This window comes from Oscillatoria nigro-viridis PCC 7112 (genome assembly GCF_000317475.1).
Taxonomy (GTDB): domain Bacteria; phylum Cyanobacteriota; class Cyanobacteriia; order Cyanobacteriales; family Microcoleaceae; genus Microcoleus; species Microcoleus nigroviridis.
In genome coordinates this window covers 229,103-459,788 of the sequence record NC_019729.1, presented here as the reverse complement: position 1 = coordinate 459,788, position 230,686 = coordinate 229,103, and the positions used below count along the sequence as shown (strand labels likewise).

The 230,686-nt window shown below is 45.5% G+C and carries 182 protein-coding genes, 26 tRNA genes and 8 pseudogenes (2 of these 216 cut by a window edge); 105 read left to right on the top strand and 111 right to left on the bottom strand.

Annotated elements, in window-relative coordinates:
* Positions 1-1,439, top strand: the 3' portion of a protein-coding gene (locus OSC7112_RS02045) for an IS1634 family transposase (RefSeq protein ID WP_150111640.1). 253 nt of this gene lie to the left of the window's left edge; the window shows 1,439 of its 1,692 coding nt (coding positions 254-1,692); the start codon falls outside the window, past its left edge; its stop codon occupies positions 1,437-1,439.
* A 430-nt stretch (positions 1,440-1,869) separates the two neighbouring features.
* On the opposite strand, the gene OSC7112_RS02040 is transcribed toward OSC7112_RS02045, so the two are convergent.
* From OSC7112_RS02040 to OSC7112_RS37695, 4 genes are all read right to left on the bottom strand, one after another.
* Positions 1,870-2,439, bottom strand: coding sequence for a 3'-5' exonuclease (locus OSC7112_RS02040; protein WP_015174337.1), 570 nt, complete (start codon positions 2,437-2,439; stop codon positions 1,870-1,872).
* 28 nt (positions 2,440-2,467) lie between these two features.
* A complete protein-coding gene (locus tag OSC7112_RS02035) occupies positions 2,468-2,848 on the bottom strand; it encodes a type II toxin-antitoxin system VapC family toxin (protein ID WP_015174336.1) in 381 nt (126 codons plus the stop codon).
* Positions 2,845-3,063, bottom strand: coding sequence for a hypothetical protein (locus OSC7112_RS02030; RefSeq protein ID WP_015174335.1), 219 nt, complete (start codon positions 3,061-3,063; stop codon positions 2,845-2,847). The genes OSC7112_RS02035 and OSC7112_RS02030 overlap by 4 nt, the downstream gene beginning before the upstream one ends.
* A 230-nt stretch (positions 3,064-3,293) precedes the next feature.
* Positions 3,294-3,379: transfer RNA gene (locus tag OSC7112_RS37695), tRNA-Ser, on the bottom strand.
* 92 nt (positions 3,380-3,471) lie between these two features.
* Here OSC7112_RS37695 and OSC7112_RS02025 point away from each other — a divergent pair.
* Complete coding sequence (locus OSC7112_RS02025) at positions 3,472-4,170, top strand: homing endonuclease associated repeat-containing protein (RefSeq protein ID WP_015174334.1); 699 nt, start codon at positions 3,472-3,474, stop codon at positions 4,168-4,170.
* On the opposite strand, the gene OSC7112_RS37690 is transcribed toward OSC7112_RS02025, so the two are convergent.
* The 25 genes from OSC7112_RS37690 to OSC7112_RS01905 form a co-directional block, all read right to left on the bottom strand.
* Positions 4,143-4,217, bottom strand: a tRNA-His gene (locus tag OSC7112_RS37690). The two genes, OSC7112_RS02025 and OSC7112_RS37690, sit on opposite strands and share 28 nt — an antisense overlap.
* Positions 4,218-4,223: 6 nt before the next feature.
* A tRNA-Ala gene (locus OSC7112_RS02020) sits at positions 4,224-4,296 on the bottom strand.
* A 47-nt stretch (positions 4,297-4,343) separates the two neighbouring features.
* Positions 4,344-4,420, bottom strand: a tRNA-Ala gene (locus OSC7112_RS02015).
* A 7-nt stretch (positions 4,421-4,427) separates the two neighbouring features.
* Positions 4,428-4,501, bottom strand: a tRNA-Arg gene (locus OSC7112_RS02010).
* Positions 4,502-4,857: 356 nt separating this feature from the next.
* Positions 4,858-4,930, bottom strand: a tRNA-Arg gene (locus tag OSC7112_RS02005).
* A gap of 66 nt (positions 4,931-4,996) precedes the next feature.
* Positions 4,997-5,067, bottom strand: a tRNA-Gly gene (locus tag OSC7112_RS02000).
* A 50-nt stretch (positions 5,068-5,117) separates the two neighbouring features.
* Positions 5,118-5,561, bottom strand: coding sequence for a retroviral-like aspartic protease family protein (locus OSC7112_RS01995; protein WP_015174333.1), 444 nt, complete (start codon positions 5,559-5,561; stop codon positions 5,118-5,120).
* Between the two features lie 60 nt (positions 5,562-5,621).
* Positions 5,622-6,467 carry a TIGR02452 family protein gene (locus OSC7112_RS01990; protein ID WP_015174332.1) on the bottom strand — a complete coding sequence of 282 codons (846 nt, stop codon included), beginning with the start codon at positions 6,465-6,467 and terminating at the stop codon, positions 5,622-5,624.
* 61 nt (positions 6,468-6,528) lie between these two features.
* Positions 6,529-6,600 (bottom strand) — tRNA-Thr (locus tag OSC7112_RS01985).
* Positions 6,601-6,604: 4 nt separating this feature from the next.
* Positions 6,605-6,683: transfer RNA gene (locus OSC7112_RS01980), tRNA-Met, on the bottom strand.
* An 11-nt stretch (positions 6,684-6,694) separates the two neighbouring features.
* A tRNA-Leu gene (locus OSC7112_RS01975) sits at positions 6,695-6,768 on the bottom strand.
* 104 nt (positions 6,769-6,872) lie between these two features.
* Positions 6,873-6,946: transfer RNA gene (locus OSC7112_RS01970), tRNA-Leu, on the bottom strand.
* A 28-nt stretch (positions 6,947-6,974) separates the two neighbouring features.
* A tRNA-Leu gene (locus tag OSC7112_RS01965) sits at positions 6,975-7,050 on the bottom strand.
* Between the two features lie 4 nt (positions 7,051-7,054).
* Positions 7,055-7,127 (bottom strand) — tRNA-Pro (locus OSC7112_RS01960).
* A 4-nt stretch (positions 7,128-7,131) separates the two neighbouring features.
* A tRNA-Leu gene (locus OSC7112_RS01955) sits at positions 7,132-7,212 on the bottom strand.
* Positions 7,213-7,231: 19 nt separating this feature from the next.
* Positions 7,232-7,308: transfer RNA gene (locus OSC7112_RS01950), tRNA-Leu, on the bottom strand.
* 29 nt (positions 7,309-7,337) lie between these two features.
* Positions 7,338-7,411: transfer RNA gene (locus tag OSC7112_RS01945), tRNA-Gln, on the bottom strand.
* A gap of 5 nt (positions 7,412-7,416) precedes the next feature.
* Positions 7,417-7,495 (bottom strand) — tRNA-Gln (locus OSC7112_RS01940).
* A gap of 10 nt (positions 7,496-7,505) precedes the next feature.
* Positions 7,506-7,580, bottom strand: a tRNA-Asn gene (locus OSC7112_RS01935).
* A gap of 6 nt (positions 7,581-7,586) precedes the next feature.
* Positions 7,587-7,659: transfer RNA gene (locus tag OSC7112_RS01930), tRNA-Phe, on the bottom strand.
* A 4-nt stretch (positions 7,660-7,663) separates the two neighbouring features.
* Positions 7,664-7,750, bottom strand: a tRNA-Ser gene (locus OSC7112_RS01925).
* A gap of 220 nt (positions 7,751-7,970) precedes the next feature.
* A tRNA-Tyr gene (locus tag OSC7112_RS01920) sits at positions 7,971-8,052 on the bottom strand.
* An 8-nt stretch (positions 8,053-8,060) separates the two neighbouring features.
* A tRNA-Glu gene (locus tag OSC7112_RS01915) sits at positions 8,061-8,137 on the bottom strand.
* Positions 8,138-8,216: 79 nt separating this feature from the next.
* Positions 8,217-8,290, bottom strand: a tRNA-Cys gene (locus OSC7112_RS01910).
* A 207-nt stretch (positions 8,291-8,497) separates the two neighbouring features.
* Positions 8,498-8,571 (bottom strand) — tRNA-Asp (locus tag OSC7112_RS01905).
* 6 nt (positions 8,572-8,577) lie between these two features.
* Between OSC7112_RS01905 and OSC7112_RS41585 the strand changes: the two genes are divergently transcribed.
* A complete protein-coding gene (locus OSC7112_RS41585) occupies positions 8,578-8,700 on the top strand; it encodes a hypothetical protein (protein WP_263053577.1) in 123 nt (40 codons plus the stop codon).
* Between the two features lie 365 nt (positions 8,701-9,065).
* Complete coding sequence (locus OSC7112_RS01900; RefSeq protein ID WP_223300738.1) at positions 9,066-9,890, top strand: biotin--[acetyl-CoA-carboxylase] ligase; 825 nt, start codon at positions 9,066-9,068, stop codon at positions 9,888-9,890.
* Between the two features lie 105 nt (positions 9,891-9,995).
* On the opposite strand, the gene OSC7112_RS01895 is transcribed toward OSC7112_RS01900, so the two are convergent.
* The gene (locus OSC7112_RS01895; RefSeq protein ID WP_015174330.1) at positions 9,996-13,607 is read right to left on the bottom strand and encodes an OmpA family protein; all 3,612 of its coding nucleotides are present in this window, start codon (positions 13,605-13,607) and stop codon (positions 9,996-9,998) included.
* 120 nt (positions 13,608-13,727) lie between these two features.
* Positions 13,728-14,825, bottom strand: coding sequence for a 4-hydroxythreonine-4-phosphate dehydrogenase PdxA (pdxA, locus tag OSC7112_RS01890; RefSeq protein WP_015174329.1), 1,098 nt, complete (start codon positions 14,823-14,825; stop codon positions 13,728-13,730).
* A 40-nt stretch (positions 14,826-14,865) separates the two neighbouring features.
* Between pdxA and petM the strand changes: the two genes are divergently transcribed.
* The 3 genes from petM to OSC7112_RS01875 all read left to right on the top strand — a co-directional run bounded on the left by petM (position 14,866) and on the right by OSC7112_RS01875 (position 17,094).
* Entirely contained in the window at positions 14,866-15,000 is a 135-nt protein-coding gene (petM, locus tag OSC7112_RS01885) for a cytochrome b6-f complex subunit PetM (RefSeq protein WP_015174328.1), read from the top strand.
* Positions 15,001-15,197: 197 nt separating this feature from the next.
* Positions 15,198-16,175, top strand: a complete 978-nt coding sequence (locus OSC7112_RS01880) for an SDR family oxidoreductase (RefSeq protein ID WP_015174327.1) — start codon at positions 15,198-15,200, stop codon at positions 16,173-16,175.
* Position 16,176: 1 nt separating this feature from the next.
* Positions 16,177-17,094, top strand: coding sequence for an NAD(+) kinase (locus OSC7112_RS01875; RefSeq protein WP_015174326.1), 918 nt, complete (start codon positions 16,177-16,179; stop codon positions 17,092-17,094).
* Positions 17,095-17,173: 79 nt separating this feature from the next.
* Here the strand turns inward: OSC7112_RS01875 and OSC7112_RS37685 are convergent, their stop codons facing one another.
* Positions 17,174-17,347 (bottom strand): hypothetical protein, encoded by a 174-nt coding sequence (locus tag OSC7112_RS37685; protein ID WP_223300737.1) that lies wholly within the window; start codon positions 17,345-17,347, stop codon positions 17,174-17,176.
* Between the two features lie 59 nt (positions 17,348-17,406).
* Between OSC7112_RS37685 and OSC7112_RS01870 the strand changes: the two genes are divergently transcribed.
* A complete protein-coding gene (locus tag OSC7112_RS01870) occupies positions 17,407-17,649 on the top strand; it encodes a hypothetical protein (protein ID WP_015174325.1) in 243 nt (80 codons plus the stop codon).
* Complete coding sequence (locus tag OSC7112_RS01865; RefSeq protein ID WP_015174324.1) at positions 17,618-18,010, top strand: aspartyl protease family protein; 393 nt, start codon at positions 17,618-17,620, stop codon at positions 18,008-18,010. Before OSC7112_RS01870 ends, OSC7112_RS01865 begins: the two co-directional genes overlap by 32 nt.
* 167 nt (positions 18,011-18,177) lie before the next feature.
* On the opposite strand, the gene OSC7112_RS01860 is transcribed toward OSC7112_RS01865, so the two are convergent.
* The 6 genes from OSC7112_RS01860 to OSC7112_RS01840 form a co-directional block, all read right to left on the bottom strand.
* On the bottom strand, positions 18,178-19,302 hold the full coding sequence (locus tag OSC7112_RS01860) for a PD-(D/E)XK nuclease family protein (RefSeq protein WP_015174323.1): 1,125 nt from the start codon (positions 19,300-19,302) through the stop codon (positions 18,178-18,180).
* A gap of 393 nt (positions 19,303-19,695) precedes the next feature.
* Positions 19,696-19,896, bottom strand: coding sequence for a PIN domain-containing protein (locus tag OSC7112_RS40645; RefSeq protein WP_223300921.1), 201 nt, complete (start codon positions 19,894-19,896; stop codon positions 19,696-19,698).
* A gap of 192 nt (positions 19,897-20,088) precedes the next feature.
* Complete coding sequence (locus tag OSC7112_RS01855) at positions 20,089-20,319, bottom strand: DUF2281 domain-containing protein (protein ID WP_015174322.1); 231 nt, start codon at positions 20,317-20,319, stop codon at positions 20,089-20,091.
* A 155-nt stretch (positions 20,320-20,474) separates the two neighbouring features.
* Positions 20,475-20,675, bottom strand: a complete 201-nt coding sequence (locus tag OSC7112_RS01850; RefSeq protein ID WP_015174321.1) for a type II toxin-antitoxin system VapB family antitoxin — start codon at positions 20,673-20,675, stop codon at positions 20,475-20,477.
* Between the two features lie 232 nt (positions 20,676-20,907).
* Positions 20,908-21,621: an alternative oxidase gene (locus OSC7112_RS01845; RefSeq protein ID WP_015174320.1), complete on the bottom strand. Its 714-nt coding sequence runs from the start codon at positions 21,619-21,621 to the stop codon at positions 20,908-20,910.
* A gap of 48 nt (positions 21,622-21,669) precedes the next feature.
* Entirely contained in the window at positions 21,670-23,991 is a 2,322-nt protein-coding gene (locus OSC7112_RS01840) for a nitric-oxide reductase large subunit (protein WP_015174319.1), read from the bottom strand.
* A 167-nt stretch (positions 23,992-24,158) separates the two neighbouring features.
* Between OSC7112_RS01840 and OSC7112_RS01835 the strand changes: the two genes are divergently transcribed.
* Positions 24,159-24,890: a Crp/Fnr family transcriptional regulator gene (locus OSC7112_RS01835; RefSeq protein WP_015174318.1), complete on the top strand. Its 732-nt coding sequence runs from the start codon at positions 24,159-24,161 to the stop codon at positions 24,888-24,890.
* A gap of 210 nt (positions 24,891-25,100) precedes the next feature.
* Here the strand turns inward: OSC7112_RS01835 and OSC7112_RS41580 are convergent, their stop codons facing one another.
* From OSC7112_RS41580 to OSC7112_RS01825, 4 genes and pseudogenes are all read right to left on the bottom strand, one after another.
* Positions 25,101-25,265 carry a DUF5615 family PIN-like protein gene (locus OSC7112_RS41580; RefSeq protein ID WP_263053576.1) on the bottom strand — a complete coding sequence of 55 codons (165 nt, stop codon included), beginning with the start codon at positions 25,263-25,265 and terminating at the stop codon, positions 25,101-25,103.
* 62 nt (positions 25,266-25,327) lie between these two features.
* The gene (locus OSC7112_RS41575) at positions 25,328-25,414 is read right to left on the bottom strand and encodes a DUF5615 family PIN-like protein (RefSeq protein ID WP_263053636.1); all 87 of its coding nucleotides are present in this window, start codon (positions 25,412-25,414) and stop codon (positions 25,328-25,330) included.
* Positions 25,411-25,642: pseudogene (locus tag OSC7112_RS35130) on the bottom strand (DUF433 domain-containing protein). The gene OSC7112_RS41575 and the pseudogene OSC7112_RS35130 overlap by 4 nt, the downstream one beginning before the upstream one ends.
* Before the next feature lie 237 nt (positions 25,643-25,879).
* Positions 25,880-27,430, bottom strand: a complete 1,551-nt coding sequence (locus OSC7112_RS01825) for an ATP-binding protein (protein ID WP_015174317.1) — start codon at positions 27,428-27,430, stop codon at positions 25,880-25,882.
* A gap of 286 nt (positions 27,431-27,716) precedes the next feature.
* On the opposite strand from OSC7112_RS01825, the gene ppsA reads away from it, so the two are divergent.
* Positions 27,717-30,326: a phosphoenolpyruvate synthase gene (ppsA, locus tag OSC7112_RS01820; protein WP_015174316.1), complete on the top strand. Its 2,610-nt coding sequence runs from the start codon at positions 27,717-27,719 to the stop codon at positions 30,324-30,326.
* Positions 30,327-30,522: 196 nt separating this feature from the next.
* Here the strand turns inward: ppsA and OSC7112_RS01815 are convergent.
* The 6 genes and pseudogenes from OSC7112_RS01815 to OSC7112_RS39230 form a co-directional block, all read right to left on the bottom strand.
* A pseudogene (locus tag OSC7112_RS01815) lies at positions 30,523-30,803 on the bottom strand (DUF433 domain-containing protein).
* A gap of 540 nt (positions 30,804-31,343) precedes the next feature.
* The gene (locus OSC7112_RS36790) at positions 31,344-32,201 is read right to left on the bottom strand and encodes a threonine/serine exporter family protein (RefSeq protein ID WP_150111470.1); all 858 of its coding nucleotides are present in this window, start codon (positions 32,199-32,201) and stop codon (positions 31,344-31,346) included.
* On the bottom strand, positions 32,119-32,517 hold the full coding sequence (locus OSC7112_RS01805; RefSeq protein ID WP_083888103.1) for a cold shock domain-containing protein: 399 nt from the start codon (positions 32,515-32,517) through the stop codon (positions 32,119-32,121). Before OSC7112_RS01805 ends, OSC7112_RS36790 begins: the two co-directional genes overlap by 83 nt.
* 45 nt (positions 32,518-32,562) lie before the next feature.
* Positions 32,563-33,144 (bottom strand): Uma2 family endonuclease, encoded by a 582-nt coding sequence (locus OSC7112_RS01800; RefSeq protein WP_015174313.1) that lies wholly within the window; start codon positions 33,142-33,144, stop codon positions 32,563-32,565.
* Between the two features lie 283 nt (positions 33,145-33,427).
* On the bottom strand, positions 33,428-34,339 hold the full coding sequence (gene era, locus OSC7112_RS01795; RefSeq protein WP_223300920.1) for a GTPase Era: 912 nt from the start codon (positions 34,337-34,339) through the stop codon (positions 33,428-33,430).
* Between the two features lie 68 nt (positions 34,340-34,407).
* Positions 34,408-34,581, bottom strand: coding sequence for a hypothetical protein (locus OSC7112_RS39230; protein WP_190274316.1), 174 nt, complete (start codon positions 34,579-34,581; stop codon positions 34,408-34,410).
* A 267-nt stretch (positions 34,582-34,848) separates the two neighbouring features.
* Between OSC7112_RS39230 and OSC7112_RS01790 the strand changes: the two genes are divergently transcribed.
* Positions 34,849-35,280, top strand: a complete 432-nt coding sequence (locus OSC7112_RS01790) for a hypothetical protein (RefSeq protein ID WP_015174311.1) — start codon at positions 34,849-34,851, stop codon at positions 35,278-35,280.
* Between the two features lie 441 nt (positions 35,281-35,721).
* On the opposite strand, the gene OSC7112_RS01785 is transcribed toward OSC7112_RS01790, so the two are convergent.
* A complete protein-coding gene (locus OSC7112_RS01785) occupies positions 35,722-35,994 on the bottom strand; it encodes a hypothetical protein (protein ID WP_015174310.1) in 273 nt (90 codons plus the stop codon).
* Positions 35,995-36,246: 252 nt separating this feature from the next.
* On the opposite strand from OSC7112_RS01785, the gene OSC7112_RS01780 reads away from it, so the two are divergent.
* From OSC7112_RS01780 to OSC7112_RS01770, 3 genes are all read left to right on the top strand, one after another.
* Entirely contained in the window at positions 36,247-36,804 is a 558-nt protein-coding gene (locus OSC7112_RS01780) for an NUDIX hydrolase (RefSeq protein ID WP_015174309.1), read from the top strand.
* A gap of 88 nt (positions 36,805-36,892) precedes the next feature.
* Positions 36,893-37,648: an ATP-binding cassette domain-containing protein gene (locus tag OSC7112_RS01775; RefSeq protein ID WP_015174308.1), complete on the top strand. Its 756-nt coding sequence runs from the start codon at positions 36,893-36,895 to the stop codon at positions 37,646-37,648.
* 158 nt (positions 37,649-37,806) lie between these two features.
* A complete protein-coding gene (locus OSC7112_RS01770; protein ID WP_015174307.1) occupies positions 37,807-38,457 on the top strand; it encodes an ABC transporter permease in 651 nt (216 codons plus the stop codon).
* Here the strand turns inward: OSC7112_RS01770 and OSC7112_RS01765 are convergent.
* The gene (locus tag OSC7112_RS01765) at positions 38,444-39,079 is read right to left on the bottom strand and encodes a DUF1802 family protein (protein ID WP_015174306.1); all 636 of its coding nucleotides are present in this window, start codon (positions 39,077-39,079) and stop codon (positions 38,444-38,446) included. The two genes, OSC7112_RS01770 and OSC7112_RS01765, sit on opposite strands and share 14 nt — an antisense overlap.
* Positions 39,080-39,593: 514 nt before the next feature.
* Between OSC7112_RS01765 and OSC7112_RS01760 the strand changes: the two genes are divergently transcribed.
* Positions 39,594-45,524 (top strand): hybrid sensor histidine kinase/response regulator, encoded by a 5,931-nt coding sequence (locus OSC7112_RS01760; protein WP_015174305.1) that lies wholly within the window; start codon positions 39,594-39,596, stop codon positions 45,522-45,524.
* Positions 45,517-47,061 (top strand): hybrid sensor histidine kinase/response regulator, encoded by a 1,545-nt coding sequence (locus tag OSC7112_RS01755; protein WP_015174304.1) that lies wholly within the window; start codon positions 45,517-45,519, stop codon positions 47,059-47,061. Before OSC7112_RS01760 ends, OSC7112_RS01755 begins: the two co-directional genes overlap by 8 nt.
* 556 nt (positions 47,062-47,617) lie before the next feature.
* Here OSC7112_RS01755 and OSC7112_RS01750 read toward each other — a convergent pair.
* From OSC7112_RS01750 to OSC7112_RS01720, 7 genes are all read right to left on the bottom strand, one after another.
* Entirely contained in the window at positions 47,618-48,898 is a 1,281-nt protein-coding gene (locus tag OSC7112_RS01750) for a glycosyltransferase family 4 protein (RefSeq protein WP_041622857.1), read from the bottom strand.
* Positions 48,899-49,009: 111 nt separating this feature from the next.
* Positions 49,010-49,759, bottom strand: coding sequence for a class I SAM-dependent methyltransferase (locus OSC7112_RS01745; protein ID WP_015174302.1), 750 nt, complete (start codon positions 49,757-49,759; stop codon positions 49,010-49,012).
* A gap of 138 nt (positions 49,760-49,897) precedes the next feature.
* Complete coding sequence (locus OSC7112_RS01740) at positions 49,898-55,243, bottom strand: glycosyltransferase (RefSeq protein ID WP_015174301.1); 5,346 nt, start codon at positions 55,241-55,243, stop codon at positions 49,898-49,900.
* A 42-nt stretch (positions 55,244-55,285) separates the two neighbouring features.
* The gene (locus tag OSC7112_RS01735; protein WP_015174300.1) at positions 55,286-56,806 is read right to left on the bottom strand and encodes a methyltransferase; all 1,521 of its coding nucleotides are present in this window, start codon (positions 56,804-56,806) and stop codon (positions 55,286-55,288) included.
* 15 nt (positions 56,807-56,821) lie between these two features.
* A complete protein-coding gene (locus OSC7112_RS01730) occupies positions 56,822-58,234 on the bottom strand; it encodes an ABC transporter ATP-binding protein (protein WP_015174299.1) in 1,413 nt (470 codons plus the stop codon).
* Positions 58,235-58,409: 175 nt separating this feature from the next.
* Complete coding sequence (locus OSC7112_RS01725; protein ID WP_015174298.1) at positions 58,410-59,261, bottom strand: ABC transporter permease; 852 nt, start codon at positions 59,259-59,261, stop codon at positions 58,410-58,412.
* A gap of 181 nt (positions 59,262-59,442) precedes the next feature.
* Entirely contained in the window at positions 59,443-59,982 is a 540-nt protein-coding gene (locus OSC7112_RS01720) for a sll1618 family protein (RefSeq protein ID WP_015174297.1), read from the bottom strand.
* Positions 59,983-60,053: 71 nt separating this feature from the next.
* Here OSC7112_RS01720 and ruvB point away from each other — a divergent pair, with 71 nt between their 5' ends.
* The 12 genes from ruvB to OSC7112_RS01665 all read left to right on the top strand — a co-directional run bounded on the left by ruvB (position 60,054) and on the right by OSC7112_RS01665 (position 75,468).
* Positions 60,054-61,157 carry a Holliday junction branch migration DNA helicase RuvB gene (gene ruvB, locus OSC7112_RS01715; RefSeq protein ID WP_015174296.1) on the top strand — a complete coding sequence of 368 codons (1,104 nt, stop codon included), beginning with the start codon at positions 60,054-60,056 and terminating at the stop codon, positions 61,155-61,157.
* A gap of 3 nt (positions 61,158-61,160) precedes the next feature.
* A complete protein-coding gene (locus tag OSC7112_RS01710; RefSeq protein ID WP_015174295.1) occupies positions 61,161-61,727 on the top strand; it encodes a Uma2 family endonuclease in 567 nt (188 codons plus the stop codon).
* 288 nt (positions 61,728-62,015) lie between these two features.
* Positions 62,016-63,800 (top strand): DNA repair protein RecN, encoded by a 1,785-nt coding sequence (gene recN, locus OSC7112_RS01705; RefSeq protein WP_015174294.1) that lies wholly within the window; start codon positions 62,016-62,018, stop codon positions 63,798-63,800.
* Between the two features lie 574 nt (positions 63,801-64,374).
* Positions 64,375-67,611, top strand: a complete 3,237-nt coding sequence (locus tag OSC7112_RS01700; RefSeq protein WP_015174293.1) for a GAF domain-containing protein — start codon at positions 64,375-64,377, stop codon at positions 67,609-67,611.
* A gap of 453 nt (positions 67,612-68,064) precedes the next feature.
* Positions 68,065-68,613 (top strand): hypothetical protein, encoded by a 549-nt coding sequence (locus tag OSC7112_RS01695; protein WP_015174292.1) that lies wholly within the window; start codon positions 68,065-68,067, stop codon positions 68,611-68,613.
* Positions 68,614-68,771: 158 nt separating this feature from the next.
* Positions 68,772-70,076, top strand: a complete 1,305-nt coding sequence (locus OSC7112_RS01690) for a serine/threonine protein kinase (protein WP_015174291.1) — start codon at positions 68,772-68,774, stop codon at positions 70,074-70,076.
* A gap of 143 nt (positions 70,077-70,219) precedes the next feature.
* Positions 70,220-71,629, top strand: a complete 1,410-nt coding sequence (locus tag OSC7112_RS01685; protein ID WP_015174290.1) for a serine/threonine protein kinase — start codon at positions 70,220-70,222, stop codon at positions 71,627-71,629.
* Between the two features lie 93 nt (positions 71,630-71,722).
* Positions 71,723-71,932, top strand: coding sequence for a hypothetical protein (locus OSC7112_RS37670; protein WP_150111469.1), 210 nt, complete (start codon positions 71,723-71,725; stop codon positions 71,930-71,932).
* A gap of 66 nt (positions 71,933-71,998) precedes the next feature.
* Positions 71,999-72,511, top strand: coding sequence for an inorganic diphosphatase (locus OSC7112_RS01680; protein ID WP_015174289.1), 513 nt, complete (start codon positions 71,999-72,001; stop codon positions 72,509-72,511).
* Between the two features lie 521 nt (positions 72,512-73,032).
* Positions 73,033-73,941 (top strand): MBL fold metallo-hydrolase, encoded by a 909-nt coding sequence (locus OSC7112_RS01675; RefSeq protein ID WP_015174288.1) that lies wholly within the window; start codon positions 73,033-73,035, stop codon positions 73,939-73,941.
* Positions 73,942-73,961: 20 nt separating this feature from the next.
* The gene (locus OSC7112_RS01670; RefSeq protein WP_015174287.1) at positions 73,962-74,528 is read left to right on the top strand and encodes a dihem cytochrome c; all 567 of its coding nucleotides are present in this window, start codon (positions 73,962-73,964) and stop codon (positions 74,526-74,528) included.
* 382 nt (positions 74,529-74,910) lie between these two features.
* Positions 74,911-75,468 carry an HPP family protein gene (locus tag OSC7112_RS01665; RefSeq protein WP_015174286.1) on the top strand — a complete coding sequence of 186 codons (558 nt, stop codon included), beginning with the start codon at positions 74,911-74,913 and terminating at the stop codon, positions 75,466-75,468.
* Here the strand turns inward: OSC7112_RS01665 and OSC7112_RS01660 are convergent.
* The 10 genes from OSC7112_RS01660 to OSC7112_RS01610 form a co-directional block, all read right to left on the bottom strand.
* A complete protein-coding gene (locus OSC7112_RS01660) occupies positions 75,463-76,743 on the bottom strand; it encodes a phosphodiester glycosidase family protein (RefSeq protein WP_015174285.1) in 1,281 nt (426 codons plus the stop codon). The two genes, OSC7112_RS01665 and OSC7112_RS01660, sit on opposite strands and share 6 nt — an antisense overlap.
* Positions 76,744-76,881: 138 nt before the next feature.
* Positions 76,882-80,007: a phosphoenolpyruvate carboxylase gene (gene ppc / locus OSC7112_RS01655; protein WP_015174284.1), complete on the bottom strand. Its 3,126-nt coding sequence runs from the start codon at positions 80,005-80,007 to the stop codon at positions 76,882-76,884.
* A gap of 422 nt (positions 80,008-80,429) precedes the next feature.
* Complete coding sequence (locus OSC7112_RS01645; protein ID WP_223300736.1) at positions 80,430-80,669, bottom strand: hypothetical protein; 240 nt, start codon at positions 80,667-80,669, stop codon at positions 80,430-80,432.
* 99 nt (positions 80,670-80,768) lie between these two features.
* Positions 80,769-80,927 carry a hypothetical protein gene (locus tag OSC7112_RS39225; protein WP_190274315.1) on the bottom strand — a complete coding sequence of 53 codons (159 nt, stop codon included), beginning with the start codon at positions 80,925-80,927 and terminating at the stop codon, positions 80,769-80,771.
* A 235-nt stretch (positions 80,928-81,162) separates the two neighbouring features.
* Positions 81,163-82,548, bottom strand: a complete 1,386-nt coding sequence (locus OSC7112_RS01635; protein WP_190274314.1) for a leucine-rich repeat domain-containing protein — start codon at positions 82,546-82,548, stop codon at positions 81,163-81,165.
* A gap of 126 nt (positions 82,549-82,674) precedes the next feature.
* The gene (locus tag OSC7112_RS01630; RefSeq protein WP_015174280.1) at positions 82,675-85,926 is read right to left on the bottom strand and encodes a S8 family serine peptidase; all 3,252 of its coding nucleotides are present in this window, start codon (positions 85,924-85,926) and stop codon (positions 82,675-82,677) included.
* A 469-nt stretch (positions 85,927-86,395) separates the two neighbouring features.
* Positions 86,396-87,532: a hypothetical protein gene (locus OSC7112_RS01625; RefSeq protein WP_150111468.1), complete on the bottom strand. Its 1,137-nt coding sequence runs from the start codon at positions 87,530-87,532 to the stop codon at positions 86,396-86,398.
* A gap of 253 nt (positions 87,533-87,785) precedes the next feature.
* Positions 87,786-88,943 (bottom strand): hypothetical protein, encoded by a 1,158-nt coding sequence (locus OSC7112_RS01620; RefSeq protein ID WP_015174278.1) that lies wholly within the window; start codon positions 88,941-88,943, stop codon positions 87,786-87,788.
* A gap of 794 nt (positions 88,944-89,737) precedes the next feature.
* Positions 89,738-91,102, bottom strand: coding sequence for a WG repeat-containing protein (locus OSC7112_RS01615; RefSeq protein WP_015174277.1), 1,365 nt, complete (start codon positions 91,100-91,102; stop codon positions 89,738-89,740).
* A gap of 20 nt (positions 91,103-91,122) precedes the next feature.
* Positions 91,123-96,972, bottom strand: a complete 5,850-nt coding sequence (locus tag OSC7112_RS01610) for a S8 family serine peptidase (protein ID WP_015174276.1) — start codon at positions 96,970-96,972, stop codon at positions 91,123-91,125.
* Between the two features lie 638 nt (positions 96,973-97,610).
* Here OSC7112_RS01610 and OSC7112_RS01605 point away from each other — a divergent pair.
* Entirely contained in the window at positions 97,611-101,132 is a 3,522-nt protein-coding gene (locus OSC7112_RS01605) for a hypothetical protein (RefSeq protein WP_015174274.1), read from the top strand.
* A gap of 106 nt (positions 101,133-101,238) precedes the next feature.
* A complete protein-coding gene (locus OSC7112_RS01600) occupies positions 101,239-104,109 on the top strand; it encodes a zinc-dependent metalloprotease (RefSeq protein WP_015174273.1) in 2,871 nt (956 codons plus the stop codon).
* Between the two features lie 253 nt (positions 104,110-104,362).
* Here OSC7112_RS01600 and OSC7112_RS01590 read toward each other — a convergent pair whose 3' ends face one another.
* Positions 104,363-104,986 carry a Uma2 family endonuclease gene (locus OSC7112_RS01590; RefSeq protein WP_015174272.1) on the bottom strand — a complete coding sequence of 208 codons (624 nt, stop codon included), beginning with the start codon at positions 104,984-104,986 and terminating at the stop codon, positions 104,363-104,365.
* 179 nt (positions 104,987-105,165) lie between these two features.
* Between OSC7112_RS01590 and OSC7112_RS41570 the strand changes: the two genes are divergently transcribed.
* The gene (locus OSC7112_RS41570) at positions 105,166-105,297 is read left to right on the top strand and encodes a hypothetical protein (protein ID WP_263053575.1); all 132 of its coding nucleotides are present in this window, start codon (positions 105,166-105,168) and stop codon (positions 105,295-105,297) included.
* Positions 105,298-105,420: 123 nt separating this feature from the next.
* On the opposite strand, the gene OSC7112_RS01585 is transcribed toward OSC7112_RS41570, so the two are convergent.
* From OSC7112_RS01585 to OSC7112_RS01565, 5 genes are all read right to left on the bottom strand, one after another.
* On the bottom strand, positions 105,421-106,197 hold the full coding sequence (locus OSC7112_RS01585) for a hypothetical protein (RefSeq protein ID WP_015174271.1): 777 nt from the start codon (positions 106,195-106,197) through the stop codon (positions 105,421-105,423).
* 166 nt (positions 106,198-106,363) lie between these two features.
* Positions 106,364-106,579 (bottom strand): DUF433 domain-containing protein, encoded by a 216-nt coding sequence (locus OSC7112_RS01580; RefSeq protein WP_015174270.1) that lies wholly within the window; start codon positions 106,577-106,579, stop codon positions 106,364-106,366.
* Positions 106,580-106,723: 144 nt separating this feature from the next.
* Positions 106,724-106,963: a DUF4926 domain-containing protein gene (locus OSC7112_RS01575; protein WP_015174269.1), complete on the bottom strand. Its 240-nt coding sequence runs from the start codon at positions 106,961-106,963 to the stop codon at positions 106,724-106,726.
* A 10-nt stretch (positions 106,964-106,973) separates the two neighbouring features.
* Positions 106,974-107,309: a DUF6883 domain-containing protein gene (locus tag OSC7112_RS01570; RefSeq protein ID WP_015174268.1), complete on the bottom strand. Its 336-nt coding sequence runs from the start codon at positions 107,307-107,309 to the stop codon at positions 106,974-106,976.
* A gap of 105 nt (positions 107,310-107,414) precedes the next feature.
* Positions 107,415-107,609 (bottom strand): DUF433 domain-containing protein, encoded by a 195-nt coding sequence (locus OSC7112_RS01565; protein ID WP_015174266.1) that lies wholly within the window; start codon positions 107,607-107,609, stop codon positions 107,415-107,417.
* 189 nt (positions 107,610-107,798) lie between these two features.
* On the opposite strand from OSC7112_RS01565, the gene OSC7112_RS40640 reads away from it, so the two are divergent.
* The gene (locus tag OSC7112_RS40640) at positions 107,799-107,993 is read left to right on the top strand and encodes a DUF433 domain-containing protein (RefSeq protein WP_223300734.1); all 195 of its coding nucleotides are present in this window, start codon (positions 107,799-107,801) and stop codon (positions 107,991-107,993) included.
* A 138-nt stretch (positions 107,994-108,131) separates the two neighbouring features.
* Here the strand turns inward: OSC7112_RS40640 and OSC7112_RS41565 are convergent, their stop codons facing one another.
* Complete coding sequence (locus tag OSC7112_RS41565) at positions 108,132-108,254, bottom strand: GNAT family N-acetyltransferase (RefSeq protein ID WP_263053574.1); 123 nt, start codon at positions 108,252-108,254, stop codon at positions 108,132-108,134.
* 105 nt (positions 108,255-108,359) lie between these two features.
* Between OSC7112_RS41565 and OSC7112_RS01555 the strand changes: the two genes are divergently transcribed.
* Positions 108,360-109,130 carry a CPBP family intramembrane glutamic endopeptidase gene (locus tag OSC7112_RS01555; RefSeq protein ID WP_015174265.1) on the top strand — a complete coding sequence of 257 codons (771 nt, stop codon included), beginning with the start codon at positions 108,360-108,362 and terminating at the stop codon, positions 109,128-109,130.
* A gap of 6 nt (positions 109,131-109,136) precedes the next feature.
* Positions 109,137-109,685 carry a DUF1349 domain-containing protein gene (locus OSC7112_RS01550; RefSeq protein WP_041622322.1) on the top strand — a complete coding sequence of 183 codons (549 nt, stop codon included), beginning with the start codon at positions 109,137-109,139 and terminating at the stop codon, positions 109,683-109,685.
* A 156-nt stretch (positions 109,686-109,841) separates the two neighbouring features.
* Here OSC7112_RS01550 and OSC7112_RS35110 read toward each other — a convergent pair whose 3' ends face one another.
* Positions 109,842-110,120, bottom strand: coding sequence for a photosystem I reaction center subunit PsaK (locus OSC7112_RS35110; protein WP_015174263.1), 279 nt, complete (start codon positions 110,118-110,120; stop codon positions 109,842-109,844).
* 1 nt (position 110,121) lies between these two features.
* Between OSC7112_RS35110 and OSC7112_RS39220 the strand changes: the two genes are divergently transcribed.
* Positions 110,122-110,265: a hypothetical protein gene (locus OSC7112_RS39220; RefSeq protein ID WP_190274313.1), complete on the top strand. Its 144-nt coding sequence runs from the start codon at positions 110,122-110,124 to the stop codon at positions 110,263-110,265.
* A gap of 153 nt (positions 110,266-110,418) precedes the next feature.
* Here the strand turns inward: OSC7112_RS39220 and OSC7112_RS01540 are convergent, their stop codons facing one another.
* The 3 genes from OSC7112_RS01540 to OSC7112_RS41560 all read right to left on the bottom strand — a co-directional run bounded on the left by OSC7112_RS01540 (position 110,419) and on the right by OSC7112_RS41560 (position 111,279).
* The gene (locus OSC7112_RS01540; protein WP_015174262.1) at positions 110,419-110,631 is read right to left on the bottom strand and encodes a chlorophyll a/b-binding protein; all 213 of its coding nucleotides are present in this window, start codon (positions 110,629-110,631) and stop codon (positions 110,419-110,421) included.
* 149 nt (positions 110,632-110,780) lie between these two features.
* Positions 110,781-111,038 carry a hypothetical protein gene (locus OSC7112_RS01535; protein WP_041622320.1) on the bottom strand — a complete coding sequence of 86 codons (258 nt, stop codon included), beginning with the start codon at positions 111,036-111,038 and terminating at the stop codon, positions 110,781-110,783.
* A 115-nt stretch (positions 111,039-111,153) separates the two neighbouring features.
* Positions 111,154-111,279, bottom strand: coding sequence for a hypothetical protein (locus OSC7112_RS41560; RefSeq protein ID WP_263053573.1), 126 nt, complete (start codon positions 111,277-111,279; stop codon positions 111,154-111,156).
* A 49-nt stretch (positions 111,280-111,328) separates the two neighbouring features.
* On the opposite strand from OSC7112_RS41560, the gene hflX reads away from it, so the two are divergent.
* The 9 genes from hflX to OSC7112_RS41555 all read left to right on the top strand — a co-directional run bounded on the left by hflX (position 111,329) and on the right by OSC7112_RS41555 (position 120,858).
* The gene (hflX, locus tag OSC7112_RS01530; protein ID WP_041622319.1) at positions 111,329-112,924 is read left to right on the top strand and encodes a GTPase HflX; all 1,596 of its coding nucleotides are present in this window, start codon (positions 111,329-111,331) and stop codon (positions 112,922-112,924) included.
* Between the two features lie 490 nt (positions 112,925-113,414).
* Complete coding sequence (locus tag OSC7112_RS35105; protein WP_015174260.1) at positions 113,415-113,750, top strand: PEP-CTERM sorting domain-containing protein; 336 nt, start codon at positions 113,415-113,417, stop codon at positions 113,748-113,750.
* A gap of 717 nt (positions 113,751-114,467) precedes the next feature.
* Positions 114,468-114,731 carry a glutaredoxin 3 gene (gene grxC / locus OSC7112_RS01515; protein WP_015174258.1) on the top strand — a complete coding sequence of 88 codons (264 nt, stop codon included), beginning with the start codon at positions 114,468-114,470 and terminating at the stop codon, positions 114,729-114,731.
* Positions 114,732-114,798: 67 nt separating this feature from the next.
* Entirely contained in the window at positions 114,799-115,785 is a 987-nt protein-coding gene (gshB, locus tag OSC7112_RS01510) for a glutathione synthase (protein WP_015174257.1), read from the top strand.
* Positions 115,786-115,978: 193 nt separating this feature from the next.
* Positions 115,979-117,118: a Gfo/Idh/MocA family protein gene (locus OSC7112_RS01505; RefSeq protein ID WP_015174256.1), complete on the top strand. Its 1,140-nt coding sequence runs from the start codon at positions 115,979-115,981 to the stop codon at positions 117,116-117,118.
* Positions 117,119-117,226: 108 nt separating this feature from the next.
* On the top strand, positions 117,227-119,062 hold the full coding sequence (locus OSC7112_RS01500; protein WP_015174255.1) for a CHAT domain-containing protein: 1,836 nt from the start codon (positions 117,227-117,229) through the stop codon (positions 119,060-119,062).
* 167 nt (positions 119,063-119,229) lie between these two features.
* Positions 119,230-119,811: a hypothetical protein gene (locus OSC7112_RS01495; protein ID WP_015174254.1), complete on the top strand. Its 582-nt coding sequence runs from the start codon at positions 119,230-119,232 to the stop codon at positions 119,809-119,811.
* Positions 119,812-120,295: 484 nt separating this feature from the next.
* Positions 120,296-120,679 (top strand): hypothetical protein, encoded by a 384-nt coding sequence (locus OSC7112_RS01490; RefSeq protein ID WP_041622317.1) that lies wholly within the window; start codon positions 120,296-120,298, stop codon positions 120,677-120,679.
* 53 nt (positions 120,680-120,732) lie between these two features.
* Positions 120,733-120,858 (top strand): hypothetical protein, encoded by a 126-nt coding sequence (locus OSC7112_RS41555; protein WP_263053572.1) that lies wholly within the window; start codon positions 120,733-120,735, stop codon positions 120,856-120,858.
* Positions 120,859-120,933: 75 nt separating this feature from the next.
* Here the strand turns inward: OSC7112_RS41555 and OSC7112_RS36785 are convergent.
* Positions 120,934-122,478: pseudogene (locus OSC7112_RS36785) on the bottom strand (IS5 family transposase).
* A gap of 335 nt (positions 122,479-122,813) precedes the next feature.
* On the opposite strand from OSC7112_RS36785, the gene OSC7112_RS01465 reads away from it, so the two are divergent.
* From OSC7112_RS01465 to OSC7112_RS01445, 4 genes and pseudogenes are all read left to right on the top strand, one after another.
* Positions 122,814-125,315, top strand: a complete 2,502-nt coding sequence (locus OSC7112_RS01465) for a glycosyltransferase family 2 protein (RefSeq protein WP_015174252.1) — start codon at positions 122,814-122,816, stop codon at positions 125,313-125,315.
* Positions 125,316-125,361: 46 nt separating this feature from the next.
* Positions 125,362-125,634, top strand: coding sequence for an AAA-like domain-containing protein (locus tag OSC7112_RS01460; RefSeq protein ID WP_150111467.1), 273 nt, complete (start codon positions 125,362-125,364; stop codon positions 125,632-125,634).
* 314 nt (positions 125,635-125,948) lie between these two features.
* Positions 125,949-126,915: pseudogene (locus OSC7112_RS35100) on the top strand (IS630 family transposase).
* Between the two features lie 31 nt (positions 126,916-126,946).
* Positions 126,947-127,555 (top strand): annotated as a pseudogene (locus OSC7112_RS01445) (PP2C family protein-serine/threonine phosphatase); the annotation flags it as partial.
* Between the two features lie 57 nt (positions 127,556-127,612).
* Here the strand turns inward: OSC7112_RS01445 and OSC7112_RS01440 are convergent.
* Positions 127,613-129,046 carry an ABC transporter substrate-binding protein gene (locus tag OSC7112_RS01440; RefSeq protein WP_015174251.1) on the bottom strand — a complete coding sequence of 478 codons (1,434 nt, stop codon included), beginning with the start codon at positions 129,044-129,046 and terminating at the stop codon, positions 127,613-127,615.
* Positions 129,047-129,466: 420 nt separating this feature from the next.
* On the opposite strand from OSC7112_RS01440, the gene OSC7112_RS01435 reads away from it, so the two are divergent.
* From OSC7112_RS01435 to OSC7112_RS01425, 3 genes are all read left to right on the top strand, one after another.
* The gene (locus tag OSC7112_RS01435) at positions 129,467-130,645 is read left to right on the top strand and encodes an LON peptidase substrate-binding domain-containing protein (protein ID WP_015174250.1); all 1,179 of its coding nucleotides are present in this window, start codon (positions 129,467-129,469) and stop codon (positions 130,643-130,645) included.
* 442 nt (positions 130,646-131,087) lie between these two features.
* Positions 131,088-132,002: a COX15/CtaA family protein gene (locus OSC7112_RS01430; protein ID WP_015174249.1), complete on the top strand. Its 915-nt coding sequence runs from the start codon at positions 131,088-131,090 to the stop codon at positions 132,000-132,002.
* 307 nt (positions 132,003-132,309) lie between these two features.
* Positions 132,310-133,287, top strand: a complete 978-nt coding sequence (locus OSC7112_RS01425; protein WP_015174248.1) for a heme o synthase — start codon at positions 132,310-132,312, stop codon at positions 133,285-133,287.
* A gap of 165 nt (positions 133,288-133,452) precedes the next feature.
* On the opposite strand, the gene OSC7112_RS01420 is transcribed toward OSC7112_RS01425, so the two are convergent.
* From OSC7112_RS01420 to OSC7112_RS01405, 4 genes are all read right to left on the bottom strand, one after another.
* On the bottom strand, positions 133,453-134,034 hold the full coding sequence (locus OSC7112_RS01420) for a putative antibiotic biosynthesis monooxygenase (protein ID WP_041622311.1): 582 nt from the start codon (positions 134,032-134,034) through the stop codon (positions 133,453-133,455).
* Positions 134,035-134,346: 312 nt separating this feature from the next.
* Positions 134,347-134,988: an isochorismate family cysteine hydrolase YcaC gene (gene ycaC / locus OSC7112_RS01415; protein WP_015174246.1), complete on the bottom strand. Its 642-nt coding sequence runs from the start codon at positions 134,986-134,988 to the stop codon at positions 134,347-134,349.
* A 408-nt stretch (positions 134,989-135,396) separates the two neighbouring features.
* Entirely contained in the window at positions 135,397-135,996 is a 600-nt protein-coding gene (locus OSC7112_RS01410; RefSeq protein ID WP_015174245.1) for a class I SAM-dependent methyltransferase, read from the bottom strand.
* A gap of 182 nt (positions 135,997-136,178) precedes the next feature.
* On the bottom strand, positions 136,179-136,856 hold the full coding sequence (locus OSC7112_RS01405) for a hypothetical protein (RefSeq protein ID WP_015174244.1): 678 nt from the start codon (positions 136,854-136,856) through the stop codon (positions 136,179-136,181).
* A gap of 255 nt (positions 136,857-137,111) precedes the next feature.
* On the opposite strand from OSC7112_RS01405, the gene OSC7112_RS01400 reads away from it, so the two are divergent.
* From OSC7112_RS01400 to OSC7112_RS01385, 5 genes and pseudogenes are all read left to right on the top strand, one after another.
* Positions 137,112-138,275 carry a baeRF3 domain-containing protein gene (locus OSC7112_RS01400; protein ID WP_015174243.1) on the top strand — a complete coding sequence of 388 codons (1,164 nt, stop codon included), beginning with the start codon at positions 137,112-137,114 and terminating at the stop codon, positions 138,273-138,275.
* Between the two features lie 18 nt (positions 138,276-138,293).
* Positions 138,294-138,986 (top strand): SRPBCC family protein, encoded by a 693-nt coding sequence (locus OSC7112_RS01395; protein ID WP_015174242.1) that lies wholly within the window; start codon positions 138,294-138,296, stop codon positions 138,984-138,986.
* A gap of 373 nt (positions 138,987-139,359) precedes the next feature.
* On the top strand, positions 139,360-139,728 hold the full coding sequence (locus OSC7112_RS01390; protein ID WP_015174241.1) for a hypothetical protein: 369 nt from the start codon (positions 139,360-139,362) through the stop codon (positions 139,726-139,728).
* Positions 139,729-139,789: 61 nt separating this feature from the next.
* The gene (locus OSC7112_RS40635) at positions 139,790-140,071 is read left to right on the top strand and encodes a helix-turn-helix domain-containing protein (RefSeq protein ID WP_223300733.1); all 282 of its coding nucleotides are present in this window, start codon (positions 139,790-139,792) and stop codon (positions 140,069-140,071) included.
* A gap of 15 nt (positions 140,072-140,086) precedes the next feature.
* Positions 140,087-140,983 (top strand): annotated as a pseudogene (locus OSC7112_RS01385) (RNA-guided endonuclease InsQ/TnpB family protein); the annotation flags it as partial.
* 138 nt (positions 140,984-141,121) lie between these two features.
* Here the strand turns inward: OSC7112_RS01385 and galK are convergent.
* Positions 141,122-142,201 carry a galactokinase gene (galK, locus tag OSC7112_RS01380; protein WP_015174240.1) on the bottom strand — a complete coding sequence of 360 codons (1,080 nt, stop codon included), beginning with the start codon at positions 142,199-142,201 and terminating at the stop codon, positions 141,122-141,124.
* A 278-nt stretch (positions 142,202-142,479) separates the two neighbouring features.
* Here galK and rsmA point away from each other — a divergent pair, with 278 nt between their 5' ends.
* Complete coding sequence (gene rsmA / locus OSC7112_RS01375) at positions 142,480-143,292, top strand: 16S rRNA (adenine(1518)-N(6)/adenine(1519)-N(6))-dimethyltransferase RsmA (protein ID WP_015174239.1); 813 nt, start codon at positions 142,480-142,482, stop codon at positions 143,290-143,292.
* A 229-nt stretch (positions 143,293-143,521) separates the two neighbouring features.
* Here the strand turns inward: rsmA and OSC7112_RS01370 are convergent, their stop codons facing one another.
* Positions 143,522-145,048 carry a sensor histidine kinase gene (locus tag OSC7112_RS01370; RefSeq protein ID WP_015174238.1) on the bottom strand — a complete coding sequence of 509 codons (1,527 nt, stop codon included), beginning with the start codon at positions 145,046-145,048 and terminating at the stop codon, positions 143,522-143,524.
* A 90-nt stretch (positions 145,049-145,138) separates the two neighbouring features.
* Here OSC7112_RS01370 and ispE point away from each other — a divergent pair, with 90 nt between their 5' ends.
* The 4 genes from ispE to OSC7112_RS01350 all read left to right on the top strand — a co-directional run bounded on the left by ispE (position 145,139) and on the right by OSC7112_RS01350 (position 148,385).
* Positions 145,139-146,116: a 4-(cytidine 5'-diphospho)-2-C-methyl-D-erythritol kinase gene (ispE, locus tag OSC7112_RS01365; RefSeq protein WP_015174237.1), complete on the top strand. Its 978-nt coding sequence runs from the start codon at positions 145,139-145,141 to the stop codon at positions 146,114-146,116.
* Positions 146,117-146,299: 183 nt separating this feature from the next.
* Positions 146,300-146,647 carry a DUF3082 domain-containing protein gene (locus OSC7112_RS01360; protein ID WP_015174236.1) on the top strand — a complete coding sequence of 116 codons (348 nt, stop codon included), beginning with the start codon at positions 146,300-146,302 and terminating at the stop codon, positions 146,645-146,647.
* A gap of 75 nt (positions 146,648-146,722) precedes the next feature.
* Positions 146,723-147,349 (top strand): DUF488 domain-containing protein, encoded by a 627-nt coding sequence (locus OSC7112_RS01355; protein ID WP_015174235.1) that lies wholly within the window; start codon positions 146,723-146,725, stop codon positions 147,347-147,349.
* A gap of 283 nt (positions 147,350-147,632) precedes the next feature.
* On the top strand, positions 147,633-148,385 hold the full coding sequence (locus OSC7112_RS01350) for a hypothetical protein (RefSeq protein ID WP_041622310.1): 753 nt from the start codon (positions 147,633-147,635) through the stop codon (positions 148,383-148,385).
* Positions 148,386-148,496: 111 nt separating this feature from the next.
* Here OSC7112_RS01350 and OSC7112_RS41550 read toward each other — a convergent pair whose 3' ends face one another.
* A complete protein-coding gene (locus tag OSC7112_RS41550; RefSeq protein WP_263053571.1) occupies positions 148,497-148,622 on the bottom strand; it encodes a hypothetical protein in 126 nt (41 codons plus the stop codon).
* 185 nt (positions 148,623-148,807) lie between these two features.
* On the opposite strand from OSC7112_RS41550, the gene metH reads away from it, so the two are divergent.
* Positions 148,808-152,503 carry a methionine synthase gene (metH, locus tag OSC7112_RS01345; protein ID WP_015174234.1) on the top strand — a complete coding sequence of 1,232 codons (3,696 nt, stop codon included), beginning with the start codon at positions 148,808-148,810 and terminating at the stop codon, positions 152,501-152,503.
* Positions 152,504-152,867: 364 nt separating this feature from the next.
* Here the strand turns inward: metH and OSC7112_RS01340 are convergent, their stop codons facing one another.
* Positions 152,868-153,491 (bottom strand): hypothetical protein, encoded by a 624-nt coding sequence (locus tag OSC7112_RS01340; protein ID WP_015174233.1) that lies wholly within the window; start codon positions 153,489-153,491, stop codon positions 152,868-152,870.
* 251 nt (positions 153,492-153,742) lie between these two features.
* Complete coding sequence (locus tag OSC7112_RS01335) at positions 153,743-154,069, bottom strand: YbjQ family protein (RefSeq protein WP_006634531.1); 327 nt, start codon at positions 154,067-154,069, stop codon at positions 153,743-153,745.
* Between the two features lie 150 nt (positions 154,070-154,219).
* On the opposite strand from OSC7112_RS01335, the gene OSC7112_RS01330 reads away from it, so the two are divergent.
* Positions 154,220-155,323 carry a tetratricopeptide repeat protein gene (locus OSC7112_RS01330; protein ID WP_015174232.1) on the top strand — a complete coding sequence of 368 codons (1,104 nt, stop codon included), beginning with the start codon at positions 154,220-154,222 and terminating at the stop codon, positions 155,321-155,323.
* Between the two features lie 175 nt (positions 155,324-155,498).
* Positions 155,499-156,281, top strand: a complete 783-nt coding sequence (locus tag OSC7112_RS01325; protein ID WP_015174231.1) for a class I SAM-dependent methyltransferase — start codon at positions 155,499-155,501, stop codon at positions 156,279-156,281.
* Positions 156,282-156,287: 6 nt separating this feature from the next.
* On the opposite strand, the gene OSC7112_RS41545 is transcribed toward OSC7112_RS01325, so the two are convergent.
* Positions 156,288-156,419: a hypothetical protein gene (locus OSC7112_RS41545; protein ID WP_263053570.1), complete on the bottom strand. Its 132-nt coding sequence runs from the start codon at positions 156,417-156,419 to the stop codon at positions 156,288-156,290.
* Between the two features lie 116 nt (positions 156,420-156,535).
* Here OSC7112_RS41545 and crtO point away from each other — a divergent pair, with 116 nt between their 5' ends.
* Positions 156,536-158,233: a beta-carotene ketolase CrtO gene (gene crtO, locus OSC7112_RS01320; protein ID WP_015174230.1), complete on the top strand. Its 1,698-nt coding sequence runs from the start codon at positions 156,536-156,538 to the stop codon at positions 158,231-158,233.
* A gap of 86 nt (positions 158,234-158,319) precedes the next feature.
* Here crtO and OSC7112_RS41540 read toward each other — a convergent pair whose 3' ends face one another.
* Complete coding sequence (locus tag OSC7112_RS41540) at positions 158,320-158,448, bottom strand: hypothetical protein (RefSeq protein WP_015174229.1); 129 nt, start codon at positions 158,446-158,448, stop codon at positions 158,320-158,322.
* Positions 158,449-158,738: 290 nt separating this feature from the next.
* On the opposite strand from OSC7112_RS41540, the gene OSC7112_RS01315 reads away from it, so the two are divergent.
* The 4 genes from OSC7112_RS01315 (at position 158,739) to OSC7112_RS01300 (ending at position 163,277) form a co-directional block, all read left to right on the top strand.
* Positions 158,739-159,839 carry a saccharopine dehydrogenase family protein gene (locus OSC7112_RS01315; RefSeq protein WP_015174228.1) on the top strand — a complete coding sequence of 367 codons (1,101 nt, stop codon included), beginning with the start codon at positions 158,739-158,741 and terminating at the stop codon, positions 159,837-159,839.
* Positions 159,840-160,226: 387 nt separating this feature from the next.
* Positions 160,227-160,580, top strand: coding sequence for a hypothetical protein (locus OSC7112_RS01310; protein WP_015174227.1), 354 nt, complete (start codon positions 160,227-160,229; stop codon positions 160,578-160,580).
* Between the two features lie 287 nt (positions 160,581-160,867).
* Positions 160,868-161,389 carry a hypothetical protein gene (locus OSC7112_RS01305; RefSeq protein ID WP_015174226.1) on the top strand — a complete coding sequence of 174 codons (522 nt, stop codon included), beginning with the start codon at positions 160,868-160,870 and terminating at the stop codon, positions 161,387-161,389.
* 553 nt (positions 161,390-161,942) lie between these two features.
* Positions 161,943-163,277: a hypothetical protein gene (locus OSC7112_RS01300; protein WP_015174225.1), complete on the top strand. Its 1,335-nt coding sequence runs from the start codon at positions 161,943-161,945 to the stop codon at positions 163,275-163,277.
* 140 nt (positions 163,278-163,417) lie between these two features.
* Here OSC7112_RS01300 and OSC7112_RS01295 read toward each other — a convergent pair whose 3' ends face one another.
* On the bottom strand, positions 163,418-163,738 hold the full coding sequence (locus tag OSC7112_RS01295; protein WP_015174224.1) for a hypothetical protein: 321 nt from the start codon (positions 163,736-163,738) through the stop codon (positions 163,418-163,420).
* Positions 163,739-163,850: 112 nt separating this feature from the next.
* On the opposite strand from OSC7112_RS01295, the gene OSC7112_RS01290 reads away from it, so the two are divergent.
* The 8 genes from OSC7112_RS01290 to OSC7112_RS01255 all read left to right on the top strand — a co-directional run bounded on the left by OSC7112_RS01290 (position 163,851) and on the right by OSC7112_RS01255 (position 173,855).
* Positions 163,851-164,753, top strand: a complete 903-nt coding sequence (locus tag OSC7112_RS01290) for an ion channel (RefSeq protein WP_015174223.1) — start codon at positions 163,851-163,853, stop codon at positions 164,751-164,753.
* 67 nt (positions 164,754-164,820) lie between these two features.
* The gene (locus OSC7112_RS01285) at positions 164,821-165,147 is read left to right on the top strand and encodes a DUF433 domain-containing protein (RefSeq protein WP_041622309.1); all 327 of its coding nucleotides are present in this window, start codon (positions 164,821-164,823) and stop codon (positions 165,145-165,147) included.
* A gap of 195 nt (positions 165,148-165,342) precedes the next feature.
* Positions 165,343-166,518 (top strand): metallophosphoesterase family protein, encoded by a 1,176-nt coding sequence (locus tag OSC7112_RS01280; RefSeq protein WP_015174221.1) that lies wholly within the window; start codon positions 165,343-165,345, stop codon positions 166,516-166,518.
* Between the two features lie 202 nt (positions 166,519-166,720).
* Positions 166,721-169,762 carry an AAA family ATPase gene (locus OSC7112_RS01275; RefSeq protein ID WP_015174220.1) on the top strand — a complete coding sequence of 1,014 codons (3,042 nt, stop codon included), beginning with the start codon at positions 166,721-166,723 and terminating at the stop codon, positions 169,760-169,762.
* A gap of 157 nt (positions 169,763-169,919) precedes the next feature.
* Positions 169,920-170,339 carry a XisH family protein gene (locus OSC7112_RS01270; protein WP_015174219.1) on the top strand — a complete coding sequence of 140 codons (420 nt, stop codon included), beginning with the start codon at positions 169,920-169,922 and terminating at the stop codon, positions 170,337-170,339.
* Positions 170,327-170,659 (top strand): XisI protein, encoded by a 333-nt coding sequence (locus OSC7112_RS01265; protein ID WP_015174218.1) that lies wholly within the window; start codon positions 170,327-170,329, stop codon positions 170,657-170,659. Before OSC7112_RS01270 ends, OSC7112_RS01265 begins: the two co-directional genes overlap by 13 nt.
* A gap of 117 nt (positions 170,660-170,776) precedes the next feature.
* Positions 170,777-171,946, top strand: a complete 1,170-nt coding sequence (locus OSC7112_RS01260; protein ID WP_015174217.1) for a pyridoxal phosphate-dependent aminotransferase — start codon at positions 170,777-170,779, stop codon at positions 171,944-171,946.
* Between the two features lie 16 nt (positions 171,947-171,962).
* The gene (locus OSC7112_RS01255) at positions 171,963-173,855 is read left to right on the top strand and encodes an aminopeptidase P family protein (RefSeq protein ID WP_015174216.1); all 1,893 of its coding nucleotides are present in this window, start codon (positions 171,963-171,965) and stop codon (positions 173,853-173,855) included.
* 176 nt (positions 173,856-174,031) lie between these two features.
* On the opposite strand, the gene OSC7112_RS01250 is transcribed toward OSC7112_RS01255, so the two are convergent.
* Positions 174,032-174,104: transfer RNA gene (locus OSC7112_RS01250), tRNA-Thr, on the bottom strand.
* 480 nt (positions 174,105-174,584) lie between these two features.
* Positions 174,585-176,741, bottom strand: a complete 2,157-nt coding sequence (locus OSC7112_RS01245; RefSeq protein WP_015174215.1) for a WD40 domain-containing protein — start codon at positions 176,739-176,741, stop codon at positions 174,585-174,587.
* A gap of 382 nt (positions 176,742-177,123) precedes the next feature.
* On the opposite strand from OSC7112_RS01245, the gene OSC7112_RS01240 reads away from it, so the two are divergent.
* The 5 genes from OSC7112_RS01240 to OSC7112_RS01220 all read left to right on the top strand — a co-directional run bounded on the left by OSC7112_RS01240 (position 177,124) and on the right by OSC7112_RS01220 (position 186,843).
* Complete coding sequence (locus OSC7112_RS01240; RefSeq protein WP_015174214.1) at positions 177,124-178,269, top strand: sulfate ABC transporter substrate-binding protein; 1,146 nt, start codon at positions 177,124-177,126, stop codon at positions 178,267-178,269.
* 241 nt (positions 178,270-178,510) lie between these two features.
* Positions 178,511-179,371 carry a sulfate ABC transporter permease subunit CysT gene (gene cysT / locus OSC7112_RS01235; protein ID WP_015174213.1) on the top strand — a complete coding sequence of 287 codons (861 nt, stop codon included), beginning with the start codon at positions 178,511-178,513 and terminating at the stop codon, positions 179,369-179,371.
* Positions 179,361-180,239 carry a sulfate ABC transporter permease subunit CysW gene (gene cysW, locus OSC7112_RS01230; RefSeq protein WP_015174212.1) on the top strand — a complete coding sequence of 293 codons (879 nt, stop codon included), beginning with the start codon at positions 179,361-179,363 and terminating at the stop codon, positions 180,237-180,239. Before cysT ends, cysW begins: the two co-directional genes overlap by 11 nt.
* A 153-nt stretch (positions 180,240-180,392) precedes the next feature.
* Positions 180,393-180,752, top strand: coding sequence for an NIL domain-containing protein (locus OSC7112_RS01225; RefSeq protein WP_015174211.1), 360 nt, complete (start codon positions 180,393-180,395; stop codon positions 180,750-180,752).
* A gap of 754 nt (positions 180,753-181,506) precedes the next feature.
* Complete coding sequence (locus tag OSC7112_RS01220) at positions 181,507-186,843, top strand: DUF4347 domain-containing protein (RefSeq protein ID WP_015174210.1); 5,337 nt, start codon at positions 181,507-181,509, stop codon at positions 186,841-186,843.
* 276 nt (positions 186,844-187,119) lie between these two features.
* Here the strand turns inward: OSC7112_RS01220 and OSC7112_RS01215 are convergent, their stop codons facing one another.
* The gene (locus OSC7112_RS01215; RefSeq protein ID WP_015174209.1) at positions 187,120-187,500 is read right to left on the bottom strand and encodes a c-type cytochrome; all 381 of its coding nucleotides are present in this window, start codon (positions 187,498-187,500) and stop codon (positions 187,120-187,122) included.
* A 180-nt stretch (positions 187,501-187,680) separates the two neighbouring features.
* On the opposite strand from OSC7112_RS01215, the gene petG reads away from it, so the two are divergent.
* Entirely contained in the window at positions 187,681-187,800 is a 120-nt protein-coding gene (gene petG, locus OSC7112_RS01210; RefSeq protein WP_015174208.1) for a cytochrome b6-f complex subunit V, read from the top strand.
* Positions 187,801-188,019: 219 nt separating this feature from the next.
* Here petG and OSC7112_RS01205 read toward each other — a convergent pair whose 3' ends face one another.
* The 8 genes from OSC7112_RS01205 to OSC7112_RS01170 all read right to left on the bottom strand — a co-directional run bounded on the left by OSC7112_RS01205 (position 188,020) and on the right by OSC7112_RS01170 (position 196,888).
* A complete protein-coding gene (locus OSC7112_RS01205; protein ID WP_015174207.1) occupies positions 188,020-189,102 on the bottom strand; it encodes a glycosyltransferase family 4 protein in 1,083 nt (360 codons plus the stop codon).
* Between the two features lie 87 nt (positions 189,103-189,189).
* Positions 189,190-190,260 carry a glycosyltransferase family 4 protein gene (locus OSC7112_RS01200; RefSeq protein WP_015174206.1) on the bottom strand — a complete coding sequence of 357 codons (1,071 nt, stop codon included), beginning with the start codon at positions 190,258-190,260 and terminating at the stop codon, positions 189,190-189,192.
* Positions 190,261-190,507: 247 nt separating this feature from the next.
* Entirely contained in the window at positions 190,508-192,628 is a 2,121-nt protein-coding gene (locus OSC7112_RS01195; protein ID WP_015174205.1) for a glycosyltransferase, read from the bottom strand.
* A 201-nt stretch (positions 192,629-192,829) separates the two neighbouring features.
* The gene (locus OSC7112_RS01190; protein WP_015174204.1) at positions 192,830-193,363 is read right to left on the bottom strand and encodes a hypothetical protein; all 534 of its coding nucleotides are present in this window, start codon (positions 193,361-193,363) and stop codon (positions 192,830-192,832) included.
* A gap of 229 nt (positions 193,364-193,592) precedes the next feature.
* A complete protein-coding gene (locus OSC7112_RS01185) occupies positions 193,593-194,666 on the bottom strand; it encodes a glucose-1-phosphate thymidylyltransferase (protein WP_015174203.1) in 1,074 nt (357 codons plus the stop codon).
* Between the two features lie 443 nt (positions 194,667-195,109).
* The gene (locus OSC7112_RS01180) at positions 195,110-195,820 is read right to left on the bottom strand and encodes a M15 family metallopeptidase (RefSeq protein WP_015174202.1); all 711 of its coding nucleotides are present in this window, start codon (positions 195,818-195,820) and stop codon (positions 195,110-195,112) included.
* 56 nt (positions 195,821-195,876) lie between these two features.
* Positions 195,877-196,101 carry a DUF433 domain-containing protein gene (locus OSC7112_RS01175; protein WP_015174201.1) on the bottom strand — a complete coding sequence of 75 codons (225 nt, stop codon included), beginning with the start codon at positions 196,099-196,101 and terminating at the stop codon, positions 195,877-195,879.
* A 124-nt stretch (positions 196,102-196,225) separates the two neighbouring features.
* Positions 196,226-196,888, bottom strand: coding sequence for a class I SAM-dependent methyltransferase (locus OSC7112_RS01170; protein WP_015174200.1), 663 nt, complete (start codon positions 196,886-196,888; stop codon positions 196,226-196,228).
* Positions 196,889-197,321: 433 nt separating this feature from the next.
* Between OSC7112_RS01170 and OSC7112_RS01165 the strand changes: the two genes are divergently transcribed.
* Together OSC7112_RS01165 and OSC7112_RS01160 are read left to right on the top strand one after the other, a co-directional pair.
* On the top strand, positions 197,322-197,792 hold the full coding sequence (locus OSC7112_RS01165) for a MarR family winged helix-turn-helix transcriptional regulator (RefSeq protein WP_015174199.1): 471 nt from the start codon (positions 197,322-197,324) through the stop codon (positions 197,790-197,792).
* 163 nt (positions 197,793-197,955) lie between these two features.
* Entirely contained in the window at positions 197,956-199,638 is a 1,683-nt protein-coding gene (locus OSC7112_RS01160; RefSeq protein WP_015174198.1) for an HlyD family secretion protein, read from the top strand.
* A gap of 230 nt (positions 199,639-199,868) precedes the next feature.
* Here the strand turns inward: OSC7112_RS01160 and OSC7112_RS34260 are convergent, their stop codons facing one another.
* Positions 199,869-201,002 carry a DUF4365 domain-containing protein gene (locus OSC7112_RS34260; RefSeq protein WP_015174197.1) on the bottom strand — a complete coding sequence of 378 codons (1,134 nt, stop codon included), beginning with the start codon at positions 201,000-201,002 and terminating at the stop codon, positions 199,869-199,871.
* A gap of 286 nt (positions 201,003-201,288) precedes the next feature.
* On the opposite strand from OSC7112_RS34260, the gene rpmH reads away from it, so the two are divergent.
* The 12 genes and pseudogenes from rpmH (at position 201,289) to OSC7112_RS01095 (ending at position 214,666) form a co-directional block, all read left to right on the top strand.
* A complete protein-coding gene (gene rpmH, locus OSC7112_RS01150; protein WP_015174196.1) occupies positions 201,289-201,426 on the top strand; it encodes a 50S ribosomal protein L34 in 138 nt (45 codons plus the stop codon).
* A 42-nt stretch (positions 201,427-201,468) separates the two neighbouring features.
* The gene (gene rnpA, locus OSC7112_RS01145; protein ID WP_015174195.1) at positions 201,469-201,873 is read left to right on the top strand and encodes a ribonuclease P protein component; all 405 of its coding nucleotides are present in this window, start codon (positions 201,469-201,471) and stop codon (positions 201,871-201,873) included.
* On the top strand, positions 201,845-202,237 hold the full coding sequence (locus tag OSC7112_RS01140; protein WP_015174194.1) for a PH domain-containing protein: 393 nt from the start codon (positions 201,845-201,847) through the stop codon (positions 202,235-202,237). Before rnpA ends, OSC7112_RS01140 begins: the two co-directional genes overlap by 29 nt.
* Positions 202,238-202,440: 203 nt before the next feature.
* Entirely contained in the window at positions 202,441-203,589 is a 1,149-nt protein-coding gene (gene yidC / locus OSC7112_RS01135; RefSeq protein WP_015174193.1) for a membrane protein insertase YidC, read from the top strand.
* A gap of 11 nt (positions 203,590-203,600) precedes the next feature.
* Positions 203,601-204,074, top strand: coding sequence for a Jag family protein (locus OSC7112_RS01130; RefSeq protein WP_015174192.1), 474 nt, complete (start codon positions 203,601-203,603; stop codon positions 204,072-204,074).
* Positions 204,075-204,171: 97 nt separating this feature from the next.
* Positions 204,172-204,684, top strand: coding sequence for a YceD family protein (locus OSC7112_RS01125; protein WP_015174191.1), 513 nt, complete (start codon positions 204,172-204,174; stop codon positions 204,682-204,684).
* A gap of 163 nt (positions 204,685-204,847) precedes the next feature.
* Positions 204,848-206,356, top strand: coding sequence for a Ycf46 family AAA ATPase (locus tag OSC7112_RS01120; protein ID WP_015174190.1), 1,509 nt, complete (start codon positions 204,848-204,850; stop codon positions 206,354-206,356).
* A gap of 168 nt (positions 206,357-206,524) precedes the next feature.
* On the top strand, positions 206,525-206,986 hold the full coding sequence (locus tag OSC7112_RS01115; RefSeq protein WP_015174189.1) for an SH3 domain-containing protein: 462 nt from the start codon (positions 206,525-206,527) through the stop codon (positions 206,984-206,986).
* A gap of 1,059 nt (positions 206,987-208,045) precedes the next feature.
* Positions 208,046-208,589 (top strand): annotated as a pseudogene (locus tag OSC7112_RS01110) (transposase); the annotation flags it as partial.
* A gap of 326 nt (positions 208,590-208,915) precedes the next feature.
* Positions 208,916-213,247 (top strand): non-ribosomal peptide synthetase, encoded by a 4,332-nt coding sequence (locus OSC7112_RS01105; protein ID WP_015174188.1) that lies wholly within the window; start codon positions 208,916-208,918, stop codon positions 213,245-213,247.
* Between the two features lie 217 nt (positions 213,248-213,464).
* On the top strand, positions 213,465-214,010 hold the full coding sequence (locus OSC7112_RS01100; RefSeq protein ID WP_015211735.1) for a helix-turn-helix domain-containing protein: 546 nt from the start codon (positions 213,465-213,467) through the stop codon (positions 214,008-214,010).
* A 41-nt stretch (positions 214,011-214,051) separates the two neighbouring features.
* Complete coding sequence (locus tag OSC7112_RS01095) at positions 214,052-214,666, top strand: transposase (protein WP_015211734.1); 615 nt, start codon at positions 214,052-214,054, stop codon at positions 214,664-214,666.
* 81 nt (positions 214,667-214,747) lie between these two features.
* Here OSC7112_RS01095 and OSC7112_RS01090 read toward each other — a convergent pair whose 3' ends face one another.
* The gene (locus OSC7112_RS01090; protein WP_015174187.1) at positions 214,748-215,485 is read right to left on the bottom strand and encodes an SGNH/GDSL hydrolase family protein; all 738 of its coding nucleotides are present in this window, start codon (positions 215,483-215,485) and stop codon (positions 214,748-214,750) included.
* 1,363 nt (positions 215,486-216,848) lie between these two features.
* Between OSC7112_RS01090 and OSC7112_RS37665 the strand changes: the two genes are divergently transcribed.
* The 3 genes from OSC7112_RS37665 (at position 216,849) to OSC7112_RS01080 (ending at position 219,002) form a co-directional block, all read left to right on the top strand.
* Entirely contained in the window at positions 216,849-217,025 is a 177-nt protein-coding gene (locus tag OSC7112_RS37665; protein WP_015174186.1) for a hypothetical protein, read from the top strand.
* Between the two features lie 392 nt (positions 217,026-217,417).
* Positions 217,418-218,611, top strand: a complete 1,194-nt coding sequence (locus OSC7112_RS01085) for a peptidoglycan-binding domain-containing protein (RefSeq protein ID WP_041622308.1) — start codon at positions 217,418-217,420, stop codon at positions 218,609-218,611.
* A gap of 52 nt (positions 218,612-218,663) precedes the next feature.
* Positions 218,664-219,002, top strand: coding sequence for a peptidoglycan-binding domain-containing protein (locus OSC7112_RS01080; RefSeq protein ID WP_041622307.1), 339 nt, complete (start codon positions 218,664-218,666; stop codon positions 219,000-219,002).
* A gap of 177 nt (positions 219,003-219,179) precedes the next feature.
* On the opposite strand, the gene OSC7112_RS01075 is transcribed toward OSC7112_RS01080, so the two are convergent.
* The 3 genes and pseudogenes from OSC7112_RS01075 to lipA form a co-directional block, all read right to left on the bottom strand.
* Positions 219,180-219,707 (bottom strand): ferric uptake regulation protein, encoded by a 528-nt coding sequence (locus OSC7112_RS01075; protein ID WP_015174184.1) that lies wholly within the window; start codon positions 219,705-219,707, stop codon positions 219,180-219,182.
* A gap of 268 nt (positions 219,708-219,975) precedes the next feature.
* Positions 219,976-221,241, bottom strand: coding sequence for an RNA polymerase sigma factor SigC (gene sigC, locus OSC7112_RS01070; protein WP_015174183.1), 1,266 nt, complete (start codon positions 221,239-221,241; stop codon positions 219,976-219,978).
* 840 nt (positions 221,242-222,081) lie between these two features.
* Positions 222,082-222,957 (bottom strand): annotated as a pseudogene (gene lipA / locus OSC7112_RS01065) (lipoyl synthase); the annotation flags it as partial.
* 88 nt (positions 222,958-223,045) lie between these two features.
* Between lipA and OSC7112_RS01060 the strand changes: the two are divergent.
* Together OSC7112_RS01060 and OSC7112_RS01055 are read left to right on the top strand one after the other, a co-directional pair.
* Positions 223,046-223,119 (top strand) — tRNA-Pro (locus OSC7112_RS01060).
* Positions 223,120-223,573: 454 nt separating this feature from the next.
* On the top strand, positions 223,574-224,695 hold the full coding sequence (locus tag OSC7112_RS01055) for an EAL domain-containing protein (protein WP_015174181.1): 1,122 nt from the start codon (positions 223,574-223,576) through the stop codon (positions 224,693-224,695).
* Positions 224,696-224,861: 166 nt separating this feature from the next.
* Here OSC7112_RS01055 and OSC7112_RS01050 read toward each other — a convergent pair whose 3' ends face one another.
* The 3 genes from OSC7112_RS01050 to OSC7112_RS01040 all read right to left on the bottom strand — a co-directional run bounded on the left by OSC7112_RS01050 (position 224,862) and on the right by OSC7112_RS01040 (position 228,097).
* A complete protein-coding gene (locus OSC7112_RS01050) occupies positions 224,862-225,737 on the bottom strand; it encodes an SDR family oxidoreductase (protein WP_015174180.1) in 876 nt (291 codons plus the stop codon).
* Positions 225,738-225,908: 171 nt separating this feature from the next.
* Positions 225,909-226,694, bottom strand: a complete 786-nt coding sequence (xth, locus tag OSC7112_RS01045) for an exodeoxyribonuclease III (RefSeq protein WP_015174179.1) — start codon at positions 226,692-226,694, stop codon at positions 225,909-225,911.
* Positions 226,691-228,097: a helix-turn-helix domain-containing protein gene (locus tag OSC7112_RS01040; RefSeq protein WP_015174178.1), complete on the bottom strand. Its 1,407-nt coding sequence runs from the start codon at positions 228,095-228,097 to the stop codon at positions 226,691-226,693. The genes xth and OSC7112_RS01040 overlap by 4 nt, the downstream gene beginning before the upstream one ends.
* A gap of 216 nt (positions 228,098-228,313) precedes the next feature.
* Between OSC7112_RS01040 and OSC7112_RS01035 the strand changes: the two genes are divergently transcribed.
* Both OSC7112_RS01035 and OSC7112_RS01030 read left to right on the top strand, forming a co-directional pair.
* Complete coding sequence (locus tag OSC7112_RS01035; RefSeq protein WP_015174177.1) at positions 228,314-229,564, top strand: hypothetical protein; 1,251 nt, start codon at positions 228,314-228,316, stop codon at positions 229,562-229,564.
* Positions 229,565-229,718: 154 nt separating this feature from the next.
* Positions 229,719-230,686, top strand: the 5' portion of a protein-coding gene (locus OSC7112_RS01030; RefSeq protein WP_015174176.1) for an SNF2-related protein. 2,221 nt of this gene lie beyond the right edge of the window; the window shows 968 of its 3,189 coding nt (coding positions 1-968); it begins with the start codon at positions 229,719-229,721; its stop codon lies off the right edge, out of view.

Below are 230,686 nucleotides of genomic sequence, written 5' to 3'. Positions count from 1 at the left end.
AAGCATCACACCTGAATGAATACCGTTTAGGTAGAGTATTAGACAAGCTATATTTAGCAGGCAGCAGCCAAATATTTACAACTATTGCCGCTTCAGCAGCTCAAAAATTTGAGCTCGATACAGAGACATCCCATTTAGATTCAACTTCCTTTCACCTGCATGGCAAATACGAATCCGAGCTACCATCTGTATCTGTTATCGAGCCAGAAACGGCGCTAGATAGCGAAGATAGCGAAGATAGCGAGTCAACTAAACCCGTGTCATCTGCCGTGCCAATTAAGATTACCTACGGCTACTCCCGCGATCGCAGACCCGACTTAAAACAATTCATTTTAGATTTAATTTGTAGTAGCGATGGAGATGTACCGCTATTTTTACGGGTGGGTTCGGGAAATGAATCAGATCGAGCCATATTCGCATCAATTTGTCAGGAGTTTAAACAACAGTTAAACCTTGACAGTTTAATGGTTGCAGATAGTGCATTATATTCAGCTCCTAACTTAGAAATGTTAACCAATTTAAGATGGTTAACCCGCGTACCGTTGAGTATCAAGCAAGCGCAGCAACTGGTATCTCAGTTAAATGAAGCAGAATTTACCCCCAGTTCTGTGAGTGGATATAGCTGGTCAGAACACAAAAGTAATTATGGTGGAATTGAACAAAGATGGCTAGTAGTAGAGAGCAGTTTGCGACGCGATTCAGACCGACAAAAACTCGAAAAAAAACTCAAAAAAGCCCAGGCTGAAGCTGAGAATAAACTGCAAGAACTCTCAAAAATTGAATTTGCTTGTGCCGCCGACGCTGCCGCCGCAGCTCATCGCTTATCCAAACAACTAAAATTTTACAATATCACCCAAGTTAGTAGCAAAGAAATTACAGTAAAGACTAATACTAACGATCCAAATGCTCGCGAGAAATCCAGCTCGAAACAGAGATTTAAAGTTCAAGCAAAACTGGAACCAGATACAGGTGCGATCGCCAAAGAAACCAAAGCCTGTGGCAGGTTTATTCTCGCCACTAATGTGCTGGAAACTCAGCAATTAGAGCCTGACGATATGATTGTGAAATACAAAGAACAGCAGTCAGCAGAAAGAGGGTTTGGGTTCTTGAAAGATCCGCTGTTTTTTACGGACAGTGTATTTCTCAAGTCGCCGGAAAGAATCGAAGCTTTGGCATTGGTAATGGGTTTGTGTTTGTTAGTCTATACTTTAGGTCAAAGGTTACTGCGTCACAGTTTGCAACGCACTAATTCCCAATTGAAAAATCAGTTGGGCAAACAAACTAATCGACCGACGCTCCGTTGGATTTGCCAGATATTTCAATCAATTCATCTGGTGAGCCTACAAGGGATTCAACAAATTTCTAATTTAACAGCCGAGCGAATGGCTATATTGAACTTGCTGCCGCTCTCCTGTAAGTCTTATTATTTATTAATCTGAGATCGAGCAGTTTGTTTGATGAGCAAAACTGACAGAAATTTCATAAATATTTGATTCAGTAGTGATGTGTAATTATCAGGCTGCTGGAAATATCTGCTGTCGATTAATAGTTAATTATGACGGATGAAGGTGTTGTTAGATATCGAGAATCTAGGATTTGCCCGAAAGCAGTTAATTTTCAACTTGCCCCAACAGGTCGATGCGATTGTGACCCAACAGGTCGCGGGTATTTTTGATTATTATCTCGGACGAGAGACTCGGACGGAGCACCCCAACTGCGTGTGTGCCAGTTGAGGGTGCGGAATGTGGGTTTTACCCTACTCAACAAACCCGATCGTCCTTTTGGGAGCCGCTTTTCCAAAGTTTTTACGGTGCCATTCCACTTAGGCGACCTCCCCATAATTTTGCTCGCTGTATGTACGATCGCCAATCAGGACAACTGTTTTCGCTCCAGAATATAAGGCAACAGTTTGGCGATATTTCTCGCATCATCAATGCCTCGGTGATGAGTTCCTTCTAGCGGTAAACCCGCGAGTGTCAGAGCTTTTGCCATGCCATGACGTTTTCGCAAACCTTGCTTTTGGGAAAACAATTGTTTGAGATTGACATGAGGATAAGCAATGGGAAAAGGTATTTTGTGAAAGTTGCTGTCTTGTTGAAATTGTTGGCGGTCGAAATCGCCCCAAGAACCAAATACACCATTTGAGTAACCAGACAGCCAGTTTTTCAGAAGTGCGATCGCTTCCGGGTAAGTCGGAGCTCGATCGACTTGTGCTTGAGAAATAGATGTTAGCGATTTGCAGAATTCAGTTAGGATAGGATGGCGAATAGGTTTGATGAAGCTTTGAAATTCATCAATGATAGTTAGCGTTTTTGCTTCTACCATAACGGCTCCAATCTCAATAACCTCCATTTCAGTCTGTTTTATAGTTGCTTGTCGATCGCAGCAGGTTGCTTCAAGGTCAACCACTAGATAGCAATGGTAATTGTTTAAATTCATATTTAACCTGTATTTCGATCGTGTGAAATTACAACAACTTCACATCGTACTGTTTGAACCTATCGTCATGTGTAATGATAGTATAATTTTCGGCTTGGGCTTGAGAAATAATTAGGCGATCGAAAGGATCTTGATGGTAAAAAGGGAGATTTTGCAATTTATCGTAATGAAGGAACTTAGTCTCTTGAATTTGAAACTCCTGGTTAATCAGAAATATTTCTAACTCCGATACAGAAATAGACAAAGACAACTTACCGATGCTGATTTTGATAGTAAGTTCCCACAGACTAGCTTGGCTGATATAAATTTCATTGACAGGATTAGCAATCAACGCTCGCACATCTTCATCAAGCCGAGCGTTACCTTCAACAAACCAAATTAGAATGTGAGTGTCAATTAGATATTTCATGGCAACATATATTCTTCAAAACCAGGAGGTGTTTCATCAAAATCATCCGCAACATAAGTAAAAATTCCTTGGCCACAGCCAAATTGACGGGGTTTGAGGACAGCAGTCTTTTCAGATGACTTTTCTCTCAGTTTTTGGATTTCGTTTAAAAGTTGAGTATCTTTCAATAACAAAATCCATTGAATCAATTCTAATTTGAGAACTTGAATGCTCATGGCTTCTATGTTGAATGGCTAGCAAATCTAAACTTATTATAAACCAATCCATCCACCAGGGAGGTACTGCCCCTCCTATCCCCGCGTTATCAGCACGGTGTCTCGCTTTTCGACTTCTGGTGGTTAATTAAAAGGAAGATGAAGGAATCGAACCCTTACGACATCGCTGCCGCACCACAATTTTCAAGATTGCTTGCCGTCCTCTCGGCGGCATCTTCCAAGTTGAATAACGGAAGCTGGAGGAGTCGAACCCCTACAGTTGTTAACTGCACTCCTGTGTTCGAGACAGGTTGCCGTCCTCTCGGCAGCAGCTTCCCAAATTTTGGGTGTATAACGAGTCTTAAAATTTTTTATTATTAATACACACCCCATTTAAGAGTAAGATGGCAATACCTTTAAAAGCTTGTCATGCAAATCACTCAAGATCAACTAATAAAATGGTTCCAAGAATACTATCTGTCTCACGGTGAAGTTCCTGCCTTAAATAAAGTTAGAGATAAAAGTATTCCTTGCCCAGTAACACACAATACAGTTGTCAGAAAATTTGGAAGTTGGAATAATGCTTTGAAAGCAGCAGGCTTACCGTTATTTGTCAAACCAATCCTAGCGAAGGAAGTAGTTTGTTTTACCTGCGATCGGGTTTTTTATAAACAAAGACACCGACTACAAGAGGGCAAACCCGATTTTTGTTCAACTTCCTGTGCAGCCACTTACAAAAATTGCCATAAAAATTATGGAAATCGACGATCTAAGCTTGAAGATTGGATTGAGGAGCAGCTTTTAAACCTTTATCCAGAGATAGAAATTTATTTCAATCGCAAAGATGCCATAAATGCAGAGCTTGATATATACATTCCATTTCTAAATTTAGCTTTTGAGTTAAATGGCATTTTCCATTACGAGCCAATTTATGGGGCAGAAAAACTAGCGTCTATTCAAAATAATGATAGTCGCAAGTTTCAAGCCTGTTTAGAAAAGGGAATTGAATTAGCCTTTATTAACTGCTCTCAACAAAAAAAGTTTCAGAAATCCACCTCTCAAAAATACCTTAATATCATAACCTCCATTATCAATTCAAAGGTGTCCGACGGGCCTCGAACCCGCTAATAACTAGCTTCACAGGCTAGCGTCTCGGCCGCTTCGACTTCAGACACCGCAAGTGGAATCAAGGAGAATCGAACTCCTAACCTCTTGCGTGCAAAGCAAGCGCTCTACCAATTGAGCTATGACCCCGCGTAAAAGATTCACCTGTGGAGTAAATCTAAAATCTAAAATTGGTGTGGTGGATTGCGATCGGATTTGAACCGATATCTTTCTAACAGCCAGTTAGATGCTTTACCAATTAAGCTACGAACCCCAGACAGCAGGAGCGGTAGGACTCGAACCCACAACATTCGAGGTAGAAGCTCGACACTCTATCCAGTTGAGTTACGCTCCCGTGCTTCTTGTTAATGTGCGATTCGCTACGAGATAGCTGGGCTTCACGCACTTTCCGTGCAAGTTATCAGAGCATTGCGTTTTCTCAGTTACTAGAGGGACTCCGCCGATGAGTTATTACACACTCTTTAAAGGATGGCTACCTTTAAGCCAACCTGCCGGGTTCATTGCACTCCCCGTTCTCAAACGCCCGCTGATTTTGACAGCGTTACCTTTCCTCTCGTACTAAAGTATGTAGGCTCCAAAGATTGGGACACGCAAAGGGCGTGAAGCGCAGCTATCCCGTAGGGAATCGATCTTAATATAAAAAATTATCCATTCAATGGAATCAACCTCCTTAAATTAAAGCAAAAACAACGAGAGTGGCAGGACTCGAACCCACAACATCCGCGTCCGAAGCGCGGCGCTCTATCCATTGAGCTACACTCCCATAAACCGATTTTAGATTTTATATTTTAGATTTTGGATTGAATAAAACCTGTACCGATTTTAACCAAGCGGATAACGGGACTCGAACCCGTATCGCGAGTTTGGAAGACTCAGATGCTACCGTTGCACCATATCCGCACTTAAATTAGTTTGACCGATTGCAACTATTAAATCTCAACATACAGCCTCTACAAAATTGTCAAGTAAGTTTGCGTTGGACTGATGGGTAAAGTTATTAACCGCTGATTTTTCAAGTCTAATTCAATTCCCAACGCTTCCAAAGGAATCACGCCTAATAGAGGATTCATAGCTCCCGGCAATTCCAAACACTCAAACGTTCCTTCGCGTCCTAGCAAAAAAAATTTAGCATCCTGAAAAATTCTGGCTTTCCCAATACCATTAGCCGTCTCTACATCCACTTCTTTCAGCAGTTCTAAACCGAGTTGAGCAATGATACTTGAAGGCAAGCACAGTGTTGTTGCCCCTGTATCAACTAGCACATTATTTAAATTGACAGAACGGATTTGGTCGGAAGGCATAAATCCTCGGACTGCGACATTCCGATCTGCACGATTAGTTACGGTCAATGGGGTAATAATTTTTCCCATTGAGGTGTTGTCAGTTGCTAGCATAGTTTAACCTTGAACTACTCTACCTCGATTATGGCAATTTTTTGGAAAGTCGTGTAAGTTTTAGTTGCCCGAGATAAATCTACTATGGAATTCTGCAAATATTTTTGATTGTTCAGAAGAGTCAAGTATAGAAAATAAGATGCTTTTTACTCTTCCCCAAAATTGACCATTGGGCAACAATAAATCTGCAAACATTTGGGCAACCGTTGCTGGATTATTTTTAAATACACCACATCCCCAAGCTCCCAAAACTAGAGCGTCGCAGCCATTATAAATAGCTAGGCTCAACAATTTTGCGCCGCGTTCATACAGAACTTCGCGTATTTTTTCAGCATCCTGGGATTGTTTTCTCCAAAGTTCACCAGCATTAGGAGCTGGACTTGTGATGAAATCAACAACATAAGGTGTTTCTAATAGCGTTCCATCGTCTTTTCGGAAAACAGGACAATCAGGTGAATAGAGCATCCTATCTGAGTACAGGAGCGAATCATGAGAGCGATGAAATTCGTAGTGGTCGCGACATTTCAAGATACTTTTGTAAAGAGCAGAACTGCGTGCTAAACTCTCTTCTTGAGCTTGTGCGCCTTTGAGAAATCCACCACCAGGATTTTTAGCAGAAGCAAAATTAAGGACTCCTATTTTTTGAAACTGTTGTCCTCTTGCCATACGTTCTGCTCCCATCAAAGTCGTCTCATTCCTCACTTCAAATTCAATGTTTGAGAATAGGGGAGTACCAGAAAGAACGCCTTGTGCGATCTTAGAAAGAGCGTCGGGTTCATAGCATTTTGTCTGTTCAACACAGTATGCTATTTTTTGAACAAGTTCAATGCGTTTACCTTCAGGAGAGCAGTAGTAGCCTGCTTCAATAATTTTTAGTGTGTCTTGAGCGATCGCAATCCGTCTCATGATTTTTTCTCTGATTCGTTAGCAAAAAATTAACAAAGATAATATCTCTAGCTTAGTTACAAGCAGATGGCGAGATTTGAACTCGCAAGAAAGCTTTACAAGAGCCTCATGTTGCCAGTTACATCACACCTGCACTTTGGTAACGGGGGCAAGAATTGAACTTGCTGATTTGCAGCTTATGAGACTGCCGAGCCTATCCGTTGCTCCATCCCCGCGATGTCACCAAATACCCCTGACTGGCATCGAACCAGCACTAACTAGATCCTAAATCTAGCGCCTCTACCGATTGGGCTACAGGGGCAAAGTTTCAGTTGGCGATTCCCTAGGGGATAGCTGCGCCGCGCGTACTTTTTTCCTCAACTTTTTTAAACACTGTAACTTCCTCCTATATTTATTAAAAATTCATGCTCTCGACAGGATTTGAACCTGTAAAAAACTAGGCTCTCGACCTAGCGCGTCTGCCGTTCCGCCACGAGAGCAAATAGCAGAAATTGGCTGTTAGCCAAATACCCCTGACAGGACTTGAACCTGCAAAAAACACTCGTTCTGAGCGAGTGATGTTTTCCAATTACATCACAGGGGTAAAGTCGGGATGGTTGGATTTGAACCAACGACTCCATGCTCCCAAAGCATGGCTTCTGGCCGCTGAATTACATCCCGTTAATGCTCCTAGTGAGACTCGAACTCACACTCAAAATAAAACAGATTTTAAGTCTGCCGCGTCTGCCAATTCCGCCACAGGAGCAAGTAGAAAATTGAAAATTTGGTACTCCTGGTGAGATTTGAACTCACACAACACAATTTTTGAAATTGCGGCCTCTGCCAATTGGGCTACAGGAGTGTAATTTATCTGCTTTGGTAATAGCAGAACTGGGAAGGCAGGGATCGAACCTGCATTTTGCCGCTTTCAAAGAGCGGTGCCATACCGATTAGGCGACTTCCCAATAATTGGGTGCCGGGGTAGGCTTTGAACCTACAGAAACTCCTATTTCAGAGATAGGCGACTTTACCAATTTGTCTACCCGGCAATTTAAAAAATGGCTGCCCCAGTAGGAATCGAACCTACAACCATCACGTTAACAGCGTGCAGCTCTACCGTTGAGCTATGAGGCAACGCAATCCCCCAAGTCAGTATCGAACTGACGACCTCTTGTTCTTCACACAAGCACTCTACCAACTGAGCTATCGGGGGAAAACGGAGAAGGTGGGATTTGAACCCACGACGGTTGTTAAACCGCTCTTTCTTAGCAGGAAAGTGCCTTAAGCCGCTCGGCCACTTCTCCGAGAGCGAGAACGGAGGGATTTGAACCCCCAAATTTTCAGTCGCGCAAACTGAATTGTTGTCCAGTTACAACTCATTCTCAAGATTGCAACTGCATATTAAATACACAGGACTTACCCACGGGGGTCAAAAACCCGGTTTCTATCTCAATATCTCTCGTAGAGATGCAAGATTTCTATGAGAAACCGAGTTTTTTGTGTAAGTTCTAATACAGTTACAAATGGGTCGGGCTGGAATTGAACCAGCAACGCTTTAAGCTACTGTTTTACAGACAGCTACCCACGCCAATAGGAGGGCCGACCCAGAAATTTTGGAAGTGCTGACGGGAGTTGAACCCGCAATCACTTGGGTGAAAACCAAGCGGCTTAAACCATTTGCCTACAGCACTATCGATTTTAGATTTTAGATTTTGGATTTTGGATTGCTCTTTGAGATTTGAGATTGCTCCTGCGAATAAATAGGAACAGAGGTTAGGGCGGGATTTGAACCCGCGCAATTCGGTTTTGCAGACCGACGCCTTCAACCACTCGGCCACCTAACCTGGGAGTCCCGACGAGGTTTGCACTCGCAATCTTCACGCCAGAGGGGGAGACGGCTTGACTTTTGCCTGCGGGACTTTGACCTCCGCCGAAAAACGGATACTTGCTTTCCGACAGGAGGTGTGGATTTTAGACCAAAGTTCCAGTCCCAGATTCTTCTCCTGTGGAGTAAATCTAAAATCTAAAATCTAAAATCTAAAATCGACTGACGGGAGTAACGAGACTTGAACTCGCAACCTTTCGCTCGACAGGCGACTGCTCTGACCGGTTGAGCTATACCCCCGCGAAAATGAACAATATTCTTTCCTTGAATGACTCAAGTTGGGACGGGGTGGCGGTTGATTCCGCGTACTACAACCCGATCGGGCTATTGTTGCCGGAGTCTACACCGCCGATGTCCGCAATTATGTGACACGATTAACTTCCTATTGAGTTTTCAAGGTTCATATTGCTTGTGGGGTAAGGCTTTAAAGCTCTTTCCCCTTCGCCTTACATTTATACTACAATGCGTAATACAAGACTGTCAAGGGGGTAATACAACTTTTTTTTAATTGGGTTTTTCAAAGGGGTGCCGATCGCTCCCACCAACACTCTGCTTTACCCAAAATCCTTGTAAGTCAAGAGTTTCGCAGCTAAAAAGGTGTTGTGGCGCAAGGTAAATCTGATGCGGAAACTGTACTACACCCCAAGTTCTCTGAATTTTCGCCGTCGCGCGAGGTGGCACTTCTGGAAAATGCAATAATCAGCTTTTGAATATCAAATACTACAAATCAAACCTTGTCTGAATTGCCCTTAACTCCCGTGCCCGCAACCCCAGAACCCGATCGCCCAAACCTCCATCACTGGCTACACTCCTTGGATACCTGTCCGAGTACCAACAGTTGGGCTCACGCCCGCGCGGCCCAACTCCACCACGGAGATGCAGTATTTACTAGGCGACAAACCAGCGGGCGCGGCCAACACGGGCGCACCTGGCACGCCCCAAGCGGTGTCTTGACTGTTAGTTTTGTTCTGGAAAACCTCAACCCCACTCTGTTGCCCGGGCTCAGTTTAGCAGCGGGTTTAGCGGTGATTTACGCGATCGAAGATTTGGTTCCCGACTGTCGCGATATGCTGCGCCTGAAATGGCCAAACGATGTCTGGATCGATCGCCGGAAATTAGCCGGAATTCTCTGCGAAGCCACTTCGGGCAATGCTTTGGGCAAAACTCGCGCCGTTGTGGGAATTGGGCTCAACCGCTGCGTAGATTTCGCGGCTTCGGGATTGGATGAAAGGGATCTCGGCAATGCGGTAAGCTTGCATTCTATTGCTAGTACAGTACCAGATGAACTGTGTTTGGTCGATCGACTGCGGCACTATTTACTCGAACTAGCCGATATGTTTTCTACCACCGACAAGCCAGCCTCCAAGTCGGGTTTAGCGCTACTTTTGCCGGAATTGCGCCGCCGCGATGCGTTGATTGGCTGCCCGGTGGCGATCGAACTTGCGTCGGAAACCATCTGCGGAGAAGCCGCCGGCATTGACGGATGCGGCCGCTTGTTAGTATGCTTGGCGGGCGATCGAATACAAGCCTTTACCTCCGGCCGAGTTCGATTAATTTAAGAGTCAGTTGTCAGTGGGCAGTTGTCAGTTGTCATCACTCAACGCCGTCAACAGTCAACAGTCAACAGTCAACAATTCCCAATTCCCAATTCCCAATTCCCAATTTTAATTTACCACCTCAAATACTACCAATCTGCTCAGCCACAGCGGTTGATTTGCCTCCACACCTTCGGGACGACCCTTAGTAGAAGCAACTTCTATTCTTTTGCCATTTATCCCTTGTCTAACCAAAATATTTTTCACATTTGTCGCCCTTTCGAGTGCCAACTTTTGATTTTCCGTCGGAGTGCTTTTAAAATCGCTGTAGCCAACTATCCTTAAATTCTTCGTGCGATGTTTATCCATATATTCCTTGACTTTGCTAAGCTTTTGTGCTACATCTTTCGCCTGCAAACTTGCCTCACCTGCACCGAAATACACGCGAACTGGCATTATTATCTTTGGCGGCGGTGGAGTTCCTATTATCACTGTATTTGTTACCGACTTCACCCCCGGAATTTTCTCAAAAGCTTGAGTTATTTTTTGAGCATCTGGCATTTTGCTGACGCTGCCTGCAACGACGACTTTTCCCTCTGCATAGCGAGCTGAGATATTAATGCTTTCTATTTTATTCAAAAGAGCTGCCGTCCGCTTGACATCGGCTTCGACTAAAACTGGATCGGGAGGTACTTCAACGGCTATAATTTTATTTTCAATTTTTGATTGTGGAGCCGCTTGCTGAGCGATTTTTTCCGCTTTCGATCGCAGATTTTGATTCGGCACTCGTCCCGAAATCTCCAATACTTGATCTTTAACATCAGCCGCGAGGCGATAAACCGATAACTCCGGGGCAGATTGTAATGCTAAATTCGTATCTGCTTCTAAGCTTGCTTCAACTCCGCTGCGGTATTGATGAATTCCCCAAGGTACGCCAATTAAACCTAACGCTGCCAAACCGATAATTGCTAAAATGGGAAGTTTAGGAGATTTAACCTTTACCTCTGTATCGATTAATTTTTGCAATTTCGAGTTTACTTCGGGTGGCACAGTTGCTGGATCGCCGTTAAATGACTGAATTTGATCTCCGTATTCTTGAACAATATTGTTGAATATCGCTCGCATTTTATACTTAAACCACTGGCGGGTTTCTCCTTGCATCACTACTGCTAGATAACACGAACCCGCTACTTCCAATACGATGGTAGATGTGCCGTATTCTATTGCATCAATTTCTGCAATATTTCCCGACTGAGATATGCAATCGTTGACAAAAGCCCGAATAGCAGTCAGCATTCCCGCTACCATGTCTGATTCTAGCTGTTCGCGTTCAGAATGCTGCACTGCTGAAATTACTAATCCCGATTTTGCTTGAATTAAAAAAACAGCTTGAACACTCAGTGGTGTTGTTTCTTTCATCAGCAATTCTGCTTCAGAAATTCCCTGCAATTTTGCTTTAATTTTGCGAGTGATTACCTCTGGGCTTAAAGCTGCTTCGAGTTTTTCATTAATCTCCCGCATCATCTCGGCGATGTATTTTAAAATCGTGCTGCCGATGATGGGATAAAGTGCATCCGACATTGCTTCTCGCTTGAGATGAATTTGCTGTTTGATAGCGGCAGCCATTTCCGGCGCGATCGCCATGGCAATTTCATCGGGCGATTCACTGATTCTGTGGCTGATTCCCACAGTCAGAGCCGGCGATATGGCTACTCCCATCGATTGTCTATTTTCTCTGGTTTTGCTATTAATTATTTCATCAATTATCGGAGCTATGGTTTCGACAAATGATTTTCTCGACTCATTAATTGTTTGGAGCATCATTTCTGGAAAAATGATTTTAATTCGGGCGAGTAATTCTTCTCGATTGCCTCCCCATTCCGCATCAGTAATTTTGCGATCGAGTTCCCCTACTTTATCGTTAAGTCTGTAATTATAATTTACTACTTCATCTAACAATGGTAAAATAGACTCGATGACCGACTTTTGCAGTTGGGCGTGATGGCTAACCATCAGCTCGTCAATCAAAGGTTTGAGCAAATCGGTAAACAAGTCTGTCGATTCATAAATCCGGTGTTCGATCGCCACAATCTTTTGTTCGATCTTCCCCAGTCTTTGATCGATCCTTTTATTCTGAACGATCGCATCTACAGCCGGGGCGATCGCAGATTCTATCTCTAGCTTTGCTTCCCCGATGTTTCGAGACAGCATTTCTACAATCACTGGCATTATTCTTGCCATCAACCCTTCTATCTCGGCTAAAACTTGCTGCTGAACTTCGAGAATCTTAGTTTCATTATTTAATATTTGTGCTGCAATACCGCTGTTTTGAATAGCCGTGTTGACACCGGGCGCGATCGCCTCTCTCACCTCTAACTTTGTCTCCTCGATTTTCCGGTTCAGCGACTCAATCATTAACGGCATTAACCTTGCCATTATATCTTCCGGCTGAGATTTTTGCTGTCGCTGAAGATTATTTAGTCTACTTTCTACGTCGCTCAATTTTCCTTGAACTTCTCTTTGGAGAAGTGCTGATTGTATCAAAGGTTCAATCGTAGCTGCTACTTGTAATTTTGATTCATCGATTTTCTGATTCAGCAAATCAGTTATCGCCGGCATTAGCATCGCCATTATCTCTTCTGGCTTCTGAATGGGCGACTGTTGCGTAGCCAGTCGGCGCTCGATGATGCTCAATACTTTTTCTTCTATTTCTACCCAAGCTATTCTTACCTGTACCGAGGGGGTAACAGCTTCTACAATCTCTAATTTTAATTCACTAATTTTGCGGTTCAGCAATTCGCTAACTACTGGTACTAGCTGCTTAATTAAATCTTCCGGTTGCTGCTGGTAACGCTGCTGAATATTCGCAACTCTATCTTCAATTCTTACTACCTGTTCTTCAAGTCCGTTTTGATTGTGAATTACTTGATTGACTCTCGGTGCGATCGCCGAAGCTACTTCTAACTTAGACTCCTCTACCTTACGGTTGAGCAGATCGCCCACCACTGGCATCAGCCGTTTGATTAAGTGTTCTGTATTCGGCAGTGGCTGCTGGTCCAAGTTAGCAATTGTATTTTCCCAATCTGCTAATTTTGCCTCCAACTCGATCCGATTAATTTTACTATTGCTAGCGAGGTCGATCGTCTTTTTTAATTCCGACTTCAACTCCTCTAATTCTTCCCTCACCAACTCAGGAATTAACGGTTTCAGTAAAATTATCAACTCTTCGGGTTGAGACATCAGCTTCTCAAAATTGTCCAACCTTTGTTCCACGCTTAAAACATTACTGTAAAATTCCGGTAAATCCCTTTCAAATAGCAATTGTTGCAACCGCTTAAACTCCTCTACTGCTTGTTCTAATTCTTCTTCCGAGGGCAGATTTTTTTTAGCTACCTTCGCGACTCTAGATAAATCTGGTTCCTCATTATTGTTTTCTCGTCTTTGAGGTGGGATCTCTTCCTCATTCGTTAATACTTCCGGTACAATACTCGGTGATTCGATCAGGAAAGACAATTGTTTGCGCCGATTTTCCTCATCCTCTAATCGCTGAACAGACTTTTCCGAAAGCGGTAATTTCAGCTCGCTTGGTTCTTTTTTGGATTTCTTCAATAACTGAAATTCAGTCAGTATAGTTAGCAATTCCTGGAGTTGCTCTCCAGCTTTAGAACTTGCCATAGTTGCATCAGAGACCTCTTTTTCTGACTGATATATTTTGCCTGAATTATCATTAAATGCTGCCATACTGCCCTACCAAAATTTGATTTTAATCGACCGAAGGAAATTACCAGCTTGCTTGCCGCCTCACCCCAGCGAAAATCAATAGGAATGACACAATTTTTCCAAGCGTCAGGCGTACTAAAGCTATCGCCCTATTTTAACTGCTGTTCTGCGACTAGCCAACTGAGCCGCCAACTGCAATGCTGCCTTCATGCTGGAGGCATCCGCAAGCCCTTGACCTACAATATCAAAAGCTGTGCCGTGATCCGGAGATGTGCGGACAAAAGGCAAGCCAATTGTAGTGTTGACTGCTCGATCGAAAGCCATCAATTTTACTGGAATCAACCCCTGGTCGTGGTACATTGCCAAGTAACCGTCGTGAGCTTCCTTGGCTAAACCGTACCAAACTTTAGCCGGTTTTACCCACAGGGTATCGGGCGGGACTGGCCCGTCTAACTGCACTTGAGGAAAGCGATCGCGCTGCGTTTCCAACCAAGGTATCATCCAGTCTTGCTCTTCATTTCCCAGTTTGCCATTTTCGCCGCTGTGAGGATTTAAGCCAGAAATCGCAATTTTCGGTCTTTCCAGCCCAAAATCTTCCCGCAAACACTCTACCAGCAATTCTAGTTTTTCGCTCAGCAATTCTGGAGTCAAAGCATCGGGGACTTGACGGAGGGAAATATGTGTGGTAGCGAGTAAAGTTACCAGCGTCCAGCCACTGTGGGGAGATGTGGCGGCAAACAGCATTCCGAATCGCTGCGATTTTGCCCTTTCTGCGAGGAGTTCTGTTTGTCCGGGATAATTGTAACCGGCCGCCTGCCAGCAAGTTTTGGAAATCGGGGCTGTCACGATGGCGGAGAATTCGCCGGCGAGGGTACGGCCGATCGCGCTTTCCATGTAAGCAAAGCTAGCAGCCCCGCTAGCCGCACTACCGACACCGGGGACTATTTCGCCCCACTTGCTGTCTGGTTCGATATCAATAATATTTAATGTTTCGGGATTTGCCGCTTGTGCTGCGGGATTGCTCGATCGCAACCGATCGTAAGTTTCCTGCAAAACTCTCCTAGAACCTATAACCGTTATCCTCAAACCAGCAGCGGGCTCTGCCAATGCCTTGAGAATCACTTCCGGGCCAATTCCCGCCGGATCTCCCAGAGTTACAGCTAGTTTTGATTCCCGATCGAGACTCAAGGCAGTTTTCTCCAACAAAATACAGGAATTTCGGCACTGAAATTTTAGCATTCATGTACCTGCTTGCCCCAAATTATATTATCTTTATTTAATGCGATCGCCCAATGGGACTTATCAAATCATGAATCCTGAAATTTTCAATGCAGCCTTTTTGTCCTTTTCCCTAATTTTCGTGGGTATAGGTGGAGGCTTCCTCCTGCTCAAATTGCAAGGCCGCGAAGAATAAGTTTTTTTCAACCAATCCTTCACAAGCCTTCTACCTTCTGCCTTCTAGAGTCTACTTGCTGCCGAAAGCCAGCCTTGGGCCGAATATCTCAAGCCTAAAATGAGAAAATTTCAGGTTTTTGTTAAGTTTTTATAAAAAACTTAACAAAAACCTGATACCATCTTATAGAAAGTTTAAGATTCATAATTAATCCCTAGATGACTTTATTGATTTTAGGTGCCACCGGCACTCTCGGCCGCCAAATAGCCCGCCGCGCCCTAGACGAGGGCTACCAGGTGCGCTGTTTAGTCAGAAGTTACAGAAAAGCTGCATTTTTGAAAGAATGGGGCGCTGAACTCGTACCGGGGAACCTTTGCCAGCCAGACAGTTTGCCTCCGGCCCTAGAAGGCGTCAGTGCTATTATCGATGCAGCAACAGCCAGTGCCGGCGATTCTGTCAGCATCAAAAGAGTAGACTGGGACGGAAAAGTATCGCTGATCCAAGCAGCAGCAGCAGCAGGCATCAAGCGTTACATATTCTTTTCCTTTCTCGACGCGGAGAAATATCCCCAAGTCCCCTTGTTGGAAATTAAGCGCTGTACCGAACTGTTCTTAGCAGAATCCGGTCTAGACTACACAATCTTGAGACCTTGCGGCTTTTTGCAAGGACTGCTGAGCCTGTATGCAATGCCGATTTTGGACAATCAGGCAGTCTGGCTGCCCAACAAGCCATCCGCCCTTGCCTACATGAACACTCAGGACGTTGCTAAATTTGCCGTCCGGGCCCTTTCAGTTCCTGAAACCGAGAAAAAAAGCTTTCCGGTGGTGGGAAATCGCGCTTGGGATGCTGAAGAAATCGTGCGCTTGTGCGAACGGCTGTCAGGGAAGCAAGCCAAAATTACGCGCACCCCAGACGCCTTGTTGAAGGCTACTCGTCAATTTGCTAAGTTTTTTCAGTGGAGTTGGAACGTAGCTGACAGATTGGCTTTTTCAGAAGTTTTGGCAGCCGGAAAACCCTTGAAAGCTCCGATGGATGATGTTTACAGTGTCTTCGGACTCGACCCCAAAGAAACTACTACTTTGGAGTCTTATCTCGAAGAATACTTTAATCTGATTATGAAGAAGCTCAAGGAAATAGAGTACGAGCAGCTTAAAACTAAAAAACGGAGTAAACAAAAAATGCCCTTTACATTTTAAAGTGCCGAAAGCTGGGATTATATACAACGACGTTAAACCTGTGGCTTGTCGTATCGCCGCAGAGTTGCAAGACAAGCTGACTGCCCGCGGCTGGGAGGTTTGCTCGGTTTCTGGTTCTGGAGGAATTCTGGGCTATTCTAGCCCCGATCGCCCCCTGTGCCACAACCCGATCGAACAACTCGTCCCCCCCGGTTTTGACAGCGACATGGAGTTTGCAGTGGTTTTGGGCGGCGACGGTACGGTGCTGTCGGCATTTCGCCAAGTTGCTCCCATCGGAGTGCCGCTGCTGACTGTCAATACCGGTCACATGGGCTTTTTAACAGAAACTTACCTGAACTTGCTGCCGCAAGCTTTGGAAAAGGTAATCGCCGGAGAATACGAAATCGAAGAAAGATCGATGCTGGCCGTGCGGCTGTTTCGAGAAAACGACTGCCTCTGGGAAGCCCTTTGTCTCAATGAAATGGTGCTGCACCGGGAACCGCTGACTTGTATGTGTCATTTTGAAGTGGCGATCGGCCAGCACGCCTCTGTTGACATTGCCGCAGATGGAGTCATCATCGCAACTCCCACAGGATCGACAGCTTATGCCCTTTCTGCCGGTGGGCCTGTGATCATTCCCGGAGTGCCGGTGCTGCAGTTGCTGCCTATTTGCCCGCATTCAATGGCTTCGCGGGCTTTGGTGTTTTCCAACACCGAGCCGGTCAAGATTTTGCCGGCGAGTCCGAACCGCCTGGTAATGGTCGTAGACGGTAACGGCGGATGTTATGTTCTGCCCGAAGATTGGGTGCAAGTCGAGCGAGCTCAGTACCCAGCCCGCTTTATTCGCTTGCAATCTTTTGAGTTTTTCCACATTTTGCGGGAAAAATTGGGCTGGGGTTTGCCTCACATTGCTAAACCGAGTTCGGTTGAGTTGCCTTGATAGTTGTTGTTGACACTCCCCGACTATCAAGGTACGGGGATTGTTGGCTCAACCAGTTGGCTTGGTCGTAGATATCATATCAAGTCATAGCTGTAGGAGATGGCAATTCCCGTTCCCGTTTTTCACCGATTGAAGGGATTTTGATTTTTTTATCTGTTGATAAATCGTAGAATAAAGCAGCAATTAGTGTTGGTAATGCAGGGCGACATTTATCCACCGGAATTCTTAATTGTCGATCGAGCTTCCGAATCATCTCCAAAGTCAGGCAGCGTTTATGATAGATGTATTCTCGTACTTCTGGGAGTTTAAACCATGTCTCTCGCTGAGTTAATTCCTTTGGTGAACAATCTGAGCCAGTCAGACAAATTATCACTCTTCAAACTCCTAGCCGCACAAATCCCAGACGCTGAATTACAAGTCATCTTTTCTGCATCAGAGTATCCGGTTCGGTCGCCCTACGATGCAACGGAAGCTGCAAACATTATGATGCAGATGATTCAGGACGATCGAGAGGCATCTACTCATGCCTGGTTCGATCGAGTTTCCCTTTTCTGACAATGAAGCATTACCCACCATTCCCATCACTCTGATTCATGCAGGCTTTTCTGTCTCGGCGAATGCACTGCTAGATACTGGGTCTGCGGTCAATCTATTACCTTATGACATTGGTCTGCAATTGGGTGCAATTTGGGAGGAACAAACTGTCCGCTTGCCATTGGCTGGAAATCTGGCAACGGTTGAGGCGCGGGGTGTATTTGTAGATGTTCAAATTGGGAATCTGGAACCCGTTCGCCTAGCATTTGCTTGGGCACAAGCCTCTCAGGTTCCATTAATTCTCGGGCAAACCAACTTCTTTCGAGAATTTGATGTTTGTTTTGTGCGATCGCGATGCACGATCGAAATTATTCGCTTCTAATAAGCATCGATGCAGAACTCGGAGTTTTATTTAGCTTAACTCTCGATCGAGATTCCGAACCATCTCCAAAGTCAGGCAGCGTTTGCGAGATAACGATTGAGTTCAACGGCGGTTAGTAACCCTGGCATCCCCACCGATTATCTTTATTCCGCCGTTGCAACGATTTGTTAGGTAGCTGGCAACGTATCATCAGAGCTTTCTCCATTGCCTTGAATTGCTACCCAAGGAAGTTTTGAATACTGATCTTTGATCTTTTCTAACTCATCTAGTGCTTGCAGGAAAAATCTTTTGACAGCCACCACATGGTCTTCTTCAGAAAGAAAATCCTGTAAACTTTTGTCTCGAACTATTCCTGCCCAGTCTTTTGAGCTATCTAAGTTATAACCCCTCCAACCGTACTGTTCGCAAATATCTTTCATCGTTTCAATAATTTCTGCTCGACGCGGTGAATTAGGATCTACTTCAAGTACGAGACGTACTATTGGGTAATCAGTTAAATGTGATGTCTTTAGAATAAAGCCTAGACCACACCACCATCTTCCACTTGGCATTGAGGCAGTCATTAAATACCGCCCATGCCATTGAATCTGGGTAAGAGCTGTAGACTTTTGCTTAATTGCTCCCAGAACTTTCTCAAAGCGCTGACTGACTTCTCCCCACATTGTCTCTTCCATAAGTTTTAGTGATTTTGTGAAATTTGCTAACGCAATCACGTCAATAGAAGAGAACTGATTGTTATGTGCCATGCGATACTCATCCATAAATGTCACAATTTCTTTAACAAGCATTGTATCTGCCTGAGATTTCAAAAATCGATAGAACTGATGCCACCTCAATTGCCTGAACTGAACGGTAGATTGAGAAATATTCTTCAAAATATCTGCTTGATCTTTTGGATCAAAATCACGAGTAATGTACAAAAGAAATTTGTGCTGGAACCCTGAAATTCCATGCAAAATCTCGGCATACCTTGAAAGCTGCTCGTAGCCTTCCTGAGAGCCAATCTTACTTTCGATAAAGATGATGCTACGACTTTTAGCATCTACTAGCTCAATTAAGATATCTGGGCGGCTAGCTAAACGATGATCATCAAGAGGCTCAAACTCCCTCTGTGTTGAAACATAGGCATCCAAATAAATATTTATATCCAATAAGTTTAAATTCTTAAGCCAAGAATAGAGAATTTCCTTGTCTGTACTGAAGAGGTAGGCGACCAACTCAGTGAAGAAATCTTCTAGCGGAATACTGCCTGTATTGAGATTTAAGAGCCGACTGAAAAGCGCCACTAACATTCACCTATGTTTTACTCTCAACAAGTGAGTTTACCGTACGGCCCTAGCCAGAGGCTCAAGCTACCTAACTTATAATGTATCGCATTTGCGGTACAACACTGCATATAGTCGAATAATACCGCCGCTTGAGGATGTATGTCAACCTCTTCTTACTCCCCATCAGAATCTCCTTTCCTCGATCGAGTTCGCCGCACAATTCAACTTAAACACTTAAGCCATCACACAGAAAAAAGCTATTTTTATTATATTTGAGATTAGAGAGCATTTAGAATCGATCGCACACCGTCGGCGATCGCCAAAATCGAGACACTCATTATAACTTCATCACGCTCGAATCACTGTAATTAACCGACGCATCGGGCTAGTCTGAATTTCAGTGTTCAACCGTTTGGGTCATGGGGACAGGGAAGATTCATATATTTTTAAGCCTTGGATAAAGCGAAAATCTTTGAGGTTTAGGGTATAAAGGCTAATGTTATGGGTTAGGGCGGTGGCGGCAATCATGGCATCGGGAATTGTGAGTTTATGGCTTAGGGAATATTGCGCCATGAGTTGAATGAATTGCTCGCTCGATGGGTCGATCGATGGGAATATTTGGAAGTAAGTCGAGGTGTTTTTGAATGCGGTTTAGTTCGTTTTTGTTGAGTGCGCCATAGTACAGTTCTGCTCTGGTGATAATGCTAATGGTTAAGTTCTGGCTGCCGATTTGCCGTAGTTATTGAATGATGGCGGTATTGTTTTTATAGAATTCGATGAGAATATTGGTGTCACACAAAATCATTGGTTTTATTTACCCCATGCGTCTTTGCGAATGTCGTCTAGGGTGATATTTTTTCCTTCCCAGATTCCGGCTAGCTCAAAAAAGGATTGTTCTCGATCGGAGTCATCGTTTTTTTGTTCTATCGTTTTAGTTTGGCTGGCTTGAAATTCTAGAAATTCGATAAACTCAATAACTTTATTGCGTTGTTCTGGGGAAAAATGTTGGATTTTTTGGATTGCCATTTCTAGGGTTAACATGGGTTTCTCCTTGGTTGTTTTTGGTACTATTTTAACGATTTACACCAACATTTTTTGTAGTCTGATAATAAAGGTCAAGGAGATCGGTTTGTGGGGTGGATTGTCCGTTAAAGTAGTCAATCCAGACGCTGGAATCAATAATAATCATGGGCTTACTATTGCTCTGTATCCGTTTTCATGCGATCGAGGTCGCCGTCCCAGGCGAGTTTACCCCTTAGCGCCCGGAGGTTCTCTTGGTTTTTCATTTGGATCAGCAGGTTCAGAGCCAATTCGATGACTTCTTGTTGTGCAGTCAGTCCGGTGACTTGGAGCGCATTGGTGATGAGGGAGCTATCGATTTCGATCGTGCTTTTCATAGGTGCTTTTGGGGTGAGTTTTATCGATCGCCCTTTCATCCGATTATAATCGTTCTGCTAAATCAATGATTTTGGACTTGAGTTGGCTCAATGGCATTTGAAAATCTCCTCCCACAGGGATTTCTGTTGTCGATAGACCACCGAAATAGCATCCATCAGAAAAGCCGCGATCGCCCCTAGACACAGGGCGATACCAACGTTTTCATACCAGAGAACGACGGGTTCAAATCACCTATTTCGAGGGACTGAGTTCCACAGCATCGGTCTTTGCAGTTAACTCAACCTTTAGCGTAGAAGCTGCCTGCATCGCATGGGGACTGAGTAACGAGATTTGTGCAGTCGGCTGCTGACAAGCCACCATTGTTTTCACATGCTCCATTTCGTCATCCCGAATGGCAACAAACACATCATAGAGATTGTCGATTTTCGGACGACGGAATACATTTGCACTGCTTGTTTGAAACTCGTCAAACATATACAAATCGCCATCTCGATAGTATTGGAGAGCGACATCTGGTGCGGGCTGTTGCTTGAGAGCTTCAGCTTCGGCATTGAGGAACTTGTCGTAGCTGGCATAGGCGTGTCCCTCTACAAGTTCCATGAAGTTGTAGGCAGATTTGGACGACACCATGTAGACCAAAATGATAATCCAGTAGTAAATGAGTGCAGTGGCTCGTGCTAGAAGACGATCGCCCCAAAAAGCTGATCCCCCAAGTGATTCCATAATCAACAGATGGTGCAGCTCATTCCACGACTCCGAAAAGTGGATTTTTAACCAATCAGCCTTCCGCCACCAGCCCAAGGTTTCATAGAGGTGAAGTACCGATAGATAAGAGAAATAAGGAACACGAGCCACGGTTTCTAGCACATAAAACCGAGGATAAGGGCGATCGGCATAGACGACATTTATCGCAAAAACGAGAATACCAACTAAGAGACGAATCATTGACTGAATCCTCAATAAATACGAAAGATAATTGGAACAATTGAGCAACTAATGACTGACGACCGGAGTCTCAGCCGCAATGGTTTCGAGGGGTTGGGCTTGAGTAGGCTGTTGGAAAATAGCCACGATCGCTTTAATCACGCAAAAGACGAGGATCAATGCACCAACCGAGAAGACGATATCCCCAGGGATGCGTAGCCAAACTGTCCACTGCATCCATGCCGAACCAATGACTTCAGCACTGCGAGCGTACCAAGTGCCATGATTAACGGATTGCACCAATTGATAAAAACCATTAGGAATCAGGCCTAAAACCATCATCATGCCTAGACCAACATTGATCCACCAGAAGGATAAATTGAAGTTTTTCTCATCCCATGCGCGATCGGGCGTGATTTCACGCAAGGCAAAGAGCATCAGGGCGATCGCCAGGGAGCCATACACACCGAAGAGTGCAGAGTGAGCGTGAATTGGAGTTGTGTTTAGTCCTTGGGAATAATAGAGAACGATCGGTGGATTGATTAAGAAACCAAAGACACCTGCGCCAATTAAGTTCCAAAAAGCAGTGGCAATAAAGAATTTTAGTGGTACTCGATAAAATCCTTGCGCTTCTTGGGATAGCTTCATCGACTTCACCACTTCAAAGCCAATTAAGGTCAAGGGAACGACTTCTAAGGCTGAAGCAACGGAACCCATCGACGTAATGAATACAGGTGTTCCTGCAAAGTAGAGATGGTGTAACGTGCCGATTACGCCACTACCGAGATAGAGAATTGTCGTCATGTAGGTGGCTCTCAGGGCTGATGAGCGCTTTAGAAAGCCCAATTCGCTACATAGATAGGCGATCGCTACCGTCGCAAACACCTCAAAGAAGCCTTCTACCCATAAATGCACAACCCACCAACGCCAATATTCGGCAATGCTCAAATGGGTGTGATTGTTGTACATCAACCCTGACGCATAGAACAGGGGAATTGTAATCGCACTGTAGAGAAAGAAATGATTCAGTCCCGTTTTATCACCTTCCGCCTTGAGCGCAGGCTTGAGGGCGCGGTACATCAGCCAGAGCCAAAACACCATGCCACCAATCAGCAATAATTGCCAGAGGCGACCAAGTTCTACATATTCATAGCCCTGATGTCCAAACCAGAAACTATTGTCACCGCCGATAATGCCTTGGACACTAGCCCAAGATCCGATTAAGGAACCAACAACAACGACAGTCAAAGCCACTAACAAACCGCCATTGCCCCAAGCTTGCAACTTCGGCTCATGTTTACCAAACCTTGGCGCGAAATATAGCCCTGCGGCGAGCCAACAGGTGGCAATCCAAAATACTGCTAGCTGTAAATGCCAAGTCCGCGAGGCGGCATAGGGTAAATATTGCTGAAGTGGCACACCATAGAAGCCGTCGCCTTCTACCGCGTAATGGGCTGTGACCATTCCCATCAACATTTGCACCAAAAACAAAGTCATGGCAACCCCAAAGAAGAGGGTGGTGACTTTTTGGCTAGGTGTGGCAATCCGAATGAGGGGGCGATGGGCGACAGCGATTACTTCTTCGCTATCTTCTTGGGTGATGTAAACAAACAGAAATATACCGATCGCCGCAATCAGCACAATCACCGACACAATTGACCAGATCAAGAATTGAGCCGGAGCCTGATTGCCAATCAAGTCATCGTGGGGAAAGTTGGCGGTATAGGAAAATGGTGCATTCGGACGATCGGCAGATGCTGCCCAAGCCGTCCAACTAAAGAAAGCGGTGACATTGCGGATTTGCGTGTCGTCAGTAAACCAACCGCTAGGAATGGAATGAATCTTGGAGCCTTGGGATAGCAAAGTTTTATAGCTATCAAAAACCTTGGTTAGTCCCTGAGTTTGAGCCGCAGTTAGGGTTAAAGCGCCTGTCTCTGACTCATAACGATTGGTTTTAAATTCTTGCTGTACCTGCGCTTGGAGAGTAGCGCGATCGACTGCCGATAAAGCCTGTAAATCGGCTTCACTAAAATCTGAATTACCGTTATATAAAAGTCCGGCAGTGGCAAGACCCCAACGGTGCAGGACATCGGCTGTCCAGTCGGGAGCTAGGTAACTGCCGTGCCCCCAAATACTCCCAATATGTTGTCCACCGCGACCCAGATAGGCTACTTGCCCAGCTTCAATATTCGCTTGAGTTAGAATGATTTCCTGTTGCGGCGACACCACAGTAGCGGGAATCGGTGGTGCATTTTTGTAAATCGCCGATCCTGCAAAGATCAACACTGAAAAAGTGACGATGCAAATTAGCACCAGCCAAGTTGGAAGGCTAAATTTCCAGGTACGTTTCGGCACCCTCATCTCACCGAGATCGAAAGTTGGATTTGCCATAATCGCATATTCTAGTCAATGAGCACCTTCTAGACTAAACAGATCGCTGTGAAAACGCTTTGACTTAAGTCAAAACTAACCTGTAGAAAACCTTAAGTTTGCCGCTTGCTTGAAATGACGCGAACATATATTTATTTTTATAAAAGGCTTAATATTAGCGACATAGAATGAACGAACTTAATTCTAATTTGGCTGATTGGTTGCAGACGGTTCTGCTTTTCCAGGGACTCTCGCGATCGCAAATGCTCCGCTTGTGCCAGACTATTCAGCCCCAAACCTGGCAGAAAGATGAACTTATCTTCAAACAAGGCAGTCCAGCCACAGGATTTTTTGTCGTGAAAACGGGGCGCGTCAAGGTTTTTAAAGTTTCACCGATCGGCAAAGAGCAAATTCTCAATATTGTTGAGCAGGGAGATAACTTTGCGGAAGTTGCAGCCCTAGATGGTCAGCCATTTCCGGCATCCGCCGCCGCCTTGGATCGAGTGGAACTGATCTTTTTTCCTCGCCAAGTATTTCTAGAGCTACTTCGCCAAGATCCTGATATTGCCATTAATATGCTGGTTAGTTTATCCCAGCATTCACGCCATTTAGTCAGTGTCATTGAAGATTTATCGTTCAAAGACGTGCCACAACGCCTAGCTGCGTATCTCCTCAATCTCTATTATGTGAGTTCTCAAAAATCTAGTGCTCGCTCAAAATCGATCGACCTTGTGATGTTAGATTTAACCAAAACCCAACTCGCAGCAGCACTGGGTACGATTCCCGCGACGCTTTCTAGAGCCTTTTATCGTCTCAGCAGTGAAGGAATTATTGTCGTCAATGGTTCACAGATTGAATTACTCGATCGCGATCGGCTACAAGCGTTGAGTCAGACTGTAGAGTTGGGCGATCGCTTTTAGATCATGACTTTTGGAGTTTAGATCACGGAAAAGTAATTCCACATGGGATTTATGTTTTTCAACAAAACATAAGATATATAACATTATGAAACAGTAAAGATGCCAGTGAATTGGCGTGTGAGGCTTTAAAAGATTGGTGGAATAATCATGGAAAAACTACCTACCCTAACGCTAATTCGATTCGGTGTATTATGATAAAGCAAGCAGCGATCAACTCTCATCTTCATAAAATAACTTAATCGCATTAAAATCCCGACGCAGCAAATTTTCAACTTGCAATGTCGAACAGTTTCCCAGGCGAAGCCAAATAACTTTCGGTGGATTCCCAAATACTAAGCTCAGGTCGTGCATATCCGCGTCTTTCGAGACAATCATCAAATTATTGTATGAATGCATAATCCCAAACTATTGGGTCGATCGTTGCTTTCATGCCCACATCAAAGGACGTGAAGTGAATTTGGGAAAATATCGCTCAAACGATTCGGCAACTTGGGCGACAAATTTTCATCAAAAAGTAATTTCATGCCGATAAGGGATCGGTCATAAACCGACGTTCGCGGTCAGCAGCATAAGCAATGCAGGCTTTTAAATCTTCTCGCGTCAAATCTGGAAAATCGCCCTTGAATTTCAGCTTCGGTCATCTCAGAAGCCAGGTACTCAAGCACTTCATAAACCGTAATTCGCAAGCCGCGTACACAAGGCTTACCACCGCGTTTATTTGCTTCGATCGTGATGTGGTTTCGGTAGTTCATAGTTAGAATTTTTGAGAATCTCCTCGTTTGAGGTTGGGCGAAAAGATTAGATATACTAGCTTGTTATATGGGTGCGCGATCGAATAATTGTATTGCAGTTGCGGTACAATACTGGATATAATCGAGTAATACCGCAGCTCGATAGTGTATGTCACCCCCTTCTTAATTATATTTTAGATTAGAGTCGATCGCACACCCTCGGCGATCGCCAGAACCAAAACATTCATCAGAACTTCTTCACGCACGAATAACTGTAACAGTTCGCCCCATTGGAGTAGTATGAATTTCAGTATTCAATCGCTCTTCTAATTCGATCGCATTCTCGCGTCGATCGAATATCACCAACCACCCTTCATCTTGTCCCAATCGAGCCAAATACCCATCTAACTGTTCCAACCCTTTACTCAACGGATCGACTTTCCGAGTTCGCCAAACCTTCAGTTCAATTCCCAATGTTACCTCACCATAACGCAAACATAAATCCATTCTGTCGCGTCCGATCGCATATTCCCGCTCCAACGTTCCCCCACCATTAATTACCCGATGCAGAAACGCCATCAACACTAAATGCGGTGCAATTTCGGGATAAGAAGCACTTTTGAGTAACGGTTCGCCATGTTGCAACCAAAAGGCGAGAAACGCTTGCAGGAGTGCATCTGGTAGTAGTTCGCCGCGATCGTTCAACCAACTCGGACTGATAATCGGTAAACTATCTTGCGGCCCTTGCGCCAAAACTCGCGGCAACACTTCTCGATAAATCGGATTGGCGATGACTAAACCCCCGGCTGGATCTCGTTTGAGCAAGCCCAAATCTAGGAGATATTGGCGATCGTCATTAGAAGATTCTGGCAATTCTCGTCCGGCTAGCATCGGCTCGATAATGGCTTTAACTCGGTTTTCTCTGAGTCGTTCTGCCAAGCTATCCAAATGCGTATCTTGCCGCTGTATTAAAATTTCTTTAGCTGATAAAATATGTTCAGGTGTAATTTCTATAGATTCATCTGTTACTAATTCTTCTACAATTTCCTTAGCTAAAGCATTCACTAACCAAGGTTGTCCCTGAGTCAGTTCAAAAGCTAAGGCTACGGCTTCAGGTGTAAAAACTTGTCCGGTATCTTGGGTATGTTGCGCGTAGAGTTCCGCGACTTCTGAGGCATTAAAATCTCTGAGAGTAATCGATCGCACTTTAATATTAAACGGACTGGATGTATGGAGCCGATCGCTTCCCCCCGCAGCCACTTTATAATCGCGAACATCCCGCAAACCAATTAAACCCACCGATTGCGGAAACGCTTTCGGGCGATTGGGATAACCATCGCGCAGTTGTCGCAGGATAGAAATCAACGCTTGGTCTTGCAATGCGTCAATTTCGTCGATCAAAATGACCAAAGGACGAGGAGAAGATTGTGCCCACAGGCTGAGTACATCGCCGATTTGCTGTCCCGGTTCCGACGAGGGCCAAGCAGGCGGCTGCAATTCTGGGGGAAGTCGAATCGAAATCGCCCGTCGCCAAGCCCCCAAAATAGCCTCTTCTGCACCAGCAATGTCTTGACTGAAGGGTGCGCCGACTTCTACCGACAGCATCACGGCTGTATATTGTCCGCTTTCGGTGAGTTGTTTGGCTAAGGCCAGCATAGCGGTGGTTTTCCCCACTTGCCGGGGTGCGTGGATGACAAAGTAGCTTTGCTGAGCAATCAGTCGCTCTAAATTCGGGAGGCGACGGGTGGCAGGAAGCTGATAGTGGATGTCATCGCGGCAAGGGCCGGCAGTATTGAACCAACGCGGCATAGGTCAACTGGGGCGAATGGGGCTGCTCTCAGTTTACTGTACTGTTGTTGGAAAGGCGTTCTATTGTTGTTGGGCGAGGGGGCGATATCGACTTCCCGACATATTCTCAACCCCACTCCGGTTTTATTGCTTGATGCAGAATGCGAACAGTTGATTCAACTATTCGCATCCTCTTCCTGATTGGCTAAATTCGAGTTGAACTACAATAAATACTCCGGTAAGTCGTTTTAGCCCGAAGGATGTCATCAAAATTATCAAAGAAGGAATTGCCACAGGAGGTAAATATATGAGTTCCTATGTGCTTGGTTTTCAGGACATTGACCAAACAAAAATCACGATCGTTGGGGGTAAAGGCGCAAACTTGGGGGAACTTTCCAAGATTGAAGGAATCCGCGTACCGGATGGCTTTTGTATTTCTACTGAAGCCTTTAAAAGAATCATTGGGGAAACGTCGTCGATTAACGAATTACTCGATCGCTTATCGCATCTAAAGGTGGAAGACCGGGATAAAATCGGTGAACTTAGCGGTGAGATTCGCAGGGTCATCGAAGGGATAGCCATTCCTCAAGACATTAATGAAGAGATCGCCCGCCTGCTCTCCAGGCTTGATGAAAAAAATGCCTGTGCAGTACGATCCAGCGCAACTGCGGAGGATTTACCGACAGCCTCCTTTGCAGGCCAGCAGGATACGTATTTGAACATTATCGGAAAGGAGGCAATCTATCAGCATATCAGCAAGTGCTGGGCATCGCTATTTACCGAGAGAGCAGTAATTTACCGCCTTCAAAACGGCTTCGATCACCGTAAAGTCCACCTGTCTGTGGTTGTTCAGAAGATGGTTTTCCCGCAGGTGGCAGGAATTTTGTTTACTGCCGATCCCGTCACTTCTAATAGAAAAGTGTTATCCATTGATGCCAGCTTCGGACTAGGTGAGGCGATGGTTTCCGGTCTAGTGAATGCTGATAGCTATAAAGTGCGGAACGGCGAGATTATCGAGAAGAAGATATCCACCAAGAAACTGGCTGTTTATGCCTTAAAAGATGGCGGTACGAAAGAACAGGAAATTGAGCCTGAGAGACAGAACAGGCAAGCGCTTACGGATGAGCAGATTTTGCAGCTCGATCGCATCGGGAGAACGATCGAAGCACATTTCGGCAGTCCCCAGGACATTGAATGGTGTTTAGTTGAGGATACGTTTTACATTGTCCAGAGTCGTCCGATCACTACTTTATTCCCAATCCCTGAAACTAACGATCGGGAAAATCACGTCTTTGTTTCTGTCGGCCACAACCAAATGATGACCGATGCCATGAAACCATTGGGATTGTCTTTTTTCCTGTTAATGACCCCTGCACCCATGCACACTGCTGGTGGAAGGTTGTTTGTTGATGTTACAGCGACGCTGGCTTCACCTGTCGGCAGAGAAACTATATTAAACGTCACACTGGGAAAATCCGATCCGCTCATGAAAGACGCACTTACAACCATCATAGAGCGGGGAGATTTTATAAAATCGTTACCCGACGATCGCAGTCCCGGGAAAAGCAGTAAAGGTCGCTCGCCTGCGGATTTTCAAACTCTAAACGACTACGATCCGGCGATTGTTGCTGATTTGATTCAACAGAGTCAAACCTCGATCGAAGCCTTAAAACAAACCATCCAAACTAAATCAGGATCGGATCTGTTTGATTTTATCCTGGAAGATATCCAGCAATTAAAGAAGATCAACGCTGATTCACAGAGTTTTGGTGTGTTTATGACTGCTATGAATGCTTCCTCCTGGATCAATGAAAAAATGCACGAGTGGTTAGGCGAAAAAAACGCAGCGGATACGCTTTCTCAATCAGCACCTAACAATATTACTTCGGAGATGGGTCTGGCACTATTGGATGTTGCGGATGCGATTCGTCCTTACCCGGAAGTCATTGAGTATTTGCAATCTGTAAAAAATGATAACTTTCTAGATGAATTAGTGAAGCTTGAGGGTGGACAGGAAGCCCAAAACGCGATCGCTACTTTTCTCAACAAATACGGAATGCGATGTGTCGGAGAAATCGATATTACGAGAACTCGTTGGAGCGAAAAACCAACAACGCTTGTTCCCTTGATTCTTAGTAACATCAAAAACTTTGAGCCAGGTGCCAGCGATCGCAAATTTGAGCAAGGACGACAGTCAGCCTTGAAAAAAGAACAAGCGTTATTAGAGCGATTGAAGCAATTACCGGAGGGCGAGCAAAAAGCCAGAGAGACACAACGAATGATCGGCCTGCTCCGAAATTTCATCGGCTATCGTGAATATCCAAAGTACGGTATCGTGAGTCGCTACTTCGTTTACAAGCAGGCATTACTTAAAGAAATCGAACAACTCGTACAAGCGGGCGTTATTCATGAAAAAGAAGATGCCTACTATCTCACGTTTGAAGAACTTCGCGAAGTTGTACGTACAAATCAATTAGATTATCAGATGATCGGCAACCGAAAAGACGAGTACAAACTCTATGAAAAACTAACTCCGCCACGGGTGATCGCGTCTGATGGTGAAATCATTGCAGGGGAATATAAACGAGAAAACCTCCCAGCCGAAGCTATTGTAGGTCTGGCTGTTGCTGCCGGAGTTATAGAAGGACGAGCGCGTGTCATCTTAAACATGGAAGACGCCGATCTGGAAGATGGAGATATATTAGTCACCTCGTTTACTGACCCTAGCTGGACACCATTATTTGTATCCATAAAAGGTCTAGTCACCGAAGTTGGTGGACTGATGACTCATGGAGCAGTTATCGCACGTGAATATGGCTTACCGGCAGTTGTCGGAGTAGAAAATGCGACCAAACTGATCGAAGATGGGCAACGAATTCGCGTACATGGAACAGAAGGGTATGTAGAAATCCTTTGACACTCCCCGCCCGGTTTGTACGGGGATTCTTAAGACATTTCTGTCAAAATATCCCGTTTTGCGTGGGTTCCCAGGCTGACTGCGTTTGCACTCTTGTGTGCGCCGTCATATCTTTTGCATAATCCCAAACTATTAGGTCGATCGTTGCTTTCATTCCCGCATCAAAGGAGGTGAAGCGAATTTGGGAAAATATCGATCAAACGATGCGGCAACTCGGGCGACAAGTTTTCATCAAAAAGTAATTTCCTGCGGATAAGGGATCGGTCATAAACCGACGCTTGCCGTTAGCAGCACAAGCAATGCAGGCTTTTAAATCTTCTCGCGTGACAATCGGGAAAATCGCCCTTGAATTTCTGCTTCGGTCATCTCAGAAGCCCGGTACTCAAGCACTTCATAAACCGTAATTCGCAAGCCGCGTACACAAGGCTTACCACCGCGTTTATTTGCTTCGATCGTGATGTGGTTTCGGTAGTTGATAGTTGGAATTTTTGAGAATTTCCTAGTTTGAGGTTTGGCGAAAAGATTGGATATACTAGCTTGTTGCATGGGTGCGCGATCGCAGCGTCTCTATTTATTTTACCAATTTTCTGTAGGTCAAACTCTCGATCGAGCTTCCGAATCATCTCCAAAGTCAGACAGCGTTTACGAGATAACGATAAACTTGTGTGGCGGCAGACAGGTTAGATCACCCACCGATAACCTCTGTTCCGTCCGCACCCACGCAGTGTTAGGCGGGCTTCAACAACTTAACTAAAAACTCAATAGAGCCTTTTGAACTTCCTCCGGTGAGACTTAAACTAGATTTTGAGTCGTGACATTTTCGTGCTGGTGACTCAACTCAATCATTCCCCCAACAGCGCTTACAAGCCTAAGTTTGAGGTAGGAAGACTGATTTGACCATACCTGCCCTTCACGAACACCATAATTGCCTGTGATTTTATTTTTGTAAAAGGGTTTTCTCATTTCTGTCTAATTCCTATTTACTATTGATCGAGTTATTCGTTATTCTTGATTTGTTTAATAGATATCTTTAAATGGTGTAAATCCTATTGCTCTAGCACTCGTCCCCTGGTTTGCCAAACGGAGTTCCATACAAATAATTGTATAAATTTCTGGAGGAAATCCCCCAGGAAACTCCCATGCTGTACCTCCATCTTCCATTGTCACAATACCTGAGATATGGGGATACCTATAACCAAGCTTATATCTTATAATATGTATCGAGAGTTGCCTACTATGTGTAAAACCTAAAGGACCTAGCTCCTTTAGTAGTCGATATAACTCATAAGCCCTCGTTGTATCTAAGCGATACCTCTTAGCTATTCTTAGAATTTCATCAACCTCCGCTGCATCTAAGTCATACTTCTTAGCTATTCTTAGAATTTCATCAACCTTCGCTGCATCTAAGCCATACTTCTTAGCTATTTTTAGAATTTCATAAACCTTCGTTATATCTAAGTCATACTTCTTAGCTATGCTTAGAATTTCATCAACCTTCGCTGTATCTAAGCCATACTTCTTAGCTATGCTTAGAATTTCATCAACCTTCGCTGTATCTAAGCCATACTTCTTAGCTATTTTTACAATTTCATTTTGGAGTAAAGCTTCTGCTTCCCTGCGTCGCTCCTCCTCTGCCGCTCTAAGCTGACTCTCTAAGTTATCTCGCTCAACACTTAGTTCATGTCTGCGATTAACTCCAACCAACTCTATCGTTACATGGTCAAGCCAACTAGGTTTTGGAGAGCCTATATTTTTCCAGATACTCTCTACTTTTTGTTTTAAACCACATAATTCATTTGTGTAACTTGGAGGGATATTGTTTGCGTAGCCAAAGCTTACTAACTTGTTCGCCTTTTTCGGTAGTTTCAATTTCATACCAGAAATTGACTGTTTCAAAAGCTTCACCACTGTCCAAGTTTTGGGCTAATTCAGGATATTTTTTCTTGATTTTTTTGATATGGAAGAAAACTTTTCCATCAGGATTAAAAAAAGTATGACCGACAAACCCAAATCCTCTCTCAGGATTGTAGCCTTTGATACTGCCGAAATCTATTGTCATAAAGGTAATTCTATATATAGCCGAATAATACCGCAGATCGAGAATGTATGTCAAACCGTTCTTACTCCCATCGGAATCTCCTTTCCTCGATCGTGATGTAGTTAACGATCGCCCATCGGCAGCGATCGACATCTAAAGATGGGGTGTGTTCAAATATATTTAGTCGATTCAGATAGTTTATTCACCTTGTGGTGTAAGGTCAAGTCCGCGATAGACTTGCTCGATCGCAAAACAGAGATTGATGCTTTTTAGTTCGATGGTATCGCTTTCTTTGTAGTTAATAATGATCCATTCACCAGCATCATTTTTGTGATACAGATCCATTTCGATACTGGTGGAACTAACCAATAGGTAATCTTGTAAGACAGGGTTTTTACGATACATTCTAAATTTCCCCCCGCGATCGTATGCCTCAGTGCTAGGAGAAAGAACTTCAACGATTAAACAGGGGTAGGTAATATATTGGGTTGTGGTTTTATCGCGATCGTCGCAGGTGACGCTGGCATCGGGGTAAATATAGTTACTGGTTTCAACAATGTTAATCTTGATGTCCGAATTACCCGTTATGCAACCGCTATTCTCTAAATGATTGTCGAACATGGCAGTAAGTCTGATGGCAATGCGACCGTGATTGACGCTGCCGCCGCTCATGGCATAAACTTGACCGTCGATATACTCGTGTTTTTCTAGCTGCTTTGCTTCCCAGGCGAAGTATTCTGCTGGGGTAAGTTGGGGAAAGTTTTCTTTGGCGGCGATCATTTTTTTAGGTAATGGGTAGTAGGTAATGGGTAATGGAGTTTATTTCTATTTTATTTATGCTACCAATTTTCTGTAGGTCAAGCTCTCGATCGAGCTTCTGAATCATCTTATATCAAATCCGAGTATTCACCCTCTTGATAATCTTGGCGGTGCGTCGCTTTATATATTGTTGTTTGGGGCGAGAATTACCCGTGGCGGCGCACCCTACTTTTATAAATAAAGTCAGCAAGATATTCGGATATCGATCGTGAGCGGGGACCCTCGCACTATTCGACTATCCTGACTACTCTTCGACTCGATAGCCCAATTCCGCCAAACGAGTGCGGGACTGCCGCCACTTCGGCTGCACTTTGACAAATAACTCCAAATATACTTTGCCTTCAATTAACTTTTGAATCTGTTCCCGGGCCGCACTGCCGATCGACTTGAGCATACTGCCGCTTTTACCGATTAAAATACCTTTTTGGGAATCCCGTTCGACGTGAATTGTCGCCAGAATGCGCGTAATTTTTGCTTCTTCTTGAACAATGTCGATCGCGATTGCTACGGAATGCGGCACTTCTTCCCGCGTCAGCAGCAAAATCTGTTCCCGAATCAATTCGCCCATAATAAAGCGTTCCGGCTGGTCAGTCACCAAATCTGGCGGATAATAATAAGGCCCAACCTCCAAATGTTCGATTAACAATTGTTGCAGCGACTCGACACCCTCGCCCGTGAGAGCCGAAAATTTCACTACAGGCCACTCAGGATTGACAATTTGCTCGTAAGTTCGATCGATCAACACGCAATCCGACGGTTGTTCGTCCAACTTATTCATCCCCAAAATCACCGGAACTTTGCAATTGCTGAGAATTTCGACAATATATCGATCGCCCCCTCCCGATTCCACCGAACCATCCACCACAAACAGCACCACATCCACCGACTGAATCGCTGTGCGGGCATTCTGCACCAAAACCTTACCCAATTGGTGATGCGGCTTGTGAATCCCCGGAGTATCGACAAAAATAATTTGTGCTTCCGGTGTCGTCAGGATGCCCCGCAGCCTGTTGCGCGTCGTTTGAGACACCGGCGAAGTAATCGCAATTTTCTGCCCCACCAACTGATTCATCAGCGTTGATTTTCCGACATTCGGGCGTCCGACAATACCCACAAAGCCCGATTTGTAACCCGCCGGAGCCGCGGGAACACCCATAATGTCCGATACGTCGATAAATTTACTATCTTCCACCAAAATCACCTATTTTCAAGCCCCTTCTCTGTCTATTGTCGCCTGAAAATACTCAAACGGCCATCGATGCACTGTAGCATCTTTCTCGCCCTGGTATAGTGCGCCACAGTCAAAGCTCGATCGAGCCGCCAACCAGTGTTAAAACGTGATACGCGATCGGCAAAACTTGATATCTGAGACAAAATTTGATAAAGTTCCAATGACATCGCTCAAAAATGAATCATTCTGGTAAAACCGACTCCCAAATGCTGTAACAACTTCAGATGTGTAAATATCTAACTCAACTGAAACTTTTCTACAGTTTGTCAGGCAAACCAGTTTTAACATTTTTGAAGATGTTTGGTAATAACTTAGGTAAGTTGAACTCAAACTCAAAAGCTCAATATCATCAGGCGCTTTCTCAATAAAAGCTAGTGTCTTTTGAGCATACCTAAATTAGTGCTAATCGTCATAAAGTTGAGGAGATGAATTTGATGAAATCGAAATTATTTTGGAGTTGCTGCACCCTTTTGGTAGCAAGCTTGCCTGTTTCCGCGTTGGCTCAAACAAGCCCTCCCACCAGCCCTCAAGCAGGTATTGACTACAAGGGTGGCTCGAAGAATTACCAGTTGGTACCTGGCAAAATCCCAGACAGAACTTTGCCCAAAGCCTTTGACTTTCCAATTATTACCAATGTTGCTACTGACACTAGCATCACCTCGGATTTCCTAATTACCGATCAGTTTCGCGCCCCAGCGGGTCGTACAGAATATACCGGAGCTCTCACCGCCTGGGCAGCATCAATCAGAGAATGTCTTGCCAAACAACCGCTGTTGATTCGAGCCAGCACTAAGAACCCGATTCAGATTAATGGTAAAGTAGGCACGATTGTCAGAAACGCAAATAACCGTGCAGTTTGCAAATAAGCCAGCAATATCACAGGAGCTAAATTGACCGTAATTGCTGTAAGGGCGGGTTCACCAATATCTCCCATGCAAGCATCGATACAGTAAACCCGTCACCGCAGCGATATTGGGGTCAATCCAGCCCAGTTGATATAACTTCCGCTATCTTAAAGATAAAAACTAGAGAGTGTTTTTGAACAGAAAGAGCAATAGGTTTTCTATTGCTCTTTTTGTTGGCGAAATTTCAATTAATATCTATTAAGACTTCTATGATATCGGCTGAAACGACATCAGATAAGAGGTTTGTAGTGAGGAATGCAAGTCCTTATCAAAGTTTAAGGACTTGCATTCCTCACTGCAAACGACATAATTACGCAGAAACCAGCTTTTTTCCCAAAAATCCCGTGGAACCCGAGGGATATGGATTTTAACACCTGGTTTATGAAAGTTTGTCTGCGTAATTCACGATTTAGTAGCGCAAAATTCATGTGTACTCAGTAAAATTTCGCCATAATCAGGAATCCAAGCTAGCCACTGTTCTTCTGAACATTCACACAACAGCCACGCTTCGTCAAAGCTGAATGCGGTTGGCGGATTGAACAATTTAACCCACATAGAAGGAGCCAATTTTGGTGCAGGTACGGCGCAGCCAAATTTTTCCCAGTCGCCGACACTGGCTAAGCTTCCGGGCGTTGGTTGGGATTGCCAAGTACGAATATCTGTTTGCAGTTGCATAACTACTCCTGTCTAGCTAAGAGTCTGCACCAGGGCGCGGTTGAAACAACGCAGAGCGAAGGCGCAGATAAACTTTGATTATGTAGTGTATGTTACCGAATTATCTAGGCGAATGTGTAGGGTTGTAGCAAAAATTTACAATCGAGAGGAAAAAACTGGCTCAAAGCTGAAAAGGTCGATCTTTTATTGTTGGGTTCGGCAACGATCGACTACCATAGCAAACAACATCTGATTTATTTCAAAAATTCCCACATGAACCAAACTGCCAAATCCCAGTGGAAAACTCTAGATCGCTTTGTAGAAATCAACTCTCATTGGGTAAAACTAATCGCCGAACATCTCGAAACAACCGAAGGAAAAACAGTAGAATATTGGCGAGTAGAAAGAGCAGATTCAGTTGTAATCTTGACAATTCAAGCTGGAAAATTTCTGTTTCCCACACCGATGTATCGCCCCGGCGTGGCAGAAGCAACCCTGGATTTTCCCGGCGGTCGCGTACCAGCCGAAGCCACGCCAGCAGCGGCTGTTCCAGCTATAATTAAGAGGGAACTAGGCGTGACAGAAAGCGCGATCGCCCGCCTCCAACCGATCAACACCGTCGGCTGGGCAATAAACAGTTCCTTCTCCAATCAAAAACTTTACGGTTTTGTTGCACAATTGCACCCGACAGCAACAGTAAGCCCCGAACTGATCGGTGCTGCATATCCTGCCACCCCAGACGGAATTCGCGACTTGCTCAAAAAATTAACTTGCCTCCAATGTCGAGCCTTATTGCTAGAATGGCAAAATCAAGTCGATTTTAGATTTTAGATTTTAGATTTTAGATTTTAGATTGGGAATTGTTTTCCGAGGGTCGTCGATTTTAAGTTGCTAAAAACCCAAATCACCGGAACTAATCATGCCTCTCAATAATGAAGTTGCTGTCGAATGCCTCGACGTTACATATCGCCTCAACCGCAGGCATTTAGTAGACAAACTCAATTTCAAAGTGCTGCAAGGAGAAGTTTTAGTATTGCTGGGACGCAGCGGCAGCGGCAAAACTACTACCATGAAATTGATTAACAATTTACTAACGCCAAGCAGCGGCGAAGTTCTTGTCATGGGAAAACTGACAACTCAGTGGAACCCAATTCAACTGCGCCGAAAAATTGGTTATGTGATTCAAGAAATTGGTTTATTTCCCCATTTTACTGTCGAGCAAAACGTCGGTTTAGTGCCAAAATTAGAAGGTTGGGAGGGCGATCGTATTCAATCTCGCGTCCGCACACTGTTAGAATTAGTCAACCTCGACCCCCAGCACTTCGCCAAACGCTATCCCCATCAGTTATCCGGCGGACAGCGGCAGCGGGTAGGCGTCGCTAGAGCACTGGCGGCTGACCCTCCGATATTGTTAATGGACGAACCGTTTGGTGCTTTAGACCCGATTACTCGTCTGGAATTGCAGCGGGAGTTCGGTCAATTGCAGCAGCAACTCGGCAAAACTGTGATTTTTGTGACTCACGGGATTCAAGAAGCTTTTTTGTTAGCTTCTAGAATTGGTTTGATGCAAGACGGACGGTTGGTTGAATTGGCAACACCTCATGATTTTCTCAAATCTCAGCATCCAGAAGCTGGGGCTTTTCTCGAATGTTTGCAATTACCCGGAACGGGGTAATAATATAATGTGCGATCGCATCATTAGTTTATGAGTATGGGCGGGGCGGGTTTTTGAAGCTGATGGTTGGGAATTAAAGATATTGGTGAAACCACTTCTATGAGATATTCCATTATACCATAATTTACAATTCCGAATTCCTAATTACTAATTCCCACATGATGCAATTTATCAATCGGTATGGTGCGGAGATAGTTCAGCGCGCGATCGAACACTTATATTTAGTAACTGTTGCAATTTTTATCGCTATTATTGTGGGTATTCCCCTGGGAATTTTAACCACGAGAAAACCAAAATTGAAAAAGCCAATTTTGGGATTTGCTAATATTATGCAAACAATTCCCAGTTTAGCTTTGTTTGGCTTGCTAATCCCGGTGCCGGTAGTGGGTGGAATAGGCGATCGCACGGCAATTATCGCCCTCACTCTATATTCTTTACTGCCAATAATCCGCAATACTTATACTGGTATAGTCGGCGTCGATCCGGCGATTGCGGAAGCCGGAAGGGGCATGGGGATGACTGATATGCAACTGTTATGGCAAGTGGAAATTCCCCTGGCACTGGGCGTGATTCTGGCGGGCGTGCGAGTTGCTGCGGTAATTGCGATCGGACTCGCTACAATCGCCGCTGCAATTGGTGCGGGTGGCTTGGGGGTGTTTATTTTTCGGGGCGTTGCTACCGTCAACAATCAGTTACTTTTAGCTGGGGCAATTCCGGCCGCTTTAATGGCATTAGCTGCGGATTTTGGGCTGGGTTTGGTAGAAGCGCGCCTCTCGAAAAGTACATTAAAAACTATTAACGAGGACTAAAATCCTCACTACCTTCCGTCAGCGTGGTCACTCTCTGCGAACCAGAAGCATTCGCAGGATTCGCTATCAGATTGCGGATTTCATTTGAGCGTTCAATGTACTCTCCATCGCTCAAAACAGCTTGGCTTCCCTCCAGCGAAATAGCATCTGCCAAATCGAGCCAAGAACGGCAACCGCCGTATTCAGGAATGTAGGGAATTTCGCGGATTTCTGCAAGGCGATAAGCCCGCAGCAATAAAATATAAATTGGCAGATTTTGTTTCCATTTCAGGCGATCGCTGACAAAATTGTGATTCCAAATATGGTACGGAAATAGCGCAGTAATTGCTGGTTCCCAAGCTACCAAAAAAACATCAGTAATCTCCGCCCAACTGCCAATTGTAATAACTTCAGGATGCCAACCAGATTCTACAGTCTTGACTTGATGTGCAAACTCCGGCTTTAATAAATCCGGCTGTTGATGTTCAAAAGTTGGATACAGCAAAACCACTTTGTCAGTGACATTAAACTGTCCTGCTTGCTCGCGAATTCCCCCCTTCCGCAACAGCACAATCGTTTGACCTTGTTCCAAAGCATTAACTGCTACATTCCATTCTTTCAGCGCCCTAGTAGTTGATTTCATAGGAAATTAGTTGGGTTTTAACAATAGTAACAAAAATCGCTACTTTCAAGCAAGTACAGCCACTTTGTCCTGTTAAAATTGGCGTAGTCCTGACTATGCAGGACTACCTTATTTTGATAAAGACAATCATTGGTTGGACTACATCGTGGGCAAACTGCTTTGATCTTTATTACTCTAACCGATAAAATAATCGTCTCTTCTGTGTCCACTATCCTCTACTATCACACCGGATATATTTAGCAACTTTGCCGTTAATTTTTTTATGATTTCACTTAAATTTTAATAAAGACTAAAAATTATAGCATATTAAGTAACAAACAAGCATATTTAGATTTGTTAAAATTTAAAGGTTATTCAAAAAGCTTAGATTATACTTATTTATAGTGCATTGAAAATTGTCATACTTATTTATAGTGCATTGAAAATCGTCTTTTAATTCTGTTCTGTCATAAATATCAGTAGACCTACTGAAATACCTACTGCTATTCAATTTTTTATTAGTGAAATTACGCACATGAGTATTAATATTTTTGGTTACAACCTAAGCGAAGCTATTTACGAAAGTGTCAGTACGATTATTTATCGCGGCACCAAAGATATCGATCGAACATCAGCAATTATCAAAACCTTCAAAGCGGAGCATCCTACACTCGAAGAAATTTCCAGATTAAGACACGAACATAAAATACTCCGACATTTAGACAGTCAAGGAATAGTCAAACCCATAGCCTTAGAAAACTATCATAACGGCTTAGCGCTGATATTAGAAAATTTTCGCGGTCACTCTTTGAAAGATTTTCTTAACAATCAACCCTTGGCTATAAACGCATTTCTAAAAATCGGAATTCAGTTGGCAAAAACTATTGGAGAAATTCATCACAGTAATGTGATCCATAAAGACATTAAACCCCAAAATATTCTAATTGACTCAGAGACAAAAGAAGTAAAAATTATTGATTTTAGCATTGGTTCTCTTTTAGATCGAGAAAATCAAACCGTCACAAATCCCAACTTATTAGAAGGAACTCTTGCTTATATGTCGCCGGAACAAACCGGCAGAATGAACCGCTCAGTGGACTACCGCACCGACTTTTACTCCCTCGGTATTACATTTTATGAAATGCTGACGGGTAAGCTACCTTTTTCCGCAAAAGACCCCCTAGAATTCGTTCATTGCCATATAGCTAAAGCACCAATACCACCTCAAAAGCTGAATCCCGAAATCCCGGATGCAGTTTCTGAAATTGTAATGAAATTATTATCTAAAACCGCTGAAGATAGATATCAAAGCGCTTTTGGACTAAAAGTTGACTTAGAAACCTGCCAGCAGATGTTTTCTTCAGGAAAGATTTGCCAATTTATTATAGGTCAACTAGATTCCTACAGTCAATTTCTGATTCCTCAAAAACTCTATGGACGGGAAACAGAAGTTGCTAGATTACTAGAAGCCTTCACTCGCGTCAGTGCTGGAACCACAGAAATGATGCTAGTTTCCGGTTATTCAGGTATCGGAAAATCTTCCTTAGTTAACGAAGTTGATAAACCGATAGTGGCAGCAAGAGGGTATTTTATTGGGGGTAAATTTGACCAATTTAAACGAAATATTCCCTATGCTTCTTTAATTCAAGCCTTTCAGGAATTGATGCGCCAAGTTCTGACCGATAATTCGGAAAAAATTGCTATCTGGAAATCTAAAATTCTCGAAGCAGTTGGTACGAATGGCCAGGTTATTATTGATGTTATTCCCGAAGTAGAAAAAATTATTGACCCACAGCCTGCGGTTCCAACCTTGGGGCCAGCCGAATCCCAAAACCGATTTAATCAAGTCTTTCAAAAATTTATACAAGTATTCAGTAAACCCGAACACCCCCTAGTAGTATTTTTGGATGACTTGCAATGGGCAGATTCGGCTTCCCTCAAACTCATCCAACTAATTATGACCGATCCTGATAGTAAATATCTACTATTAATTGGGGCTTATCGGGATAATGAAGTCAGTCCTACTCACCCGTTAATATATACCTTAGAGCAAATTCAAAATACCAAGGCGGTAGTAAATAATATTATCCTCCAAGCTTTGGAACTTTCCCATGTAAACCAGTTAGTCAGCGAAACCCTACGTAGTCAAGTTTCCGAAGTTTGCCCCCTGGCTGAGTTAGTGTTTAATAAAACGCAGGGAAATCCTTTCTTTTTAACTCAACTTCTCAAATCCCTTTATCAAGACAAACTTCTATCCTTTGATTTCGATCTAGTTTGTTGGCAGTGGGATATTCAACAGCTTCAAGGCATTGAGATCAGTGATAATGTCGTCGAATTGATGGTCATCCTAATTCAAAAGCTGTCGTCCCAGACGCAGAATGTCTTAAAATTAGCTGCCTGTATTGGAGACATATTCAGTTTAGAACTTTTGGCAATTGCTAATAAAAAATCTCAGTCAGAGACGGCAAGAGATTTATGGGAAGCGCTACAAGCTGGTTTCGTTATACCACTAAATAATTCCTACAAAATCCCCCTGCTATTTGAGGAGGAAACATCTACAGAAAAGTCAAGTGAACAGTTTAATGTCACCTACAAATTTTTACACGACCGAGTACAACAGGCTTCTTATTCTCTAATTCCAGACGAACAGAAAAAAGAAACTCACCTAAAAATAGGTCAACTCCTACTGCATTCCACAACCTCTGAAGAACAAAAAGAAAATATATTTATACTGGTTAACCAGCTCAATTACGGCAATGATTTACTCACTTTAGAAAGTGAAAAATATGAACTAGCAGAACTCAATTTGATCGCCGGACAAAAAGCCAAAGCAGCAACAGCTTATGAGTCAGCAGTCAAATATTTGAATATGGGTTTAGGACTCCTCGCTGCTGATAGCTGGGAGACTCAATATAAGCTGACGTTAAACCTCTATTTAGAAGCAGCAGAATCAGAATTTATTACCACTAACTTTGAGCGTTCTCAAGAGTTGTCTGCTGCGATCGTCAAACAAGCAAAAACCATTCTAGAAAAAATTAAAGTCTATGAATTAAAAATTCAGTTTGATATGGCTGAAAACCGGACGCAATCCGCCATAGATACTGGTATTAATGTTCTTGAAATGTTCGGCGTTTACCTAGAGCAAGAACCCCCTCAAGGATTGATTATTGAGGATTTAGCCAATCTGCCACCAATGACAGATCTGAATAAACTTGCGGCTATGCGGATATTAAGCAGCATTGTGATCTCGGCATATCTTGGTAATGGAGCTATGCTGCCACTAATTATATATACAATGATCGATTTGTCGATCGAGTATGGTAACTCACCGGAATCTGCTTACGCTTACGTTTTCTATGGCTCTCTTTTATGTGGACCAAAGGGGGATATAGATTCTGGATATAAATTTGGAAAACTATCCATTGTTGTATTGGATAAATTTGAAACTAACTCGCTCAACTGTAAGGTTGGGTTAATATTTAATGCTCTTCTTAGATGCTGGAAAGATCATAGTGTGGAAACCCGAGAACCTTTGATTAAGGCTATGCAAAGTGGCTTAGAAGTAGGTGATTTGGAATGTGCTTGTCACTGTCTGATCAATTATTGCTACATGACTTTTTTAACTGAAAAAGAGCTAGAAAAAGTTGAGCATGAACAGGAAAAATATGTTGCTATTAGCATTAAATATAAGCAAGATTACGATACTTTTGCAATCAAAATTTATCAGCAATTAGTTAAAAATTTGCTTGGCAAAGCCTCAGATAAATATCAGTTGATTGGTGAGAGTTTTAATGAAGAAGAAATGGTGCCGATGTTCCTTGAATCTAATAATGGGACTCTGCTGTTTTTTTACCATGCGGCGCAAGCGATGCTTCGTTATTGTTTTAAAGATTACGAAGGCACAATAGTCAATGCTAATTTAGTATCAAAATATGCCAGTTGCGGTGTGGGATTAATTCAGAATGCACTTGGCAACTTCTACCATTCTCTTGGCCTCCTAGCAATGTATCCCAAAGTTTCAGCGCAAGAACAAGAAGAATATTTAATTCAAGTAGCAGTAAACCAAGAAAAAATGAAAACTTGGGCGTTCCATGCACCGATTAATTTTCAGCATAAGTATGACTTAGTAGAAGCAGAAAAAGCGCGGATTTTGGGACAACCTTTAGAAGCTAGTGATTATTACGATCGCGCTATAGCAGGAGCCAAAGAACAGGGATATATCCAAGAAGAAGCCTTAGCTAACGAACTGGCTGCAGAGTTTTATTTTTTTCGCAGGAAAGATAAGATTGCTCTGATGTATTTAACCGATGCTTACTACGCATATAGTCGCTGGGGAGCTAAAGCTATAGTCAAAGATTTGGAAGCCAGATATCCTCAACTATTTTCCCGGATAGCCAAGCCAGAAACTCAACGTAGCCAGATCGCTACGAGCACTAGCTCGACAAGTGGAGGGAGTGGCGCACTAGATTTAGCGACTGTCATCAAAGCCTCTCAAGCTCTCTCTGGCGAAATTGTGTTGACTAATTTGTTAGCAAAATTGATGAAAATTGCGATCGAGAATGCGGGTGCTCAAAATGGGATTTTCATTTTAGACAAAGCTGGAAATCTACTAATTGAAGCCTATGGCACTGTAGATAGCGATGTAGAAGTGCTGCAAAGAATACCAGTGGAAAACAGTAAGCAACTACCCATATCTTTGATTAACTATGTTGCCAGAACTCAGGAAAATGTTGTATTAAACGATGCGAGTTGTGAGGGAACCTTCACGGCGGATACTTATATCGTCAACCAAAAACCCAAGTCAGTATTATGTACTCCCATCGTCCATCAAGGAAAACTTACTGGCATTCTTTACTTAGAAAATAATCTCACAACTGGTGCTTTTACTCCCGATCGTTTAGAAGTTTTACAACTTTTATCTTCTCAAGCAGCTATTTCGATTGAGAATGCCCGTCTTTATAACGATTTGGAAGCAGCCAATGCTACTTTAGAAGTGAAGGTGGCAGAAAGAACGCAACAGTTACAAGAAAAAAATATCGATTTACAAAAAGCAGAAGAATTAGCGAAAGCCGCCAACTCTGCCAAGAGTGAGTTTCTGGCTAATATGAGCCACGAGCTCCGAACGCCACTTAATGGCATTTTGGGTTACACCCAAATCCTCAAACGACAAAAAAACTTGGCTGACGAGCAAAAAGATGGTCTGAACGTGATTAGTCAGTGCGGCGAACACCTCTTAACCCTAATTAACGATATTTTAGATCTCTCCAAAATCGAAGCCCGAAAAATGGAAATCCACTTGAGTAATTTCCATTTATCACAATTTTTGGAAGGCCTGGCTGAAATTTGCAATATTCGGGCAGAACAAAAGGGAATCTCCCTGATTTACGAGCCCATTACCCAACTACCTATTGCCGTCCAGGGTGATGAAAAAAGGTTGCGGCAAGTTTTAATCAACTTACTCGGCAATGCAATTAAGTTTACCGAAAAAGGTGGGGTGGCATTCAAAGTAGGATATCAGGATGGCAAGATTCGGTTTCAAGTGGAAGATACCGGAGTTGGTATGGCACTAGAGCAATTGCAAGACATATTTTTGCCTTTTCACCAAGTAGGAGAAGCCAACCTGAAGGTTGAAGGAACCGGGTTGGGGCTGGCAATTAGCCGCCAATTAGTCCAGATGATGGGCGGTGAAATAAAGGTGAAGAGTACATTAGGACAAGGGAGCATTTTCTGGTTCGATTTAGATTTGCCAGAGGTATCGGAATGGGCGACTAATTCAGCCAAAGCGAATGCCCACACAATCGTTGGTTTCAAAGGCCGAAAGCGAAAAATTCTCATAGCTGACGACAAGTGGCAGAATCGCTCGATCATGACGGGAATGCTTCAGCCGTTAGGATTTGAAATTCTGGAAGCAACGGAGGGTCAGGACTGTTTAAATAAGGCGGTGGAGTTTAAGCCCGACTGTATTTTAATGGACTTGATGATGCCAGTAATGAGCGGCTTAGAAGCGACGCGCCGGATTCGCAAATCACCAGGTCAGACTAATTTAGTGGTGATTGCTACTTCTGCCAGCGTTTTTGATTTCGATCGACAACAAAGTGCTGAGGTAGGTTGCAATGATTTTATCCCCAAACCCATACGAATCGAGGAGTTTTTAGAAAAATTACGTACTCATTTAGGGTTAGAATGGATTTATGAAGAAAATCTGGAAGAGACGAGGAAAGCAGAAGTAGAAAAAAAATCTCTAAGTTCTGAAATTGTAGCTCCCCCCGATGAGGAAATCGCCGTTCTATTCGATCTAGCGATGATGGGCGATCTCCGAGGAATTGCGGAGCGAGCCGCAAAACTAGAACAACTCAATGAGCAATGGGTTCCCTTTGCTAGCCATCTGCGCCAGTTAGCGAAAGGATTTGAAGAACAACAAATCCTAGAGTTTATTAAACAATATAGGACGACAGCCAATGAGTAGTGAAGTTGCCGAACAAAGCACCATTTTAATCGTAGATGACACCCCGACTAATTTAGGTGTCCTGTTCGATTTTTTGGCTGATTTTGGCTTTAAAGTATTGGTAGCTAGGGATGGCAAAAGTGCTCTCCAGAAGGTCGCATATGCCGCGCCAGATCTGATCCTGTTGGATGTGCTTATGCCAGGAATAGATGGGTTTGAAACTTGTCGCCGTTTGAAAGCGAATGATGTAACGAGAGACATTCCCGTGATTTTTATGACTGCTCTTGCTGATACGGTGGATAAGGTTAAAGGTTTGAGTCTTGGTGCGGTGGATTATATTACTAAGCCTCTTCAGCATGAAGAGGTTTTAGCTCGTGTTAATGTCCACATGAAGCTCCGCAAGCTGTCGAAGAAACTCTTAGAGCAAAATGTGTGCTTGCAAGCAGAAATCGAACAGCGTGTCAAAGCGGAATCTTCGCTCTTGAAGCTGGCATCGGAGTTGGAAAGGCGAGTTGAGGAAAGGACGGCTGAACTTTTCCAATCCAATCAATTGCTAAAACAGGAGATTCAAGAGCGTCTGCAAGCAGAGGCGGGATTGCAACAATCGGAAGCTCAATTGCGAACCCAAACTCAATGTTTAGAAAAGGCTTTTCGAGACTTACAAATCACGCAGACTAAACTTGTGCAGAGCGAAAAAATGTCTTCTCTCGGTCAGCTTGTTGCAGGTGTAGCCCATGAAATCAATAATCCCGTTAATTTTATTTTTGGGAATCTTTCTTACGCCCATGATTATACCCAAAATCTGATCGATCTAGTCAATCTTTATCACCAAGAATTTCCGGATGCTGGGCCAAAAGTTGAACAGAAAATAGACGAAATAGAACTAGGTTTTTTGGTTGAAGACTTACCTAAATTGCTGACTTCAATGAAGGTAGGTGTAGACCGGATTCGCGAAATTGTTCAGTCGCTGCGAATCTTCTCGCGATTGGATGAATCGGAAATGAAACCGGTGGATATTCACCAGGGTATTGATAGCACTCTGTTAATTTTGCATAACCGTGTTAAAGGAAGGGGCGATCGACCTGCAATTGAGGTGGTCAAAGAATTCGGCAATCTACCTCTGGTAGAGTGTTATGCGGGTCAGCTTAACCAGGTGTTTATGAATCTTGTTGCTAATGCTATTGATGCCATAGATGATTATAATACGACGCGATCGTTAAGTGAAATGAAAGCTAATCCTTCTAAGATTTTCATTCGCACTGAGGTTACGGAATCTAATCGAGTGTTAATTCATTTTAAGGATAACGGGCCTGGGATGACAGAAGAAATTAGCCAACACCTATTTGAGCCATTTTTTACTACTAAGCCTATCGGGAAGGGTACTGGTATTGGGCTGTCTATTTCCCATCAGATTGTAGTGGATAAACACGGGGGCAAGCTCAATTGTATTTCAGCTCCTAATCAGGGGGCAATGTTTATTATTGATCTTCCAATTCACCAGAAAAATTTTGCTAATAATTTAATTGCGATGTCTGAAACAGCTTTGGGTATTTCTTAGTTGATTTTAAATGAAGGGGAGTTAAATAAATTTTAATGGTTGCACAACTATATCAAAATCGATCGGGCAGGGGGATATTCCAATACTTTAGGTAATGAAGTAAGAGACGGATAGAAGCCTTCGGTAGCATCTCAATGAAAGCAGCCCAGCTAGAAATTGGAGTTTTGAGGCTCTCTTGCTGCGAGGCAGGAGGCAGAAGGAAGGAAGGAGAAGAAGTGTTTTTACAAATATGAGATGCTTCCTTGCTATTGCGGATAGGGGCGGATTCACATTTAGGGCGCATTTAGGACTGTTCATACTTCCATTATGCAACGCCGGAAAATACACGGGACGGGCGGGACGCCCATCCCACAAAAAAATTCAAATCATTCTGCTATTATGCAAGGCCTAAATTATTGCTCTCGAAGCTAGTTTGCGACTAGCCTAGAAGGGATTAACGGACTGCTTTCCATTATGCAACGCCGGAAAATACACGGGACGGGCGGGACGCCCATCCCACAAAAAAATTCAAATCATCCCGCTATTATCCAGCGCATAGTCCTGACTAACTTTAGTGCTAAATTCTCACTGCAAAAGATGCTGCTAGTTCCCGTTCTGGTTCCATACCAACTGTAGGCGGCATGGAACGATTTGCTACTTGCTCGATCAGTTGTAAATGTTGCGGCAGCATTTTAGCTAAACTGTAGCGTTCTAGGACGGTTTGACGGGCTTTGATGCGAATTTCTGCCATGCGGGTAGGATGGTCTAAAACTTCATCAATGCGATCGGCTACTTGTTTCGGTGAGAAGTAATCGACTAGCAAACCGTTTTCTCCGTCGCGGATCACTTCTCTGACTGGCCCTGTGTCGGAACCGATTACTAAACATCCGGTTGATAGAGATTCAATCATGGACCAAGATAGCACAAAAGGTCGGGTCAAATAAACGTGTACGTCGGATGCTTGAATTACTTTTAAATACAGTCCGTAAGGTAGGGGCCCGACAAAGTGAACTCGCGACAAATCTAGGGGTACTTTTTTGAGCATATAGTCTTTGTAAGACTCGCCGTTGGGTAAAGAACGCCCGTAACAAACTCTTTCTGAACCAACGATTACGACGTGACAGTTGGGGCGGCGTTCTTGTACATAGGCGATCGACTCAATGAATTCGGGAAAACCCCGGTAAGGTTCCATTCCCCGCGATACGTAGGTGACAATTTCATCAACGCCAGACAAGTCTAAGTTAGGCAAAACCAGTTTAGCACCGGGGTCGGGTTTGAAGTAATCGGTATCTACGCCGTCGTGGAGTGTGGATAATTTTTGTTGTAATTCTGGCGGAAATTGCGATCGCTGCCAATAAGTTGGTGATAAACCCCAATCGCAAGAGTATAAATCGATCAAAATCGGCGCATTTTTGATTCTAATTCTGGCCATATCGTCAACTGTTAAAGGTTCCGCTGGGTCGAAATCTGCGTCGGAACCAATAGCATGATAAAACCACTCAAAATAGCACAAAAGCGGCGTATTTGGAAAAGCTTCTTTGACAAACAATGTCGGCCCCCAACCGGAATGTCCGCAGATTATATCGGGTACGAAACCGTCTGCTTTGAGTTGTTCTGCCATTCTAAATACGGCTTGTCCGTAGATGACTGCACTTTCTAAAGGGCGGACGTATTGGTGAGTCTGCGCGTGGGGTTCCCGGCTGGGGGTAAATGCTGCTTTGCGAACGCCGGGAATGTTCCACTCTGGGCGCTCGTTTTTAGTGCCGAAAACAATTTGATTTTTGGTATCTGCGCCTAAAGCCGTGATAATGTGGCGGTATTGGGCGGGGAAGTTGGGATGGAGAAATAATGCTTTCATTGTCAGTTGTCTGTTGACTTGGGCATGGGGCATTGGTGACAGTTGTTAGTTGTTATTGGTTATTTGTTAACTGCTACCAATAACTAATAACTAATAACTAATAACTAATAACTAATGGCTAATAAGTGATGACTGATGACTAATGACTGGTGCTTTACATATCCAGACGCAATCTCGCGGTACTGAAGATGTATTTTTCAGGATGATTTCATAGTTTAAATGATGGAGAAATTTTTCCATAATTGTATCGGTCATAACTGAAAATGCTGTGCCATCTCTGTGCCCTAGCAAGTTTTTGTCCCACTCGCTGGCGAATTTTTGCCACCCTAATTCGGTGAAAATATTGGTGTGGTGAAACACGCAAATTCGATCGCCCCGCAGCAGTTTGGGAATTCGAGTCAGGTAGTTAAATATATCTACCGGCTCTACGTGTACCATTGTATCGTAACAGAAGCAGACATCGGCTGAACCTGGAGCGATGCCGTCTAATGTTAAACCGTCGAGTTTGATGTAAGAAACGCGATCGTCTCCCAAGCGCGATCGCGCCGCTTGCAGCATTTGACTGGAAATGTCGGCACAAATTAGTCGATCGCAATATTTCAGCAGCAGCGAACCGGTTTTTCCGCCGCCGATACCAATTTCTAAAACCGTATGTTCTTTTTTGATGTACGGCGCAATAAATTGCTGTTCTATTAGCGCTTCGTATTCGGCTAGGGAGTTAGCGGCGCCGGCAGCTTTACCTATCCATTCGTCGCCAATATAGGCAAGTTCGGCATTAGTTTTTTGCCACTGTTGGGCGTAACTGTCCCATGCCCTTTCATAATCTACTCTTGGGCGATCGGTCATTTTTTTATCGTTCATTTTTGATTGTTTTATAGTATTGATGGCTCAATTTTCAATATGTTCCGCAAGTCTGGCAAAATTATATCAAATCCTGCCCAAAGTCTAGAAGTTTATTTACTGCGCTTGGCTTGGTCGGGCGCTGACACTGTAAGATGACTAATGACTGCTGAAATATGCTTCCCAGAAAATATCTGCATAAGCTTGAGTCATTTCCTCAAAAGTATTAAGTGAATCCAAGACATATTTAGCGTTTTCAGCTAACTGCTGCCGCAAAGATTTATCCTCCAATAAACTAATCAAAGCTGCAACTAATTCCTCCGGGCGATCGGGCGTATAAAACAAACCGTTAATTCCCGGCCGTACTTGTTCTTTTATCCCAAAAACAGGCGTTGTAATAATTGGCAAATCGGAAGCCATCGCTTCCAAAATTACTCTCGGAAAACTTTCGACGCGAGAAGTGCAAACAAAAATATCAGCCGCTTTGTAATATTTTCCCGTCTCCCCAGTTTCCGGGACTACTGTCACCCTTTCCCGCAACTCTGCTGGCAATTCCCCCACCAACTCGGCTAATTTATTGCTGTAAATACTCGGGCGATCGCCCACAATAAAACACCTAATTTTATTGTGCAATTTGTCAGGCAAAAGTGAAAGTGCTTTAACTAAATCCTGCTGTCCTTTGCGTTCGCATACCGTTCCCAGCAGCAAAATAACCACATCTTCCGCTGCAACACCTAAAGTTTTTCTAGCCCATTCAGAGTTATCCGAATTTTCCAGTTTGCTCAAATCTAAGCCGTTGTGAATCACGGTAAAATTGTGGTGGCTGTTGAGAGGTAAATACCTATCTCGCGTTGCATCTGCCACAAAAATAACTTTGTAAGGAAAGCGAAAACACTCTAAAGCTCTCGCCGCAATCTCAGAACCAAACCTGTTAAAATAAGTTTGCCAAGGTTCGCTTTCGTGCACGTTCCACACCACAGGAATTCCCATTTGGTGCGCCGCATCAACTACAAAAAAGTTTTCTAAAGTATTGGCGTAAATTGCATCTACTTTTAAACTGGCAATTGCTGTGCTAAAACTGCGGATGGCTTCATCGTAAGCATCGCGCTGGTAGATGTGTTCGAGAGGATTGTCGCGCACAATTACTTCAATTCCCTGCTGTTCGTAAGCTTGACGCAGGGGCCCGTCTGTTACGCAAAGTACGATCGGCTCGATCGCACCCTCAGCCGCCAATTTCACCGCGATTTCGTACTGATGCAGCGGGGCACCCGTGAAATCCAGCGAATTGCTGCACATCAAAACTCTGATAGGATTTACAAAATTATTTAGTGATATCAAATAACCCAAATTACCGCATTTTATTTCTTCCTTCTTCTTTACATCCGTTACATCCCGTACATGGCTCGTTGCCGAACCTTCTTCCTTCATAAAAAACCGTCGGGGTTGAATATGAAAATACTCATCTTCTAAAGACAAGTGAGGGCTGTAAAAACTGTCATTTTTACCCGCATACTTGCGCCTAAAAGCCGCCACTTCTTGAGGATTGTCGGTAAAACCCCTAGAAGTTCCCTCTTTGTGCAACAACTCCGCATCGGGACAATATACGCACCGATAACCCCGTTCTAACAGTCGGTATCCGTAATCTGCATCATTGTAAGCAACAGCAAAATTCTCCTCATCAAAACCGCCCAATTCTAAGAACAATTGACGCGGAGTAATCGTGCAAGCGGCTGTTACTGCAGAGTAATTTCGCGTTACCATCGCTTGAGAAAGATAGCCTCGATTTTCGCTGTTCATCAGCTTAAAAGCGTGACCCGCCAAACCGTGATGCAGCCCGTGAATTACGCCCGCGTGCTGAATTCTGCCGTCGGGATATAACAGCCTCGCGCCGACTGCACCCACGCCCGCGATTTGAACGTATCCAACCATTTGACTCAGCCAGCGCGGGTTAATTACTTCAGTATCGTTGTTCAAAAACAATACATATTCGCTATCAACTTGTTCCGCAGCGCGGTTGTTAATTGCTGCAAAACTAAACTTGCCACCAGGATTTTTTATCCGCAAAACTTGGCAAGTTAATTGGTTTAAATATTCCAGAGTTTTCGGGTCGTCGCTTTCGTTGTCGATGACGACAACTTGATAATTTTTGTATGTTGTAGTTTCTAGAGAATCCAGACAGGCTTTCAGCAATTTGAGCTGATTTTTAGTAGGAATAATTAGCGTTACTGATGGGCCGTTATCCGGGAAATCCTGAGCAAATATGCCTAAATTTTCTTCGATCGCCCATGCGTGCTGAGCGACATTGCCGTTAATTTTTCGGCGGTTTAGTGCGTCTTGAATGGCTTTTTGACCTGCGGCAAAACTGGCGGGTTTCGCGGCCCCAGATATGGCTGTAGAACCGGGTGCGGTTCGCCAGTGATACAGCACTAGCGGCAGGTGCGCGACGTGGCGAGAAATTTCGGTTGCTCTCAAGGCAAAATCGTAATCTTGCGAGCCTTCAAAACCTATCCGCAAACCGCCTATTTCTTCAAAAATGTGTCTTCTGACAGCGCACAAATGACCGAGATACATATAGGAAAGCAGCAGTTCCGGCGACCATTCGGGTTTGAATTGCGGGGCGAACCGGCGACCTTTGGTGTCGATTTTGTCGTCGTCTGAGTAGAGAAAATCGGTGGCTGGATGCGAGGCAAAATATAGGGCGACTTCGCCTAATGCGTCGGGAGTGAGTTCGTCGTCGTTGTCTAAAAACAGGATGATGTCGCCTGTTGCGAGGGCGGCGGCGCTGTTGGTTGCTGCGCTGATGTTGCCGTTTTCTGTACGAAATGTAATGCGGATGCGATCGTCCTTTTGGGCCCAGTTTTTCAAAGTCTCAGCCACAGTGAAATCGGTGCTGCAATCATCGGCAATGCAGAGTTCCCAGTTTTGATAAACTTGATCGATCGCGCTAGCGATCGCACTTTCTAAAAAATCTATCTGCGGGTTGTAAACTGGCATTACTACCGAAATTTTGGGCAAGGGTTCCCGGCAGGATTTTAACCGAGAAATCAAGTAATCGCGCGCGCGATCGTTCCACTGATTCACCTCCAGCCATGCGTCATATCTATCAATGGGTTGAGGCACCACAAAACCCGCAGGCGGCAGTAAATCTCCCGGCGCACTAAACTGTTTTTGCTGGCGATAAATCTTCCCCAACTGGCGGAGCACTTTCACAATTTCCCAAGGCATCGGCACAATTCTGCCGAGACGCTGTTTTCTTTCCTTCGCCCGCTGCTGAATTGCGGCTGTAAACCTTGATAACTCCTCAAACTTATCTGCACTTCGCTGCCAGATATGGTACCGCCGCACAGTCAATTTTTTCGGCGCTTGAAAATACAAAATTTCCCCGGTTTCTAACTCAGCTTGCAGAGAAACGTGCCATTCGCCAGGAGGCAAATCGACAAGGGCCTCAAAACCGCTTTCCGAACTGTTAACCCAGTCGGGAAACACTTCGCCGACATCTTTTCGCCGCAAACCGTAGGCGCATTCTACAGAAGTATCGCCGCACAACAAGCTTAATTTAGCAATTTTGCGATCGTGGTGGCAGCACCAACCAGCAAACAAAATTTGACCCTGACGCTGTTCCCACACCACCGGTACATCTAAGGATGCTTGAATAGTTGAAACTAACAGCGGATAAGCTGCTAAAATATGCCATTTACCTCGGTCATCTTGGGCTTCCAGTAGCACTTGGTGCCGTCCGGCAGGCGCTTCCAATTGAATTGTGAAACCTGATTTCTTCGCAGCCGGAATATTAGAGTGTGCTAGCGCTATATCACTTCTATCTATGCCGTAAACGCCTGCGAAACTCTGGTCTTTAATTCTGGCGCGGACTGCTGTAGTCTCTCTTTTTTGATTAAAAACCCAGCCCACAATTAGCAGGTTGGAATCGCAAACTTGCCAAGTAGTGGGTCGATCTAACGAAAAAATAAATTTAGGGAACAAGTCGCGGATTTGGCGCTGAACTTCCCCCAACTTTTCTCTCCCTTGCCACCATATTGAAGACTTGATTATAGCAAGCTCTGCCCGAAAATTTTCATTTTCCTGGCGGGAGTGTTCTAATTTTTCCTGAGTATCCTTTAATCTTTCCTGATTTTGACTTTGTGCTGTTTCTAGCTGAACTAACTCAGCTAACTTTTGCTGCAATATAAATTCAGTCTCTTCAAATTGTACCTGAGTTTGCCCTAATTCTGCTTCTAATTCTAATACTTTCGCTAAAGCTGTTTGAAATTGCGATTCTTTGCCTGCAAGCTGTACCTGAGTTTGTCCTAATTCTGTTTCTAATCCGAGGAGTTTCGCTAACGCTTCTTGAAATTGCGATTCTTTGCCTGCAAGCTGTACCTGAGTTTGCCCTAATTCTGCTTCTAATTTTAAGACTTTTGTTAAAGCTTCTTGAAATTGCGATTCTTTGCCTGCAAGCTGTACCTGAGCTTGTCCTAATTCTGTTTCTAATCCGAGGAGTTTTGCTAAAGCTTCTTGAAAATTTGATTCTTTGCCTGCAAGCTGTACTTGAGTTGAGCCTAATTCTGTCTCTAACCCCAACACTTTCGCCTGGGCCTGGTGAAATTGTTCTTGCCACTGTTTGAGTTCGGAAGAGCTAGTTTTTTGCTGTTTTTCCAGCAAGCGGATTTTTAGCCAATCTTCAAACGGCCATACTGGAGATGCGGGGAAATTAATAACTCGATCGATCGCACCTTTCGATTCGCTGCTCAGATTGCCAGCTTGGCTTTCCAAAAGTTCATATAGTTCTAATGCTTCGGGAAAATATTTTTCTATTAAAGTTGGTCTGTGACTGTTAACAATATCGTTGACTAATAAAGATTCTTCAAAATTGTCGGCAGGTATCGCACCTAAGTTAACATTAAATTGTTCGTTGACTCGATCGAGGAAAAGTTCAGGAGTGTTGCCGATGGGATAAACGTTGGCTAGGAGACAGCGATGGGGAAAACGTTCGTAAAGTTCTAAAACTTTTTGATTGTAGTGAATCCACATTTTTACTGCCTTTTCGGGATTTTGCAGCAAGCTGACATCGGTTCCCCGGCGGTAAAGGGAATCGACTACTTCCCAGGGCGATCGATAAACACAGATAAAATTAGCTTCGGGGAGCAAAGTCAGCCAAAAATCCCAAAAAAGGGCTGTTCGGGGGTCTTTCCAACCCCAATGTTTGTGAGGAAGTTGATTTTGGTCGATCGCCCTTTTGGCGATTTCGACGTATTCTGGTGCTACCGCAATCGTTTTTTCAAACGTACAGCCGAGTTCATCAATACCGTGCGATCGCAAAACACTTTTGTGAAACTCCACAAAATCAACATTCTCGAAATGACCTTTCACATTTCCGTCGGCCGGGCCCACTAACTTTTTGCCAATATCAACCCCGACTTTCTGAAACAAAGAAGCTGTTAAAGACGTACCGGAACGGTGCATTCCGGTAACAATAAAAACCGACGGTTTGCTGTCATTTGTACTCACAATTTATCTCCCTCGCCCTAATTCCCACACCAAATTTACTCGCTACTCTCCCGCCAACCCCAAGGATCGCCTGACTTGAAACCACGCGCTTCTCAGTTTCCAGAACTTGCTGCTTTCCATTGCCAAAACCCGACACTTCGCTTGCTCTAGTTCTTGCTTGACATTAATTAGTTGATTTTCTGTTTTTTCCAACTGCATTTGCACAGATACTAACTGATTTTGAGTTTGCTCCAATTGCATTTGAGCTGAAACTAATTTAGTTTGAGCTTCTTGCAAATCAGTTTGAGATTCTTCCAACTTTGTTTGAGTAATCATTAACTTACTTTGGCTTTGCTCCCATTCTATCTTAGCTGACGCTAACTGAGTTTCGAGTAATTTGAGTTTGGTCTGAGTAGACCCCAACAAAGACTGCGATTGTCTTTGGTTAATCAGCGATTTAACAGTGCAAGTTTCCAGAATCCATTCCAAACCATAGTTATTGATTGTTTTGACTGTTAACACATCCTCCAGCCCTACAGTGTTTTTTGGTAAATAACAGCTCCAACCCGACTGCAAAGCCCCATCAGTTTCAAAATATCCAGCTACATCCGGGCGATCGTAAAAAGGCTCGCACCTCTGTACAACCTCGCCGTTTACCAGCACTTGCAGATCCTCTATTCGACCGTCGAGATTCACATCAGCCACCCATCCTTCCAGATACAAATTCTCCTTATTCGTAAAAGCCGCCACATCAATATATCCTTCGGGGTGGTGATTGAATTTTAACTCCGAAAAATCTCTAACTAGCTCATTTGTGACAACATACAAATCCTGAAATCTGCATATGCCTTTTTTTATCCGGTGAACAAAAGCTTTGCCGCCGCTAACTCGATCGACACATTCTCTCACAAACTTTTCAGTTACATAAGTTGTGCCGTATTCCTCCTTATCTAAAGACTGGCTTTCGCTTTGAGGACTAAACAAAATACCGTTGGCCGGCATTTCTATATTAGCTAGGCGCAAACACTCATCGTGAACGCTGAACATCAAAATGCCGTTAGGAGTCAACAAATCGTACAAATTTTGCAACCAACTTGTAAAAGTTCTTTCCGGCATATGACTGAAAAAAGAATTAGCCAGAATGCAGTCAAACTTGCGGTCAATTAAATAATTTTCTGGTTTTCCCGTCGAGACAATACCGTTGACGCCCAAGTATTCAGTTTGAAACTTAACCGCGTTAGCATAAATGTCAGAAACCCAAATTCGTTCCGGCGGCATTTCCTGAATCAAAAACCGGGTAAATCTACCGTAACCGCAGGCAAAATCTAGAAAAGAGGGTACATTTTCAAAACTGCCAAAATGCCATTCTACAACTTGTTTAACCGTATCCAATATGCGACGCCCGATCGAATAGTAGCGCACCAAAGCCCGATCGCGATCGTCTTTGACGTTGTTCAAGCTGAACAAATACATTTCATCGTCTTCGCAGATATTCAGTTTAAAATTTTCGGGAAACTTAGCTCGATCTTGAATAAATGCTTTGATAACCGGATTTTCGACTAAATCTAAATTGATATCGTTCATTGTTTTTACAAAATTTTAGATAACCTCTGTTGACTGCTCTTTCACTAAAGAATCAGCATTAACAACAGTTAAACACGGTTCGATCAGCAAGTCAACGATGCCGTTACCGCAGGACTCAGTACAAGACTGAACTCTAAACATCGCCACATCAACACAGCGATCCAGATAAGTTAAATCTCCATCTACCGTTCCCACAACCCCAGCATTCAGAAAATAAACACCCGGATTCAGCAAACATTTAAAATGAAACTTCACTACAATTGTCGTTCCCGCTTCCACATACCTAACTGACTGAGTAGAAGCCTTCAAAGAAGCACCCGCCAACTCAAAACCGCTAATTGTTTTAACCAACATTCCAAACCTAACTTTGGAAGTTGACCGAGAGAAAATGACAGAGTAAGTATAAATATAATCTTGACGGCCGATCAAGTGATTTACCAGATTTCCCTTCAGCGTCTCGATGTGGGGGTTGATAATTTCCGCGCCGCGAGACGGATACCTTACCGTATTCGACGGTATCATCCCCGGATCGTAAAATTCATCGTAATATTCCTTGGGTTTAGAGAGATATTGATCCGGTTTAACTTCGGTCTTTGTGCTGTCTAAATTAGCATCCTGAAGCTGGTCTTGACTTTCCTGTTTGGTCAGTTGGTTCAGAGCTCGAATATCTGACTTCAACCCCTGAACCAGATCCGGGTCAGCATAAATCAGCTTTTGATACTTAGAAATTACCACCTTCGGAGTGTGAGCGAGCAGCAATTCACCGCTATCCATTAAAATCGCGGACGTACAAAGTTGCACCACAGAAGTAGCAGCGTGAGAAACAAATAAAATCGTTCCGCCACCTTCTTGAATGCTTTGCAAGCGGGCAAAACACTTGCGTTGAAAAGCTTCGTCGCCCACCGAAAGCGCTTCGTCAACCACCAAAATATCTGGCTCGACGCTAGTCGCAACGGCAAAAGCTAGCCTGACAAACATACCGCTAGAATAAGTTTTGACTGGCTGTTCAATGAAATCGCCAATATCAGCAAAAGCAGCGATATCGTCAAACTTTTCTTCAGTTTGTTTTTGATTGAATCCCAGCAACTGAGCGTTAAAAAACACATTTTGCCGCCCGGTAAATTCCGGGTTAAACCCGCTTCCGAGTTCCAACAAAGCGGAGACTCGCCCTTTAACCTCGACGCTTCCTGCGGTAGGAGTCAGCGTCCCCACAATTATTTGCAGGAGAGTGCTTTTCCCCGAACCGTTGCGACCGACGATTCCCAGAGTTTGTCCTTGAGGAATTTCCAGATTGATGTCGTGTAGGGCCCAAAATTCGTCAGCCAGTTTTTTGCTGGGGTAAATAATTTCCTTTAAGCGGTCTCCTGGACGATCGTACCGCTTAAAGCATTTGGAAACATTTTTGAGTGAAATTACATTTTCTGTCATCCGATTTTAGATTTTAGATTTTAGATTTTAGATTGATATTAGGTCCGCTCGAACAAAAAATAGGTTTGTAGTTAGTACGACCGCCCTCTAATTTTTATGAGGACTTGCATTCCTCACTACAAACACCTTTATTGGGATTTTAGATTGAAGAATTGACTGTAGATCTCAAACATATTTACAGCACGTCAGCAAAAGCGGGACGCAAACGCCGGTAAACCGCCAAACCTCCACAAAATATAGCAGCAGAAATTAGCGTGGCGACACCCCATTCGCCCCAATGCTTAACTTCTCCAAGCAGTATGAGGTCTCGATAAACCTCCGAGATGGCGGCCATTGGATTCAGCCAAAATATCCACACTCGCCACTCTTGGGGGATTACTGATGCTGGGTAGACGATCGGCGTCAAATAAAACCAAAAATTTAGAATAACACCTAATGTCTGAGGAATGTCTCGCAAAAATACAGTCAAGCCCGCTGTCAAATATCCCAAACCAGCAGTTATCAGCAACTGAGGCACCCACACCAGCGGCAGCAAGCATAAAGTAGCGTTGAGCTTTTGCGACGACACTGCTACTATGACAATCAAAGCTGCTAAACCCAGAGAACTTTCAAGAAAAGCTGTAAAAATCGGCACTAGGGGCAGCAAACCGAGAGGAAATACCACTTTTTTCACTAAATTCGGCTGCCCCACCACCGATACTCCCGACTTGATCAAACCGCTGGTGAAGGCAGTCCAAGGCAGCAAACCTGCAAACAACCAGACTCCAAATGTAATGTCGCTGTTTTCTGGGAAGCCTGCAAGGCTTAGCTTTACCTTGAGGACGATCGAAAATACGTATGTGTAAATCACCAATTGCGATAGCTGATTCAGCAGCGGCCACAAATTGCCCAGAATCGAGCCTTTGTATTGAGCTTCCAAGTCCCGGCGCACCAATGTTGCCAGCAGATTCAGCTTCGCCCAGCGCCGGGGCGTACTTGCGGGCAGCCTGCCACCCACCCTTCGGGCTTTTTGGGCAACTCCTTTCACCGTTCTCAGCAATTTTTTCGCCCTCGTTCACTACCTTCACACCTAAATCAACTCAAGCTACAATTGTGCAGCTTTTGCTAAACCGCAATTATTCCACAGCCCCGTCGCTTTGATCAAGCATCTGCCACCCTGGCTTGGGCTTCTTCCTTCTTTCTTCTTTCCCCTTCCTTCGGAGGTTATTTTAGCCGATCGCCGATCGCACTGCCGAACCGATCGCTAGTTTTTGCTCGTCGTCGTAGCCCCACCGCCGGAAAAATTCTTCGTACTCGCCGTTGGCATCCTGCAAACTTTCTAGCATTTGCGACGCTATAGTTTGACAGGCCGGCATTTGCAGGATTTGAATTAAATTGCGCGATCGCTCCTGCACTCTAGCAGAACGGGCCGCCATTTCCTCCTTTTGCTGGCGCGAATGATGCACGACCATTGCCGCCGACATCGCCAAATTTTTCACCAGCAGTTCTGCTACGATCTCAGGAGCCGATCGCAGCGCCTCAACTACTCCGGGTGACGGGCGATCTGCCTCCTGTCGGTCGTCCGTTAGATAGGTGACAAAAAACCCCCTAGCACCGTTCTGTGTTTTCACCAGAGAAGCCACAGCTTGCTCGATGTCGGCTTGTAAAAGTCGATCGGCCTCCATGAACGAGAGTAAAGATTGAGTCAGCTCGATCGCCTCCTCAAAAGTTATGCTTTCCGATGCTAATAAAGAAGATGGAATACTCATAACGAACTCAATAATTGTCAAAATTCTGCCAATAATTGTAAACAATTCCCGCTGCCTGCTCGCAGATAAATATGGCTATTATCTCCTCCAAACAACAGCCCTCCGACCAAAATCTACCCGAAGACATAGCCCCAGCCCGGGTTCCCCGCAAAAAAGCCGCCAAACCCCAGCCGGAATCTCTGGTAGAAGCGCAAGAGTTACCCGACGAAATCAACAGCAAACAAGACGACAAAATCCGACCCCAGCGCTTAGCTGAATACATCGGGCAAAAAGACTTAAGAGAAGTTTTGGCGATCGCAATTGCAGCCGCCAAATCTCGCGGCGAACCTATGGATCACCTGTTACTCTACGGGCCGCCCGGGTTGGGCAAAACCACAATGTCGCTAATTCTAGCAGCAGAAATGGAAGTTGAATGCAAAATCACCACCGCCCCAGCGTTAGAAAAACCGCGAGATATTGTCGGATTGCTGATCAACCTCAAAGCAGGCGACGTGCTGTTTATCGACGAAATTCACCGTCTATCTAAAGTTACAGAAGAAATCCTCTATCCGGCGATGGAAGACTGTCGGTTAGATATTACGATCGGTCAAGGCAAAAGCGCCAAGATCCGCAGCATACCCCTGAAACCGTTTACCTTAGTAGGAGCAACCACAAAAGTCGGGTCCCTCACATCTCCATTGCGCGATCGCTTCGGCTTGATTCAAAGATTGCGCTACTACGAAATAGACGAACTCAGTCTAATTGTCCAAAGAAGCGCCCAAGTTCTCGACACTCAAATCACCCCAGAAGGAGCTACAGAAATTGCCCGCCGATCTCGCGGAACCCCCCGGATCGCTAACCGCTTGCTGCGACGAGTTAGAGACTACAGCGAAGTCAAAAATTTAAAGCCAATTGATGCAGAAGTTGCCTCAGTAGCCCTGGAATTATTCAACGTCGATCCGCTAGGTTTGGATTGGACAGATCGGCGGATTTTGACAGCAATGATCGAGAACTTTAACGGCGGCCCAGTGGGCTTAGAAACCCTCGCAGCTTCTACAGGAGAAGATACTCAAACCATTGAGGATGTATACGAACCTTATTTAATGCAAATCGGATTGTTGCAGCGGACAAGTCGCGGAAGAATGGTAACGGTTGCTGCTAGAAAACACTTGGGTTTACTCGATGAAAAGGAGTAAAAAATGGTACAGATACAAAAAACAAAAATACTAACTTTGTCAGAGTTTCTCAAACTGCCAGAAACAGAACCAGCTAGCGAATATATCGACGGTCAAATCATCCAAAAGCCTATGCCACAAGGAAAACATAGCCGGATTCAAGGTGAATTAGTCCCGGCTATCAATGTCGCAGTTAAAAATCAGAAAATTGCCTTAGCTTTTCCTGAATTGCGGTGTACTTTTGGCGGTAGATCAATTGTGCCAGATGTCACAGTATTTACTTGGGAAAGAATACCAGTTGATGAAAATGGGGATGTTGCTAATGTATTTGAAACTTACCCAGATTGGACAATTGAAATTCTGTCTCCAGCCCAGAGTCAAACTAAAGTAACGGGGAATATTTTACACTGTCTGAAAAACGGCACTAAAATGGGTTGGCTGATAGATCAGATGGTGCAATCGGTATTAATTTATCCCCCTGGAAAGCAACCGGAAATTTTAGCAAAACCAGAAGAATTGTTGCCGGTTCCAGATTGGGCAGCAGAATTGCGACTGACGGTAGGAGATTTGTTTGGGTGGTTAAAACTATAGCAGAAGTCAATCGATTTTAGATTTTAGATTTTAGATTTTAGAATCGACCCCACGGATGAATCCGGGGGCGAAGACAAGATGATTCGGAGCTTTTTTCTCCCTCCACGGATGAATCCGGGGACCCGGACATAATTACTTTCGGTCAGTTGACAGTTGACAGTTGTTATTTGTTATTCGGTACTAATAATTTTCCCGGCTGTGCCTCCAATTACCAATTACTAATTCCAATTACAATTACACATTACCAATTACTAATTCCAATTACGCATTACCAATTACCAATTCCCCATGTTAATATCCCTCCGAATAGAAAACTTTGCTCTAATTGACTGCCTGGATCTAGAGTTTGGCCCGAGTTTAAACGTATTTACAGGGGAAACCGGCGCTGGTAAATCGATTATCCTAGATGCGATCGATGCAGTTTTGGGCGGGAAAGTCGATCGCCGATCGATTCGCACCGGAGCAGCGCGGGCAATATTGGAAGCTACCTTTGAATTGGACAAAGCCGCAGCTTTGTGGCTGGGCGAGCAAGAAATCGAACCCATAGACGGAAATTTAGCCGTTTGCAGCCGGGAAATTAACGCATCGAGCGGTGTTCTGCGTACCAGATCCCGCTTGAACGGAATTCTCGTCAACCGCCAGTTAATGGATCAACTGCGCGATCGGCTGGTCGAAATTACCGCCCAAGGCCAAACCGTTCACCTCGGACAAGAAACCCTCCAGCGAGAATGGCTCGATTTATACGGCGGCAAAAAGCTCGCGGAAGCGCGATCGATCGTCGCCTCCGCGTGGCTGGGAGCCAACAGCGCCAAAACCGCCCTCAAACGCAGGCGTCAGTCGGAACAGCAGCGACTGCAAAGACTTGATTTGTTAGAATACCAAGTCCGAGAACTCGGCGAAGCCCACATCGAAGACGCCGACGAACTCGAACAGCTAGAACACGAATCAATCCGGCTAGCCCACGTCGTCGAATTGCAGCAGCAGAGTTACCAAGTCCACCAAGCCCTGTACCAAAACGACGGCGACAGCGCATCAGCCGCCGACTTGTTGAGCAAAGCCGAAGTAATTTTAAGCGACATGGTGGTTTACGATGTGCAGTTGCAACCAATCCTAGAAATGGTGAGCGATGCTTTAGCTCAAGCCACAGAAGCCAGCAGGCAAATTAGCAGCTACGGCGAACAATTAGAGGCAGATCCCGAAAGACTCGAAGAAGTAGAAGATCGGATTCGCGAACTCAAACAAATTTGTCGCAAATACGGGCCGCTCAAAGAAGCGATCGCTTACTACCAAAGCATTCAAAACGAACTAAACGAACTTTTAGAAGGAGGCGAGTCAATGGAAGCCTTAGAACTCGCATATCAGACCGCTTTAGAGCAATTAAAAGACGCTTGCAGCCACCTCACCACCCTGCGACGCGAAGCAGCCCTCAAACTAGAAACGCACCTCGTAGGAGAACTTAAGCCGTTAGCAATGGAAAAAGTGCAATTTCAAGTCGAGATTTCGCCTTGTACCCCAACCGGTACCGGTGCCGACCAAATCGCCTTTTGTTTCAGCCCCAATCCGGGCGAACCTTTGCAACCTCTGGGCGCGATCGCCTCCGGGGGAGAAATGAGCCGCTTTCTGCTCGCCATCAAAGCCTGTTTTTCCCAAATAGAAAGTGCCGGTACGCTGATTTTTGACGAAATTGACGCCGGAGTCTCCGGGAGAGTCGCCGGGGCGATCGCCAAAAAACTCTACCAACTTTCCGACAAACACCAAGTTCTCTGCGTCACCCACCAGCCGCTGATCGCCGCGATGGCTGATTTTCATTTTCGCGTCAACAAACAGACGATCGAAGCAGAACCGAGTATCGAGGAACCCGCAGCCGACTCCGAACCAGTCGAACGCACAGTAGTCAGAGTTGCCGCTCTCAACAGCGAGCAGCGGCGGGAAGAACTCGCCCAACTCGCCAGTGGCCGGTCAGCAACAGAAGCCATCGCCTTCGCCGAATCCCTGCTTGTCGAAGCCGCCGGATTGCGCCAAACTCAGTCAGCCCAACCCCCGATCGGACCCTCAAGCCGATCGGGGGGTTAAAAGGCGGAGTTTTTTTAGAGTCGGAGGTTACACTAAAAATGTCAACCGCAAATTTTACAAAAAAAAAAAGCTGAAAGCCCCGTGAATTTAGCGGGATGAAAGCTAAGAGCACCAAAATAGAGAGAAATTCTAGTTAAAAACCACAATTGTGTAGAGAAGGGCACACATCACTAGCAACTCGTAGTGTCACAATTGCGGCTAGTCCCACAAGATCGCCCCTCTTTCAGCAGTCCTCCCGCCAGTACGCATTCATGTTACTGCGGGCGATCGGCTCAAAGATAGGCAGAACCTACTTAAACCAGGTACGCACAATGTCAAAATCAGTTAATAAACAATTTAAACAAGATTCGCGATCTCTAAAAAGATTGCAGCACTCCCACCGCCTCGTTACTCTCCCAATCTCCTTTCAGCAGCAAGGTCAACTGAATTTCCCTTGCCTTGTGGTCGGAGTTCTGTAAACTGGGAAATACTTTCACACATAATTGAGTTTTGTGCGACAGGTGACTCACCAATGAACTTGCCCGCTCTCCTAGCTTAGAGACTAACCCTTACGCTTAAGATTCTGTAAAGGTCTATGAAATCTGCATCTCCCAATCTGCCAGCTATGGAAAACAACATGACAGTGACAGTAGAGGCTACTGTTGTCAGTGAAAAGGATGATTTTACTGGTGTCAGTGAAAAGAATCATTTTACTGGTCTCAGTGAAAAACATCAGGAACAATATTCTCAGGATTCCTCTAGCAGTAGCGCCCTTGCCAAAAGTCCAGGATTATCCAATGTTCTCGATATCCTAAATAAGGAGAGCTTTACAGAAGTAGTTAAGGAAGTAGAAGACAAACTTAAGGTTGTCAATCAAACCCTGGGAATGCTCGACAATATCCTGGAGAGCCAGGGATTTGACGCCATCCTCAACGAGATGTTGCAGTCGATTACCCGGAAAACCGGGGAATTGCTGAATGCCGATCGCAGCACGATATTTTTATTAGACGAAGAAAAAAATGAACTCTGGGCGATCGTCGCTAAAGACGAAAATGGCAAAAACCTAGAACTCAGATTTCCCGCCCATGTGGGCATTGCGGGAGAAGTAGCCACGGAAAAAAAAGTGGTGAACATTACTTATGATTTTTATAACGACCCCCGCTCGACTAACGCAAAAAAAACTGACAAAGAAACAGGATATCGCACTTATACAATGCTGGCGATGCCCCTGATCAACGAAGAAACAGGAGAGTTAGTAGCAGTCGTTCAACTGATTAATAAACTCAAGCCCAACCACGAACATTACGGTATTTTAGAGGAGCAGATTGACAAGGCAGGATTTACTCAAGAAGACGAACAAGTTTTTCGAGAATTTGCCCCGTCGATTCGCCTAATTCTAGAGTCTTCTAAATCTTTCTACGCAGCAACTCAAAGACAGCGAGCCGCGACAGCGTTGATGAACGCCGTCAACGCTCTTTCTCAGAGCGGTTTAGACTTAGAAGATACCCTAAAAAGGGTGATGGATCAGGCAAAAGAACTGATGAATGCCGATCGCAGCACCCTGTGGCTGATCGATGAAGATAAAGACGAACTCTGGACGAAAATCCCGACAGCCGACAGCGTGAAAGAACTTCGCATACCCAGAACAGCAGGTTTTGCAGGCATCGTCGCCGAATCCGGCGAACCGCTGTTGATTCCCTTTGACGTATACGATGACCCCCGCGCCGAAACTTCCAAAAAAACCGACCAACAAACTGACTACCGTACTTGCAGTATGCTATGTATGCCAGTTTTTAATGCAGACAAGAAATTGATTGGAGTCACCCAATTAGTTAATAAAAAACGGCAAGGAGAATACCCCCCCTACAACCCGGTAGATTGGCCGCACGCCCCCGATCAGTGGAAAGCGAGTTTCAATCGCAACGACCTGGAATTTATGAAGGCGTTTAACATTCAAGCAGGAGTCGCGCTGCAAAACGCCAAACTGTTTGCAGAAGTCAAACAGCAAGAACAAAGACAAAAAGATATGCTGCACGCCTTGACTAACGGCGTGATTTCTACAGATAAAAAAGGCAATATAGTAGCGACCAATCCCAGTGCCAAAAAATTACTCGGTGTCAGCGATGCAGAATTAGCCGAAGGTCAATCTTTGCGAGAGTTAATTAAGTTAGAAAAAGGAGATTTTGCCAAATGGTTTGATGCGTCTTTGTTTCCAGAAGACGATAACGACCGCCAGCAGTATTACCCGGATCAAGTTTTGCTTTCCTGGGAAGGAGAAGCGCAGAGTATCAATCTTTCGATTAATTCAATGACTGACGCTACAGATCCCAGCAAGGTCAACGGCGCGTTAGTTGTCATGGAAGATATTAGCAGCGCCAAGCAAGTCAAAAACTTGATGTACCGTTACATGACGCCAGAAGTAGCCGAAGCTTTGTTAGCTTCAGGGGATACTGGATTGGGCGGCAAGCGCAAAAACGTTTCGGTGCTGTTCTCAGACATTCGCAGCTATACCACACTTACGGAAAAATTGCAAGCCGAAGAAGTGGTAGTGATGCTGAATAAATATTTTGAAGTGATGGTAGATGTCGTATTCGAGTACGGAGGGACTCTCGACAAATACATCGGCGACGCTCTGATGGCAGTTTTTGGCTCTCCAGCGCCCCTAGAGGATCATGCTTGGTGCGCCATGCAAACGGCAGTGAAAATGCGGGAAAAACTCGCTGAGTTTAATCGAGATCGCGTGGCAAATGGCGAATTGCCGATCGGCATCGGTATGGGCGTACATTCCGATGAAGTTGTCAGCGGCAACATCGGTAGTAGCAAACGCATGGAATTGACTTCTATAGGAGACGGCGTTAACCTCGCCTCTCGCTTAGAAGGCGCTAGCAAGCAATACGGCACCGACTTGATTATCAGCGACAATACTTACAGAGATTATGCCGATCGGCTCTACGTGCGAGAACTCGACTTTATTACTGTCAAAGGCAAAAGCGAACCCGTAATCGTTTACGAACTCGTCGGCATCCGCGAGGGATACTCGCCAGTGGGCAAGTCACTAACCGAAACGCAGCAAGAAATTATAGAACATTACACGAAGGGGCGCGAACATTACAAAACTCCTGTCAGGCAAAAACTCTCAGAAAGTGAGGTGAAAAACATCTTAAAGGATGTCGCCGAAATGCCAGAGGCAGAGATTAAAAAACTGTCCTACAATCTAGAGCAACAGTTGGAACAGGAACTAAAGAAGCTGTTATATCAACTGAAAAAGCTGTCAGAGTACGACCCAAAAAACCTGTCCGAAGCAGACAAACTCATCGTCCTGTTGCAGACAGAAATCCAACTGCTGAAATTGGAAGGCATCAAAAACCTCTCGGAAGACGAAGCCAAAATGCTGCTGCAAGCAAAAATCAAGCCCCTATCAGGGGACGATATTAAATACTTGCAAGAAGGCGAAGTCAAAAAGCTGTTGGAAGCAGACATCTTAGAACCATCAAATCCCCAAATCAAGCGGCTGAAACCTGCTGAGATCAGGCAGCTATTGCAGGCGAAAATTAAAAGTCGTGCCTGCGAGACAGTTGCAGAAATGTTAGATGAGGAATTTGAAAACCTGGGACTCGATCGGGTGAAAAAACTGCTGAGCGAGTTTAAGAAAGCTTTAGAACCAAAAGCCAAGCAAGCCTTTAAAGACGCTGAACGCGAATTTAACGCCGTTCTGGAAGTTGACCCGAAAAACAAGGCAGCTAAATTGCACGTCGATCGCTGTATGTTATTTCAACATCGGTTTTCAGACGTACTCAACTGGGATGGCGTGTGGAATCTCACAGAAAAATAGCAGTAGCCCACAGCAAATCCTCGCGGTGGCGTCAGGGATCGGGGCGGGGGCGATCGCGATCGGGGGTGCGCCTCCCATCCCACCACCAATTAACCTTAATATCCTATTGAGGTAATTGTAAATAAGCTCCAACAGGTATTATGGTTATATAACCGGATTTGAACTTGCCAGCGAGATGCCGGGGTTTCACCCTACGTGTTTCGTTCGCACTACATACCGCAACAAACTTAGCACTTATATTATTTGAAGCGCTTAAAAATAGTTATGACTGGCGGCAGCGTTACCCGGTTTCTGAGAAAAATATTGGAGAAAGGCGACGAAACATCCGATCGCAAACCGGGTTTATCACCCCGCCCGCCTAAGTCTTAATAGCGTTAGCGGCTCCTAAAAAAAGCTTCCTTCGCAGATAGTCAATGTTCTAGTCTTAGATATAGAAAATCACTAGCGTCAGTTATGAATAATTGGAATTCGCAATCGGGAGATGTTGAGTGGGTAGACCAGGTTTACCAACTATTGCTGGAGATTGCTCGGAGCTCCCTGTCAGATATCCCCAGAATCCCGGAAAACATCACTGTTAAGGCTATCCCTCTGATCCAGAAGGTACAAAGCATTCAGCAAAGACCTGACGGGCAAGTGTTCAAATCCGGTTCCTTTTCAGTAAACGATCGCGAATGGGTCGATCGAGTCTGCCAACTATTGGTAGAACTAACCAGCGCGTCTTTGTCCGAACAGCCCAAAATGCCGGAAAACCTTGCAGGCAGATCTTTAGCCCTCGCGGATCGAGCACAAAAAATTAAAGAAGATATTGAAGAAAATGCAGCCAAAACCCCAGCAGATGAAGATGACAATTCCTTACAGTCTCCAGACGCGCTGCTTTCCCTCTTGCACCACAGTTTGAAAACTCAGCGCGCCAAAAGCTACAACCCCGATGCCCCCGAATGGCAGCAAGTATTGAGCCTGCTCGACGTAGTGCAGTCAATTTACAAGCAAATCGAAAATTAAATTCAACGTTAACTCAGGCGCGTCTTTATTGTGCGAGAAAGCTGGCTCTTAAAGGCAGTTGCTCTTTGACAGAAATTTTTTTTCCGTAGCCCGAACATTTCCGATTATTGCGCTTTTGTCAACTACACTAGGTTTAATCGGTTCTAGGGCAAGAGAACATGAGCGGACAAAACATCGGCGATTTGTCAAAAGAAATATTAGCCGATCGCTATCAGTGCGATCGGCGACTCGGCAAGCAAGCAGGACGGCAAACCTTACTCGCCCGCGACTTAAAAACCCAACAGCAAGTAGTCGTCAAACTCCTCTCCTTCAGCAGCGACTTTAACTGGGAAGACTTAAAACTGTTCCAGCGAGAAGTCGAAACCTTAAAATCCCTATCCCATCCGGCAATTCCCCGATATCTCGACTCCTTTGAAATCGACACCCCCAACCGCAAAGGCTTCGCCCTCGTTCAGACTTACATCGAAGCCAAATCCCTGCAAGAATACCTCTCAGACGGCCGCACCTTCAGCGAAAGCGAAGTCAAACAATTAGCCGCAGCATTATTAGACATCCTCGCCTACCTGCACCAGCGACAGCCCCCGGTGATTCACCGCGACATTAAACCCAGCAATATTTTACTCAAAAATCGATCGGGCAACAGCGTCGGCGAAGTTTACCTAGTCGATTTCGGTGCAGTTCAAACCCTAGCAACCCAACAGGGAAAAACAGTCACCGTTGTCGGCACGTATGGCTATATGCCGCCCGAACAATTTGGCGGGAGGGCCGTTCCCGCTTCCGACTTGTACGGCTTGGGAGCAACCTTAATCGCCTTAATTACCAAGCAGCATCCTGCCGACTTGCCGCAGAAAGATTTGCAGATCGAATTCGATGAATTCACCCAACTAAGCCCCGCTTTTACCAATTGGCTGAAGTGGATGACGCATCCGAGTTTAGAGCGCCGTCCCGCCTCAGCCCAAATAGCAAAAGAAGTGCTAGAAAAACCACAGGAAATAAATAAATATTCCCAGACATTGAGACTGGGGAAAATTGTGAGCAGCGCCAGGGTGTTCGCAACTGCGATCGGCTACAGCACCTTGACAGGAGCTATAGCTGTAGGAGCTTGTGCAGCTATTTACAGCACCTTTCTTATGGGGATATTGGGGACAATTATCGGAGGAATCCTGGGTATTGTTCTCGGCTTGCTGCTGGGTGTGGAGAACGGAATAATCGTCGGAATTGTGACGATATCGAGTTTTTACCCCCTAACTAATCCCAAATCTCACCGACAGGTTTTAACTGCAATTAGTATTGGAATCTCCACCTTGACAAGCATCGTCTTCTTTCAAATGATGCATTTTAGTCCTGTATTGGATTCCAATTATATTTTCGTGGTGATTGCACCGTCGCTAATTGCAGGACTGTCAATGGGGGCAAGTACCAAGTCTATTGCCCGGTGGTATCAAAAAGAAAGTGGACTGTAATCTACAATTTACACTTTTGGACAAACTCAGACTCCTAGAAACCGGGTTTTTACGAAAATACTCCGTTACCAACGCCAGACTCGCTAAAAAACCCGGTTTCTGAACTCCGACGCTCCCCTCAAGTTAAAATTAAGGTAAAAAACATGACCAGCAAAATATTAGCAGAACGCTACGAAGTGCAGCGACAACTGGGAAAACAAACTGGTCGCCAAACGCTGCTGGCTCGTGATTTGCAAACTCAAAAATTAGTTGTTATCAAACAGCTATTCCTCGGCAGCGATTTTGAATGGCAAGACCTCAAGTTATTTCAACGGGAAGCGGAAACTTTAAAAGCACTCGATCACCCAGCAATTCCTCGTTACCTCGACTATCTAGAAATTGACGAACCAGACAGCAAAGGATTTGCCTTGGTACAGACTTATGTAGAGGGGAAAACTTTGGAAGATCATTTGCGATCTGGGCGTACTTTTAGCGAAAGCGAGGTGAAAGAATTAGCTAAATCGCTGTTAGAAATTTTGATTTATTTGCACGAGCAAAAGCCGCCTGTCATTCACCGCGATCTTAAACCCAGCAATATTTTACTGCACAGCAGATCCGGTCACTCGGTGGGAAAAGTTTATTTAGTTGATTTTGGTTCGGTGCAGAACCAAGCGGCAAAATTGGGCGGTACGATTACAGTAGTCGGAACATACGGATATATGGCACCGGAACAATTTGGCGGGCGCTCGGTTCCGGCTTCTGACCTCTACGGTTTAGGCGCAACTTTAATTTATTTGGTAACGGGTTTGCATCCTACGGAACTGCCACAGCAGGATTTGAGAATTCAATTTGCCGATCGGGTAACGCATCTCAATTATAATTTAATTGATTGGCTGGAGTGGATTACAGAACCAAGTTTAGACCAACGGTTATCTTCGGCTGGGGAAGCATGGCACTCGCTCAAAAATCCCCGCCCGATAGACCAAACTCCTATGGAATTGCAGCCACCAGGCAGCGAGATTAAACTCACAAAAAATTCTGAATTTATAGAAATTGTAATTCCGCCACAAGGAGTAGGTTTCGGTTTAGTTGCCCTGCTTTCGGCTGCAATTGCTGCGAATTCTCCCTCATTCGTCAATGTTTTTAACTTGCCAGAGGACGACGGTACAATCACTAATTTACCACCGATAGATTCCAAACTTATTATGCTAGCAGGAGGTTTCTTAGCTGTGGTAGGAGTAATGTTTCTGTTTGCACTATTTCGGGAATTGCGTCTCAGAATCGATCGCCAGCAAATCTCCTGTAGCAGCAATCTACTGGGGTTGAGATGGAATCATTCCAAGCCAGCCCCCAGACAGGATATTTGTCAGTTGGAAATTGAAGAAATTGAAGACACTAGGCGTTACCCGCCACAAAAATCATGGCGTGCTTATCAGTTGATTATTCAAGCCGGCAACCAAACATATCAACTAGGAGTGAAGCAGAAACTAAGTGAATCAGAAATAGAGTGGTTAGCAACAGAACTTAGCCAGTGGTTGGGATTGAAAATTCAAAGAACTTTGACAGACGGTTGAATGACTAAGCTGTCGTGGATTTAAATTACATATTGTCTGTTCCCCGTTTCCCGTTCCCTGTTCCCTTTTACCAAATCCTCACACCCTATTTAAATGCACAACAGCTTACATGGTAAATATGAAAATATCTCCCTCGCCCAAACCAAGCATTCCCCTCTCAAACTGTGGGATGGGCGTCCCGCCCGTCCGGTGTTCGCAGAAAGTGGGACACCCCACAAGCCTCATCCTCAAATTGTGCCACGCCGATCGCACTCCCCCGCTTTCGGTCAATCTCATGCAGCCGGAAGGCCCGATCGCCCGTAAAATGCTATCAAAGGGATTTGGCAAGTAGCACTCATCCCAATCATCTGTTAACTTGGAGATATTGTTGTGGACTTATCGCTAATTCCGGCACAGCCGAAACCAGGACTGCTCAACGTCCTCATCGAAATTACCGCCGGTAGCAAAAACAAGTACGAATTTGATAAAGACTTGCAAGCCTTTGCTCTCGATCGGGTGCTTTCTTCCTCTGTCCAATATCCGTGCGACTACGGCTTCATACCCAATACCTTAGCCGATGATGGCGACCCCCTCGACGGCCTGGTGATGATGGATGAACCCACATTTCCAGGGTGCATAATCGCAGCCCGTCCGATCGGAATGCTGGAAATGATCGACGGAGGCGACAGGGACGAAAAACTTTTGTGCGTTCCCGACAAAGACCCCCGCTACGCTCACTATAAGTCCCTCAAAGACGTAGCCCCCCACCGCTTGGACGAAATAGCCGAATTTTTTAGAACCTACAAAAATTTGGAGAAAAAAGTCACGGAAATTCTGGGTTGGCAAGATGTCGATCTAGTAATGCCCTTAGTGGAAAAGTGCATCGCAGCCGATCGCAAATAAGCCCCTAGCCCGCACTCCTCGACTGCAACCCGACTAAAAACTCAGGGGGCCGAACTTAAGGCAATCGCTGCACGTCGAGGGATGCAGTCGAGGAACAGGTGGGTAGAATGTTAACTCAGTCTTGAATGCCGACTCACCGGAACGGCATTCCTCAAAACCGCGCCCCCGCCCCAATCTTGAAAAAAATACTACTCCTAGAGTAAGATGAAGCGCAAATTATACCCCTGGCGAATGCGTTCTAGGTTTGAGGAAACTTTACCCTAACACTTAGATCGATCGGCACTATCTTAATCTCAGAACACAGAACACGCCGGGCAGCCTGCAGGGTGCAAAAAATCATCTCTCCAGCGTGACATCTCCTACACCAACCGGTACGGTTTAGGCTTGTAACAGCCCAAGTGTTAGGCACTCGGAGGGTTCTCGGATAAAGCGTTTTATAGTACGGACTGCTAAAAACTAAAAACTAAAAACTAAAAACTAAGATTTCAACTCCCAAGTTCCTGCCGCCAAAACTAAAAAAAATGCCAGATTCCGCACCCTCTCTACCCAATCCACAGCCTTCCGATCGCAAAGCCACTATGGAAAATAGTCCTTTGACCGAGTTTGTCGTTCAGTTTTGGGGCGTGCGGGGCAGCATCGCCACCCCCGGCACCAAAACACTGCGCTACGGAGGCAACACCTCCTGTGTAGAAATGCGCTTGGGCAAAAAACGGCTGATCTTTGACGGTGGTACGGGCCTGCGAGTTCTGGGCCTCAATCTGCTGCGGCAAATGCCGGTGGAAGCCCATATGTTTTTTAGTCATACTCACTGGGATCACATTCAAGGGTTTCCGTTCTTTACTCCTGCCTTTATCCCGGGGAACTGCTTTCACATTTACGGTGCGATCGCCCCCAACGGCACTACAATCAAACACCGTCTTGCCGACCAAATGCTGCACCCCAATTTTCCCGTCCCCATCCAGGTGATGCAATCAGACCTCAAATTCAACGATTTGACGCCTGGGGATATTCTCGAACTCGACGATGTGAAAATAGAAACGGCACTGCTGAACCATCCCAACACCGCGATCGGATATCGAGTCACCTGGGAGGGACACACAGCCGTCTACTGCACCGATACAGAACACTTTCCCGATCGCCTGGACGACAACGTGTTACACCTAGCTCGCAACGCCGACGTGCTGATTTACGACGCCAACTACACCAACGAAGAGTATTACGACTTCAAAACCCCAAAAGTCGGCTGGGGACACTCGACTTGGCAAGCAGGAGTAGAAATAGCGAAAGCTGCTGGAGTCAAAAAAATCGTGATGTTTCACCACGATCCGGGTCACGACGACAATTTTCTCGATCGTACAGAAGCAGAGGTGCAGGCAGCGTTCGCCAATAGCTGCTTAGCCCGCGAAGGCATGAGCATACCAGTGATTTAACCAAAAATAAATTCAGAATTATGAAACAGGAAAAACCCCGCAAACGTCGCAGAGTAGGCTTGCGGGGGCTTTACTCAACGTTGCTAGTGTTGATAATTGTCTGCTGTACCTGCGGCGGATGGGTTGCAGCTCAGACTGCCTACTCTGGCACTCCGGCCCGACTTGCTCAGGTGTCTCCGATCGAGGATACTGGAACTGTCGATCGCATTCCCGAACGCTACCAACTCGGAAAGCAACTGTACCTAGAAAACTGCGCCACCTGTCACATCGCTTTACCGCCGCAAGTATTACCTACAGAAACTTGGCGCAGGTTGCTGCAAGATCCCCAACACTACGGGCAAACCCTCAAACTCCTAGTAGACCCGCCCCGCCTGCTAGTCTGGAACTACCTGCAAACTTTTTCCCGTCCCCAAGCCCAAGACGAAGAACTCGCCTACCGAGTCGCCAGTTCTCGCTATTTCAAAGCTCTGCACCCCAAAGTCAAAATGTCACAACCCGCAAATATCAGCAGTTGCGTTACTTGTCACCCCGGCGCGTCTCAATACAATTTCCGCAAGCTTACCGCCGAGTGGGAAAACTCTCCGTAGCGAAGATTAAGTTCGTAATTATATCCGAGTGCGATCGTCTCGCTCGCACTAACCAGAAAACGGCGATCGCATTCTGAACTAGAGACTTATCTCAAAGTGTGGGTGCGATCTTTCTATTTATGCTTACGGGGCATCGCACCTTACCCTCATCAATAACTCTGGCGGCTAACGGTGAAGTTGTGCGACTGCCGATAACGTCTGTTGCCAAACCTGCCAAACTTGCTAGTCGGTTCCAACCGAGTGGTTAGCTATGGCTCGATCGGCATAGAAGTAAAAAATCTGTGCCTTTAACTACTTTTTGAGCAATTGTTATGATATCTTAACTTTAACGGAGGCTAGTTCAGACAATTTAAGAACCCCTGGTTATCAAGTAACCTGATTTATGATTGACAGTAAAAAAATTCGACTGAAATGGGAAAGTTATTGGTTTAAAACCTTTGGGAGATGGAGCTCGTGTCCGTTGACCTGCCCAGTAGACAGACCTCATCCTCGGCATATTGTTTGGAGTTGGATTGGCAGTTTTTTGGCAATTACTGCAACGTCCTATCTTGCTGTAAAAACTAATTCTCCTTTACTAATGGCTCCGTTTGGCGCTACCAGCGTTCTGATATTTGGTGTCCCCGACAGCCCTTTGGCTCAACCCCGGAATGTCATTGGGGGCAATTGCTTAGCTGCTCTCACGAGTTTAATGATTCTGCATTTTGTCGGTTCTTCTCCCTGGGCGATGGGAATGGCTGTTTCTAGTGCGATCGGAATTATGCAGATTACCAGAACTCTACATCCCCCTTCGGGAGCAGTTGCCTTAGTCGTCATGATGACCCAACCAGACTGGAAATTTTTGCTAACACCGGCTTTTGAGGGATCGATAATCTTGGTCTTGTGCGCCGTCATCTTTAATAATTTAGCTGCAGAAAGGACGTATCCCAATCACTGGTTATAGCCTTGTCTGTAATGATTTCATCCTGCCCTTGGGAGCACCACTCAAAATCTGGATGCTCCCTCGATTCCTTCTTCCTTCTTTCTGCCATCCGTTACATCCCGATCGCGTGCAACGGAAGCCGAACTTCCTGCTGCTAGATCGATCAAAAAACACTGATTTGTCCGGCGTTGGTCGAGATCCCTTTTGAAAGCGTTCCCAGGACTCCTTTAACTGAGCCGGCGCTGGATATTCGCGATCGTAAACCACCAGCACATTCGTCAAATTCCGTCCCGGCGGCAATAAAATCTGCCCCTGATGAGCCAAGCCCACCGAAGCGCCCCCGTCCAAATTCATCGCTTCAAAACAGCCAATCGCCTGCATAACTTTAGCTTCTGCTTCCAAAGACAAACTATCAAAAAAAGTTACCAAAAATAACTTATCTCTCGAAGCCGGAAAGCCGATCGCCGTTCTCGAACCCACGCCCAAAACATGAGAATCTTTAAAACCTTCCGATAAAGGAGACAGCCAAACTTTCCCCCCTTTAACCAATCTCGGCCCGCAAGTCAGAGAAAACCAATATTGACTCCAATCCGGCTTACCTTCAATTCTAGCCGTCACCATTTCCAATTGATTTCCCGCTTTAATTCCCAAAGTCGTGCCGTAATTTTCCCATCGGCTGTATTTCAGAAACTTACCCGCGGCCACCATATTTCCCAGCACAGATTTCTGCTCATCTTTACCAAAAAAAGTCCCGTTAGCAACAACAGCAGCCCGGTAACGCGCCACCATATTTTCAAAAGGTTCGTCGCCCCGCGTTACTTTAGAAGTATTGGCAAAATCTGCATTGTTAGCTAACCCAATTGTGATATAAATTTCTGGATCGGCGAGGTCAATAGTGGTTAGATAAAAACTTGCGCCAGCTACATTTTTGCTGCTGACTTGTAGGGGTTTTGCTTGCTTAGCAGAACGTTTGATAATTTGAGGTTGAGACGGCTGGACTGCAGGATAATTTTCGGGCGATTTTACAATAGGATTACTCGGCAGAGGTTGATTGTTTTTTCCCGATTTGACAATCGGATTGTTAAGGAGAGGTTGAGGAGTTTGATTTGATTGTATACTGGATAAAAAAGCGAGTAACTTTTGCCACAGTTGACCCGCCAGAGTCAAGAAACTATCTCGGTTTTGGGCGATCGCAAAATAGTCAGCCGCAAGCCGCGCCAAAGCTATGCCCGTTAAAAATAAAAAAGTGCGCCGCAGCATCGGGCGACAACCTTCAGACTGTTTGCGTTTAGACATAAAAAAATCTCAGCTAGGATAGCGAACAGTTTCCTATGGCTGTGACTGCAATGGGCGATCGTGCGAATTCTGAAACTACCAGCAGCAAGGTGCTCCATCGCGCACCTTGCTACTAATTCAAAACTCAAAACTATTTGCCTAGCCGGTATTCCGCATCCCCGCAGCAATACCATTAATCGTCAGCAGAGCTCCCCGCAACAATTCACCCTTGCTGTAACGCGAGTGAATCACCCCCGGAATCCCGCTACTACCGTGCTGCCGCAAGCGTTTCAGCAGCGAAACCTGCAACAAACCCAAAGGTACAATCGTCGCATTTCGCAACTGCACCGAACGCTGCAGCGACGGATCTTCGTCCAACAAACGCTGGTGTCCGGTAATAGTTAAAACCAAACCCCGAATCAAGTGAAATTCCGCAGCAATTTGCTCGAATAAAGTCTGAAAACGCTCCTTGTCAGCCGGCAAAGCTAACTCCCGCACATAGTGTTCTGCAATCTGCAAATCCACCTTAGATAAGGTCATTTCCACCTTAGAAATTACCATTCTAAAAAATGGCCATTTCAAGTAGAAATACTGCAAAAGTTTCATGTGCTCTTCCGGTTCCTCCAGCAAAAACTCTTGCAAAGCTGTGCCGACACCGTACCAAGAAGGAAGTAAAAAGCGGCTTTGAGTCCAGCTAAACACCCACGGAATTGCTCGCAAACCGCTGATGTCTTTTTTGCCGCCGCGCCGGGCGGGACGAGAACTAATTTGCAACTGGCTGATTTCTTGAATCGGGGTAACTTGGTGGAAGAAATCAACTAAATCCGGCTGTTCGTAGATTAAATGGCGGTAGTGCGATCGCGATCGCGCCGACAACTCCTCCATAATCTCATTCCAAGGGTCGATGCCATCAAAACCAGTGTGCAGCAAACTAGCTTGAATTACCGCCGTCGCCACAGTTTCCAGATTGTAAAGCGCCAACTCCGGCAAAGAATATTTAGAAGCCAAAACCTCGCCTTGTTCAGTAATCTTAATGCGCCCGCTAATACTCTTTCCAGGCTGAGCCAAAATTGCCTTGTAAGCAGGCCCGCCGCCGCGCCCTACAGAACCGCCTCTGCCGTGAAAAATCCGCAACTCCACACCGTGTTTTTCCGCAACCATTTGCAAAGCCTTTTGAGCTTTGTGGATTTCCCAATTGCTGCTGAGGAAACCAGAATCTTTATTGCTGTCCGAATACCCCAGCATCACCTCTTGCAATTTGATATTTTCGATTGGACATTGGATATTTTCTTCGGTTTTTTCCGCTATTTCCTGCGCGTATCCTCCTGCTAGCAAAGCTCGATAAAGTGGCAGATCGAAGATTTTTTCCATTACTTCCGGCGCTTTTTTCAAATCTTCCACCGTTTCAAACAGGGGAACTACTTGAATGTTGCTAATTCCTGTTGCCGGATCGTAAAGTCCCGCTTCTTTTGCTAACAGCAAAACCGCCAGTAAATCGCTGACATCGTGGCTCATGCTGATGACGTAAGTTTGGCAAATTTCCGGGCCAAACTCCTGCTGCATTTGCCGCAATACCCGGAAGGTATTGATCGTCTCGCAAGTTTTGGGAGAAAAGGGCAATTCTGCTGGAATTAAAGGGCGGCGAGTTTGCAGTTCTGTTGCCAGCCAAATAACTCGATCGCATTCCGACATTTGATTGTAAGACTTGGGCAAAATTTGCAAGTATTCAGCAATTTCCCTCAAAGCGTCCGAGTGTACAGTTGACTCTTGGCGAATATCTAGGTAAGCCAAATTAAACCCGTAAATTTCTACTTGGCAGATCAGATTTTCCAAGTCCCGACAGCTCAAACCTGTTTCCACTAAATTGTGCTCGATGAGCTTGAGTTCGGTCAAAAACTCAGCGCCCGATCGATAAAGGCCGGTCATTCCGGGATGTTCTGACAAAGCTTCGCGCTCCCGCTGCAACTCGTCTCCTTTGTAGAGCCGCCAATTGCGATCGCGCGTATTTTCCAGTCGCTGCTGCACGTAAGCCAGCTTCAACCGATAAGGTTCTTGCCGATAGCGGATTGCCCATTGCTCGTAAACATCCGGGAATTCCGATTTGTCGCGATCGAGAGATTCCAGCAATTCCGGCAGCACGTCGCTCCAGTGCAGCGACAAACTCAAAAGTTCGTTCAGCCGCTTCACCGCGCTGATGTACTTCTGCAGCACTAAGTGGCGCTGATAGCAAGCAGTTTGCCAAGTAACTTTCGGAGTCACAGAAGGGTTGCCGTCCCTGTCCGATCCCACCCAAGAACCGAACTTGCAAAAATTGTAACTAGGCGGTTTCAGATAAGGGTAAGAAGCGTGCAGAGCTTGCTTTAAGCGGTGGTAGAGTTCGGGAATAGCATCAAACAGAACTTCCTCGAAGTAGTGGAGAGTGTATTCCACCTCGTCGAGCACAGTGGGCTTGAACTGGTGCAGTTCGTCAGTGCGCCACCAGAGGCGAATTTCTTCCATCAGTTGCTCTTGGAGAGCCGCCGCTTCCCAGCAAGACACCGGGTACGGGCTTGGAGATTCGGCCCCGATCACCTGAAATTTCTCGTCAACTTGGTCTAGCTGTTGGAGAATCTTCGCCATTCGCCGCTGCTTGGTGCGGATCGTGTGACGGACAATTTCCGTGGGGTGAGCGGTGAATACCAAGCGGATGTCTAACTGATCGATCAAGCGCTGGATTTGCTGGCTTGGCACGTTCAAGCGCAGCAGCATCGGGAAAAGTTGGTGAAAAGTGCCGGCATCTCGGGCGATCGTCTCGCTGCTGTCTGCCTTGTTCAGAGCCATTTGGGCGGGGCCTGGGCCTTCCCTGTGGCGCGGGCGATCGGGGGCATCCATTGCTTGTCCTGGCAGCTTAGAAAACATCCGCCCACCAGCATCGTTGCTGCTAGCGTAAGCTAGCTGTTGGTCTCGCTGTTCGTAGTGCTGTTCGACAATGTTGATCAACTGAAAATACAGTGCAAAAGCCCTAGCCGCGCGGATGGCGGCGTTGAGGTCGAGCTTTTCGATTAGCTGTACGACATTCGACTCGCGAAAGTGAGTGGCTTGTCCCTCGGCGGAATTGACCGATCGCATTTGTTGGAGCAAATCCACCAATTCCTGCCCGCACTCCTGTCGCAGCACCGATTCCCACAAGTCCTCTACTACTTTGAGGCGATTTCGCAGAAACAGGTCAGATTTTGAGTAAGCGGGAGAATGGGAAATAGATGTTGCATCAATAGCCTGTTCTGAAGACTGGAGGACTGAACTCATCGGGCTGTTCCTCAATAGCTGCGGGTGTCTGTGAAAATTGTATGGTTTAGTTTCGCCTAAAACACTTTTGTTTGCAGTCAAATTTGAGACCAACTTATTGCAAGGTAGAAAGTAGAAGGCACTTATGTACAAAGTATAAGGAAAGATTAATTCTTAGACCACAGATGGTACCTGTTGTCAAGCTTTCATATCAGTTGACTTGCGATTTTAGGTTTTAGACGATCGGCGTGAGACGTTCGGCCAGCGGTCAGTTGAGTCGCCATCAGTCGAACAATTTGAGATTTACTCCACAGATGAATCTGGGAAGTTGAACTAGGGTCGAAAATTTTTATCTCTCCCCGACTTCTGTCGGGGGCTGGTATCCGTTTTTGGGCGGGGTCACAAAATTTAACTTCTAGCTGCAGCATCCTTCCTCGGGCTTTCTAATCCTGTGATTGAGGAAAGTTGAGCACGGGAAGGCGCGAACCCCGAAATAATTCTTCGCTTTCAACGCCGATCGACGCAACAAACTCAGCAGCAGCTTTAGCCACCACCAACCCACCCAGCATGGGTAAGGCGACCAAGCTCAATAAAATGTCTGAGGGAACTGACAACTTTGGACTGTTAGGTGTTTGAGTTTTGAGCAAGTCTTGGTTTTCCGACGGCATAAATCTTTCCTGCATATTCTGTTATCCCTAGTTTACAAGCTAGGGCGGGTTTTCTTGCCTCGTTGTATCCTAGATTGGGGCGAGATCCGTGTTCATCTAAGAATTAGTGCCGTGTCATCGCACGCCAGGCAGGGGTGCGTGCTGATATCCCCTGAAGGATGTGACACAAAAATGAGAGGATACGACGATCGCCCCCAGGATCGAGAGCCCGATCGAAGGCGCGTACAAAAGTTCGATCGCCGGCAAAGTCGATCGCACAGTTCGATCGGCCATCTCGACAGTACACAAAAATCAGAAGCCAAGTTCAAGCTCCCGCAGCATCGATCGCCCGGGGGGTGTGAAACTATCGATAATCATTCGATCCCCCAAAACTACTCGCTCCCAAAGTCAATCGCCCCAAAGGAAGTTTTACCCGGTGTGCGATCGATTGTACGCTCGCCCATTCAACAGATTTTTCAAGCCGAGTAAATAGCGAGCGCCAAAAGTCTTGAAAAAGCGAGCGTTCCTATTATTCATAGCGACATCTAAAATCAGGAACCAATGGGCAATTTCTATTAGTCAACGGATTTCCTTCAAGGTAGAGTTCCAAGAGGTTAGTTAAAGGTTTCAACATACTAATATCAGAAATCCGATTGTTGGCCAGGTCTAGCCTCGTTAATTTAATCAGGGATTTTAACGGACTTACGTCAGAGATTTGATTCTCGCTGAGATAAAGTTCAGTCAGTTTAGTTAGAGATTTCAACGGGCTAATGTCAGAAATTTTATTGTCAGCAAGGGATAGCACTTTTAAGGTCTTCATAAATTTCAACGAACTCACGTCTTCAATTTGATTATTAGTGAGATAAAGAGAGGTTAAATTAATACTATCTAACATCCTCAAATCAAAAATTTTATTATTTGTCAGATCGACTTGCTTTAAGTTGGTCAAATATCTCAACGGACTAATGTCATAAATTTGATTATTTATGAGATATAGTGTATTTAAGTTAGCCAACAATTTGAGAGTGCTAATATCAGATACTCTATTTCGATTGAGCCACAGTGTATTTAAATTAGTCAAAAATTGTAAAGGAGTAATGTCAGAAACCTTATTATTATTTAGGAATAATTCAGTTAATTTGCTTAAATGTTTCAAGGGACTAATATCAGATATTTGATTTCTGCTAATTCCTAATTCAGTTAATTGATTTAGATATTTCAAGGGACTAATATCAGATATTTGATTAGTCCCAAGTGAGAGATGTGTTAAGCTTGTTAAATATTTTAAATGATTGATGTTTGAGACTTGATTGTCAACCAGTCCCAATGTATTCAAATTCCGCAGGTTTTCTAAAATTTTAATGTCTTTAAGTGGATTAAGACTTAAATCTAATACAGAAAGATTTGTGAGATTTTTTAGAGGATAAATATTAGATACTTGATTATACCAAATAGATAACTCAGTTAAATTAGTCAGAAATTTTAAAGGAGTAATATCAGAAATCCTGTTCCGATCTAACTGAAGAATAGTTAGATTAGTCAGCGAGCTGAGCGAGCTAATATCAGAAATTTTATTAGCACTCAGGCTTAATTTTGTTAAGTTGGTTAAAGATGAAAGTGGGCTGATGTCAGTTATTCCATCACCATGAATGCTAAATTCAGCACGACTAGAAAGTATGTTATTAGCTTTAACGCAGTCTGTTGTAGCAACATTCCGCAACATAACTTCGATAGTATGCCTAGCAGCCGAACTCAAATTAGTCTGATTGACACACCAATCAGCAAAGGTACGAGTGGCTATTGTTTGTACTTGTGCTTGTGACTGTGTTTGGCTCGGTTTTTTAAAAGGTATAGGTGAATTGCATCCACCCACAACAATAATTAAAGCAGTACAAACGATAAATGTAACTTGCAAATAGTATCTCCCTAGAAGTTTCTGCATCATTTGCACGGGGTAATGAATTTTTATCATTCGTTTGTTTGTTTGGCTTGTGAGAGGTAAGGTACCTCTCACTCAAGATATGATTTCAGCAGGGTAGTATTAGCGCGGGCGCAATAAATGATTGCCGGGACGGCCAGCACCCAAACCTTGAGGGAAATTTCCAGAAGTCCGATTGCTTTTGTAAACCGTAGTGTTTTGTCCGTAGGATAGTGGAACATCTTTTAGGTTATGCTCGTAAAGACCATACATTGCCCACTTGCTAATAACTCTTGTTACTTGACCGCCGGAAACGGCTGCCACAATTCCTGAGTGTTGAATCTTATTGTTGTCGTCCCGATAGATTACCACATCACCTACAGATGGCTTCGAGGTAACGGAATAGCCGTTGTCTTTAATAATGTTTTCTACATCACTATTATTTTTTATCCATTCTGCCCCCCCTAGGAACGTAAAGCCATGGCAATTATATTCGGTAGTGGCGTCGCCAACTGTCTTTAACTCGCCAGATAGGGTAAGTTGCCGATTCTTCTTAAGGGTTTCCACAATGCTCTGGGCATCACCACTACCTGGTGTGCGACCTGAAGGTCCATATCCAGTTGGTATGATCCTGTTAGCATCTGTGACATACTGGCGTGTTTTTACATACCTACTAAGTAGCAACGCATCCAAGGGCTGATTTCTCATACGCAACTCAGTAACGATCGACCAGAGCGTATTGCTATCTACCTTACCATCACGTTTGAGGCGGTGAGCAGATTGCCAGTTAGCTATTTTTCTCACCGTGTCTTCTCCAAAAACTCCAGTCTGACCTGCACCTACTACCCGCTGAATCAACCGAATCGCATCCTTGCTATAACCTTGGGCATTGTTGTAGTCAATAGCAGCCTTAATGTCAACGTCGGAATCTTTGGGATTACCTCCACCAGACCCGGCAGACCAATTATCTGGAAAATTCGGTGCTTCTGGTGGATTAGTATCAGTAAAAGTACGAGGCGGCAATTGCCAAATATCATCACTAGGCTTCGGAGGCTTCTGAAAGTCTATCGGCACCTGTTGTTTCGGAGCCTTATTCAACCGCGGCGCTTCCCCAAATTCCGGCAAATTATTCGTCTGCGTCTGTGTTCCTTTCGGGTCAAATGACCCCCTCGTTACCTCCGATTCACCCGGCGCATACTTGCCATCTTTCCAACTAGACTTCGACCAGCTTTCACTCCAATTATTGGGACCATCATCCCATACTGTCCCGCTGCGAGTCCAACTCCAACTGTTGCCATTACTCGTCGAAACACCCGCTTTCGTCACCGATTCTGAGTCGTAACCGCTCACAGTTTCCGTCCAACTGTAACCTCCCTTAAAATAAGAGTTGCTGTAACTTGAACTCCAGCTAGAATACTTGGACACCGAACTAGCTACCCCCTTGCTATCGTAAGTGCTTTCGCTCGACCATTTTTGGTAAGTCGAACTGCCATTCTCAGTTTTTCGACCATCTTTATAAGTTGTGACGGTCTGTGAATTTCTCGTGGTTGAGGTGTCGCTACTGTTAGATGAAGTGGAATTACTGCCCTCGGTGCTGCTGTTACTTTTAGTAGCTGTTATTGTCGATTCGTCACTGTTGCTTTGAGTAGTATAAGTATCAGCCTTATACTCGCTCTCCCACTGAGCATGATTTTCTGAATAATTTTCTTGCTCGTTTTTAGAACTAACTTTACCCGAACTGTTGCTGCTCGAAGATTTCGACTTGCTGACAGAATAAGTATCTCGATTGTGGCTGCTAGTTGACGGCCCGTTTTTGTAGTTTTGGGTGTCATTGGTCTGAGTTACCGAGTAATTATTACCTCGATTGTTTTGCCAATATGATGGGCCGTTGCTGCTGTTGGTTTGTTCGGATTGATTGACTGTGTAAGTGTCTCGATTGCTGGTATTTTTTGTTTTGCCGTCGTCGTAACTGCTGTTAGAGTTACTGTTTCCTTCCGAATAAACATCGCGGCTGTTGCTGCCGACTGCTTTGCCATCAGTTGTAGTATTGTCCCAGGTGGAATTGATAACTGAGTAGTTGTCGCTGCTGTTGTTATTTTTGGAGAAACCGCTGGTACTATTACTCTCCGAATAAGAACGATTTACTTGGCTTTCTTCCCCGTTGTGAGTGTTGAGGGAACTGTTGTTATTGCTGCTATTGGTCCAGTTAGCTTTGCCTTGGATTTGAGTTGAACTGTTGTTTACCGAACTTCCGGTGCTGCTAGTATTGCGAGTGTTTGAAGTTGATTTTGACCCCCAATCGTCTTGGCGCTTGCCGTTATTCATTGCATAGCCCGTGCCGTATTTGCTGTCGGATTGGGAGAAGCTGTTTCGGTAGCTCTCGGCAGTGGTGTTTGTAGTTTGTGAAGGAGTGGTATAATTGCTAGAACTGCGGGATTTTTGATTGGATGAGCTTTGGTCGTTGCGAGTTCCTTCGTATTTAACTCGGCTGTAGTTTTGCTGCGATTGATTTTTGTTTTCGAGTGAGTTTTGAGAAAAGCTTTTGCTGGTGTAGGTACTGGCAGATGTGTTTGAATCGCTGGTGGATTCGTTAAAAGAGTTGCCCTTGGTGTTGGTTTTGACTCTGCTTTTATCCCAGCTTGATTCTGTGTTTGATAAGTTGCTATTGGTGTAAGAGTTGGTGGTGCTTGTGCCGTTGGAACTACTGGTAGAGGTAGTTGTATATGGCGCTACTTCTGTGGTATAAGAGCTAGTGCCTTCATTACTGTTTCCGGTTGAGGTGCTGGTAGTCTTTGGTGTGCCTGGGGCGGTGGTTGCAGTTGCTCTTTCTGAGGGTTTTGGTGCGGTATTATTGGGGGTGTTGCTGGGATTTGCATCGGCATCAATTAAGGATTTTGTCAAGTGTTTGGCTGCTGCCAATACGGGAATTGCGGGGATTGTTTCTATGGCGGTAGCAATTGCCAATTCGGGGTTTAAGATGCCGTATCCCGTTCTTTCATCCCAGTCGGGTACGTCGATGTCTTTGGCTGTGTTGAGGAGGATGTTTTTGATTTGTTGGTAATTGAGGGATGGGTTGGCGGCCCACATTTGCCAGATGGTGTTTGTGACTTTAGCGGCTGCTATTGATGTGCCTTGTTTGGTTTCGGTTGTTGATGATTCTGCTGTTTGTGTAAGGCTTGTTGGTGCTAGGATATCTAAACCGCCTCCGTAGCTGGAATAGGCGGCGCGATTGTTGTTGTCGGATGCGCCGACTGTGATAATGTTGTCGAATTCGGTGGAGGCTTGTCCGAGGACACAGAGGAGAGTTCCTTCGTTACCGGCTGCTGCTACAATCAGTATGTTATTGTCTTTTGCGTATTGTCGATCGCCCGCCATTTAGAAATAGACGAGATCCCGAAACCTAAAAAGTGCGCTCGCCCCTAATCTAGAAAAGTGCGCTCACCAGTAATCTAGAAAAGTACGATCGCCCGTAATCTTTAAAAGTACGATCGCCCTTACTTTAGAAAAGTGCGATCGCCCGTAATTTAAGAAAGTGCGAGCCCCCGTAATTTAAAAAGTTCGAGCGACCGTAATTTAAGAAAGTTCGAGCGCCCCTGATTTAAGAAAGTACGATCGCCCCTAATTTTAAAAGTACGATCGCCAGTAAGATAAAAGTCCGAGCGACAGTAATTTAAGAAAGTTCGAGCGCCCGTAATTTAAGAAAGTTCGAGCGCCCGTAATTTAAGAAAGTTCTAGCGCCCGTAATTTAAGAAATTGCGATCGACTTTAATTTCAGAAAGTGCGAGCGCTCGTAATTTAAGAAATTGCGATCGACCGTAATTTAAAAAGTGCGAGCGCCTGCTGATTATCGTTGAGGTTCAGGATGCCAACGCATTCCAATCAATGCCATTCCAGTTGGACCACTGGTTGAAATAATTATGGTTCCATCTGAGCTATTGGCAGTTACAAAATTGGTAGCAGTCCTCCAGTGATGAGGAAATATCTCCTTGCGATAGACATTATCGTCCACTGTAAAACTCTTTTCAATCTGAGAACCCTTGTACCAGACAGCGCGATCGGCACCGTAAACCAGCGTGCGATCGCCCTCAACCGCAAGCACACTAAGTATGACTGGGAGAGGAAAAGATGGAATTTTGTATTTCAAAGCAAATCGTTGCCCCGTACCTTTAGTTAAACACACTTCAGCCAAATCATCATCAGTACGCATAGATATAAAGGCATCACCTGATCCAGTCATACCCGCATTTTCTATAGTTAGGTCGGCAGCAATACCTCCAGTGCTGTAGTAACCCAAATCACCGCTACCAATAGAGCCAGTGAGGAGCTTATCGTCTGAGAAAAACAAAAGCTTTCCGCTGGGGCTTTTAGGTAATGAAATATTAACAAAATGCTTGCTTCCGTCCGGTTCCAGACATTGTATGCGACGTATTTTGTCTCTTTCTAATTGACAGATTGCTTGTTTCGAGCCTGCTGAACGGTTAAATCCTTTCCACGGATACGAACCGCGGACATCACCATTTACATTCACAAACCAAGCTTTTTCATCAGTCATTACCCAAACAGCATCTCCATCAACACCTACAATGTTTGTCCCTGGAAGGTTTACTCTATGCTTCAAAGCTCCCGCGCGATCGTAGTGGAATAGTAGCGTTTGGTGGGTGCTAATCCACACTCCACCATCACTTCGAGCGCTAAGATCGAGTGGTGTCTCTGATAGGGATATCAGTCTCGCAGTATCTCCTACCCAAAGGGCAATTGGCATTGTCTCGTCATCACCTTTGTAAACAGTGCTGGCCAATCCTCCGGGGCTGGCATAGGTTTTTATATAAGGTCTCGCTGGGAAAGATTTTGGGCCTGGTCCAGATATAATTCGAGCTGCATTAAGTGGCTTTAGTTCTACTATATCTTCCTTGATTGAATTATTCCACTCAATAAAAGCAATAGTCCAAATTTGAAAATTGTGACAGTTAATAGCTTTCATTGGTTTTTCTGGTTGCCAATATGTCTGGTGTTTTGCGTTCAAAATTAAGCAGAGCCAACAAGCCAAGCCAACCGACAAAATTGAGCGCCAATATCTTACTATTACTTCCATTTCTCTCCTTTTATTATATCTGTAATTGGTTGACCGACTTGGATGCTACCATTTAATGCGAGAACATCAATGATCTGTATCCGCTTATTGTTATTTGGTTGATTCCATAAACTAACGGCTTTTCCGCCACCAAGCGCAATAGCTACATGATCTGGATTTCCTTTATCGGAAGTTCTATAAAAAAGAAGTTGTCCTGGTTGTAAGGGCCTGATTGTTGCCTGTTGTTTGCTGCTGGGTAAAGTGACATAGAATGGAGACTTTCATCATAACCCATCATGGGCATACCCGAAAAGAACCCAGGCCCGTACTTAGCTCTTTTAAAAAACTCACGAATTTGACTGGTAGTAATTTGTCCGCAAAGAAATGCTGCATATAAAATCATTTCCCAGCAATTCATATTTGCATCATAAGACATAGGATCGCTGCTTTTATCGACATCAAAGTGCAGAACAAAATCATTAGGTGCCGGATTCTGCCACCGTTGCATACCTTTAAGTAAAGCTGCCATAATCGCAGTTGCCATCTCTGGTTTTTGACGAAACTTATCTACAATCAATGTCCGCATACCTACGTCGCCAACTACTGACCTCAAATCTTCCAGGCTATTATTCTGGATAATTAAGCCAACGATCTGGTTATAGTTAGCGATCGCCCCACTCTTCAACAATTTTTCTATTTGTTCTTTGAAAGTAGGTTTGCGTGGCGCTGGATTGCCAGCAAAAAAATCTCCTGGAAATTTTTTCTCAATCTCTGGATTGGCGATCGGCAACTCATAAAACTCTTGACTCGGCTGCGGCTTGTACTTCGGCTGCTTATTCAACTCCAAAATATCCTTCGGCGGCTTAGTTAACCGCGGTGCTTCCCCAGCTTGAGGCAAATTATTCGTCTGCGTCCCCGTACCTTTAGGATCGTAAGACCCCCTCGCCGTCTCGGACTCACCAGGCACAGACCTCCCATTCTCCCAATTAGACTTCGACCAACTCTCACTCCAATTATTCCGACCATCATCCCACACAGTCCCGCTTCTGGTCCAACTCCAATTGGTTTGTTTGCTCGTAGTAACACCTCCTTTCGTTACCGATTCGGTATTAGTACCGCTGATGGTTTCACTCCAACTGTAACCGCCTTTAAACTCCGTCCTCCTGTAAGTCGAACTCCAAGTTGAACTCCCCGAAGTATAAGTAGTTACACCCTTATCCGTATTGCTGTCGCTCCACCACCTCTCGTAACTGCTCGTTTGTGTTTCATCTTTGCGCCCATCTTTATAAACTGTAACTGTTTGCCCGTTGCGGGTGCGCACAGTATCGCTGCTACTGGATGAAGCGTTGTTAGTCCCGTCATTGCTGCTGTTGGATCGAGTTGATGTTATTGTCTGTTCATCCCCGGTAGTAGTTGTGGTATAAGCATCTATCTTATACTCGCTATCGCTTTGGACGAAGTTCTCCGAATAAGTTTCACTATTGTTTTTAGAAGTGATTTTACCGGAACTATTGGCACTATAACCATCGGACTTAGTTACCGAATAGCTATCCGTAATCCTGCTGCTGGTTTGCGGCCCGTGTTTGTAGGTTTGCGTGTCATTGCCTTGCCTGACAGAGTAATTATTGTGCCGATTGTTCTGCCGATATAATGTTCGATCGCCCGTTAATCCGATCTCCCGCTAATTCGATCGCCCATTAATCCGATCGCCCGTAGAATAGCTCGCCCGAGATCCCCTCAAGAATACTGGCTCGCCCCTAATCCAAAAAGTACGATCGCCCGCAAGATAAAAGTTTGAGCGATCCTAATTTAAGAAAGTGCGATTGCCCGTAATTTAAGAAAGTACGATCGACCGTAACTTAAGAAAGTTCGAGCGCCCCTAATTTAAAAAGTACGATCGACTTTAATTTAAGAAAGTGTGCTCGCCCGTAGTTTAAGAAAGTACGAGCGCCCGTAAGATACAAGTTCGATTCCCCCTAATTTAAGAAAGTGCGAGCGCCCGTAATTTAAGAAAGTACGATCGACCGTAACTTAAGAAAGTTCGAGCGCCCGTAATTTAAGAAAGTTTGATCGCCCGTAATATCAAAGTGCGATCGACTCAAGCCCTCTTTTTCCTTAGCTATTCTTGTTCGCAGTCTTTTGTTTCACACCTACGATCGCAATTCCTCGATCGAAATCTCTCGCACTATCAAATTTCACATCGATTACTAGTTTTCCCGTGCGAGCGATGTATCCCCATTTTTCATTTAAATTTACCCGTGCCAGTCCTTCATAAAATTCACTAACTAGATCGAATTTTGGTTCAATTAAATATTTTCCTGTCTTGTCAATTATACCTTGCTTGTCATTCACTTGCACCATTGCCGACCCATTCAAAAAATTTTCGGCCCAGTTAAATTGAGGGGCAATTAGCAACTTCCCTGTTTTGTCAATATAACCGTATAGTCCATTTTCACTACTGTTGATAGCTGCTAGCCCTTCAGAAAATTCCCTGGTCGATATAAATTGAGGGGGGATGACCAATTTTCCCGACAAGTCAATATAACCCGATTTACCACCGATTTCTACCGCCGCCATTCCTTCTGAAAAATTATAAGCATCATCGAATAGGAGCCGAGTGATATACTCTCCTGACTGGTTGATATAATCCCATTTAATAGGGCTACCAGCCTCACAATCAAGAGCAGACATAGACACCTTTGCTCGTCCGTTGTAAAATTCCCCTACTGTGGCAAATTTCAAAGGAATAACCAACTTTCCCATTCGATCGATATACCCCCACTTGCCACCAGCAACACCTCCCCTATAGCAAAGCTTACCTCCTACAGCTACTCGCATCAGTCCGTCTTTAAATTCAGCAGCAGTGCTGAATCCTTCGCGAGCGTCGCTATTATGGATGTGGTCGAAACTCGGTGGCGCGATATACTTACCTGTTCGATCGATTAAGCCATATTTTTGTGCGCTCTGCACTACTGCTATACCTTCCCTAAATTCAGTAGCATAATCAAATTTTGGTGGGATTACATAACTGCCCTGCTTGTTAATGTAGCCGTATTTGTAGTTGACTACAACTACTGCAAGTCCTTCGTGGAAACTGTCAGCTCGATCGAATTTAGGTGGTATGACATACTTACCTGTTTTGTCAATGTAACCTACTTTTTCGCTACCCTTGAGTTTTGCCACAGCTAATCCTTCTGAAAAACTTTCAGTAGACCATTCAAATTGAAAGGGGATTACTACTTGACCTGTTCGATCGATATAGCCGATTTTTCCATCGACCATTACTTCGGCTAACCCTTCTTGAAAATTATCAATACCATCAAATTGGGGTTCAACCACATACTTGCCATTTTTGTCAATCAAACCATACTTTTCATTGTCCGATTTACTCGTTTCAGAGCTAGCAAGTTGAGTCATAATTAAAAACACAGCAACTAAAGCCAAATAAAATAAAACGCGCAATCTTTTCACGAGTGACATGGAATTTTTCCTTCTGATTTTTACTGCTGGATGTCTCTAATTGTCCGATAGTCAAAGCCTATTATCTGTGAGGGAAGAAGGGATGCCACCTTGTTGTTTCTCAGGAAACTAATTTGTTGAATGAGTTCTTGGCGCTTGAGATATTCTTTCTGAGCATAGTAGCCTATACTTACAGAAAAACGATTTTTGTTTTGATTTAGTAACCTCAACATTTGAGGAACATATGTGTTGTAGTCATTAACAAACACTGGGTAATTACTGCCATTTTTATAAAACTGTAAGTTGTATCCCCCATTAATTATCCCATCTGCAAGCCACTTTGCAAGCTCTTGATTTTGATGCTCAAACGCCACTGCTGGTAGATTTCCTGAAAAACTAAATGTGGTACTGGGAAGTGCATTCTTGAGATTGGTCAGATTCTTGGTTAATGCCCTTTGAATCCAGCTTTTACCGCCGGGACCTCCGTCAGTCGCGATTGTTGCTCGATGCAAATTAATAACATCTGCTTCTGCTGCCTTGGGAATTCCCAGGCGATCGTCGAAAATAATTTCCTTTACCAAACCACCATGTTTGCTAATGAAGTCCTTCGCTATATTTTGTAGTTCACCCCAAACAGTAGGATGCACGAGGTCAACATAGGAAGCACCGCCATCACCTTTAAGACCCAGCACAGCGTTCGCTCTCTGTGCAGCTTTATACATTGGGCTCGTTGATGCTGCTAGCCCAGTTCCCTCAAACCAACCAATTACATCAATCGTTCTCCGATTATTGGGATGTGCTAGGTTGTATCGATCGAGTTCTTCTTTAAATTCGGCAAATATATCTCCACCTGTAATCGGCATTCCACCCCCGTAACTAAAAGTAGTTCCCCCTACAGACAGCGCATTCATGTAGACTTTTTGGATCGATCGATTTTTGATGATATCTTGAAAGATTTTGCGTCTTTCGGCTGATGATTTCAATGTTCCCGTATAAGACAGCCAATAGGAGCCTATATCTTTAGGAGGCCAGCTTGCAGGTGGAGGAACAGCAGCATACGGATCTTCTGTAGGAAAATTGTCCGCAAACTTTTTGTCGTATGAAGCCGGCTGCTCATAAAACTCTTGACTCGGCTGTGGCTTGTACTTCGGCTGCTTATTCAAATCCACAACATTCTTCGGCGGCTTATTCAACCGCGGCGCTTCCCCAGCTTTGGGCAAATTATCAGTCTGCGTCCCCGTCCCCTTCGGATCGTAAGACCCCCTCGCCGTCTCGGATTCACCGGGTATCGACTTCCCATTTTCCCAATTAGACTTCGACCAACTCTCACTCCAATTATTGCGCCCGTCATCCCACACAGTCCCGCTTCTGGTCCAACTCCAATTGGTTTGCTTGCTAGTAGTAACACCTCCTTTCGTTACTGATTCGGTATCAGTACCGCTGATGGTTTCACTCCAACTGTAACCGCCTTTAAACTCCGTCCTCCTGTAAGTCGAACTCCAAGTTGAACTCCCCGAAGTATAAGTAGTTACTCCCTTATCCGTAGAGTTGTCGCTCCACCATCTCTCGTAACTGCTCGTTTGTGTTTCATCTTTGCGCCCATCTTTATAAACTGTAACTGTTTGTCCGTTGCGGGTACGAACAGTATCGCTGCTACTGGATGAAGCGTTGTTAGTCCCGTCATTGCTGCTGTTGGATCGAGTTGATGTTATTGTCTGTTCATCCCCGGTAGTAGTTGTGGTATAAGCATCTATCTTATACTCGCTATCGTGTTGAACAAAGTTCTCGGAATAACTTTCCTGATTGTTTTTAGAAGTGACTTTCCCCGAACTATTGGCACTATAACCATCGGATTTTGTGACCGAATAGCTATCCGTAATCCTGCTGCTGGTTTGCGGCCCGTGTTTGTAGGTTTGCGTATCATTACCTTGCCTGACAGAGTAATTATTGTTGCGGTTGTTTTGCCGATATGAGGAACCCTGACTGCTGTTGGTTTGCTCGGATTGATTGACAGTATAAGTGTCTTGATAACTGTGATTTTTTGACCTGCCGTCATCGTAACTGCTTTGATTGTTGGTACTGCTTTCTGAATAAACGTCACGGGTATTGCTGTTGATAGCTACACCGTTAATTGTATTGTTATCCCAAGTTGAGTTGGTGACAGAATAGCCATCGTTGCTGTTGCTACTTTTCGAGAAACCGCTGCTGTTGCTGTTAGTAGAATTAGATGTGCTGACTGTGGTTTCTTCACCGCTGTGGGTATTGTTGGAACTGCTACCGTTACTGCCATTCGTCCACTTGGCATTGCCTGCGGTTTGAGTTGCACTCTTGCTGGTTGATATGTTGTTGCCGTTGGTAGTGCGAGTGTTGGTAGTAGATTTTGAACCCCAATCATCTTGACGGTTGCCGTTATATATGCTGAGGTTCGTACCGTATCGGCTGTTAGATTGCGACTTGCTGTTGCGGTAACTTTCTGAGGCATCATATCTGGTGTACGTGGGAGTGGTATAGTCGTAAGAACTGCGGGATTTCTGAGCCGATTCGCTACTGTCGCTGCGAGTTCCTTCGTATTTAACTCGGCTGCGGTTTTCCTGCCATTGATTTTTGTTTTCTGTTGAGTTTTGAGAAAAGCTTTTGCTGGTGTAGGTAACAGCATTGGTAGTTGAATCGCTGGTGGATTCATCAAAAGACTCGCCCTTGTGGTTGGTTTTGGTAGTGCTTTTATCCCAACTTGACTCAGTGTTTGACAGGCTGCTAAGGATTCGAGAGTTGGTGGTAGTTGTGCCGTTGGAACTACTGGTAGAGGTGGTTTTGTATGGCGCTAAGTCTGTGGTATAAGAACTGGTGCCAACGTTGTAGTCTCCGGTCGATCGACTTGTAGTCTTTGGCGTGCCTGGCGCGGTGGTTGCAGTTGCTCTTTCTGACGGTTTGGCTTCGGTAGAATTGGGAGAGTTGCTCGTATTTGCACCAACATCAATTAAGGGTTTTGTCAATAGTTTTGCTGCTGCCAATACTGGAATTGTAGGGATGGTTTCAGCAGAGGTGGCAATTGCTGATTCGGAATTTAAAATGCCGTATCCCGTCCTTTCATCCCAGTCGGGTACGTCGATGTCTTTGGCTGTGTTGAGGAGGATGTTTTTGATTTGTAGGTAGTCCAAGGATGGGTTAGCAGCCCACATTTGAGAAAGGGTATTTGTGACTTTTGCGGCTGCGATCGATGTGCCTTGTTTTGTTTCGGTTGTTGCAGCTTCTGCTGTTTGCGGAATGTCACATGGTGCTAAGATATCCAAGCCTTCTCCATAGCTGGAATATCCGGCGCGATAGTTATTTTCAGATGCGCCGACGGTGATGATGTTGTCAAATTCTGTGGAGGCTTGTCCGAGGGCAGAAACGAGATTCCCTTCATTTCCAGCGGCTGCTACAATCAGGATGTTATTGTCTTTTGCATATTTCAATGCTGCGGTTTCTTCTGCTGTCAATTTGTGCCGTGTGGTTTGCGTGCCGTCGGGGTTAATTTGAGTTAAGTCGAAGCTGAGGTTGACAACGGCATTGGGTTGTTTGGCAGCTTTGGCTGCGTCTACAAATTCAATCAGGGATTGATACCAGTTCCCGCTACCAGTTGCTCGTCCCAACCAAATCGGAGTCGATTTTTTGGTGTCGCTTTGATTGCTGGAGTCGTTAATAATATCTAAAATCGTGTTTCCATGTTGGTTTCCTTCATTTGGTTGGAGTAACGGATTATTGTCGCCATCTATTAAGTCTTTACCGAGGATGATTTGGCTGTAGTCGATGTTGGGATTGTTGGCGACAAAGCCGGTGTCGATTATGCCGATTAATGGTTGGTTTTGTTGGGGGAGGTTGGGGGTTATTTCTGGTTGGGTTTCGGTGTCGGTGATTGTGTATTCGCTGATGGTTGGTTCGGAGTTGCTGTCAGTTGTAGTTGCGATTTCGGAGTCGGGAATGATATGAAGTGAATTGTCTGGCTGATTGTTTGCGTCGGATAATATTTCGGGAGTAATGGCGATGTTTTCCCACTCGAAATCGGGGTTTACAAATTCGCCGATGGTTGTTGGCGGCTGATTTTCGCTGTCGGCGGTAATGTTTTCCGATGGTTGCGAGTCATAGTTTTCGGTGACAGCGATTTCGGGAATAATAGTTTGGCTGTCGGTAACTATATATTCTGAATATTCTGATGCGGATGGTTGATGATTTTGACTGGATTCTGTTTCGGGAATGTTAGGAAATTGTTGGGCTAATATGCTGTTGAGGCTTTCCCACAGCGTGGAAATTTCATCGGGAGAAATTAGCGGTAAATTGTCAGCAGTTTCGCCGGCATTTTCGAGGCTGTCGATAGGAGTTGGGGAGGTATTTTCCATTTCCCCAGTGAGAATGTCTGTGGATTCTGCGGGTATTACTGGTATTTCTAGTTTTTCTGGTTGGATAAAGACGGGTTTTTCAATTGTGTCACCTGTGATGAAGTCGATTTCTGTCTCCACAGGATTTTTTGGGAAATAGATATTTTCCGAAACAGGCGGCTGTTTGTCTTCAATTACAGGGGAATTTTCGGTTTTTGTCTCAACAGGATTTGTCTCGGAGTTGGGAGTTTCCGAAACAGTCGGGTTTTGAGTTTCTGTCGCTGGGGAATTTTCGGTTTTTGTTTCAACAGGATTTGTCTCGGAATGCGAAATTTCCGAAACAGTCGGCTGTTTGTCTTCAATTACAGGGGAATTTTCGGTTTTTGTTTCAACAGGATTTGTCTCGGAGTTGGGAGTTTCGGAAACAGTCGGGTTTTTGGTTTCTGTCGCTGGAGAATTTTCTGGTTTTGTTTCAACAGGATTTGTTGCAGAAGTAGTATCTGCTTTTTTGTCTTCTAATTTAGTCTCTGTTTTTGGCGCAGCGTCACCTATCAATTCTTTGCCTTTTTCTGATGTACGCCAATCGGAGTTTTTGGCAATTAAATCATCCATTGAAATGACTTTAGGGGTTGCGCCTTTGAGGGAAAAGATGATATCATTGTAATCAGCCTCGCTCCCTTCTCCTATCCCCATATCTTCCATGACAAATATACTGCCGCCATTCGCAACAGCGGCAATTTGTCCCCGTTGAAAAGCATCGCTGGAATTAGCTGTTGCCATTGAGAATAATGGTTTTTTGTCGCCGCCAATCGCTGGATTATTGTACGCTTCTTGTATTGTGCCGTTGGGAACTACGATGATGCCAAGTTCGTCTCCCGGCGTCATTGCGAAGGTTTTAATTCCTCGGTATTCTCCGATATTGAAGTTGTTTTCTCCCTCGAAGCTAGAGAATTTTGCGGCTTCTGTAATGTCGGAAATTGCGATGTAACCGAGGGAGGAGTTGCTTAAAGCGCGTCTGGCTGCTTCTCTGATAAATGCTTCGGAATCGGGAACAAATTCCTGCATTCCTGTCAGGCTGATAATTGCTAGTTCTCCTTGATACCGGCCTCCGTCTGATAGGTAATCGAACAGAATTTTACCTGTTTCGTCTGCTTGGAAAATGCCGGAGTCGAAAGAAATGTTATTTTGAGTTGCTGGTTTGGCTGTATCGCCTGTGATTGCGTCGGTTTGAGTGGTGGATGTTTGCGGTTTTTCGGGGATGTTGTTGGTTGTTGGTGTTGAATCTTTGTTGAGGATGAAGGCGTCTATCTCTGCTTGTTGGGGAGGTGTTTCTGGGCTGTTATCGAGGATTTGGTTGTTTGATGATAATAGTTCGATGCTGGAGTTTGTGGAGGATGTTTCGTTAGTTGTTAGGAGATTTTTCGGGGGAGAATAGTAATTATTGGTAGAATTTGCTAGTTGCAATTCTTCTGGAATGTCGGGAATGAGGGAAATATTGGCAGTTAGTTTTGGGGTAGATGCTTCGATTGGTGACATGATTTAAAGTTTGGTTTTTTGATGATGAAAATTGCTCAAATTATTCCTAATTTGAGGAGTTGATTTTTAAAATTTTGCAAGCAAAGCGAGTCCAGACGCTGCTGGAATTTTGTTTTTTTTATTGAGGACGGAAGCTGCGATATCGACAGGTGAAAACTTGCCGATGCGGCTAAAAAATTGATGCGATCGCAATAAGTTGTTTTTTTTATTGCTGTTGTTAACAGATAGATTTGAGAATATCCGTAACTTTTATCGAGCGCAAGTGCTTTTGGCTATCAGGAAGTAAACTTTATGGAAGCTTTAATCCACTTCCGTGTACTGAAGTGTCAGACTACGAATTTTGGTATGAGTGAGAATTTAGGACTGGCGATCGCCCAACAGCTTGACTGTATGCTGTATAAAAAGTAACGTAGTTTAGGGGATTACGCAACACCCGATCGCAACAGTAAAGGCTTTGGAAACTAGGTTGTACAGTCTTGGACGCAGACACACTATATGTAGTGCGGTGCTATTTCTAATAATTACTAACGACCAATGAGTGATGACTTCGCCTAAGTGAAGCCTAATATATGCCAAAATACGGACGAAATGTGCTATCAGTAGAAGACGAAAGCAGCCTTGACGAAATTTAAAGTCCCATGTTGAATGCGAACGGGAGCATCTTGACAGATAATCGATCGACCGCCTCGCAGTGGGCCGGGGAAGCTTTAGGGCTTCCCGAAGTTCAAGTACAAGCGCGTTTGCGGGGAAATCACCTGCACATTTTGTGCGAAGCAGCGCAGTGTCCGTCTCAAGAATTGGTGACGGCGAGATTTACCAGCGCCCTCGAACAAACTGATTTAACGCGACTGCTGCCCGATCGACCTAAAATTTACCAGTTGTTTCTGTGCGGCCGCAAACTCGGTTCCCGACAAAATGACTGGACAGTCAGACTCGATTGCAGCAGTCCCAAGCGACAGCAACAGCCACAGCAACCGGAACCAAAAGTTGCCGAAGTTCCGCCGCCAGCGAGTTCCCCGACGTACGAACCGCCAGCAAGCCCCAAACGAGGCGGATTTTTCGGCAGATTTAAGAATAACAACCAGAAACTCAAACAGACACCAAAACCCGTAGAAACAGCAGCCCCCCCGCCGCAAGTACGGGAAGAACTGGATTTTGACGCCGAAAGTCTGCCCGTCGCCTCCCGGATTCAATACCCAGAAGCTTTTGAAACTTCCCCCGTGACGATCGACACTTCGGCTGCTGCGACGCGGGAAGCTTTTAGTTCCACCGTTCCCCCGCAGCAGAAAGCGAACCGCGGCGCGGTGGCTTTGATTCAATCCCCCGAATCTGACTCAGGCGAGGGCGATCGCGGTGGAACATTGACGGTTTCGCCGGAAACGTTGGCGCGCCGGGGCTATCCAGATGCGATCGCCAGTTATCTCAGCGAAATCCTCGGGCCGATGGGAGTTTCGGTGAAAGTAAGCATTCGCGAAAAAGAACTCAAAAGCAGCCGAGAAACCCTGCCGGTGAATGCGCCGGAAAATATCAAGCCCAAAGAACGCCGACTGCTGGTGCTGTGCGAGTCAGCTTACAGCCCCGACCCCTCATTGCTGGCCGAACCCATCGCCGGCAGGCTGCGGAAACTGCAACTAGAGGATTTCCGGGAAGCATTAATCGCCAGCCAAGTCAGCGGCGAAGCGAAGCCGGACTGGCTGCTGCGGGTGGATTTAACTTCGCCGGACAAAATTCTCAAGGAATGGGCCAGGTGGGGAGACGTACAGTCGATCGCCAAACTGCTAAATCAACACTTGGCTGCATCCAGAGTCGAAGTGCGGGCTACCCTCAAAGAAGCAACCCTCCACCTGTTTTGCAGCAAAACTGCCAAAAAAGGACAAAAGCCTAAAAGGCAAGAATACCCCGACAAGCAGCAAACTACCGACGCGATCGCCCCTTTGTTAGCCTCCTTTGCGCCCCAAGGCATCCGCGCAGCTACTATCTACGGCGTAGAACCAGCCAAGGACTCTCAGGCGGCGCCGGAGTCCCCCGTGTGGATAGACTGGGTGGACTTGCCTGCCGCCCACCATCCCGACTTGGCTCCGAGCACCAGAACGCTGGCGATCGAGGGCGACCAATTGGCTCTGACTTTTTTATTGAACAGGTTGCTCAACCCCAATCTCAGGCGCAAGCTGGAAACAGGAGGGATTCGGGCTGTCGTGCTGCAAAAAGCCAACGTGCTGCACGTCATGACTGAAGCTCTGACTTGCCCTTCTCAGTCGAAGGTAGGCCCGCCGGTGGCGAAATTTTTGCGGCACTTAGAAATTCCGGGAGTGGCAGGGGTGCGAGTCTACGGACGCCGCGCCGGCCAGAAACTGCCCCTGTGGCGCTACGCAATCGACCTCAGAACGGCTGTTGACGAGGAATCAGCGACGGCACCCGCACCGGCTCCCTCCCAAGTGGCTGTGTTGGCAAAGGAACCGGTGCCGGAGTTTGCGCCGGTGGAGGATGGGAGTTTTTCGGGTTTGGGCGACAATCTGGTATTCGATGCTCCGATGCCCAACTCCTGGCGGCCCCGCTTCAAAATCAGACTCCCCGGATACAATCTGGGCGAGCAGTTAGTTCAAGCTGCGGTGCAACCGCTTGTCGCTTCGGGTTTGTTTGTTCCCAACGATGGTTTGTCAACGAATGCTGCTGCGCCCGGTGGCGTGAGAGCCGATCGCGCCGCCGGCATGGCTTTGATTTGGGCGATCGCCGGCTGTCTGCTGACTTTCAATACCGATTGGCTCCTAGGTCGATTTCTGCAATCTGGGGCGGTCAGTCAAGCTCCTAGCACCTCAGAAGTTTGCAGCGGCCCAAATTGTCAAAATTCATCTCCCAAGGCTGCGGACGACGTTACATCCCGACTTCCGAAGGAAACCCCGAACCCCGTTCCCCCTGCTGAGGAGGTGAATTTGCCTCAAACTCCGTTGCAGCCGTCGCCGGAAGCCAACCGGGAAGAGGCTTTTAATGGCTCTGGGTTTACGAAACCGGGAAATATTAGCGTTCCTGTAGCTGATGTTTCTGCTCCTCCGGTGTTCCCCACTTTGAGGAGCAAGCAGCTTGACGATCAGATAGCGCGCTATCAAGAGTACATTCACCTGCACAAAAAACCGCCGGATATTTTAATTGTCGGTAGTTCGAGGGCGCTGCGGGGAATCGACCCGGCGGTTTTGGAAACCGCTTTGGCAGCTTCGGGCTACCCGGGGCTGACGGCTTACAATTTTGGGGTTAATGGAGCTACTCTCCAAGTTGTAGATTCGATCGTCCGCCGGATTTTGCCGCCGCAACAACTGCCGAAATTGCTGGTGTTGGCTGACGGGGCGAGAGCTCTCAACAGCGGGCGGCCGGATTTGACTTTTAGTGCGATCGCTTCTTCGGAAGGTTACAGGCAATTGAGCCGGGGTAGTTTTCTGATCCGCACCAATCAATTAGAATCCGAAACATCGAAAGAAAGCGCCAACAATCCGGTGGCGACTGCCACTGAATTGGTGAACAATTTGGAACAAACTCAAGCTAACGTTCAGCAATTGGTGAGTCAAAAGTTGGTTGAGGGTTCTGCAATTTACAAAAAGCGCGATCGACTCAAAGGGTTTTTGCGATCGATCGTTAATCCCTCAGCCCCTGCTGCAACCGACAGCCCCCAAACCGCAGCCCAGGGTCAACAAACAACGGAAAATGCCCAGCCAACTGCTGCGAGTAAACCCGTCAGCGAGTATCAACCAAATGGCTTTTTGCCGATCGATATACGCTTCAATCCCGAGACTTACTTTCAGAACCACCCGAAAGTATCTGGTTATTACGACTCCGATTATCAAAATTTTAAATTGGCAGGCGAACAAGCTCTAGCACTCAAAAATCTGATCGAATTTACCAAGGTTCGCAACATCAATCTCGTGTTTGTGAATATGCCTCTGACTGAAGATTATTTAGACCCGGTGCGGACAGGTTACGAACAAGAATTCCGGCAATATATGCAAGAATTAGCAGCTCAAAGCGGACTAATTTTCCTAGATAAGAGTTTATTGTGGCCCCAGGCGCGGGAATCTTTTTCCGACCCCAGCCACCTCAACCGTTACGGTGCTGTTGCAGTTTCTAAGCGGTTGGCTCAAGATCCCATGATTCCCTGGCCGGCGAAACAGTAGTTTTGAATTTTGAGTTTTGAGTTATTTTAGAAGTGAAAGGAGCCCAGCGTGGCGAGTGGGGCGCGGCTCTTTCAAAACAATTCTTTCCTGCGGCTAAATACTGAAAATGAAAAGATTGATATTTCCTGAAAATAGCAAAAATCAACGCATAAAAATTCCGATAAAAAATCTGCCTTTGATATTTTTTATATTATCTTTAGCATTTTTCTGTTTCAGTTTGTATAAAGGTTTCTTTTTACCTTTAGCTTTATCATCTGGGCCGCCCAGCAACGAACAAACTAGCGAACAGCCCACTCTGGCACCCTTTGAACAGGTTGTTCAAGACGCGCAAAAGTTAGAGGGATTATTTACCCTTTACCGCAATCAAGCAACCGATAAAGTATATCTGGAAATTAAACCGGAACAACTCAACAAAAAGTTTCTGTGCTTTGTGACATTGGCATCGGGTTTGGGGGAAGCGGGCATTTTGAGCGGAATGCCGATCGGCGATTTCTTGTTTCAACTGCGGCGCGTCCAAAATAATGTGCAGTTTGTGATACCAAATATCAACTTTCGCACAAGTCCCGGCGACCCGCAAGCAGGTTCGGTAGAACGGGGATTTAGCGAGTCGATTCTCTATTCTTTGCCGCTCAAAAGCATTCAGGCCCAAAGACAAACTCTGCTGATCGATTTAGGCGATTTGCTGATGAGCGAAAAACGCGATTTACCAGGGGTAAAAGCGATTTTGCCGATGCTTTTGGGCGCTTCTTACTCGATCGATGAAGACAAGTCTTATTTTAAAGATATTAAAGCGTTTCCGCTGAATGTAGAAATTGCTTCTATTTACGGTTTTTCTAGCGATAATGACAGTGCGGTTAACTATTTAGCTTCGATTCCTGACAGTCGGGCTTTTAACCTCCGCATTCACTACAGTTTCTCGGAAGTCCCGCTAAATAACGGCTACCGGCCCAGACTTGCGGACGAGCGAGTGGGCTATTTTCTTACAGCATATAAGGACTTTTCTGACAAGAGCAGCCGGGAGCCTTTTGTGCGCTATATCAATCGCTGGCATTTGCAAAAGCAAATCCCGACGGCGCCGATGTCGCCTCCGCTAGTGCCGATCGTCTTTTGGATTGAAAATAATGTGCCTGTGGAATACCGAAACGCAATTCGCGAGGGCGTTTTGGAGTGGAACAAAGCTTTTGAAAAGGCAGGTTTTACTGAGGCAATTCAGGTAAAACAAATGCCGGACAATGCTAAATGGGACCCGGCTGACGTTCGCTACAATACTATCCGCTGGTCGAGTTCTTTTGAGCCTCAGTTTGCCGGCGTCGGGCCGTCTCGCACTAACCCGCTGACCGGGGAAATTTTGGATGCTGACATTCTATTGGATGCTAATGTTGTCCGGGAAATCAAACAGGGTTATCGGTCTTTGGTCGAACAAAATAGATCGCTATCTAAGAGTTTTCAAGGGCGAAACGGTTCTAATACCAATCCCTGTCAGTTTGGGATGTATTCTCGCTATTTGAATGTGCTAGAAAATGGGGATTTAGGAAAAAGCAGCGGGGAAAATGATCGAGGTGGAATTGCTGATGATTTGCCGACTTTGGTAGAAAGATACCAAGAGCAAAAGCGCTCGCGTTTATCGCGGTTGATGTCGAGTTCGGATATGTGTTTTGGGTTGGAATCGAGCCGCCAATTCGCGATCGGGGCAATGTCGATGGATCTGTTGGAAAATGCAGCGCCTAGCAGTCCGGCAATTGACAATTACGTTAATGAATATATCCGATATTTGACTGCCCACGAAGTCGGTCACACTCTCGGTTTGAGGCACAATTTTCACGGTAGTACGATGCTGCAACCGGAGGATTTGAACAATACTCAGGTAACTCGCACCCAAGGTATGATTGCGTCGGTGATGGATTATGTGCCGATTAATTTGGCACCTGCCGGAACTGTGCAGGGCGACTATTTTCCAACTATTGTAGGGCCTTACGACGATTGGGCGATCGAGTACGGTTACAAGGTGATTGGCGGCGTAAACCCCAACAGCGACTTACCAGCGCTGCAACAAATTGCCAGCCGCGCAGCGGAACAGCAATTAGCTTACGCGCCGGATGAGGATTCTGTGGATCTCGATCCCGCTGCAAATACCTTCGATCTCAGCGCCAATATGCTGAGGTATTCGCAATGGCAATTGGATAATGCTAGGGCGATGTGGAAGCGTTTAGAAAAGCGAATTCCGGTTGGGGGAGATGGTTATAACGAACTGCGGGTGATGTTTGATTCGGTGTTCGGGTATTATGTCAACCAGGTGATGAATGCTACTTTGTATGTGGGCGGACAGTCGTTTAGCCGGATTCGCCCTGGAGATGCGAAGGGGAAATTGCCGTTTGTGCCGATCGAACTTTCTCAGCAGCGAGAAGCTTTGGCAACATTAGAGAAGTACGTTTTTGCCCCGGATGCGTTTAGTTTTGCGCCGGAATTGCTCAATAAATTGGCGCCTTCGCGCTGGGAACACTGGGGAAGTCCGGCTTTGGTGTTTCCTCTAGATTACCCGATCGGCGATCGAATTACTTTTTTGCAGCGCTTTGTGTTGCGGGTTTTGCTATCTCCGGTGCGCTTGGCGAGACTGCGGGATGCCGAGTTAAAATCAGCGCCGGAAACTGCTTTGAGGTTGCCGGAAGTGTTGGATACTGTGCAAAAGGATATCTGGCAAGAGGTTTTGCAGCCCGAAAAGAAGATGCAAATTTCAACTTTTCGGCGTTCTTTGCAGCGGGAACATTTGGCGATTTTGATCGGAATGGTGCTGCGAAAAACCAGTGTTCCAGAGGATGCGCGGAGTTTGGCTTGGTACGAGTTGCGGCAGTTGCGGGAGGGTTTGAGCAAGAGTATTCGGAATTTGGATCGGAATGCTGATGCTTATACGCGGGCTCATTTGGAGGAAACGCGCGATCGGATTTCTAAAGTTTTGAATTCGCAAATTCAGTCGAATTAATTTGGGGGTTCAGAAACCGGGTTTTTGAGGAAGATATTTCGTTGCCGCCCGCAGATTTGGTCAAAAACCCGGTTTCTGAGAATCTCAGTCAAGTTAAAATAATAGCGATCGCCGATCAATTGACAAAACCTCCGTTATCTCTGACTTTAACCAAGGGGATGGTGGATTGCTATCGCAATCGATCAAATAATTGTATCCCAATTGCTCGTACAGTTCGTCAACTAACGATTGCAAGTCTAATAATTTGCAAAGACTAAACTTCTGTCATCGCAACGATTTGAGCGATGGTTAATACCAACTGAGGAAACGTTGGAGAAACAATAATGACTTCTCTTTGATATCGCTGTGCCTGATATTCACCATCGATTAAGCGGTTGATAGTCACCGTAGACTGTTTTGGAGAACCGATATACTGAACGCCTCCCAACCCTGCACAATCAACGATCCAATACTCCAGGATTCCTAAAGTTTCATACTCATTCAATTTGATGCGGTAATCATCCCGCCAATTCGTACTGACAACTTCGATCGCCAAGGGAGGTGGAATATAGGCAGCAGCAGAGGCAGAACTTTGACGCATTCTGACCCATTCTTCCTTGGCAAACACCACAATGTCGGCTTTACGACTCGATTCACTTTCACCCGGGGCAGCGTTCAATCTGACTTGTTTACTTTGTCGGGGAACGTAGGGAAGGTTCAAGGATTGGCAATGATCTACCAAGAGACGACATAAACCATCGACGACATCCTCATGTTTGGCTGTGGGTTCACTCAGGGGCATGGCAACTCCATTGAGTAGCTCAAATGACCTGCCGGAGTCGTCATCCCAGTTGAGAAATTCCTCGAAGGAAAGGGTTTTTTGGGCGATCGCAACCATTGATATTAACCTTTTGCGTAGGTTGGCTCTCTGTTGTCTGTTTCTAGCTTAACGTGAGGTAGAGAGATAGATCGCTGCTTTTGTAGGGTGCGTTAACGAAGTATATTGTAAACTTTGACACCTCTTCTCGGTTTTACTGCCCGCGTCCTGGTTTGCAATCTACGAAACCTAATGATTCTGTGTCGAGAAAACTGGCGATTGAAATGACGATCGCCGTCGCTGCGATCGGATATTCAATTCGGACTCAACAAAGAGACTCCAAACAGTCGGTGTGCAAGCGGATTATTAGCTTATTCCCAGAATACAGTTGAATCGTTTGTTTTCGTAAGATGCTGAGAAACCTGCTTGTTAAAAGTCTCGATCAAATGATTTCTGAGCGCAGATGGTTTTGAAACGAAGCCAGAGGTTTCCAGCCCGTCCGGTGCAGGCAAGGGTTAGATTTCGGGAGATGTTCGCTTGTTACGTACAGCATAACTCCAACCCTTATTTATGTAACCTTTACTTTCTCTATTTTTTCTTTTCTTAAGTGGCTTTTCTGAAAAGTCAATCAATAGTTTATCCTCTCGCTGCTCAACAGGTGCTTCATAATACTCAGCAGCGAAACGATTTAGCAGATTGTCATTTGTTAAAAACTTCTTTTCTCTATCAATAGCTGTCGATAATATCAAAAGATCATTGACAGTATTACGAATATTACCTTTACAGTTATGTTCAGATACAAACTCTGAAAATAGGCTCAATGCCTGCTCCAAAGATGACTTAGTAAGAGAGTAGCAATAGTAACCACTATCAAGAATATACTTTAAACGTCTTAAAAGATATTTCTGCTTTTGTTTGGATAAATGAGAAATACTAAGTTTATATATGTCAATTTTTCTCTCATTGATTATTTCTGAAATCGCCTCATTCCCAAATTCTCGATAAGCTGAAAAGTGATTACCAAAATCAATGATTATCTGATCTGTCCGACGAGCACCTAATCTTGCACTTTTAGGATTGCTAAAATGCTCAATATTACTAAAACTGTATTCGAGATTGGGATATTTAGCTGGATGAATAATATAGTAATCAGGTTGTTCAGACTCTTTAGATTGCGCTATTAAAAACTCATTAGCTGTAATTGAGGCGATTGCAAACTTTGCGTCATGAAGACCTGTCTCAACGCCTTTGAATCGATATGACAATATCTGTGTATCAATAATCAAATCCAAATCTCGATTTCTCCAAATACTAGAAATGCAACTTATAATTGTATCGCAGTTGCGATACAATACCCAATATAATAGAAAGATACCGCCGATCGCTGATATATGTCACCAAAGGTGGCAGTAATCCACACAGCAATGGCTGATGATAGATGAGCATTCAACCAAATTGTCATGCGGCTAAAACGGGACGATCGAGTTTGCGAACTGCATAGAGAAGCGCAGCTTTGAGATCCTCAAGTCCCAAGTCTGGCAATTCTTCGATAATTTGCTCAAAACTCAAACCAGCAGCTAGCAACTCTAGGATATCGATGACTCGAATCCGCATTCCCCGGATGCAGGGACGATCGCCACATTGTCTTGGGTTCACTGTAATTGTGTCAAACAGATAAGCAACGGATGGTGGCCTGGGTTAAAATTGTTTAAAATCTTTGTCTCTAGCTTACCTCATTTATCGCTCGAAATTCACACCGCGATATAAATCCTCGATCGCCACTTCCAACTCAATACTCTGTAAAGTATTATTCGTAGCTTAGGCGTAGGCAGGAAGCGGCTCATAAACAAGTTCCATGAGTTTCTCTGAGGGAATGGTTTCCATTGCATAGGTATTACCTTGAGCATCCGCAAAATCTACTAGATAAGCACGATCCTCAAAGCTCATGAGAATAGTGCCAACTTGTCCCGGTCGGAGCAAAATTGGCTGAGAGGTTGCTTTATGGATTGCGTGAATTTCTTCGGTCAAGGCAACAACATCATACTCGTGTAACGTCATCACAGTATCCTCACTTATTGACAGGATAGGTATTAGTTAGCCGGGGAAAGTCTTCATCGGTGCGAATCATCCAACATGACAGCACCCAAGAGCTTCCGGTTTCCGTGGTCATGAAAAATTTGATATCATACTGGGTTCCATAGTTGTCTGTTTTGTAAATTTCCGCCTCCTGATTGACCGCAGATTCTAATATAGCGGCTTCTAAAATAGTTTTGTTTTCTAGTGTAATTCCCAATCGATTTCTAAACAGGATGGCTTTATCTTTTCCTTTGGGATGCTGCATATTCAGTGAGTATCGCTCAAGCTTGTCGCCCAGCAGTGCCTTGTCTCCGTTGGGTAGTTTCATCTGTCCAAATGGTTAAATCACTGGGTGGAAAGTTTTCATTTGCCAGAAACCGCATTAACTTGCCTCAGCAAAGAGTAAATGTGTGTAAAATACGTCTTCTTTGAGTCACTCCGCCGCGAAAGCAAACACAGCTTGTATAGATTTAGCATTAAGCGTTGGGTAATTTTCTAGAATTTGTTGCTGCGTCCAACCTTCTGAAAACAGCCCTAGAACGAACTCCACTGATATTCGTGTCCCCTGAATTACAGGCTTGCCAAGCAGAATTTTAGGATTTGAGTAAATGTGTGCTTTCCAGTTCATCACCAGTGCGCCTCTATAGGGTTTTCATCTATTATGAGTATAGTTAAAATTCTAAAATTTATCACCGCAGTAATATCTATTGACAGTGGTAAGCTCATTACACACACTCCCGGACTGCATGGTGGATATCCCCACATCGTCGGTAAAGGCGTTACCGTTCGCCGCATCGTAACCTGATACAAGCGAGGATTGAATGCTGAAGAGATTGGCGATCGCATCCGACATCTCACCCTCGCCGAAGTCTACGCCGCACTCACCTACTATCATGCCTACTATCATGCCAACACCCAAGAACTTGAAACTTATTTGCTCCATCAAGCAGCAGAAGCCAAGCGTCTTGAAGCTTTGCACAGCAACTTTGGTAAATATGAAATGCTAAGATAATAAATAATACATCGCCCCTAGAAAAATATTCTAGATCGGCACTATCCTCAAACTGGGAAACAAAAACTGATTTTTACCGGCTAAATTTAGGGGGTGTAGGAGGAATATCGGCAATGAAGTAAAGTTTGGTAACAAGACTCAACACTTGTGCTTCTTGAGGAAACCGTAAAGTTCGAGTTCTTCAAACTGCCCTCGGTGAAAAACACGCTGTTTTTGGCTACCTTCCTGCGTCATTCCCAGCTTTCGTAGCACCTTAGCCAAGGCTATATTCCGCCTGAGACAAGTTGCCTAAATGCGATCGAGCTTTAATGTTTCAAATATTCAAGACTGATTTAGTGTAATTGATTCGTTTTTTTCTCAAAAATTATGTCTGCTAACACTGCAAAAAATCATTACTTCCGATTGGCATTGTTCTGGGCGTTTCTGGGTAGTTTGGGAAGCTTGGCTGTGTTCCCTTATGCGCTGTCTCTCAATCCGGCAGTAAGTCAATTGCCGGCACCGCTACCTGTTTTGGCGATCGCCTCCGCCCTGCAAACCGGAATTTTTCTAATTCTCTTTTGTTGGATTGGGCTTCGCCTCGGTAACTCGATCGGACTTGATACGCCCATAGCTCGTGCTTTGGTATATCGACAGCCTGTTCCCACTCTTTCTAAATCTGCTATTAAAATGGCACTGATAGTCGGTGGCGTTGGTGGAATCGTCCTGATAGGATTGAGTTTAGCTTTCCAACCTTGGATGCCTCCAATGGCTTCAACAACTGCGTTAAAGATTGACCTCTGGAAACGCATATTAGCTTCCTTCTACGGAGGCATCACCGAAGAACTATTGCTGCGACTGTTCGGTATGACATTGATTGCGTGGCTACTTTGGAAGATTTTTGAGCGAGACAAACCGCAACCCTCTACATGGATTTTTTGGCTGGCAATTGTGGCGGCGGCAATATTGTTCGGTGTGGGTCATTTGCCTGCGGCTGCGAATGTCTGGGGATTAACCCCGATCGTCATTCTCCGCACCATTACACTCAATGCCCTCTTAGGGATTCCCTTTGGTTTTCTTTACTGGCGTTGGGGATTAGAATACGCTATGTTATCTCATTTTTTTGCCGATTTGGTACTGCACGGAATAGGAGGAAGTTAGCAGGAGATGCAAACAATGCAATGGTACAACGAACCTTTACAATGGCATGAGGATAACGATGTTATCCACGTTACCGCAGGCGCAAAGACTGACTTTTGGCGGCAAACTCATTACGGATTCATTCGCGATAACGGCAACTTTTACTACAGTCAAGTGTCAGGCGACTTTACAGCCGAAGTCAAAATTACTGGTTCCTATCGATCGCTCTACGATCAAGCAGGATTGATGATTAGAGAAAGCGAAAATATCTGGCTCAAGTGCGGCATTGAGTTTGTTGAGGGAGTGCAAAACGTGAGTGCGGTTGTGACACGAGACTATTCCGATTGGTCTGTTATGCCGCTTGAAGTGCCGCCTGTTTCCCTGTGGCTGCGGGTAAAGCGCCGAGCTGAAACGGTGGAAGTGCAATACTCGTTGAATGGGTCAGACTATTCAATGATGCGACTGGCATATCTAACTGAGTCACCAATCGTTCAAGTTGGGTTAATGTGTGCGGCTCCCCAAGGTGAAGGCTTTGCAGTCGAATTTGAAGGGTTTAAGCAGAGTAAGCTGCTCTAATGGGGATGGTAAAAAAAACGATTTCTGCGCCACTCCATATATAATCTTAAAATTAGGGGTGAGTGCTTTTCACTGACCCCTACAATTTTTTTGGCTGTGTTTTTAACCTACTAATAATTGTAGCAATAAATCACCACAAAAGCGACGCCCTTTTTCCTAAAAATACTTGTCAATATTGAGGGTCAAAATCAGGAATACTCCCAGCAAATGACCTGCGCTCATGCAAGCCAGAAATGCCGGTACGCTAACATTGTTGAACAAAGACGGGAAGGGCAAAGGCATTTTCGGCCCGACGTGGGGATACCAAATTCGGCGGCTGAGAACTAGCAATGCTAAGATATTGCAAACAAACATTACTATCGGTTTTTGCCAATTTCCTGATGCTGTGTCAGCCAGAGTCGATTCTACTACTGCCAGTAAATTTGAGTTAATCATCGTGGATGCTCCTATTTTTCATACACTCTCAGAAATGCTCGATGAGATTGCTTGCCAAAAATACAGCAGGGGCGATCGCCTTTACGCAATAAATATCTGTTGCTGTCAATATTCACCGCGCCAGCGACTGCGCCCCCACCCATAATCATCGAATCACACCAAGAAGTCTTTTAATGCCATTCAAAAGTAACGAAAGATACAAAGGGACAAAACCATACTCGCTGCCATTTGTAACTTTTAGCCTGTCTGGCAGTGGCGGCATTTACTCAGGCTGCCAGACAGGAAAGACACCTACTCATTAGTTAGCAATGTAGGTAGGCAGAAAGTGAAGTATGTCACGGAGAACGCTATATCCAGCGGCGTCCCAAAGCAAATAAGCTAAGAAACCGATCATCGCTAAGCGACCGTTCCAAAGTTCTGCTTGCGGGTTGAAGCCAAACAAAAAGGCGTTCCGATCTTTGCCGTTGTAAGCATTAGCCGTAGGAGGCAGGTTAGTAGGACGAGTTTCCATGTTTTTACATTCCTTAACAATGTTTCGCTTCTCATGGTAGCGACCTAATTTCTGCTTTGCTATCTGCCTGTAGGCTCAAGATACACACAAGTCTAAAGGAGGATTTTGAAACAAAAAATAAAGTGTTAAGTTTTGTTGAGGGAGATTTTTCAGCGATCGCCTGTATCTGTAGATACTAAATACAACTGCAAGTTGAGATTGCTGCTGTGAAAAGCCCGATCGCGCTGCCGCGACAAACAACGGCGCTTTTGACTCGTCAGTCGATTTGAGATTTGAGATTTACTCCACAGATGAATCTGGAAGCTGGAACTAAACTCTAAAATTTTGGCAGACTCACGACTGTTGTCGGAAAGCAAGTATCCTTTTTCGATCGCGCCCAGACTGAATCCGCGAGATCCTAGACGCAAGAAAATTTAGTAAATTTCAACTCAAAAGCCGAACACATCGCCCTTGAGTTAACTAAAATAGGAGATAAACAGATCGATCGGGAGAAACAGTTATCGAAACCATCTACGGCAATCTTCAAGGTTTAAAGTCCAGCCAGCTCAAGCAACTCGAAAAGCTGTACCACCAGCGACTACCGGGCGATCGCATCACCACTGCAGAATTCGCCCAGCGCGTCGCAGCCATCAGCACGGAAATAGACAAACCCATCTGCACCTACATCAACCGCCGCGGACAAGTAATTCGCGTCGGCGTGGGTACACCCCGGCAAACGCAGATTGCGCCCCTAGAATTGCCCCGCTACGGGGGAGGTCGCCTCAGCGGCATTCGCTGCATCGCCACCCACCTGAAGCCAGAAACCCCAAGCGAAGCAGCCCTCACAGCAATGGCAATTCAGCGCCTGGACGCCCTGGTTTGGCTGACACTGACCGGCGGAGGATTTGTGCGCCGCGGCGGCGGTGCGACTGGTTACATCCAAGAAACTTATCTCGCTCACCTAATACCCCAGGGAGACCGGCCAAATTTTGAGTTCTCTGTTTTGAGCGCTCAGTTAGAACCAGATTCAACTGATGAAAGAGAAGAACCTTCAATTCAAAAGTCACTGATTCAAACTCCACACTTTCCGTGGAAAATATCAGAACCGCTGAATTTGGAAGAACTTGCCGACCAAGACTTTCTGGATTTAGTCGAAGGACTCGAAGCAGAGTTTGAAGCAGAGTTTGTCGCTAAGCAGGTCGATGCAGACCAAGACAAAGTGCTGTTGGTAGGTGTAATGACTCAGCACATGACTCAGTTGGAGTTTGAGGACGGGCTCGCAGAAATCACGCGGCTGGTTGAAAGCGCCGGGGGTCAGGTTCTGCAAACAGTGCGCCAAAAACGGTCGCGCCCCCATCCGCAGACAGTGGTCGGCGAAGGCAAAGTTCAGGAAATTTCCCTCGCCGCTCAGACGATTAGCGCTAACCTGGTTGTATTCGATCGCGACCTGGCCCCCGCACAAATACGGAACTTGGAAACTCAGATAGGTATCCGCGTCGTCGATCGAACAGAGGTAATTCTCGACATCTTTGCCCAAAGAGCTCGATCGAGCGAGGGTAAATTGCAAGTCGAACTCGCTCAGCTAGAGTACGCCCTGCCCCGGCTCACAGGTCGCGGTCAGGCAATGTCCAGGCAGGGCGGCGGCATCGGTACCAGAGGCCCCGGGGAAACCAAACTAGAAACCGAACGGCGGACGATCGCCAAACGCATTTCTCGATTGCAGCAAGAAGTAAATCAACTGCTGGCGCACCGCTTCCGGCTGCGGCAGAACCGCCACCATCACGAGGTACCCTCAGTGGCGATCGTCGGCTACACCAACGCGGGTAAATCCACTCTGCTCAACCTGCTCACAAATTCCGAAGTCTATGCCGCCGACCAGTTATTTGCCACCCTCGACCCCACAACTCGACGGTTGACCATTCCCGGCACTGTCACCAGGGAACCCCTGTCGATCGTCCTCACAGATACAGTGGGCTTTATTCGCGAACTGCCCCCCGCCTTGATCGACGCTTTTCGGGCTACCCTCGAAGAAGTCACTGACGCCGATGCTTTGCTGCATCTCGTCGATCTCTCCCATCCCGCGTGGCAGAGCCAAATTCGATCGGTCATGAATATTTTGACAGATATGCCCGTAACTCCCGGGCCAGCCCTTGTAGTCTTTAACAAAATTGATGCCGTAGATGGAGAGACTCTCGCCCTCGCCCGAGAAGAGTTTCCTCAAGCAGTATTTATTTCGGCAGCCAAAGGTCTTGGGATGGAAACTCTCCGCGACCGACTAGCTCAGCTCATTCAATACGCCCTCTACCCTCGGTAAATACTTAAATATTTCTTTTGGGCAGTTGACATGGGGGAATATACGTACATATACTGAGGACAGATCTAGTCGAACTATGAGATTATAAAAGAGTAGTCAGATTGTGCATTGCAAAGTACAATACAGCATCTCTATTTTGCGATCGGTTAAATAAATAATTTCCGGAGGCAGCGGTCAAGGTAAAAAGACTCTTTATTAATGGCTGTAAGGGCTGTTGGTTCAGAGGTTGCAAAAAGATGTTGCTTCACTCTGTGCAAACTGCGTGTGAAAACTACCTGTGAAAACCACGGTACGGGATGTCAAGGTAAAAGAAAACAATATTATCAAAGTGTTTGGGCACTCAACTCAAGCGCTATACTATCTTTTACAGACGTTCGCGAGAGAATACATCCATTGATTGTAAGAACTCTAAAATCCTTGCCCGTCGTACAGCGCTAATCTCTAGGACTATTTCTATTTTTCGATTTTACCACTGTTTAACTAAATAGTTATGTGCACGCCACTGGCAAAACTAGCAATTGGACTCTCTGCCACAATGGCAACAGCGTTTTACTATCTAGCTGCCGCCCCTCCGGCAGCAGCAGTAGATGTGTGCGGTCCGGGAAATTATTCTACTGCCTGTGCCTCCAGCCAGACATCAACAGCAACGACATCCGACCCGCAATTGACCACCCAGTCGAGTTTGTCCCAAATATACACAAGCACACCTTCGAGAAGCTCAACTTCTATCCCTGAACCGGGTACTGCGATCGCAGTCCTACTGACAGGTGCAGGAATGATCTGTTCGTGCAGAAAGCGAAACAAGCAGGTTGGTTCCCAGCGCTAGGCAGGCTGATGACCAACCTGTTTGCCTTCCAAAGGTCTCCGTTTTTTCAAGCGTGGGTATTTGTTTACTTAAATATATAAAAAATAAAAAATTGCCTAAAAAATAACTGGACACCTAGCTTGTGCGCTGCAAATAGAGCCGGATGTTGAAGGAATAAAGCTATAGCGACTTCAGTCAGGGTAAAAACAAGCAATAAAGCCAATGCACTTCCCGGCAAGGGTTTCAGCAATGAATAACCGGCCGGGCAAAAGATAAGGTTGATATATAGCCTTTCTCGGAAAGATGAGGTACTCTCGGCCTCCGTGGGAATAGGGAATAGGCCTCCGTGGGCATAGGGCATACCTCACTTTTTTGAGAACCGCTGTATATAGCCTTTCGAACTCTCATATCAGGTACTCCGCGGTCTGGAGTGGGCATCGGGCATAGGTCATAGGGTTCCGCGGGCTGGAGCGGGCTGGAGCGGGCATACCTCACCACGCTTGAGAACCGCTGTATTTGGGATATATAATAAAAATTAAAATATAAAAATTAAAATAAGATTGGTTAAGATCAATCCTTCTGACAGTTTTGGATAGTCAACTGTAGAATAAGGGTTTCAAAGCTCCTAGGCAAGTTCGCTACCAAGGAAAAATCGAGGGTTTCAGCCTAGAAACTAAAAACAGTCCGCAGTATGGTTAAGATTACAATTAAAAAATATTGTTATTGTTTGAGCGTCCCATGACCCCTAAAGTAGAAATTTACACTTGGAGAACCTGCCCGTTTTGCGTTCGTGCCAAAGCACTGCTGAAGCGAAAAGGGATTGATTTTATAGAGTACGCGATCGACGGAGATGAAGCAGCACGGGCTCAAATGAGCGATCGAGCCAACGGAAGCCGCACCCTGCCACAAATATTCATTAACGACCAACACATAGGTGGCTGCGACGAAATGCACAAACTCGATGCTCTAGGCCAGCTAGACCCCCTGCTAGCAGCAAAATGAGGCATTCCCTGTCGAATTTTCCGTTAGCCCAAATTTTCCTGCGACCAATTCTTAATTTTAATTGACAATGAAATTTGCATTCATCATCGATCCCCTCGCGCGACTAATTCCAGGACACGATACCAGCGTAGCGCTGATGGAGGCAGCTCAAGAGTTGGGTCACGAAGTCTGGGCGACTCAAGCCAACGAACTAAGCGTCATCGGCGGCAAAACCTGGGCAATGCTCAGTCGGGTAGCCCTCACCCCAGTAAAAGTGGTAGATGGACGCTGGGAGGCTGCTGAGGCTTGGTACCAGGTAGAACATCCTACTTTGCAGCCTCTGGAAGCAATGGACGCAGTATTTATGCGGACAGACCCCCCAGTCAACATTCCTTACCTCTACGCTACTTACCTTCTAGATGGCATCGATCCGGCTAAAACTTTGGTAGTTAACAGTCCCAAAGGATTGCGGGCAGCGAATGAAAAGATGTATGCTTTGCAATTTGAGGGAGCAATTCCCGAGACAATTGTTTCTCAAAACAAGCTGGTAATTCGGCAATTTGTTGAGAAAAAAGGAGCAGCAGTTCTTAAACCCTTGGGCGGCAAAGCTGGCGAGGGGATTTTGTTCTTGGAAGCGGGCGATCGCAATCTTAACTCCCTGGTCGAAATTAGCACTCAACAAGGGCAAATTCCAGTGATGGTTCAGACTTATCTGCCGGAAGCCAAAGAGGGAGACAAGCGGATAGTGCTGTTGAACGGCAAGCCCATCGGTGCTATCAACCGCATTCCCACCGGCAATGAATTTCGAGGCAACATGGCCGTCGGCGGCCGAGTCGCAAAAACAGAAATTACCGATCGCGAACTGCAAATTTGCTCTCAGTTAGAACCAGTGCTGCAACGGGACGGACTGTACTTTGTCGGCATTGATATCATTGGCGGTTATCTCACAGAAGTTAATGTCACCAGCCCTACAGGGATCAGAGAAATTGACTTGTTTGACGGCGTTAGTTTGGGCAAACAAGTAATTGAATGGGTGGAGAAGGAAGAAGGAAGAAGGAATAAGGAAGAAGGATGAGGGAAGAAGGAAAGCACGACACAGATTAGGACACGGATACACAGATTAATAATCGAGCGTCAGGGCGATGTTGAAGTCATTAGTTATTGGTCGCAGCTAACAAATAACAACTAACAACTAACAACTGCCAACGACCAACAGCCAACAGTCAACAGTCAACAGCCAACAGTCAACTATTCCCAATTATTAAACTATGTCAAAAATTGGCGTTGCAGTAGTCGGTACCGGTTTCGGTCAAAAAGTACACCTTCCCGGATTCCAAGCCCATCACCGGACAGAGGTTGTGGCTGTTTACCACCGGAATTTAGACAAAGCAAAGGCGATCGCCTCTACCCACAATATCCCCTACGCTTGCGACTCGATCGCCGATATAGTAGCCATCCCCGAAGTGGCGGGCGTCAGCATTTCCACACCGCCATTTTTGCATTTTGAAATGGCAAAAACCGTCTTGGAAGCAGGCAAACATTTATTATTAGAAAAACCCACAGCCCTGACAGCAAATGAAGCCAGGGAACTTTACCGATTGGCAAACAACGAATCTCAAACCGATTCAAAAAATGGTGGTTCGAGAGCAATTGCCACAATGGACTTTGAGTTTCGCTTCATCCCCGCATGGCAAATGCTAGCAGAATTATTGGCAGCAGAATATGTGGGAGAAAAGCGTTTAATTAAGATTGATTGGCTGGTATCGAGCCGCGCTGATGCGACTCGCCCCTGGAATTGGTACGCGCAAAAAGAGCGAGGCGGCGGAGTTTTGGGCGCGACGGGTTCTCACGTTTTTGATTATATTAGCTGGCTGTTCGGCCCGCCGCAGAGGCTTTCTGGCCACTTGATTACAGGAATTGCGCGGCGGCCAGATCCGAATGACTCGGGAAATTTAAAATTAGTTGATGCAGATGATTCTTGCACGTTGATGTTGGAATTAGCCGGGGGAACGCCTTGTCAAGTTTGTTTGAGTTCTGTTACTTATCAAGGGCGAGGACACTGGGTGGAAATATACGGGAGTAAGGGTACGTTGGTGTTGGGAAGCGACAACCAGCAAGATTACGTCCACGGATTTCGCTTGTGGGGTTCCCAAGGTGGAGAACCTTTAGCTGAAATCAAAATTCCTCAAAGATTGGAGTTTCCTCAAGTTTATCCAGACGGGAGGATTGCAGCGTTTATTCGAGTAGTAGATAGGTGGGTAGAAGCCATAGATGCAGGTAAATCGTTGATACCGTCCCTCAGAGAAGGGGTTTACTCGCAGTTGTTGATGGATTTGACCCAGGAGTCAAATGCTACGGGTACTTGGGTAGATTTACCGAATTTAGATAAATTTTTGGACACGAAGTAAAAGTAAAAACTGCCAAAGCAATCTCTCGCACTCGATCGCACCCTAAACCCGATAAACTACAAATAGAGAAACTCAATCCAACCCTATATCCAGACTCGGTAGTTGTGAATGGCGCGCCCTGAAAGTCCTTGCCTCAGTATAGCGATCGCTCGCCTGAGAACCGCTGGGGCAAACCATTTTGCCACTTGGGTTCTACAAGCTCCCTATCCCAGCGGGTACGTTCACCACGACTGTATGTGGCCCGATACCCTATCCCAATCTTGGAAAGCTTGGCAGGAAATGTTTTCCCCGTCGGGGACAATTCACGAATTGCCCCTAAATCCCGATGGCAGTTTCCTCTCGCAGGAATTCAACCAGAATATACTGGCAGAAACTCAACAACGAAGTCCTCAGTCGCTAGACCTCGCTCCAGCGACCCCCTCTGTGCCGCTCCACCTCGGTGAACGGGAGTGGGGCGACAAAGGGGATCAGCATCCGCCTCGGCCAGTAGCAAGCTACAGCAGCCGCCTGATGCAGCATTTGGGGATTAATCTTTGGCAGTGGCTGTTTGAAGGGCCGATTCAGGGTAGTCTCCAGGAAAGTAAAGGTATCGCGATCGGGCAAAATCTACCCCTGCGAGTGCGCGTAGACTTGCGCGAACCGTATTTAATGGCTTTACCTTGGGAAATTATGCAGCCTCAAGCCGGTCAACCGGCAATTTCTCTGTCGCAGCAACTGCTGTTCAGCCGAACTACCAGCAATGTTGAACCTTTGCCACCCCTGCATCCTGCGGAGTCGCTCAACATTCTGCTAGTTTTGGGACAAGCAGAACCCGGCGGGACTAATTCTCAATTTTCCAACAGTAATAACGGTCATTTGCAGTTGGGAGAGGAAGCAGTCGCCCTAGCTGGGGTTCTGGAAAGTGCTTTTCAAACCGACGACAGCGGCAAATATTCGGATATCAGCGTTCCGAGTCGCGTCGATACTCTGATCGAACCTACTCCGGCGGAACTAATTTCTCGGCTGGAAACGCAAGCTTACAACATTCTGTTCTACGCCGGCCACGGGATACCGGGCCCCGACGGCGGTTTGCTGTTTTTGGGGCCGGAAACGGCGATGAATGGCACTGAACTAGCTCAGGTTTTAGTTCGGTGCCGCGTGACTCTGGCGGTGTTTAATGCCTGCTGGGGAGCTCAGCCGGCGGTGGAGAGGCTGCACTCAACTAACGGCCAGCAACAGGCGATCGCCCGCAGCAGTTTGGCTGAGGTACTGATCCATCACGGGGTGCCTGCGGTGTTGGGGATGCGGGACTCGATCGCCGATCGCGAGGCCCTGAGTTTTATCCAAAGTTTTGCTCAAGCTTTGGCCGGGCGGATGTCGGTCGATCGGGCCGTCGCCGTCGCCAGACAGCAGTTACTGACGCTCTACAAGTTCAATCAACCGGCTTGGACGCTGCCTGTGCTGTATATGCACCCTGAGTTTGACGGTCAGCTAACTGAGCAGGTAGATGACCTAAAAACTGAATTGCCTTTAAATTCTTCTACTTGGCTGGGACGGTTGCCGTCTTGTGCTTATTTGCGGGGGCGCGATCGACCCAATGCCAAATCCACCGACTCGACCAATCAGGTTTGGCCGATTCGCGCAGGTATAGTTCGAGTCGGACGCTGGGAAGAAAACGACGTAGTGATTCGAGAACAGTGGGTTTCTCAAAAACACGCCGAGATTTTCTGCAGAAACAGTATCGGAGATAGCCGGGAAGAACCTAGCTACTTCCTGCGAGATTTTTCTCGCTACGGGACTCTAGTTTTGGGATCTGAGGGATGGCAGAGAGTTCACCACCAAGAATTTCTGCTACGCAGCGGGACTCAGCTAAAATTTGGCAGTTCTCAAGGTCAGATTTTTGAGTTCACTATTGAGGTTCCTAAAACTTCGGGGTACAGTGAGACTGATTGCGGAACTAATTAAGGTGCGGGTGTAGCTAATGAAGGCAAGCGGCGAGTAGCACAGCAAAGTTCTGGGCGTTGAGTCTCCAGTCTGAATTTAAAAGAGTTACTTACCACTGATAGCTCCCAACGCCGCTCTTGGCACAGTCCCCCTTCTGTCTTTTCCTTTTCCCCCCGAGGTATTACATCATGGCTACCCAATCTCCTGACTCTCAATATTTTCGCGACTCACAAACTCAAGCCCAGATGGAACTTCTCGCCACAATAGTTCAGACTGATGTTGCTTACCCCTGGAATCCTGCACAGCTTGAATCAGAATCTTATTTGAGTGCCCTAGAGCAGGAGTTTGCGCTGTCTGATTCCTTCAGCGACAGCGATATTGCCCTGAAGTCGCAAGTTTTATTTTCGCAATTAGAAAAAGTTTGGCTGACGACTGCTCTGCAAAAGTCTTTGCGCGAAAAATTTGCTCGCGTTCCTCAAGATTTTCTGGCCAGCATCGCTCAAAGCGTGCAAAACGCAACTGTTAAGTATCAATCTTTAGCTGACCAAATGGTAGAGTGCGTCTTAGATATTTTGCCTCAGTGGGCTGAGGAAGATTTGCAGGTGTTGGCACGTCCTTTGGCTTATGCCATGCGAGATGTTGATTCGGAAGGGGGGGAATTAGTCATGGCTACTAACAGACCTTGGGCCCAATTGTCGGAAATAGAACAAGCTAGAGTTAGTTTGGCTGTCGCCCGCTATGCAATCTCGCAATTAGAAATTGCTGATTAGTTTTTTCACGGCTCGATTTTGGTGCTGCGAAATCGGTAATTTTGTTTAAAGTAATATAGAATTAATCTACCTTAAGTTAGATGTAAAAATCGTCTAATTGTTAAATCAGCAGGATTGCTAGAGTTTGAGATTGAAATGCTGTACTGTCGCCCGAACCAGGGGAAGGGACAGGAAACTCCGGGAGAATGGCGAGCGTTGTGGCTGTTGGTAGGAATTGCTTTGAAACCGAGGGGTGTTTTTTGAGAGAAATAAGCCAGTTAAAGCGCTCGGAGTTTCGCAACTTTAGATCTCATATCAAATCAGGTAGCATCGGCATTAATATTACCACAAATCAGGACACGGCAGTGCCGTGTCCCTACCCCGATAGATTGTCGGAAAACGACATTCCGATATCTGATATATCATTTTTGCACAGTCAAAATTGACACAATATAAATATTTTGGTAACATAAATTTAGTTATTTTTCTCGAAATTATTCAATCTATGAAACTCAACTCGTCGTTGTTTTATAAAATGGTTGTGGTGGCAAATTTGCTTCTAGCATCAGTCACCGCTTTCGGTATCGTTGCTCAAGCCGAGACAAAAAGTTCTACTAAAAATTATAAAGCTCAATGTAGTTTTTACGGACAAAATCAACCACAGGCACAAATGATCGGCTGCTCAGTCAAGCAGAGTCTCAACCGAATTACAATTACCTGGGATGATGGATTCACAACTAATGTGGTGTCTTCACCAGATGGTGTTTGGCAATCAATGCCATCTCGATCGCTCGCCGGAGTAACATTTTATGCCGGTAGTGGACAAGTATCTAGGGTTGAAATTTACGAAGGTCCCGGTAAAGGCATTCTTGTGGTAAATCCTATTTAAAATTAGGTCAAAAAAACCGGTTTGTTTCAAACATCGCGGATCTATCCGTATAGATGTTGATTCAAAAACCGGGTTTTTGCTCCGGTGTATCTACGACTGTTACTACCAAACTTTCTCCTACAACGATCGTGGCGGTTTTGGGGTTGGTGCATTGGGAAGAGTGCGAGTGGATTAAATAACTTCGTAGGTTGGGTTGAGGAACGAAACCCAACCTACAAAAAATGCAAGTTATTTAATTCTCATTCCATAGGTAACTAGGGCTTGCTGAATAAGTTAAGAAAAATCACGATCGCAATTGATGGGTGATTCAAGTTCGGCGAAACATAATTTTTTGTTTTGTAACTTACCAAGATATAATTTTTGATAATCATTGAACCGTAACCAGGCATTGTTTTCAGAAATCGGCAGAAAAAGATACAAAAAACCCGTCTTAACCAGGTAGAAAGGTTCATTACTACAAAAGTAATAGCAATAGCTGTTTGAGAAGTATTATCAAGTTTTGCCATGACCCGATTCAAGCTGAATCTTCGTTTTCGCAAGTCCCAAATTTTCCTTCAATCGCATTTCTAATTCTTTCATCTTCTAAGGCTTGTTTTTTGTTTCTTTGCTCACATTAGCTGGAGGTCTTCCTAAAGGCGGTCCACTAATTCTAATTCCTCTTTCTTTACACCATGCTCGGTTTTCTCGATTTCGATAAATGCGATCTGCATGGACTGATTCTGGATAGTATCCTGTGAAAGCATAATACGCTTCTATTTGGGCTTTTAAGTCTCCCGATTCGTTAAAGTTATCCCAACTCATCCGGTCTAAAAATACATATCCTTCAAAGCAACTCGCTGATAGTTTAGCTCGCCTCTCTACTGGTTTCCCCGCTTTTCCTCTGATAATGGGACGGATATGGGGTTGGCTTAAACTTACTATTCTATCCTCTATGCTCTGTTTGTTATTTTCAAATAACCAGAGCTGTTGCCTATAAACTTCAGCTACCACTAACAAGGTTTTATATTGCTTTTTATTCAGATTTTCTAGGGTAGCACCTGACTCGATTAGCTGTTCAATATGAGCTATGTTTCTTTTGATATATTGCAGTTGTTTCTTAATTGCTTGTCTTTTTTTGTTCCGGGTGGGACGTTTTTGTTTTGCTACTGCTAAGTAGTCTTTTCTGGCTATTTTTCGGTAGGTTCTGGGTTTGTTCTTGATTTTTACTTTGAGAGACTTATAGAGAATGTCGATGATTTTTTCGGTATGAACTCGGGCTCGATTTAATAGTCCTAAGTCGGTCGGATAGCTAATGTCGGCTGGGGTACAGGTTGCATCTATGATTAATTTCCCTTGATTGGCTAACTCATTTTTTGCGTCCGAATCCTTTTTTTTTCGGTTTTAACTGAGGTGGTTTCACGCATTTTCTTGACCATTTTTTCGTTCACTTTATTAATTAAGTTCGCACTGATTCGTTGCCGAAAGTGAACTAATAGTGATGGGTCAAAGGGTAGTTCATTACTGTAGGTTGATTGACCGATAAAGTATTGTAGATATGGGTTTTCGCGAATTTGTTCTACTCTTGGACGATCGCTAATTCCGAGTTTTTCTTTAATGATCAATGCCCCCAATGCCATCCGAAAGGATTTAGCTGGTGCGCCCATTTCTGTCGGGAAATTTTCAGCATATTCTGATTCAAATTCTGACCAAGGAATTAGTTCGGCCATTTTTACCCAACGGTTGTCTGCTGACAACCTTCCTCCGAAGGGCAGTTCAAACTCGGATGGGGGGCTTGGGGCAAGCTCAGCTTTTCTGTACACAAGCGCAAATGGTGATGCAAGGGTTTTGTGCTATTTTACCTGTTTATCTTGCACCTAACTCGCTTGTACCCTCTCTTAACCCTTTTGGTGTAACCTTTTGACACTGATTCAGCAAGCCCTAACTAAAGCCTTCTTCCTTCTGCTATATTTGGCCTGGCTTGGACTAGCTAACGAGTTTGGCAACAGCAAGCAAGATGAAGTATCATACAATTGTCAAAATGTTAAAAAATGTAAATATAGTATTTGGGGTGTGTCAGAATTTTCAACTGAATTAAAAAGTGGACAGCATGAAACCCTTACTGTTGGATGCACGATCGGGACTTTAAAATTATTTTATGACAACTTCAAGATTTGATATTCAAGACTTGAAACGCCGCTTTTGGCGGATTTCGCGGATGCCGACGGCAACGCTAGTCGTGTTGGGGGCGGTTGCTTTCGCAGGTGCGATCGCCGGAGCCTGGTTTGGCAGTGAAGGCACTGTCAGCGGTATTTTTGCCACAATCAACACTTGGCAGCAAAACCCGCCTGTGTGGCTGCAAGTGCCTGCTACGAGCAAGATGTATTTGTTAGTGCCAACTGTGGCGCTTGTCTCCGTTGCTTTAGCTGCAATTAAAATTTCGCCTCAACCGGAGAAATGGTCGCGCGCCGTAGTAGTTGCAATACTTCTGGCTTTAACCATTCGCTACGTTTTATGGCGATCGCTCGCTACTCTAAATTTAACCGATCCCCTCAACGGGATATTTAGTTTGGGGCTGTTTTTCCTAGAAATGCTACTGGTTTTCAACACCAGTATTCAACTGTATTTAATGCTGAGAATGAAAGACCGGCGTCGAGAAGCCGATCGCATGGCAGTTGCAGTTGAAGCTGGAAACTTTACCCCGCCCGTAGATATTTTGATCCCAACTTACAACGAACCGGCCTTTATTTTACGGCGCACTGTCATCGGCTGTCAAGCTTTAGATTATCCCAACAAGAAAGTATATTTGCTCGACGATACCAAGCGGCATGAAATCAAGTTGCTGGCAAAAGAACTGGGATGCGAGTATATAACCAGACCCGATAACATTCACGCCAAAGCTGGAAACATTAACCATGCCACAGCCCTAACTAATGGAGAACTAATTGTAGTTTTCGATGCCGATTTTATTCCCACTAAAAACTTTTTAACTCGAACAGTTGGATTTTTTCAAAATCCAGAAATCGCCCTCGTTCAAACACCGCAAAGCTTTTACAACCACGACCCCATCTCCCGTAATTTAGGTTTAGAAAATGTGCTCGCGCCGGAAGAAGAAATCTTTTACCGACAAATTGAAATCATCAAAGACAGCGCCGACAGCGTGGTTTGTTGCGGTACATCTTTTGTAGTGAGGCGGAGTGCTTTAGAAACAGCGGGAGGCTTGGTCACAGATTCAATCTGCGAAGATTATTTTACCGGAATTCGGCTGTCAGCAACCGGATATCGCTTAGTTTATTTAGATGAAAAATTGAGTGCTGGTTTGGCTGCTGAAAATATAGAGGCTCATCTAAATCAAAGGCTACGCTGGGCGCGAGGCACGCTTCAGGCATTTTTTATTGATTCCAATCCTTTAACAATTCGCGGTCTCACATTCGTACAAAGGCTGTCTCATTTGGAAGGATTGCTGCACTGGTTTACCAGTTTAACCAAGGTTTTATATCTGTTGATACCTTTAGGTTATTCATTTTTCGGCATAATTCCTTTGCGGGCAAGTGCGCGGGAATTGCTGTACTTTTTCCTGCCTTACTATTTGGTGCAACTTACTGTGTTTTCTTGGCTGAACCGCAGATCGGGATCGGCTTTGCTTTCCGATATTTATTCGTTCGTCCAGTGTATTCCTTTAGCGGTGACGGTGGTGAGTTCCATGCTGAATCCCTTTGGGAAAGGGTTTCAGGTGACGCCAAAAGGAATGGCGAGCGATCGCTTTAGTTTTAACTGGAATTTGGGATGGCCTTTGATTGTCTTGTTCGCAGGTACAGCAGTCAGTTTGTGGCATAATTTCAACATTGATTTAGTGAAAAATGTTGACACAGTACAGTCAATATCAGAAAGTGCACATCTGTCAAAAGGAATGAGTTTGGGATGGGTTTGGAGCGCTTACAACCTGCTGATGATCGGGATTGCATTGCTGATTTTGGTGGACATTCCTAAGCCGGACATTTACGAATGGTTCAATTTACGCAGGGTTGTACAATTAAATATTGGCGGTAAAAGTTTTTGGGGTATAACAACAGTAATTTCGGAAAGTGGCGCTGAAGTTGCTCTGACGCAGCGGCCAAGTTTTGCGGTGACAGGTAAAGGTAGTAAAGAGAGTCTGACCCCAGCAGAGATTTGGCCAAAATATGCCGTTCAGACAAGTTTATCGCAGGGTAAAATAAAAGCGATCCCTCGCAGTGCGGCAGTCAAAGCAAGGGGATCGGTAGGGCAGTCTGTTATTGAGTTCGGCACCGATCGTCGTTTGGCTAAAGGTTTGATTGATTGCGATTCGGCGACTCTGGAAATTATGGAAGAGAACTGTTTTATTCCTGTGGCTAAGATTGAGTTGGTGAGCGATAAATCTCAGTTTTGGTCGAGTTTTCGGGATGGAAAAGAGTGCAGTTTTGTGGAATTTCCCACTGTGCGAATTGCGTTCGATCGCCTGAATATTAGCCAGCACCGCTGTTTGATCGAAATGCTGTACTGTCGGCCGGGCCAGTGGCAGCGGCAGGAAACTCCCGGAGAATGGCGATCGCTGTGGCTGTTGTTGAGAATTGCTTTGAAACCGAGGGCTGTTTTTGAGAGGAATAGGTCAGTTAGACCGATCGCAGTTTCGCAACTTTAGAGAGAATTTCTCCTCGTTGGGAATTTTTTACGGCAGATATCAGCAGATGAAGGTTGATGGATTTTTAGATAGCATTACCTCATATCTTTTAAATAATCGTGCAAAAAGATTTATACATTTTCAGTTAGCAAATGGAGAAAGTTTTCAAGATTTGGAAAAATTCTGGCGGTGGTTCTGCCGCAATGTCGGTTTGGGTTTGCAACTGGGCAATCAAATAGCAGAATCTTGGGATGAGTTATTTGGCAGCCCGGTTAGCTGCAAGATTTACTTCGATCGGTATTTGCTAGTCTCAACAACCAAACTTTTAGTGTTAGCTTGAGGCGATCGCGATCGCTTGTTTGCCTATCCCAATTTGACATCTTTGGCGGACTTTTGCGAACTTGGCACTCCTGAAGCCAAAAATCGGGGAATTTGGCGAAAACTCCGGTTAGTCGTGATACGCTCCACTAAGCTGTATAAGTAGTCAAACAAAATTCATTACACAAACAACTAATATGATATATAGCCTTTCTTAGAAAGATGAGGTACTCCGCGGGCATCGGCCAAAGAGGGCATCGGCCAAAGAGGGCATAACTCACTTTTTTGAGAACCGCTGTAATAAAAAATATCAAGTTGTGTTCAAAGAGGTTTTATATGTTTTCACTTCGAGATATCAATCCACTTTCCTTGAAACTGCTAAACCGAATTTATCGCGAAAGCAGACATCATCAAGTGCGCCTAGCAAGCACATTTTTTTTATTTTAGCTTCACAAAATATCAAAAATGAAAACTTAATCAAAATCTTTAAAGTTAGTTATAAGACCATGTATAACTGGTTGAATCGATGGGAATATGAGGGAATGCTCGGATTATATAATAAACCAAGTAGAGGCAGAAAAGAAACATTTAATTCTGCACAATCAGATCAAATTAGAGACTGGGTAAAATTGCAACCAAAACAATTAAAGCAGGTAGTACAAAAAATCAAAAAAGAATGGTCTGTTAATATAAGTACGGAAACAATTAAGAGAATAATTAAAAAAAAAGGATGAGTTGGCATAGGATGCGTCGAAGTGTTGGCGGCAAGCCAGACTCCATAGAATACAAGGAAAAAAAAGAAAAGTTGTCAGAATTAAAACAATTAGAATCTGAGGGTAAAATAGATTTATACTATTTGGATGAATCCGGATTTTGTGGCATCCCTTGTGTCCCTTATGGATGGCAAGATATTGGTGAATATTTGTCAATTGATAGTCGTAGAACTAAGCGTTTAAATGTCTTGGAAATCATGAATCGGCAAAACACTATTCATGCTTATGTTTCAGAGCAGACTATTAATTCAGATGTAATCATAGCCTGCATAGATACTTTCTTTGCTATGGTGGAGCGGCCAAGAGTTATTGTAGTAGATCGAGCTCCTATTCATACTAGCAATGCCATTTTCGATAAAATTGAAGAATGGAAAGAACGCGGTTTAACTATATTTGAATTGCCTACTTATTCACCTGAATTGAATTTAATTGAGATTTTGTGGCGGTTTATCAAATATCAATGGCTCGAAATAGATGCCTACTCTAGCTGGCAATCTCTTGTTTCATCTGTAGAAAGAATTTTTAAATAATTTGGAGATAATTATGTAATTAATTTTGCTTGACTACTTAAATCACGGCGGTAAAGCCACAATTGGCATTGGCGACGTGACAGGGCACGGTTTAGAAAGCGGCGTGTTAATGATTATGGCGCAAACAGCAATTCGCACTTTGTTGGTTCACAATGAAACCGACCCAGTTAAATTATTGCAGACAGTCAACCAAACGCTTTTTGACAACGTAGAGCGCATGAATTGCGGTAAAAGTATGAGCCTTTCTTTGCTGGAAGATCGGGGAGACAACATCCTGCGTTTGAGCGGACAGCACGAAGAGGTGATTGTCGTGCGTGACTGCGGCGAAGTAGAGCGGATTGATAGCATGGACTTAGGCTTTCCCATCGCCTTAGAACCAGATATTGCCGATTTCATTGCTACTATTGAAATACAGTTAAATTCCGGGGATGTTGTCGTACTCTACACAGATGGAATTACCGAAGCTTTTGATATGAATCAAAATGAATACGGTATCGAGCCATTGATTGAAGTTGTTGTCTTTAACAGGGAAAAGTCAGCAGCAGAAATCAAGCAAGCTATTATTGACGACGTGCGGCGATACATCGGGGAGCAAAAAGTTTTTGATGACATTACTTTGGTAGTAAGTGTTTTTGCTTGACCAGCCCTAGAACTTACCAATGAATATTATAACCTACATTTGGCGATCGCCAATAGTTTACAAACCCGATATCGGCACAAACTCGTAACCGTAACTCGTGCGATTTCCGGGTTTAACAGTTACCAACTGAACTGCTCGATTGCGATCGCCCGAAGGTAAAAACCGAATCGAGCCGGATGCTCCTTTTGCCGAAAAATCTGACGCCGATAAAGCTTGTTGAATGCCTGTACGAGTCGGATTGCGCCCTAAACCGACAATTAAGGCGATCGCCGCATCGTAGGCTAAAGCTGTGCGCCAGCTTACTTCAGCATTCCAAAGTTGTTTGGATGTTTGGGGAAAATTTGACTGCGGATCTGCGAGAATGTGCCAAGGAATAGCCAGCACCATATCTGTTGCTGCTGCACCATCGATTTGCAGTGTTTTAGCAGTATAAGCACCGTCTCCCGCCAGTAATGGCAGCCGTTTGGCGTTGACTTGCACTACTTGCAAAGCTTGGTCGATCGTGGCTGAATTGGATGCTAACATAATCACTTCTGCTCCTTGGGCGATCGCACTTTTAACGCTATCGGCCGCATTAAAATTGCCCTTGGCAAAGTCAAATTCGCCTACTATTTGTCCTCCATCTCCGTAAACAGCCGTAGTGAATTCATTTTTTAAAGATGTGCTGTAACTGCTGGCAGAATTGAAAAATACAGCAGCTTTTTGCTTTTGCAATTTCCCCAGCATATAGCGGGAAAGAGCATTAGCCGCAAACCGATCGCTCGGCACAGTCCGAAATATATTTTTGGCAACTCCTGAGAGCTGCACCGACGTGCTTGTGGGAGAAATTGCTACTAATTGTTTTTGCTGGTAAATCTTGCTGGCTGCTAGCGTTGTATCTGAACCAAAATGCCCGATTACTCCTAATATTTCCGAGTTATTTGCTAAAGCCGTGGCAATTTGTGCGGCAATTTCTGGGTTGTTGTCATCGTTAGCAATTAGCACTTTTAATGGAGTACCGCTAATGCCGCCGCTTTGGTTGATTTCATTTTGAGCTTGAGCTACGCCCCGCAGAATTTCTAGAGCAGCATTGATATCGCCGCCAATGGGAACTGCGGCGGCAATTGTGTAGGATTTTCGAGATCCGATGCGGGCGTTGTTGAGGTAAATTAAGGCTTCTGGATCGTTGCGTTTGGTGTTCAGCGAAGCTTGTAAATCGGAAATAGCTGCGTTATAGTTGCCAGATGCGATCGCCTGTACTGCTGCTTGTTTGGTGGTTGTGGCTTGCTCTGGAATTAAGAGTTTTTGTCCGGCACTCAGACGCTGCCCAATTGCCTGCTCTGACTGCGGCGAATTCCCCGTCGGAGATTTGGGAAATGTCTGATTTTGGGGTGATGAACCTCCGAGATTGATGCCACCTCGGCTTGTCAGCCACCAAATACCTGCACCGGCTAGCGCGATCGTAATTAGGAGCGATAAGATGAGAACAGCAGTTTCATTTTTTTGTGACATAATTTTACCTTTTTAGATTTTTGAAATAACGAAGTCATTAGTCATTAGTTATTAGGAGCGATTCAAAAACATTGACCAAGGAGAAAAAGTGATTTTAACTTGGCGAACCCGAATTGATGTAGCGTGCGTCAGATAGAGTGATTGTATCTATCAATTGACGATCTCGGAGCTGAGGCACCATGCAAGCCTAAAATCCAGTAGTCACTACTCCCTTATTATATGCGATCGCCCGGACATGATATAATTCAGTAGCATTGGCATAGTAAAAATAGCGATCGCACTGTTTAGCCTGAATGCTTTCAAGGTGGTTCCACCAGAAAAGTGCAGTAATTTTTATAAGTTACCGATTCAAAGATTAGTGAAGCCTACCCTGCAAGAGCGCCACTTCCTCCATTTTAAATTTAGTTAAGCAGGCAAGAAATGATAACTGGTAGATTAGATAAAACGCTGAGTGTTGGAACTGATGTGGCAGCTTGGTTTCTCTTTCATCCGCACGATCTGGCACATCGTCGGGCAGATCCTCCTAGTTGGTGGACCTATGACTTTGCCATTTTTAAAGAATTTGCCGCTGGAACACTTGTTGCCGTCCACACAGGGGGGGATGGTAATTCTACAGTTAGGTTCACTAACGTGGGATTGACGGAACGAGAACTTACCTACGCAGTCTGTTGGGCTGATTTTCGGTTGCAGGTAAAACATCAATCTCTCTATCTGGATGGGGGTTATGTGTTGCCAGCAGAAGAGTGTGACGAAATTGAGCGATGCGATCCGGAGAGTTATGGATGGATTGAGTTACCCAATGGCAATTATCGAGTGACGGTTCATGCGATCGCTTGGTACGACGAACCAGGTGCGCTGGACGAGAACAATTATTCAACCGAGTCAGCTTTAGCTGCCTATGTTGTTCACTTTCAGTCTGTGGCAGATCTAGATTCGATTACGCCTCCAAAAACGCTTCCAGATCTATATCCACTGTGTTCAACTTCCGAAGATGTGGTATTTTCTGAAGGCGAAGAGTTATCGATTCAAAACACACCGTTGCAATGGTCTGAGTACCCTGTCTTACAGTGGCATGAGGTGATTTTTCCCTACAGCGAACACCGATTAGATCTCACTGGATTAGAACCGTTTAAGCTAAGCGACGGGCAGGTGGTTACGGTTTTATCGTTAGACGTTCCTACAATTGGGACACTGGTTCAATACACATATCTGGACACATATAGGGAGGGCCACTATCAAGCAATGGGTGTAGAAGCAATCCGGTTGGTTGAGTTGAAGCGCCTCTTTAAACGCAATGAGGTTTTTTGGGCAGAGGTTGAACCTTATAATCCAACTTTTGTGCCTGCCGATCTAGAATCCATTGAGGAGTTGAAGCGTCTTTTTGCAGGCTATGCAACAATCAAACTTACCAATTCCATCCATGTCAAGTATCCTCACTTTTATGCAGAGCATATTGCGTCCCTGACAGAAGTCCGTGAGTTGGGATGGCGGGTTGCTCATGCTCTAGATTTAATAAGCGATCGCCAACAGGAATTACTAGCCCTCTCAGAAAGAGAATTAATTCACAGGTTGATCTGTCACTTGAGTCACAGAGAGTAAACCAACATTATACAATCTGAGGTGAGTAAACCTGAGAACTATCTTGAAAAATACCTAGGGGCTAACTCTTCAGTCCTGTATTTAGTTACAAATTTTTAGGTTAAAGTTGGTTACATATCATAAACATTTGAAAAAAAGCTTTTCTTAATCATATCTTTATTTTTCTCCGCGGTTGGGACTGGGAGGGAGGCTGTAACAGCAAAGGGTTCGGTAAAATAATTAAAGTTTGTTGAAATTTATAAAAATAGCTGCAATACTTTGTAATGTAAAGAGGAAAGTTGAAAAATATCTAAAGACAAACTAATTGGATTGCGATGTCGCTAAGGTAGTATATATGACGGTTTGTCACAGAAAAAGAGTGTTAAGCTCGGCTAAGCTCAGCAAAAGTAAAAGCTCGCTATTTCATTAAGTTCGATCGATAACAAAGGCTAAGGTAAAGTTCATGGCAAACTCAGTTTTAAATCAGCCAAACGCAGCAGCAGGAGTGCAGTGGCAGCCAAAAGATATTATCCGCGGCCTAGTGTGGAAAATTGCGATCGCAACCTGGCTGTTAATGGCTGTAGGCAGCGCCACGCGAGTCATGAATGCGGGGCTCGCTTGCCCCGACTGGCCGCTGTGCTACGGTCAATTAATACCCGCAGCGCAAATGAATTTGCAGGTATTTCTGGAATGGTTTCACCGGTTGGACGCAGCAGCAATTGGCTTAAGCGCGATCGCACTTTTAGGACTATCTTTGTTTTACCGCAGCCGCCTGCCAAAATGGCTGCCGATTGCGAGCGCCGGAGCACTATTTTTAATCGTTTTTCAAGGCGTATTGGGCGGCTTGACAGTAACACAACTGCTGAGATTTGACATCGTTACCGCTCACTTGGGAACAGCTTTACTATTTTTTGGCGCCCTGCTAGTCATCGGTTTCATGCTGACTCCCTACCAAGCTACAGGAAATGTCGGCAAATTGGCTTGGGTAAGTTCGATCGCAGCACTGTTAGTTTACCTGCAAAGTTTGCTAGGAGCATTAGTAGGCTCTAGATGGGCACTGCACCAATGTTTGAGCTCCTCAGAATTGTGCTCGGTAATGAACAGCCACATCGCGGGTATCGTACCAGCTACAGCAGCGACTTTAGCCGTAGCAGTCATGGCTTGGCGGCAGCCTGCACTGAGTCCAAACTTGCGAAAACTGGCTAATTGGGCGAGTGTTTGCCTCATTGCTCAATTAGTTCTGGGATTAGCAACATTCCGGCTGCACCTTCAGGTAGAACCGCTGACAGTCGCCCACCAAGCAGTCGGTGCTGCTTTGCTGGGAACCCTGGTAGCTTTTAGTGTTTTAGCTTGGCGCGATCGAGTTTTATCAGCTTGAGAGTAATATTATGTCCGGTAGCATCGTTATTATTATAATCCAAGGTCTTGTAGGGGCGGGTTCACCATGATTCTCGATAAAAGCCAACAGTTTCATAAACCCGCCCCGCCCATACAAGCACCAATCAACCGGACAGGATATAAAACGCAGATTTATCTATTCCTTGAGTAAGAGAGGGCTGATTTATCTCTCGTCGGTGGGGGCGGGTTTATTAATCCTTTTAGCTACGGCAGATATCTCTCGTAAAACCCGCCCCTACGAACCAATGACAACTAACTGACAACTAACAACTAACAACTAATAACCGATGCAAGAAGTTCTTACAAACAATAGCCCCCGCCTCCACGAAAACTTTTCGCAAGTCGTGAAAAGTTACTATCAACTAACAAAACCCAGAATTATTTTACTGCTGCTAATCACCACATCAGCAGGAATGTGGATGGCCGCCAAAGGAGAAGTCGAGCCGCTATTGCTGGTATCAACTATTACCGGAGGCGCTTTAGCTTCTGCCTCGGCGAATACGATTAATTGTGTTTACGACAGCGACATCGATTATATTATGGAGCGCACCCGGTGGCGGCCGATTCCTTCCGGGCGTGTCAAGAAGCGGGATGCTTTGATATTTGCGATCGCCCTAGCTACAATATCCTTTACATTGCTCACAGTTGTTGCCAACTTATTAGCCGCATTGCTAGCAATGTCAGGCATCGTTTTCTACGTCCTAATTTACACCCACTGGCTGAAGCGCCACAGCGTGCAAAACATCGTCATTGGCGGTGCAGCAGGGGCGATTCCGCCGCTAGTTGGGTGGGCTGCGGTGACGGGAGATTTGAGTTGGGGTGCGTGGCTGCTGTTTGGGATTATCTTCCTGTGGACACCGCCGCATTTTTGGGCATTAGCAATGATGATTCGCGACGAATACAAGGAAGTAGGCGTCCCGATGTTACCGGTAATTGAGGGCGACGAAGAGACAGCCCGCCAAATTTGGATTTACACGCTATTGATGATTCCTGCAACTTTGCTGCTAGTTTATCCCCTGAATTTAGCCGGCGCGGTGTATGCCGGAACAGCTATTTTCCTCGGTGCTATTTTTGCCCAAAAAGCTTGGTTGCTGTTGCAGACTCCAGAGGATAAGATTGTTGCGCGATCGCTCTTCAAATACTCTATTCTCTATCTGATGCTATTGTGCGCTGGCATAGTAGTTGACAGTTTGCCTGTGACTCATAATTTTACTACTGCTCTCGTACAAAATGTGCAAACTTTGATTAGTGCAGTTGTGATGTAGTTAGGACTTACGCATAAATACCAAAGAAACCGGGTTTTTCACCAGGATTAAAGTCTCAAATGCACTATTGTCCTAAAAAACCCGGTTTCTGCGTAAGTCCTAGTAGGGAGTTAAATTGTAATTCTTAAAATTCAGCCCGCATCTAGCGGGTTTTGTTTGTTTACTTTAGGGAATGGGATATAGCCATTTGCGAAATAATTGTGTTAAGCGCGGCATGACTAAATAGGTGAGCAGGATCACAGTCAGACCTGTAATCATCAGAGATGTGAGCAAGGCAGGAAGCCCTGATAGTAGCGGTACCAGCAAACGATTGAGAATAGAAATGGTAAAAAACACTCCCAACCATGTAACTAACGCCATTTTGTAGCGAGGGGGTGGAGCCTTCATCGATTTATTGGGCAGCGTAAACCAGGTTTCCAATCCGGTCAGGGTTTGAATATCTTCTGGCTTTTCAATCAAAGGCTGCAATCGCTCAATCCACTCTCGCCGAACATCAGATTCTAACCAGGCCTTGAGATTGTCGTAGCAATCGAACTTGAGAATGACCACGTACTCAGGATGGGCGTGATGCTGGGGTCGAATAGTGCTCACACCCAGATGTCCTTTGAATTTTCGTGCATCTGCGGCGATGCCATGAAACCAGGCTTCGTAACCTTCCTCGCGCCCCGGTTTCACGACATGAGAGATCACAGCGGTGACTAGATAGTTTTCTTCACTGGTATTGCTCGCCAACGGTTCTTCCAACATAGAATTTAGAGAATTAACTGAGAGAAAAGTTTTATTCAGAACAACCACCCTAAAGACACCAAATTGCTGGGCAGTTTTCGGCAGCACGTCTTGAAACAGAAGGGAGATTAACGAATGCGATCGCGAAGTTTTGGCATGAAATGAAATGACTATAAAAAGACTTACAATCATTGACAAGAGGTATTAAAAATACCCTCTACGTGACTTAAAACGAAGTAGTTGCCACCGCTACGTTCCACGTAAAATTGATAACCTAGCGATGACAATATTAACTCAGTTACACAGGAGCTAAATAAACGAGGCGCTTTCTCACTACTTGCTGGGAGATCCAGCCTTAGTCGTTGCTGCATAGCTAGTCATCAGGTTTTTGTAGTCAGGAATAAACCCTGCTAACAGACTACCCAGTCCTTCAATATCGTTGCGCCAGTCACGGTGCAATTCACACACAACGCTAAACCAATTGACCAACTGAACTCCAGCACGAGACATTCGATCCCAAGCTGCATAGCGACAGGCTTCATCGAAGGTTCCAGAAGCATCGGTGACAACAAAAACCTCATAACCTGCCTCCAATGCCGAAAGCGCACAAAAAGTAACACATACATCAGTGACAATTCCGGCAATAATCAATTGCTTTTTGCCTGTTGCTTCTACTGCTTTAACAAAGTCCTCGTTGTCCCAAGCGTTGATTTGTCCGGGACGCGGAATAAAGGGAGCATCTGGAAACTTCTCCTTCAGTTCAGGCATGATGACTCCATTGGGGCCATCCTCAAAGCTAGTTGTCAAAATTGTAGGCAGGTTGAAAAACTTGGCTGCACTTGCCAGCGCCAGCACATTATTTTTGAAGTCGGCGGCACCAATATCGCGCACGAGAGAGAACAATCCTGTTTGGTGATCGACCAACAAAACCGCAGCATTATTCTTGTCTAGACGGTTGTATTTGAATGTAGACATGAGGTATTTCTCCTATTTTGGTTATGGGTGAATGAGGAATTGCAGAATGGAGTCAAGAATCAGAAAGCCTTGAGTTGTACAACTTAAATGTGCTTTTTTATTAAAAGCAAAACATCTATTTCCTCTAAATGGCTTATGGCGTAACCTGTTGCGGCATGAACTCTGTTTGCAAAATCTTACCAAATTTCACCACTAAAGATCCGCAAGTTAAGCGCTGAGTTAAGGCGATCGCCCTAATCTCGACACACGTTACACCAACGCCCCTAACGCTTTCAATGTCGCTTTTTGAGCGTTCGTCAATCCCGCCCGGCCTCGAATATTCATACCTTCATACAAGCGATCGCCCATCAACATCTTAATACAGCGCCCAGTTGCGACATCCCACAGCTTAATCGTGCGAATGATAAATTAGGTCTTTTGGGCAATTATATAAACATGATTTTCAGGATACTGGTCATATTCGAGATGGCGGCAGGTGCAATGATGGTCAACCAGAATTTGCAGGAAAGTATCTACACCCAAAGTGCTGTAATCAAATTCTTGACCTTGAAATGCTCCCGAAACCTCGCTGCTTGTATGTCCGCCGCCACAAGTGAATAGAAGCACTCCATCGGGTTCAAGCGCATCGCATAGCTTTTGTATCACAGGCGCTTGCTTGTTGATTGGCAGATGAAACGTGCTGTCCCACGCTGCAATCAGGCTGTAAAGTTTCGGCGGCAGCCAATCACAAATGTCTTCCCGGTAAAACGTGATTTCTGGATGTAGCCGCTGGGCTAAATCGATCATTTCCCTAGAAATATCAAGTCCTTCAGCCCCAAATCCATGCTTGGATAAACTGTTGATAAAACGTCCGCTGCTTCCACACCCGACATCAAGTGCTGCGTGCTGCTTAGAAGTAAATTTAATCGCCCGTTCTAATTGAGCAATCCCGTAGGTTGAATCTTGATGCTGAGTTTGCCACCATTGGGCAATTCGGTCGTAGCGGGCAGATGTATCATTTGGCTCCACAGAGTCACCTCACAAGTGTCGATCGAGATTTTCAGGACAATTACAATTTTTGTCCGCGCTACGCACAGACTACACCAATGCCCTTAACGCTTTCGTTGGAGAGGCAGGCACGAGCAGACGAGAAGGAAATAAACTTTACTCCTATATCATTAAATCTTGAAACTACCAAATTTTTCACTGTTTCAATTTCCGGCTGTGAGTGGGAAAGTGGCGATTTCTGTTGGAGATTCTGGCAGAGGGGGGCGCAGACAAAGATAAACTAGCGGCCCTAACAGCGGAACTAGAGAGACTGCCCAAAAAATGCGATCGTCCGAGAGTCCGCGGCGTGCCATGTCGTCTCCCAAAAGTGAGGAAAATATTACAGCCATCAAGCAACAATCCCAAGTTATTAAATGCACAAAAGGAATTGACTGCCACTGCTTGACATAATCTCCCCAATCTCCATTTAACCAAGCCCAAGCTAACAGCCAGATAGTAGTTAGTAAAAGTACAATGCCTGTCCAGCGGGAGTCTGATATTTTGACCGACATATCTTTGCGCCCGGAAAATTGTGCCTGGGGCTGGCGGAGGAGTAAGTAGGGAATTAAGCCGATGATGCCGGCGCCGTTGGCAGCGATGAAAGCAGGCCAAGCGGATATATTTTGGGTTCTCTCATCAATGAATAGGAGGCAAGCGTAGACCATCGGCCACACTCCCATGAGAGCGAATACAGTGACAAGGTAGGGGTTAATTCCTTCTAGCTGGAATTTGAGCATTTTTTCCATAACTGTTAGCGTTCCGGGTCGATCGAGAGGAGCTAGCAGCAAGGTGTAGGCAATAAATGTTGCCCACAGCAAACCCAGAAACAGTTTTGTTTTCATCAGATATAACGAGCATTGGAACCCGACTAAACTAAATTATGGTAGAGTTGCGGCCGAGTTAGCGCCGTCTATCTTAGGTGATCGGCAGTTCGATTGGAACAGCGGCTGCAAACCCCGTGTTAGTTCGGGGATGAAATGCTCTACAGCAGCCGATCCTTACTTTAGGCAGACGCAGGAGCCACGTCAGGAGAGATACATTTTAAAGAATCGGTTGTTTTCATTACACAACCCCTGATTAGAAAAGGAGTTTCAGCGGTGAATTTAATATCTGTAGAGGAACTCAAAGCGCTGGTACAACAATCTCCTGGATTGTGCGCCTCAATTTATATGCCAGTCGCTCAAGGAACAGAAATTCAACAAAATCCGATTCGGTTCAAAAATTTAATCAAAGAGGCTGAAGACAAAATAGTAGAGTACGGATTTGATAAGAAAGAAGCGGTGGAATTGCTAGATCCAGTTCGAGCAGAAATTGACCGGGAAAAATTTTGGGAAAATCAAAGCAATCTGCTGGCTATTTTTGTCGGTTCGGGATTTTTCCGATACTATAGCTGTCCGGTTAATTTTGAGGAATTAGTGGTGGTGAGCGACAATTTTCACGTCAAACCGCTGATGCCTCTGCTGACAGGAGATAATTTATTTTATGTTTTAGCTCTCAGTCAAAAGCAAGTGAGACTGATTGAGTGTACTGCTTATAGTGCTAGGGAAGTTGAAGTTGAAGACTTGCCGAAAAGCCTTGAGGAGGCTCTGCAATCTGACCCTACTTCTAAAGAAGGTCAGTATCGGATTGCTACTTCAAAAGGAGGCACTAATAATCCTGCTCAGCATCCGGGAAGTTTTCACGGCCAAGGAAGTCCGGATCGAGATGATCCCCAGCAGGAAATATTGCAGTATTTCCACATAATCGATGCGACGCTGCAAAAATATTTGCACAATAAAAAAGCTCCTTTAGTGTTAGCTGGAGTTGAGTATTTGCTCCCGCTTTACCGAGAAGCCAATACCTACCCGCATTTAGTTGAAGAAGGAATTAGAGGCAATCAGAAACTTCTCAAGCCGGAAGAGTTGCGGGCAGAAGCTTTGCCGCTGGTGGAACCTTTGTTTTTGCAGGCTCTGTCAGAGGCGATCGCACAATACCGCGATCTGACAGGAAGCGATAAAATTTCTGCCGATTTGAAAGAAGCTGTTTCGGCTGCTTATTTTGGACGGGTCGATCGACTGTTTGTTGCTCTTGGCGTTCAACAGTGGGGTACTTTTAATCCCGATACGAACGCGGTGCAAATCCACCCAGATGCAGAATTGGGCGACGAAGATTTGTTGAATGCGGCAGCAATTCAAACTATTCTCAACGGCGGAACTGTTTACGCGGTGCCGCCGGAACAAGTGCCGGACAAGGGGCCTTTAGCTGCTATTTTTCGCTATTAATTTACCAGGCTTAAAGCAATGGAATCTAGTTCAATGACAAATTCCGACAAAAAAAACCCAACTAACACCAGCGATACCGAACGCTGGGCATCTTTAATTGGTGGCGGGGCGCTGGTGCTTTTTGGTTTGTCGCAGCGTTCTTTGCGAGGTGCTTTGCTGGCGGTTGCGGGCGGCGGTTTAGCGGCGCGCGGGCTGGGGGTTGTGGAGGGTTTGCAGTCGGCAGCAGATCCGAATCAAAGCATTAAAGTTGAAAAGACGGTGACGATCGACAAACCGGCTGATGAATTGTACCGTTTATGGCGCAATTTTGAAAATTTACCTCGGTTTATGAAGCATCTCAAACACGTTACGGTCATTGATGAAAAACGTTCTCACTGGATTGCCAGCGCGCCGATGGACAATAGTGTGGAATGGGATGCAGAGATTGTCCGCGAAGAAGAAAATCGCTTAATTGCTTGGGCGTCTGTGGAAGGAGCTGATGTTGACAATTCTGGCTTTGTGCGCTTTCAACCTGCACCAGCGGGACGCGGTACTGAGGTAAAAGTTGTCATCGAATACAACCCTCCGGGCGGTGCAATTGGTGCTGGTGCTGCTAAACTATTTGGCGAAGCTCCCGAACAGCAAATTGCAGATGATTTACGTCGCTTTAAGCAGTGGATGGAAACAGGGGAAATAGCGACGACGGAAGGTCAATCTTCTGGCCGCAAGTAAGTATCGCACTTTTGGTCTTAAGCCCTTGTAGGGACACGGCGAGTGTAGGGACTTAGGACAAGCCCATAGGTGTTCAACTTAAGCTTTTTGTCCACCAATCCTCCCGCCCACCCGTTAGTCCGCCAGGGAATGAATTCCCTGTCTCATAGCGAAAGTCCTCTCAAAGAGGACTGAAAAACTCATTAGTCGGCGACCGACGACTTTAGCTTTGAGGCAGGGGTTTCAACCCCTGTCGGACTATCGGTTGTACGTTAAGTTGACACCTATGGACTCTTGGAGTGTCCCTACGACACGAGCGATCGAGCGGGATGTCCTTGAGTACAAAACGTAGAGTTTGTACTCTCAACCTATTTGTTGTTTACCTGATTAACTGATGTCATCTCAAGTGGTTTTCGGAAATGCGGGCGCTGAAGGTGCAAGTCGGGGCGGTTGGTTTGCGGGTCACTTTATGACGCCGGGCGATGACCCGCGATCGACTTCAGTTTTAGAGGTAAAATGGGGCACTCACCCCGCCGGAGATTGCAGGACTCAGTGGGCGGTAAATGCACAAGCCACGACGCTTTCTATCCTGGTAAAAGGGCGCTTTCGGCTGCAATTTCCAGAGCAAGAAATCTTGCTTTCTCGCGAAGGAGATTATGCTCTCTGGCTGCCGGGAGTGCCTCATTATTGGTCTGCCGAGGAGGATTCGGTAATCGTGACTGTGCGGTGGCCTTCGCTACCGGGAGATAGTTCAACTAAATAGCCAAAAACTTTGTTAAACTTACTCATACTTGCTCTTCCCGATAACTTTAATGTGGTCAAAAATGTACGCCATCAAACGTGAACTAAAACTTAATAAGGTGGAAACCTCGCAGATGCGTGGGAACGCTGGTTTTAAGCGTTGGGTGTACAATTTTGCTTTAAATCTGATCCAGTCAAGTTGGGGATTTGAAGGTATTAAAGCCAGTGACTCGAAACGGATTGATGCCATCAAAAAAGTATTTACTCAAGTCATAATGTCAGAGGCTGAAAACTCATGGATGAAGAAATATCCATCGACTGTTTATCAGTCTGCATTTATCGCTCTGAAAAATGCTTTTGGCTGATGGCGTAAAGGATTAGCCGAGTTTCCACAAAATAAAACTAAGAAAAAAGGCGACTCTTTTACCGTTTACAAAACATCGGGAATCTACCCCACACCCGGTCAACCTGCTTTACCGTTTACCAATCGAGTGACAATCTACCCCGGTCAACAAATTAAATTGCCAGGATTGTCAACATTTAGATTGAAAGAACGAATCGACTTTACGTGCAGTTCTCCAACATTTACAATTTCTAGGACTGCCGATCGATGGTTTGTTTCATTCGTTTTGGATGCTGAGAAAATTCCGCCCATTATTCACCCCATACAAAAGATTGGTGTTGATTTGGGCGTCAAAGCTTTAGCGACTTGTTCCGATGGTTCAGTATACGATATGCCGATTGCCACAAAAACAGCGAAAACCAAGCTAGGCAAACTTCAATGGCGTAATCGTCACAAGGTTCTTGGGAACAAAAAACTTAAAATCAAGGCATCAAATAATGCTCGTAAATTTTACAAAGAATTGGCACGTCAACACGCGCATCTTGCTAATATCAGGCAAGATACAACGCAGAAAATGACGACGGATTTAAGTCGGAAAGCTGAAACTATTCGGATTGAGGATTTGAATGTTTCAGGGATGATGGCTAATAGTAAGTTGGCTGATGCGGTCAGTAATATCAGTAATAATTGTTTTTACGAAATCCGTCGTCAGCTAACTTATAAACAGGCTCATTATGGCACAAAAGTAGAACTGGTTGACCGTTGGTATCCCAGTTCTAAAACTTGTTCTAAATGTAGTCATGTTCAACAGATGAAGCTTTCAGAGCGGGTATTTGTGTGCCAAAATCCCGACTGCGGAAACATCCAAGATCGGGACGAAAACGCCGCAATTAATCTTGAGTGTGCTCCTCAAGAAAAAGTACGGTTGGCTTGACCGAAATTTACGCCTGTGGACAAGTTGGAGCCGACTCCCTTGGTTGAAACAGGAAGCATACCCTCTGGGATGAAACCTGGTTGAATAGTTCGACTTGAATAAGTTTGGCTAAGTTCTGTGAAGCAGATAGTTCTGGCGTTAAGAATTAACTTTAATTTCGGGAACCAAAACGCGGCCGCTATAACCCGCGCGCTGGTAGCGATCGATCGCCTCGGATGCGATCGCACCGGCTTTCCCACTCTCCACCAAGGCTACGCAAGCACCGCCAAAACCTCCGCCCGTCAGCCTTGCGCCGAAGACTCCGGGGATTGACTGCAAGATTGCCGCCAGCGTGTCTACTGCCGGCACCGAAACTTCGTAGTCGTCGCGCTGACTGGCGTGGGAAGCATTCATTAACTCGCCAAAACGTTTTGCTGACAAAGATTTTACCGCTTCGAGTACGCGGTTGTTTTCGGTAACGACGTGCCGCGCTCGCTTTCTGAGGGGTTCCGGCAATACTTCGACAGCTTGGGGATCGGCGATATCCCTGAGAGCTTTAACTCCCAATATCCGCGCCGATTCCTCGCACTCGGCGCGCCGCTTGTTGTAGCCGCTTCCTGCTGCTAGTTGGTGGCTTTCGCCGCTGTCAATTACTAAAATTTCTGTGTCTGCGGGAAAAGGTATCGGGCGGCATTCGAGGCTGCGGGTGTCGATCAATAGCATGGTGTTGGTGTCTGCTAAACTCGACGCCATTTGATCCATGATGCCACAGTTCAAGCCGGCATACCGAATTTCGGCTTGCTGGCCGATTTGAGCTAGGCGCACGTCGTCTAGGGGGAGGTTCAGCAGCGCGCGCACTCCTCTGAGGGTGGCTATTTCTAAAGCGGCGCTGCTGGACAAACCGGCTCCGATCGGCACATTGGAGGTAATGTAGAGATTTATTGGCGGTATTTTGTATCCTTCTTTTTCTAAAAGTCTCAGGCAGCCACAGATATAAGTGACGAATTTTTGCGGTATGGTATCTTCGTCTGAATAATTTATGAGTTCGTCATATTCCGCTGAATAAAAATGGTGTCGATTGTCGCTGCTGAAGCCAATTTGTACTGTGGTGCGCTGGGGAATCGCAGTTGGAAGTACAAATCCATCGTTGTAGTCTGTGTGTTCGCCCAGCAGGTTTACTCGGCCGGGGGCGCTGGCTGTGATTTTGGGTAATGTACCAAATACTCGTTGGAATTTCATTTTTGGGGGAATTGGTAATTGGTTCTTGGTTATTTGTTATTGGTTATGGGTTATTGGTTATTTGGAAAAACAGCTATCCGTGTCTCCGTGACTTACGTGTTGTGCTGTTGGTAATTGGGAAGAAATAAATTTATTTTTTATCGTTTGTCCTTATTATAGTGCCCAAGTTTTTTGGTGAATTCAACCCCTGTTAACAAAAATAAACATCACCGTAGGTTGGGAAAAGATATTGAGCTGTGATAGAATGACAGGCTAAGATTTCTCCAAAAATTCAAAAAATGCGATCGACCAGACCCCGGAAACAGTTTGCTCAACATTGGCTCAAAAGCGAGAAAGCCTTAGATAAGATTGTGAAAGCGGCTTCTTTGGATGGCGATCGCGTCCTGGAAATTGGGCCGGGTACGGGGATTTTGACTCGGCGTTTGCTCCCTGCGGCTGAGTCTGTTGTTGCTGTGGAGATCGATCGAGATTTGTGTCTCAAGCTAGCCAAACAACTCGGCAAAACCGACAATTTTTTACTGCTGCAAGGCGACTTCCTGGAAATGGACTTAGATGCTGAACTAACAGCATTTCCCAAATTCCAAAATCCCAATAAAGTTGTTGCCAATATTCCTTATAATATCACCGGCCCGATCCTGCAAAAACTGCTGGGAACGATATCTGTTCCTGCTGCTAAACCCTTCGATGCGATCGTGCTGTTAGTGCAGAAAGAAGTAGCCCAAAGGCTTTACGCTAAACCGGGTTCGACAGCTTTTGGGGCTTTGTCGGTGCGGGTGCAGTATTTAGCAGAATGCGAGTTAATTTGCGATGTGCCGTCTAAAGACTTTTTTCCGCCGCCAAAAGTCGATTCTGCCGTGGTGCGGCTGCTTCCCAGACAGATAGAAACTGCGGCGGTTAATCCGCGCTATTTGGAGAATTTAGTTAAGTTGGGATTTGGTAGCAAGCGCAAGATGCTGCGAAACAATTTGAAAGGGGCTGTGGATTTAGATAAACTCGTTCAATTGCTAGAAGAGTTACAGATAAATCCTCAATCTCGCGCTGAAGATTTAAGCGTGGAGCAATGGGTCAAGTTGAGCAATAATCTTATGTAGGATGTTTGAAGTTCAGGATTCTGTTATAACCTTTCTCAGTAACATAAGGCACAGGGCATCGGTCCGCGCAGGGCATCGGGCATACCTCACCACGCTTGAGAACCGCTATAGATACTGGAATTTTTAAAGAAGTCTGGAATCTGGATCTGCTGTTTTTTTTTTATAAATAAGGACTCTTCCGCCTGACTACAAATTTTTTAAATGAGGTTTGTTGTGGATTTTTAAAGGTTTATTGCAGGCTAATCGGAATTTTAATAATAAATTCTGCACCTTGACCCGGTGCAGAAATACACTGCAATTCGCCTTTATGTCTTACTGTGATAATTTGATAGCCAATCGATAAACCCAATCCCGTGCCTTTACCTACTGGTTTAGTGGTAAAAAATGGATTAAATAACTGATCCCTCACCGCTTCGGTTATTTCTGGCCCGTTGTTGCTAATTCGGATTTCTACCACTTCACTGTCTGAAAGTTTGGTAGAAACTTTGATGAGGGGAGGATTAGCTTCATTGGCTGCAATTGCCTCGCTGTGGCTGTCCTCTTCTAAAGCATCAATAGCATTAGCCAGGATATTCATAAACACTTGATTTAGCTGTCCGGGGTAGCACTCTATTCGGGGTAAATTGCCATATTCTTTGATAACTTGAATATTCGCCAAACCGGGCTTAGCATTCAATCTGCTTTGCAAAATCATCAGTGTGCTGTCAATTCCTTCGTGAACGTCGGCTAATTTCATTTCTGCTTCGTCATGGCGCGAAAAAACTCGCAGCGACTTGACAATACCGAGAATGCGCTCGGCCCCGTTTTTCATAGAAATTAATATTTTTGGTAGATCGTAGATAATAAAATCTAAATCTACAGACTGGAGTTTTTCTTTAAGTGTGGGTAGGGGATTCGGATACTGCTCTTGATAGATATTCAGCAATTCTAGCAAACTATCGGCATACTCGCGAGCGTGAGTAACATTCGCGTAAATAAAGTTAATCGGATTGTTGATTTCATGAGCAACCCCAGCGACCAATTGCCCCAAAGATGACATTTTTTCGCTGTGAATTAGCTTTGATTGAGCCTGCTTCAATTCAGACAAGGCTTGTTCGAGCTGTTGAGTTTGAAACTTTAACTCTGCGGTGCGTTCCTCAACTCGAATTTCTAATTCTTCTTTAGCTTTTTTTAGTGCAGCTTCGGCTAATTGGCGCTCGACAATTTCCGATGCTAGGAGTCGGTTTGCCAATTCTAAGTGTTGAGTTTGAGACTTTAACTCTGCGGTGCGTTCCTCAACTCGAATTTCTAATTCTTCTTTGGCTTTTTTTAGTGCAGCTTCGGCTAATTGGCGCTCGACAATTTCAGCTTCTAGGAGTCTGTTGGCGGATTCTAACTGGGCGGGACTGGGAAGTGCTAGGGCTTGAGGCATTAAGTCTACCAAAAGTATGGCTGTAGCAAAGGAAATAAGGGCAGTAATTGCTTTCATTATTCCTGAAAGCCAATAGGTAGGATGCCAAAGTGTCCAGAGCTCAAATATGTGAGTGATGCCACAGGCGACGATAAAGGCTCCAAACAGACCAAAGATCCAATTAAATGGCAAATCTTCGCGTTTGGAAATAAAATAAACCAATGTAATTGGGATCGAAAAATACGCGAGTGCAATGATAGAATCTGAGGCAACGTGAAGCCAGACTAATGGGGTATGCCAGAGATAGCAGTGGCCGTGAGGAATAAATGGCCCGGAAGTAAAAAAACTTTTCCACATTTCCTGCATAATATTTCCTTTGAGTTGTGAGAAAATGGACTCGGACTGGTGTCAATTAATTGCAACCAGGGGTTTCTTTCACCTGCGGCTTAATCACCTATGCGTTCATATTCTCTGTTAGCTTCAGCAAAAATCAATCTGTATTTGGAAATCATAGGCGATCGCCCCGACGGATATCACGAATTGGCGATGGTGCTTCAAAGCATAGATTTAGCCGATCGAATTAACTTGCGCGCGATCGGTACGGACACGATTCGCGTGCGCTGCGATCACCCGCAAGTCCCTCCTGATAAGAATAACCTGGCCTACCGGGCGGCGGATTTGTTGGCGAAGCAATTCCCCGATGCTTTGGCGAAATACGGCGGAGTCGAAATTGCCATTCACAAGCAGATTCCAGTGGCGGCGGGGCTTGCCGGCGGTTCTGCAAATGCGGCTGCGGTTTTAGTCGGGATGGATTTGCTGTGGCAATTGGGACTTACTCAGTCGGAGTTGCAAGAGTTGGGGGGAACTTTGGGTTCGGATGTGCCTTTTTGCATTGCTGGAGGTACGGCTTTGGCAACCGGTCGCGGGGATAAACTGTCGCCATTGCCGGATTTGGGGGGCTTTTCTGTGGTGTTGGCGAAGTACCGCAATCTCAGTATTTCTACGGCATGGGCGTATCAAACTTATCGCCAGCAGTTCAGTAGTTCCTATTGTGCAGCGGAAGATTTGGAGTGCCGCCGGCAACGGCTGCATTCGGGCCCGATGGTGGGGGCGATCGCCCAAAAAGATCGATCGAAAATTGGTCAATTGCTGCACAACGATTTAGAAAAAGTTGCTTTGCCCGTGTACCCGCAGGTGTTGCAGTTGCGGGAGGCTTTTGAGTCGGCGGGGGCTTTGGGAACGATGATGTCCGGTTCCGGGCCGACGGTGTTTGCGCTGGCGGAGTCTTCACAGCAGGCTCAGCAAGTTATGGAACGGGTTAAAAGTGCGATCGCTTCTCCTGATTTGGATTTTTGGGTAGCAGAGTTTAGCAATACTGGGATTCAGATTTTTTCGGAGGGAAACGAGACGAAACCGCCGATTTCGAGGGTGTAACTCGAACAGAGTGCGATCGCCATCGCCCGTTAAACGTGTCTAACAGGCGAGGGTCAAGATTAATCTAACTTTTCGCAGACCCTATTGAGATCGAAGAACTGATAATATGTCATGCAACACGGATTTTAGTTTTGGTGAATCAACCATAAATCTAAAATCTAAAATCTAAAATCTAAAATCGCAATGGCTGATTTAACTAATCCTAATTCTAGTTCTCAACCTCCAACTTCTGCTGAGGATGCTTTGCCGCCAAAGTCGCCGACGGTATTGCGGTGTCTGACTGGTTCGCTGATGGCGGCCAGCTTTGCGGTACCTTTGTACGCGCTAACTATGTCGATCGCTCAAAGTTTTGCAAGTAAGCCAGTTCATTCGGACAATATTACTGCGATTAAAATTTCGGTAGCCGTGCGAACTTTGGTAGTAGGAATTGCTGCTTTGGGGACTGGTATTTTTGCTTTGGCGGCGGTGGGTTTGATGCTGCTAGCCGTGCAAATTTTGATTCAAAATTTGGTAAAAAAACCCGCAGGTTGAAATCTATAGATTTCAACCTGCGGGCTACACAAACTCTCGCCTACAAGGCAAACACTGAATAGCAAGATCGAAGGAATGGAATTATTTACGATCGGACACTCCAATCTGAGTATTGAAGCGTTTGTTTTGCTGCTGCAACAACACGGAATCACGGCGGTTGCGGACGTGCGATCGCATCCTTTTAGCCGCTATTTACCTCATTTTAATAAATCAGAAATTAATGCTTCACTGTCAAGGGTCGGCATTAAATATATTTTTTTAGGCAAAGAGTTGGGCGCGAGGCCGGAGGATTTAAGCTGTTACGATACTAGCGGTAAAGCTTTATACGATCGCATAGCAGCAACTCCTCTATTTTCCCAAGGAATTCAGCGCTTGCTAAAAGGTGCAGCCAATTATAAAATCAGTTTAATGTGTGCGGAAAAAGACCCGATTACTTGTCACCGGACTATTTTAGTTTGCCACAAACTCAGAGAATTTAATTTAGAAATTAATCACATTCTGTCAGATGGCAATTTAGAATCGCACGAGCATTTAGAAGAAAGACTTTTGAGCAAGTTTAACAAAGGCAAAAAAAATAATGAGCCAATTCAGCTAAGCTTGTTTGAATTAGAACCTGATGTTAAAACTGAAAGGGTTGATTTAGAAACAGTTTATTATCGTCACGGATTGGAAATCGCTTATATCAGCAAAAAAAACAATTAATTAATCGATCGCATATGTCGCAGTTGGCGAAATTAACTAAGCCCAAATATTTAAATTCCTGCCCGCAGAACCTAATTTTGTAGGGGCGCAATGTCTCCATTACTGCTAGAAGTAGCGCGTCAAACGATTTTTAGCATAAGTCCTGAACAACTCTTGACATCGCATACATTTATAAATTAGGGTACAGCCCTCCGCGCCACCCTATTTTTATAGATTTTGTTCTATTTTTAACGTTGTTCGTGCTATAATTCTGCGGGACTGTAGCAGGAAGGGGTGCTTTTTGATGAAAGCAGAATTTTATTTTGACTGTCACAAATATATTTGCAGTTTAGTTCAAGTAGATTTTGTCAAAGAATTAAAAATAAAAAATCATCAAGGTTTTGTCTTGGCTGTTAAGCAAGGAGAAAAGATTGGACTTTTGGGAAAAAGCCGCCATAATGCTAAAAAAGTTGATGTATCTAAGCCGCATTTTTATAATGTAATTAAAGCCGCTATGAGCGCTTTGGAATTAGAAACTAAAAATGAGGTTATATTAGAGAGAAATCGAACTCTTGCTGATGCCGAAGAAATGATTCAGCAGCAAAACCGAGAAATTCGGGTTCTCAACGAACAGATTAGAATGCTTGGAACTAAGGTTGATGAATTGTCAAGGGAAAAGCAGCAGTTATTAATGCAGCTAGTGGACAAGGAAATCAGAGAAACTGAAATTAGTCAAGAAATTGATAACTTTCCTGCTGCTGAGGAAGATTTAGCGGCGGAAATTGAGCAGGGGATTGGAGAAGTTGAAATTAGTAAAGAAATTGCACAATTGCCAGTTCACCCTTCTCGGTTAGCGGGGCAGTTAATCGCAAATCAACAGAATTCGGAGGAGATTGAGGAAAAGGAAGAAATCAGCGGCGGCGATGTTGAAATTGTTGATTTAGAAATTATAGAAGTAGAAGAAAATATAAAAAAAGTAGAGGTTCAAGGAGGCGAAAGTGAAATTAAGCGACTGCCTAAAAGAGCTTCCAGCAAAAGAATGAGAAAGAAATCTTAATGCTTTAGTTATATAGCAATCCTCGCATAATTTGTGAATTGCTTACGGATTCCCCGCGGCTTCGGGAAGGGTTGGGGTGGGGTAAAAAATTTACGACTCCTGCAAGGATTGCTATATAACTCGTTTAATTGCGCCGATCGCATTTCCCCGAAAATCCTCAGCAATTAAGCAAAAAAATCCCTCGCAACTCGCCCGTTTTTCCCCCCGCAGCCTCGCCCACAACAGAATTTTGACCATTATCCAGGGCGATCGGTAAAATTACAGGTACGATGGCTACGCCCCGGCTTGCGCCTACGAACTATTGTCAGCAGCATTAAATCCTTCAGTCATTAGCCATTTGCCAACAGTCACATAATTGTTGACAATATTGCACAATAGATAAAATTGTAAATATATAGCACCGGCGTTTTTTTTGACCGCTTATGAATAGCAGATTCCTCGATCGACTCCACCACCCCTCGCGCCCCGTCATCGTCTTCGACGGCGCGATGGGAACCAACCTGCAAGTCCAAAACCTCACTGCTGAAGACTTTGGCGGCAAAGAATACGAAGGCTGCAACGAATATCTCGTCCACACCAAACCCGAAGCCGTCGCCAACGTGCACCGGGGATTCCTCGAAGCCGGGGCCGATGTCATCGAAACAGACACCTTCGGCGGCGCTTCCATCGTACTCGCCGAATACGATTTGGCAGACAAAGCATATTATCTCAACAAAACTGCCGCCGAACTCGCCAAGGGTATCGCCGCCGAATTTTCCACGCCAGAAAAACCTCGATTTGTCGCAGGATCGATCGGGCCGGGCACCAAATTGCCCACATTAGGACACATCGATTTCGACACACTCACCGCCGCTTTTGCCGAACAAGCAGAAGGACTTTATGACGGCGGCGTTGACTTATTTATTGTCGAAACTTGTCAAGATGTGCTGCAAATAAAAGCAGCATTAAATGCTATTGAAGAAGTATTTAAGAAAAAAGGCGCGCGAATTCCGTTAATGGTATCAGTCACAATGGAAGCCACCGGCACAATGTTAGTCGGTTCCGACATCAGCGCCGCCCTAGCCATTTTGCAGCCCTATCCCATAGATATCTTAGGCCTCAACTGCGCCACCGGGCCCGATCGCATGGCCGAACACGTCAAATACCTTTCCGAACATTCGCCCTTCGTCGTTTCCTGCGTTCCCAACGCCGGTTTACCCGAAAACATCGGCGGCCACGCGCACTACAAACTCACGCCAATAGAATTAAAAATGGCCTTGATGCGCTTTGTCGAAGACTTAGGCGTGCAAGTCATCGGCGGCTGCTGCGGAACCCGCTACGATCACATCCGCGAACTAGCAGAAATTGGCAAAACTCTAACACCCAAAATCCGCGAAATTACTTGGGAACCATCCGCCGCTTCAATTTACACTGCCCAACCCTACGAACAAGAGAATTCCTTCTTAATTGTCGGCGAAAGACTCAACGCCAGCGGTTCCAAAAAATGCCGCGATTTGCTAAACGCCGAAGACTGGGACGGTTTAGTAGCAATGGCCCGGGAACAAGTGCGAGAAGGCGCGCACATTCTCGATGTCAACGTTGATTATGTCGGCCGCGACGGCGTGCGAGACATGAAAGAATTAGTTTCCCGCGTTGTGACTAATGCCACTCTCCCTTTAATGCTGGATTCCACCGAATGGGAAAAGATGGAAGCAGGCTTAAAAGTTGCGGGCGGCAAATGTTTGCTGAATTCCACTAACTACGAAGACGGAGAACCGCGTTTTTATCAAGTTTTAGAGTTGGCGAAAAAATACGGCGCGGGCATAGTTATCGGGACGATTGACGAAGACGGAATGGCCAGAACAGCCGACAAAAAATTTGCGATCGCCCAGCGCGCATATAACGCCGCTGTCGCCTACGGAATTCCCGCCGAGGAAATCTTTTTTGACACCCTAGCATTGCCGATTTCCACCGGGATTGAAGAAGACAGAAAAAACGGCAAAGCTACCATCGAATCCATCCGCCGCATTCGCCAAGAATTGCCCGGTTGTCACGTAATTTTAGGAGTTTCTAACATTTCCTTCGGCTTGAATCCGGCGGCGCGGCAAGTTTTGAATTCCATGTTTTTGCACGAAGCAATGCAAGCCGGGATGGACTCGGCAATTGTCAGCGCCAATAAGATTTTGCCCCTGGCAAAAATCGACCCCAAACACCAAGAAATCTGCCGTAAACTGATTTATGACGAACGGGAGTTTGACGGCGAAATTTGCGTTTACGACCCCTTGGGCGACCTGACAACGGTGTTTGCGGGCAAAACTACCAAGCGCGATCGGACAGAAGACGCAAGCCTCCCGGTAGAAGAACGCCTGAAGCAGCACATCATCGACGGCGAACGCATTGGGCTCGACATCCAACTCGCCAAAGCATTAGAAACCTATCCGCCCCTCGACATTATCAATACCTTCTTGCTAGACGGCATGAAAGTAGTCGGAGAATTGTTCGGTTCGGGACAAATGCAACTGCCATTTGTATTGCAGTCAGCAGAAACAATGAAAGCGGCAGTTGCCTATTTAGAACCGTACATGGAAAAGTCCGAATCCGGGGACAACGCCAAAGGAACATTTATCATCGCTACTGTCAAAGGCGACGTTCACGACATCGGCAAAAACTTGGTTGATATTATCCTATCAAACAACGGCTACCGAGTGATTAACTTGGGTATTAAACAGTCGGTTGACAATATCATCGAAGCCTACGAAAAGCACAAAGCCGACTGTATAGCGATGAGTGGCTTGCTGGTAAAATCCACCGCATTCATGAAAGAAAATCTGGAAGTATTCAACCAGAAAGGCATCACCGTTCCGGTAATTTTGGGCGGCGCAGCTTTGACTCCCAAGTTTGTACATGAAGACTGCCAAAATACCTATAAAGGTAAAGTAATTTATGGCAAAGATGCGTTTTCCGACTTGCATTTTATGGACAAACTCATGCCAGCCAAATCTGCTGGTAAATGGGAAGACTTGCAAGGATTTTTAGACGAAATAGGGCAGGAGAATGGGGAGGTTAAAGAAGCTAAAGCGGCGCCAGAAACTTCTGTAGAAGATTCCAACAAAGCAGACACTCCTTTGGTAATAGATACCAGGCGATCCGAAGCAGTTGCAGCAGATATCGATCGCCCGAATCCTCCTTTCTGGGGAACGAAACTGTTGCAGGGAGAAGACATCCCCTTTGAGGAGATTTTCTGGCACTTGGATTTGCAAGCCTTAGTTGCCGGTCAGTGGCAGTTCCGCAAGCCCAAAGACCAATCGCGGGAAGAATACGATGCTTTCTTAGCTGAGAAAGTTTATCCCGTATTGGAAGAATGGAAACACAAAATTATCGCCGAAAATTTACTGCAGCCGCAAGCAATTTACGGGTATTTTCCCTGTCAAGCTGAAGGCAATTCTTTGCATTTGTACGATCCGCAAATTATGAATGGGGGGCAAACAATAATCAATGGGGGGCAAACAATAATCAATGGCGGGCAAGATGCCCGCCCCACAACAGAAAGTGGCACAGGCATCTTGCCTGTGACTGCAAAAGAAAGTGGCACAGGCATCTTGCCTGTGGCTGCAACAGAAAGTGGCACAGGCATCTTGCCTGTGACTGCAACATTCACATTTCCCCGGCAAAAATCGGCGCGCCGACTGTGCATTGCCGACTTTTTCGCGCCCAAAGAATCGGGTAAAATCGATGTATTTCCGATGCAAGTCGCGACAGTGGGAGAAATTGCTACAGAGTACGCGCAAAAGCTATTTGCTAACAATCAATATACCGACTATCTCTACTTTCACGGGTTAGCGGTACAGACAGCAGAAGCAATAGCAGAATGGACTCACGCGCGAATTCGCCGGGAATTGGGATTTGGTAGCGAGGAACCGGACAACATTCGCGATATGCTAGCGCAAAGATATCGCGGTTCGCGGTACAGTTTCGGCTATCCCGCTTGTCCGAATATGGCGGATCAGTACAAGCAACTGGAATTGTTAAAGTGCGATCGTATCAACCTCTACATGGATGAAAGCGAACAACTTTATCCCGAACAATCAACAACGGCAATTATCACCTATCACCCAGCCGCCAAATACTTCACGGCTTAATTTGTGGCGTTGCAGAATTTGAGGATGATTCTTGTGGGGTGTCCCGCCTGCTTTGAAAATACAGGCTTTCGGGCGGGACGCCCATCCCACAAAACAATCAAAATCATCCCGCTATGCAACGCCTCCTAATTTTTATAGTCCACACGGGGTTCTCTACAAATTAAGCAATCCTGGTAGGAATTGTGAAATCTTTCTCTTCTCTTATCTTCTCTTCTTATCATCATGAACTAACTAGCACTAAAGCGCCACTCCGAAGGGCGCTTGTTCGCGGTTCATAAAAAAATAGTTCACAAATTAAACAACAAAAAAGCACCTTAACAAAAGTGCTTTCATGAATATAAACTTTCCGTGTCTGACGAAACTTTTACGAGTAATTCCGGGGAGTGCGTGCACCTACAGATGCTCCTACCATCGAAGCAACTAAACCCAATAGCGAGCCGAACAAGAACGACCAACCAGCTTTGGCAGCATTAGCAGCAATGTTGCGAGTATCCTGAGCAGATACGTTAGGTGCTCGGTTCGGCAAATTCACCCCGCCCTGCTGCGCTTGATTAATTGCTTCTCCCGCATTCGCAGCGATGACGCCAAAAGTACCGGCCACGCCATTTGCTAACAGCCAAGAGCCAATTGTTAAGGTAGTTGCCCACAAAATTGCTCCGTTCAAAAGCGCTGTGTTGCGATTCATCGGGCCGCAAGCGCGAGCAGTTACCCAACCGCCAACTGCTAAGCCAATTAACAAACTGATAATTGACCAAATTCCGACGCCCGTACCCACGTCTCCTGATATAGTGCGCGGAGCTCCTGAATTAGCAATGTTGCTCAAGCCGATCGCAGCGCCCAATGCACTTAACACCAGTTGTGTGCCGATCGCAATTACCAAGCCCGAAAAAATCGGGCCCCAACGTACTCGATCGTGGTATTCCATCATTGAATTCACAACCACGGGTTCGGTACCAACGTTATCTACAGGTCTATTTACGTATGACATAGGTTTTTTTTTTCCTCTTAGAGTTGCTTTATTTTTTAACAATCTTTCACCTAAGTATTGATTCTGGCTGAGATTGATAGAAACTATATCTGCCTGGGGAAATAACCACTATCTATGTCTGAAGAAATAAACAAAAAAGTCATCAACCCTCAGCCAGCAGCTATTAGTTAATGACTGATGACTGATGACTGATGAGTGATAACTATTTTATCCCGTTAGAAAAGTTCGCGGACGTATACAGGAAAGACAGCTTAACGCAATCTTACTGCCGTTCCAACGGCAGTAATCAGCAGCAAAGCCCCGTTCGAGTCTACATTAATCGTGCCGGTGTCAACTTCCACCCCGATTACGGCATTGGCGCCCAGGCGCTGGGCCCGTTTTTCCAGTTCCGCGAGGGCATCTCGCTGTCCTTTGAGAAACACTTCCTCGTAACTGCCGGTGCGCCCGCCGATGATGTCGCGAATGCCGGCGAAGAAATCTCGCAGGGCATTGGTGCCGTAGACAACCTCAGCAGTTACAATTCCCAGGTAAGATTGAATTTCTGCTCCTTGGATGATATCAGTTGTTGTTACAATCATCAGTTGGCCTCAATCGCGAAAATTTTGAGTGGGTCTTATTCTGTAGATTTACTACATCTCGCCGCTCAAAGATTCCTGGTAAACCATAAGTTGTCAGCTTGCCAAGCAGACAGCAACTCGCTCTTTCATTCCACATACTCTTTGAAACACATGGCCGTGCACAAACAAAGTCTTTTGGTATTCAGTACGTTGCTAGTAGCAGGATTCGCTGTCGCAGCGCCGCAGATAGCGCTCTCAGCAGAAACATCAGTTCAAGTCAACCCTCAAAATAATTCAAATTTAGATGCTCTGCTGCGGCAAGGGCGGGAGTTGGTAGACTCAGGAGACTACCGCAAGGCGATCGCCATTTATCAGGAAGCAGCGCGTTTAGATACGGAAAACCCGCGCATTTTTTCTGGTATTGGCTATTTAGAAGCGCGTCAGGGCAACTATCAAGCCTCAGTAGAATTTTACCAACAAGCGATCGGTCTGGAACCGAAGAATGCTGACTTCCAATACGCATTGGGATACGCTATGGCGAATTTGCAAAACTATCCCGCAGCAGCCACAGCTTACCGCCGCGCCGCTGCGCTCGATCGCAAAAATGTCAATGCCCGGATCGGTCTCGGAGTGGTACTCTTTCAGCAAAAAGATTACAGCGGTGCTTTTAAAGCATACCAAGAGGCGATCGCCCTCGATCCGAAAAATTGGCAAGCTTATTCTTCAATGGGTTTAGTATTGATCCAGCAGGGAAGTTTTGCCAGTGCAGTCACCGTGCTCCAACAAGCAGCCGAACTCGCTCCCAAACAAGCCGGTGTCCAGTTAAAATTAGGCACTGCTTTGCTGCGTGCCGGCTATACTTCCGAAGGGCTAGCAGCTTTTGAAGAAGCTGCCAAATTGGAGCCCCGGAATCCAGAAGTGCAGTTAGAAATTGGCGAACTTCTCAAGGGTCAAAACGACTTAGACGGAGCGCTGGAAGCTTATCAGCGGGCTATTGCGGTGCGACCAAATTTAGTGGAAGCACACGCAGGAATCGGGGAAATTCAACTGGAAAAACAAGATTTTTTAGGAGCGATTGCCACTTTTAAGCGAGTGATCGGGCTCGATCCAGACCGGGCTGAAGCTTATTACAATATGGGTAAGGCACTCAAAGCGCGCGATCGCAAATCCGAAGCAATTGAAGCTTTTCAACAAGCCCTCGACACTTACCGCCAGCAAGGAAACAATGATGGTGCCCAAAAAGCTGAGGCGGCGCTCCAGGAACTAAAGCAATGAGTAATTGGTAATGGGTAATTGGCAATGGGTAATTGATAATTACATCGTTCCCATACAATAGATCCCGGAGGGCGGGTTTATGTGTTTCTTCAATTACCTCAAAGATGGCTGGTTAAACCCGCCCCTAAATCTCTTGCAAACAGTCAAATGCCAATTCACAACTGACAACTGACTCATGAATTCAAGTGATTCTAGACCGCCGCTTTACGAAATGAATCCGCTAGGTCGATTTGACGATCGCGCCGCCGATTATGTCAAGTACCGACCGAGTTATCCAGCCGCTGCGATTGATGCGATTTTAGAAGGACTTGGGGAACCTTCGCGGTTAGCAGCAGCAGATGTCGGTGCTGGAACGGGCATTTCTTCGCGTTTGTTAGCAGAAAGAGGCCTTCGAGTATTAGCAATCGAACCCAATGCCGAAATGAGACAAGCGGCTGAAATTCACCCTTTGGTAGAGTTGAGAGAAGCAACTTCCGAAGCAACTAATTTGTCTGGATCGTCAATCGATTTAGTAACTTGTTTCCAGTCTTTCCACTGGTTCAATCCTGTTTTAACTTTACCCGAATTTCGGCGAATTCTCAAGCCGTCGGGAAGGTTGGCTGTAGTTTGGAATTTGCGCGATCGCGCGGATGAATTGACACTAGGCTACACCCAAATAATCAAGACCGCTTCCAACAACCATCCTGCTGAAAGACGAGAGAACTCGATAGAACCTCTGCTAAAAATTTCGGATTTTATTAATATCCAAAGCCGGGATTTTGCGAACAAACAAGATTTAGATTTACAAGGACTTATTGGACGGGCTCAGAGTTCATCGTACATTCCGAACTCTGGGCCGCAATTGCAGCAACTTATCTCGGATTTGACCGAACTTTATGAAGCTCACTGCGGCGATCGGGGCTTTGTTTCATTGGTTTACCAAACTAGGGTTTATCTTGCAGCTCGTTCTGATTCTTAATATTTTTTACCGCAGATGAAGGCGGATTGACGCGGATTTATGCGATATAATCTCAGGGCGAGTTGGCATGGGCGATCGCTCTGTAAATTCAAGAGGAAATAAGCGCGATCGCACAGTAGCATTTGGTAAAAACTCCATCTTTTGTAAGATGTTAAAACAGCTTCCTGAAGGTGAATCTATTTCTATTGGTAGAGTCGGCCAACTTGTTAACATTTGTAAAATGAGCAAAATATCCTATTCCCAGAGCTTCATCTATGCAAACGTATGATGTGATTATCATAGGAGCAGGTCACAACGGACTGGTCTGCGCCTCTTATCTCCTCAAAGCGGGATATACGGTCTTGTTGTTAGAAAAACGTTCGGTTCCCGGCGGTGCGGCCACTACCGAAGCTGCGATTCCCGAATTACCCGATTTTAAATTCAATTTGTGCGCGATCGACCACGAATTTATCCATTTAGGGCCAGTTGTAGAAGAATTAGAACTGGAAAAATACGGTTTAGAATATCTTTACTGCGATCCAGTTGCCTTTTGTCCGCATCCCGACGGCAAATATTTCTTAGCGCACAAATCCGTAGAAAAAACTTGTGCTGAAATTGCCCGCTACAACGAGCGCGATGCTAAAAAATATTCCGAATATACAGACTTTTGGCAGCGGGCTTTAGGTGCAATGGTTCCCATGTTTAATGCGCCACCAAAATCCCTCATAGATATTGCCGGGAACTACGATATTGCAAAGCTAAAAGATTTATTTTCAGTGATAGGTTCACCCGATAAAACGCTGGACTTTGTTCGCACGATGCTCACCAGCGCGGAAGACCTTCTCAACGAGTGGTTTGACGAGGAATTTATCAAAGCACCCCTAGCAAGATTAGCCGCAGAACTCGGCGCGCCTCCTTCGCAAAAAACCCTGGCTGTAGGCGCAATTATGCTGGCAATGAGACACAATCCCGGCATGGCAAGACCGCGCGGCGGGACGGGCGCATTAGTGCAAGCCCTGCTCAATTTAGTGAAAAGTTACTCGGGTGTGGTACTTACCGACCAGCACGTCGAAAAAATATTAGTTGATAACGGTCGCGCAGTAGGAGTTCGAGTTGCCGGTGGCACGGAATACCGCGCTACAAAAGGTGTCATTTCTAATATTGATGCTAAGCGCTTGTTTCTGCATTTAATGGATGACAGCGATGTCGATGCTGCTGACCCGAATTTGCGGGAAAGATTGGAGCGGAAAATTGTTAACAACAACGAGACTATTCTCAAAATAGACTTAGCTCTCAATGAAATGCCCAAGTTCGAGCGCTGGAACCATCGAGACGAGTATTTAATGGGATCTGTCTTGATTGCCGACTCGGTGAAACACGTTGAAATTGCTCACAGCGAGCCTTCAATCGGCAGAATTCCCGACTCCGATCCGTCGATGTATGTGGTGTTTCCGACGGTAAGAGATCCGTCAATGGCTCCCCCCGGACACCATACAGCTTGGATTGAATTTTTTGCTCCTTACCAGATCGAAAATGCTGAAGGAACCGGCCAGCACGGTACGGGTTGGACGGATGAGCTGAAAAACAAAGTTGCCGATCGCTGCATCGATAAATTAGCAGAATACGCGCCAAATATCAAGAATTCAATAATCGGCCGTCGCGTGGAAAGTCCGGCCGAATTAGGAGAGCGTTTGGGCGCTTTGAAGGGAAATTATTACCACGTTGACATGACGCTAGATCAGATGATATTTTTCCGTCCTTTGCCGGAGTTGGCGAATTACAAAACGCCGATCGACGGTTTGTTTCTGACGGGGGCGGGAACTCATCCTGGCGGGTCGATTTCGGGTATGCCGGGACGCAATACCGCTCGCGTTTTCCTGCACTCGCAGCAGCCTTTCGTGCAGACTTTGGCAGATGCGGCTAATTCTCTGAAAGCGAAGGGTAAGTCGGTATTTCGGAGTAATGAGAAGTAAGATTTTTAGCAACCGCAGATGAGGGCAGATCGACGCAGATGAACGCAGATAAATTAATTACATCTGCGTTTTTTTGTATTGATTTATCAGTGGGCGAGTGCGAGAATTCTTTCTGGTTGATTTCCTGTGAAGGGAAAACGATTGGCGATCGCCCTCAATACTGTTTCTAAATCCTGTGCATCTTTCGCGCTTGGTGGCGGTGGTTCGCGTTCCATCCAATCTGTTAAAATATTTTGTCATCAGAGATCGTATTCCATCGATAAAATTCTCAATATTAGAAGAACAAGTTAACGCTGAAGGCATTTTTCAACTTAGTGTCGCAGCCAAACCTCTAATGAAAGCAGAACAGGCAAGTCGCTGGTAGAAGTCGCTCCCCATCGGCAGATCAGGGCGATCGCCGCCGATCCCCCAGCGTCTCACATTCTCATAAATTCATACTTTATGCGGATGAAAACGCCGGGCCAAAGTTGAGACACTGAAACCTGGCGTTACCCTTTTTTGAGCGATGGCAAACCAAGTTTTGATTGTCGGCGGGCGGGGACGAATTGGCAGCAGCGTTGCCCAAGACCTTGTTACCCACACCGACGCAGAAATTATTGTTACCGGACGCAACTCTGAAGCCTCTATTGGGCAGGGATTGCCGCCGGATAGGGTGCATTACCAAACTTTAGATTTAGCAGACAGTGCAGCCCTGCACCAAGCGGTTTCATCCTCTAATCTAGTCGTTCACTGTGCCGGGCCTTTTCACTACCGAGACGCTGGGGTGCTGAAAACTTGCATAGAAGCAGGTGTTAATTATACTGATGTCAGCGACAGCCGCAGTTTTACTCGCAGAGCTTTAGAATTGCGCGAAATGGCTAAGAATGCTGGGATTACTGCTATTATTAATACGGGCATTTTTCCAGGTGTTTCTAACAGCATGGTGCGCCGAGATGTGGAACAATTAGATGAAGCAGAACACATCCATTTGAGTTATGTAGTCGGAGGTTCTGGCGGTGCTGGTGTTACAGTAATGAGAACCACTTTTTTAGGTTTGCAAACTCCTTTTGAGGTTTGGGCCGATCGCAAGTGGCAGCAAGTAAAACCCTACAGCGATCGCGAAACAATTGAATTTCCCGCGCCCTACGGCAACACAGGGGTTTACTGGTTCGATATGCCGGAAGCAATCACTTTGCCCGAAGCTTTCCCCGTCAAATCAGTGGTGACTAAATTCGGTACGTCTCCCGACCTTTACAATCACCTTACCTGGTTTGTTGCCAAGTATTGGCCCGCTAGCTGGCTCAAAAATAACTCCGTGATTGAATTTCTCTCCTACGTCAGTTACGGGATGACCAGTGTTACTAATAGTTTTAGTGGGGTTGGTGTCGCAGTGCGATCGCAAGTGACCGGTCTCAAAAACGGTCAACCCGCTAAAGTTTGCTCGACAGCGGTACACCCAAATGCTGCCGCCGCTACTGGCATCGGTACTGGCAGCATAGCTCAATTAATGTTGGAAGGAAAACTAAAAAAACCTGGCGTTTGGTCGGTAGAACAAGCTCTTTCTACTGAGCTGTTTGAAGGAGCAATGCAGAACAGAAACCTAGACATAGAACAGGTTATTTTGTAGTTAATTAGGTTATTTATAGCAATTTAAAATGTTGGATAATGGGATTTTTTCCCGAACTGCGAAGACGCGAAAGACGCGCCGGAAAACAAGATTCAGGGGCTTCGTAATTGATGGGAAAACCCCTATCTAGGGTTCGTCGCAGGAATTGCGATGGCCCCTCTAAGGAGATGAGTTGCGCTTGTCTAACGAATCTATCTTTTGGTAGAAGTAATAGTAACAAGCAGGCGCTTAAGATATGGGACATCACGGGAAACATCCCTTTTGGCTCGCTCTAGATGCGGTAGCTGCGACCAAGACTGCGCTGGAACTAAGGTTGTAAATGTGCGATCGCAGTGAAGGGGCGACAAACACCATAATTTTTGCGGAAAAATACGAGGAGAAGTTGATATGAAGCGGGTTTTAAAAGCTCTCGGACAAACATTGATTCAAAGCATTTTGCTGGTCTGTACGCTAGCTTTCATTAGTTTGGCAGGTCTAGCCTTAGCACCAAGTCAGGCTGCTCACGCTGCGGGTCAATACAGAACTCAGGCGCCGCCAGAAGCTAAAATTACTGACCCCGCAGAAAGTTTCGAGGATCTGAATCCCCAAGCAGCTTACGATGAAATAGTCAAAACTGCTCAAAATCCTGCAAAGGTCGAGAAAGTTTACGACGAAAGCTTAAAAGAGTACAAGGGAGAACACCCGCAAGAAGGCATAGTTCAAAAAGCTGAAGATTTGATCGAAAAGGTCACGGGCAAGTAATAAATCAACAGATTTATATCTAACTCAACTTGTTGTAAATACCGAGTTGGAAGGGGTACACACTGGAGCATAGCTCAGAACTCACTTGAACCTAACTAGGTAAGGTGCGCGGTTCGGCGCACCTTACCTAGTTATATTATCGTGTCAAACCATTTTTGCGTCCAGGATAGTTCGATCATTTCTATTCTTTTTAAGCTAGCAGATTCATCCTGTAGGCAGATGAATACAGAGAAACTTAAAAGGTAAATTTAGTCATAGTTACAGTTAAATAAAAGGAAAAAAATATCATGAGTGATGACAAAAAAACGGTAAAGGAACCTGATGCTAACCTCGACCCGCTTTCGGGGGAAACAGGAGCTCATCCAGTGGCAACGGGTATCGGTGCGGCGAGTGCCGGTGCTGCGGGTGCTGCGATCGGCGGTGCGGTGGGCGGGCCTGTAGGAGCAGTTGTCGGCGCTGTGGTGGGTGCGTTTGGCGGCGGTTTGGCGGGCAAAGGTGTGGGCGAGGCGATCGACCCCACGGTAGAAGATGCTTACTGGCAAAGCAACTACAGTTCCCGTCCTTACGCGGACACTAGCGCAACTTACGAAGACTATCAGCCTGCATACCGCACCGGTTATCAGGGATACAGCCGCTATGGCACTACTGGTAAGAAATACGACGAAATCGAACCGGATTTGCAGCGCGACTACGAAACAAATCGCGGTAAGTCTAATGTGACTTGGGAAAAAGCTAAGCACGCCACGCGCGACGCTTGGGATCGGGTGGAACGGGCGGTTCCTGGCGACATTGACAAAGACGGCCGCTAAGGGCTTACGCCAAGTATTTTTCAGTCTTGGACGCGCACAAACTCAAGCGTTCCGGTTATTTTTAGCCGGGTACCGGAATGGAGGGAAGTGTTCGATCGAAAAAACCCGGCTGCTGCGTCTGGGACTGTTGTTGAGAGGCGGCACAGTTTTTAACGCGAGTTTAGCGAAGTTTTTGGGGATTTTCAGCCCCTCTCTACATCGGAGAGGGTATTTTTATGCTCCCTTGAAATCGCATTTTTCAGGACGATTTTTATTTCACAGGACTGTTCGCTGCGAGAAATCGCTAGAGACGTAGAGGCTTTGCTGTGCGGGACGATCGCACTCCTAATAAACGCTTTTTACAAAATCGGGATGCTTCCGTTTGAGATTAACATTTTTTTTTGACTGTTAGCCTTAAAATTAAACTAATTCAGGACTGAGGCATCGATCGCATATTTTGGTCATTGTTCGCGATGCGCTTTCTTCAATCGCAGCCGGATCGTAAAGCGTTGGTGGCTTCAAGTCCGATAATTGTTAAAAATCTAAATCCTCTCATTCAAAATCGGTATAAATTGTGGATGAAATCTTGGAAAGAGCTTGGACACTCAAGCAAAATTTAATTGACTTTGTGCTGGATGCTGAAGGCGAGTTGGCGGTAGCTTTGGAAGCTTTTGCTGCAGCTCGATCGACTGGCGAGCGCTACGACATTGCTCAGCAAAATCAAGTGATTGACAGCTTTACCATCGAAGGTAAAGTCGGAGAGAAAACGCCGATCGACCTATTTGTCGAAAGTCAACCGGATTTAACCCAGGGCGATCGCAGTTTGCTGGAAAGTTGGGGGCACAGAAGCTTCACGGGCTTATTTGAAATCACTCAACTTTCCCCCGACAGATTTGAACTGATGAACTGGCTGACGGCTAAGCACTACGTTGTCAAGCCCAACAGTCCGAATTTTCTGCAAGAAATGTCTCGCTTTAAGTTAGGAGAAATCTTGCTGGCTCGAATTTCTCCCCTTACCGATGACTGGTGGATACTTTCGAGCTCTCCCATCCTGAAGGGGAAATTGGGTAAGCCGAAGTTGGCGGTGGCGATCGGCAATTTCAAGCAAAATCACAAAAATAATTTGTACAGCGATGCGCCGGAATTGTTAGAGCAAGCTTGGCAGTCTGTAGAACAGTACCACGAAGATTTTACCGATTTTTTTGGCACCGATGAAGTCACGCTATCGGGATATCACCTGAATAAACAGTTGGCTGAATTTCAGGAAGTAATGACTAAAAAACGCCTAGCTGATATCGGCATCGATCAAAGTAAATCTCTGGCGGAGATCGTTGAAGATGCCGGAGTCGATTCAGAAGAAATTAAAGCAGCAGCTATAGCAGCAGCCGGTGCAGATCCTTCTTCAGTTGAGGTAGCGATCGACAGCAATGCTAGTTCAAAAATGGTAATGCCCAAAGTCGAATTGCCCGATCGCTTCAAGAAAGCCGAACAGGTGACAGCGCTTTCTCATCCTCGCTGGGGACAGACCTTTTTGTCTACTTACGCTCAATTTACTGCACTGCTAGCAGCCGAAGACTTTTCAACCGTTCCCGGTTACGAAAAGCTGGTGCGTAACTATCTAGAAGATCCTGCAATTAATGTCTGGATTTGGCAGCGGTTAGCTAAAGTTAATCCAGCGAAATTATCACAAATTTTGCAAACTGTATTGGAACGCCCCGACTTTCAGATCGATCGCGATTTAGATGCCTTGCTGCAAGAGTTTAAAAAACCCTTAGAACCCGAACTCCCCGAAATTGCCAGCGTTCCCGTGCACCTGCACAACTTATTTCAGGAAGCTTTAGGCGAAGTTAATAAGTCAAAGTCTAAACCGCAGGAGAAAAAGAAAAGCTCTAAAGGCTTTAAATCCTAACCAGCTAAGTTTGTGGCATACTCACAGCTAGCTGTGAGCTTATTGCCCGGTAATATAACTCAAATAGCTTTGCAGTCAGGACTTTAGTTTTTCATCACTGCGATCGAAAAAACTGAATTCCTCACTACAAACACTTTTTTTTAATCTTCAACTTGTCTGACAGCCATGCGTTGCAGCGGCAGGCTGAGTATGCTAGAAGCAGTCAACAAGTAAGAAAGAACCGCAGTCAGCTTCAAACTGAGCAATAACCAGCTATCTTCTGGTAGGTGAAGTTTCAGCCCGAAAAAAGAGATGCAGTACACTATCCAGTAAGCAAAGCTCATCTTGATTAGGATTTCTTCGCTCAAAGTGCGCTCGTCCGTTGGCTGCGAGTTGCGATTATCGCCCAGCAGGACTAGACCCGCAATAGAAGCCACAAATGAAACCATAACGAGATAGTCATGCCAGTTAAGCTCAACCATTTCTAAACTCCGCTTTTATCCGAATTTTGGGAATCAGACATCAGTCTAAAGGATAAGTTTTCCCGGTCAAAGCAATAGTTACAAATTGAAACAGCCATAGTTACAAATCGCAATGAAAATTCACCGCAACCACCAGCCACAGGCTCGTTTAGTCAGCCGCCAAGGACAATTCCCCTTAAATATTGTCAAGTTGGGAGTACCTCGCCTCCATTTTGCCGACCTCTACCACAGGCTGCTAACTCTTTCTTGGCCGCGATTTTTCATCCTGATTTGTCTCTTCTATATAGTCACGAATTCTTTATTTGCCTTAGCTTATTTGGCGGGAGGAGATTGCATTGCTAACGCGCGGCCGGGTTCTTTCCCAGATGCCTTTTATTTCAGCGTCCAAACAATGGCGACGATCGGCTACGGCGCCATGTATCCGCGCACGGATTACGCTAATACTATAGTCGCGATCCAAGCGCTTTTTGCTTTGTGGGGAGTGGCAATGGTTACGGGACTGGCTTTTTCGAGATTTTCTCGACCAACAGCCAGAGTTATCTTCAGCCGCGTAGCTGTAATCGCTCCTTTCAACGGTGTTCCGACTCTGATGTACCGCACGGCAAATCAGCGTTTCAACCAGATTTTAGAAGCGCAGCAGCGAGCTACTTTGATCCGCGATGAGGTAACGCCGGAAGGAGAATTTATGCGGCGTTTTTACGATTTGCAATTGGTGCGGAGTCACTCTCCGATTTTTGCCTTAACTTGGACGGTTATGCACGCAATTGAGGAGAGCAGTCCTTTGTACCAACTTACTGCCCAAGACTTGATGGAACAGCAAGCGGAAATTGTAATTACGTTAACAGGAATTGACGAAACTGTTTCGCAAACTATTCATGCCAGACATTCTTTTGTGGCGTCTGAAATTATGTGGAATATGCGGTTTGTAGATATTCTTTTGAAATCGGCAACGGGAGGGCGGGTGGTTGATTATACTCGGTTTCACGATGTGAAGCCTGTTGAAGAGAAGTTGTGAGTATAATAGTGCTAGAATACCTCTAGAACGACAAAAGTTGATATTTATGACTTCAGTTACGACGAAGATGACACTCAAAGAATTGCAACCGCAACTCTTGGCTTTAACTCCCGAAGAAAAGGCTCAAGCTATACAATTCCTAGCCCAAACTTTAAGCAACTTTTGGCCGGGGATTCAAAAGACTCCCGGTGTCATGGGCACAGAAGCCTGTATCCGAAAAACTCGGATTCCTGTTTGGCTGTTGGTAAGTTATCGCCGTCAAAGTGCCAGCGATGCTCATATTTTAGAAGGTCATCCCGATCTGAGTGCCACAGATTTGGTGAATGCTTTTAGTTATGCTGAGGCATATCCTGATGAGATTGAAAGAGCAATTCGAGAACAGGAAGAGGCATAAACAGTGGCAGATATTTATACCGCGATCGCACAAAGCATTAAAACTGAGATATTTTACCATTTTAAATCAGGCTTTTATGAACGGGCTCTTCGGCCCGTTCCACAAGAAATTTATTCTTTGTGGAACGGGCCGAAGAGCCCGTTCTTGAAAAGGGTACAACATCTCAGTTAACATAAACAAAATACTACTCGTACTATGCGAATAATTCATACTGCTGACTGGCATTTAGGGCGGCGTTTTCGAGGGATCGATCGCACTTCCGAAATTGCGATCGCCCTCGAACAGATTTTGAAGCAAGCAAAAGCATTGGATGTCGATGCTGTGCTCGTTGCGGGCGACATTTTCGACGTGCCAAACCCACCCGCTTACGCCGAACGCATTGCTTATAACTTTTTCTGCGAACTCCAAGCTGCAGGAATTCCCGCAATTGCGATCGCCGGTAATCACGATTCGGCATCCCGCATCGACAGCATCGCGCAATTGCTTTCCCTCGCCGGTGTTCGCGCTTTAGGCAAACCCAGGCGTTCCGCAGACGGCGGCACAATTACTCTCAATACAAAAAGCGGTAAACTTTGTGTGGGAGCGATGCCTTTTGCTTCCGAACAAAGACTGTTAGATGCTAATTCTCTCTGGCAGTCTGGCGATGCCGATCGCCGCAAAGATTACCGCGAAATCGTAGCATATTTAATCGAAGATTTAACCAGGGATTTTAGAGACAATACTGTCAATATTCTCATGGGACACATGAGCATTGACGGCGCTCGATTGGCAAAATCCGAAGTCGCTTATTACACGCGAGAAAAATACCTCCTGTCATCGCAAACTCTGCCGCCGGAAGCTCAGTATATTGCACTCGGACACATCCACATTCACCAGCGGATTTCTGAGACTTCTCCCGCTTATTATTCCGGTTCTTTGATTCAGTTAGATTTTGGAGAAGCGGAACAGGAAAAAGGATTTTGCTTGATAGAAGTTGAGCCGGGAAGTCAGGCGAAGGTGGAATTTAAGCCTGTGGCTTGCCACAAGCCGTTAAAAGTGCTTAAATGTCATAACGACAATCTCGATCGAACGTTACAAGCTCATCAGTATCATCCGGGTTTCTTGAAAGTAATTGTCGAACTGGACAGTCCGCAAATCGGACTTGCCGATCGAGTCCGCCAAATCTGTTCTCAAGCGCTGTTAATTGAACCGCGCTATCCAGATGCAGCCCTAGAACCAACAGAAATAACTAATATCGATCCCAATAATTTCGATCCGGCAGCAGAGTTTTGCAACTATTATCAAAACCGATTGGGGACGACACCTAAACCGGCTGTATTGGAGGAATTTAAAACTTTGTACAAGAAGTTTAAGGAAACAGTTAATAATTAAATGGGTAAAAAAATACAATCCCAAATCAAAAATCTCAAATTAACTGGTTCCCAGGCTCCGTCTGGGAACCTATATGACTTTTGCTCTGCCTCGCGCTTAAATAGAAACATAGGAGGCAGACCCTCCCGATCTGCTTTACCAGGCTCCACCCGATCAAGAGTAATAGAAATTCAACATCTAAAATCTAAAATCTAAAATCAGTATGCGTCCACTCGAACTTATTCTAGAAGGATTTACCAGCTTCCACCGCGAACAGCGTTTAGATTTTTCTCAACTCGATTTGTTTGCAATTACTGGTGCTACAGGTGCGGGCAAATCTTCACTGTTAGATGCCATGACTTACGCTCTTTTTGGCACTACTACTCGCAGCGGCAAACAAGTAAGTGATTTGGCAAGTCAAGGCAGCGAAAATTTAAAAGTGCAGTTGCGTTTTGCTGTGGGTTCGGCACAGTACCGGGTGACGCGAAGGTGGCGTTTCCGCCCGAAATCTCCCGAAAATAAGGTGATTTTGGACAACTGGCAAAATGGTCAATGGGAAACTTTGGGGACGAGTATTGTTGCTGTTCAAAATACCATTGAACAGATTTTAGGAATGGATTTTGATACTTTTACGCGAGCAATTGTTCTGCCTCAAGGCAAGTTTGATGAATTTATTAAAGGGGATACATCAAAACGTCGGGAAATTTTGCGGCAGCTAGCGGGATTTGAGATTTTTGAGCAGATGCGGAAGGAAACAAATGAGCTTGCCAAGTTGCTGAAACAGGAACGGGAAATGGTGGAAAGGCAGCTAGCGGATTTGAGTGCGCCGACGGCGGATGAGGTGGATCAAAGACGATCGCAACTTTTGATTTTAGAGCAGCAGTTGCCTGAGTTCGATCGCGCTGTGATGAAAGCTCAAAAGGATCTAGATGAAGAGGAACAGCTATTTTCGCAAATCGCTCGCTGGCAAGAGCTGCAACAACAATTGGCTGAATTAAATGCTAATTCCGCTGAGGTTACAATTTTAGCACAGCGTTTAGAAAGAGCGCAAGCTGCCAATCATTTACAGGGAGATTGGGCTTTATTGCGATCGGCTCGCAGTCAGTACGAAACTGCAGAAAGTGCCTCGGTGGCAGCGCGGAAGCTGTTAATTAAAGCTCGCTCCGAGCTGGCAGTAGAGCAGCAGCAATTTGACGCGGCAAAAGCCAAAGAAGAGGCACTAGCACCACAAATTAAGGCTCGCGAAGATGCTCTAGCGGCTGCGAAAGTATATGAAGAACAGCGCGCTCAATTAGAAAAAGAAGTTGCGCTTGCCCAAAAAAATCAACAGGAAAAACTCCGCTTTTTTATGGCAGCAGATAAAGACCTGCAAGCTGCTAACAATAAAATTCAAGGCGCGGGTTTTCGAGTGACTCAAGCAGCGGCACAGCTCGCACAGTATGCGCCGGGAGGAAAGCGCTTAGAGCAATTGCAGCAAATTTCACCCTTGTTGATGGAAGTTCAGCTAATTACCAAGCAGCAAAAGACTCAGCAAGAACAGTTGGATAAATCTCGGGCAGAGAAGGAAAGCGCTCAACAAAATTATGTGGAGGCTACCACTAATTTAGAAGCCGTTGAACTCAGGCTAAAAGAGTGCGATCGCGAGTTAGAATCGGCCCAAACCGCTAATGCGGAAGCGGCACGTTTAGAGAGTGTTGCTGCTGTCAGAATGTCGCTGAATCCTGGGGATACTTGCCCGGTGTGCGGGGGGGTGCATCCTGAGAGCGATATCCTCCCTCCTTTGCCGAATTCTAATATTGTCGATGTCGCTGGTTTGCGGCAGAAATTGGCGGCAGCAAATCAGGTTTTTCAAGATGCTCAAAGGTTGGCTGCTGATAGAAAAAGTGCGGTTTCAGCCTGCCTGCAAAGAGAGTCTGAAATTGCTCAAATGCTCGAATTAACTGCGAATAGAGTTGCCGAATTGCAGCAGCAAATCACTCAAGTCCTGGAGACTCCTCATTGGGAAAGCTTGGGGTTGCAGCAGGAGTTGGCAATCCTTAAAGAGAGCGATCGCCAATACCGCGAAACCGAACAGCAGTTCCAACTGGCATCATTGGAATATGATAATTTTCAGGAAAGATTTAATTTGGCGGTGGCGAATCAAGCAGCTAAACAGCAGGAATATCAAGATGCGATCGCCGAATCAGACCGCCGCCAGCAGCAGTTGCAAAGTTGTGTAAATGCGCTTTATCAAATTACCGAATATCAACCTTATGCTAATTTAGCAAAAGTCTTAGAACAAGACAAGCAAGACTTGGCAAATCTGCTGAAAGTTGCAGAAAAATCCTATCAAACTGCTCAAAATAAGGTTATTCAAGCAGCAGAGAGAGAGCAACAAGCTGGAGAAGTTTTTGGACGAGCCCAAGCCCAGAAACAGCAGCTAAACCTGGATTGGTCAGCAAAATTAACGGCGGCTGATTTCACAGAAGAGACATTTTTAGCAGCGGTTGCGACAGTTAAGGAACAATCAGAATGGGAAAATGTTATTCGCTCTCACCGCGAATCAAAAATTCAGTTAGAGACGCGGGCAAAAGATTTGAGCGAGGCGATCGCAGGCAGAACTACCGATGAGAATAATTTAGCACAAGTGCGATCGGCAAAAAATACCGCCCAGGAAAACCTCAAACAAGCCAACAACAACCGCGCCGAACTTTTAGCTTGGATTCAGGTAGCAGCCCAAAATCTCGAACAAGCCGAAAGACTGTCACAGCAAATCACAAATTTCACAGAACAAGAGCAAACTTATCACACCTTAGCGCAGAATCTAAAATCCAACGAATTTCAATCTTACATTCTAGAACATTTAGAAGCAGAATTAGTCGGCAGCGCCACATTAATTTTGCAAGAATTAACCGAAAATCGCTACAAACTAAAAAACCAAGATGGCGAATACTGGGTAGCAGATAATTGGAACGGCGGGGAAGCTAGACGAGTACGCACTCTTTCCGGCGGCGAAACCTTTGCCACTTCCTTATCAATGGCTTTAGCTTTGTCAGAAAAACTGTCTCAAGGAGCTCACTTGGGCAGCTTGTTTCTCGATGAAGGATTTGGCACTTTAGATACCGAAACTCTCGAAAGCGTTACTCAAATTTTAGAATCTTTGCGGCAGCGAGAAAGGCTGATTGGAGTGATTACCCACGTTCGAGAATTGGGGGAAAGATTGCCCGCACAAGTGAAAGTTTCTAAATCCCCCCAAGGTTCTAAAATAGAAGTTAAAAGAGTCTAATTATAATATAATAAGACTTATGTCAAAAGTAGTTCTGCTCGCTATTTCTAGCGCTCTGGGCGCGCCGTCTGCATCCGACAAACTCTATATTTAGGGTGTGTACTACGCACTGGTTAACTAAGCTCTTTTTGGATCTAGTAAAACAGTTTTTTCAATCATGCCAGCCAAAGATATCTTTCACAACACAGTACGTGCGGCTTTGGAGAAAGATGGATGGATAATTACTCACGATCCTCTGTTTCTAAAACTAACTTCTCAAGTAAAAATACAGATAGATTTGGGAGGAGAAAAATTACTTTCTGCCGAAAATGGGAGAAAAAAAATAGCAGTCGAAGTAAAAAGTTTTGTGGGCTTGTCGGCGCTGTCAGAATTCCATACGGCTGTTGGTCAATTTCTTAATTATCGAGTAGCATTGGAAAAAATGCAATCAGAACGAGTGCTGTATTTGGCAGTGCCTACAGATATCTATCAAGATTTTTTTACAGACTCGTTTGTTCAAACTGTGTTAGAACGATATCAAATAAATATGCTGGTTTTTCATGTGAAGAGACAGGAGATAACATTATGGAAAGATTAGATTATCGCCAGTTAGTTCAGAAAGTCATACATCAACACGCGACAGAGCAGTCTGAGCAAGATGTAGAAACCACTGAAATTGTTTTCGATACGGAACGCGACCGCTATTTATTGTTGTATGTGGGATGGCGGGATGAAGAACGAATTCATGGATGTCCCATTCATGTTGATATCAAAGATGGAAAGATTTGGATTCAGCGCGATTTTACGGAAGCAGGAATTGCCAATCAATTCCTAGAATTTGGAGTCCCTAAAACAGATATTGTTTTGGGATTTCGAGCGCCTTATGTACGGCAATTTACTGGATTTGCGATAGCATAAATCATTAAATAATTCCCCAAACAACAAGATACCCACAACCCCGAATTCTCCAATAATTCGGGGTTCTAATCTGTAAGTTCGGTCAATCTACTTAACGCCCCAAGAAACAAATATTGTATGAAAAATTACCCGACTCGAATGCAATCGGTACAGTCGCCCATAATTCCAGTAGTTGGCGAACTGATTCGCCAAAATCCGGGAACGATATCATTAGGACAAGGCGTAGTTTACTACAATCCGCCACAAGAATCATTTGAAAAAATACCCGAATTCTTCGCAAATCCCGACAATCACAAATACAAAGCTGTCGAAGGAATTCCACAATTACAAGATGCTATTGCAGCCAAACTAAAAACAGATAACAACATAGAAATTAACAGCAAAAACTGCATTGTTGTTACCGCCGGCAGCAACATGGGATTTACCAACGCCCTTCTCGCTATTACCTCAGCGGGAGACGAAGTTATTATCCAAGCACCTTATTACTTCAACCACGAAATGGCGGCAATTATGGCAAATTGCCGACCAGTGATAGTAGAAACGGACGCCAACTATCAACTTGATATCGATGCTATAAAAACAGCAATTACCGACAAAACGCGAGCCATAGTTACCATTTCACCAAATAATCCCACTGGTGTTGTTTATTCAGCCGAAGCACTCCGGGAAGTTAACGAAATTTGTCGCCAGCACAACATCTATCACATCAGCGACGAAGCTTACGAATATTTTACTTATAACGGCGTCAAACACTGTTCGCCCGCCGCTTTTTCCAATAGCAGCGAACATACAATTTCTCTGTTTAGCCTCTCCAAAGCCTACGGTTTTGCGAGTTGGCGGATCGGGTATATGGTAATTCCCGAACACTTGCTGGTTTCAGTGAGAAAGATTCAAGATACAATCTTAATTTGTCCGCCGGTAATTTCTCAGTATGCAGCGCTGGGAGCCTTGCAAGTTGGTAGAGGTTACTGCGATAATTATGTAAGGGCGATCGCATCCGTGCGCCAACTCGTATTAGACGAACTCAATACCATCCAAAACTTGTGTACAATTTCCCCAGCCGCTGGAGCTTTTTACTTTTTCTTGAAAGTTGATACTGAACTCGATACAATGGAATTAGTAGAACAATTAATTCGCGAATATCACGTAGCAGTGCTTCCCGGTACAACCTTCGGCATGGATAGCGGCTGCTATTTGCGGGTTGCTTACGGTGCTTTGGAGAAAGCAACCGCCACCGCAGGTATTAGGAGATTAGTTAAAGGTTTGAAGACAATTTTAAACAAGTAAAATAGGAAATTTCAACATGGTTGCCACAAACTTGAAAGCAAATACAAATATTCCAGATACCTCCGCTGCAAAACTGGCAGAATTGCGAGATTTGATGGTCGATTACGACTTAGATTGCTATTTCATCCCTGCGGTTGACGAACATTTAAATTTATCAGTTCCAGCCGCCAAGCAGCGGCGGGCTTGGATTTGCGGTTTTACGGGTTCCGCCGGTGATTTGTTGGTTGGCAAAGATGCCGCTTGGTTGTTTGTGGATTCCCGCTATTACGAACAAGCCGAATTGCAAGTAGATACTGGAATTATTCAAATATCGAAACTCGGTTTAGAAGGAAATTTAACCTTAATTGAAACTTTAGAAAAACTGGCTGTAGAAGCGGCACAAAAATCAACTAAAATTCGCCTGGGTTTTGACCCATTTACCGTAGCGACAGAGCAATATCAAAATTGGGTGAAAAAATTTGCAAATGCGGAGATTGAGCTCGTACCAATCCGGGAGAATTTGACAGACAAAGTGCGATCGCAAAATCATTGGAAAACAGCAGAGACTGTACCCGCGATTGATGCAGATCCCATATTTAGCTTACCTGCTTCCCTGACAGGAGAAACCGCAGCCGAAAAATTAGCCAGAGTCAGGGAAGCCATGCAAAAAGCCAACATCGATGTGCTTCCGATTACCAACCTCAATCAAATAGCGTGGCTGTTCAATCTCCGAGGCTCGGATATTCCCCACATTCCTATTTTCATATCCTATGCCATTGTCACCAAAGATTCAGCGTTTTTGTTTACAAATCCCGAACGAATTTCACCAGAAATCAAGCAACAATTGCGGGCGGATGTAACTTTGCTTCCCTACGCAGACTATCCGCATACATTAGAAACTTGCGTAAGTTTGCCAAATAAAGTTCGGGTACTTTTAGACCCGAAACACAGCACAGCAGGCACGTATCAGTTACTCTTAAGCCAGCAAGAAGCGCAGTTATACAACAACATCGAAATAGTTTTTGATACTCATCCGGTAGAAGGGATGAAAGCTCGCAAAAATCCCGTAGAAATCGAGCAGATGCAATTAGCTAATTTCAAAGCAAGTCGAGCGAAAACTTTGACTTTAAAGTGGTTGACAGAACAGCTAGAAAATGGTAAGGGATTGACCGAGTTTGATGTCAAAGAAACCATCGAAAATTTTTACCAGCAAGAAACAGATTTTCAGACTTTAACTTTTAGAACGATCGCCGGTGCGGGAGCCAATAGCTCGATCGTACATTACGGAACCCCCAGCCCAGAAATAACCTTAAAACCGGGGGAACTGCTGTTATTGGACTCAGGAGCGCAATATTTAGCAGGTACAACCGACGATACGAGAACAATAAGTATCGGAGAACCGACGGCGCTACAAATAGAACACTACACAACAGTCTTAATCGCGCACATCAACTGTGCAATGCAGCAATTCCCCAAAGGAACAACGGGAGCGCAATTAGATGCGATCGCCCGTGCGGTATTGTGGCAAGAACAGCTAGACTACGGACACGGTACAGGGCACGGAGTCGGCGCGTTTTTAGCCGGCCACGAAGGGCCAAACGGCATCAGCAAATCTGTGCAGTATCCCCTGGAAGCCGGAATGGTAACGAGCATCGAACCGGGATATTACGAACCGGGATGGGGCGGAATTCGCATCGAAAATCTCTATGTTGTCAGGGAAATGCCATCAAAAAACGGTACCGTTTGGTACGGATTTGAACCGCTGACGTATATTCCGTTTGACAAAAAATTGATTAATGTCGATCGGCTGTCAAAGACTCAACTAGCATGGTTGAATAATTATCATGCTGCTGTAGTCGAGAAATTGGAACCCGTACTTGATGCAGCAACAATTGAATGGTTGAAAAAAGCCTGCACTGCGTTAGGTTAAGCCTTGTAATTTGTCGCACATTTAACTTGTGCACCTCTTTTTCGGGAAACTCTTGTGGGGTGGACACGCGAGCCCGCCCCAAAGGTACAAAATAGCACATATCAGATAGGGACACGGCACTGCCATGTCCCTACTGTATTGAATCCGATATTTAATCCGATTGAAAACTGCTATAAAGCTGGTGACAGGATTTGAACCTGCGACAGGCTGATTACAAATCAGCTACTCTACCAACTGAGTTACACCAGCAGTGAAACTTAATATAGCAAACTTATAGTGATCGGCGCAACCCCCCAGCCAATTTTTTTTTTCAAATTAGCTCAAAACCCCTCCCCGTAAGGGCAAAACCCGAGTTATCCTCGTCTGGCTAAATCCCGGCATCCTCTTTTAGGGGAGTTTGGCAGAATTTACGCACCCCGATCTGAGAAACCTGGTTTCTTCCTATATTTCTGATTACTCAACCCACATTTTCGTATAAACCGGGAATAAGCGCCTCCATCCGTAAGTTTTGTTGAGTTTCTCGCTGTGGGGTTGAAACCAGCCAGACTAGCGGCCAAAGCAGATTATCTGATATCTAGTCGCTCGGTGGAGGCGGGTTTATGTAGATTGTTAGTGGGATTTATAGATTGTTGGTAAAACCCGCCCCTACAAGTATTGTGGTTAATTTACCCAACACGATAAGACTACTGACTACTGACTATTGACTACGGACTAATGACTAATGACTAACTAATCGCAGCGCCAAATCTTAATCGTCTGATCGGCACTGCCGCTGGCGAGCAAATTGCCTGAAGGTGCGATCGCCACCGAGTACACCGTACCCGAATGTCCCTTAAGACTGCTCAACAACTCCCCCGTCTGCAAATTCCAAATATTAATCGTATTATCATCGCAGCCACTCACCAAAGTCAAACAGTCCCCACTGATAGCAACCGAATCGCCCCGACTCACATAATTCTGCAAAATATGCAGCGCCTCATTCGTTGCTAAATTCGTTACACCCTTTCCCTTCGCATAATGAGTATTTAAAATCCGCAACAAACGGCCCGTGTGCAAATTCCGCAGCTTAATCGTATAATCATTGCTCACGCTAGCAAGAATCTGACCGTCCGGCGCGATCGCCACAGAATTCACCCCAACATTCAACCCCGAAAGAGTCCGCAGCAACTTGCCGCTTTCCACATCCCAAACCTTACTCGTCGCATCCGAACTGCCACTCGCCAATATTTTACCGTCCGGGCTAAAAACCACGGAATTCACATTGTCAGAATGACCCTTCAAAGTCCGCAGCAACTCACCACTCCGCAAATTCCACAGCTTAATCGTATTATCAGCCCCGCCGCAACTAGCAATTACCAGGCGCTTCGGGTTAATCGCCACCGAATTCACCTCCATAGAATGTCCCGGAAAAGTACACAGCAAATCGCCGTTGTGCAAATTCCAAAACTTAATTGTTTCGTCCGAACTGCCGCTGACCAACATTTTTCCGTCATAGCTAATAGCAACCGAATTTACGCGATCGGAATGTCCCGTCAGAGTGCCAATTAATTCCGCTGTTTCTAAATTCCAAATCTTAATAGTTTTATCCCAACTACCGCTAGCCAAAATTTTCCCGTCAGGGCTAATCGCCAGAGAATTCACAAACGATGAATGTCCCGGCAGCGTATATACACACCGCCATTTCTGATGTTTTAATTTGTGAGCTAATTCCTTCACCCGCTTAGATGCCGCCTCAGCTTCCTCTCTGCGTTTGAGTTCAGCCTCCTCCAAACGCTGGCGTTCCGCCCTAGCTTTTGCCTCTCGCAGCGCCAGCCGCCGCATCTCTCCCTTATAGACTATTCGCTGCTGATCCTGAATTTCTTTAAGAGTTTCAATATACGGTTGGGCCCAATCTTTGGAAAACCATTCCTGAGCAAATTCCGCCTCTAATTTAAATAACTGAGGTTCGTGAGTAAAATCGATATTTAAATAATACAAATCAGCTAAAAAAGCCGCCAATAACTTGTGAATAGTCACAATTATTTGCCGAATAATCCGCAGGCTCAGCTTTTTATCTTTTCCCTCCGCCTCCAACTGGTTATAAACCTCTTCCCAATTCCAAGGCTGCATCGCCACTAGAGAAACGCTCTGATTGATGACTCCCCAAAAACCAACATGAAAATTAACTTCATAATCGCTGATATCGCTGTACAGTATAGCTGTAGGTACGGGAGACAACACAGTCTGCAACCGCTCCACATCAATATCAGAAATGGATTTTTTGAAATAGTCTCCGTAAAACTGAACCGGGGACAAATCTCCGTGCGGGGGGTAGTGCTGGTTCAAAAAAGCTCTTAACTTAGCGGGCAGTTCGATATTCAGATTGTGGCGAAACGAATCGGGGCAATCTTGGCTAATTTTTGCTGGAGCAACTAACAGCAGCAATCGGTGCTGCTGCTGCTGCAAAATCTGTTCAGTTTCCTGCCTGCTCAAATTAGAAAACCAGTTGTCCCTGTCCCAAATTGTTTGAATTTCGCTCAGCTTAACTCGAATTGCTTCTGATTGAAACTCCCGCATTAAGTCGCGGCAAAGTCGGCTAATTGCCCGCTTATCTCTCAATTCTTGAGCCTTAATTCGATTAGCCCGTTCTTCTTTTACCCATTCTTCAGCGCCGGCGATCGCGATTAATTCTTGTTCTCTAGCCTGCTGCCGCTGCAAATATCTTACTTGTGCTTTAATCCAGCGCGGGTCTTTTTTGATTTGCTGGTTCAAAGCTGAAGAACCAGAGGGCTCAATTTCTGCATAGCGTTCGTTGACAGCGCTGGCTCCCAATCTTTCTCCCAATTCAGAGGCTACAGGCTTCAACAGTTCAATTAGGGTGTCTGAGACTGGGCGGGGTAAGGACATACCAGTTAAAACTTTTTCTTACTTAAGGGCGATCGCGCGAGTCAGGCATATCTCGCTGGGGCGGGGACTCTTGGCAGGGCTATTAGATTTGGGCGATCGGCCGATAGTATATGTAAGGCGTATCGTGCAAGCGTATCGTGCAGCCGCGCCAGCTTAGCACCTTAACTCAATAATAATATTTATTTATACACTTTACATTGTACCCCGAATCTGAATCAAAAGCACCGACGGAAAAGACTTCAGGATATGCGATCGACCCTGAGTTTCCCCAATTTGTTTTTTTTGTTGCTTTTTGACTCACTCTTGTCTATGATTGTACTTCACAACCATAATTACGGTATTCCGACCTAAGAACCGTACTTTCTCTAGAGGAACAAATATAATGAACCCGTGGCAACGCCTAACTCAACACCTTCACTGGCCGCAACAGCCATCAGCCAGCACAAATCAATCATTGACTGCGCTCAAAAGATTTGTGTCCCTATTTTTAGTGGGAATAACTTTAAGTCTGGCCGTTGCATCCTGCGGTCAGGGAACCACCAACAACCCCACCGCCACTCCAGGCGGTGCTACCCCAGCAGCTAACAAAGGCAACGTAGAATTAACCCTAGTATCATTCGCCGTCACCAAAGCCGCCCACGAAGCCATAATTCCCAAATTTGTAGAACAATGGCAAAAAGAAAAAGGCCAAACCGTCACCTTCAACCAAAGCTACGGCGGTTCCGGTTCCCAAACTCGGGCCGTAATTGACGGTTTAGAAGCAGACATCGTACATCTAGCCCTCGCCCTCGACACTGCAAAAATCGAAAAAGCCGGACTCATCGAGCCCGGGTGGGAAAAAGAAGTCCCCAACGAAGGCATAGTCAGCAAATCCGTAGGAGCAATAGTCACCCGCGAAGGCAATCCCAAAGGCATAAAAAACTGGGAAGATTTAAGCAAAGACGGAGTAAAAGTGATTACTGCCGATCCTAAAACATCAGGCGTTGCCCGCTGGAATTTCCTCGCACTTTGGGGCTCGGTTGTTAAAACCGGAGGAGACGAAGCCAAAGCATTAGATTTGACCACCAAAGTCTACAAAAACGTCCCCATCCTGACTAAAGACGCCCGCGAAGCCACCGACGTATTTTTCAAACAAGGCCAAGGCGACGCCTTAATTAACTACGAAAACGAGATTCTTCTGGCTGGTCAGAAAGGTGAAAAACCGACTTATAGTATTCCCGAAGTCAATGTTTCGATCGACAATCCGATTGCCATCGTCGATAAAAACGTTGATAAACACGGCACTCGCGAAGTCGCCGAAGCATTTGTCAAATTTCTGTACACCCCAGAAGCTCAACGAGAATTTGCCAAAGCAGGCTTCCGCCCAGTAGATGCGACAGTAGCGGCGGAACCAGAATTTGTCCAAAAATATGCCCCCATCAAAACCCTATTTACAGCTCAAGACTTAGGAGGTTGGGCAGATATTCAGCAAAAATTCTTCGATGACGGAGCTATTTTTGACAAAATTCAAGGTTCAATTAGACAGTAATGCCCGGGCCGGGTTTACGAGATCGTTGGTTTTCGGCAATTATTATTGGTAAAACCCGTATCTGGTATGGTGCATCGCTGCTAGATATTCGATCGCGCCTTGCAGATTGTAAGATGGCGACGCACCCTACATCTATCTAATCGGCCGGGGCGGGTTTACGAGATCGTTGGTTTTCGGCAATTATTATTGGTAAAACCCGCCCCTACAGCAATTATTCTTTCCAACCCAAAACTCTTGACTTATGGCTGGATCATCTGCAATCAGTAACCCTCAATCTCCCATCGAAAATATCAAAAGGGCGATCGGCAAAATCACATTACCTTGGGGAATCACCCTAGGCTACCTCAGCTTAATGCTATTGCTCCCAGTTGCAGCAATGTTGCTGAAAGCCAGCACAGCAAACCCCGCCGAATTTTGGGCAATTGCCACCAGTCCCATCGCCATTTCCGCCTACGATGTCACCTTCTTTACGGCATTAATTGCGGCCTTAATTAACGGAGTATTCGGCACATTAATTGCCTGGGTATTAGTTCGCTACGACTTTCCCTTAAAACGAATTGTAGATGCAGTCGTCGATTTACCTTTTGCACTACCTACCTCCGTTGCCGGTTTAACTCTCGCCACAGTTTACAGCGATAACGGCTGGATTGGTTCGCTTTTTGCACCTTTGGGAATCAAGATATCGTTTACTCGATTGGGCGTAGGTATAGCGATGATATTTATTTCCTTGCCATTTATCGTTAGAACCGTACAGCCAGTTTTAAACGAGATGGAAAAAGATATCGAAGAAGCCGCTTGGTGCTTGGGTGCTTCTCAATTTGAAACCTTCTGGCGAGTAGTTTTGCCGCCGCTATTTCCGTCTATTTTAACCGGAATAGCACTCGGCTTTTCGCGAGCGGTGGGCGAGTACGGCTCTACTGTAATTGTAGCTTCTAACATACCGTTCAAAGATTTAATCGCCCCGGTTTTAATTTTCCAAAGATTGGAACAGTACGACTATGCAGGAGCAACAGTTATCGGCACTGTCATGTTAGCTATTTCCCTGGCAATGCTGTTTGCCATTAATCTCTTACAAGCATGGAGAAGACGCTATGACGGCTAATATCAATTCACCCGCTGGTTACAAATTTCCGCCCGCAGGTTCTAGTCGAAGTCAAGAAAAAGCTTGGGTAAAACCAACTTTAATCGCAATTGCGATCGGCTATCTCGCTCTTGTCTTATTTATCCCTACTCTCAACGTTTTTTATCAAGCTTTCAGAAAGGGATTTGAGCCATTTTTTTCTAACTTAACCTCGCCAGATTTTCTCCACGCAGCGCAACTTACCCTGGTAATTTCTCTGATAGTTGTACCTGTAAATACAGTATTCGGTTTGTGTGCCGCCTGGGTAATTGGTCGCAACAAATTTCCGGGTCGCACGCTATTAATCAGCCTTTTAGACGTGCCTTTTGCCATCTCTCCCGTAGTTGCAGGTTTAATGATTGTACTGCTTTACGGTCGGCTGGGATGGTTCGGGCCGTGGCTGGAGGCGGCCAATATCAGGGTTATTTTTGCCTTCCCTGGGATGGTGCTAGCTACTGCTTTTGTTACCTTACCTTTTGTGGCCCGCGAAGTGATTCCTGTTTTGGAAGAAGTGGGAACGGATCAAGAAGAGGCGGCGAAAACTTTAGGAGCAAATGACTGGCAAATTTTTTGGAATGTCACGCTTCCGAGTATTCGCTGGGGATTGCTTTACGGAGTAATTTTGACCAATGCTAGAGCAATGGGAGAATTTGGAGCCGTCTCTGTGGTGTCGGGAAATATTGCTAAAAAAACGCAAACTTTGCCTTTGTTTGTAGAGGATGCTTACAAGCAGTACGCGACGCAAGCTGCTTTTTCGGCTGCGGTAATTCTAGGTCTTTTAGCAGTTGTTACCCTCGTGCTTAAGGAGATTTTGGAACGAAAAACTAGCATTAAGGAGGTTGAAGAATAATCATCAGTCATTAGGCTGTAGGTGCGAAATTGTTAGTTATTAGTATGGTGCATCGCTATCGACAATCTGGTTTCAAGCTCGAAAATCTCACAGCGACCCACCTACAAAATATGGGTGGAAAGTGTAAACTAAGACAAAAATTAGGAGTCCCAAATGTTAGCTCACAACACTAGCGAATCTGAATTTGAGGCCATCGGCGATTTTCACAGAACCCAAGAATCAGATATTCCCCACTCTGATAGTGGTGACAGCAGACCAACTCAAACCCGCATCCGCATTCGTGTTCCTAAAGAATACCATCAGGAACCCGTGATCTCTAACCTGATTTCTGAATACGGTTTGACGGTGAATTTTAATGCGGCTTTGTTGGGTGTCAAAACTTTAGATGACGGTTGGTTTGACTTGGAACTGAACGGTACAAGTAAACAGATTGAAACGGCTCTGATGTATCTCAATGATTTAGATGTGGAAATCTGGAGCAATTCCAATAATCCCGATGAAGAAACTTGGTAATTAGTGAGTCTTGGATGCACCCAAGTGGAAGAGGAGTTAATATTCTGGACTGCCACGCCAAATTTTCTTTCCTCTTCCCGGTTTATTGAGTATAATAGTGTCCAGAAATATTAGTCATGAGTCAGCATTTATCAGTCCTATCTATATCCTGTAAAATAACTGTTCTAACTTTGGTAGTGAGGAATGCAAGTCCTCATAAAACTCACAGGACTTGCATTCCTCACTACCAACAAATTTGATGGCGGTTGGTCGTTAGCGAAGCCCGCCCCTACGGGGGCTACGCCAACGAAGAGGATCGCACATACAGATCGTTTAGCAGCCAACAACTACCCAATAATATCAGCTTAAAGCTAATAACCGTGACTGATGACTCTTGACTAACAAATATCGATCGCGATCGGTTCATTATTCGATTGACAATTTTCATAAAATCTGGTATTTTATCCATCTCTGGTATATCAATAAACAGCGCGCAAGTCTTCTCCAACATTGTTGTAACAGCCGGAACAATATCCCCCTTTAAAACTTCTAAACAATCAAACTAACTCAGTTAGGGCAGGGGAGCATAAAAAAAAGTTTTTGTCAATATTCAATTTAGGTGAAAGTTAGGGGCGATCCTCTTCGTTGGCGTAGCCCCCGTAGGGGCGGGCTTCGCCAACGACTCTCATCCGCAGTCACCGGAAAAAGCTCGATCGTTGCTGCGCTTGCTTTGTGCTATGAATTTGATGTGTGTGTGTACCAGGAGAATTTGAACGTGGAACTCTATAAAGAACGGAAACACCAGATAGTTTTTGCAGATTCACAAGTTAAAGATTGCGAAAGTTTAACAGAAACGGTCAATCCCGATACAGAAATTGTTATTCTGAAAGCCGATCGCGACGGCATAGAGCAAATAGCCGAAACACTTAAACAGCGGCAAAACATTGCAGCCGTCCACATTTTGTCTCACGGCGCAGCAGCCAGCTTGCAACTGGGGGGTACAGAACTAAATCTGTGCAATATTGAAAGCTACCGCAATTATTTAGAAACATGGTTTGCTTTGCCAGAAGTCGAAGCAAACTCGAACTCTTCAATTACAGCTAAACCCGAAATTCTGCTTTACGGTTGCAACGTGGCCGCCACAGAAGCAGGTGTGGCTTTCGTGGAAAGGCTGAGCCAGCTCACGGGAGCAAATATTGCCGCTTCCGATAACTTGACTGGGAATGCTGCGTTGGGTGGAGACTGGGAACTCGAAGTAACTACGGGCAACATAGAAACACCTTTGGCATTTTCGACTGAGGCGAGGGAAGCTTACAGTGGCGTACTGGCTGACTTGAACCAAACGACTGGCGACTTTAACGGACTGGTAAATGCCATCAATGTTGCCAACATCAACAGTGGCATTGACACGATCACTCTCACTGCCGATATTACCCTCGCAGGGCAATTGCCGAGAATTACCGACACCACCACTATTGTTGGCGGGGGTTTCAAGATCAGCGGCAATAACAACCGTGCCTTCGTAGTTGATAACACAACATTTAACATCTCAAACCTCACCATTGATTCCGCAAAAGCAGTAGGCAACGCAGGAACCACCGGTGGTGGTGGCGCTGCAGGCTTAGGTGGCGCACTTTTTATCAACAACGGTACAGTCACAGTTGACAGAGTTACTTTTTCTAATAACTCTGCCGTTGGCGGTGCAGGTGTGGCTGGGAATGGTGGCAAGGGTGGTAGCGCGGATCTGGCTACTGTCTTTGGAGGCACAGCAGGGACAAATGGTAGAAATGGTAGAAATGGTCTAGCAAGTAATGGCGCTGCCGGTGGGGTTGGCGAAGATGGCGAGGCTGGCGGTACTGGTAATGCTGGCGGTACTGGCGGTATTGGCGGCACTGGCGGTACTGGTGTTGGTGGCACAAACGGTGGTGCTGGTGGTATTGGTGGTGCTGGTGGTGCTGGTAGCGTTGTCGGTAGTGGCGGCGGTGGTGGTGGTGCCGGTGGCGTTGGCGGTCCTGCTGGTACTGGTACTCAAGGTAATGGTGGCAATGGCGGTGCTGGCGGTGCTGGCACCTTTGGTGGCGGTGGCGGTGCTGGCGGTACTTTTGGTACAGGTGCGGCGCCTGGTGCTATCGGCGCTGGCGGCATTGGCGGCTTCGGCGGCGGTGGCGGTAGTGGCAATGGTGCAAGCGCAGGGGGCACTTTTGGCGGTGCAGGTGCTATTGGCTTTGGTGGCGGCGGTGCAGGTTTAGGCGGCGCGATTTTTGTTGGCGGTGGCACTTTGACCATGACCAACAGCACCTTATATAGCAACACAGTTACGGGTGGCAATGCTGGTGATGTTGCCGCAGGTGCGGGTACAGCCGCAGGTGGTGCAATTTTCGTCAACTTAGGTGCTACAGCTACCCTCACTAACAACACGATCGCTTATAACTCTGCAACAGCCGCTACAGTTGGGACACCGGCTAGTCTGATTGCTAATGCCGGAGGAATTTACAACAACGGCGGTACAGTTACACTCAAAAACACGATCGTTGCTGGCAACGTTGCTACTACCGACACTGATGTTACAGGGACATTCACAGGAAATAACAACCTGATTGGGGTTCTCGGCACTAGTATTGGTTTCGCAGGTCAGGCATTAGCGGTTCCTTTGGCAAATGTATTAGCTCCAGCCGCCTCTGCCGGACTCAACGGTGCAACTACGGGCCCGTTCACCCTTGCCCTAGTGGACAACAGCCCCGTCACTACCAGCAGCAACCCTGCAATTGGTGGGGGCGACCCGACCATAACGGCAGTGGGCGCTACAGCTTTTGACCAACGGGGTACTGGCTTTCCTCGAAAAATTGACAATACTCTGGTCAGCAAACCGAATATTGACATCGGTGCTTACGAGTACGGGCCAGTGGTCGTGGGTCAGAAATTCAACGACCTTAACGGGGATAGCCTGCAAGGTGCCGCGGCAACTGAACCAGGTCTCCCCGGCTGGGTGATTACTGTAGGCACGAAAAGCGCTACCACCGCAGCCGACGGCACTTACACGATCCCGGACGTAAAAACAGCTACTCCGATTACAGAATCGCCACCTGCTGGAACGCTTGCGACCGATTGGGTACAGACTCTCGGCCCGACTCCCGCTTCTACAGGTTTAATTGATGTTACTGGTGCCAACTTTGGCAACTTCAAAAAAACATCGATCGCAGGCAAAACCTACACCGATCTCGCGGGCAACGGCTTCACGCCCGATGACACCGTATTAAACGGCATCACCGTTAACTTATACAAAGACACCAACGCCAACGGCACGCTAGAAGTCGGCACAGATACTGTTGTCGGCACTGCCCAAACCACTGCGGGAGCCGGAGATTACACATTCTCGGATATCGGCCCCGGCAATTATCTGATACAAGCCACTGCCCCAGCCAACTCCAGCATCTCTTTCCCCGCTGCCGCAATTTTCGTTAGTGCCCAAAGCGGTACTCCCGTCACCGGTCAAAACTTCGGCGTTTTCCAAAACATCACCGTTAGCGGCACCAAATTCACCGACCTCACAGGCAACGGCTTCTCTGCTGACGACACCCCCCTCAACGGCACTACCGTTCGCTTGTTCAAAGATACTAACGATAACAGCACTTTAGATAGCGGCGATGCGGAAATCGCCTCGCAAGTTACCGGGACAGCGCCAGCGGCGGCTGGGACGTACAGCTTTGCCAACGTCGGCTCCGGTCGGTACTTTGTGAGAGAAGATGTGCCGAAGGGTTTCTCACAAACCGCCGGCCCGGTCTTTTATACAATTAACCCGGTCAGCGGCACAAACATTACAGCTCAAAACTTCGGCAACTTCCAGCTAGGCAAAATCAGCGGTATCAAATTTAATGACCTCAACAAAAATGGCACCCAAGATTTGCCAGCAGAACAACCGCTAGGAGGCTGGACAATCTACGTGGATGCCAACAATAACGGCACCTTAGATGCTGATGAAGAAAGCGAAATCACCGATGCTACGGGTAAGTATGAGATCGATGACCTTACAGCGGGCACTTATACAGTGCGGGAAGTGCCACAAACAGGCTGGACGCAAACTGTGCCGCCCGTCAACCCAGCCACGCCTACTCTTTCCGGCGCGTTTACGATCGCCGTCACCAGCGGTACCGACTCCCAAAACAACAATTTCGGCAACTTCAAGCCCAACTCGATTAGTGGTCTGAAGTTCAATGACCTCAACAACAACGGGGTACAAGATACCGGGGAACAAGGGCTTGCCAACTGGCAATTCTTCCTCGATACCAACAACAACGGCACTCTCGACACCGGGGAACCGAACACCCTCACCGATGCCACAGGCAACTACAAATTCCTCGATTTGTCAGCAGGAACCTACAAGGTGCGGGAAGTCTTGCAGCCTACTTGGACGCAAACTACCCCCGACCCGGATGACATCACTGTCACCAGCGGTCAAGACATCGCTAATATCAACTTCGGCAACTTCCAGTCGAGCACCATCAGCGGTCAAAAATTTAATGACCTCAACAACAACGGCGTTAAGGATGCCGGAGAATTGGGGCTAGCTAACTGGCAAATATTCCTCGACAGTATCAATCCCGATGGCATCTTTCAGCAGGGCGAACCGACTACCATCACTGATGCAGCGGGCAACTACACTCTCCGAGATATACCCGCAGGTACTTACCAGGTAAGGGAAGTCCAGCAAAACGGCTGGACGCAGACGACCCCCAACCCCGCCCCCGTTACGGTTAATCCCTCCGATAACATCACAGGCATTGACTTCGGCAACTTTTTACCGCAACCCGGGGCGATCCGAGGTCTGAAGTTCCGAGACAGCAACAACAATGGCACTCAGGATGCGGGAGAACCGGGTTTACCCAATTTCCAAATTCAGTTAACCAATGTCGTAGCTGGAACTTCTCCTGCTCCTGTTACTACTACCACAGACAACAGCGGCAACTACCTGTTCGCGAACCTAACGCCGGGAACCTACCGCGTCCGGGAAGTCAACCAAACTGGGTTCACCCAAAGCACCGCCGACCCCGCCGACATCACCCTAACTTCGGGCGCTATTGTCAGCGGCATCAACTTCGGGAACTTCCCGACGCCGACGCCGACGCCGACGCCGACACCTGCACCGACACCGGCACCGACACCGCCGACACCGCCGACACCTGCACCTGCACCGACGCCGACGCCGGAACCTGTGACGCCGACGCCGACGCCGACTCCGACGCCGGAACCTGTGACGACGCCGACGCCTACACCGACGCCGACGCCTACACCGACGCCGACACCGACGCCTACACCGACGCCGACACCGACAGATTTGGTTTGCCCTGAGAACTTCCCCAGGATAGCTACTCCCAATGAGTCCGGCACTCCTTCAGCGGGTAGTGCGATCAACGGCCCTAACGGCGACGATACGATCGTGGGTAGTGTCGGCAGTGACTCTATCTTCGGGTTGGGCGGCAACGATTTGATCTTTGGTCGAGGGGGCGGCGACTACATCAATGGCAATATAGCCAACGATACTGTCTACGGAGGTATCGATAGCGATACTCTCTTCGGTGGCAAAGGGTTTGACCTGATTTTTGGCGATCGCGGTAACGATACGATTTATGGCAATCGTGGCAACGACTCTCTCTCTGGCGACGAAGGCAATGACTTATTGTACGGGGGCAAAGCCGATGACGTAATTTTGGGAGGCGCTGGCGACGACGTGCTATTTGGCGATCAAGGCAATGACACTCTCTGCGGCGGCGAGGGTAACAATACCTTAATTGGCGGCAGCGGCGATGATTTGCTCTTTGCAGACGGTGGCGATGACTTGCTCTTTGGCGGCATTGGCAGCGATACCCTCGTCGGCGGCACTGGCAGCAATCGCTTTGTCTTGTCAGCGGGCGGAGGAATTGACACGATTTTCAACTTCACTGCAGGAGTTGATTCGATCGGGTTGCTGGGAGGCTTGGACTTCAATCAACTGTCGTTAACCGAAACTAACGGCTCAACTGCGATCGCGATCGCCAACAGCGACCAGATTTTGGCTATACTGACGGGCGTACAGCCGAGCCAGTTATCGGCTCAGAGTTTTAGCTTGCTGGTTTAGTCCGCAGATAAAACTCGGCAGTTAAAACCGAGCATACACTTGCCTGCCGTCCCAGCTTAGAGGCACTACCGAGAAGCAGAGCCTCTAAGGATCGCGAATTAAATAACTTACAATTTTAATTGTTGTTGTGGGATGGGCTCTTATAGCCACTTCAAAAAGGACGGGCTCATAGGCCCATCCCACTTTCAAGAGTGGAAGTTATTTAATTCTCATTCCTAAGCATGGGTTTCGAGGCTCGACCAAAGAAGGGGAACGAATTCCGTTCCCCTTCTTTGGTCAAATTTGTTCGAGATATTTCAGCAAGTCGGCCATTTCTTGCGGACTCGGTTGAAACTGCGGCATTGGTGGGGTTTGCCCGCTGGTTACTTGCCGGATCAGATCGAATTCGGATTTGCGCTCGGAAACTCCGTGCAAATTGGGCCCGACTTGACTGTCTGAAACGGAGATGTGACAACCCGCACAGTTCATTTGAAAGATGGCGGAACCCTGAAACGGGTTGCCCGTGAGGGATAGTACGCTTTTGACGTAAGGATCGGCGACTTGAAAGTGACGAATTGCGATCGTCGCCAAGATGATGGCAAGCAACACCGCTAGCGCAAATATGGCAAGTCGCTCGATCGGGTTTTTAATTTCATTCCTGGCAAATTGGTTATTCAAAGGAGTTCAATAAAAAATAGTATCTACAAGAAAATTTATTTCTCATAACATAGCTTAATCGTTCGCAGCGGGGAGAGCAAGATCTAATACTCTCGGAAGGGCGTTTTTCGGAAAATTCATCTGTGTAAGTGCTGGTAATATTAAAAATAGGTTGTTAAATCTTAACGTTAAGGAGATCTCATGGTAGAACCGCTGCTTTCAGGTATTGTTCTGGGTCTAATCTTTGTTACTCTGTCGGGGCTGTTTTTTGCTGCTTATCAGCAGTACAAGCGTGGCGATCAGTTGGGTATCAACAAGTAAAAGGGGCTACAGTCCCTAACTTAGGCTGGCCGGAGGAGTGGGAATTGGGCATGGGGCATGGGGCATTGGTCATTAAATCGGCCTACTGACTTCTTCCCTCTTCCCTCTTCCTTCTTCCATCCTTTACATCCGTGGAGCGAATCCGTTGCCGAACTTCCCTCTTCCTTCTTCTCGACATCCGTTACATCCGTTACCGAATCCGTTGCCGAACTTCCTTCGTTAAAGATATCGATCGAGAATCGCAGCAGTTTCCAGGCCTGTTTTTTCCCAGCTAAATTGTTTTGCTCTGGCTAAACCGAGATCCCGCAAGTGCGATCGAACTTTGGCATCGACTGCAAGCTCTTGCATAGCAGAGGCAATTTCCTCGACGCTGTAGGGGTTGACTAATAATGCTGCACCCCCCGCCACTTCGGGCATTGAAGACAGGTTAGAGGTGATGACAGGAGTGCCGCAGCCCATTGCTTCCAGCACGGGGAGGCCGAATCCTTCCCAAAGACTGGGGAAAACCAGGGCGATCGCTTGGTTGATGACTTTGGGCAAGTCGGCCGCGGGGAGGTAATCTAGGAATTTTACTCGATCGAACAATCCCAATTCTTGAACCTGCCCCTTCAGCAGCGGCGTATAGCGTTTGTCTTCCGAACCTGCTATCCACAATTCGTACTCGGAATTATGAGGCAAAGCAGCAAAGGCTGCTACAACTCGCTGCACGTTTTTATAGGGGTTGTGGCGGCCGATATAAAGAAAATAATTGTTTGTTGGCAAGTCTAAAAAACGGAAAAAACTGGTATCGTATCCGGGGAAAATTGGCGTAATTAAATTAGTAGGAATATTGCAAAAATTATTGATATCTTTAGCAGTTGCTTCCGAGTCGCAGATGACGTGTTGAGCCTGCCGCAACACTTGGGGAATGTAGTAGCGGTGGTAAGGTGTCAGAGGATCGAAGCGGCGGGGAAATCGCAGCGCTATCAAGTCATGTACTGTAATTATATAGCGGCAACCTGCAAATAGAGGAGCTTCGGGAATTGGGGAAAATAACAGGTTAGATTTTAGCTGTTTGTAAATTTTGGGGAGTTGGGTTTGTGTCCACAGCAATCGGTTGATGTGTCCTTTGGTTCCTTGTTCTGGTGTTAGGTTGCCGGGGATTTGGTAGCAGTTGTTATTGGGAAATTTTTCTGCTGTTAGTAATGTTGGGTTGAGGGATTTTAGGTGGGGAAATAGGTTTTTAGCGTAGATGGCTAAGCCGGTTGGTTTGGAAATTAGGAAGGAGAGGTTGATGAGCAGGTTGGATTGGGGATTGGGCATGGGATAATATGTAGATTGCGGTTTTTGGGTGGGATTTTTTTTTACCGCAGAGGGCGCAGAGGGCGCAGAGAGGAAGAGAGGGAAGATTTAAAGGTATTGTTGTAAGATGTTGGCGGTTGCTGTTCCGGTTTTGTGCCAGCTAAATTGAGACGATCTGGCTAAACTAGCTGTTTTTAAGTTCGATCGCACTTTTGAATCTGTAGCTAGTGTTTGCATGGCTTCGGCTATTTCTCCGATGCTGTAAGGATTGACTAATAATGCGGCATCTCCGGCTACTTCTGGCATTGATGACAGGTTGGATGTGATGACGGGTGTGCCGCAAGCCATTGCTTCTAAAATTGGTAAGCCGAATCCTTCCCAAAGTGTGGGAAAAACTAGGGCGATCGCCTGATTCATCAGTACGGGCAATTGAGAATAGGGAACGTAACCGAGAAACTTTACCACAGATTGTAAACCTAATTGTTCAACTTGTGCTGTCAACTGCGGCGTGTAGGCATTGGGAGGCCCAGCTAGCCACAATTCGCAATTTGCGCGATCGGGCAAACTCGCAAATGCAGCAATTAATCTTTCTAAGTTTTTATAAGGATCGTGTCGGCCAGTATAAAGAAAATAGTTTTTGGTTGGCAAGTCGAGATATCTAAAATTAATATTATCGCAAGCTAGGGGAATTGCGGTCATCTTTTTATGCGGAATTTGGAAAAAGTTAGCAACATCCGCCGCCGTTGCTTGAGAATCGCAAATAATGTGTTCTGCTTGCCTCAAAACCTGCGGTATGTAGTAGCGAAAATAAGCGGTTAAGCGAGAAAAGCGTTGGGGAAATCGCAAAGGGATTAAATCGTGAACAGTGACGATGTAGCGACTGCCAGAATACAAAGGCGCTTCTGGAATTGGGGAAAATATCAGGCTTGATTGCAATTTTTTGTAAATTTTAGGTAATTTAAATTGAGTCCACAGCAGCCTGTTAATTTGTCCTTTCAGCCCTCGATCCGGTGTCAGAGTTTCGGGAATTTGATAGCAAGTATAATTGTCAATTTGCTGGGAAGCGAGTAATGTGGGTTCTAGCTGTTGCAGTTGCGGGAAAAGATTAGCGGCGTAAGTTCCGATTCCCGTTGGTTCGGGTGTTAAAAAGGACAAATTGATTAACAGTGAATTAGACATGATTTTATGTAATAGAATTTCTCCCAATTGTATTGGCGGGTTTCACCAAAAATAATTGCCTAAAACCCATAATATCCTAAACCATACCCAGCCAACGAACCATCACAATGTACATTTTTATGGTTGCACAGAAGTCAGATTTCATGTAAGTTATTGGCGGTGTAGAGCGGGTTTATATAAATTATTTGTAATTATTAAATCTTGTTGGTAAAACCCGCCCCTACGCAATTTATCGATCGCGATCGCTCTAGAGCATTTGAGCTATATCGGCAGGATTCGGCAGCCGAATTGTAGCATATTCTTGGTGAATAATCTCAAAAAAACTCTTGACTTTTTTGTCGAAACGTGCAAGTCTAAAGTTCTGACTGCGCTGCTGTGCACCAGTTTGAAGTTCTGCTAGCAAATCGGGATTAACAATTAGTTGATGTGAATGCTGGCAAAGTTCCTCAACGGTATTGAACAAAAAGCCCGATCGCCCGTGTTCGACAATTTCCGGTTGGCCGCCGCCGTTGAAAACAATAGGAGCACAACTATTTTGCATTGCTTCGACAGTCGCCATCCCGAAATGCTCAAATCTTTGAGGATTGACTTCACCCAAACCGCAGCCGTGCCAAAATATACTCGCTCTAGCATAAAGCGATTTTACCTCATCGAAGTCAGCATTGACTTTTAGCTCGATCGCCCTTGAATCTTGCTTCAATAAATTCTGAACCGTCTTTAAATAAGGATTTTTCGGAATACTGCTGCCGGCTAAAACTAGCCGCCATCCTTGGAATTCTTCGGGATAATCCGCTAGCAAACTGCGGAAAGCTTGAATTAGTTCAATTTGCTTTTTTGTTCCCCCAGCTTCAAACTGTCCCACAGCCAAAATAATTTTTTCTTTCGGCACTTTAACTGTTGCCATTTCTATCGGCGGATAAAGCAGAAAAGTTGGCTGTAGGTTCCAGCGTTTCTCCAACCACTTAACAGTAAATTGACTGTTGGCAATAATAAAAGTGTAATCATCGACAGCAAAGTGACGGTTGCGGAAGGTATTGGGAAAGTGGCAGAAAAATATTGAGATAGGCGACAGCGGTTTAACTTTTTCCAGTTGGTTGGCGTTGATAAAAATATCGTAGTTTTTGCTTTCTCTGGCAATTTCATCAAAGGGATTTTCCATATCCTCCACGATGATGCTGGAATCGATGCACTGCATTCCGCGTTTCTCGTAAAACGCCAAGGGAATAATTTTAATTTGGCATCCTGAAAGGTTGAGTCCGTACCACGATTCTAAGTCGGAAATAGCAACTGCTTTGTTGGCGATAAAAGTAATCTCAAATTCATTTTGCAGCAGCGAGGCCAGGGTAGCGACGTATTTTTGACCGCCGCCGATAAAATGCAGTCCGTGATCGTAAATGGCGATCGACATTTTGCGATCGCCCCGAACCACTTGCAATCGAGACAAAATGCGATCGATCTTCATCCGACTGTAAATCACCGCCAACTTTTCCGACAACTGCGGCAATACAGTTTCAATGATTTCTGGTTTCTGATAATCTAGAAGTTTTTTAATCCCTACAAATAAACTCTCGAACAGCAAATCGTACTGCTTGTTAGTAAAAAAATCCGAAGTATGAATTCCTTTGACTAATTGCAAAGGTTCGTGTTTCGCCAAATACAAAAATCGATTGCGGTTGCAGAAATACTCTGTAAGTTTGCTTCCTTTACTCGAACCCCGATATTCGTGATGGGCTATCGCTGCGGGAGTATAAAGCATTTTCCAACCGCGTTTGTGGCAGCGTTTGGCAAACTCTACATCCTCAAAATACATCACAAAATCTTCATCTATCGGCCCCACATCTTCGATACATTCCTTGCGGAAAAGCACCGCCGCCCAACAAAGCCCTTCGACTTCCCGTTCTGTATCGTACTGTCCCGAATCTTTTTCGCCAAAGCCGACATCTCGCCAATAAAAATTAGGTAATTGCTGAATACCTGCGCTGTTAATTCGCCCGTCTTTGAACAGCAATTTGCCGCTAGTCGCACCTATTTTTTTATGAGTTTCTAGCACTTTCACAAGTATCTCTAACCAGCGACTGTCAAGGGTAGCATCGTTATTGAGAAAGCCGATATATTGCCCTTTTGCTTCGCTGATGCCGAGGTTGAGCGCTTTAGCAAAATTGTTGGCGGTATTGACAAAAATCCGAACTTTTGGAAATAGTTCGCGCAGGGAGTTAACGGAATCGTCTTGAGAACAATTATCAATTACAATTAAATCGAGTTGCGATTCGGGATACGCAAGTTTTTGTAGAGATTTTAAGCAATCTTTCGTGTGGCGCAAACCGTTATAGTTGACTATAATTAACGAGCATATTGGCAGTGCAGTCATTCGATTTTAGATTTTAGATTTTAGATTTTAGATTGAGTAATTGAAAGATTGAAGAATATTCGATTTTCGATTTGGGATTTGGGATTTTAGATTGAGGAATTGAATAGTTTTAGATTTTTGATTGAACCATTGAAGAATTGCTCTCGCGAATAATAAATCTGGGACCTTGTGACCAAATTATTTTGGGTCATCTTTGATGCTTTATTGTTGTCGATCGAGCAATTGAGCGGTAATCTTCTCTAAAATAGCAGTATGTTGCTGCTGCACTGCTTTAATTTGCTGTATTTCCGACTGAAAAGCTGCGATCGCTCTTTGTTGAGTCTCAAGCTGTGCTGTAACTTCGGGAGATCCGCTGCTGAATTCAGATTCAATTTTTTCAAAGAGAGTTTGTTGATTTTCTTGCAATTTTTGCAACTGTGTGCTTAAGGTATGCACGACGCGGGTATTAGCGAAATTGTAAATAACTTGACGTTCGAGTACGGGTCTGAGCAATTTTCGGACTATTTTCCTAACTGCAATTACTGCGGAACCCAGTCGCCTTTGGTAAGAGGTAATAGGGATATTATAAATGTCAAAACCCGCCTTTAAAAGGGCGAGATCTTCGTCATCTTCATTTTGGGCGAGCGCACTATTTTCTGTTCCCAACAGGGGCTGCTCAGCAATACCAATTCGCGGCTCCAAAGTTTGTCGCAATTTATGTATTATCTGTTGAGTTGGTATTTCTTCGTACTGCAAACTTTCCTCTCCTTGAGATAACTTACTATGACTTATTATGGAACAGGCTTCTTTGCTGTTTCAATCCTTGTAACTAATTGTGAACAGGCATCTTTGCTGTGTGAATAATTGTAATTAATTGTGGAACAGGCATCTTGCCTGTTCAAGGGCGGGCAGGATGCCCACCCACAAAAAAATTTATCTCTTGTTAAATCAGGATTATTGCTTCCGATATTGGCAATATCTCAATTTAAGCTAACTCAATTTGACTGTCATCACCAATCAGAAACCGCAGAGCTTTTGGACGAGCTGGCGCATTTGTGAGTTGAGCTCGCTGCCCGATCACGCTGTCAACAATTCGCTGGTGAATGCCAACTATTTTCGCCCCTTGCAATATTACACTGTGTTCGATATCAGCATCAATCATCGTCACGCGATCGGCAATACTGCTGTAAGGCCCGATAAAGCAATTTTCAATGCGGCAATTTTCCCCAATTACCACTGGCCCGCGAACTGTAGAATTAATGATTTCCGTTCCTTCCCCTATTTGCACTCGTCCGATAATTTGACTTTTGGCGTCTACTGTTAATTCAGTTGAAGCTACGATACGGCTATCTAAAATGATTTGGTTTGCACTCAGCAAATCGTCTTTTTTCCCCGTATCCAGCCACCAACCCTCTAAATTGCAGGCTTCTACGTGTTTTTCCTGATTGATGAGCTGTTGAATGGCATCGGTAATTTCGAGTTCGCCCCGAGGCGAAGGTTGAATTTGATCGATCGCCTCGTGGATAGTAGGAGCAAAAAAATAAATTCCCACCAGTGCTAAATTTGACGGCGGAACTTTGGGTTTTTCTACTAACTGCAAAACTCTTCCTTTATTATCAACTTTTGCTACACCAAAAGCCGAGGGATTGGGCACGGGACGCAGCAAAATCAGAGCGTCTAGTTTCTGCTTGTTAAAAATCTCTAAAAACGGATCTAACTGATTTTCAATTAAGTTATCTCCCAAATACATAATAAAGGGAGAATCGCCTAAAAACGGTCTGGCAATTTTCACTGCGTGAGCGAGTCCCGCCGGCTCTGCTTGCAAGATATAAGTAATTTTTGCACCGAAGCGAGATCCATCTCCTGTTTTTGTCTTCACCTCTTCCCCGGTTTCGGGACTAATAATAATCCCAATATCCGTAATCCCAGCCGCGACAATTCCTTCAATTCCGTACCACAGTATCGGCTTATTTGCTACAGGAACCAATTGCTTAGCACCCGTATAGGTGAGGGGACGCAAGCGTGTTCCTTTGCCGCCAGAGAGGATGAGTGCTTTCATTGGGTGAACTCTGAGTTATCCTTTAGGGTTTGCGGTGCTGGCTTGATTTGCCTGCACTTGTTCGCTCTTGTTGATTTTAAAGCACCGCTACCCCGCTGGCAATAGTTGTCGTGTCTGATGATACAAATTCTTTATGCCGATCGAGCTTTTATAGTCCGGGACGCATAGAGTGTCAATCGATTTTAGATTTTAGATTTTAGATTTTAGATTTTAGATTTTAGATTTTAGAATTGACCCCACGGATAAATTCGGGGGGGCAAGTTTCATCGGATACAGGTTTTTTATTTCTGGACGGATGAATCCGGGGGCTTGTATCCTAGATGCTTTCGGTCAGAAACCGGGTTTATTGCCGAATCAAGCAGCTAAAAGCTGAGGTTTTTTGTCAAGAAACCAGGTTTCTCAAGGTTGCGAGTGCGCCATTACAGATTTAATTGCGTACCCTTTTAATAGCGGCCGTATCGGGCAATCACTTGCGTACCACTATTGTTTTGATTTGTCAACCAAGCCCACATCTGATCGCCCCGACAAAAATGCCACCATTCGTTAGGATGCTGCTGAAAACCCGCATTTATCATCGCATTTTTTAAGATTTGCCTGTGACGGTGATATTGCTGTTCTTGTGGCTGATTCCTGTTAGCAAAATAATCGGGATAAGAACGTTCTGATATTTCATCAATAGGAGAACCCATCTCAATTTGCCGATTATTTTCATCCACTAAAGTTATATCTAAAGCTGCGCCTGTACTGTGAGGGGGAGGTGTCGCGCGATCGAGGCTCGGTACTGCCCAAAATTGATATACGTGTTCTATAATCACTTGGCGTTTGTCTTCGGAAACCGGAAATTCGCAGCCTTGAGCTAAAGCAATTTGATTGAAAGTATAATCCACCATAAATTGCTGGACTTCCACCGGCCGATAAGCGTCAAATATCAGAATTTTCCAATTTTGATAACTTTGCTGTAGATCGGTTTGAGCGGCGATTAAACTATCTACAACTCCTTGCCGCAAATAGTAAGGCGAATCTGCTTTGCTGTTGTGATAGGGAGCGCCCAACTTTTGATAAGGGTGCGGGATTTCAAAGGCAAAATGTTCTGGTGGAATGGGGACTAAAGGTTCGCCGCATTCGTCAATTGCTATTTGCTGGTATGGTTTCATATCAAGGTTTTACCCTACTTTATGATTGCTGAAGGATTACTGATGAACTACAATACTCAGTATATGCTTTTCACTTTAGTCCGTCGCGCTGCCAATAGCAAAGCAGCTAGAATATCCTCATGTTCTAAATCGTCATAGTCATCTATAATTTCTTTAGCATTCATGCCAGAACTGAGCAATTCAAGAATCAACTTTACTGGATATCGGAGACCGCGAATACAGGGTTTTCCGTGACATATATTTGAATCGATTGTGATTCGCTGCAAAAGTTGGTTTTCCATATTTTATAAGCAAATATTAAATATATCCTAACCTAAAGAGCGTAGCTTTCGATCGGTTTGTAGTAAAGACTTTAGTGCTTTCAATCTCCACCTAAAGTCCTAAAGTCCTTACTGCAAAAAAATCCTAAATTTGGCGGTAAGCAACTACCGCATAAAACGGATCTCCGCTTCCTATTCGCAGCATTTGCATAAAACTCGGTAAGTTAGGCTTGCGAACTATTACTTCCGGCTTGCTAAATCCGGGTATATTCGTTCCTTTGACAGAATCAAAGTAACCCTTGACTAATTCTACCCGATCGCCCTCCGAACCTTCCCGCCAAGCCGCGATCGCCTTTTGATAAAACATCCGGTTGGAAAAGCTCACAATTGCTGCGCCCCCCGGCTTCAATATCCGGTGAATCTCCGCAAAAATCGCATCCGGGTGTTGCAAATACTGTACCGAAACGCAGTTGACAACCGCGTCAAACTCTGCATCCGGCAGTGGCAGTTTAGGATTTGCGTTCAAATTTTGCACGAAATAATGATTCAGTCTGCGATTTTTTGCCAACTCCTCTTCATTCATGCCGTGCCCTTCAACATGGGCAAATTCCATCTCGTCTGGCAAGTGAGAAACCCAACTGCTCATCATATCAAAAATCCGAGTATTCGGTTTCAGCAGTTCCCGATACAAATCGGTTAGTTGCTGAATGAATCCATCATCTACGTGAGTCACAAACCGGGGATAGGAATAGAACAAATTGTCGTCGGTGTCGTCTAACTTGGTGCGTTTGTCGGCTGGAAGCAACATAAATTCAGATCGCAAACTAGATTTACTCTTTCTAGTTTAAGAACAATTAAGAATTGTAAACACACTTCCCAGGGCGGACATCCGGCTTGCACGGTGATGCTCGATCGTGCGATCGATCATCCTAAAGCTACACATCCTCCGCAGCGCCACAGTCTGCGAGTGTACCTGCGAGTCCGCCAGGGACTTAAGTCCCTGGCTAACAGCTAAAGTCCACTTTAATTGGACTAAAAAGCAAACGATCGAGCATCCCATCAGTTAAGCTTGAATTTTTTAGTCTGTTTCAACCGACTTCAGCTTTTAGCCTGGGACTTAAGTCGCAGGGGGATTCCCGGTTTTAGCATAGCTGCCGGCCTCAAAAAATCTGCTTGCGCCCCCTTGACAAAACCCCAAAAAACATCATACTCTAATAATACGAACGCTAACTAATAAACCTATGGTTATTACATCCACTGTCGAGCGCATAAATCTAGCTCAGTGGCACGACGTTCTCGCCCCCCACAGCCTCGGCTACCGGCTCAAACTTCTGGCACAGCTAGGCAGTCGCAGGCTGCAAGAGTTACTTGAACCCTTTGGATTGACACCTTTTCACTGGCTGGTACTGTGTTGCTTGTGGCAAGAAGACGGTTTGCCGACTTCCAGCATAGGCGACAAACTGCAACAGGTAGGCGGGACACTGACAGGCGTGATCGATCGCATGGAAGAAAGAGGCCTAGTCCGCCGCGAGAGAGACACGCGCGATCGCCGTATATGGCGTATTTGGCTGACAGACTCCGGCAGGGAACTGCAAGAGGTATTGCCCCCGCTAGTAGCTGAAATCCGAGATCGAGCTGTCGAGGGCATTTCAGAGGCCGATCGAGAACTCTTTTCCCAACTGATCGATCGGGCGATCGTCAATCTCTCCTAAACCGACAAATCAATCTTTTGAGTGAAGTGCAGCAGCATCTACCTCCACTACATTACAAATAACCGCAAAATACTACGCACTCTTACAAAAAGCCGTCTTACTAAATAAAAAGTACGTACCCTAAACAAACGACATCTTACTAAAGTATCAGGAATCAACTACCATGAAAGGCACCAACGAAATCAAGCCAGAATTCAACGGCAACGGCAACGGCAAAGCAGTCGCCCTATTAGAAAAACAGATAGACGACAACACCCAAGCTAAAATGGTGCCGGTCATACCAGCCCCAGAAACAGAAATCAGCGCCCCCACCGAGGTCAAAACAGGCGCAGAAACAGAACTGCAAGCACCCCTAGCGGCGACTGCAACACCCAAGAAAAAGTCCAAGAAACCGTTGATTTTCGCAGCACTGGGGCTAGGGGCGATCGCAGCAGGTAGCTTCGGCTACCGCTACTGGCAATACGCCTCCATCCACCAAGAAACCGAAAACGCCACAGTTGCCGGACACATCCACCAAATCAGCAGCCGCGTCAACGGTACTGTCAGCGAAGTCTTGGTACAAGACAACCAACAAGTAAAACCCGGACAACTGCTGATCAAACTCGACCCCCGCGACTACCAAGTTAAAGTCCAACAAGCCCAAGCAGCCTTAGAAAACGCCCGCCGCCAAGCCGAAGCAGCCGAAGCCAATATTTCCCTAGCCTCTCAAACCAGCCAAGGCAAAACAGCCCAAGCCCAAGGAGACATCAGCGGTGCAAACGCTGCGATTTCCACCGCCCAAGCAGCACTCAGAGAAGCCCAGGAAGGCGTACCCGCAGCAGAAGCTACCGTTGCTGAAGCCGAAGCCGGCGTACCCGCCGCCCAAGCCAAAGTCGCCCAAGCCGAAGCCGGCATTCCTCAAGCCCAAGCCAAAGTGACGGAAGCCGAAGCTGGCATTGCCGCAGCGCAAGCTCAGCTAGTACAAGCCCAAGCCAACCTCGTCAAGACGCAAGCTGATTATAAACGGTACGAAAGCTTGCAGTCTGAAGGTGCGATCGCCCGCCAGCAGCTAGACACAGCCAGAGCCGCCTACGAAGTAGCCCGAGGCCAAACCACCGCAGCCCAACAAGGAATTGCCCAAGCCAGAGCGCGCTTAGCCCAAGCCAAAGAAGGCGTAACCGCAGCCCAAGCAGCAGTAGCCCAAGCTCGAGAAGGGGTAAAACAAGCTCAATCCCAAGTAGCGCGCGCCCAAGTCGGCGTCGCCAGCGCTCAAGCTAAAGTCGCCCTAGCGCAAGAAGGTATCAGCACCGCCGAAGCCAAACTTGCTGCATCAAAGGGCGGATTGCAACAGGCGCAAGCTACGGGAGAGCAAACTAAAGTCAGCCGATCGCAGTATGATGCTGCTAAAGCTGCGATCGGGCAATCGGAAGCCGCGGTTAAAGACGCTCAACTGCAACTTTCCTACACGAATATCACCGCACCAGCCGCCGGACAAATCGGCCGCAAATCCGTTGAAGTCGGGCAGCGGGTGCAGCCGGGAACTCCGTTAATGGCTATAGTAAGTAACGATTTGTGGGTAGTTGCTAACTTCAAAGAAACGCAATTGGCAAACATGAAACCAGGCCAAAAAGTAGAAATCAAATTAGATGCTTTTGGCGGTCACAAATTTGAAGGTCATCTCGATAGTTTCTCCCCTGCTTCAGGGGCTCAATTTTCCTTATTGCCTCCCGATAATGCTACGGGCAATTTCACCAAAGTAGTGCAGCGGATTCCTGTCAAAGTTGTGTTTGATGCCGAAAGCATTAAAGGCTACGAATCGCGGATTGCACCGGGGATGTCTGCTACGGTAAATGTTGAACTGAAATAAGGGAAGAACACCCATGTTGAAACGGATACACGGATGAATTTAGAAGTCGGGGATTGGATTTTTTGTCAATAGCAGAGGGAATCCCCGACTTCTGGGAGTTTGAGAATTTTGAAAAGTCGGGGATTTGATTTTTTTCGCTTAGGAGCGATCGCGCTTGCAATATCATCTTAGAAAGTTAGGGATATAGTAGTGAAAACGAAACCGAAATCTCCTTCACCAGCTAGTCAAACTTAAAGCGTGTTTTGAAACTTCAAGGGTAAAGAGCATTTACCCCCCGACAAATCAAAATAGTGCCAAAGTATTTCCCTTCTCGGATCTGGATGCAGATAACTACCCGTCTTCCTTTCTGTTGTTTCCGTAGAAACTGTTTTACTAGCCATAAGGCTAATGGCATACCACTGCCCATCCACCTTGAAAAGATTTAATTTACCTGGTGGTATTTCATACCAAGCTATTGCTGAGATAGGCCTTCCGTCTACTATTACTGAAATGCTTCCCCCAGGATAACCTCCGCGTGGTGACATGAGATTTTTGTGTAGCTCGCAATTAGTAAAGTCAAGGCTTAGTAAATAACATATTTTTTCAAAGGTTTCATGACTAAGAATATAATTTCTTTCAAATGGCATTTGCAGTAGGATAGCTTCTCCTGCTTTTAACTCACCCCAAGCTCTAGCTTTAACTTCCTTACTATATCCTTCACCACCGAATGTTTGTGCATAAACTGTAACTGTAGAACCAGGGCTTCCATATGCACACTTGGCATTAGCGATTCGACTACCTTCTAAGTAGTAATGCATTAATCCTTTGATAGTCATTCTCTCTGGCGAGGATGACCTGTCAAATTCCAGCGTCAATGTTCCAAGATAATCGCCCTGCCGAGGAGTAGCTGAAGCGTGCATATTAACTATTGATACCAATTGAGCAGGCAGTGCATCTACATCTTGCTCAAAACGATTTTGAAGAGGAACTGGAATCGAAACCGTTTGTTGTTCTTGCCAGTTTTTATTAAGCGAGCTAAGAAAATCCTTTGGAAAAGACCAATAGAAATTGTAATTTTGACGATCGACTACAACTAAAAATGTTGGATTTGGCAGGATTAACCAATAATTAAGAGTCGTTACCTTAATATCAAATCCAATTGAATCGCCTTTGAGTTCAGACTCTTCTTTACCTTTGCATTGAACGTTAAATAACTTTCCAGTTGGGTACTCTCCTTGCATAAGCTCACAAATGAAATCAATCCCCATATCCCGATCTTGTGGAACAGGAATAACATTACAAAAATTAGTGAAAACTGAATTAAGAAGGTCAGCAGCACTTCCACCAATTCTCTGAGAGTTTGTACGTCTAGGTAACTTTGTCATTACGGTAATGGAGCTTTTTTCACAATCTTAACTAAACAGCTATCTCAGGCGAAAGCAAATAGGAATAGAAATACTTTAAGTATAAGATGGTTTTGGCTTTCTAACTTAGAATTGTATCGCAGTTGCGGTATTATACTTAATATAATACAAGAATACCGCAACTTCACTCTTACTCTCAATACATCTCAACTGTGAAAAATTTTATTGCCAACAAAACAACTCTATGGTAAACTAGAAGATTGTGAATATTAATCAAAAGTAAAGTAACAAGCCGGGAGAAATCAAAATGACACAGCAAACCCTGCACGGAACCAGCCGCAAAAGAAAAAGAACATCCGGTTTTCGCGCCAGAATGCGTACCGTAACTGGTCGATTGGTAATCAAAGCCCGCCGCAGCAAAGGTCGCCACCGCCTCGCAGTCTAGCACTGCATCAAGGTTGAGAGGCCTCAACGATCGCCCTACGCCATGTTGCCCGATACAAACCGACTTAAGCACCGAAAAGACTTCAGCGCCGTATACCGCAAGGGAATGCGCCGTAACTCGGCCCATTTCAGCTTAAGAGCTCTGCGTAAACCAAAAAGCGCCGAATTTGCGAAACCGACAGCCGAAAAATCCTTGCAGCCAACTCGCACAGGCATTTCCATCAGCCTGAAAGTCAGCAAACGCGCTGTAGTCCGCAACCGGATTAAGCGTCAGATTCGGGCAGCTTTACGACAGCTATTGCCCCGATTAAAATTCGGGTGGGATTTAGTAATTGTCGTGCGTCCGATCGCACAAGAGTGCAATTATGCAGAAATTCTGCGAGAATTAGAGCAGTTGTTGGTAGAAGCCGAGGTACTAGATGGGAATTCGAGAGGAAGTATATTATGAAGGCGGCCCCGCGCCGGGAGACTTGATCCTCAATTTACTCCTGGGGCTGACTGTGGTGGGAATCCCCCTAGCAGTAGGAGCAATTGTCCGAGCTCTGTGGCTGCGCTATCGGATCACGAGCCGCCGAGTGTCCGTAACTAGCGGTTGGATGGGGGGCGATCGGACAGACGTTATCTACTCAGATATAGTCAAAATCGTCACAGTACCTCGCGGTTTCGGGACTTACGGAGACATGGTGCTCACCATGAAAAATGGCAGCCGCTTGGAACTCAGAGCTATGCCGAAATTTCGAGCAATGTATGACTACATTAACGAAAAACTGCCCGTAGCAGCTCAAAAAGCAAACGCGGCCCAAGCTAAATAACCGCACCGCTTCGCCCTCAAATCAGGGTAAAGTGATTGCGAGTATTGGCAAACTCATTACAACAAACCCGCAGACTGGGCGGTCGATCGACGGGCAATGTCCTAAGATAGAGACAAAACCCTAAAAATTGAGGCGGCTCGCCTCCAGCGGGTAAAAATAGTTCTCAACAGCAAACATAGAGCACCTAAATTAACTCAAAGCGAATGGATTTCGGTATCTCGTTTCTCTCCAACAACCTCATGCTCCCGATCCTAGATTTTTTCTACGGGATCGTGCCAAGCTACGGTTTAGCGATCGTAGCTCTGACGCTTGTGATTCGCTTTGCTCTTTATCCTCTCAACGCAGGCTCTCTTCGCAATATGCGGCGCATGAAAGTAGCGCAGCCGTTGATGAAAGAGCGAGTAGATCAAATTCAAAAACTCTATAAAGACAATCCTGCCAAACAGCAGGAGGAAATGAGCAAGGTATACAAAGAATTTGGTAATCCTCTAGCAGGATGCTTCCCGTTGGTGCTGCAAATGCCAGTGCTGTTTGCACTGTTTGCAACGCTCCGGGGTTCGCCGTTTTCTGACATAAATTACAGCGTCAACGTTCAAGTTTTGCCGAAAGAACAAATCGAAACAGTTCAACCGCAAGCTTTTGCTACACCGCCACAAAATATTTACGTCACAGGTACTTTTCATGCTCCTGTTGTGGGCGTAATTCCAGGCGGCGAGAAACTCGCAGTCGGCGACACAACTAAGATTAATTTTCAAACCCCAGAGGGCAAACCTCTCAAAGTTTTAGCGGCAGAAAATAAGAGCGAAATCGACTTTGAACCAGGCTGGAAAGTCATCAAAGGCGAAGAAGTGGTCAAGGTAGATGAACAGGGCAACATCACTGCCTTAGCCCCAGGTGAAGCCACAGTTCAAGGCACAATCCCCGGATTGGCTAGTAACAAAGGATTCCTGTTTATTGAAGCTCTAGGCCGCGTTGGCGCGATCGACTCAGACGGTACAATCCACTGGGATATTTTGGTAATGATCCTGGGCTTCGGCATCAGTTTGTATATCAACCAAACCCTTTCAGGACAAGCACAAGGGCCAAACGACAACCCCCAACAGGCTACAGTCAACAAACTGACGCCTGTCATATTTTCGGGGATGTTTTTGTTCTTCCCGCTGCCCGCCGGCGTGTTGATGTATATGCTGATTGCTAACATCTTCCAGACAGTTCAGGCGTTTATTTTGTCGCGAGAACCCCTGCCGGAAAACCTGCAAAAAATAGTGGACGAAGCAGAGGCGAAAACCCAAAAAGAACAAGGATTAGATGCACTTCCCTTTGAGCCCAAGCGTTCTAAGAAAAAGGCTTGATTTTAACAACAATGAAAGACTCTCAAATGCAGCGCGGACAGGCATGGTTAGAAGAATTGCTACAACTGTCCGCAATTCCTTCAAAAGTGGTATGCGAACAACGAGAAGATTGCTATTGGATGACAATAGATGAAAGCAATCTGACTCGAGAACAAGTTGCAATCTTAGTCGGGCCAAACGGTAATGTAATAGATGCCATTCAGTACCTATGCAATACGGTTCAGAATATAGGTCAGGAAGTAGAGGAGTCAATTCCTTATACAGTTGAACTAAATGGCTATCGCATCCGCCGCCAAGAGGAATTGCGATCGATGGCAGAGTACGCAGCAGATCAAGCCCGATCGACGGGAGTTGAAGTTGAAATAAAATCGCTGTCTTCTGCCGAACGCCGTCAAGTCCACAGCTTTTTGAGCGAATGTGAGGATATAGAAACTTACAGTCAAGGACAAGAACCCGATCGGCGTTTGGTAGTGCGGCTGCGCTGACGCTAAAGAGGGAAGAAGGAAGAAGGAAGAAGGAAGAAGTTAAACATAAACTATTCCTTTTGACCTTTGAATTCAAGAAGTAGGAAGGCAAAAGATTATGGAGACAATTTATATCCCTCATCTACTCACAAAAAGTGAGCGGAAAGAAGTCATTGATTTTGAAGAATTTATCCCCGATTTAGAAACTCTTACTCCGGTGCGAGGGCGACTGCAAGTGACTCACCAAGGGAATTATCTTGAGGTGAAGGCGAAAGCAGAAACAATTGTTACTCTCACATGCCACAGATGCTTGAAACAATACAATCATCGTTTGGCCCTCAACTCATCAGAACTAATCTGGCTCGAAGAAACAGCAAATCAAACAGATTCAAGTTCAGCAGAAATAGAAGTTGCTTTAGAAGATTTGGTGGAAAATTTGTCGCCAACTGGCTATTTCTCTCCGGGCGATTGGGTGTACGAGCAAATGTGTTTGGAACTGCCGCACAAACAGATATGCGATACTGAATGTCCTGGAATTTCTTTAACTGATGATACAAATACAGAAAGCACTGAAACAGTCTCAGACAGTCGCTGGGCGTCTCTGGAAGCACTTAAACGGCAATTGTCTTAGTCATTAGTCATTAGTCAGCAGTCAGCAGTCAGCAGCTAATAACTAATAACTGTGGAATAAGGACTGCAAAAAAATCACATCGGCTAACATCTAATAACTAATAACTAAGGACTAATGACTAAGGACTAATGACTAAGGACTAATAACCAATGACTGATGACTAATGACTATTTTTAGCGACGAGTTTGAACTACTGCTGCGATCGCGCTACCCCCTAATTTACATTGCCACACGGGAGGAAGAGCGCGTAGAAGCGGCGATCGCCCAAAGTGCCAAAAAACAAGGTTCTCGCGCCGTCTACATCTGGGATTTTGTAGATGGCTACCAAGGCAATCCCAACGATGCCGGTTTTGGCAAGCGCAACCCGCTGCAAGCTTTGGAATTTCTCGAAAAATTACCAGCCACCGCGCCGGCAATTTTTATTCTGCGCGACTTTCAGCGGTTTTTGGAAGATGTATCGATTTCCCGCAAGCTGCGGAATTTGGCGAGACTCCTCAAATCTGTGCCCAAAAATATTGTCATCGTATCTCCTCTAATTTCGATCCCGGAAGACCTCAGCGAAGTGATGACAGTTTTGGAATTTCCCCTGCCTGCGGCGGCGGAAATCAAAGTGGAGGTAGAAAGGCTGTTAGGGGCTACCGGACAAGCCATTGAAGGGCGTTTCCTGGACGAAACAGTGCGGTCATGTCAAGGGCTGTCGATCGAACGAATCCGCCGAGTTTTGGCAAAGGCGATCGCCACCAGAGGCGAACTCCATCCCGACGACGCGGAACTAATTTTAGAAGAAAAGCGCCAAACAATTCGCCAAACTCAAATTCTGGATTTTTACCCAGCCCGCGAAAATATATCCGATATCGGCGGTTTGGACAATCTCAAAGAATGGCTGCTGCGGCGCGGCGGTGCTTTTACCGAACAAGCCCGCCAATACGGTTTGCCGCATCCCAGAGGTTTGTTGTTAGTCGGAATTCAAGGAACCGGAAAATCCTTAACAGCAAAGGCGATCGCCCACCACTGGCATTTGCCTTTACTGCGCTTGGATGTCGGGCGCTTGTTTGCCGGATTAGTCGGAGAATCGGAATCCCGCACCCGGCAAATGATTCAGCTAGCGGAAGCTTTGGCCCCCTGCGTGCTGTGGATTGACGAGATTGACAAAGCTTTTGCGGGATTAGACGGTAAAGGGGATTCCGGGACAACCAGCCGGGTGTTCGGGACTTTTATTACTTGGTTGGCAGAAAAAACTTCGCCGGTGTTTGTGGTAGCAACAGCCAACAACATCCAGTCTTTGCCTCCAGAAATGCTGAGAAAAGGCAGGTTTGACGAAATATTTTTTGTGGGTTTGCCCAGCCAGGAGGAACGGCGGGCGATTTTTGAGGTACATTTGTTGCGGTTGCGATCGCACAGCATCAAAAATTACGATTTAGAGCGCTTGGCTTACGAAACTCCCGATTTTTCAGGGGCGGAAATCGAGCAAACTTTGATTGAAGCAATGCACATTGGGTTTAGCCAAAATCGAGACTTTACGACAGATGATATTTTAGAATCAGCTAGTCAGATGGTGCCCTTAGCCAGAACGGCTCAAGAACAAATCCAGTTTCTCCAAGATTGGGCCGCTGCTGGGAAAGCTCGCCTTGCTTCTAGATACGGCAGTTTGAGCCGCCGGATTCAAGGTTAAGCTTTTGAAGTCAGTAGTCAGTAGTTAGTAGCCAGTTGTCAGTTGGCAGTTATCAGATTTTACTCAACATTCAGCAGTCAACACTCAACAGTCAACCTTCTTCCTCCTTCCTTCTTCCTCCTTCCTTCTTCCTTCTTCCTTCTTCCTTCTTCCCTCTTTTGCGGTTTTATGAACAGTGTATATAGCGTTTTCAAATTTTTAGTGGGTTTTCTGCTCGCGATCGTCCTGATGGCAGGTGCTAGCGTGGCTGCTGCACTTTACTTTGCCGCTAAGCTAACTACTGTGCCCGAAAAACCTGTTTTTTCCAACGACAAAACACCAGCTCAGGTTGCCGGCGCTGCGCCGCAGTCAACAGCCCAGGCTAGCCCTGTGTCTACATCTAGCGATGCCCCATCTCCGAAACCGCTGGAACCGGGAGCTTACCGAGCTCTGGTGACTCAGCCGATCGGCTTAATTCTCCGGGATACAGGTAGCCGAGACGCGAACCGCATTGGCGGTGTTGGTTACAAAGAAAAAGTTGTGGTTTTGGAAGAGTCGCCCGACAAAGAGTGGCAGCGCATTCGAGTTGAGGATGGCAATCGCGAAGGTTGGGTCAAGGGCGGCAATACTGAAAAAGTTGAGGGGGATTGACACTCTCCGACCTGAAGGTACGGAGATTCTTGAGAAACTTTAACACTCTTAAAGGTGCTGTCAAGACACCTCTAGACGTTCAAAACAACTACCTTTCGGTGTTGCAATTACGCTTACTTTTTGTATGCTTTCGTTCGCACTTTTCAACACGCTTGCCAGTTCGGTACGCTCACTATCCTGCGTTGCTTGGCTGTGCCTTAGTCTTTCTCAGACGATGAACGCTGAGGGTGTCTTACTGCCGGGAATCTCACCGTACTAGGAATAGTTCATCACGTAGTTGATACGCCTACTTGTTCGGCATTGCTCAATTATTATAACACAGACTCGTAGCCTAAAGGCTACAAGTGCGTTTCATACCCTGCGGGAAAGACCGGGGTTCTCACGCGACGCGCTATAGGACCAGCCCAGTCCATATCAAAGAGTTAACTGTTGGGCGTTGCTGATTCACGGTATGAATCAACTTTTCGCTTGATGTTACAAAAGGCTTCTCAGGATTTCTGGTGAAAACGGTAGTGTCAGCCTCTGGCTCACGAAGGCTTTCGGGCATTTCCCACGGGAAGTTTTATTTTTATTATCCGCTAAAACTCACCAGAGCCGGGGATGCGGGCAATCCTTACTGGCAGTTTACCGCCAGCGTGCCATCTGCTACAGCGATTTTTGGGAAGCTTGGGAATTTGAGGGGGTTGTCACCCCGTGAACCCATACAGTGTTTACTTTTCCAACTGATTCACGCTTGCCCTGAATATAAATACTTATTGCCGTGTCATCTATCTATGGTATGATGTGTTGGTACAATAAAACTTACTCAAGAAGCCATAGGGCATCAAGATTGTCGTCAGCAACTCTCTAGTAGACGAATAAATTGGCTCTTCTCAATTGCTCGTGGAAACGTTAGTGTCAGCCTCTGGTTCACGAAGGCTTTCGAGCTTTTCCCACGGGAATTTTTATTTTTACTATCACCTAAAACTCAGGAGGCCTTACAAAACTCACCCTCAAGCGGGCTTATGGCAATGCCGAAATCTTGAATTCATACCTGTATTCAGCAACGCCCAAAAAAGAATCGAACATCGGATTGTCACTTTAACACAACCTCATATCCGTCCAATCGTCAGAGGCAAGTCAGGAAGTCCTACGGAATTCGGAGCCAAGTTATCAGTCAGTTGTGTAGTATGTATTCCTCGAAAAAATTAGCTGGGAAAACTATAATGAAAGTGGAGATTTGATTGGACAAGTGGAAGCTGACAAAGAATATACGGGAGTTGACCCGGAATCGGTTCACGCTGATAAAATTTATCGCACCCGAGTCAATCGAGCTTGGTGTAAAGAAAGGGGAATTAGACTCAGCGCTCCTCGGTTAGGAAGACCGCCTTCCCCAGTCAGCCTTCAAGCTAAAAAACAAGCACAAGAAGACGAGCGCATTCGCAACGAAATTGAGGGAAAATTTGGACAGGGCAAAAGAAGATTCAGCCTGAATCGAGTCATGGCTAAACTATCAAATACTTCTGAAACTTCTATTACTCTTACATTTTTAGTGATTAACCTGGTGAAGCTGCTGAGGCAGTTTGACTATCTTTTTTTGTGTCAATTTTCCCAAATATTATGATTTTATCGAGAAGGAGTAACTGTAGCTAAGCATTAAATAATCGAAGTAAAGCAGGGCTTATAATGTGAGGAATACGGGCCTCTTGTTCATTTCCCAACCCTACTTTTTATAACTTTTTCAGCAAACCCTAATTACCTGTGCAGATCGATCGACCCAATTGCCAGAGCAGGATAGTAAAGCCCTCTCCCTCTCGCCAAATCCGGACGTTTCCCCTACCTTTACAGTGTTGTGAGAGATGGATGTCTGGACAGATAGATTTCGGAAAGATAAATTGTTAATACTGGCTGCAGCGATCGACATTTGACACATTTTTTGGAGTATAAAAAATGACCAAAAACGTATCAGTAGTAATTCCCTCCTATAACAGCGCCAAATTTTTGCCGGAAGCAATTGAGAGCGTACTTGAACAAAGCTACCCTCATTTTGAGGTCATTGTAGTAGACGATGGCTCTACTGATGAGACGAAAGAAATCTGCGATCGCTACCCGAAAGTAAAATACTTCTATCAAAACAACCGAGGCCATGCTACTGCACGCAATACTGGTCTGCAGATTAGTACGGGAGAGTATCTTCTCTTCCTGGATAGTGATGACTGCCTTTTGCCTGAAGCGATTGAGATTGGAGTCAAGCATCTCAACGCCATGCCAGAGATGGGCTTGGTATTTGGTCGTTATTTCTTCTATTCCATTCAACCCGATGGCTCATACAAAGTAGAAGAGAAATATGAGAATCAGCCTGAAGTTGCTAATTATGAAACCCTTTTGGCTATCCGGCATAGGGTTCAATGCGGTTGTATTATGTTTCGCCGTGCTGCCCTCGATACTGTCGCCATTGAGTCTATCGGTGCATTTGACCCAAGTGTATTAGCGACCGAAGATTACAATTTATGTCTGCGAATTGCCCGTAATTTTCCTATCTATTTCCACGGTCAAGTCGTTTCTCAATATCGCTACACAGGCAATAACATATCCAGTAAATCGACCTACTTTCTGATCCATGCAATCCGAGATCATTATCAGCAATGGAGTTACGTTCAACAAACTGAAAACAAAGAATATATAGTTGCCTATGAGCAGGGTAAACACCACTGGATCAAGCTTTTTGGCAATCGATTGCCTTACGAAATCCTGAAATATATAGCAGCTAAAAAATGGGTTGCAGCCTTGGGTATTCTGAGATTGATCTTGTATTACGATCCCAAATTGCAATGTATCGATCGGGCAATCTACGAAACATCCTATACAGCTCTGATGTCAGAGCTACGAAAGCTCCCCTTTCAAGACTCCTTAGCCTATTGGAAAAAACAACTTGCTGGAGCCCCTCCTTTATTACCCCTACCCACTGACCGGCCGCGCCCCCCAGAGCAATCGCTCCAGGGATCTTCTCTGTCTTTTCGCATTTCTCAAGAAATCACGGCAGCCCTCAGCCAATTGGGCGGCCAGGAAGGGGTCGCCCTATCAACAACCCTGTTAGCCGCGTTTAATATCTTGCTCTATCGCTACACATGTACCGAAGACGTGATTGTTGGCTCCCCCTTTGTGAGCCGTGTGAATGCAGAAAATTTTGTCAATGCCGTCCCCCTTCGTACAGATATGTCGGGTAATCCCACGTTCCCAGAGTTTCTGGGACGAGTGCGGAAAGTCGTTTTGTTAGCGCAAGCCTATCAAGATGTACCCTATTGTTTGTTGGTAGATGAATTTTGTCCCCAGCCCGACTTAAGCTATGCCCCTCTGTTTCAAGTGACCTTTGTCTTTGAGGAAAATATTCCATTCCAAAGGATCGATCTGTCAAGATTAACCGCAAGTCCGTGGGTGATTGAAAACAACGAAGGAAAATTTGACTTAACTTTATTCTTAAAACCAACCAGCGAAGGATTGGAGGGGAGTTGGTCTTACAGCACGGATTTGTTTAATGCAGAAACCATTGAACGAATGAACGAGCATTTCCAGATTTTGTTGGCAGGCATTGTGGCTCATCCAGAACTACCGATTTCTGCATTGCCGCTGTTGCCAGACAAAGAGAAAAATTTGTTGCTGGTAGAATGGAATCAGACTCAAACAGATGAATCACAAGATCGATGCCTCCACGACTTAGTGACTCAACAATCAGAAGCAACTCCAGAGAAAATAGCGGTTTCCTGTGAAGGTCAAACATTAACTTACCAAGAACTGCATCAACGCTCCAATCAACTGGCCCACTATTTACAAAAAAAAGGGGTAAAACCGGATGATTTAGTTGGCATTTGTGTCGAGCGTTCTCTGGAAATGCTGGTGGGATTATTAGGTGTGCTGAAGGCGGGCGGAGCCTATGTTCCCATAGACCCGAACTACCCTCCCGATCGCGTGGAATACATGATCGAGAATTCCAAAGCCAAACTATTGTTAACACAACAGCAGCTTGTCAAGAACCTGCCTACCACAGCAGCCAAAGAAGCATTGGTCATCTGTTTGGATGCGGATTGGTCTCTCATTGCCCAAGAGAGTGAGGAAACACCGATCGCAAATGTTACGCCAGAAAATATGGCCTACGTCATTTACACGTCTGGTTCTACGGGTAAGCCCAAAGGCGTACAAGTTCTTCACCGCGGGGCCGTCAATTTTTTAAATTCGATGCGCCAGCAACCGGGAATCTGTGAGGCGGATATTTTGCTGTCTGTCACGACTCTCTCTTTTGATATTGCAGTCTTAGAACTGTACTTACCCCTGACTGTGGGAGCGCAGGTTGTCATCCTGAGTCGGGAAGCTGCCATGGATGGCAGAAAGTTATTAAAGACGATCGCCCAATCGGGGATTACGATCCTGCAAGCGACCCCAGCCACTTGGCGATTATTGCTGGAATCGGGTTGGGAAGGTCAGTCCCCGATGAAAATGCTCTCCGGTGGGGAAGCCATCCCTAAAGAATTGGCTGCCCAATTGTTAACCAAAGGTACGGAACTTTGGAATATGTACGGGCCGACAGAAACAACAGTTTGGTCAACGGTTTATCAAATCAAAGATGCCCAACAGCGAATTTTAATTGGTAAGCCGATCGCCAACACCGATATCTACATCTTAGATCCTCTCCTGCAACCCGTTCCCGTTGGGGTGGCTGGGGAATTACATATTGGTGGTGCAGGATTAGCCCGAGGCTATTTGCAACGTGACGATTTAACGACAGAGAGATTTATTCCTAATCCCTTTCGGGAAACCGAACGAATCTACAAGACGGGGGACTTAGCGCGTTATTTGCCAGATGGAAATATTGAGTGTTTGGGTCGCCTAGATTTTCAAGTCAAAATTCGCGGTTTTCGCATCGAACTCGGTGAAATCGAGTCTGTTTTGGTCAAACATCCCCATGTGCAGCAGGCGGTGGTCATCGTCAGGGAAGATTTTCCTGGCGACAAGCGTCTAGTGGGTTATATTGTAGCCGTCAACAATCAGAACCCAACCATCCAAGAACTGCGAAGTCTGCTCAAGGAGTACGTACCAGAATATATGGTGCCGTCTATCTTCGTTTTCTTGGAAGCTCTACCTCTAACACCTAATGGTAAGGTCGATCGTAAAGCTCTACCCGCACCTCAACAATCGGCCCAACCACCAATCACACCCGCCACTCCCACGCCTCTATATCCGCCAGCCACTACAACTCAAGCAACACCAGAACAGCCAAGAAAATTTGCCAGTCCTCAGGATGATTTGGAAGTTCAACTCATCAAGATTTGGGAAAAAGTATTGCATACTTCACCCATCAGTACGACAGATAATTTCTTCGAGCTGGGAGGACATTCCCTATTAGCGATATCGCTACTTCGTGAAATAGAGGAAACCTACAAGCAAGAGCTATCTTTAGCTATCCTTTTCCAATCGCCAACGATTAAGCAGTTGGCTAACACCCTTCGCGAACAAGGATGCTTGTCTTCTTCGCAGGCTTTAGTCACGATTCAGCAAGGCAGTTCCAAGCTTCCTGTGTTCTTTATTTACGGCATATTCCTTTACTATGATTTGTCAAGACACCTCGGCGAAGACCTGACTTGTTATGGAGTCTATCTCAACGAGGAAGTCAGTATGTTCCAAAGGAAGGAACTTGACAAACCACCAATGCAAGTGAGTATTGCAGATATGGCAACTCGCTACCTCAAAGAGATACAAACACATCAGCCTACAGGCCCTTACCTCCTAGCGGGTGAGTCCTTGGGTGGCTTAGTAGCCTTTGAAATGGCACATCAACTTCATTTACAGGGTGAGGAAGTAGCTTTACTGTGCCTTTTGGATAGTGCGATTCCAGGGAAAAACGAACTGTCATTGAGTCAGAAGCTGGCTTTTCATGCCAAAAAGCTGCGCGAAAAAGGGTTTTCCTATGTTTTCCAAAAGATACAACAATTTCAGAAGACTAAATCGACTTCTAACATGAATAACGATCCTGTAGATCCTCGATTAGAGTTTCGGAATTACGCTTTCAACAGTTACAGGCTACAGCCTTACCCAGGCAGGGCGATTTTGTTCCGGGCGATGGAGGAAAGTCACTTTAGCACTTTGGAAAACTGGAATGAATATTTGGTTGGAGGATTAGACATATATGATATCCCTGGAAATCATCTAAGTATCCTTCAAAAACCCAATGTCCATCTCTTGGCGGAAAAAATGAGAGTGCATATCGATCGAGCCTTCGCCAAACTTTAGGCTGCGATCTGAGCTGCTATCTGCCTCTAGTATGCAGCAGCTCATACCATTTCTCTATTAAGCTACGCTTAATAGAGAAAGTGGCGATCGCATCTTTAGCTGGATAGGATTATCGGCTCTCCCGTACTTTTGCTGATAACGTAAGCTTATAACCTAGTACACTTGGGCGTGAATAGAGCTACCATTTATATGTAGATGTAGAAGGTAGAACAGATCGATGCCCAGACTAGCCCCAAAGCCATTGCAATTGGCAGAGCCAGAACGAGAGCAACTGTGGCAGATTGTCAACCGTCATCGGACTCCCCAGCAAATTGCCTTAAGAGCCAGGATTATTCTGTTAGCAGACGAAGGATACAATCATCGAGAAATCGCTCGTGCCCTCAACATCAGTCGAGAGATGGCTTCGTTGTGGCGGCATCGTTGGTTAGAGTTGAGTGTCAAAAATCTGGAAGTGGTGCAGCGATTAGCCGATGCCGAGAGACTCGGAGGTCCAATGACCTTCAGCTTAGAACAGATTCTTCAATTATTTGCGCTCGCTTGTGAGAAACCGGAAATATCTGGGCGACCGCTGAGTCATTGGAGTGCACGAGAGCTAGCAGATGAAGCGGTCAAACAAGGCATAGTCACCAGCATCTCCCCTCGTCATGTTGGGAGATTGATGGCAGAAGCCGATTTAAAACCGCACCAGTCACAATACTGGTTGAATCCCCCCCCGACCCACAGTTTGATGAAAAAATCAAAGACATCTGTGAGGTCTACCTGAGTGCAATAGAGCGTGCCGAGCGGGGAGAGCGGACGATTTCGATGGATGAGATGACAGGAATTCAAGCCATCGAGCGCAAGTCTGCCGACCGTGGGATGCGTCCCGGCAAACGGGAGCGGCGAGAATTTGAGTATATTCGCCACGGCACCCAAACATTAATCGCGAGTTTTGATGTTGCTCAAGGTCAGGTGGTCGCTGCGACCATTGGCGATACCCGAACTGAGTTGGACTATCTGAGCCACGTCGAACACCTGATGGCTAGTGACCCTGATGCTGTCAAATGGCATCTGGTGATGGATTGTTTGAACACTCATCAATCGGAATCCTTGGTTCGGTTTGTGGCAAAATTTGAAGGGCTGGAGGTTCCTCTCGGGGTGAAAGGGGTATCGGGTATTCTTAAATCGATGCCAACTCGATCCGATTTCTTGCGTGACCCCACTCATAAAATCGTGTTTCACTTCACCCCCAAGCATTGTTCTTGGCTCAATCAGATTGAGATTTGGTTCAGTATTTTGGTTCGTAAGTTACTCAGGCGAGCCAATTTCCTTAGTAAAGCTCAACTCAAAACCCGTCTCCTTGAATTCATCGATTACTTCAATTGCACAATGGCTAAACCCTTCAAATGGACTTATTCGGGCAAAGCATTGAAGAAATAATCAATGGTAGGTTAACTCCCGCCTACGTCTACTAGCAGTATCAAGGGTTTCTTTTGTCTGACCAGGCTTTCAAGTTGGTTGTCACCGCAGTATTTTTAATAAGGCTCCTCGATAAATTATTCTACCTTCCGAGTTAAGATGGACGCCATCTTTTGTGACATTTTCTTTTAAGACTGTCCCTTGATAAAGGGGCTGAATTTCTTTTTCTACTATCAAAACTTTCTCGGTCGCTGCCACTTGACGAGTGAATGCTCTAATTTTTTCCACTCTTTCCAAAGGACCCGCTAGTGTGAGATCGTGGCTGGCTGCAACCGTTGAGTAAAATGAAGGGATTAACAGCACTTTTTGGGCGTTCATTTTTGTTCTAATAATGCTGATGATTTGCTTCATATTGTTAATAAATTCTGCATCCGTCGCTCGATAAATCGCATCATTAGTACCGAGGGCAATAATGGCTTTATTACATTTAACTTGAGCAGCAGTTAATTGTTTTAGCTGTGCAAGCTGAGAAATTGTTGACATACCGGGTAAGGCAAAATTAAAAGTATCGTTACCCATGGTATTGCCCAGCCCATAGGTAATAGAATCGCCAAAAAAGCAAGTATCAATTTTAGTTTGTTTAGTCAGTTCGAGTTGATACTTAACTTCATCCTCCCACCAAGGGTTATCACTGAGGGTGTCTGTGGGTAATTCGATATAAGTTTCATTAAACATGACGAGGATTCTACCTAAATACCCCGTCTTTATTGCCCATCCTAAAATCCCTGTTAAGACAATGACATTCAATAGCACTGAAATGGTCGCGAGCAGTTTTTTCATACAGGTATTAGCAAGGAAACTAACAGAACCGATCGATCAATATGCTACCCTAACGTAAGTCACAATTATCATCAGTTTATCCGATCGCGAATTAAGCGATCGCAGTCCTCCATCTCGTTTGAGATTAATCGGCTTAAACCCTTGTAGAGGTAAGCTTTCAAGTTGCTTGTCACCCCGTCGGCAGGCAGGAGGCAACCGTCAGCTTCGTACTACTGAGATCTTGCACCATTCTCAATAAAGTTCTACAACCCTCGCTCTTTCCTCGATCGAATCACCAAAAACCTAGTTTTTTGAGGCTGATTGACTGGCGTGGAAGATATGAGTAGTAAGAAGGTGTCTTTTTTGTGCCAGCACCTATCTTAATTATCTGGTCTTTAATATCATAACTAAATGTTGACCCGTCGGCTATCCATATATTTTCAAACTTTCTCAAGGCAAATTGTACGCTGTCGGGTAAGGGTCTTGATTGGATTGACAGCCATGAACTACTAAAATGAGGCAGTAATTATTTGATTTTTTTTTTAAATATAATGGCCGGGAAAGTTAGAAATATGAGCGATAATGCTTGTTGAGTAATTTCTTGTGGCTCACACCATAAAAATCCCTCTCTCTTTAATAATGTCGCACTCCTCAATGCCAATGGAGTTTGTGCCGTAAGCTAGCGCTCAATCTTTGCGATCCATGCTCTCTGGAGACGAACAAAACAACTGTGATGTTAGCATTAGGTAATAAATTGGCATCAAGCAGACTGCCCTTTTGTCAAGGCGATGAAGAGTAAAAATTGTTGGAAAGAGAATGGAAGCAGGATTTGGCATACACTTAGAGAGATATTTTGGTTTGTAAGGCAACGATCTATGTATATCTTGCCTTACAGCTTTTTTTAAGTTCGCTTGAGCAGTGCCATTAAAATTTAGTCCTCCTGATTTTACTAGACAAGATTGCATTCATTCGCTAGTTGAGATTGCCGTCTGAGACGCTGACATTGTGGTTGCTATCGCCCCAGCCAACTCCTCAATTTCACATAAAAGCTCAGCAGACAAAAGGTTTCAACAGGTAAAACTCAAAAGAAAAACTCATGAATAACATACAGCGGTTCTCAAAAAAGTGAGGTATGCCCTCTTTTGCCGATGCCCCATGCCCTGTTTGCCCGATGCCCCATGCCCCATGCCCGCGGAGTACCTCATCTTTCTGAGAAAGGCTATAAGTTTAAATTATGTGCTTCATGAGAGTATGTTAAGAAACTTAGCAAAATTTTAAGCTTACTTGCAAAGCGTAGGTTTTTGTCACCGCAGCAGAGGCAAGAGTGGTAGCTTGGATCGCAACATCTAAGTTTTTAGCTTCACAGCTACCAACCATAAAAAATATGTACGACAAACGTCCCGATCGAGATTTGGCGAGTGCTGCTGTGACTGCGGCTTTGGGAGCTGGGGTGGTCACTTCTTTTGCCGTCAGCAGAGGGCAAAATCCTCTGGTAGCCTTGGGAATTACGGTTTTTGCAGCGGGAGTAGCTTTAATTTGCGATCGGTTTGGCTTAATTTAAAGGAAGAACCCATTTTTGAATCAGCAGAACACACAATCCCCGACCTATTTGCAACGAGCAAAGGCGGGGATTTTTAATGGCGGGCGCAATAAGTGGTATTTTTAGCGACAGCGAGATAAAATATTAACCAATAATCCCAAAAACCTATAATCTTTCAGCCTCAAAGGCTAAAATGTGCCTGCCAACTTTTTTGCTGAGTCTCGCGTCTCTAGAAGCAGCAATGCTATCTTGGCTGTTACCTGTAATTATTTTTGACTGTAATTTTTTTAAAAAAACGGGTGCTTCGCGCTTTCCAGGTAGAACTTAGCGTTGATAGAATCCAAGCCAAGCGTGCCAAAAATGATTTTTGGCTTTGCTCACACAACCCACCCACAATTTCACACTAAAAAATTATGGAATCTCTTGCTTACCTCGAACTGGCTCTTGTTTGCGAAGCACCCGCAGAGTCGAAAATTGTTGATGATCCCAAGAGGCAAAATCTATCGAGTCAGACTTACGTCCGTTTGCTGTCTCTGGCTTTGATGCTGTCGGTTTTGAGTGCAGCAGGTGCGGCTTTGGCTCAAATAGATCCGGTTTATCCCAATGTGCGCTCTGTTCAAGACAGGTTGCGGGAACTCGGCTATTTTCCCAGATCTTCGACAGGTCAACTCGGCCCGGTTACTAAACAAGCGCTGACTAACTTTCAGCGAGACTATCAACTGTCGCTGACTGGCAGGCCCGATCGAGCTACTGTGATCGCACTCAACAGTTTTGCCGGGGATGACAATCGACCTTTTAAAACTATTTATACCAATTATCGCGAACTTGGTTTTGGAGACGAGGGTGCAGATGTTTCTGCTCTCCAGCGCAGGTTGAAGCAGCTAGGCTACTTCAGCGCGCATCCCACAGGTAGTTTTCGCGAAGTTACTCAAAATGCGGTTAGATACTTCCAGCGAATTAATCGACTGCGGGTAACTGGAGTTGCCGATAGGCAAACTTTAGCTTTGCTGTTTGGTTCGACCCGGCCGGTTCCCCCCGTTACCCTTCCGGGGGATATTTCGGGAAATGGCGGTTGCAAGGGGCTGCGGTTCGGGGACAGAGGGGCGACGGTAGACTTGATCCAGCGGCAATTAAAAGCTTTGGGCTATTTTGAAGGTGGCGTTGACGGCAAGTTTCGCGAACGCACTCTCTACGCTGTGACTCGTTTTCAGCAAGATTACAATCTGGTTTCTGACGGCTGCGCTGATACTGCTACTTTGACTGCTATCGATGCCCAGATGAGGCAAGCTGAAATTACCTCGTGGACTGAGGAAGATGACCAACAGAGTAATGCCGAAGATTTTCTGGAGTTGGGCGACACAGGCCGACAAGTAGAATTTGTGCAGCGGCGGCTGCAACAATTGGGTTATTACAGGAGCCAGATTCACGGTTGGTTCGATCGACCAACTCAAGCAGCTTTGATCCGCTTTCAAAGAGATAGCGGGCTGTTCGGGACTGGAAGAGTCGATCGCAGCACTCGATCGGCTTTGCGGCAAGGCAACAGGCAAGCAGCAGCGCCTGTGCCGCAAATTGCCGCTGGTCTGCGACGGGGCGATACTGGGCAGTAGTGTCCGACATCTTCAGTCTGCCCTCAGAAGTCTGGGCAAAAACCCCGGCCCGGTGAACGGAGTATTTGGAGCCGAAACCGAGTTTGCGGTGCTGTCGTTTCAGCAGGAACGCAATTTGTCACCGGCGACCGGTATTGCCACTCCGGCGACTTTGGCTGCGCTCCAAAACGGATTAGCTGTTCCTGCTGTTCCTGCTGTTCCTGCTGTTCCAATTAGCAGCAGTTTCAACTCTCGATCGAGCATTCAGCAATTACAAAGGCGGCTGCAAGACCTCGGCTTTTACACAGGCCCCATCGGCGGAGTTTTTGATACTCCGACGAGAGACGCCCTCGATCGAGCTCAGCGCAGTTACGGGGTCAGCAGAGACGATTTGTTGAGCCAAACTTTTTAGCCCCGGGTTTGCGGATGCTACATCAAAGAAATCGGGTTTCTCGTTTCCGACTCATTCCTGAAATGATGTATTTTTCTTAAGAAACCCGGTTTCTGCCTAACTGCGATCGCACTTGGGCTACCGATTTTTGTTAAAACTTGTAACAAGCCGTACTTGAAATGCGAAAATAGTGTAATGTCACTCGATTGCATCCGGGGCGCTGCTGCCGTTCTGGGCGATCGACCTCGGACAAGACCAATTGCTGGAAACCAAAGACGGCCATCCCATCCGCAAAGCTTCGTGGCACACCGTATGAATGGTTAGCTGGCAGTCTAGCAGGTGCAACCCAGACTTTTCAGCTTGCTTCATGCCAATTTTCAAAATCGAATCGTTGTTAAATTCGATCGTTCTGTTGCACTGAACGCAGACTAGGTGGTGGTGGTGATGCGGGTAAGGCTGGTTTATTTCATAGTGTTTGTGACCTTCTGCTAGTTCGAGCTCGCGGAGGAGGCTCATCCTTGCCATTAACTTTAAAGTTCGGTAAATGGTGGACAAGCTAATGTTTTCTCCGCGATTTTTTAACAAAGTGTACAAATCCTCCGCACTCAGGTGATTGCCTTTGGGGAGGTTCTGAAACACGTGCAAGATGGTTTCCCGTTGGGGAGTCATCCGCCAGCCTTTGTCATTGAGTTCGGATTTGAATGAGGACGCGGTATAAAGTGCCATAGTGACCCTCTCAAGAAAGTCTGCCTATTGACAATAATACACAACGATCGAGATATTTTGCAAATATCGCAGCTTATTGAAAAAAGATTGAGGAAAAAATTTGGTTTTTGATATTTTTTGACTTTTAACAAGCTTTATGGCTTGCTGCAGAGGACAGAGAAGTTGTTTAGAAGTAAATTATTGTTACTTCTGCCGAATGCCTCATGCCTTCTGCACAAGTGCCCAATGCCTTGCTCCCTGATTAATCGCGCTGACTGACCTGCCAAATTTAAGTCAGAGACTCCAGATAGTCGCGGACGCGGTTGCGACGCTTCGGTTGGCGGAGTTTTTGCAAAGCTTTGGCTTCAATTTGGCGAACTCGCTCGCGCGACAAGTCGAGGGCGCGACCGATTTCTGCCAGCGAATAGGGGTGTCCGTCACCCAAACCAAAGCGCATCAGAATTACATCTCGCTCGCGGCTGGTCAAATCTGCCAGCAGTTGCTGCAAGTCGCGGTGCAGAGCTTCTCGCATCAGCATTTCTTCTGGGGAGATGCTGTCGGTTTCGAGCAAGTCGCCCAACTCTGTATCTTTTTCGTTGCCCACTTTAGTTTCCAAAGAAACAGAACGGGGGACTCGCAGCAAAACTTCTCGGACTTGGGGTGCGGTCATGTCCAACTCGACAGCGATGTCTTCGATCGTAGCTGTCCGACCTTTTTCTTGAGAAATTTTGCGCTGGGCTTTTTTGATTTTGTTAAGTTTTTCGGTGATGTGGACGGGGAGGCGAATGGTGCGGCTTTGAGTGGCGATCGCCCGCGTAATTCCCTGCCGAATCCACCAGTAGGCATAGGTGCTAAACCGATAGCCCCGCGTCGGGTCAAACTTTTCTACAGCTCGCTCCAGTCCGAGAGTCCCTTCTTGTATTAAATCGAGCAATTCTAAACCGCGATTTTGATATTTTTTCGCCACCGAAACCACCAGGCGCAGGTTCGCCTTAATCATGTGGTCTTTAGCTTCGACGCCTTCAGCTTGAATTCTTTCGATCGTCTCGACCGTCATCTCGGCTAACTCGGCCCACTGGCGCTTGCCTTCGGACATAATTCGCTTGAGTTCTGGCACGTCACCGACACCAGCGGTTAATGCCCAGCGTTCCAGGGAAGGTTTATGTCCCAACTGTGCGGCTAACCGATCGCGCACTTCAATTAAATGGACGAAGCGCGCAATTAGCCCTTCTTCCTGGGATGCGACGGTGTTGCGTAATTCCAGCAATTTGATATAGCGCTGAACTTTTTGAGCTTCCGAGACTTCTTCGTCTCTACCCAAGAGACGAACCCGACCTATCTCTTGGAGGTACAGGCGCACTAAATCTGTAGTGCGACGGCTGGCATTTTTTTGCAATTTGGCTGCTGGGTCTGCATCTTCTGTCTCTGCTGGGTCTTGGTCGAGCAGTTCGTCTCCAGCTTCTTCAGCATCTTCATCCAACACATCACCTTGCAAGGGATTGACTCGCAGTTGTTCGTCGAATTCAGCTTCAGCGTAAAAAGAGGTGGCTGGCATAGTGATTTTCTCAGTTGCTCCGGGTGAAAAGATGCTACGCTTAGCGGTTATTTATAATTATGATGCCCACTTTGTAAAAACCAAGCATCACCGCTTTGTGTTTCTTTACTAACTTTCCTGACTTTTCTGCTGTTGTTCGATCGAACTTTTGCTGCCCCACTTGTTTTACCAAGATTCTGGAAAACGCTAAGAACTTTCTGATGTAACAGGTTGAAGGCCCGAAAAGTGTGTTGTACTTCTTTGTTTATGTAGCTAGTATAGATAGTGACTGGCTAGAAACAAGTGACGTTAGTCAGAAGTTAAGTTAATCTTCATCACCGATAAGCTGGTTCCCGATCACTTCGGAAAATTAGCCATTTTTTTAATAAAACTTTATATAACTTGGCGCTTTTGATTAAATACGCTGCTGTGAGCGCAGAAGTTTAATTCATTACAGAATATGGGTTTCAGAGTTGCTAGAGTCCGCAGTACCGAATTAGCGGCTGACGCAAAAACCGGGTTTCTCGATGTCTTTTGCGTAAGTCATGAGTTTGAGGGGGCGATCCACCGATAATTGTTTTGCTATTTGCTGCTGCTTCCCGGTTAACATCACGTCCAGAACACCAGCATCAGAAACGGGGTCTTTTGCACCATGTCTGCACAGAAAGCGCAGGTTTTTCGTTGCTGTTGACTCTATCGGGTCTTAAAGTCCTGGACGCATGGGTGCGTCGAAACCGGGTTTTTTAACCAAAAAAGTTGATGAAAGCCCTAAATCTCTGTTAAAAAACCCGGTTTCTTTGTGGGCGAGTGGCTAAATCCTATCTTACTCACAAGGGTGCGAGTCAATTCAAATTAAAGTTGCTAGCGTGGGTAAAGTTTCATCAGTTCCCTCACCTGTTCGGCGTGATAGGAACTGCGAGTTAAGGGAGAAGCGACAACTTGCAAGAATCCCAAAGATTCGCCAAACTTTCTCCAAGCATCAAACTGTTCTGGAGGCACAAAGTTTTCTACGTTCAAGTGCTTTTGAGTCGGTTGCAGGTACTGTCCAACTGTTAAAATATCGCAGCCGACAGCCCGCAAGTCCTGCATCGCCTCCCGAATTTCGGCGTCTGTTTCTCCGAGTCCCACCATGATGCCGGATTTGGTGTAAACCCCAGGTGCGAGTTCGCGGCTTCGCTGCAATAGTTCCAAGGTGCGATCGTACTTTCCTTGCGGCCGCACCTTGCGGTACAGTCGCTTTACGGTTTCGGTATTGTGGTTGAGTACCTCTGGCCCGGCTGCGAGAATGATTTCTAAAGCCTGCCAGTTGCCGCACAAGTCGGGAATCAAAACTTCTATAGTTGTATCGGGCATCGCCGATCGCACTGCTTGAATGCACTCGACAAACTGAGACGCACCCCCATCCGGCAAATCGTCCCGGTTGACAGAGGTAATCACGACGTGGTTGAGTTTGAGCCGCTGCACTGCTTGCGCCAATCTTTGGGGTTCTGTGGGATCTAAAGGTTGGGGCTTTTTCTCAAAATCGATGTCGCAGTAAGGACAGGCGCGGGTACAAGCCGGGCCCATAATCAAAAATGTCGCAGTACCTGCGTTGAAGCATTCTCCGATGTTCGGACACGACGCCTCCTCGCAAACCGTATTCAGGGATAAATCCCGCAAAATTTCTTTGACGTTGCCGACGCGCTCCCACTGGGGGGCTTTAACTCGCAACCACTGGGGCTTAACTGTCACGTCTGTCTCCGCCTGAGTAGTGTTTTACAAATTATATACGAGCTTGCTCAATTTTGACTTGAATGTGATATCCTAAACAAATAGTGACTAAATTCGGGATGTAGCGCAGCTTGGTAGCGCACCTCGTTCGGGACGAGGGGGTCGCAGGTTCAAATCCTGTCATCCCGATTATAAAATTAAATGGGATATTCCGCAGCAAGGGAGTGTGTTTTGGGCGCTCCTCCGGTTGTGTATATTTCTCGTTGGGATAAATTAATGGCTCGGGCTTGTTAATTCCCCTTTGCTAAAAAATTAACTGTAGCGACTGTTTTGGCAGAGGGAATTATAGAAGAAAACGTAAACAATCAGAGCAATAGTAAAGAGTAGAGAACAAGTCTTTGCCTTCTCCCTCTGTGATGATTTGGGACTGTGTTCGATCGCAGGTACTTGCTCAATGCTGAGAACTTTGAGCAAGGTTTGAAACCGGAGGCAAGTATAAATACTGTAATAATTGCAATAATTCTTAAATACAAGTTCATCAAGGTTTACATCTTGAGATAGATGAATTAAGATCGAAATTAGGTTATAATTAAGTTAATTGTTAGCTTGTCTAAAACTAACCCAAAAACCGGAAGATATTTCAATGCAAATAAGTGGCAAAGCCTTCGGCTCCTGCTCTCGCTGCGAAACAGTACCCGCAAAATTAGAGAGCAGCGGAGGTCTATACCTGTGGTTTCCAGTATCGCACACGCTCAAAAAGGTTATTTCTTCACTAACCCAGGCTGATCTTGAATTCCGGCTGTTAGAAGAAAGCAAGTGTTTGTACGTTATCCTTGAGGGGATAGCGAGAGAAAATTTTAGTGCCCTAGCATCATCTGTGCTGACAACTCAAGAATTGAAAGAGACAAAAGTTTTGTGGATGCGCGAAGTTGAACCGCCTAAATTTAGCGATTTTTATCGCAGCACTTCCTTAGACAGTTTTATTAATTTCAGCAAGTCTGATTGGCTGTTAGATTTATTGTACGAAGAACGCATTACTACGCATTTTCAGCCCATTGTCTATACCTCTGATACTTCTAAAATTTTTGCCCATGAAGCCCTGCTCCGAGGAATTGACGAGCAAGGAAACTTAATTTATCCGGGCAGGATTTTTGCCCAAGCAGAATCAGCAGGCATAATTTTTCAACTAGATGCTTTAGCCCGGACTCGCGCTATCCGGGAAGCCCATGTGTACGAGCTCAAAGAATTACTTTTTATTAATTTTTCTCCGACTTCAGTTTACGATCCCGCTACTTGCCTGCGAATGACTGTACAGGCTATTGATGAAGCGGGAATTCCTCACAGCAATATTGTTTTTGAAGTAGCCGAATCTCAGCACCCCCCTGATATCAATCACTTGATTAAGATTCTGAGGTTTTACCGAGAAGCTGGATTTTTAATTGCCCTGGACGATTTTGGCAGCGGTTCTTCTAATTTAAATTTGATGCACCAACTACGTCCAGATTTTATTAAGTTGGATATGCAATTGATTCGCAACGTCCATCAAGATTATTATAAGGCACTAATTACGGAAAAGATGTTAGAAATTGCCAATCAATTAGAAATTAAAACTGTTGCTGAAGGTGTGGAAACTTTGGAGGAGTTTGAGTGGGTACGAAAACGGGGAGCAACTTTTGTTCAAGGTTATTTGATTGCTAAGCCGACTTCTCCCCCGATCGCAGTTACGAGCTATATTGGTGCTGAACCAGTACCTATTTCTGCTTAACGGATTTCCAGTTGCGATGGGGGGCTACATTTTGCTCGTTTCCCTGCAGAGCCGGGAGACGCATATCAGGAGGCTCTGCCTCCATTAAAATGAGATAACGATTTGGAGGCTCTGCCTCCCGATATTCATTACCAGGCAGAGCCTGGTAACGATAATTACTAGCATTTTAAACGCTCAAATTGCGCCGCAGAAAGCTTTCTAAGGATTCCATTCTCATGCCGTAGATGGATTCCAAGTTTTGCACTTCTTCGGGAGTGCAGAAATACTCGTTACCCAGCAATACCCGCAAAGTTCCTAAGTCTTTTTGAGCTTGAGGATTCAATAAACCCAACGCATTTCTCAAACCGTCAAACACAACCAGCGGCGGGTTGATTACCATCGGTTCGCGATTGAATAAGCGTGCAAAAATGCGGGGAATGTCGTCCCTTGTCAGCACATCCGGGCCACCGACTCGCAGAATTTGGTTGCGGGCGCCTTCGACTGTTGGCGAGTCTGCGGCAATCTTTGCTAAGTCGTCGGTACTGACAACAGATGTGCGGTTTTTGCCGTCGCCAATCAGCAGGTAAAGTCCGGTTTCTCGAAATCTTTCTGCTAGGGGTAACAAGCTGGAAGCAAAACCGGCAGGCCGCAAGATTGTATAATTCAAGCCACTGTTTTGCAGGTATTTTTCTACTTCTCGCTTGGCTTTGAATACTGCGGAATCTTCGTATCCCCGATCGACTCCCAGTACCGAAACAAAGACAAAGTGCTGCACTCCTGCTTCTTTGGCGCAGTCTATCAATTCTATGTTAGCGCGGTAGTGTACTGCTTGAACGTCGCCGCCGGTGCCGTGACTGCTGATGATGTATTGCACTCCTTGGCAGGCTTTTTTAATATCTTTGTCTTGTTTTAAGTCGCCGATAAAAATCTCGGCGCCTCGGTTTTCTAGTTCAGAGTAGCGAGATGCGAGGCGAACGAATGCGCGGACAGGGTTTTCTTGCTGTCTGATTTCTCGTACAATTCGGCGGCCTAGTGCGCCTGTTGCTCCGGTTACTAAGAACATGATTTTTAGTTGTTGGTTGTTACTTACATATTGCACTTTTCTCAAGAACAGGTAAGATGCCTGTACCACAAAGAGTTAATTTTCTTGTGGGGTGGGCATCCTGCCCGCCCATCCAAGGCTTATTGAGAATGGGGCAAGATGTCAATTGTTATTAACCTTATAACTTATAAATCAAATTTCGACAATTACGGGGGCGTGGTCGCTGGGTTTGATTAATTTTCTGGGAGCAATATCTATTGTACAGTTTTTTGCTTGTTCGTACAGGGGAAAGCTGAGATAATGGTGGTCGATTCTCCAGCCGTTGTTGCGTGGAAATGCGGCGGCGCGGTAATCCCACCAGCTATAATGGCCGCCTTCTGATGTGAATTTGCGAAAGGGGTCGTTTAATCCTAATTCTATTATTTCTGTGAGTGCGAGGCGCTCGGCGACAGACAAGCCGACAGAGTTAGCATTGGCTTTGGGATTGTGAATATCTCGATCGTCCGGGACAATGTTGAAGTCGCCGCAAATGCACAAGTTGGGGGATTTATCTAGTGCTATTTTGAGGTATTCTTGCAGCAGTTTGAGCCACTTTAGCTTGTACTCATATTTCTCGCTGCCAACTTCGGAACCGTTGGGAACGTATACGCAAATAATGCAAATATCGTCTATAACCCCGGCTATTAGGCGTTTTTGTTCGTCAAAAATACCTGCGGTTTCGTCGCCGAGAATGGGGGCAAATCCGCTGCTGATTTGCGTTAGGGGCGATCGGCTGAGAATGGCAACGCCGTTGTAGGATTTTTGACCGGAAATGTAGCAGTTGTAGCCGAGGTTGATGAAGGGTTCTAGGGGGAAGTCTTTGTCTGTAACTTTGGTTTCTTGGAGGCAAAGAACGTCTGGGGAGTTGGTTTGCAGCCAGCTAGTAACGTGTTCTAGGCGGGTGCGGATTGAGTTGACGTTCCAGGTGGCGATTTTCATTTTTTGTTGGTTATATACTCTCTGATTACGGGCGCGATCGTAAAGTGCGATCGCCCGTTTTGTTTGACTGTTTCAACTAATGACCGCCGTCCTAAAGATTGCATGACTTTCAAGAGTTCTGGCGGTGATAGTTGCAGGTTTTCTGGTATTTTTGAGATGTCGGCTGGTTCGGGGGTATGGGCTAGCCATGCGATCGCCTGTTGTTCGGATGCGGTTAGGCGATCGAAATGCTGGTGCAGGAGTGATTCTAAGTCTCCTAAGAATAGGGTATCATAGGAGAGGAATTCGGAAACGCTACCGCCGAATAAGTCTTGAATCAATGTGGCAACTATATTTAACCATAAGGGATTGCCTCGGTAAAGGTCGATTAGTTCTGACCATCTCTCCGGTTCTCCTAATCCTTTTTCTCTGAATATTTCTTGTGCTTCCGGGCCTAAACCGTTGAGTTGGAGAGATTTGCAGGGGCGGTTTTCGCCTTCTAAGGCGGCGATTTCTCTGGGTTTTTCCCAACTCAGGAGGATGAGGCAACTGTTGTGGGATGATTCTGTTAGTTGTTTGAAGAATGCGCCGTAATTTTCATATCCAGGTTGGTAATTTCCTGCGAGTTGTCCGCTGCTGAAGATGGTTTGGATATCATCGAGGATGATGAGACAGCGGTGCGATCGTAAATATTCTAGTAGGGGCAATCCCCCCGTGGTTGCCCTTTCTTCGGGATAGGGGGCGGGCACGGGGGCACCGTCCCTACAGAATTTAATTAAGTCGGTTTGGAGTGATGCGAGGGGTGGCGCGTTGCGGAGACTTCGCCAGATGATGTAGTCGAATTCGTGTTGAATTTGTGGGATTAGTTGGAGTGTAAGGGCGGTTTTGCCAATACCGGATAAGCCTAGGATGGTGATGAGGCGGGTGCGGTTTGAAATCCAGTTTTCGAGGGTGGTGAGTTCGGATGTGCGGTTATAGAATAGGTTGGGTTCTGGTGCGTCGGCTAAATCTAAATGTACTTTCGGTTCGGAATTGCTTGTTTTTTCGTTAAATTTATTCTTGTCTTGCGGTTCAGATTGTGAGACTTCTGGGGAGTGCACTTTTTCAGCGGAGATGTTGCCAATATGGATGCAGCCATTCCCGACGAGTGAGACAATATTAGAAGCTTGTAAATTTTCCAGCTTGGCTCTAAAATTTGCTTTAGATACTTGTTCCTTGCCTAATGCAACTGATAAAAGTTTCCATAATTTAAAGCCAACCTCTTTAACATATTTCTCTGAACGGTTGTGATGCTGTGCAATTTCTTTATATTTTTGATTGTCCCAAGCGCCACGTAGTATAGCTTTTTGCAGACTATCTAAATTTTTTCCCGTAGTAGTCAAAGCTAGATGGTCAACAAATTCTAAGGCTTCTTCAACGTCCATCGGTCAGGCAGATGCAAGGGGTTGACCTGATTGTAACCCAACTAAATATGACTTTTTCAGTAGCAACCAACTAAATGTGACTTTTTATGACCTAGTTGGGATGGAAAAAACTACTAAATATGACTTTATATGGCTTGACAAGCTTTGGTATTTAGGAAAGAATTTATACTTAAGACAACAAAAGGTTATGCTAAGCGCTAGTTGTATCGACCTGTTATGACACAACCGAATATTTTGGAACTCGCGAAACAGGGAGATGCAAAGGCGATCGCGCTTCTGCTGAACCGCCAGCTACAAGCCAAGGGCATCACCGCCGCAGCTTCTCTTAAGGATGGTTGTTTACAGGTGATGCTGGAAGCCACAGAAGCGCCTAGTCAGCAAGTCTTGGCCGCGTGGGTGAGTAAGTCGATCGCTGGCTTGGGGGCTGCATCGATTGAGAAAGTCAAGGTTTACGGGCGACAGACGGGCGCGAAGGTGCCGGCGTGGAGTCAAGAGTTTGAAGTGGCGGGGCCAAAGTTGCCTGTTGCGGATGTAACACAGGGGCGCGCAATTTCTAGTGATAATACGGAGTCAAATCAGCTTAGTTTGAAGGAACGGGCTAAGCTTGGGGATGTGGAGGCGATCGCCAGTCTGTTAAATCTGCCGTTGCAAAACAAGGGGATTACGGCGACGGCGAGTTTGCAAGATGGTTGTTTACAGGTGATGCTGGAGGGCGATCGGGTTCCTGATGAGGAGGCTTCTATCAGGATTGTCCGCAGGGAGTTGACGAATTTGAAGGCGGGGGCGATCGCTTCTGTGAAGGTTTACGGGCAGCAGGCGGGTGAGGATTTTCCGGCTTGGAATCGAGAGTTTGAGCTAAAGGCAGAGGTTAGTTCAGATTCAAAAAAATTATCAACAGATCAATTTGCAAATAAACCTAAAATTTTGACTCAAGTTATTCAGTTAATGAAACAGCAAAAGTTTCAAGAAGTATTAGAAATATCTAAAAATCATCTTCAGGAGAATCCACAGAGTCAAAAAATTTTGCTGGCAGGAGGAGTTATTGTCTTAGCAGCTCTCAGCTTTAAAGGAATACCCAATGCTCAACAAACTCCATTACCTACGGTCGTTACCTCCTCTAGTCAGCCGTCACCAACCAGCGATCCAGTAAAAGAGTCAGCTACAAAGTTTATGGAGCAATATTTAGATGACATTGTTAACAAGGGAAATAGTGGCACTTCTTACTGGTGTAGTAAGTCTCAAGATTTTGCATCATCTTTCTTTGCACCTAGAAACGTCAAAATTCTAGATATGGTAGCATCTGATACTACCGTAGCGGTTACGATTCAGCTTGACTCCAGCAACAAGGGGGGTGGGCAAATTACAAATAATTGGTTAATTTTTTTGGATAAGGAAGAAGATCAGACTAAATCCAGCACCTTGCACGATGGCTGGTGTGTTGCCTTTATCAGTGATAAATCAAAATAGTGAATAAGTTAAAAGGTCTTACTTAATCTCAAAAACCACGGAAGAGTTAGACGATCGATTCCTATTAGTTAGGTGCAAATCAGCCGATTCACAGTGCAGAGTCGAAAGCGTTGCGAAAACACACTCAACAGCTTATAAAATCACGAGGTATACGATGACAGAACCAACATGGGACCCAAATATTCCCGACCAAGAAGTGCGGATGCGAAACAACCCTGGCAAACGGGGTGTCACTACTGGAAAAACCAGTGAATCCGCAGGCAGATTGTTAGTTTTAGTTAATTTTGGTCCTAACGAAAATACTTACAAACTCTATGACCAATTAGAACTCTGCGGACAGCCAGAAAGTATCAGAGATTTAATGGAAACAGGACGATTCGGAACTCCTGATGATTTGCGTCGCATTCTGACCTTTCAAAAAATCAAGGGAGAACTCACTAATGTTTTATACAGTATGGAGTCGAGTAATACCGACTTCTATGCTTATCAATTCAAACCTGTTTTAAAATTACTTGACTCACCCGTTGGGCGTTTATTAATTGCAGATGAAGTTGGATTAGGTAAAACAATAGAATCTATGTATATCTGGAAAGAATTACAGGCGCGAGAGGAAGCACGTCGTCTTTTAATTGTTTGCCCTGCCATGTTGCGAGACAAGTGGGTAAGCGACATTGAAAAGCGTTTCAATATGGATGCAGATGTGGTTGATGCTAAGAAGTTGCTAGAAACAACCCAGTCATTCCTACAGAGAGGAAATCCCCACTCATTTATCTATGTAAGTAGCCTAGAAGGGTTACGGGTAAAAAACTGGGGTGAAGATGCCAAAGGCACGCGAGTAGAACTAGCACGGCTACTAGAATCACATCCAGCTAATGAGGAATTTAGCCTATTTGACTTAGTGATTATTGATGAAGCTCATTATCTTCGTAACCCAGGAACAGCTAATCACAAACTTGGGCAATTGTTGAGAGAGGCATCTGGACACTTAATTTTACTCACAGCTACACCCATTCAAATCCGCAGCACCAACCTTTACCAATTACTTAAACTCATTAGTCCTGAAGATTTTTTTGATTCAGCAACTTTTGAAAAAATGCTAGAGGCAAATAAACCTGTAGTTGA

Bases quoted from the DNA above. Each gene is read 5' to 3' on its own strand.
- gshB (WP_015174257.1), top strand. From the start codon at position 114,799: ATGAAATTTGCATTCATCATCGATCCCCTCGCGCGACTAATTCCAGGA.
- OSC7112_RS01670 (WP_015174287.1), top strand. From the start codon at position 73,962: ATGAAACAGGAAAAACCCCGCAAACGTCGCAGAGTAGGCTTGCGGGGG.
- ruvB (WP_015174296.1), top strand. From the start codon at position 60,054: ATGGCTATTATCTCCTCCAAACAACAGCCCTCCGACCAAAATCTACCC.
- OSC7112_RS01095 (WP_015211734.1), top strand. From the start codon at position 214,052: ATGGATGAGATGACAGGAATTCAAGCCATCGAGCGCAAGTCTGCCGAC.
- era (WP_223300920.1), bottom strand. From the start codon at position 34,339: ATGGGTGTTCCCGCGGCTCCGGCGGGTTACAAATCGGGCTTTGTGGGT.
- OSC7112_RS41550 (WP_263053571.1), bottom strand. From the start codon at position 148,622: ATGGTCAAAATTCTGTTGTGGGCGAGGCTGCGGGGGGAAAAACGGGCG.
- OSC7112_RS01245 (WP_015174215.1), bottom strand. From the start codon at position 176,741: ATGTCCTTACCCCGCCCAGTCTCAGACACCCTAATTGAACTGTTGAAG.
- OSC7112_RS01335 (WP_006634531.1), bottom strand. From the start codon at position 154,069: ATGATTGTAACAACAACTGATATCATCCAAGGAGCAGAAATTCAATCT.
- OSC7112_RS01500 (WP_015174255.1), top strand. From the start codon at position 117,227: ATGGCGCGCCCTGAAAGTCCTTGCCTCAGTATAGCGATCGCTCGCCTG.
- OSC7112_RS01750 (WP_041622857.1), bottom strand. From the start codon at position 48,898: ATGAAAGCATTATTTCTCCATCCCAACTTCCCCGCCCAATACCGCCAC.
- OSC7112_RS01100 (WP_015211735.1), top strand. From the start codon at position 213,465: ATGCCCAGACTAGCCCCAAAGCCATTGCAATTGGCAGAGCCAGAACGA.
- rsmA (WP_015174239.1), top strand. From the start codon at position 142,480: ATGCGATCGACCAGACCCCGGAAACAGTTTGCTCAACATTGGCTCAAA.
- OSC7112_RS01040 (WP_015174178.1), bottom strand. From the start codon at position 228,097: ATGGACGTTGAAGAAGCCTTAGAATTTGTTGACCATCTAGCTTTGACT.
- OSC7112_RS01700 (WP_015174293.1), top strand. From the start codon at position 64,375: ATGAAATCTGCATCTCCCAATCTGCCAGCTATGGAAAACAACATGACA.
- OSC7112_RS01280 (WP_015174221.1), top strand. From the start codon at position 165,343: ATGCGAATAATTCATACTGCTGACTGGCATTTAGGGCGGCGTTTTCGA.
- grxC (WP_015174258.1), top strand. From the start codon at position 114,468: ATGACCCCTAAAGTAGAAATTTACACTTGGAGAACCTGCCCGTTTTGC.
- OSC7112_RS01425 (WP_015174248.1), top strand. From the start codon at position 132,310: ATGCAAGAAGTTCTTACAAACAATAGCCCCCGCCTCCACGAAAACTTT.
- OSC7112_RS01505 (WP_015174256.1), top strand. From the start codon at position 115,979: ATGTCAAAAATTGGCGTTGCAGTAGTCGGTACCGGTTTCGGTCAAAAA.
- OSC7112_RS01435 (WP_015174250.1), top strand. From the start codon at position 129,467: ATGATAACTGGTAGATTAGATAAAACGCTGAGTGTTGGAACTGATGTG.
- OSC7112_RS01995 (WP_015174333.1), bottom strand. From the start codon at position 5,561: ATGCTAGCAACTGACAACACCTCAATGGGAAAAATTATTACCCCATTG.
- OSC7112_RS01225 (WP_015174211.1), top strand. From the start codon at position 180,393: ATGTTAGCTCACAACACTAGCGAATCTGAATTTGAGGCCATCGGCGAT.
- OSC7112_RS01420 (WP_041622311.1), bottom strand. From the start codon at position 134,034: ATGTTGGAAGAACCGTTGGCGAGCAATACCAGTGAAGAAAACTATCTA.
- OSC7112_RS01675 (WP_015174288.1), top strand. From the start codon at position 73,033: ATGCCAGATTCCGCACCCTCTCTACCCAATCCACAGCCTTCCGATCGC.
- OSC7112_RS01565 (WP_015174266.1), bottom strand. From the start codon at position 107,609: ATGAACTGGAAAGCACACATTTACTCAAATCCTAAAATTCTGCTTGGC.
- OSC7112_RS01550 (WP_041622322.1), top strand. From the start codon at position 109,137: ATGCAAACAATGCAATGGTACAACGAACCTTTACAATGGCATGAGGAT.
- OSC7112_RS01165 (WP_015174199.1), top strand. From the start codon at position 197,322: ATGGTTATTACATCCACTGTCGAGCGCATAAATCTAGCTCAGTGGCAC.
- OSC7112_RS01755 (WP_015174304.1), top strand. From the start codon at position 45,517: ATGAGTAGTGAAGTTGCCGAACAAAGCACCATTTTAATCGTAGATGAC.
- rnpA (WP_015174195.1), top strand. From the start codon at position 201,469: ATGTTGCCCGATACAAACCGACTTAAGCACCGAAAAGACTTCAGCGCC.
- OSC7112_RS01490 (WP_041622317.1), top strand. From the start codon at position 120,296: ATGAAACTCAACTCGTCGTTGTTTTATAAAATGGTTGTGGTGGCAAAT.
- OSC7112_RS01540 (WP_015174262.1), bottom strand. From the start codon at position 110,631: ATGGAAACTCGTCCTACTAACCTGCCTCCTACGGCTAATGCTTACAAC.
- OSC7112_RS01390 (WP_015174241.1), top strand. From the start codon at position 139,360: ATGTCATCTCAAGTGGTTTTCGGAAATGCGGGCGCTGAAGGTGCAAGT.
- OSC7112_RS01180 (WP_015174202.1), bottom strand. From the start codon at position 195,820: ATGAAACCATACCAGCAAATAGCAATTGACGAATGCGGCGAACCTTTA.
- OSC7112_RS01685 (WP_015174290.1), top strand. From the start codon at position 70,220: ATGACCAGCAAAATATTAGCAGAACGCTACGAAGTGCAGCGACAACTG.
- OSC7112_RS01615 (WP_015174277.1), bottom strand. From the start codon at position 91,102: ATGTCACTCGTGAAAAGATTGCGCGTTTTATTTTATTTGGCTTTAGTT.
- OSC7112_RS35105 (WP_015174260.1), top strand. From the start codon at position 113,415: ATGTGCACGCCACTGGCAAAACTAGCAATTGGACTCTCTGCCACAATG.
- OSC7112_RS41555 (WP_263053572.1), top strand. From the start codon at position 120,733: ATGTTGATTCAAAAACCGGGTTTTTGCTCCGGTGTATCTACGACTGTT.
- OSC7112_RS01765 (WP_015174306.1), bottom strand. From the start codon at position 39,079: ATGAAATCAACTACTAGGGCGCTGAAAGAATGGAATGTAGCAGTTAAT.
- OSC7112_RS01340 (WP_015174233.1), bottom strand. From the start codon at position 153,491: ATGTCATACGTAAATAGACCTGTAGATAACGTTGGTACCGAACCCGTG.
- OSC7112_RS01730 (WP_015174299.1), bottom strand. From the start codon at position 58,234: ATGACAGAAAATGTAATTTCACTCAAAAATGTTTCCAAATGCTTTAAG.
- OSC7112_RS02035 (WP_015174336.1), bottom strand. From the start codon at position 2,848: ATGAAATATCTAATTGACACTCACATTCTAATTTGGTTTGTTGAAGGT.
- OSC7112_RS39225 (WP_190274315.1), bottom strand. From the start codon at position 80,927: ATGGCCGATCGAACTGTGCGATCGACTTTGCCGGCGATCGAACTTTTG.
- OSC7112_RS41545 (WP_263053570.1), bottom strand. From the start codon at position 156,419: ATGGAGTTTTTACCAAATGCTACTGTGCGATCGCGCTTATTTCCTCTT.
- cysW (WP_015174212.1), top strand. From the start codon at position 179,361: ATGACGGCTAATATCAATTCACCCGCTGGTTACAAATTTCCGCCCGCA.
- OSC7112_RS01265 (WP_015174218.1), top strand. From the start codon at position 170,327: ATGGAAAGATTAGATTATCGCCAGTTAGTTCAGAAAGTCATACATCAA.
- ycaC (WP_015174246.1), bottom strand. From the start codon at position 134,988: ATGTCTACATTCAAATACAACCGTCTAGACAAGAATAATGCTGCGGTT.
- OSC7112_RS01770 (WP_015174307.1), top strand. From the start codon at position 37,807: ATGATGCAATTTATCAATCGGTATGGTGCGGAGATAGTTCAGCGCGCG.
- ppsA (WP_015174316.1), top strand. From the start codon at position 27,717: ATGAGTTCCTATGTGCTTGGTTTTCAGGACATTGACCAAACAAAAATC.
- OSC7112_RS01170 (WP_015174200.1), bottom strand. From the start codon at position 196,888: ATGTTGCTTCCAGCCGACAAACGCACCAAGTTAGACGACACCGACGAC.
- OSC7112_RS01185 (WP_015174203.1), bottom strand. From the start codon at position 194,666: ATGAAAGCACTCATCCTCTCTGGCGGCAAAGGAACACGCTTGCGTCCC.
- OSC7112_RS01160 (WP_015174198.1), top strand. From the start codon at position 197,956: ATGAAAGGCACCAACGAAATCAAGCCAGAATTCAACGGCAACGGCAAC.
- OSC7112_RS01205 (WP_015174207.1), bottom strand. From the start codon at position 189,102: ATGCCCAATCCCCAATCCAACCTGCTCATCAACCTCTCCTTCCTAATT.
- OSC7112_RS01430 (WP_015174249.1), top strand. From the start codon at position 131,088: ATGGCAAACTCAGTTTTAAATCAGCCAAACGCAGCAGCAGGAGTGCAG.
- OSC7112_RS01310 (WP_015174227.1), top strand. From the start codon at position 160,227: ATGAAGCGGGTTTTAAAAGCTCTCGGACAAACATTGATTCAAAGCATT.
- OSC7112_RS01735 (WP_015174300.1), bottom strand. From the start codon at position 56,806: ATGAACGATATCAATTTAGATTTAGTCGAAAATCCGGTTATCAAAGCA.
- OSC7112_RS01035 (WP_015174177.1), top strand. From the start codon at position 228,314: ATGACACAACCGAATATTTTGGAACTCGCGAAACAGGGAGATGCAAAG.
- OSC7112_RS01800 (WP_015174313.1), bottom strand. From the start codon at position 33,144: ATGATCGCCGCCAAAGAAAACTTTCCCCAACTTACCCCAGCAGAATAC.
- galK (WP_015174240.1), bottom strand. From the start codon at position 142,201: ATGAAATTCCAACGAGTATTTGGTACATTACCCAAAATCACAGCCAGC.
- OSC7112_RS01610 (WP_015174276.1), bottom strand. From the start codon at position 96,972: ATGTCACCAATCGAAGCATCTACCCCAAAACTAACTGCCAATATTTCC.
- OSC7112_RS01055 (WP_015174181.1), top strand. From the start codon at position 223,574: ATGCAAATAAGTGGCAAAGCCTTCGGCTCCTGCTCTCGCTGCGAAACA.
- OSC7112_RS01660 (WP_015174285.1), bottom strand. From the start codon at position 76,743: ATGTCTAAACGCAAACAGTCTGAAGGTTGTCGCCCGATGCTGCGGCGC.
- OSC7112_RS40635 (WP_223300733.1), top strand. From the start codon at position 139,790: ATGTACGCCATCAAACGTGAACTAAAACTTAATAAGGTGGAAACCTCG.
- OSC7112_RS41580 (WP_263053576.1), bottom strand. From the start codon at position 25,265: ATGATTGTCTCGAAAGACGCGGATATGCACGACCTGAGCTTAGTATTT.
- OSC7112_RS01495 (WP_015174254.1), top strand. From the start codon at position 119,230: ATGGCTACCCAATCTCCTGACTCTCAATATTTTCGCGACTCACAAACT.
- OSC7112_RS01140 (WP_015174194.1), top strand. From the start codon at position 201,845: ATGGGAATTCGAGAGGAAGTATATTATGAAGGCGGCCCCGCGCCGGGA.
- OSC7112_RS01370 (WP_015174238.1), bottom strand. From the start codon at position 145,048: ATGCAGGAAATGTGGAAAAGTTTTTTTACTTCCGGGCCATTTATTCCT.
- OSC7112_RS01360 (WP_015174236.1), top strand. From the start codon at position 146,300: ATGGCTGATTTAACTAATCCTAATTCTAGTTCTCAACCTCCAACTTCT.
- OSC7112_RS34260 (WP_015174197.1), bottom strand. From the start codon at position 201,002: ATGACAAAGTTACCTAGACGTACAAACTCTCAGAGAATTGGTGGAAGT.
- OSC7112_RS01865 (WP_015174324.1), top strand. From the start codon at position 17,618: ATGCCTGGTTCGATCGAGTTTCCCTTTTCTGACAATGAAGCATTACCC.
- OSC7112_RS01625 (WP_150111468.1), bottom strand. From the start codon at position 87,532: ATGAAAGCTATTAACTGTCACAATTTTCAAATTTGGACTATTGCTTTT.
- pdxA (WP_015174329.1), bottom strand. From the start codon at position 14,825: ATGCTAAAATTTCAGTGCCGAAATTCCTGTATTTTGTTGGAGAAAACT.
- OSC7112_RS02025 (WP_015174334.1), top strand. From the start codon at position 3,472: ATGCAAATCACTCAAGATCAACTAATAAAATGGTTCCAAGAATACTAT.
- petM (WP_015174328.1), top strand. From the start codon at position 14,866: ATGCGATCGCCCAATGGGACTTATCAAATCATGAATCCTGAAATTTTC.
- OSC7112_RS01330 (WP_015174232.1), top strand. From the start codon at position 154,220: ATGGCCGTGCACAAACAAAGTCTTTTGGTATTCAGTACGTTGCTAGTA.
- crtO (WP_015174230.1), top strand. From the start codon at position 156,536: ATGCAAACGTATGATGTGATTATCATAGGAGCAGGTCACAACGGACTG.
- OSC7112_RS37665 (WP_015174186.1), top strand. From the start codon at position 216,849: ATGTACGACAAACGTCCCGATCGAGATTTGGCGAGTGCTGCTGTGACT.
- OSC7112_RS01260 (WP_015174217.1), top strand. From the start codon at position 170,777: ATGAAAAATTACCCGACTCGAATGCAATCGGTACAGTCGCCCATAATT.
- yidC (WP_015174193.1), top strand. From the start codon at position 202,441: ATGGATTTCGGTATCTCGTTTCTCTCCAACAACCTCATGCTCCCGATC.
- OSC7112_RS41575 (WP_263053636.1), bottom strand. From the start codon at position 25,414: ATGAAATTACTTTTTGATGAAAATTTGTCGCCCAAGTTGCCGAATCGT.
- OSC7112_RS01275 (WP_015174220.1), top strand. From the start codon at position 166,721: ATGCGTCCACTCGAACTTATTCTAGAAGGATTTACCAGCTTCCACCGC.
- OSC7112_RS01665 (WP_015174286.1), top strand. From the start codon at position 74,911: ATGATTGACAGTAAAAAAATTCGACTGAAATGGGAAAGTTATTGGTTT.
- OSC7112_RS01835 (WP_015174318.1), top strand. From the start codon at position 24,159: ATGAACGAACTTAATTCTAATTTGGCTGATTGGTTGCAGACGGTTCTG.
- OSC7112_RS01895 (WP_015174330.1), bottom strand. From the start codon at position 13,607: ATGGCAGCATTTAATGATAATTCAGGCAAAATATATCAGTCAGAAAAA.
- OSC7112_RS01805 (WP_083888103.1), bottom strand. From the start codon at position 32,517: ATGTCGATCGCTGCCGATGGGCGATCGTTAACTACATCACGATCGAGG.
- OSC7112_RS01575 (WP_015174269.1), bottom strand. From the start codon at position 106,963: ATGACGTTACACGAGTATGATGTTGTTGCCTTGACCGAAGAAATTCAC.
- OSC7112_RS01125 (WP_015174191.1), top strand. From the start codon at position 204,172: ATGGAGACAATTTATATCCCTCATCTACTCACAAAAAGTGAGCGGAAA.
- OSC7112_RS37685 (WP_223300737.1), bottom strand. From the start codon at position 17,347: ATGATTCGGAAGCTCGATCGACAATTAAGAATTCCGGTGGATAAATGT.
- OSC7112_RS01990 (WP_015174332.1), bottom strand. From the start codon at position 6,467: ATGAGACGGATTGCGATCGCTCAAGACACACTAAAAATTATTGAAGCA.
- OSC7112_RS01350 (WP_041622310.1), top strand. From the start codon at position 147,633: ATGAAAGCAGAATTTTATTTTGACTGTCACAAATATATTTGCAGTTTA.
- OSC7112_RS01880 (WP_015174327.1), top strand. From the start codon at position 15,198: ATGACTTTATTGATTTTAGGTGCCACCGGCACTCTCGGCCGCCAAATA.
- OSC7112_RS01845 (WP_015174320.1), bottom strand. From the start codon at position 21,621: ATGATTCGTCTCTTAGTTGGTATTCTCGTTTTTGCGATAAATGTCGTC.
- OSC7112_RS01325 (WP_015174231.1), top strand. From the start codon at position 155,499: ATGAATTCAAGTGATTCTAGACCGCCGCTTTACGAAATGAATCCGCTA.
- OSC7112_RS01690 (WP_015174291.1), top strand. From the start codon at position 68,772: ATGAGCGGACAAAACATCGGCGATTTGTCAAAAGAAATATTAGCCGAT.
- OSC7112_RS01645 (WP_223300736.1), bottom strand. From the start codon at position 80,669: ATGCAGGAAAGATTTATGCCGTCGGAAAACCAAGACTTGCTCAAAACT.
- OSC7112_RS01710 (WP_015174295.1), top strand. From the start codon at position 61,161: ATGGTACAGATACAAAAAACAAAAATACTAACTTTGTCAGAGTTTCTC.
- OSC7112_RS01290 (WP_015174223.1), top strand. From the start codon at position 163,851: ATGAAAATTCACCGCAACCACCAGCCACAGGCTCGTTTAGTCAGCCGC.
- OSC7112_RS01555 (WP_015174265.1), top strand. From the start codon at position 108,360: ATGTCTGCTAACACTGCAAAAAATCATTACTTCCGATTGGCATTGTTC.
- ispE (WP_015174237.1), top strand. From the start codon at position 145,139: ATGCGTTCATATTCTCTGTTAGCTTCAGCAAAAATCAATCTGTATTTG.
- OSC7112_RS01285 (WP_041622309.1), top strand. From the start codon at position 164,821: ATGACACTCAAAGAATTGCAACCGCAACTCTTGGCTTTAACTCCCGAA.
- OSC7112_RS01855 (WP_015174322.1), bottom strand. From the start codon at position 20,319: ATGTTAACCCTAGAAATGGCAATCCAAAAAATCCAACATTTTTCCCCA.
- OSC7112_RS01315 (WP_015174228.1), top strand. From the start codon at position 158,739: ATGGCAAACCAAGTTTTGATTGTCGGCGGGCGGGGACGAATTGGCAGC.
- OSC7112_RS01780 (WP_015174309.1), top strand. From the start codon at position 36,247: ATGAACCAAACTGCCAAATCCCAGTGGAAAACTCTAGATCGCTTTGTA.
- OSC7112_RS41585 (WP_263053577.1), top strand. From the start codon at position 8,578: ATGAACAATATTCTTTCCTTGAATGACTCAAGTTGGGACGGGGTGGCG.
- sigC (WP_015174183.1), bottom strand. From the start codon at position 221,241: ATGCCAGCCACCTCTTTTTACGCTGAAGCTGAATTCGACGAACAACTG.
- OSC7112_RS01195 (WP_015174205.1), bottom strand. From the start codon at position 192,628: ATGACTGCACTGCCAATATGCTCGTTAATTATAGTCAACTATAACGGT.
- OSC7112_RS01395 (WP_015174242.1), top strand. From the start codon at position 138,294: ATGGAATCTAGTTCAATGACAAATTCCGACAAAAAAAACCCAACTAAC.
- OSC7112_RS01695 (WP_015174292.1), top strand. From the start codon at position 68,065: ATGAATAATTGGAATTCGCAATCGGGAGATGTTGAGTGGGTAGACCAG.
- OSC7112_RS01200 (WP_015174206.1), bottom strand. From the start codon at position 190,260: ATGTCTAATTCACTGTTAATCAATTTGTCCTTTTTAACACCCGAACCA.
- OSC7112_RS35110 (WP_015174263.1), bottom strand. From the start codon at position 110,120: ATGATTAACTCAAATTTACTGGCAGTAGTAGAATCGACTCTGGCTGAC.
- OSC7112_RS01785 (WP_015174310.1), bottom strand. From the start codon at position 35,994: ATGCAACTGCAAACAGATATTCGTACTTGGCAATCCCAACCAACGCCC.
- OSC7112_RS01115 (WP_015174189.1), top strand. From the start codon at position 206,525: ATGAACAGTGTATATAGCGTTTTCAAATTTTTAGTGGGTTTTCTGCTC.
- OSC7112_RS01130 (WP_015174192.1), top strand. From the start codon at position 203,601: ATGAAAGACTCTCAAATGCAGCGCGGACAGGCATGGTTAGAAGAATTG.
- OSC7112_RS01090 (WP_015174187.1), bottom strand. From the start codon at position 215,485: ATGAAAAAACTGCTCGCGACCATTTCAGTGCTATTGAATGTCATTGTC.
- OSC7112_RS01605 (WP_015174274.1), top strand. From the start codon at position 97,611: ATGTTGAATGCGAACGGGAGCATCTTGACAGATAATCGATCGACCGCC.
- OSC7112_RS01050 (WP_015174180.1), bottom strand. From the start codon at position 225,737: ATGTTCTTAGTAACCGGAGCAACAGGCGCACTAGGCCGCCGAATTGTA.
- OSC7112_RS01085 (WP_041622308.1), top strand. From the start codon at position 217,418: ATGGAATCTCTTGCTTACCTCGAACTGGCTCTTGTTTGCGAAGCACCC.
- OSC7112_RS37670 (WP_150111469.1), top strand. From the start codon at position 71,723: ATGCACAACAGCTTACATGGTAAATATGAAAATATCTCCCTCGCCCAA.
- OSC7112_RS01075 (WP_015174184.1), bottom strand. From the start codon at position 219,707: ATGGCACTTTATACCGCGTCCTCATTCAAATCCGAACTCAATGACAAA.
- OSC7112_RS01570 (WP_015174268.1), bottom strand. From the start codon at position 107,309: ATGAAACTACCCAACGGAGACAAGGCACTGCTGGGCGACAAGCTTGAG.
- cysT (WP_015174213.1), top strand. From the start codon at position 178,511: ATGGCTGGATCATCTGCAATCAGTAACCCTCAATCTCCCATCGAAAAT.
- OSC7112_RS01405 (WP_015174244.1), bottom strand. From the start codon at position 136,856: ATGAAAACAAAACTGTTTCTGGGTTTGCTGTGGGCAACATTTATTGCC.
- OSC7112_RS02040 (WP_015174337.1), bottom strand. From the start codon at position 2,439: ATGAATTTAAACAATTACCATTGCTATCTAGTGGTTGACCTTGAAGCA.
- OSC7112_RS01720 (WP_015174297.1), bottom strand. From the start codon at position 59,982: ATGAGTATTCCATCTTCTTTATTAGCATCGGAAAGCATAACTTTTGAG.
- OSC7112_RS01355 (WP_015174235.1), top strand. From the start codon at position 146,723: ATGGAATTATTTACGATCGGACACTCCAATCTGAGTATTGAAGCGTTT.
- recN (WP_015174294.1), top strand. From the start codon at position 62,016: ATGTTAATATCCCTCCGAATAGAAAACTTTGCTCTAATTGACTGCCTG.
- rpmH (WP_015174196.1), top strand. From the start codon at position 201,289: ATGACACAGCAAACCCTGCACGGAACCAGCCGCAAAAGAAAAAGAACA.
- OSC7112_RS01255 (WP_015174216.1), top strand. From the start codon at position 171,963: ATGGTTGCCACAAACTTGAAAGCAAATACAAATATTCCAGATACCTCC.
- OSC7112_RS01240 (WP_015174214.1), top strand. From the start codon at position 177,124: ATGAACCCGTGGCAACGCCTAACTCAACACCTTCACTGGCCGCAACAG.
- OSC7112_RS01305 (WP_015174226.1), top strand. From the start codon at position 160,868: ATGAGTGATGACAAAAAAACGGTAAAGGAACCTGATGCTAACCTCGAC.
- OSC7112_RS01600 (WP_015174273.1), top strand. From the start codon at position 101,239: ATGAAAAGATTGATATTTCCTGAAAATAGCAAAAATCAACGCATAAAA.
- OSC7112_RS01775 (WP_015174308.1), top strand. From the start codon at position 36,893: ATGCCTCTCAATAATGAAGTTGCTGTCGAATGCCTCGACGTTACATAT.
- OSC7112_RS01105 (WP_015174188.1), top strand. From the start codon at position 208,916: ATGACCAAAAACGTATCAGTAGTAATTCCCTCCTATAACAGCGCCAAA.
- OSC7112_RS01175 (WP_015174201.1), bottom strand. From the start codon at position 196,101: ATGGAAAACCAACTTTTGCAGCGAATCACAATCGATTCAAATATATGT.
- OSC7112_RS01840 (WP_015174319.1), bottom strand. From the start codon at position 23,991: ATGGCAAATCCAACTTTCGATCTCGGTGAGATGAGGGTGCCGAAACGT.
- OSC7112_RS01825 (WP_015174317.1), bottom strand. From the start codon at position 27,430: ATGCCGCGTTGGTTCAATACTGCCGGCCCTTGCCGCGATGACATCCAC.
- petG (WP_015174208.1), top strand. From the start codon at position 187,681: ATGGTAGAACCGCTGCTTTCAGGTATTGTTCTGGGTCTAATCTTTGTT.
- OSC7112_RS01120 (WP_015174190.1), top strand. From the start codon at position 204,848: ATGACTATTTTTAGCGACGAGTTTGAACTACTGCTGCGATCGCGCTAC.
- OSC7112_RS01630 (WP_015174280.1), bottom strand. From the start codon at position 85,926: ATGGCGGGCGATCGACAATACGCAAAAGACAATAACATACTGATTGTA.
- OSC7112_RS01860 (WP_015174323.1), bottom strand. From the start codon at position 19,302: ATGTTAGTGGCGCTTTTCAGTCGGCTCTTAAATCTCAATACAGGCAGT.
- OSC7112_RS01870 (WP_015174325.1), top strand. From the start codon at position 17,407: ATGTCTCTCGCTGAGTTAATTCCTTTGGTGAACAATCTGAGCCAGTCA.
- OSC7112_RS01270 (WP_015174219.1), top strand. From the start codon at position 169,920: ATGCCAGCCAAAGATATCTTTCACAACACAGTACGTGCGGCTTTGGAG.
- OSC7112_RS01760 (WP_015174305.1), top strand. From the start codon at position 39,594: ATGAGTATTAATATTTTTGGTTACAACCTAAGCGAAGCTATTTACGAA.
- OSC7112_RS01440 (WP_015174251.1), bottom strand. From the start codon at position 129,046: ATGTCACAAAAAAATGAAACTGCTGTTCTCATCTTATCGCTCCTAATT.
- OSC7112_RS01850 (WP_015174321.1), bottom strand. From the start codon at position 20,675: ATGAAAAGCACGATCGAAATCGATAGCTCCCTCATCACCAATGCGCTC.
- metH (WP_015174234.1), top strand. From the start codon at position 148,808: ATGAATAGCAGATTCCTCGATCGACTCCACCACCCCTCGCGCCCCGTC.
- OSC7112_RS01790 (WP_015174311.1), top strand. From the start codon at position 34,849: ATGAAATCGAAATTATTTTGGAGTTGCTGCACCCTTTTGGTAGCAAGC.
- OSC7112_RS01295 (WP_015174224.1), bottom strand. From the start codon at position 163,738: ATGGTTGAGCTTAACTGGCATGACTATCTCGTTATGGTTTCATTTGTG.
- OSC7112_RS01745 (WP_015174302.1), bottom strand. From the start codon at position 49,759: ATGAACGATAAAAAAATGACCGATCGCCCAAGAGTAGATTATGAAAGG.
- OSC7112_RS41540 (WP_015174229.1), bottom strand. From the start codon at position 158,448: ATGGAACGCGAACCACCGCCACCAAGCGCGAAAGATGCACAGGATTTA.
- OSC7112_RS36790 (WP_150111470.1), bottom strand. From the start codon at position 32,201: ATGAAATTGAAACTACCGAAAAAGGCGAACAAGTTAGTAAGCTTTGGC.
- OSC7112_RS02030 (WP_015174335.1), bottom strand. From the start codon at position 3,063: ATGAGCATTCAAGTTCTCAAATTAGAATTGATTCAATGGATTTTGTTA.
- OSC7112_RS39230 (WP_190274316.1), bottom strand. From the start codon at position 34,581: ATGTCATTGGAACTTTATCAAATTTTGTCTCAGATATCAAGTTTTGCC.
- ppc (WP_015174284.1), bottom strand. From the start codon at position 80,007: ATGAGTTCAGTCCTCCAGTCTTCAGAACAGGCTATTGATGCAACATCT.
- OSC7112_RS01460 (WP_150111467.1), top strand. From the start codon at position 125,362: ATGAAGGTTGATGGATTTTTAGATAGCATTACCTCATATCTTTTAAAT.
- xth (WP_015174179.1), bottom strand. From the start codon at position 226,694: ATGAAAATCGCCACCTGGAACGTCAACTCAATCCGCACCCGCCTAGAA.
- OSC7112_RS01465 (WP_015174252.1), top strand. From the start codon at position 122,814: ATGACAACTTCAAGATTTGATATTCAAGACTTGAAACGCCGCTTTTGG.
- OSC7112_RS01590 (WP_015174272.1), bottom strand. From the start codon at position 104,986: ATGGTTGCGATCGCCCAAAAAACCCTTTCCTTCGAGGAATTTCTCAAC.